Source organism: Bradyrhizobium sp. 61, from assembly GCF_023073075.1.
Classification (GTDB): domain Bacteria; phylum Pseudomonadota; class Alphaproteobacteria; order Rhizobiales; family Xanthobacteraceae; genus Bradyrhizobium; species Bradyrhizobium barranii.
Genome location: NZ_JADPIU010000082.1, coordinates 1 through 230,686, shown reverse-complemented (window position 1 = coordinate 230,686; position 230,686 = coordinate 1). Strand labels below are relative to the sequence as shown.

At 64.5% G+C, this 230,686-nt stretch carries 204 protein-coding genes, 2 tRNA genes and 1 pseudogene (1 of these 207 cut by a window edge); 97 read left to right on the top strand and 110 right to left on the bottom strand.

Annotated features, from left to right (window positions below; genetic code table 11):
• The 11 genes from IVB46_RS31970 to IVB46_RS31920 all read left to right on the top strand — a co-directional run.
• Nucleotides 1-162, top strand: partial view of an rRNA adenine N-6-methyltransferase family protein gene (locus IVB46_RS31970; protein ID WP_028148799.1) — the 3' end only. The gene continues 438 nt to the left of window position 1, outside the view; 162 of the gene's 600 nt are visible here — the last part of the coding sequence; its start codon lies off the left edge, out of view; its stop codon occupies nt 160-162.
• A 57-nt stretch (nt 163-219) separates the two neighbouring features.
• The gene (locus tag IVB46_RS31965; protein WP_247306373.1) at nt 220-798 is read left to right on the top strand and encodes an NAD(P)H-dependent oxidoreductase; all 579 of its coding nucleotides are present in this window, start codon (nt 220-222) and stop codon (nt 796-798) included.
• A gap of 6 nt (nt 799-804) precedes the next feature.
• Nucleotides 805-1,518: an orotidine-5'-phosphate decarboxylase gene (pyrF, locus tag IVB46_RS31960; protein ID WP_247306370.1), complete on the top strand. Its 714-nt coding sequence runs from the start codon at nt 805-807 to the stop codon at nt 1,516-1,518.
• Nucleotides 1,519-1,591: 73 nt separating this feature from the next.
• Nucleotides 1,592-1,894 (top strand): DUF1330 domain-containing protein, encoded by a 303-nt coding sequence (locus IVB46_RS31955; RefSeq protein ID WP_247306367.1) that lies wholly within the window; start codon nt 1,592-1,594, stop codon nt 1,892-1,894.
• A 409-nt stretch (nt 1,895-2,303) separates the two neighbouring features.
• Nucleotides 2,304-3,605, top strand: coding sequence for a calcium-binding protein (locus IVB46_RS31950; RefSeq protein ID WP_247306365.1), 1,302 nt, complete (start codon nt 2,304-2,306; stop codon nt 3,603-3,605).
• Between the two features lie 122 nt (nt 3,606-3,727).
• Nucleotides 3,728-5,443, top strand: a complete 1,716-nt coding sequence (locus IVB46_RS31945) for a type I secretion system permease/ATPase (RefSeq protein ID WP_247344247.1) — start codon at nt 3,728-3,730, stop codon at nt 5,441-5,443.
• The gene (locus IVB46_RS31940) at nt 5,440-6,801 is read left to right on the top strand and encodes an HlyD family type I secretion periplasmic adaptor subunit (protein ID WP_085404977.1); all 1,362 of its coding nucleotides are present in this window, start codon (nt 5,440-5,442) and stop codon (nt 6,799-6,801) included. The genes IVB46_RS31945 and IVB46_RS31940 overlap by 4 nt, the downstream gene beginning before the upstream one ends.
• A 178-nt stretch (nt 6,802-6,979) precedes the next feature.
• On the top strand, nt 6,980-8,062 hold the full coding sequence (locus IVB46_RS31935) for a helix-turn-helix transcriptional regulator (RefSeq protein WP_085404978.1): 1,083 nt from the start codon (nt 6,980-6,982) through the stop codon (nt 8,060-8,062).
• Nucleotides 8,063-8,091: 29 nt separating this feature from the next.
• Nucleotides 8,092-9,090: a M23 family metallopeptidase gene (locus tag IVB46_RS31930; RefSeq protein WP_247306361.1), complete on the top strand. Its 999-nt coding sequence runs from the start codon at nt 8,092-8,094 to the stop codon at nt 9,088-9,090.
• Nucleotides 9,091-9,193: 103 nt separating this feature from the next.
• Nucleotides 9,194-10,009, top strand: a complete 816-nt coding sequence (dapB, locus tag IVB46_RS31925; protein ID WP_028148808.1) for a 4-hydroxy-tetrahydrodipicolinate reductase — start codon at nt 9,194-9,196, stop codon at nt 10,007-10,009.
• 106 nt (nt 10,010-10,115) lie between these two features.
• A complete protein-coding gene (locus tag IVB46_RS31920; protein WP_014490847.1) occupies nt 10,116-10,739 on the top strand; it encodes a 2,3-bisphosphoglycerate-dependent phosphoglycerate mutase in 624 nt (207 codons plus the stop codon).
• A 123-nt stretch (nt 10,740-10,862) separates the two neighbouring features.
• Here the strand turns inward: IVB46_RS31920 and IVB46_RS31915 are convergent, their stop codons facing one another.
• Together IVB46_RS31915 and IVB46_RS31910 are read right to left on the bottom strand one after the other, a co-directional pair.
• Nucleotides 10,863-11,759 carry a bifunctional helix-turn-helix domain-containing protein/methylated-DNA--[protein]-cysteine S-methyltransferase gene (locus tag IVB46_RS31915; protein WP_247306358.1) on the bottom strand — a complete coding sequence of 299 codons (897 nt, stop codon included), beginning with the start codon at nt 11,757-11,759 and terminating at the stop codon, nt 10,863-10,865.
• A gap of 55 nt (nt 11,760-11,814) precedes the next feature.
• Nucleotides 11,815-12,348, bottom strand: coding sequence for a DUF2244 domain-containing protein (locus IVB46_RS31910; protein ID WP_247306355.1), 534 nt, complete (start codon nt 12,346-12,348; stop codon nt 11,815-11,817).
• A 22-nt stretch (nt 12,349-12,370) separates the two neighbouring features.
• On the opposite strand from IVB46_RS31910, the gene nth reads away from it, so the two are divergent.
• From nth to IVB46_RS31895, 3 genes are read left to right on the top strand one after another with little or no spacing between them, the layout of a single operon-like run.
• The gene (gene nth / locus IVB46_RS31905) at nt 12,371-13,138 is read left to right on the top strand and encodes an endonuclease III (RefSeq protein ID WP_247306353.1); all 768 of its coding nucleotides are present in this window, start codon (nt 12,371-12,373) and stop codon (nt 13,136-13,138) included.
• Nucleotides 13,139-13,194: 56 nt separating this feature from the next.
• Complete coding sequence (locus tag IVB46_RS31900; protein ID WP_247306336.1) at nt 13,195-14,337, top strand: HlyD family secretion protein; 1,143 nt, start codon at nt 13,195-13,197, stop codon at nt 14,335-14,337.
• The gene (locus IVB46_RS31895; protein ID WP_247306330.1) at nt 14,324-15,952 is read left to right on the top strand and encodes an MFS transporter; all 1,629 of its coding nucleotides are present in this window, start codon (nt 14,324-14,326) and stop codon (nt 15,950-15,952) included. The genes IVB46_RS31900 and IVB46_RS31895 overlap by 14 nt, the downstream gene beginning before the upstream one ends.
• Nucleotides 15,953-15,958: 6 nt before the next feature.
• Here IVB46_RS31895 and IVB46_RS31890 read toward each other — a convergent pair whose 3' ends face one another.
• The 3 genes from IVB46_RS31890 to IVB46_RS31880 form a co-directional block, all read right to left on the bottom strand.
• The gene (locus IVB46_RS31890) at nt 15,959-16,699 is read right to left on the bottom strand and encodes a sulfate transporter family protein (RefSeq protein WP_247306327.1); all 741 of its coding nucleotides are present in this window, start codon (nt 16,697-16,699) and stop codon (nt 15,959-15,961) included.
• 191 nt (nt 16,700-16,890) lie between these two features.
• Nucleotides 16,891-18,918, bottom strand: a complete 2,028-nt coding sequence (locus IVB46_RS31885; RefSeq protein WP_247306323.1) for a S8 family serine peptidase — start codon at nt 18,916-18,918, stop codon at nt 16,891-16,893.
• A gap of 63 nt (nt 18,919-18,981) precedes the next feature.
• Nucleotides 18,982-20,154, bottom strand: a complete 1,173-nt coding sequence (locus IVB46_RS31880) for a hypothetical protein (protein WP_135214002.1) — start codon at nt 20,152-20,154, stop codon at nt 18,982-18,984.
• A gap of 287 nt (nt 20,155-20,441) precedes the next feature.
• On the opposite strand from IVB46_RS31880, the gene IVB46_RS31875 reads away from it, so the two are divergent.
• Nucleotides 20,442-22,085 carry a S53 family peptidase gene (locus IVB46_RS31875; protein WP_208067814.1) on the top strand — a complete coding sequence of 548 codons (1,644 nt, stop codon included), beginning with the start codon at nt 20,442-20,444 and terminating at the stop codon, nt 22,083-22,085.
• A gap of 173 nt (nt 22,086-22,258) precedes the next feature.
• On the opposite strand, the gene nikR is transcribed toward IVB46_RS31875, so the two are convergent.
• Both nikR and IVB46_RS31865 read right to left on the bottom strand, forming a co-directional pair.
• Complete coding sequence (nikR, locus tag IVB46_RS31870; protein ID WP_247306320.1) at nt 22,259-22,705, bottom strand: nickel-responsive transcriptional regulator NikR; 447 nt, start codon at nt 22,703-22,705, stop codon at nt 22,259-22,261.
• 132 nt (nt 22,706-22,837) lie between these two features.
• Nucleotides 22,838-25,315 (bottom strand): heavy metal translocating P-type ATPase, encoded by a 2,478-nt coding sequence (locus IVB46_RS31865; protein WP_247306317.1) that lies wholly within the window; start codon nt 25,313-25,315, stop codon nt 22,838-22,840.
• A 50-nt stretch (nt 25,316-25,365) separates the two neighbouring features.
• On the opposite strand from IVB46_RS31865, the gene IVB46_RS31860 reads away from it, so the two are divergent.
• A complete protein-coding gene (locus IVB46_RS31860; protein WP_007598521.1) occupies nt 25,366-25,641 on the top strand; it encodes a metal-sensitive transcriptional regulator in 276 nt (91 codons plus the stop codon).
• A gap of 220 nt (nt 25,642-25,861) precedes the next feature.
• Here IVB46_RS31860 and IVB46_RS31855 read toward each other — a convergent pair whose 3' ends face one another.
• Nucleotides 25,862-26,833, bottom strand: a complete 972-nt coding sequence (locus IVB46_RS31855; RefSeq protein WP_247306314.1) for a YiiX/YebB-like N1pC/P60 family cysteine hydrolase — start codon at nt 26,831-26,833, stop codon at nt 25,862-25,864.
• Nucleotides 26,834-27,025: 192 nt separating this feature from the next.
• On the opposite strand from IVB46_RS31855, the gene IVB46_RS31850 reads away from it, so the two are divergent.
• A complete protein-coding gene (locus IVB46_RS31850; RefSeq protein WP_247306311.1) occupies nt 27,026-28,414 on the top strand; it encodes an NAD(P)/FAD-dependent oxidoreductase in 1,389 nt (462 codons plus the stop codon).
• A gap of 5 nt (nt 28,415-28,419) precedes the next feature.
• Here IVB46_RS31850 and IVB46_RS31845 read toward each other — a convergent pair whose 3' ends face one another.
• The 4 genes from IVB46_RS31845 to pheS are packed head-to-tail and all read right to left on the bottom strand — an operon-like array spanning nt 28,420 to nt 33,240.
• Entirely contained in the window at nt 28,420-29,190 is a 771-nt protein-coding gene (locus IVB46_RS31845; RefSeq protein ID WP_247344243.1) for a sulfite exporter TauE/SafE family protein, read from the bottom strand.
• Complete coding sequence (gene pheT / locus IVB46_RS31840) at nt 29,187-31,595, bottom strand: phenylalanine--tRNA ligase subunit beta (protein WP_247306307.1); 2,409 nt, start codon at nt 31,593-31,595, stop codon at nt 29,187-29,189. Before pheT ends, IVB46_RS31845 begins: the two co-directional genes overlap by 4 nt.
• Complete coding sequence (locus IVB46_RS31835; protein ID WP_247306304.1) at nt 31,592-32,161, bottom strand: hypothetical protein; 570 nt, start codon at nt 32,159-32,161, stop codon at nt 31,592-31,594. Before IVB46_RS31835 ends, pheT begins: the two co-directional genes overlap by 4 nt.
• The gene (gene pheS / locus IVB46_RS31830) at nt 32,158-33,240 is read right to left on the bottom strand and encodes a phenylalanine--tRNA ligase subunit alpha (protein ID WP_247344240.1); all 1,083 of its coding nucleotides are present in this window, start codon (nt 33,238-33,240) and stop codon (nt 32,158-32,160) included. Before pheS ends, IVB46_RS31835 begins: the two co-directional genes overlap by 4 nt.
• A 136-nt stretch (nt 33,241-33,376) precedes the next feature.
• Between pheS and IVB46_RS31825 the strand changes: the two genes are divergently transcribed.
• Complete coding sequence (locus IVB46_RS31825; RefSeq protein ID WP_028148823.1) at nt 33,377-33,784, top strand: hypothetical protein; 408 nt, start codon at nt 33,377-33,379, stop codon at nt 33,782-33,784.
• 26 nt (nt 33,785-33,810) lie between these two features.
• Here the strand turns inward: IVB46_RS31825 and rplT are convergent, their stop codons facing one another.
• Together rplT and rpmI are read right to left on the bottom strand one after the other, a co-directional pair.
• Nucleotides 33,811-34,170, bottom strand: coding sequence for a 50S ribosomal protein L20 (gene rplT / locus IVB46_RS31820; RefSeq protein ID WP_014490867.1), 360 nt, complete (start codon nt 34,168-34,170; stop codon nt 33,811-33,813).
• A gap of 88 nt (nt 34,171-34,258) precedes the next feature.
• Nucleotides 34,259-34,459, bottom strand: coding sequence for a 50S ribosomal protein L35 (rpmI, locus tag IVB46_RS31815; RefSeq protein ID WP_008539890.1), 201 nt, complete (start codon nt 34,457-34,459; stop codon nt 34,259-34,261).
• Between the two features lie 271 nt (nt 34,460-34,730).
• Between rpmI and IVB46_RS31810 the strand changes: the two genes are divergently transcribed.
• Nucleotides 34,731-35,135 carry a hypothetical protein gene (locus tag IVB46_RS31810; protein ID WP_247306298.1) on the top strand — a complete coding sequence of 135 codons (405 nt, stop codon included), beginning with the start codon at nt 34,731-34,733 and terminating at the stop codon, nt 35,133-35,135.
• A 63-nt stretch (nt 35,136-35,198) separates the two neighbouring features.
• On the opposite strand, the gene infC is transcribed toward IVB46_RS31810, so the two are convergent.
• Entirely contained in the window at nt 35,199-35,738 is a 540-nt protein-coding gene (gene infC, locus IVB46_RS31805) for a translation initiation factor IF-3 (RefSeq protein ID WP_071917037.1), read from the bottom strand.
• 248 nt (nt 35,739-35,986) lie between these two features.
• Here infC and IVB46_RS31800 point away from each other — a divergent pair, with 248 nt between their 5' ends.
• Both IVB46_RS31800 and IVB46_RS31795 read left to right on the top strand, forming a co-directional pair.
• The gene (locus IVB46_RS31800) at nt 35,987-36,775 is read left to right on the top strand and encodes an alpha/beta hydrolase (protein WP_247306294.1); all 789 of its coding nucleotides are present in this window, start codon (nt 35,987-35,989) and stop codon (nt 36,773-36,775) included.
• Between the two features lie 151 nt (nt 36,776-36,926).
• Nucleotides 36,927-37,394 (top strand): nuclear transport factor 2 family protein, encoded by a 468-nt coding sequence (locus IVB46_RS31795; protein WP_247306278.1) that lies wholly within the window; start codon nt 36,927-36,929, stop codon nt 37,392-37,394.
• Nucleotides 37,395-37,465: 71 nt separating this feature from the next.
• On the opposite strand, the gene IVB46_RS31790 is transcribed toward IVB46_RS31795, so the two are convergent.
• From IVB46_RS31790 to IVB46_RS31780, 3 genes are all read right to left on the bottom strand, one after another.
• Complete coding sequence (locus IVB46_RS31790; protein WP_247306275.1) at nt 37,466-38,263, bottom strand: acyl-CoA thioesterase domain-containing protein; 798 nt, start codon at nt 38,261-38,263, stop codon at nt 37,466-37,468.
• Nucleotides 38,264-38,467: 204 nt separating this feature from the next.
• A complete protein-coding gene (gene queG / locus IVB46_RS31785) occupies nt 38,468-39,643 on the bottom strand; it encodes a tRNA epoxyqueuosine(34) reductase QueG (RefSeq protein WP_247344236.1) in 1,176 nt (391 codons plus the stop codon).
• Nucleotides 39,592-40,284: a glutathione S-transferase family protein gene (locus IVB46_RS31780; RefSeq protein WP_247306269.1), complete on the bottom strand. Its 693-nt coding sequence runs from the start codon at nt 40,282-40,284 to the stop codon at nt 39,592-39,594. The genes queG and IVB46_RS31780 overlap by 52 nt, the downstream gene beginning before the upstream one ends.
• A 169-nt stretch (nt 40,285-40,453) precedes the next feature.
• Here IVB46_RS31780 and IVB46_RS31775 point away from each other — a divergent pair, with 169 nt between their 5' ends.
• From IVB46_RS31775 to IVB46_RS31765, 3 genes are all read left to right on the top strand, one after another.
• Nucleotides 40,454-41,260 (top strand): undecaprenyl-diphosphate phosphatase, encoded by an 807-nt coding sequence (locus IVB46_RS31775; RefSeq protein ID WP_063980219.1) that lies wholly within the window; start codon nt 40,454-40,456, stop codon nt 41,258-41,260.
• Between the two features lie 101 nt (nt 41,261-41,361).
• On the top strand, nt 41,362-42,687 hold the full coding sequence (locus IVB46_RS31770; protein ID WP_247306266.1) for an FAD-binding oxidoreductase: 1,326 nt from the start codon (nt 41,362-41,364) through the stop codon (nt 42,685-42,687).
• A 3-nt stretch (nt 42,688-42,690) separates the two neighbouring features.
• Entirely contained in the window at nt 42,691-43,431 is a 741-nt protein-coding gene (locus tag IVB46_RS31765; protein WP_247306246.1) for an SDR family oxidoreductase, read from the top strand.
• A 185-nt stretch (nt 43,432-43,616) separates the two neighbouring features.
• Here the strand turns inward: IVB46_RS31765 and IVB46_RS31760 are convergent, their stop codons facing one another.
• A complete protein-coding gene (locus tag IVB46_RS31760; protein WP_071917038.1) occupies nt 43,617-44,582 on the bottom strand; it encodes a complex I NDUFA9 subunit family protein in 966 nt (321 codons plus the stop codon).
• Between the two features lie 163 nt (nt 44,583-44,745).
• Here IVB46_RS31760 and IVB46_RS31755 point away from each other — a divergent pair.
• Nucleotides 44,746-44,832: transfer RNA gene (locus IVB46_RS31755), tRNA-Leu, on the top strand.
• Between the two features lie 190 nt (nt 44,833-45,022).
• Here IVB46_RS31755 and IVB46_RS31750 read toward each other — a convergent pair.
• On the bottom strand, nt 45,023-46,207 hold the full coding sequence (locus IVB46_RS31750; RefSeq protein ID WP_247306242.1) for a PepSY-associated TM helix domain-containing protein: 1,185 nt from the start codon (nt 46,205-46,207) through the stop codon (nt 45,023-45,025).
• A 577-nt stretch (nt 46,208-46,784) separates the two neighbouring features.
• Between IVB46_RS31750 and IVB46_RS31745 the strand changes: the two genes are divergently transcribed.
• The 4 genes from IVB46_RS31745 (at nt 46,785) to IVB46_RS31730 (ending at nt 54,258) form a co-directional block, all read left to right on the top strand.
• Nucleotides 46,785-48,824 (top strand): TonB-dependent siderophore receptor, encoded by a 2,040-nt coding sequence (locus IVB46_RS31745; RefSeq protein WP_276010586.1) that lies wholly within the window; start codon nt 46,785-46,787, stop codon nt 48,822-48,824.
• Nucleotides 48,825-49,627: 803 nt separating this feature from the next.
• The gene (locus IVB46_RS31740; protein WP_247344233.1) at nt 49,628-52,582 is read left to right on the top strand and encodes a formate dehydrogenase subunit alpha; all 2,955 of its coding nucleotides are present in this window, start codon (nt 49,628-49,630) and stop codon (nt 52,580-52,582) included.
• 12 nt (nt 52,583-52,594) lie between these two features.
• Nucleotides 52,595-53,197: a formate dehydrogenase FDH3 subunit beta gene (gene fdh3B, locus IVB46_RS31735; RefSeq protein ID WP_014490880.1), complete on the top strand. Its 603-nt coding sequence runs from the start codon at nt 52,595-52,597 to the stop codon at nt 53,195-53,197.
• A gap of 62 nt (nt 53,198-53,259) precedes the next feature.
• Nucleotides 53,260-54,258 (top strand): formate dehydrogenase subunit gamma, encoded by a 999-nt coding sequence (locus IVB46_RS31730; protein ID WP_247306234.1) that lies wholly within the window; start codon nt 53,260-53,262, stop codon nt 54,256-54,258.
• Between the two features lie 35 nt (nt 54,259-54,293).
• Here IVB46_RS31730 and IVB46_RS31725 read toward each other — a convergent pair whose 3' ends face one another.
• On the bottom strand, nt 54,294-56,279 hold the full coding sequence (locus IVB46_RS31725; protein ID WP_247306231.1) for a 4Fe-4S binding protein: 1,986 nt from the start codon (nt 56,277-56,279) through the stop codon (nt 54,294-54,296).
• A 248-nt stretch (nt 56,280-56,527) separates the two neighbouring features.
• Here IVB46_RS31725 and IVB46_RS31720 point away from each other — a divergent pair, with 248 nt between their 5' ends.
• The 5 genes from IVB46_RS31720 to IVB46_RS31705 all read left to right on the top strand — a co-directional run bounded on the left by IVB46_RS31720 (nt 56,528) and on the right by IVB46_RS31705 (nt 58,759).
• Complete coding sequence (locus IVB46_RS31720) at nt 56,528-56,989, top strand: DUF3305 domain-containing protein (RefSeq protein ID WP_247306229.1); 462 nt, start codon at nt 56,528-56,530, stop codon at nt 56,987-56,989.
• A 20-nt stretch (nt 56,990-57,009) separates the two neighbouring features.
• A complete protein-coding gene (locus tag IVB46_RS31715) occupies nt 57,010-57,645 on the top strand; it encodes a DUF3306 domain-containing protein (protein WP_247306227.1) in 636 nt (211 codons plus the stop codon).
• A 36-nt stretch (nt 57,646-57,681) separates the two neighbouring features.
• Nucleotides 57,682-58,293, top strand: a complete 612-nt coding sequence (locus tag IVB46_RS31710; protein ID WP_247306225.1) for a molecular chaperone TorD family protein — start codon at nt 57,682-57,684, stop codon at nt 58,291-58,293.
• A gap of 74 nt (nt 58,294-58,367) precedes the next feature.
• Nucleotides 58,368-58,493 (top strand): hypothetical protein, encoded by a 126-nt coding sequence (locus IVB46_RS44950; RefSeq protein ID WP_256468676.1) that lies wholly within the window; start codon nt 58,368-58,370, stop codon nt 58,491-58,493.
• A gap of 56 nt (nt 58,494-58,549) precedes the next feature.
• Entirely contained in the window at nt 58,550-58,759 is a 210-nt protein-coding gene (locus IVB46_RS31705; RefSeq protein ID WP_247306222.1) for a hypothetical protein, read from the top strand.
• A 32-nt stretch (nt 58,760-58,791) separates the two neighbouring features.
• Here the strand turns inward: IVB46_RS31705 and IVB46_RS31700 are convergent, their stop codons facing one another.
• Nucleotides 58,792-59,961, bottom strand: coding sequence for a GAF domain-containing sensor histidine kinase (locus IVB46_RS31700; protein WP_247306219.1), 1,170 nt, complete (start codon nt 59,959-59,961; stop codon nt 58,792-58,794).
• Nucleotides 59,962-60,091: 130 nt separating this feature from the next.
• Here IVB46_RS31700 and IVB46_RS31695 point away from each other — a divergent pair, with 130 nt between their 5' ends.
• Nucleotides 60,092-60,448 (top strand): response regulator, encoded by a 357-nt coding sequence (locus IVB46_RS31695; protein ID WP_247306216.1) that lies wholly within the window; start codon nt 60,092-60,094, stop codon nt 60,446-60,448.
• A gap of 21 nt (nt 60,449-60,469) precedes the next feature.
• Here the strand turns inward: IVB46_RS31695 and IVB46_RS31690 are convergent, their stop codons facing one another.
• Nucleotides 60,470-61,741, bottom strand: a complete 1,272-nt coding sequence (locus IVB46_RS31690) for an MFS transporter (RefSeq protein ID WP_247306213.1) — start codon at nt 61,739-61,741, stop codon at nt 60,470-60,472.
• Nucleotides 61,742-62,043: 302 nt separating this feature from the next.
• Here IVB46_RS31690 and IVB46_RS31685 point away from each other — a divergent pair, with 302 nt between their 5' ends.
• From IVB46_RS31685 to IVB46_RS31635, 11 genes are all read left to right on the top strand, one after another.
• Entirely contained in the window at nt 62,044-63,369 is a 1,326-nt protein-coding gene (locus IVB46_RS31685) for a UbiA family prenyltransferase (RefSeq protein WP_247306211.1), read from the top strand.
• 117 nt (nt 63,370-63,486) lie between these two features.
• The gene (locus tag IVB46_RS31680) at nt 63,487-64,101 is read left to right on the top strand and encodes a ribonuclease D (protein ID WP_247306207.1); all 615 of its coding nucleotides are present in this window, start codon (nt 63,487-63,489) and stop codon (nt 64,099-64,101) included.
• Nucleotides 64,102-64,247: 146 nt separating this feature from the next.
• Entirely contained in the window at nt 64,248-64,979 is a 732-nt protein-coding gene (gene lptC, locus IVB46_RS31675) for an LPS export ABC transporter periplasmic protein LptC (protein WP_247306204.1), read from the top strand.
• 5 nt (nt 64,980-64,984) lie between these two features.
• Nucleotides 64,985-65,701 carry an LptA/OstA family protein gene (locus IVB46_RS31670; protein ID WP_166347306.1) on the top strand — a complete coding sequence of 239 codons (717 nt, stop codon included), beginning with the start codon at nt 64,985-64,987 and terminating at the stop codon, nt 65,699-65,701.
• A gap of 246 nt (nt 65,702-65,947) precedes the next feature.
• Complete coding sequence (gene lptB / locus IVB46_RS31665) at nt 65,948-66,955, top strand: LPS export ABC transporter ATP-binding protein (protein WP_063980191.1); 1,008 nt, start codon at nt 65,948-65,950, stop codon at nt 66,953-66,955.
• A 90-nt stretch (nt 66,956-67,045) separates the two neighbouring features.
• The gene (gene rpoN, locus IVB46_RS31660; RefSeq protein ID WP_247306182.1) at nt 67,046-68,659 is read left to right on the top strand and encodes an RNA polymerase factor sigma-54; all 1,614 of its coding nucleotides are present in this window, start codon (nt 67,046-67,048) and stop codon (nt 68,657-68,659) included.
• A gap of 84 nt (nt 68,660-68,743) precedes the next feature.
• Nucleotides 68,744-69,343, top strand: coding sequence for a ribosome-associated translation inhibitor RaiA (gene raiA, locus IVB46_RS31655; protein WP_028149778.1), 600 nt, complete (start codon nt 68,744-68,746; stop codon nt 69,341-69,343).
• Nucleotides 69,344-69,564: 221 nt separating this feature from the next.
• Nucleotides 69,565-70,026 carry a PTS IIA-like nitrogen regulatory protein PtsN gene (ptsN, locus tag IVB46_RS31650; protein WP_008141251.1) on the top strand — a complete coding sequence of 154 codons (462 nt, stop codon included), beginning with the start codon at nt 69,565-69,567 and terminating at the stop codon, nt 70,024-70,026.
• Between the two features lie 322 nt (nt 70,027-70,348).
• Entirely contained in the window at nt 70,349-72,037 is a 1,689-nt protein-coding gene (locus tag IVB46_RS31645) for a ShlB/FhaC/HecB family hemolysin secretion/activation protein (protein WP_247306179.1), read from the top strand.
• A 19-nt stretch (nt 72,038-72,056) separates the two neighbouring features.
• Complete coding sequence (locus tag IVB46_RS31640) at nt 72,057-75,569, top strand: filamentous hemagglutinin N-terminal domain-containing protein (RefSeq protein WP_247344228.1); 3,513 nt, start codon at nt 72,057-72,059, stop codon at nt 75,567-75,569.
• A gap of 213 nt (nt 75,570-75,782) precedes the next feature.
• Nucleotides 75,783-76,895, top strand: coding sequence for a tetratricopeptide repeat protein (locus IVB46_RS31635; RefSeq protein ID WP_247306174.1), 1,113 nt, complete (start codon nt 75,783-75,785; stop codon nt 76,893-76,895).
• Nucleotides 76,896-77,018: 123 nt separating this feature from the next.
• Here IVB46_RS31635 and IVB46_RS31630 read toward each other — a convergent pair whose 3' ends face one another.
• Nucleotides 77,019-77,657 (bottom strand): TetR/AcrR family transcriptional regulator, encoded by a 639-nt coding sequence (locus IVB46_RS31630; protein ID WP_085405011.1) that lies wholly within the window; start codon nt 77,655-77,657, stop codon nt 77,019-77,021.
• A gap of 280 nt (nt 77,658-77,937) precedes the next feature.
• On the opposite strand from IVB46_RS31630, the gene IVB46_RS31625 reads away from it, so the two are divergent.
• The 4 genes from IVB46_RS31625 to IVB46_RS31610 all read left to right on the top strand — a co-directional run bounded on the left by IVB46_RS31625 (nt 77,938) and on the right by IVB46_RS31610 (nt 82,529).
• Entirely contained in the window at nt 77,938-78,741 is an 804-nt protein-coding gene (locus IVB46_RS31625; protein WP_166347320.1) for an SDR family oxidoreductase, read from the top strand.
• A gap of 36 nt (nt 78,742-78,777) precedes the next feature.
• Nucleotides 78,778-79,908 carry a DUF5938 domain-containing protein gene (locus IVB46_RS31620; RefSeq protein ID WP_247344225.1) on the top strand — a complete coding sequence of 377 codons (1,131 nt, stop codon included), beginning with the start codon at nt 78,778-78,780 and terminating at the stop codon, nt 79,906-79,908.
• Between the two features lie 57 nt (nt 79,909-79,965).
• Nucleotides 79,966-81,504, top strand: coding sequence for an AMP-binding protein (locus IVB46_RS31615; protein ID WP_247306168.1), 1,539 nt, complete (start codon nt 79,966-79,968; stop codon nt 81,502-81,504).
• Between the two features lie 173 nt (nt 81,505-81,677).
• Entirely contained in the window at nt 81,678-82,529 is an 852-nt protein-coding gene (locus tag IVB46_RS31610) for a DUF1194 domain-containing protein (protein WP_071908888.1), read from the top strand.
• On the opposite strand, the gene IVB46_RS31605 is transcribed toward IVB46_RS31610, so the two are convergent.
• From IVB46_RS31605 to IVB46_RS31565, 9 genes are all read right to left on the bottom strand, one after another.
• A complete protein-coding gene (locus IVB46_RS31605; RefSeq protein ID WP_247306165.1) occupies nt 82,526-83,893 on the bottom strand; it encodes a prenyltransferase in 1,368 nt (455 codons plus the stop codon). The genes IVB46_RS31610 and IVB46_RS31605 overlap by 4 nt on opposite strands.
• Nucleotides 83,894-84,045: 152 nt before the next feature.
• Complete coding sequence (locus IVB46_RS31600; protein WP_011083553.1) at nt 84,046-84,318, bottom strand: DUF1150 domain-containing protein; 273 nt, start codon at nt 84,316-84,318, stop codon at nt 84,046-84,048.
• Nucleotides 84,319-84,369: 51 nt separating this feature from the next.
• Entirely contained in the window at nt 84,370-84,795 is a 426-nt protein-coding gene (locus tag IVB46_RS31595; protein WP_018645065.1) for an Hsp20 family protein, read from the bottom strand.
• A gap of 308 nt (nt 84,796-85,103) precedes the next feature.
• On the bottom strand, nt 85,104-86,189 hold the full coding sequence (locus tag IVB46_RS31590) for a sn-glycerol-3-phosphate import ATP-binding protein UgpC (protein WP_247306163.1): 1,086 nt from the start codon (nt 86,187-86,189) through the stop codon (nt 85,104-85,106).
• A 12-nt stretch (nt 86,190-86,201) separates the two neighbouring features.
• Nucleotides 86,202-87,050 carry a sn-glycerol-3-phosphate ABC transporter permease UgpE gene (gene ugpE / locus IVB46_RS31585; RefSeq protein ID WP_247306160.1) on the bottom strand — a complete coding sequence of 283 codons (849 nt, stop codon included), beginning with the start codon at nt 87,048-87,050 and terminating at the stop codon, nt 86,202-86,204.
• Nucleotides 87,050-87,931, bottom strand: coding sequence for a sn-glycerol-3-phosphate ABC transporter permease UgpA (gene ugpA, locus IVB46_RS31580; protein ID WP_063980179.1), 882 nt, complete (start codon nt 87,929-87,931; stop codon nt 87,050-87,052). The genes ugpE and ugpA overlap by 1 nt, the downstream gene beginning before the upstream one ends.
• Nucleotides 87,932-87,979: 48 nt before the next feature.
• A complete protein-coding gene (gene ugpB / locus IVB46_RS31575) occupies nt 87,980-89,296 on the bottom strand; it encodes a sn-glycerol-3-phosphate ABC transporter substrate-binding protein UgpB (RefSeq protein WP_247306157.1) in 1,317 nt (438 codons plus the stop codon).
• 220 nt (nt 89,297-89,516) lie between these two features.
• Entirely contained in the window at nt 89,517-90,719 is a 1,203-nt protein-coding gene (locus IVB46_RS31570; protein WP_247306154.1) for a CaiB/BaiF CoA-transferase family protein, read from the bottom strand.
• Between the two features lie 176 nt (nt 90,720-90,895).
• Entirely contained in the window at nt 90,896-91,321 is a 426-nt protein-coding gene (locus IVB46_RS31565) for an organic hydroperoxide resistance protein (RefSeq protein ID WP_014490914.1), read from the bottom strand.
• Nucleotides 91,322-91,475: 154 nt separating this feature from the next.
• On the opposite strand from IVB46_RS31565, the gene IVB46_RS31560 reads away from it, so the two are divergent.
• Entirely contained in the window at nt 91,476-91,934 is a 459-nt protein-coding gene (locus tag IVB46_RS31560) for a MarR family transcriptional regulator (protein WP_028149792.1), read from the top strand.
• 12 nt (nt 91,935-91,946) lie between these two features.
• Here the strand turns inward: IVB46_RS31560 and IVB46_RS31555 are convergent, their stop codons facing one another.
• The 3 genes from IVB46_RS31555 to IVB46_RS31545 form a co-directional block, all read right to left on the bottom strand.
• On the bottom strand, nt 91,947-92,189 hold the full coding sequence (locus IVB46_RS31555; RefSeq protein ID WP_247306152.1) for a GIY-YIG nuclease family protein: 243 nt from the start codon (nt 92,187-92,189) through the stop codon (nt 91,947-91,949).
• 136 nt (nt 92,190-92,325) lie between these two features.
• Nucleotides 92,326-92,401 (bottom strand) — tRNA-Ala (locus tag IVB46_RS31550).
• 96 nt (nt 92,402-92,497) lie between these two features.
• The gene (locus tag IVB46_RS31545; protein ID WP_063980175.1) at nt 92,498-92,905 is read right to left on the bottom strand and encodes a TIGR02300 family protein; all 408 of its coding nucleotides are present in this window, start codon (nt 92,903-92,905) and stop codon (nt 92,498-92,500) included.
• Nucleotides 92,906-93,075: 170 nt separating this feature from the next.
• On the opposite strand from IVB46_RS31545, the gene aroA reads away from it, so the two are divergent.
• From aroA to IVB46_RS31480, 13 genes are all read left to right on the top strand, one after another.
• Nucleotides 93,076-94,413 (top strand): 3-phosphoshikimate 1-carboxyvinyltransferase, encoded by a 1,338-nt coding sequence (gene aroA / locus IVB46_RS31540; RefSeq protein WP_247344221.1) that lies wholly within the window; start codon nt 93,076-93,078, stop codon nt 94,411-94,413.
• Nucleotides 94,410-95,048: a (d)CMP kinase gene (cmk, locus tag IVB46_RS31535; RefSeq protein WP_247306146.1), complete on the top strand. Its 639-nt coding sequence runs from the start codon at nt 94,410-94,412 to the stop codon at nt 95,046-95,048. The genes aroA and cmk overlap by 4 nt, the downstream gene beginning before the upstream one ends.
• 266 nt (nt 95,049-95,314) lie before the next feature.
• Nucleotides 95,315-97,018: a 30S ribosomal protein S1 gene (gene rpsA / locus IVB46_RS31530; protein WP_247344216.1), complete on the top strand. Its 1,704-nt coding sequence runs from the start codon at nt 95,315-95,317 to the stop codon at nt 97,016-97,018.
• 397 nt (nt 97,019-97,415) lie between these two features.
• The gene (gene sppA, locus IVB46_RS31525) at nt 97,416-98,396 is read left to right on the top strand and encodes a signal peptide peptidase SppA (RefSeq protein ID WP_028149797.1); all 981 of its coding nucleotides are present in this window, start codon (nt 97,416-97,418) and stop codon (nt 98,394-98,396) included.
• A gap of 171 nt (nt 98,397-98,567) precedes the next feature.
• On the top strand, nt 98,568-98,873 hold the full coding sequence (locus tag IVB46_RS31520) for an integration host factor subunit beta (protein WP_007598410.1): 306 nt from the start codon (nt 98,568-98,570) through the stop codon (nt 98,871-98,873).
• A gap of 71 nt (nt 98,874-98,944) precedes the next feature.
• Nucleotides 98,945-99,337, top strand: coding sequence for a lipopolysaccharide assembly protein LapA domain-containing protein (locus IVB46_RS31515; protein WP_247306143.1), 393 nt, complete (start codon nt 98,945-98,947; stop codon nt 99,335-99,337).
• A 66-nt stretch (nt 99,338-99,403) separates the two neighbouring features.
• Nucleotides 99,404-100,075 (top strand): phosphoribosylanthranilate isomerase, encoded by a 672-nt coding sequence (locus IVB46_RS31510; protein ID WP_135214039.1) that lies wholly within the window; start codon nt 99,404-99,406, stop codon nt 100,073-100,075.
• Nucleotides 100,072-101,289, top strand: coding sequence for a tryptophan synthase subunit beta (gene trpB / locus IVB46_RS31505; protein WP_028149800.1), 1,218 nt, complete (start codon nt 100,072-100,074; stop codon nt 101,287-101,289). The genes IVB46_RS31510 and trpB overlap by 4 nt, the downstream gene beginning before the upstream one ends.
• Nucleotides 101,286-102,122, top strand: coding sequence for a tryptophan synthase subunit alpha (gene trpA / locus IVB46_RS31500; protein WP_247306123.1), 837 nt, complete (start codon nt 101,286-101,288; stop codon nt 102,120-102,122). The genes trpB and trpA overlap by 4 nt, the downstream gene beginning before the upstream one ends.
• Before the next feature lie 112 nt (nt 102,123-102,234).
• Nucleotides 102,235-103,176 (top strand): acetyl-CoA carboxylase, carboxyltransferase subunit beta, encoded by a 942-nt coding sequence (gene accD, locus IVB46_RS31495; RefSeq protein WP_028149802.1) that lies wholly within the window; start codon nt 102,235-102,237, stop codon nt 103,174-103,176.
• Complete coding sequence (locus IVB46_RS31490) at nt 103,173-104,516, top strand: folylpolyglutamate synthase/dihydrofolate synthase family protein (protein WP_247306120.1); 1,344 nt, start codon at nt 103,173-103,175, stop codon at nt 104,514-104,516. The genes accD and IVB46_RS31490 overlap by 4 nt, the downstream gene beginning before the upstream one ends.
• 163 nt (nt 104,517-104,679) lie before the next feature.
• The gene (locus IVB46_RS31485) at nt 104,680-105,420 is read left to right on the top strand and encodes a metallophosphoesterase family protein (protein WP_247306117.1); all 741 of its coding nucleotides are present in this window, start codon (nt 104,680-104,682) and stop codon (nt 105,418-105,420) included.
• Between the two features lie 79 nt (nt 105,421-105,499).
• Nucleotides 105,500-105,928: an SRPBCC family protein gene (locus IVB46_RS31480; protein ID WP_247306115.1), complete on the top strand. Its 429-nt coding sequence runs from the start codon at nt 105,500-105,502 to the stop codon at nt 105,926-105,928.
• 74 nt (nt 105,929-106,002) lie between these two features.
• Here IVB46_RS31480 and trxA read toward each other — a convergent pair whose 3' ends face one another.
• The 11 genes from trxA to ubiE all read right to left on the bottom strand — a co-directional run bounded on the left by trxA (nt 106,003) and on the right by ubiE (nt 123,126).
• Nucleotides 106,003-106,323: a thioredoxin gene (trxA, locus tag IVB46_RS31475; RefSeq protein ID WP_008540017.1), complete on the bottom strand. Its 321-nt coding sequence runs from the start codon at nt 106,321-106,323 to the stop codon at nt 106,003-106,005.
• A 67-nt stretch (nt 106,324-106,390) separates the two neighbouring features.
• The gene (gene addA, locus IVB46_RS31470; protein ID WP_247306112.1) at nt 106,391-109,900 is read right to left on the bottom strand and encodes a double-strand break repair helicase AddA; all 3,510 of its coding nucleotides are present in this window, start codon (nt 109,898-109,900) and stop codon (nt 106,391-106,393) included.
• On the bottom strand, nt 109,894-113,040 hold the full coding sequence (gene addB, locus IVB46_RS31465; RefSeq protein WP_247344214.1) for a double-strand break repair protein AddB: 3,147 nt from the start codon (nt 113,038-113,040) through the stop codon (nt 109,894-109,896). The genes addA and addB overlap by 7 nt, the downstream gene beginning before the upstream one ends.
• A gap of 232 nt (nt 113,041-113,272) precedes the next feature.
• On the bottom strand, nt 113,273-113,995 hold the full coding sequence (locus IVB46_RS31460; RefSeq protein ID WP_247306100.1) for a nucleotidyltransferase family protein: 723 nt from the start codon (nt 113,993-113,995) through the stop codon (nt 113,273-113,275).
• A gap of 155 nt (nt 113,996-114,150) precedes the next feature.
• The gene (locus IVB46_RS31455; RefSeq protein WP_014490931.1) at nt 114,151-114,468 is read right to left on the bottom strand and encodes a PilZ domain-containing protein; all 318 of its coding nucleotides are present in this window, start codon (nt 114,466-114,468) and stop codon (nt 114,151-114,153) included.
• Between the two features lie 89 nt (nt 114,469-114,557).
• The gene (gene tsaE / locus IVB46_RS31450; RefSeq protein WP_247306088.1) at nt 114,558-116,138 is read right to left on the bottom strand and encodes a tRNA (adenosine(37)-N6)-threonylcarbamoyltransferase complex ATPase subunit type 1 TsaE; all 1,581 of its coding nucleotides are present in this window, start codon (nt 116,136-116,138) and stop codon (nt 114,558-114,560) included.
• Complete coding sequence (locus IVB46_RS31445) at nt 116,135-118,639, bottom strand: PAS domain-containing sensor histidine kinase (protein ID WP_247306078.1); 2,505 nt, start codon at nt 118,637-118,639, stop codon at nt 116,135-116,137. The genes tsaE and IVB46_RS31445 overlap by 4 nt, the downstream gene beginning before the upstream one ends.
• A gap of 190 nt (nt 118,640-118,829) precedes the next feature.
• Entirely contained in the window at nt 118,830-119,288 is a 459-nt protein-coding gene (dut, locus tag IVB46_RS31440) for a dUTP diphosphatase (protein WP_247306073.1), read from the bottom strand.
• Complete coding sequence (coaBC, locus tag IVB46_RS31435) at nt 119,285-120,736, bottom strand: bifunctional phosphopantothenoylcysteine decarboxylase/phosphopantothenate--cysteine ligase CoaBC (protein WP_247306071.1); 1,452 nt, start codon at nt 120,734-120,736, stop codon at nt 119,285-119,287. Before coaBC ends, dut begins: the two co-directional genes overlap by 4 nt.
• Nucleotides 120,737-120,793: 57 nt before the next feature.
• Nucleotides 120,794-122,368 (bottom strand): 2-polyprenylphenol 6-hydroxylase, encoded by a 1,575-nt coding sequence (gene ubiB, locus IVB46_RS31430; protein ID WP_247306068.1) that lies wholly within the window; start codon nt 122,366-122,368, stop codon nt 120,794-120,796.
• Nucleotides 122,365-123,126 carry a bifunctional demethylmenaquinone methyltransferase/2-methoxy-6-polyprenyl-1,4-benzoquinol methylase UbiE gene (gene ubiE / locus IVB46_RS31425; RefSeq protein ID WP_014490941.1) on the bottom strand — a complete coding sequence of 254 codons (762 nt, stop codon included), beginning with the start codon at nt 123,124-123,126 and terminating at the stop codon, nt 122,365-122,367. The genes ubiB and ubiE overlap by 4 nt, the downstream gene beginning before the upstream one ends.
• A gap of 81 nt (nt 123,127-123,207) precedes the next feature.
• Here ubiE and mutM point away from each other — a divergent pair, with 81 nt between their 5' ends.
• Complete coding sequence (gene mutM, locus IVB46_RS31420) at nt 123,208-124,107, top strand: bifunctional DNA-formamidopyrimidine glycosylase/DNA-(apurinic or apyrimidinic site) lyase (protein WP_247306066.1); 900 nt, start codon at nt 123,208-123,210, stop codon at nt 124,105-124,107.
• Nucleotides 124,108-124,376: 269 nt separating this feature from the next.
• Here mutM and IVB46_RS31415 read toward each other — a convergent pair whose 3' ends face one another.
• A complete protein-coding gene (locus tag IVB46_RS31415) occupies nt 124,377-125,120 on the bottom strand; it encodes a ParA family protein (RefSeq protein WP_247306063.1) in 744 nt (247 codons plus the stop codon).
• Between the two features lie 244 nt (nt 125,121-125,364).
• On the opposite strand from IVB46_RS31415, the gene ggt reads away from it, so the two are divergent.
• The gene (ggt, locus tag IVB46_RS31410) at nt 125,365-127,044 is read left to right on the top strand and encodes a gamma-glutamyltransferase (protein ID WP_247344209.1); all 1,680 of its coding nucleotides are present in this window, start codon (nt 125,365-125,367) and stop codon (nt 127,042-127,044) included.
• 403 nt (nt 127,045-127,447) lie between these two features.
• A complete protein-coding gene (locus IVB46_RS31405; protein WP_247344206.1) occupies nt 127,448-128,386 on the top strand; it encodes a PAS domain-containing sensor histidine kinase in 939 nt (312 codons plus the stop codon).
• Nucleotides 128,387-128,473: 87 nt separating this feature from the next.
• Here IVB46_RS31405 and IVB46_RS31400 read toward each other — a convergent pair whose 3' ends face one another.
• Nucleotides 128,474-129,832, bottom strand: coding sequence for a serine protease (locus IVB46_RS31400; RefSeq protein WP_247344204.1), 1,359 nt, complete (start codon nt 129,830-129,832; stop codon nt 128,474-128,476).
• A gap of 233 nt (nt 129,833-130,065) precedes the next feature.
• Between IVB46_RS31400 and moeB the strand changes: the two genes are divergently transcribed.
• The gene (gene moeB, locus IVB46_RS31395) at nt 130,066-130,869 is read left to right on the top strand and encodes a molybdopterin-synthase adenylyltransferase MoeB (protein ID WP_038932760.1); all 804 of its coding nucleotides are present in this window, start codon (nt 130,066-130,068) and stop codon (nt 130,867-130,869) included.
• Nucleotides 130,870-130,878: 9 nt separating this feature from the next.
• Here the strand turns inward: moeB and IVB46_RS31390 are convergent, their stop codons facing one another.
• Nucleotides 130,879-131,886 (bottom strand): aldo/keto reductase, encoded by a 1,008-nt coding sequence (locus tag IVB46_RS31390; protein WP_247344201.1) that lies wholly within the window; start codon nt 131,884-131,886, stop codon nt 130,879-130,881.
• A gap of 120 nt (nt 131,887-132,006) precedes the next feature.
• On the opposite strand from IVB46_RS31390, the gene IVB46_RS31385 reads away from it, so the two are divergent.
• Entirely contained in the window at nt 132,007-132,918 is a 912-nt protein-coding gene (locus tag IVB46_RS31385; protein WP_247344198.1) for a LysR family transcriptional regulator, read from the top strand.
• 3 nt (nt 132,919-132,921) lie between these two features.
• Here the strand turns inward: IVB46_RS31385 and IVB46_RS31380 are convergent, their stop codons facing one another.
• The gene (locus IVB46_RS31380) at nt 132,922-133,923 is read right to left on the bottom strand and encodes a D-glycerate dehydrogenase (protein ID WP_247306046.1); all 1,002 of its coding nucleotides are present in this window, start codon (nt 133,921-133,923) and stop codon (nt 132,922-132,924) included.
• A gap of 312 nt (nt 133,924-134,235) precedes the next feature.
• On the opposite strand from IVB46_RS31380, the gene IVB46_RS31375 reads away from it, so the two are divergent.
• Nucleotides 134,236-134,766, top strand: a complete 531-nt coding sequence (locus IVB46_RS31375) for an SH3 domain-containing protein (protein ID WP_247306042.1) — start codon at nt 134,236-134,238, stop codon at nt 134,764-134,766.
• Between the two features lie 177 nt (nt 134,767-134,943).
• On the opposite strand, the gene irrA is transcribed toward IVB46_RS31375, so the two are convergent.
• The gene (gene irrA / locus IVB46_RS31370) at nt 134,944-135,435 is read right to left on the bottom strand and encodes an iron response transcriptional regulator IrrA (RefSeq protein WP_063980150.1); all 492 of its coding nucleotides are present in this window, start codon (nt 135,433-135,435) and stop codon (nt 134,944-134,946) included.
• 352 nt (nt 135,436-135,787) lie between these two features.
• Here irrA and fabA point away from each other — a divergent pair, with 352 nt between their 5' ends.
• From fabA to fabI, 3 genes are all read left to right on the top strand, one after another.
• Nucleotides 135,788-136,309, top strand: a complete 522-nt coding sequence (gene fabA, locus IVB46_RS31365; RefSeq protein ID WP_063980149.1) for a bifunctional 3-hydroxydecanoyl-ACP dehydratase/trans-2-decenoyl-ACP isomerase — start codon at nt 135,788-135,790, stop codon at nt 136,307-136,309.
• Between the two features lie 42 nt (nt 136,310-136,351).
• Nucleotides 136,352-137,575 (top strand): beta-ketoacyl-ACP synthase I, encoded by a 1,224-nt coding sequence (gene fabB, locus IVB46_RS31360; protein WP_166347414.1) that lies wholly within the window; start codon nt 136,352-136,354, stop codon nt 137,573-137,575.
• A 139-nt stretch (nt 137,576-137,714) separates the two neighbouring features.
• Nucleotides 137,715-138,515 carry an enoyl-ACP reductase FabI gene (fabI, locus tag IVB46_RS31355; protein WP_247306020.1) on the top strand — a complete coding sequence of 267 codons (801 nt, stop codon included), beginning with the start codon at nt 137,715-137,717 and terminating at the stop codon, nt 138,513-138,515.
• 106 nt (nt 138,516-138,621) lie between these two features.
• On the opposite strand, the gene IVB46_RS31350 is transcribed toward fabI, so the two are convergent.
• The 5 genes from IVB46_RS31350 to IVB46_RS31330 all read right to left on the bottom strand — a co-directional run bounded on the left by IVB46_RS31350 (nt 138,622) and on the right by IVB46_RS31330 (nt 142,420).
• A complete protein-coding gene (locus IVB46_RS31350; protein WP_247306018.1) occupies nt 138,622-139,218 on the bottom strand; it encodes a glutathione S-transferase family protein in 597 nt (198 codons plus the stop codon).
• Between the two features lie 164 nt (nt 139,219-139,382).
• Entirely contained in the window at nt 139,383-139,862 is a 480-nt protein-coding gene (locus IVB46_RS31345) for a hypothetical protein (RefSeq protein ID WP_247344193.1), read from the bottom strand.
• Between the two features lie 162 nt (nt 139,863-140,024).
• Entirely contained in the window at nt 140,025-140,861 is an 837-nt protein-coding gene (locus IVB46_RS31340; protein WP_247306012.1) for a hypothetical protein, read from the bottom strand.
• 90 nt (nt 140,862-140,951) lie between these two features.
• Nucleotides 140,952-141,416, bottom strand: coding sequence for a GNAT family N-acetyltransferase (locus tag IVB46_RS31335; protein ID WP_247306008.1), 465 nt, complete (start codon nt 141,414-141,416; stop codon nt 140,952-140,954).
• Nucleotides 141,417-141,493: 77 nt separating this feature from the next.
• Nucleotides 141,494-142,420 (bottom strand): hydrogen peroxide-inducible genes activator, encoded by a 927-nt coding sequence (locus IVB46_RS31330; RefSeq protein ID WP_028150571.1) that lies wholly within the window; start codon nt 142,418-142,420, stop codon nt 141,494-141,496.
• 114 nt (nt 142,421-142,534) lie between these two features.
• Here IVB46_RS31330 and katG point away from each other — a divergent pair, with 114 nt between their 5' ends.
• Nucleotides 142,535-144,700, top strand: coding sequence for a catalase/peroxidase HPI (gene katG / locus IVB46_RS31325; RefSeq protein ID WP_247306004.1), 2,166 nt, complete (start codon nt 142,535-142,537; stop codon nt 144,698-144,700).
• A 77-nt stretch (nt 144,701-144,777) separates the two neighbouring features.
• On the opposite strand, the gene pnp is transcribed toward katG, so the two are convergent.
• The 8 genes from pnp to rimP form a co-directional block, all read right to left on the bottom strand.
• Nucleotides 144,778-146,934, bottom strand: coding sequence for a polyribonucleotide nucleotidyltransferase (gene pnp, locus IVB46_RS31320; RefSeq protein ID WP_208083725.1), 2,157 nt, complete (start codon nt 146,932-146,934; stop codon nt 144,778-144,780).
• Between the two features lie 375 nt (nt 146,935-147,309).
• Nucleotides 147,310-147,579, bottom strand: coding sequence for a 30S ribosomal protein S15 (gene rpsO, locus IVB46_RS31315; RefSeq protein ID WP_008131787.1), 270 nt, complete (start codon nt 147,577-147,579; stop codon nt 147,310-147,312).
• Between the two features lie 2 nt (nt 147,580-147,581).
• Nucleotides 147,582-148,700 carry a tRNA pseudouridine(55) synthase TruB gene (gene truB, locus IVB46_RS31310; protein WP_166347426.1) on the bottom strand — a complete coding sequence of 373 codons (1,119 nt, stop codon included), beginning with the start codon at nt 148,698-148,700 and terminating at the stop codon, nt 147,582-147,584.
• Nucleotides 148,697-149,128, bottom strand: a complete 432-nt coding sequence (rbfA, locus tag IVB46_RS31305; RefSeq protein ID WP_028150575.1) for a 30S ribosome-binding factor RbfA — start codon at nt 149,126-149,128, stop codon at nt 148,697-148,699. The genes truB and rbfA overlap by 4 nt, the downstream gene beginning before the upstream one ends.
• 156 nt (nt 149,129-149,284) lie before the next feature.
• A complete protein-coding gene (gene infB / locus IVB46_RS31300; RefSeq protein WP_071908927.1) occupies nt 149,285-151,993 on the bottom strand; it encodes a translation initiation factor IF-2 in 2,709 nt (902 codons plus the stop codon).
• Between the two features lie 72 nt (nt 151,994-152,065).
• Complete coding sequence (locus IVB46_RS31295) at nt 152,066-152,749, bottom strand: RNA-binding protein (RefSeq protein WP_071908928.1); 684 nt, start codon at nt 152,747-152,749, stop codon at nt 152,066-152,068.
• A 23-nt stretch (nt 152,750-152,772) separates the two neighbouring features.
• Complete coding sequence (gene nusA, locus IVB46_RS31290) at nt 152,773-154,383, bottom strand: transcription termination factor NusA (protein ID WP_247306001.1); 1,611 nt, start codon at nt 154,381-154,383, stop codon at nt 152,773-152,775.
• Nucleotides 154,384-154,385: 2 nt separating this feature from the next.
• Nucleotides 154,386-155,144 (bottom strand): ribosome maturation factor RimP, encoded by a 759-nt coding sequence (rimP, locus tag IVB46_RS31285; protein WP_063980137.1) that lies wholly within the window; start codon nt 155,142-155,144, stop codon nt 154,386-154,388.
• 383 nt (nt 155,145-155,527) lie between these two features.
• Between rimP and IVB46_RS31280 the strand changes: the two genes are divergently transcribed.
• Nucleotides 155,528-156,610, top strand: coding sequence for a DUF2336 domain-containing protein (locus tag IVB46_RS31280; RefSeq protein WP_247305996.1), 1,083 nt, complete (start codon nt 155,528-155,530; stop codon nt 156,608-156,610).
• Here the strand turns inward: IVB46_RS31280 and trmB are convergent.
• From trmB to tsaB, 12 genes are all read right to left on the bottom strand, one after another.
• A complete protein-coding gene (trmB, locus tag IVB46_RS31275) occupies nt 156,607-157,317 on the bottom strand; it encodes a tRNA (guanosine(46)-N7)-methyltransferase TrmB (protein ID WP_247305993.1) in 711 nt (236 codons plus the stop codon). The genes IVB46_RS31280 and trmB overlap by 4 nt on opposite strands.
• A complete protein-coding gene (locus tag IVB46_RS31270; protein ID WP_247305989.1) occupies nt 157,314-158,471 on the bottom strand; it encodes a M20 family metallopeptidase in 1,158 nt (385 codons plus the stop codon). The genes trmB and IVB46_RS31270 overlap by 4 nt, the downstream gene beginning before the upstream one ends.
• An 86-nt stretch (nt 158,472-158,557) precedes the next feature.
• A complete protein-coding gene (locus tag IVB46_RS31265) occupies nt 158,558-158,971 on the bottom strand; it encodes a helix-turn-helix transcriptional regulator (protein WP_008131807.1) in 414 nt (137 codons plus the stop codon).
• 219 nt (nt 158,972-159,190) lie between these two features.
• A complete protein-coding gene (lnt, locus tag IVB46_RS31260) occupies nt 159,191-160,804 on the bottom strand; it encodes an apolipoprotein N-acyltransferase (RefSeq protein ID WP_247305986.1) in 1,614 nt (537 codons plus the stop codon).
• Nucleotides 160,801-161,919, bottom strand: a complete 1,119-nt coding sequence (locus IVB46_RS31255; protein ID WP_063980132.1) for a hemolysin family protein — start codon at nt 161,917-161,919, stop codon at nt 160,801-160,803. The genes lnt and IVB46_RS31255 overlap by 4 nt, the downstream gene beginning before the upstream one ends.
• Nucleotide 161,920: 1 nt before the next feature.
• The gene (gene ybeY / locus IVB46_RS31250; RefSeq protein WP_223153827.1) at nt 161,921-162,409 is read right to left on the bottom strand and encodes an rRNA maturation RNase YbeY; all 489 of its coding nucleotides are present in this window, start codon (nt 162,407-162,409) and stop codon (nt 161,921-161,923) included.
• Between the two features lie 82 nt (nt 162,410-162,491).
• Entirely contained in the window at nt 162,492-163,487 is a 996-nt protein-coding gene (locus IVB46_RS31245) for a PhoH family protein (protein WP_071908935.1), read from the bottom strand.
• 64 nt (nt 163,488-163,551) lie between these two features.
• Entirely contained in the window at nt 163,552-164,946 is a 1,395-nt protein-coding gene (gene miaB, locus IVB46_RS31240) for a tRNA (N6-isopentenyl adenosine(37)-C2)-methylthiotransferase MiaB (RefSeq protein WP_247305983.1), read from the bottom strand.
• A 189-nt stretch (nt 164,947-165,135) separates the two neighbouring features.
• The gene (locus IVB46_RS31235; protein WP_247305980.1) at nt 165,136-165,816 is read right to left on the bottom strand and encodes an HAD family hydrolase; all 681 of its coding nucleotides are present in this window, start codon (nt 165,814-165,816) and stop codon (nt 165,136-165,138) included.
• A gap of 53 nt (nt 165,817-165,869) precedes the next feature.
• Nucleotides 165,870-166,325 (bottom strand): Fur family transcriptional regulator, encoded by a 456-nt coding sequence (locus tag IVB46_RS31230; RefSeq protein ID WP_028150589.1) that lies wholly within the window; start codon nt 166,323-166,325, stop codon nt 165,870-165,872.
• A gap of 39 nt (nt 166,326-166,364) precedes the next feature.
• Nucleotides 166,365-166,850: a ribosomal protein S18-alanine N-acetyltransferase gene (gene rimI, locus IVB46_RS31225; RefSeq protein ID WP_166347509.1), complete on the bottom strand. Its 486-nt coding sequence runs from the start codon at nt 166,848-166,850 to the stop codon at nt 166,365-166,367.
• Nucleotides 166,847-167,542: a tRNA (adenosine(37)-N6)-threonylcarbamoyltransferase complex dimerization subunit type 1 TsaB gene (gene tsaB, locus IVB46_RS31220; protein WP_247305977.1), complete on the bottom strand. Its 696-nt coding sequence runs from the start codon at nt 167,540-167,542 to the stop codon at nt 166,847-166,849. The genes rimI and tsaB overlap by 4 nt, the downstream gene beginning before the upstream one ends.
• 306 nt (nt 167,543-167,848) lie before the next feature.
• Between tsaB and IVB46_RS31215 the strand changes: the two genes are divergently transcribed.
• Nucleotides 167,849-169,534 (top strand): PAS domain-containing methyl-accepting chemotaxis protein, encoded by a 1,686-nt coding sequence (locus tag IVB46_RS31215; protein WP_247305974.1) that lies wholly within the window; start codon nt 167,849-167,851, stop codon nt 169,532-169,534.
• Nucleotides 169,535-169,644: 110 nt separating this feature from the next.
• On the opposite strand, the gene IVB46_RS31210 is transcribed toward IVB46_RS31215, so the two are convergent.
• From IVB46_RS31210 to murJ, 4 genes are all read right to left on the bottom strand, one after another.
• Nucleotides 169,645-170,214 carry a NifU family protein gene (locus IVB46_RS31210; RefSeq protein WP_063985958.1) on the bottom strand — a complete coding sequence of 190 codons (570 nt, stop codon included), beginning with the start codon at nt 170,212-170,214 and terminating at the stop codon, nt 169,645-169,647.
• Between the two features lie 261 nt (nt 170,215-170,475).
• Nucleotides 170,476-170,970, bottom strand: a complete 495-nt coding sequence (locus tag IVB46_RS31205; RefSeq protein WP_063980124.1) for a universal stress protein — start codon at nt 170,968-170,970, stop codon at nt 170,476-170,478.
• 110 nt (nt 170,971-171,080) lie between these two features.
• On the bottom strand, nt 171,081-172,133 hold the full coding sequence (trpS, locus tag IVB46_RS31200; protein ID WP_085405057.1) for a tryptophan--tRNA ligase: 1,053 nt from the start codon (nt 172,131-172,133) through the stop codon (nt 171,081-171,083).
• Nucleotides 172,134-172,208: 75 nt separating this feature from the next.
• A complete protein-coding gene (murJ, locus tag IVB46_RS31195; RefSeq protein WP_247305972.1) occupies nt 172,209-173,759 on the bottom strand; it encodes a murein biosynthesis integral membrane protein MurJ in 1,551 nt (516 codons plus the stop codon).
• A 125-nt stretch (nt 173,760-173,884) separates the two neighbouring features.
• Here murJ and IVB46_RS31190 point away from each other — a divergent pair, with 125 nt between their 5' ends.
• A complete protein-coding gene (locus IVB46_RS31190; protein WP_085405059.1) occupies nt 173,885-174,886 on the top strand; it encodes an adenosine kinase in 1,002 nt (333 codons plus the stop codon).
• 107 nt (nt 174,887-174,993) lie between these two features.
• On the opposite strand, the gene IVB46_RS31185 is transcribed toward IVB46_RS31190, so the two are convergent.
• Nucleotides 174,994-176,688, bottom strand: a complete 1,695-nt coding sequence (locus IVB46_RS31185) for an AMP-binding protein (protein ID WP_247305969.1) — start codon at nt 176,686-176,688, stop codon at nt 174,994-174,996.
• A 99-nt stretch (nt 176,689-176,787) separates the two neighbouring features.
• The gene (locus tag IVB46_RS31180; protein WP_071908942.1) at nt 176,788-177,981 is read right to left on the bottom strand and encodes a serine hydrolase domain-containing protein; all 1,194 of its coding nucleotides are present in this window, start codon (nt 177,979-177,981) and stop codon (nt 176,788-176,790) included.
• 347 nt (nt 177,982-178,328) lie between these two features.
• Between IVB46_RS31180 and IVB46_RS31175 the strand changes: the two genes are divergently transcribed.
• The gene (locus IVB46_RS31175; protein ID WP_028150598.1) at nt 178,329-178,649 is read left to right on the top strand and encodes a hypothetical protein; all 321 of its coding nucleotides are present in this window, start codon (nt 178,329-178,331) and stop codon (nt 178,647-178,649) included.
• Nucleotides 178,650-178,761: 112 nt separating this feature from the next.
• Entirely contained in the window at nt 178,762-180,255 is a 1,494-nt protein-coding gene (locus IVB46_RS31170; protein ID WP_071908943.1) for an NAD-dependent succinate-semialdehyde dehydrogenase, read from the top strand.
• A gap of 13 nt (nt 180,256-180,268) precedes the next feature.
• On the opposite strand, the gene IVB46_RS31165 is transcribed toward IVB46_RS31170, so the two are convergent.
• Nucleotides 180,269-181,081 carry an AraC family transcriptional regulator gene (locus IVB46_RS31165; protein ID WP_247305951.1) on the bottom strand — a complete coding sequence of 271 codons (813 nt, stop codon included), beginning with the start codon at nt 181,079-181,081 and terminating at the stop codon, nt 180,269-180,271.
• A 117-nt stretch (nt 181,082-181,198) separates the two neighbouring features.
• Here IVB46_RS31165 and IVB46_RS31160 point away from each other — a divergent pair, with 117 nt between their 5' ends.
• Both IVB46_RS31160 and IVB46_RS31155 read left to right on the top strand, forming a co-directional pair.
• Complete coding sequence (locus IVB46_RS31160; RefSeq protein WP_247305946.1) at nt 181,199-182,119, top strand: NAD(P)H-binding protein; 921 nt, start codon at nt 181,199-181,201, stop codon at nt 182,117-182,119.
• An 8-nt stretch (nt 182,120-182,127) separates the two neighbouring features.
• Nucleotides 182,128-182,481 (top strand): nuclear transport factor 2 family protein, encoded by a 354-nt coding sequence (locus IVB46_RS31155; RefSeq protein ID WP_247305944.1) that lies wholly within the window; start codon nt 182,128-182,130, stop codon nt 182,479-182,481.
• Between the two features lie 45 nt (nt 182,482-182,526).
• On the opposite strand, the gene IVB46_RS31150 is transcribed toward IVB46_RS31155, so the two are convergent.
• From IVB46_RS31150 to IVB46_RS31140, 3 genes are all read right to left on the bottom strand, one after another.
• Nucleotides 182,527-184,743 (bottom strand): SulP family inorganic anion transporter, encoded by a 2,217-nt coding sequence (locus tag IVB46_RS31150; protein WP_247344189.1) that lies wholly within the window; start codon nt 184,741-184,743, stop codon nt 182,527-182,529.
• A 350-nt stretch (nt 184,744-185,093) separates the two neighbouring features.
• Nucleotides 185,094-186,008 carry a phosphoribosylaminoimidazolesuccinocarboxamide synthase gene (locus IVB46_RS31145; protein WP_085405113.1) on the bottom strand — a complete coding sequence of 305 codons (915 nt, stop codon included), beginning with the start codon at nt 186,006-186,008 and terminating at the stop codon, nt 185,094-185,096.
• Between the two features lie 78 nt (nt 186,009-186,086).
• Nucleotides 186,087-187,004: a pirin family protein gene (locus IVB46_RS31140; protein ID WP_247305937.1), complete on the bottom strand. Its 918-nt coding sequence runs from the start codon at nt 187,002-187,004 to the stop codon at nt 186,087-186,089.
• A 64-nt stretch (nt 187,005-187,068) separates the two neighbouring features.
• Between IVB46_RS31140 and IVB46_RS31135 the strand changes: the two genes are divergently transcribed.
• The 3 genes from IVB46_RS31135 (at nt 187,069) to IVB46_RS31125 (ending at nt 190,408) form a co-directional block, all read left to right on the top strand.
• Nucleotides 187,069-187,641 (top strand): GNAT family N-acetyltransferase, encoded by a 573-nt coding sequence (locus IVB46_RS31135; RefSeq protein ID WP_247305934.1) that lies wholly within the window; start codon nt 187,069-187,071, stop codon nt 187,639-187,641.
• 62 nt (nt 187,642-187,703) lie between these two features.
• Entirely contained in the window at nt 187,704-188,768 is a 1,065-nt protein-coding gene (locus IVB46_RS31130) for a helix-turn-helix domain-containing protein (protein WP_247306922.1), read from the top strand.
• 212 nt (nt 188,769-188,980) lie between these two features.
• Entirely contained in the window at nt 188,981-190,408 is a 1,428-nt protein-coding gene (locus IVB46_RS31125; protein ID WP_247344184.1) for a serine hydrolase, read from the top strand.
• A gap of 178 nt (nt 190,409-190,586) precedes the next feature.
• Here the strand turns inward: IVB46_RS31125 and IVB46_RS31120 are convergent, their stop codons facing one another.
• On the bottom strand, nt 190,587-191,954 hold the full coding sequence (locus IVB46_RS31120; protein WP_247305927.1) for an MmgE/PrpD family protein: 1,368 nt from the start codon (nt 191,952-191,954) through the stop codon (nt 190,587-190,589).
• Between the two features lie 119 nt (nt 191,955-192,073).
• Between IVB46_RS31120 and IVB46_RS31115 the strand changes: the two genes are divergently transcribed.
• Nucleotides 192,074-193,189: an FUSC family protein gene (locus IVB46_RS31115; protein ID WP_247305924.1), complete on the top strand. Its 1,116-nt coding sequence runs from the start codon at nt 192,074-192,076 to the stop codon at nt 193,187-193,189.
• A gap of 6 nt (nt 193,190-193,195) precedes the next feature.
• Here the strand turns inward: IVB46_RS31115 and IVB46_RS31110 are convergent, their stop codons facing one another.
• From IVB46_RS31110 to rpsT, 16 genes are all read right to left on the bottom strand, one after another.
• Complete coding sequence (locus IVB46_RS31110; RefSeq protein ID WP_247305920.1) at nt 193,196-194,509, bottom strand: SMI1/KNR4 family protein; 1,314 nt, start codon at nt 194,507-194,509, stop codon at nt 193,196-193,198.
• Nucleotides 194,510-194,652: 143 nt separating this feature from the next.
• Nucleotides 194,653-195,303: a 2-hydroxychromene-2-carboxylate isomerase gene (locus tag IVB46_RS31105; RefSeq protein WP_247305918.1), complete on the bottom strand. Its 651-nt coding sequence runs from the start codon at nt 195,301-195,303 to the stop codon at nt 194,653-194,655.
• A 22-nt stretch (nt 195,304-195,325) separates the two neighbouring features.
• Complete coding sequence (locus tag IVB46_RS31100) at nt 195,326-196,720, bottom strand: MATE family efflux transporter (RefSeq protein ID WP_247305916.1); 1,395 nt, start codon at nt 196,718-196,720, stop codon at nt 195,326-195,328.
• Between the two features lie 222 nt (nt 196,721-196,942).
• Complete coding sequence (gene murA / locus IVB46_RS31095; protein ID WP_247305913.1) at nt 196,943-198,238, bottom strand: UDP-N-acetylglucosamine 1-carboxyvinyltransferase; 1,296 nt, start codon at nt 198,236-198,238, stop codon at nt 196,943-196,945.
• A gap of 252 nt (nt 198,239-198,490) precedes the next feature.
• Nucleotides 198,491-198,958 carry a hypothetical protein gene (locus IVB46_RS31090; RefSeq protein WP_247305893.1) on the bottom strand — a complete coding sequence of 156 codons (468 nt, stop codon included), beginning with the start codon at nt 198,956-198,958 and terminating at the stop codon, nt 198,491-198,493.
• A gap of 260 nt (nt 198,959-199,218) precedes the next feature.
• Entirely contained in the window at nt 199,219-201,654 is a 2,436-nt protein-coding gene (gene gyrB / locus IVB46_RS31085; protein WP_247305888.1) for a DNA topoisomerase (ATP-hydrolyzing) subunit B, read from the bottom strand.
• A gap of 282 nt (nt 201,655-201,936) precedes the next feature.
• Nucleotides 201,937-202,680 carry a hypothetical protein gene (locus IVB46_RS31080; protein ID WP_247305885.1) on the bottom strand — a complete coding sequence of 248 codons (744 nt, stop codon included), beginning with the start codon at nt 202,678-202,680 and terminating at the stop codon, nt 201,937-201,939.
• A gap of 139 nt (nt 202,681-202,819) precedes the next feature.
• Nucleotides 202,820-202,969 (bottom strand): hypothetical protein, encoded by a 150-nt coding sequence (locus IVB46_RS31075; RefSeq protein ID WP_247305880.1) that lies wholly within the window; start codon nt 202,967-202,969, stop codon nt 202,820-202,822.
• Between the two features lie 200 nt (nt 202,970-203,169).
• Complete coding sequence (locus IVB46_RS31070) at nt 203,170-205,608, bottom strand: arylsulfatase (protein ID WP_247306920.1); 2,439 nt, start codon at nt 205,606-205,608, stop codon at nt 203,170-203,172.
• A gap of 245 nt (nt 205,609-205,853) precedes the next feature.
• Nucleotides 205,854-208,022: a hypothetical protein gene (locus tag IVB46_RS31065; protein WP_247305863.1), complete on the bottom strand. Its 2,169-nt coding sequence runs from the start codon at nt 208,020-208,022 to the stop codon at nt 205,854-205,856.
• A gap of 106 nt (nt 208,023-208,128) precedes the next feature.
• On the bottom strand, nt 208,129-208,872 hold the full coding sequence (locus tag IVB46_RS31060; RefSeq protein ID WP_247305861.1) for a hypothetical protein: 744 nt from the start codon (nt 208,870-208,872) through the stop codon (nt 208,129-208,131).
• Nucleotides 208,873-208,991: 119 nt separating this feature from the next.
• Nucleotides 208,992-210,128, bottom strand: a complete 1,137-nt coding sequence (gene recF, locus IVB46_RS31055; RefSeq protein ID WP_166066146.1) for a DNA replication/repair protein RecF — start codon at nt 210,126-210,128, stop codon at nt 208,992-208,994.
• An 89-nt stretch (nt 210,129-210,217) separates the two neighbouring features.
• Nucleotides 210,218-210,583 (bottom strand): DUF559 domain-containing protein, encoded by a 366-nt coding sequence (locus IVB46_RS31050; protein ID WP_166066147.1) that lies wholly within the window; start codon nt 210,581-210,583, stop codon nt 210,218-210,220.
• A gap of 127 nt (nt 210,584-210,710) precedes the next feature.
• Nucleotides 210,711-211,829: a DNA polymerase III subunit beta gene (gene dnaN / locus IVB46_RS31045; protein ID WP_014491013.1), complete on the bottom strand. Its 1,119-nt coding sequence runs from the start codon at nt 211,827-211,829 to the stop codon at nt 210,711-210,713.
• Between the two features lie 280 nt (nt 211,830-212,109).
• Nucleotides 212,110-213,522 (bottom strand): chromosomal replication initiator protein DnaA, encoded by a 1,413-nt coding sequence (gene dnaA, locus IVB46_RS31040; RefSeq protein WP_063980098.1) that lies wholly within the window; start codon nt 213,520-213,522, stop codon nt 212,110-212,112.
• A gap of 1,245 nt (nt 213,523-214,767) precedes the next feature.
• Entirely contained in the window at nt 214,768-215,034 is a 267-nt protein-coding gene (gene rpsT, locus IVB46_RS31035; RefSeq protein ID WP_028151115.1) for a 30S ribosomal protein S20, read from the bottom strand.
• Nucleotides 215,035-215,432: 398 nt separating this feature from the next.
• Here rpsT and IVB46_RS31030 point away from each other — a divergent pair, with 398 nt between their 5' ends.
• The 3 genes from IVB46_RS31030 to IVB46_RS31020 all read left to right on the top strand — a co-directional run bounded on the left by IVB46_RS31030 (nt 215,433) and on the right by IVB46_RS31020 (nt 217,479).
• Nucleotides 215,433-215,750 (top strand): hypothetical protein, encoded by a 318-nt coding sequence (locus IVB46_RS31030; RefSeq protein ID WP_208083689.1) that lies wholly within the window; start codon nt 215,433-215,435, stop codon nt 215,748-215,750.
• A gap of 169 nt (nt 215,751-215,919) precedes the next feature.
• Complete coding sequence (msrA, locus tag IVB46_RS31025; protein ID WP_247305858.1) at nt 215,920-216,576, top strand: peptide-methionine (S)-S-oxide reductase MsrA; 657 nt, start codon at nt 215,920-215,922, stop codon at nt 216,574-216,576.
• A 156-nt stretch (nt 216,577-216,732) separates the two neighbouring features.
• Complete coding sequence (locus IVB46_RS31020) at nt 216,733-217,479, top strand: polysaccharide biosynthesis/export family protein (protein WP_028151117.1); 747 nt, start codon at nt 216,733-216,735, stop codon at nt 217,477-217,479.
• A gap of 1 nt (nt 217,480) precedes the next feature.
• Here the strand turns inward: IVB46_RS31020 and IVB46_RS31015 are convergent, their stop codons facing one another.
• The 4 genes from IVB46_RS31015 to IVB46_RS31000 form a co-directional block, all read right to left on the bottom strand.
• Nucleotides 217,481-217,960 carry a hypothetical protein gene (locus IVB46_RS31015; protein WP_247305840.1) on the bottom strand — a complete coding sequence of 160 codons (480 nt, stop codon included), beginning with the start codon at nt 217,958-217,960 and terminating at the stop codon, nt 217,481-217,483.
• Nucleotides 217,961-218,052: 92 nt separating this feature from the next.
• Nucleotides 218,053-218,727: a dienelactone hydrolase family protein gene (locus IVB46_RS31010; RefSeq protein WP_247305838.1), complete on the bottom strand. Its 675-nt coding sequence runs from the start codon at nt 218,725-218,727 to the stop codon at nt 218,053-218,055.
• 182 nt (nt 218,728-218,909) lie between these two features.
• The gene (locus IVB46_RS31005) at nt 218,910-219,245 is read right to left on the bottom strand and encodes a hypothetical protein (protein ID WP_028151120.1); all 336 of its coding nucleotides are present in this window, start codon (nt 219,243-219,245) and stop codon (nt 218,910-218,912) included.
• 24 nt (nt 219,246-219,269) lie between these two features.
• On the bottom strand, nt 219,270-220,034 hold the full coding sequence (locus IVB46_RS31000) for an alpha/beta fold hydrolase (protein WP_247305835.1): 765 nt from the start codon (nt 220,032-220,034) through the stop codon (nt 219,270-219,272).
• 314 nt (nt 220,035-220,348) lie between these two features.
• Here IVB46_RS31000 and IVB46_RS30995 point away from each other — a divergent pair, with 314 nt between their 5' ends.
• The 3 genes from IVB46_RS30995 (at nt 220,349) to IVB46_RS30985 (ending at nt 224,626) form a co-directional block, all read left to right on the top strand.
• Nucleotides 220,349-220,840: a (2Fe-2S)-binding protein gene (locus tag IVB46_RS30995; RefSeq protein ID WP_014491023.1), complete on the top strand. Its 492-nt coding sequence runs from the start codon at nt 220,349-220,351 to the stop codon at nt 220,838-220,840.
• Nucleotides 220,837-223,119 carry a molybdopterin cofactor-binding domain-containing protein gene (locus tag IVB46_RS30990; RefSeq protein ID WP_247305834.1) on the top strand — a complete coding sequence of 761 codons (2,283 nt, stop codon included), beginning with the start codon at nt 220,837-220,839 and terminating at the stop codon, nt 223,117-223,119. Before IVB46_RS30995 ends, IVB46_RS30990 begins: the two co-directional genes overlap by 4 nt.
• Before the next feature lie 412 nt (nt 223,120-223,531).
• Nucleotides 223,532-224,626, top strand: coding sequence for an HD domain-containing phosphohydrolase (locus IVB46_RS30985; protein WP_063980092.1), 1,095 nt, complete (start codon nt 223,532-223,534; stop codon nt 224,624-224,626).
• 124 nt (nt 224,627-224,750) lie between these two features.
• Here IVB46_RS30985 and IVB46_RS30980 read toward each other — a convergent pair whose 3' ends face one another.
• Nucleotides 224,751-226,331 (bottom strand): AMP-binding protein, encoded by a 1,581-nt coding sequence (locus IVB46_RS30980; RefSeq protein WP_247305832.1) that lies wholly within the window; start codon nt 226,329-226,331, stop codon nt 224,751-224,753.
• A gap of 218 nt (nt 226,332-226,549) precedes the next feature.
• The gene (locus IVB46_RS30975) at nt 226,550-226,969 is read right to left on the bottom strand and encodes a VOC family protein (protein WP_247305830.1); all 420 of its coding nucleotides are present in this window, start codon (nt 226,967-226,969) and stop codon (nt 226,550-226,552) included.
• A gap of 121 nt (nt 226,970-227,090) precedes the next feature.
• Between IVB46_RS30975 and IVB46_RS30970 the strand changes: the two genes are divergently transcribed.
• From IVB46_RS30970 to IVB46_RS30945, 6 genes and pseudogenes are all read left to right on the top strand, one after another.
• The gene (locus tag IVB46_RS30970) at nt 227,091-228,065 is read left to right on the top strand and encodes a tripartite tricarboxylate transporter substrate binding protein (RefSeq protein ID WP_071908968.1); all 975 of its coding nucleotides are present in this window, start codon (nt 227,091-227,093) and stop codon (nt 228,063-228,065) included.
• A gap of 149 nt (nt 228,066-228,214) precedes the next feature.
• Nucleotides 228,215-228,493 carry a DUF3551 domain-containing protein gene (locus tag IVB46_RS30965; protein WP_247305812.1) on the top strand — a complete coding sequence of 93 codons (279 nt, stop codon included), beginning with the start codon at nt 228,215-228,217 and terminating at the stop codon, nt 228,491-228,493.
• An 84-nt stretch (nt 228,494-228,577) separates the two neighbouring features.
• Complete coding sequence (locus IVB46_RS30960) at nt 228,578-228,871, top strand: DUF3551 domain-containing protein (protein WP_321576601.1); 294 nt, start codon at nt 228,578-228,580, stop codon at nt 228,869-228,871.
• A 100-nt stretch (nt 228,872-228,971) separates the two neighbouring features.
• Nucleotides 228,972-229,448, top strand: coding sequence for a metalloregulator ArsR/SmtB family transcription factor (locus IVB46_RS30955; RefSeq protein ID WP_071908970.1), 477 nt, complete (start codon nt 228,972-228,974; stop codon nt 229,446-229,448).
• Nucleotides 229,449-229,459: 11 nt separating this feature from the next.
• Nucleotides 229,460-229,792: pseudogene (locus IVB46_RS30950) on the top strand (SRPBCC domain-containing protein); the annotation flags it as partial.
• A 16-nt stretch (nt 229,793-229,808) separates the two neighbouring features.
• Entirely contained in the window at nt 229,809-230,543 is a 735-nt protein-coding gene (locus tag IVB46_RS30945) for a thioredoxin family protein (protein WP_247305809.1), read from the top strand.
• Nucleotides 230,544-230,686 lie beyond the last annotated feature (143 nt).

Sequence of the window (230,686 nt, the reverse complement as noted above, 5' to 3'; positions counted from 1 at the left end):
GACGCCTTCGCGGCGCTGACCCCGGGTGCGCCCTTCGTGCAGTTCACCTATGCGGTGGTGCCGCCGATCCCGAAATCGCTGCCCGGCGTGTCCACAGAGGCCTCGGAGCGGATCTGGATGAACCTTCCGCCGGCCCGCGTCTGGGTGTATCGCAAGGACTAATTCCGCCGGCATTCCCCTTTGCGCGGCGGACTCGTTTCGCCGAACGCATGGAAGTGGATGTCCGCACCCAAAATCCTGATCATTCCCGGCTCGCTGCGCACCGGCTCGCACAATGCGAAGCTGGCGGCGGTCGCCGCCTATGAATTCGCCCAGGCCGGTGTCGACGTCACCCGCATCTCGCTCGCCGATTTTCCGCTGCCGATCTATGACGGCGATCTCCAGGCCAAGTCGGGCGTGCCCAAGCACGCGATCAATCTCAAGCGCATGATCGGCGCGCATCATGGCGTGCTGATCGTTTCGCCCGAATACAACGCCTCGGTGCCGCCGCTGCTGAAGAACGCGATCGACTGGGTCAGCCGCGTACATGAGCTGCACGAGACGCGCGGCGACGTGTTTCGCAACCGCGCCTTCGCGCTCGCCGGCGCCTCGCAGAGCCGGCTCGGTGCGGCCCGTGCGCTCCAGGCGCTGCGGCTGATCCTGACCTCCTGCCACGCCAATGTGATTGCCAGCCAGCTCACGCTCGCCTTTGCCGACCAGGCCTATGACGATATGGACAGGCTGAAGAACGAGGGCGACATCGCCGCGTTGAAGGAGCTGGCGCGGCAATTGATCGACATTTCCCAACGCATGATGTGAGGTGACATGACGCCAGCCGAGATCGCCCCGAAGGACCGCCTGATCGTAGCGCTCGACCTTCCCAGCGTTGACGCCGCGGAGGCGATGATCGCAAGGCTCGGCGACAGCGTCACCTTCTACAAGATCGGCTATCAGCTCGCCTATGCCGGCGGCCTGCCGCTGATCGGCAAGCTCGCCGACAAGGGCAAGAAGGTGTTCGCCGATCTCAAGATGCACGACATCGGCAACACCGTCACGCGTGGTGTGGAGAGCGTGGCCAGGCTGGGTGCAACCTTCGTCACCGTGCACGCCTATCCGCAGACCATGAAGGGCGCGGTCGAAGGCCGCGGCAGCGCGAGCCTGAAGATTCTCGCCGTCACGGTGCTGACGTCCTACAACGACGACGATCTGCACGCGGCCGGCTATCGGCTCGGCGTCGCCGAGCTGGTCGAAGCGCGCGCGCAGCAGGCGCAGGTGCTCGGCGTCGACGGGCTGGTGTCCTCGCCCGAGGAGGTCGGCGCCTTGCGCAAGATCGTCGGCCACCAGATGCATCTCGTCACCCCCGGCATCCGGCCGGCGGGTTCTGCGAGCGGCGACCAGAAACGCATCATGACGCCGGGCCGCGCAATTGCCGCGGGCGCCGATTATCTCGTCGTCGGACGGCCGGTGGTTGAAGCCACCGACCCCAAGGCGATCGCGGAAGCCATCCAGGCCGAAATCGCGCAGGCGCTCAGCGCATGATCCGGAAAAAGCGTGCAGCGGTTTTCCGGTCGGATCATGCTTAGATGGACATCAACAAACAGGGAGAAGAACAATGGCAAAGGGCTACTGGATCGGGCGCGTGGATGTGAGCAGTGACGAGGGCTACAAGCCTTATGCCGTCGCCAACGGTCCGATCTTCAAGAAATGGGGTGGCCGCTTCGTCGTTCGCGCCGGCAAGTTCACCACCGTCGAAGGCGCCAGCCGCTCGCGCAACGTCGTGATTGAATTTCTCGACTACGAGACCGCGATCGCCTGCTACAACTCGCCGGAATACCAAGCCAACATCAAGGTGCGCCAGCCGCACTCCATCGCCGACCTCATCATCATCGAGGGCTATGACGGCCCGCAGCCCTGAAGACGGATCGTCGCGAGAGCCGATCCTGGATTGACGCGAGCGTCATCCGGCTCTAGCGGACAGCACGCGCGTGCGATCATCGCACGCGATCGGGAGAGCGTCGTAGACATTTCCGCTCGCACTCACGCCGACATCGTCTTGCATCACCTTGACGGACTCATTCGCTTGAACGCGTGAGTGCCGCTCGCGCCTGAGACGAAGGCTGTGGCCGTCATTGGGTCCACCAGCTTGCCGTATTCTTTTGTCCCCAAATGGGGATTGCTGGATCGCTCTCCTTTCATCCAAGGTTGCTTGATCGGAGCCCACATCGATCGGTGATGGGCATCAAGCCAACCCGAAATCTGCGACGTCCGTGACGGGCCGCAAGGCGACCCGCATCGCGCATTTCCATGCAAAGGGAGTGAAGATCATGGCACTGATCATCGGAACAGCAGGCGACGATGTGTTGCCTGGCACGAATGTAGACGATCAGATCTTTGGCCTTCAAGGCAACGACACCATTACTGGCCTGGACGGCAATGATGACGTAAGCGGCGGCGCGGGCAATGATTCCATCGATGGCGGTGCCGGCAACGACATCCTTGATGGAAATGCCGGTATCGATACGATCACCGGTGGCGCCGGCGACGACACGATCAACGGCGGCGCGGGCGACGACACGCTGAACGGAAATGCCGGCGCCGACATCATCCACGGCGACCAAGGCAACGACACCATCGATGGCGGAACCGGCGCTGATCAGCTCTTTGGTGACGCCGGCGACGACGGCATCCACGGCGGCGACGGCAATGATGACATTCATGGCGGCGCGGGTGCCGACACCCTGTGGGGCGACGCCGGCGACGATACGTTGAGCGGCGACGCCGGCGATGACGTCTTGAATGGCGGCGCCGGTAACGACCTACTCAACGGTGGATTCGGAGATGACACTCTGAATGGCGATGCCGGCAACGACACGCTGAACGGCGGACTTGGCAATGACCTGCTGAACGGCGGTACCGGTGACGACATCCTGAACGGCGGTTTGGGCGCCGATACACTCGACGGTGGCGATGGCAACGACACCATGCACGGCGACGCGGGCGACGACATCATGGACGGCGGCGCCGGTAACGATACGATGTTCGGCGATGCCGGAGACGACGAGATGGCCGGCGGCGCGGGCAACGATGCCATGAGCGGCGGCGCCGGTGATGACGAAATGAGCGGCGGAACCGGCAACGACACGCTCGACGGCGACGCCGGAGATGACACGCTCGATGGCGGCGACGGCACCGATGTCCTGAACGGCGGGGCTGGGGCTGACATCCTGTCGGGCGGTGCCGGCAATGACACCCTGAACGGCGGTAACGGCGATGACGAGTTGTCCGGCGGCAATGGCGCCGACGTCCTCAACGGTGGACTCGGCGATGATGTGCTGACGGGCGGTGCTGGTACCGATACGCACAATTTCGGCGACAACACAGCTACGAACTTCGGCAACGATGAAGTCACCGATCTCAGCTTTGCCGATGGCGATGCCGTTGTTGTCGACGCTCCGCCAGGCTTTGACCCGGCTACAGTGGTAGTGGACGACGACGGCACCAACACCGTGCTGGATTTCGGCTTCGGCGCCATCCAGCTCGATGGCATCACGGGCGGCGCGACACCGTTCGAGTCGATCGCCGAAATCAACACTGCCGCCGGTTATACGGCCGTTGACGTTGTCTAGTCCCGACTAGTAGCGGGGCGGCTGTCAGGCCGCCCCGCCCTCATTTCAGTCAGTGATAGTGCCGGCAAGTTATGTATTCGCGTAACCGTGGTGTGATCCCAGCATCTGGTCAGAGATTGCTGGTGGCCTTGATTCCGGGACGATTCGCATTGGTGTGGATCGTCTGCTTCAGCGTGTCCGTAAACCTGCTGCTGCTGGTCGTACCTTTCTTTTCCATCGAAGTGTTCGACCGCGTGCTCAGCAGCGGAAGCGTCGAGACGCTTGTCGGCCTCACCGTCATCGCCGTCGGCGCTCTCGCCTTCAGCGCCGCCTTCGACACGTTTCGTAACCGCCTGTTGAGCCGGTTCGCGGTCGGGTTCGAGCATTGCCTCGCTCCGATCATCCTTGAAGGCAGCATCACCGGCGCGGCGCCGGGCGACGGCCGGCAGCACGATCTGGTCAAGCTTCGCGAGTTGAGAACTTTCCTGTCGAGCGGAACGGTCACATCGCTGATAGATGCTCCATTCCTCCCGGTGTTCATTCTCATCCTGTTCTTCCTGCACCCCTGGTATGGCGTCATAGCCCTGATCGGGGTGGGGGTCCTGCTGGCGATGGGTGTTGCAAGCCACTGGATCGCGCGCGGGGAAATTGCGCAGGCTTCGCAGGCCGCGTTGAAGACGCAGGCCTTGCTCGATGGAATCGTCCGGCACTCCAGCGTGGTGCGGGCGATGGGCTGGACCCGGGGCGCCATCCGCGCGTTCATGAGCCTCAATGACGAAGCCCTGGCTCCGGTGGTGCGGGCCAGCGAACGCATCTACACGATCAGCGCCGCCGCGCGAATGGTCAGGACCATTCTGCAGATTGCCGCGATCGGATGCGGTGCCTGGCTCGTGCTCCAGAACGAGGTGCTGTCCGGCAGTCTGATCGCGAGCTCGATCCTGATAGCGCGCACATTGCAGCCCATGGAAGGATTGGTCTCGGCCTGGCGCGCGCTGGCATCTGCGCAGGACGCCTGGACGCAGGTCTGCAACGCCGCGATGCCGGTGCTTGCGCGTCCGCGGAAGACATTGCTTCCGCCGCCAGCCGGCATGCTCAAGGTCGAACGGGTGACATTCCGGATTGGCGGGACGCAGCGTCCCATCCTCGCGGGCATATCATTTCAATGCCGGCCGTCCGAGCTTGTCGTCGTGATCGGGCCGACCGGCGCCGGAAAATCCACATTGCTGCGCTTGATGGCAGGCCTCGAGCGGCCGGCCAGCGGTACGATCCGGTTGGACCACGCAGCGCTCCATACCTGGGATCCCGACCAGCTTGGGCAATTCGTCGGCTATCTCCCCCAGGACGTGCAGCTCCTGGATGGAACGCTGGCCGAAGCCATTGCCGGGTTCGACGAATACGCACGGGACGAGGCCATCGTCGCCGCGGCCATGCTCGCGCAGGCGCATGAGATGATCCTGTCCCTTCCGGCCGGCTACCAGACCGAGATCGGCCGCGACGGCTGCAGGCTATCCGGTGGCCAGCGTCAGCGCATTGGCCTTGCACGCGCCTTCTTCGGCGATCGCAAATTGATCCTGCTGGATGAGCCCAATGCCAATCTCGACCCGGACGGCGAAGAAGCGTTGTGCTCCGCCATTCAATCGGCCAAAGCGCGCGGCGCGGCGTCGGTGATCGTCACCCACCGGCCGCGGCTGTTGACCATCGCCGATGCCGTGCTGCTGCTGAGGGATGGCAACCAGATCGCCTTTGGACCGCCATATGATGTTCTTCGCGCCCAGCGGCCGGCACCGGTACCGGGTTCGCCAGGGCTCCCGCGCAATGTCGAACCTCAGAGGTTGCCAGGCAGGAGGGTCATTCCATGACGCAAACCGGTCATGCCTCCGCGATGTCCGCGCCTGTTGCAGGTCCGTCGAAGACCTGGCCGACGGAGCAACCGCGATCCGACATGCGACGGATCATCGCATGGGGCTGTGTATTGCTCGTCCTGCAATTTTGCGGCTTCGGCTTGTGGGCAACCACGGTTCCGCTCCGCGGCGCTGTCGTGGCACCAGGATTCATCAAGGTCCATTCGAAGCGCAAGGCTGTGCAACATCTGGAAGGCGGAATCATCAAATCGATCTATGTCCGGGAGAACGATCACGTCGAAGCCGGTCAACTCATTGCACGGCTCGACACCGCGCAGATCGAAGGGAGCCTTGGTTCCCTCGAAACGAAGTTCTTTGCTGATCTGGCGATGGAGGCCCGGCTGGCGGCGGAGCAGGACGCCGCGAAGTCAATCCGGTTTCCGGACGAATTGCGGGAAAGTGCGACGCGTCTCTCCGCACGTATCGCCATTCAAACCCAGGAGGCCGAATTTGCCGCGCGACTGGCCGCGATTGAGAACGAGCGCAAGGTGATCGATCAGCAGATGCTGCAAAACGCGGACACCATCCGCGGCCTGCAGAGCAACACCCAAGGACTTGAACAGCAACTCAAGCTGTTGCGGGAAGAGATCGCCGACACGAGCTATCTCCTCGCAAAGGGCCTCGCCCGGAAACCACGTTTGCTGGCCCTGCAACGCGCCGAAGCCGAGGCCACTGGACAGGTCGATCGCAATGCCGCGTCAATCTCGGAGATGCAGGGCAAGATCGCGGAGTTGCAGGACAGACGCAGGCAACTGGGGTTCAACCAAAATCAGGATATCGCCAAGCAGCGGCATGCGACGAGCGAGGAGATCGGCGACCTCAGACATCGAATTGCCGCGTTGCGTGCCCAGCTTGTCCGGTCTGAATTGCGTGCCCCGGAAAGTGGAAGGATCGTCGGCCTCAACAGCAGGGACCTCAATGCCGTGCTTGGACCTCGCGAAACCCTTTTGGAAATCGTTCCGATGCAAGATCGGCTTGTCATCGAGGCGACATTGAAGCCTGCCGATCGGGAAGAGGTCTATGTCGGACAGATGGCGCGTGTGCGAGTTCACGCGCTGAACATTCGCCGCCGGCCGATGCTCGAGGGAAGGGTCGTCGGCGTTGCGGCAGACGCACTGACCGACACCCATTCCGGCGACAGCTCCTATTTGGCCGAGGTTGAGCTGGACCCCAACGCGCCGACGGCCTCCTACATCTCCACATTGATGCCTGGAATGCCTGTCGAGATATTTGTCGAGACGGGGGAACGAACCTTTGCGGAATATCTTTTGCAGCCGATGACGTTACGGATCAACCGTGCGTTCAGGGAGAATTAAGCGCTGGTAAGGGGTGGGCCGGCCTATGAGGGAGGCGACCGTGCATGAGTGCAGTAAGGCACTACCTTCCGCACAGGATGATTTTCGTTCCGATTGCGTCGAGCGCGCCTCGAAGCAAGGCAATGACGGATGCGGTCCGTCTGGGTCTTGTCCGGAGCCACGCCCGCAACAGGCCGCAATGGAATATTTCGCGAAGGCCATGGCGGAATTGCTCGGCTGCCGGAGCTGCTACGTAGCCATGCTATCCGCCTCCGGGCTGGAAGAAGCCAGGATCGGAGATGCTCCTGCCGATCCGTCATGCGCGGCGATGGTTGAGCGATTTGCGCGCAAGGGCACGGCCGAGGACGTCGCCTCGCTCGAGCCGATCAATTCCCGGACCTCCTTCGTCCGCAAGTTGATCGGCGCGGAACCCCCGGTAAAGAGTCATTCAGTCATTGGCAGGTTTGCTTCCGATGAGCGAACCACGGTCGTGTTCGTGGCCGGATGGCGACCGGCCGCGCTTGCGGCATCGGAGATTCCCGGCTTGGCGCATACCGTGCGCCCGTTATGGAAGGCTGCTCATTCACTTGCCCGGCAAGCGCCGGGGCAGGTCGATGCGCAACTCTGGCTCGAAGAGCTGACCTTTCCCGCCATCGTCGTGGACCAGGGCCTGCACATTTACGCAGTCAATCGTGGTGGACGCGTGCTGCTTGCCAAGCGCGAGTTGCTCAGGATGGAAGGAGGCAGGCTTGCTGGCTCATGCGCTTCCGTGACCGAGAGCTTGCGGGGGGCAATCGGGAAAGTGCTCATCGAGAGCGGGACTCATGGATGGTTCAACACTACGGTACCGCTTTCGACGGATCGTCAGCAATTCGCCTTCGCCAAGATCGGCGCTGTTCCAACGCATGACAAGCTGGGACAGGCCCTCATCGTCGTGCCGCAATTCGATGACGTGCAGGGCGCGCACTGCATCGCATCTGCCTTCGGCTTGAACTGGGCTGAGGAAAGAATCGTCGCCCGGATTCTTCAATTCCAGTGCCCTCGCGATATTGGAGCCGAGCTTGGGCTGACCGAGGCAACGGTGCGAACCTACACCAAGAGGATCATGCTCAAACTGGGGATCAACCGACAGTCGGAGTTCTTTCTTCTGTATCATCTCACCCAATCGCCTTTTGGCGCTGGCAGGCGCGAGAACTGGGTGAGCCGGCCGGCCTCCGACGGTCGATTGGACGAAGAGGGTCCGATGAGATTGCGGACGGCTGGCAAGCATTCGCCTGACTGAGTACGGGGTTCTCCGCGATGTCGAGGCGCATGAGCTGCGCAGGTTTTCTCTACCGGGCGTTCGCTGCCTTGGCATTGGCCGGGGCCGGCTTCCCTGCACATGCCCAGAGCATTCAATTGGCGCTTCCGATTGCCTGCGAGCCTGGCCGCACCTGCTACATCCAGAATTACACGGATCTCGATCCGTCGCGGTCGGCGCGAGATTACAAGTGCGGCACGCTGACTTATGACGACCACAACGGCACCGATTTTCGTTTGCCCTCACTGGCAGCGCAAAAGGCCGGCGTGGACGTGCGCACGGCGGCAGGCGGTCGCGTTCTTCGTACACGCAATGACGCGCCGGACGGCGCTTTCACAAAATCGGGACGCGAAGCGGTGCGCGAGGCCGAATGTGGCAATGGCGTCGTCATCGAACATCCGGAGCAGTGGGAAACCCAGTACTGCCACCTCGCCGCCGGCAGTGTGTTGGTCAAGCCTGGAGACAAGGTCGACCTAGGACAGCCGCTCGGCCGTGTCGGACTCTCCGGCCTCACGGAGTATCCTCACCTGCATTTCACCGTGAGGCACAATGGCGCGGTCGTCGATCCCTTTGCGTATGGCGTTCGTCCCGAGTCTTGCGAGGGCGGTCAATCGCTCTGGCTTGCTGCCCTCCGCCCGAAACTCGAGTACCAGGAACGAGCCATCCTCAATGCGGGCTTTACGACGGGGCCGGTCACGATGGAACTCATCGAGGACGGCAGTGCCGAGAGCCAAAAGCCGTCCGCCGGTTCGATGGCGATCGTCGCGTTCGTGCGGGCTATCGGGCTGAAGGCGGGCGATGCGCAATGGCTGGTCATCAAGGATCCCCTCGACAACGTCATCGCGGAAAATCGGTCTGCACCACTTCAGGCCAACAAGGCGCAATTCATGCTCTTTGCGGGGAAGAAGCGGCCTCCCGGGGGGTGGGAACGCGGCTCCTACAAGGCCACTTATGTTGTCGAGCGCGATGGTCAGATCGTGCTCAGGAAAGAGCTGGAGCTCATGCTCTAGCGTTGCACCTGTGCGCGGGGAGACCCGCGCCACGGGCCTTTTGCAGGCCTGATCGGTTGCCGGAACGGCCCGCTCCCGCTATAGGGCGTGGAGAGGGTGAACCATGTCCGATATGCGTTTGATTGTTGCTGGGGCAGGCGGCCGGATGGGCCGGGCGCTGGCACGAGCGATTGCCGACACCGAAGGCGCGGTGCTGGCGGGAGCCCTGGAGGCGCCCGGCTCGGAGCTGCTCGGCAAGGATGCCGGCGTACTCGCGGGCCTGCCGGCCAACGGCGTCAAACTCTCGGCCGACCTCTGGGCGATGTCGAAGGACGCCGACGGCATCCTGGATTTCACCGTGCCGGCCGCGACCATCGCCAATGTCGCGATCGCGGCCGAGCGCGGCATCGTGCACGTCATCGGCACCACCGGACTGTCGGCCTCCGACAACGCCGTGATCAAGAGCGTCACCAACCGTGCGGTCGTGGTGCAGTCGGGCAATATGAGCCTGGGCGTCAATCTGCTCGCCGCGGTGGTCAAGCGCGTCGCCAAGGCACTCGACGAGAGCTTCGACATCGAGGTCGTGGAAACCCACCACCGCATGAAGATCGATGCGCCCTCGGGCACTGCGCTGATGCTGGGCCAGGCCGCTGCCGCCGGCCGCGGCATCTCGCTCGATGAGCATTCGGATCGCGGCCGCGACGGCATCACCGGCGCGCGCAAGCCGGGCGACATCGGCTTTGCCTCCTTGCGCGGCGGCACCGTTGCTGGCGAGCACAGCGTGACCTTCCTCGGTCCGTTCGAACGCCTGACGCTGTCGCATCTCGCCGAAGACCGCATGCTGTTCGCACACGGCGCGCTCAAGGCGGCGTTGTGGGCGCATGGCAAGAAGCCGGGGCACTACTCCATGGCCGACGTGCTCGGTCTCGCAGACATCTGAGCGAGCCAGAGCATGAACCGGACCCGAAGGGCCGCGTCAGCGCAAGATGTGAAGCGGCTTTCCGCCAAGATCATTCCTCAACAATAACCTGAATGGAAAGCAGTCAATGAGCGAACGTCTCCTCGTGCTCGTGCGCCACGGTCAGAGCGAGTGGAATCTGAAGAACCTGTTCACGGGCTGGAAGGATCCTGATCTCACCGAGCTCGGCGTGAAGGAAGCCACGGAAGCCGGCCGCAAGCTGAAGGCGCAGGGCCTCGTGTTCGACGTCGCCTACACCTCGGTCTTGACGCGCGCGCAGCACACGCTCGATCTCATTCTCGGCGAGCTCGACCAGAAGGGCCTGCCGACCTCCAAAGACCTCGCGCTGAACGAGCGCGACTATGGCGATCTCTCCGGCCTCAACAAGGACGACGCCCGCAAGAAATGGGGCGAGGACCAGGTGCTGATCTGGCGCCGCTCCTACGACGTGCCGCCGCCCGGCGGCGAAAGCCTGAAGGATACGCTGGCGCGCGCGCTGCCCTATTACGTGCAGGAGATCCTGCCCGGCGTGCTCAACGGCAAGCGCACGCTGGTCGCTGCCCACGGCAATTCGCTGCGCGCGCTGATCATGGTGCTGGAAAAGCTCTCGCCCGAAGGCATTTTGAAGCGCGAACTCGCGACCGGTGTGCCGATCATCTACCGGCTCAACGCGGATTCGACGGTGGCCTCGAAGCTGGATCTGGCGGGCTGAGCTTCGCCACAAGCGCGGAGTCGTAGGGTGGGCAAAGCGTAGCGTGCCCACCATGTGTCAGCGATCGCGGAAGAATGGTGGGCACGGCGCTATGCGCCTTTGCCCACCCTACGGAAGCGGGGCCTACTGCATCCCCAGCTGCCCGGCCTCCCAGCCAAGCATCGCCTGCTTGCGGGTGATGCCCCAATGATAGCCGGTGAGCGTGCCGCTCTTGCCGAGCGCGCGGTGGCAAGGCACGACGAACGAGACCGGGTTCTTGCCGACCGCAGCGCCGACGGCGCGTGAGGCCTTCGGGCTGTTGATGTTGCAAGCGATGTCGGAATAGGACACAGCGCGACCCATGGGGATCTTCAGCAGCGTCTCCCAGACCCGCACCTCGAAATCGGTGCCGATCATGACGACGCGCAACGGCTGGTCCGGCCGCCACAGCTTGGTGTCGAAGATGCGCTGTGCGAGCGGCGCGGTGCCTTCGTGATCCTCGACGTAAGTTGCGTTGCGCCATCGCCGCGTCATGTCGGCGAGCGCGACCTTCTCCTCACCGGGATCGGCGAACGCAAGGCCTGACAGGCCGCGGTCGGTGGCGATCACGATCGCCGTGCCGAAGGGCGAGGGATGGAAGCCGTAGCGCAAGGTGAGACCCGCGCCGCCGTTCTTCCATTCGCCGGGCGACATCGCTTCATGGGTGACGAAGAGATCGTGCAGCCGGCCCGGTCCTGAAAGACCTGAGTCGAGCGCGGCATCGAGAATGCTCGCGGAGTCCCGCAACAGTCCCTTGGCGTGATCGAGCGTCAGCGCCTGCATGAACGCCTTCGGCGTGATCGAGGCCCAGCGGCGGAACAGATGGTGCAGCTCATCCGGCGTGACGCCCGCCGCATCCGCCATCGCTTCGATGGCCGGCTGGGTGCGCCAGTTCTCCGAGATGAATGCGATCGCCCGGCGCACGGAGTCGTAATCGCGCAACGCGGCGTTCTGGGAGCCCGGCTTGGCCAGGCGCTGGTCATGTATGGCGAGTGTCATCATGACTGGAAATGTAGGCGTGGCGCCGGGCCGAAACCACCCGATTTCCGATCCGGAGTCAGGAGACCGGGTTGTAGGTCGGGCCGCGCTTGGCAGCGTTCAGGGCCTCAACCAAGCCTTTGTAAAAACTTGCCTTTTCGTCTGGACCGAGGAACCGGGCGATCTGGATCTGGTGGCCGCGCGAGATCAGATAGAGATGCTCGATGCCAAAATCCTCGTCGACTTCCGTGTCGAGGCGGACCCAGAGCGGATTGAACGTCCATTCGGCGACCTGGCCGCGATGACTGACGCGCCGCACGCGCAATTCGGACGCCGTGACCGTAATCTCCTCGCGCGCCCGCGCGCTGCGGAAATTGGCCTTGAAGGCCCACCAGATCACCAGCACGTCGAGGCCGAAGAAGCCGAACACCGGCCACGCACCCATCATCAGGAAGGCGAGGCCGGTGGCAAAGCTCACCACGCTCAGGAACAGCATCACGGCGAGGAAGCCGGTGCGGTTCAGCGAGCGGTGCGGCGTCAGGAGCGCGGAGAAGATCTGAGGCTCCGTCTCGCTTTCAGATCGCCCGCGCTCAATTTCGTTGCCTGTGCTCATCGTCCGTCAGTATATCCGGATCATGGCGAAAATCACCCGCAAGCCGGCCCCGCGCAAAGCGTCCGTGCCGAAGAAAAAGGCAAAGGCGATAGTTGCGAAGCCGAGGGCTCCCGCCAGGAAATCGCTCAAGGCCGCAAGACCCAATTCTACCAAACCTTGGACGCCGGCCGAGATCCACGAGGTCTTCAGCCGTTTCCGCAAAGCCAATCCGGAGCCGAAAGGCGAGCTCGAGCACGTCAATCCGTTCACGCTGCTGGTCGCCGTGGTGCTGTCGGCGCAGGCCACCGATGCCGGGGTCAACAAGGCGACGCGCGCCTTGTTCGAGATCGCCGACACGCCGCAGAAGATGCTCGACCTCGGCGAAGAACGCTTGCGCGAATACATCAAGACCATCGGCCTCTATCGCACCAAGGCCAGGAACGTGATTGCGCTGTCGGCAAAGGTGCTCAGCGAATTCGGCGGCGAGGTGCCGCGCACGCGCGCCGGGATCGAATCTCTGCCAGGCGCCGGGCGCAAGACCGCCAACGTGGTGCTCAACATGGCCTTCGGCGAGCACACCATGGCGGTCGACACGCATGTCTTCCGGGTCGGCAACCGCACCGGGCTCGCGCCCGGCAAGACGCCACTCGAAGTTGAGCTCGGTCTCGAAAAGGTGATCCCGGCCGAGTTCATGTTGCACGCCCATCATTGGCTGATCCTGCATGGCCGCTATACTTGCCTCGCCCGCAAGCCGCGCTGTGAGGTGTGTCTGATCAACGATCTCTGCCGGTGGCCGGAGAAGACGGTCTGAGGTGGCACCGTCGTTTCGGGGGGCGATGTGAAGCAAGCCGGGTTTGGGGGCATGTCGTGAGTCAGCAGGAACAAGTCTCGTCGCCACCGCCGGCCGCGGCCGCGGCCCCGGCTCCGCCGCCGAAGCCGACGCAGCGGCCGGCGAGCCCGCTCTGGAGCCGGCTCGCGATCCCCTTGTTCGCCGTGATCGTCGCGCTCGCCTTCGTGGCACTGGCGACGCTGCGCTTCGACGAATGGGTCGGCAACGCCGTGGTCCAGACCACCAACGACGCCTATGTGCGCTCCGATCTGACGCGGCTTGCAAGCCGCGTCTCCGGCGAAGTGCTGACCGTCGGGGTGACCGACTTCCAGCGCGTCAAGGCCGGCGATCTCCTGATCCAGATCGATCCCGCCGACTACCAGGCCCAGGTCGCGCAGTCCGAGGCCGCTGTCGCCGCCGCGCAGGCCGTGCTCGACAATCTGAGCAACCAGGTCGAGCTGCAATATGCGACCATCGCGCAGGCGCAGGCCGCGCAGCTGTCCGCGGAAGCGTTGGAAGTCGAGGCCCGGCAGGAGCAGGACCGCCAGAAATCGCTGACGCAGACGGAAGCCGGCACGCGGCAGCGGCTCGAACAGGCCGTCGCGGGCTATGCGAAGGCGCAGGCCGACGTGCGTGCCAGTCGCGCCGTCATCGCCGCGCAGCAGCATCAACTCGAAGTTCTGCAGGGCACCAAGAAGCAACGCGCCGCCGATGTCGCGGCGGCCAAGGCGACGCTGGCGAGCGCGAAGCTGAAGCTCGGCTATACCAGGATCACCGCGCCGTTCGACGGCGTCGTCGGCGAGCGCCAGGTGCAGCCCGGCGACTACGTCAACATCGGCACCAACCTCATCAATGTGGTGCCGCTGCCGAAGGTCTACGTGATCGCGAATTACAAGGAGACCCAGCTCACTCATGTCGCGCCGGGCCAGCCGGTCGAGATCACCGTCGATGGCTTCCCGCGCGAGAAGCTGCGCGGCAAGGTCGAGCGCATCGCGCCCGCGACCGGCGCGCAAGTGGCCCTGCTGCCGCCGGACAATGCGACCGGTAATTTCACCAAGGTCGTGCAGCGCATTCCCGTGCGCATCCAGTTCGACGACAACCAGCCGCTGCTGACGCGGCTGGTGCCGGGCATGTCGGTCGTCACCAGCATCGACACGAAGGCCGCGAATGGCGGAAAATGACGATGCCGGCCGCGGGCCTCTCTCGCGCGGCGGCATCGCGCCACAGCCGTTGTTTGCCGTGGCGGCGGTGCTGCTCGGCTCGTTCCTCGCCAATTTCGACAGCCGGCTGACCACGGTCGGCCTGCCGGACCTGCGCGGTGCGTTCTCGCTCTCGTTCGACGAGGGCGCCTGGCTTTCGACCGCCGGCATCGGCTCGCAGATCCTGATTGCGCCGGCGGTGGCGTGGCTCGCGACGGTGTTCGGCCTGCGCCGAGTGCTCGGCATCCCGAGCCTGGTCTACGCCGCAGTGTCGCTGATCATTCCCTTCGTGCACGATTATCCGACGCTGCTCGCGCTCAGCGTCGTGCATGGCCTGCTGCTCGGCACCTTCGTGCCTGCGACGCTCATGATCGTGTTACGAAACCTGCCGATCCGATGGTGGGTGCCGGCGATCTCGATCTATTCGATCCGGGTCGGCTTTGCACTGGATACGTCGAGCTCCCTGGTCGGCTTCTATGTCGACCATCTCGGCTGGCAATGGATGTACTGGCAGAGCGTCGTGATCGCGCCCTTGATGGGCCTGATGGTTTATCTGGGCACGCCGAGCGAGCCGGTGAACCGCACGCTGCTGCGCGAGGCCGATTGGGGCGGCATGCTGCTGCTCGGCGCCGCGGTCTCGATGATCTATGCCGGCCTCGACCAGGGCAATCGCCTGGACTGGCTCAACTCGGGGACGGTGATGGCGCTGCTCGTCAGCGGTGTGGTGCTGTTCGCAGGCTTCCTCGTCAACGAGTCGCTGGTGCGACAGCCCTGGGCGCATGTGAACGTGCTGTTCTCGCGCAATGTCGGGTTGGGGCTGATCTTGATCCTGCTCTACACGCTGACCAGCCTCTCCAACTCGTCGCTGGTGCCGAATTTCCTCGGCAATGTCGTTCTGCTCCGGCCGGAGCAGAGCGGGATGCTGCTGCTCACCTATGGCGCGCTGCCGATGTTCGTGCTGGTGCCGATCTCGATCTGGCTGCTGCGGCATTTCGATACGCGGCTCGTCGTGGTGCTGGGTTTTGCCTGCTTTGCCGCGGCCAATCTCTGGGGCACGCAGCTCAGCCATGTCTGGGCGCGCGAGGATTTTGTCGGCATCGTGCTGCTCCAGGCGATCGGGCAGTCGCTGCTCCTGCTGCCGATCATCATCACGCTGCTGTCGAACGCCGATCCGAGCCGCGCCACCTCCTTTGCCGCCTACATCCAGATCATGCGGCTCGGCGGCGCGGAGATCGGCATCGCGCTGATGGGAACGTGGCTGCGCGTGCGCGAGCAGGTCCATTCCTTCTATCTCGGCCAGGACCTTGTGGTCGGCAATGCCGACGTGGTGGGTAGGCTCAAGCAGCTCGCCGATTACTTCGCGGCCCACGGCACCGGCATGGCGCAGGCGCGCGCGGTCGGCACGCTCGCGGGCCTGGTGCAGCGCGAGGCCAATGTGCTCGCCTATATCGACGGCTTCTGGCTGTGCTTCTGGCTAGCGATGGTCGCGCTCGGCGTCGTCGCGCTGATCACCCGGGCGCCACCGGGCCCGTTCACGCCGGCGCCGTTCGGTTTCGCCAAGATGCTGCTGCGCAAATGCGGGGTGCAAGTGAACTGAGAGGCCTCACCGCATCTGCCGCGCCGGCTCGATCAGCTCGGGCCGCGGCCCCGACAGGCGCTTGTGCATGTGGACCATGAACGCCATGCCGAAGATCGGCGTCGCCAGATTGACGATCGGGATCGAGACGAAGGCCGCAATGAAAAGGCCGGCGGTGAAGATAGTCGCGGCGTTGTCGCGCCGCATCGCCCTGGCCTCCTCCGGCGAACGGAAGCGCATCGCGGCGAGCTCGAAATATTCGCGCCCGAGCAGCCAGGCGGCGGCGACGAAGAAGATCAGGAATCCGGCACCAGCGAACAGGACCAGCGGCAACGCCACCAGATAGACCACGATCGTCAGCAGCGCGGTCTTGACGCCCTCGTAGATCGCCTGGCTGAACGGCAGCGCGGCGCCCGGCCGCTCGGCGGGATAGTGCTCGCGCTCGACGATGTCGGCGACGTCGTCGACGAACAGGCTCGCTACCAGCGAGGTGATCGCAGGCATCAGGAACACGCCGCCGAACACGACGCCGAGGCCCGCCGTGATCGAGACGATCCAGGCGAGGACCTCGAGCGAGGAATGCCAGCTCGGCCCGAGCAGGCCTTCCAGCCAGACCTCACCATAGGTCGCAAACCAGCTCAGCAGCCGCTGCAAGCCGATCGCCAGCACGACGATCAGCACCAGTGCAAGCCCGATCGATCGCCACAGGATCGAGCGCATCGGCGGCGAGATCAATTGCGACAGCGCCTTTACGGCGGCATCCAGCATCGGAGTACCTCTCAGCAAAACTACCCGCGAGAGGTAGACATGCGCGGAAGGTTCGACAAGAGGTCGAGCTTTCCGGGACAGATTGCCGCGCCTGGAGCTTGGGTTCTGAGTGAATCAGAACGGAAGCTCAAGGCGCTTGTTTTGACGCGTTTTCTTCGCGCGAGCCGGCAGCCACTTCGCTTGAAGACGCTCTAGCTCACCCTGATGACGAGGGCATAGTTCTGCGGCGCGACGGCGATGGAATGAGCGATGACCGATATCACCGCTTCGCCGGCCGGCAGATTCGCGAAGATGACCTGCTCGACATTGTTCCTGCGGTCGAAGTCCTTCGAGCCGGCCGGCATGTTGCCATGGCGTTCCTGCTTGTTGGCCACCACGACGAGATCGAGGTCGCTTTGCAGGCCTTCGCCGGGCGGATCGGTCCAGACCAGCGTGACCTTCAGGCGGCTGCTTCCCGCCGGTATCGTGACCGTGCGGTCTTCGCGTTCGCCTGCGTCGAGCTTCTTCTTCTCGTCGAAGAACTGCAAGGCTTCCTTCGCAGCAAGGGGGCCGACCACGGCCTGGACGTCGACTCGGCCGAAACCCTGACTGTTGTTTGCGACAGAGCCCGCCTCCGAGGGAATGTATTGGCCAGCAATGCTACGAGCTCCGTTGATGATGAGTGCCTTCAGCAGTGCGGCGCTCGGCGACTTCAGCCCGTGGCTCTTCCTCAGGAACGACCGGACCACCGCGACGCATCCGGCCACCAGCGGCGTGGCCATGCTGGTACCGCCTTCGAACATGTAGAGCGGGTCCTTCGAGAGCTTCCATCCCTTCGATTTCGTGACGCGGGAGCGCGTTGACAGGATGAAAGATCCTGGCGCCACGACGTCGGGCTTGATGCGATCGTCGTTCGTGGGTCCCCGGCTGCTGAACGCCACCATCCCTTCGGGATCGTTGGCGACGGGATCGGGGTTGATGGGAATGGCCGGAAAATCGCGTGGCCAGGCCTCTCCGTAGGTCATGGGCTCGTTGGGGCGATTGTTCTCGCATGCGCCGATGGTGAGGCAGTTCTTGGCCGTACCAGGCGGCGTCACGGAGTTGGGGTCGACCTGGCCATTGCCATCCTTGTCGCTGCCTTCATTTCCCGCGGCAAAGCAGATCAGCATGTCGCGATGCGCGTAGACGAACGTGTCGAGCTCGTTGGCCTGGGAATCATATACGCCGAAGTTTCCGACGCTGCCCCAGGAGTTGGAATGAATTCGCGCCTTGTCGGTCTTGTAGGGCGGACCGAACAGCGCATCGAGGCTGTCGGGAAGGCCGCCGAGGTTGCCGCCGCTGTCGAGCACGGATTGCAGAACCAGCTTTGCGCCGGGAGCCGTGCCGCGGATCGGGCCGTCGCTTTTCGATACGCCGTCGCCGAGGGCGGAACCCGCAACATGGGTGCCGTGACCATCAGGATCGTCTTTGCGCCCAGGCCGGCCGAGCGCGTAGAGCTTCTTGACGCGCCCCTTGAAAGCCGGGTGCGTGTTCGTGGTCGATCCCTTGTCGAAACCGGTATCGGCGATCGCGATGATCTCGCCCGCGCCTTCGCCGCCATTGCTGGGCGTCGCCGCGGGAACGCGAAGAATGCCCCGCGCGATGTTGTTGAGCAGCTTGCGGGGAAAGACCTTCTCGACGCTGCGCACCTCGTCGAGCGCAGCGACGTCGGCAAGACGGCGCATCTTCAGCGTCACACGCACCTTGGCCGTGCCCGGAACGACGTCGTCAAGCTGCACATGCGCCGCTTCCGCGATCTTCTTTGCAGCGGCCTTCACGCCGACATTGCGGTGGAGCATGACGTCGACGGTCACGCTGGTGCGGTCGAGCGCCGCCGGCTTTGCCGCAAGCGCGCGCGCCGCAGCGACGCCTCCGGGTTGGGTGTCAAGGTTGCGCAGTGCCGGCGCGATCTTCACGATGCCCGGGTAGAGGTCTGCCCATGTCACGAACGGCAGTTTCCGCACCTTGTCGAGCCCGGCCGCCGGAAAGTGACAGATGACGGCGCTGCCCGGGACGGCTTCCAGGATCTCGGCGCCGGCCTTGGCGAGCTGCCCTCTGCGCTCGGCGTTGAGCGGCTGGTCGGTCTGCACGATGATGTAGTCGGATTCCTTCGCATTCGCATGATCCAGCGACAGCGCGGCGCGTTCCGCGTGCGGAGCCGAAGGATCGATCGTGATGCCGTTGATCGTGATCTGCGCCATGGCCGTTCCACTTTCCCTGATTGATCGCCCGTCCTTTGTCGTCTGCGCTGGCCGGATCGCTCGCTACGGCTCCGCCGCGATGCTGGCCCAGCAGGTGATGGCGCTACAGACCGTGCTCCAGCGGCCGAACCCCTTGTAGATCTGGGCGGCGATCTGCTCCTGCTGCTGCAGGGTGCCTTCGGCCTTGATCTGCGGATCGGAAACGTTGCGGATCGCGAGCCAGCGCGGTGCCTTGTCGCCCATCTCCTGCGCGACCAGGCCAAGGATGGCATCGCCCATTTCGGAGACGTCGCCGAGCCCCTGGAGATGGAAGTGGTCGTCCGAGGTGTCGAAGCCGAAGAAGTCGGTGGTGACCACGGAGGAGGACAGGCCGCTCGGCTTCACGACGAAGATCTTCGGCGCCCTTGTATTGTCCTTCGGCAATTGCCCGGCATTGGCCTTGAACAGCGTCTTGGCCTGCGCGAACTTCTTCGTCACGGCGGTTCTGCTGGAAAAATGCTCCTGCGCGAACGGCTGCTTCTTGAACTTCGACAGGCAGTCGAAGCGAACGATCGGACTGACGACGACGTCGCCGACCTCGAATTCCCTGCCGATGCCGCCGGCCGTGCCCGTGGTGATGACGAGCGTCGGCTGCACCTCGGTGATGATCTGGCGCCAGACGTCGATGTTCGGCAGCTGCGGGCCGTCCTGCGACATGTGCGAATCGGATTTGAAGATCACGACCTTCTTCTTGCCGATCGTGGTGGTCCAGTAGGTGCCGAGCCGTTTCAGCTCCTTGGCCGGACACCCGTTGCGCATCTTCTTGGAGATGGCCGCGTAATTGTGCGTATAGGGTACGTAATCGTTGCGGGAGTCCTTGCCCGGCGTCAGCACGCGGCTGAGGGCGTGCCCCTCGTCGACGGTCCAGGTCACGACCAGCACGTCGGCGCGCGGCAACGGTCCCTTGCCGTTGCCTTTCGGCTTCGGCCCGGTTTGCGGCGCCAGCCCCTTCGGCCAGGCAATGTCGGTGAAGCGCGACAGCCCGGTTGAGGTCGAGAAGGCCATGAACTCGCGGCCCTCGCTCGATTCCGAATCGAAATCGATGATCTCGCGCCGAAAGTCCTCGGTCGAGACCTTCGCGGATTTCTTCACCGCGCCCTTGGCCACGCGCTTCACCACGAAGGTGTCGGGCGGGGGCGGCGTCGTGATCGGATCAAAACCGAGATTTCTCTCAACCCATTTGCGGTCAGCACGCATCGCATTGTCTCCGCCAAATTGATTTCCAGACGTCTGATTTCGACAAACGTCTTCCGTTGGTCGGCCAGACAAGCCAACGGTTGCAATTTTAAATCGAAATCCTTGTCGTCGAATGGTCGTGAATATTGACCGATTCCGTGCCGATCTGAGCCAGTCGGATGTTGCCCCTGCCAAACAAGAGGTTTTCTGAAAAAATATCGCTCAAATGCCTGAACCAATTTGGGTTTGAGATTACACCTATAGTTGAGGTGCGACAATCTGCCTTCCAATCACAAACGGAGGAAGTCATGGCAAGCTCGACCACGCGCGTGACGCTGGCGAACAGCGCACGGAAATTGCCGAAGGGGGCCAAGCTCGTCGGCGCGGCCGATCCCAAGCAGGAAATCGAGATCAGCGTCCGCCTGCGCGCGAAGCGTGCCGACGATGAGCAGGTGATGACGCTCGGCGCGCAACCGCCGCGCGAGCGGCAGTATCTCTCGCGTGCCGAGTTCGGCGCAGAGATGGGCGCGGATACCGCCGACGTCGCCAAGATCGACGATTTCGCTCATCACCACGATCTCAACGTCAAGAGCGTGCATCTGGCGTCCCGCACCGTGAAGCTGACCGGGACGGTGAAGGCCATGAGCGCAGCCTTCGGCGTCAAGCTCAACAAGGTCAGATACGAGGGCGCGACCCATCGCATGCGTAAAGGTAGCGTGCAGATCCCGGCCGAGCTCGCAGGTATCGTGGTCGGCGTGCACGGCCTGGACAACCGGCCGGTGGCGCAACCCCACTTCCGCCGCAAGCTGCCGCAGAAGGGCGCAGCCGCACGCGCCGCGCAGGGCGGCAGCTTCTCGGTCGATCAGATCGCCCAGCTCTACAATTTCCCGGGCGGCGAGACCGGCGCCGGCCAGTGCATCGCCATCATCGAGCTCAACGACATCGACCAGAAGGGCCATCCCACGGGCGCCGGCTACAAAACGTCAGACCTGCGCACCTTCTTCAAGAAGGCGGGCATCGCGATGCCGAAGATCGCACCCGCGAGCGTCGACGGCGGCGCCAACAAGCCCGGCCATTCGGACGCCGACGGCGAGGTCGTGCTCGACATCGAGGTGGCCGGTGCGATCGCGCCCGGCGCCAGGATCGTGGTCTATTTCGCGCCCAACACCACCAACGGCTTCATCGATGCGGTCAAGGCCGCCGTCCACGACACCGCGCGAAAACCTTCGGTGATCTCGATCAGCTGGGGCGGGCCGGAAGACCAGGAAGGCTCGCAGCAATTCGTCGACGGCCTGAACGAGGCGATCCGCGACGCCGCCGCGATGGGCGTCACCGTCTGCGTTGCCTCCGGCGACAATGGTTCGGCTGACATGGGTGCGGACTGGGACGGCAAGCCACATGCAGATTTCCCGGCCTCGAGCCCGTTTGCACTCGCCTGCGGCGGCACCAATCTGAAGGCGCCGAACGGCCAGATCAACGAGGTGGTCTGGAACGGCGGGCCGCAGGGCGGAGCAGGCGGCGGCGGCGTCAGCGTCGTGTTCCCGCGGCCGCAATACCAGGCCCAGGCCCATGTGCCGAAATCACCGACGCATCACAACGGCCGCGGGGTGCCCGATGTTGCCGGCGATGCCGATCCTGCGACCGGCTATCAGATCTTCCTCAACGGCGTCGGCACCACCATCGGTGGCACAAGTGCTGTGGCGCCGCTGATGGCGGGGTTGATCGCCCGCATCAACGAGGCGACGACGAAGAAATTCGGCAAGACCGTCGGCTTCATCAACCCGCTGATCTATGCCGCGCACACACAAGGCGTGTTCCGCGACATCACGGTCGGCAACAATGACATCACCGGCGATCTGCACGGCATGTACAAGGCCGGCCCCGGCTGGGACGCCTGCTCCGGCCTCGGCGTCCCCAATGGCGAAGCGCTGCAGAATTTACTCTCGGCGTGAGGTTGTCTCTTCCTTCTCCCGTTGTGGGAGAAGGTGGCGCGAAGCGCCGGATGAGGGGTATGCTTCCGCGAGTTCAGAATTCGCGGAGAAATACCCCTCACCCGTCTCACCGCTGCGCGGTGAGCCACCCTCTCCCACAAGGGGAGAGGGTTAAGCGCGTGTGCGGCTCGCTCCTACTCGTGCCGGTGTCCGTGCTTGCGCACCTTCGCCTGCTTCCCTTCACCGGTCGGGATCATCACCACGCGGCCGTAGCGGACGCCGCGTTCGGCGATGATGTGGTCGGCGAAATGCCTGACCTCGCCGGCGTCGCCGCGCAGCGCCGTCATCTCCATGCAATTGTTGTCGTCGAGATGGACGTGCAGGGTGGCCAGCGCGAGCTCGTGGTGGCCGTGGAATTCCTGCACGAGGCGTTTCGAGAGATCACGCGCGGCGTGGTCGTAGACGTAGACGAGGCCGGCGACGCAGGGGCCGGTCTGTGCGGTGTCCTCGGTGCTCTGTTGCAGGCCGGCGCGTGCGAGGTCGCGGATGATCTCGGAGCGGTTCTGGTAGCCGCGCGCTTCCGCCGCCGCGTCGATCTCCGCCAAAAGATCGTCCTCGATGGTGATCGTAATCCGCTGCATCAGATGCTCCCCGCGTCTCGCCTGTGTCCCGTGAACCGTAGCCCGGATGGAGCGAAGCGCAATCCGGGACGGTGCCAATATGTGGGCAGGATCCCGGATTTCGCTTCGCTCCATCCGGGCTACGCAGTTCCTTCATAATTTCGTCGCGCGCAGCCGCAGGGCATTGCCGACCACGCTTACCGAGGACAGCGCCATCGCCGCCGCCGCGATGATCGGCGACATCAGCACGCCGAAGGTCGGATAGAGAATCCCCGCCGCGATCGGAATGCCGGCGGCGTTGTAGATGAAAGCGAAGAACAGGTTTTGCCGGATGTTGCTCATGGTCGCCTGCGACAGTCTTCGCGCACGCACGATGCCGGTGAGATCACCGCCCAGCAGGGTGACGCCGGCGCTCTCCATCGCCACGTCCGTGCCTGTGCCCATGGCGATGCCGACCTCGGCGGCCGCCAGCGCCGGCGCGTCGTTGACGCCGTCGCCCGCCATCGCGACGCTGCGCCCGGCCTTTTGCAGCTTCGTCACCACCGCGCTCTTCTGGTCGGGCAGAACCTCGGCCTCGACCTCGGCGATACCGAGCCGGCGCGCCACCGCTTCCGCCGTCGTGCGGTTGTCGCCGGTCAGCATGATGACCTTGATGCCTTCATCGGCCAGCGCCTTCAGCGCTTCCGGGGTCGAGGCCTTGACCGGATCGGCGATCGCGAACAGGCCGGCCAGCTTGCCGTCGACGGCCATGTTGATCACGGTGGCGCCGTCCTGGCGCATCCGTTCGGCCTCGGCATCGAGCGCTCCGGTGTCGATGCCGATCGACCCCAGGTATTTTGCGTTGCCGAGCACGATGCTCCTGCCGTCGATTATTCCGGTCGCGCCCTTGCCCGTCGGCGAGTCGAACTGTTCGACCTGAGCGAGGGTGAGTTGCTTCTCCTTCGCGGCGCGCACGATGGCGTCGGCGAGGGGATGCTCGCTGGCGCGCTCGACGCTGGCGGCAATACGGAGGATGTCGTCCTCCGCAAAGCCGGCAGCCGGAACGATCGCGACCACCTTCGGCTTGCCCTCGGTCAGCGTGCCGGTCTTGTCGACCACCAGCGTGTCGATCTTCTCCATCCGCTCCAGCGCCTCGGCGTTCTTGATCAGCACGCCCGCCTGCGCGCCGCGGCCGACGCCGACCATGATCGACATCGGGGTCGCCAGGCCCAGCGCACAGGGGCAGGCGATGATCAGCACGCTGACGGCAGCAACGAGGCCGAACGCCAGCCGCGGCTCCGGTCCGAACCAGGCCCAGGCGGCAAAGGCGGCGATGGCAACGGCGATCACGGTCGGCACGAACCAGCCCGCGACCTGATCGGCCAGCCGCTGGATCGGCGCGCGCGAGCGCTGCGCGTCCGCGACCATCTGCACGATCTGCGACAGCAGGGTCTCGCGCCCGACCTTGTCGGCGCGCATGATGAAGCCGCCCGACTGGTTGAGCGTGCCGGCGATAACTTTCGCACCTGGCTCCTTGGTGACCGGCATCGATTCGCCGGTGACGAGGGATTCGTCGAGCGCGGAGCGTCCCTCGAGGATAATTCCGTCGACTGGCACCTTCTCGCCGGGACGGACGCGCAAATGGTCGCCGGCGTGGAGCTGCTCGATTTCGACCTCATGCTCGCCGCCATCGGCATCGACGCGGCGCGCGGTTTTTGGCGCAAGCTGCAACAGCGCCTTGATCGCGCCCGACGTCGCGTCGCGGGCGCGCAGCTCCAGCACCTGGCCGAGCAGCACCAGCACGGTGATCACAGCGGCGGGCTCGAAATAGACGGCAACGGCGCCATCATGACTGCGGAAGGTCGCCGGGAAAATCTGCGGCGCGACAGTCGCGACGACGCTGTAGACATAGGCGACGCCCGTGCCCATCGCGATCAGCGTGAACATGTTGAGGTTGCGGGTGACCAGAGACTGCCAGCCGCGGACGAAGAACGGCCAGCCGGCCCACAGCACGGCGGGCGTGGCGAAGGCGAGCTGGATCCAGTTCGACAGCGCCGGATCGATCCAGTCGTGAGGGCCGGCGAGATGGCCGCCCATCTCCAGCACCACCGCCGGCAGTGCCAGCGCGCCACCGATCCAGAACCGCCGCGTCATGTCGGCGAGTTCCGGATTGGGTCCGGTCTCCAGGCTCGCGATCTCCGGCTCCAGCGCCATGCCACAGATCGGGCAGCTGCCGGGTCCGACCTGGCGGATCTCCGGATGCATTGGGCAGGTGTAGATCGTGCCCGCCGGCATCTCGGGTTCGGGCGCCTTCTCTCTGGTGAGATACTTTGCGGGATCGGCAGCGAATTTGGTGCGGCAGCCGGCCGAGCAGAAATGGAAGGTCTCGCCGTGATGTGTGTGGTGATGCTTCGAGGTCGCGGGATCGACCGTCATGCCGCAGACGGGATCGAGGACCTTGGTCGCGGCGGCGCCATGGTCATGCGCGTGATGATGGGCATGATCGCCGTGCCCGCCGCAGCAGGAGGACGCTGCGGGCTTGTCGGCCGGTGGGGCAGCCTTGGGGGCGGTCTCGGAAGCAGCCTTGGCGGAACAGCCGCATCCGGAAGGTGTTTCCGACGTGTGATGGTGCCCGTGGTCGGCGTCGTTCATTGCCATGCTCCGGCCTTGCAACATATACCCTAGGGGGGTATATAGAGCGCATGCGCAAGGACATCAAGGCATCCGTCGGAAAACGTCTTGGCCGGATCGAGGGTCAGGTTCGCGGCCTCTCGAAGATGGTCGAGGAGGACCGCTACTGCATCGACATCGTGACGCAGATTTCGGCCGTGCGTGCCGCGCTGCGCCGGGTCGAGGAAGAGGTTCTGAAGGATCACGTCGCCCATTGCGTCGAGCACGCGATCGCGAGCGGCGACAAGGCCGATCAGCGCGAGAAGATCGCGGAGCTGATGGCGGTGATCGGGCGGGCGGAGCGGTAGGCTCTCACCATCGTCATTGCTTGGCTACGCCCGCAATGAAGGTTGTTGATGCGAGATCGCACCACGCCCACAGGTGTCGTCCCTGCGAACGCAGGGGACCCATAACCCCAGGGAGGGGTTTGGCGAAGACTAGAAGTTGATCCCGGGTCGGTACAAAGACTGCCCGCACTCGATAGATTACGCGGTATGGGTCCCCGCGTTCGCGGGGACGACAGCGGGGCTACGCCGCCATCTCCCGCGCCCGTCCTCGTGCGCGGTACATCGCGAGCTCGTTCAGCAGCACAAAATGCTCGGAGCAGGCGGCGCCCATCTCGGCAGGCTGCGCGCTCACTTCTTCAGCCGGAACTTCAGCCGGCGCTTCTTCGTCAACCGTCTCAGGAACGAGCGGCGGCGCACTGAGCGCTTCTGGAAACACACTGAATGTGCCCGCTACCTCCTCGAGCGGCTTCTGCTTGTCGGCCCAGTGCAGTGCGGTGTAGTCGAAGCCGTGCACGATGGTGGGTTTGACGACTTCGAAATAGGGCGAGATGTCGAAGTCGCGGGGCATGTAGAGCGAGGAATCGCGGATGTGCAGGATCTCGCGGCGGGCGGCGCGGCTGCCGGCCTTGGTGATCTTCGGCAGGATCGGATAGCGCACGGCATCGAAGGCCTGCGCGATCAGCGCCGAGCAGATGATTTTTGTCGGATCGCCCGAACCGATCGAGATCATGCGCCGCCGCCAGCGTTGCGGGATCGGCAATGGGAACAGGAAGCGCATCAGGTCGACGATGTTCTTGGTGTCATAGCCGAAGCCGATGCGGTTGATCGCATAGCGGCAGACCGTGGTGCGGTCCTCATAGGACAGCCCGACCGGGCGGCAGACGCGAGTGTGATACGGGAAATATTTCGACAGCGGCGCCGAGGTGACGCCCTCGCCGATATTGGCCTCGATCAGCACATGCGGCTCGCCGTTGGGCTCCGTGGCGCCCTCGACCGGACCGACATAGAGCGCGGCATGGGACCAGGTCGACTGCGTCAGATATTTGATGATGCCGGAGATGCGGTTGTTGCCCTCGACCAGCAGCACGTCGCCAGGCTCGATGACGCCGCGCAGGTGCTCCGGGTCGCTCGGCGTGAACGGCTCGTAGCCCGGCACCTCCTTCGAGAGGTACGCGGCAATCAGCTTGCCGACTGAGTCCAGAACCGTCCCCATTTCAAACTCCCCCCACGGCCTTTTCCGGCCGCCTTTTTCCCTTCTCTATCATGGTCGAAACGTGTTGCAATTCGGTTCATCACTCTGTGAGATCAAGCACGATTGATTCACCATGATGGTTGCCGTGCAACACCAGATGCAGCAAGGTTCGCGGGCTGTTCCCGTTCGCCGCAAGTTCCCGGAAACCATGACATGACAATCACGCGCCGCAGCTTCCTATCGGCGTCGGCGGCCCTTGCCGCGATGCCGGTCCTGCGCGCGACTGCCGCACCCCTGCCGCGCGAGGCTGACATCGTCGTGATCGGCGCGGGAGCGGCCGGAATTGCCGCGGCGCGGCGCATCATGGCGGCCAACCGCAAGGTCGTGGTGGTAGAAGCGGCATCCCAGATCGGCGGCCGCTGTATCACGGACAGCACGACCTTCGACGTGCCGTTCGATCGCGGCGCGCGCTGGATGCACAATCCCGAGACCAATCCGATGATCCGGCTGGCGCGCAGTGCCGGGCTCGACGTGCTGCCGGCACTGACCGGCCAGAAGATGCGTATCGGCCGCCGCAATGCGCGCGCGGGCGAGACCGAACAGTTCCTGGCGGCGCTGGTGCGCGCCAACCGCGCCATCGACGAGGCCGGGCGCGGCAAGCTCGATACGGCCTGCGCCTCGGTGCTGCCGAAGGATCTCGGCGACTGGGCCGGTGCGGCCGAATTCGTGCTTGGTGCGAGCTTTGCGGGCAAAGACCTCAAGGAGCTGTCGGCGATCGACAAGGCGCGTGCGCAGGACCGCAACACCGCGATCGCCTGCCGCCAGGGCCTGGGGACCCTGATCACCAGGCTCGGCGAACAGGCGCCGGTGGCGCTGTCGACGCCGGTGAGCAGGATTGTCTGGAGCAATCGCGATGTCAGTGTGGAGACGCCATCCGGCAGGATCGCCGCACGCGCCGCCATCGTCACGGTCTCGACCAATGTGCTGACGTCGGGCGCGATCAAGTTCGGGCCTGATATTCCCAAGCGCACGCTCGACGCGGCGTCGAAGCTCACGCTCGGCAGCTACGATCGCATCGTGCTGCAACTGCCGGGTAATCCGCTGGGGCTCTCGCGCGACGACATCCTCATCGAGCAGAGCAATTCGACGCGCACGGCGCTGATGCTCGCCAATATCGGCGGCTCCTCACTGTGTTCTATCGATGTCGGCGGCTCGTTCGGCCGCGATCTCTCCGAGCAGGGCGAGAAGGCGATGATCGCCTTCGCCAGGGAATGGATCACGAAGCTGTTCGGCAGCGAGGCGGCGGCCGCCGTGCAAAAGACCACCGCGACGCGCTGGAACGCCTCGCCTTTCGTGATGGGCGCGATGTCGGCGTCCTCGCCCGGCGGGCAGCTCTCGCGAAAAATCCTGACCGAGCCGATCGGCAACATGTTCCTCGCCGGCGAAGCCACGCACGAGACGCTGTGGGGCACCGTCGACGGCGCCTGGGAAAGCGGCGAGCGCGCAGCCGATGCGGCCTTGCGCAAGATCGGCGCGCTCAAGGACGAGTCGGCCGACGTGCCGACGCAGTCGACGAAGAAGCGCCGCGCGCCGCGACAGTAGAGCAATTAGCGCAAAATCCTGTCCAGCACCGGCAGCCCCGCGATCACCGCCATCGCGATCAGGCCGTAGCAAATCGCGCGAAACACTTTTTCGCTGGCGCGGCCGAACAGCGACGCACCGAACGCGACGCCTATCGCATAGACCGGGCCGACGATCAGCGACAGCACCAGCGACTCGCGCGAGATCAGGCCGGTCGTCGCGTAGCTGACCATCGAGAAGAAATCCGACGCGCCGAAGAACAGCACGATATTGGCTCGCGCGACGATCGGGGCGATGGGGCGGCCGAGCCAGTAGCCGACGATCGGCGGGCCGCCGGTCTGCGCCAGTCCGCTACAGAAGCCCGAGAGGCCGCCGATGCCGACCGAAAGCCAGGCATGGTCCTTGCCGCGATAGCGCCAGCCGGACAGCAGCAGCAGCAACAGCGCGGCGACGAAGCAGGAGATGATCCAGCGCGTCGTGACGGGCTCGAGCACGCTGAGGAAATAGGTGCCCACCGGCACGCCGACCAGCGCGCCCAGCACGATCACCGCGGTGGCCTTGCGGTCCGCCTTCCGCCACGCGTCGGGCAGCAGCGGCAGGGCCGCGACGAAATCGATCACGAGGAGCAGCGCGGCAACGAGACGCGGCGCCGCGATGCTGCTCGCCAGCGGCATGAAGATCAGCGCCGAGCCGAAGCCGGAGAACCCGCGCGCGGTGCCCGAAACGAAAGCGACGGCGCAGAGCGCCATCGCAATGGTGAGGCTGACGTCCTTCGGAAGAACATCCGCAAGGGTCATCCGCGCAAGACGCCGCCGGTCTTCTTCGTGACTTCCGCCACGATCTTCCCGGCGACGGCCTCGATCTCCTGATCGGTCAGCGTCTTCTCGCGCGGCTGGATCGTCACGGCGATCGCGATCGACTTCTTGCCGTCATCGATGCCCTTGCCCTCGTAGACGTCGAAGACATTCACGCCGGTGATCAGCTTCTTGTCGACGCCTTGCGCGGCGCGAACGATGTCGCCGGCCTTGACGGTGCGGTCGACAATGAAGGCGAAATCGCGCGACACAGGCTGGAAGGCCGAAAGCTCGATCAGGGGCTTGGCGCGGGTCGGCTTCTTCTTCGCCTCGGGGATGCGGTCGAGGATCACCTCGAACACCATCAGCGGGCCGTCGGCGCCGAGCGCCTCGAGCGCGCGCGGATGCATCTCGCCGAAATAGCCGAGCACGTTCTGCGGGCCGATCTGGATCGTGCCGGAACGCCCCGGATGCAGCCAAGCCGGTCCGCCCGCGACGATCTGCAGCGCCTGCATCGGTGCACCGGCAACGGCAAGCACCGCGAGCGCGTCGGCCTTGGCGTCGAACAATTCGGCCTGCGCCGAACCCGACCAATGCCGTCCCAGACCTTCGGACGAAGCAAAGCCGCGGCGCACGCCGCTGGCCGCCATGAACTGATCCTGCGGGCGGTCGCCTTTGAACACCTGGCCGACCTCGAACAGCGCGACATCGCCAAAGCCGCGATCGGCATTGGCCTGCGCCGCCGCGATCAGGCCCGCCAACAGGGTCGGCCGCATGTCGGACAGATCCGAGGCGATCGGGTTGGCGACTTCGAGCTCGCGCTGGCCGCCGCCGAACAGGGTTGCTGCAGACTTCGTGATGAAGGACCAGGTCACCGCTTCGATGATGCCGCGGCTCGCGAGTGCGCGCTTGGCGCGGCGGGTGCGGAGCTGCAGCGGCGTCAGCACCGGCTTGCGCGCGTCCTCGCCGCGCTCGAACGGCGTCATCGGCACCTTGTCGACGCCGTAGATGCGTACGATCTCCTCGACGATGTCGGCCTTGCCATGCACATCGGTGCGCCACGAGGGCACCGCGACCTTCACCACCGGACCCGGGCCGGCCATCATGAAGCCGAGATGGGTCAGGATGCGCTTCATCTCCGGCTGCGGCACCTCGATGCCGGACAGCCGCTTGACCTCGGTAACCGGGAAATCGATCACGCGGTCGTCGCCGAAAGCGTTGCCGACCACGACGTTCTCCGACGGCGCGCCGCCGCACATCTCCATCACGAGCTTGGTCGCGAGCTCCAGCCCCGGCACCATGAAGGCCGGATCGACGCCGCGCTCGAAGCGGTAGCGCGCGTCCGAATTGATGCCGAGCTTGCGCCCGGTCTGGGCGATGTTGATCTCGTTCCACAGCGCCGATTCGATCAGCACGTCGGTGGTGTTCTCGTCGCAGCCCGAGGCTTCGCCGCCCATGATGCCGGCGAGCGATTCGACGCCGTGCTCGTCCGCGATCACGCAGATGGCGGGATCGAGATTGTAGGTGCGGCCGTCGAGCGCCAGCAGCGTCTCGCCGTCGCGGGCGCGGCGCACCACGAGATTGCCCTTCACCTTCTTGGCGTCGAACACGTGCAGCGGACGGGCGCGGTCGTAGGTCATGAAGTTGGTGATGTCGACCAGCGCATTGATCGGACGCAGCCCGATCGCGGTCAGCTGCTTCTGCAGCCATTCCGGCGACGGCCCGTTCTTCACCCCGCGCACGAGGCGCAGCGCGAAGCCCGGACACAGCGTGGCGTCCTCGACCGTGACCTTCACAGGGCACGGGAATTCGCCCTTGATCGGCTTGATCGTGGGGTCCTTGAACTTGCCCATGTCGGCGGCGGCGAGATCGCGGGCGATGCCGTGTACGCCGGTGCAGTCCTGCCGGTTCGGCGTCAGATTGATCTCGACCACGGGGTCACCGAGGCCCGCCCATGCGGCGTAAGCAGCGCCGATCGGCGCATCCGCTGGCAATTCCATGATGCCGTCATGGTCGTTGGAGATCTGGAGCTCGGCCGCCGAGCACAGCATGCCGCGACTCTCGACGCCGCGGATGGTGCCGACACCGAGCGTGATGTCCTTGCCGGGAATGTAGGTCCCCGGCGGTGAGAACACGCTGACCAGGCCCGTGCGCGCATTCGGCGCGCCGCACACGACCTGCACCGGTGCGCCACCATCGCCGGTGTCGACCATGCAGACGCGCAGGCGATCCGCATTCGGATGCTGCTCGGCCGAGATCACCTTCGCGATGGTGAACGGCTTCAGCGCCTTCGCCTTGTCCTCGATGTTCTCGACCTCGAGCCCGATCATGGTGAGCTTGTCGGCGAGCTTTTCCAGGGGCTCGTCGGTGTCGAGATGATCCTTCAGCCAGGAGAGGGTGAATTTCATTGTGTTTCGCTCTCGATCGCGGCGCCGATTGCGCGCATCCCTGAGGATTTAACTCTCTTGTAGCCCTTCTCGCCCGCGCCAGACCCTGCCCAATCAAGCGGGGTATCATCCGGCACGACCAGAAAATCAATTCTGGCTTCTACTTCGCCGTCGGCAAAGTCGTCGATGCGCTGATAATCTTTAATCGCACCTTGCCGGTAGGAAGATTCCGATTTCGAATTATGAAGAGCGAACTTCGCTCCATACTTCAGGCTCTTCTGAAGCACCTCTTCCGCGACAACCCACGAAGTGCTCCAAAAAGTGCCATCGGAATTGAACTTCACCCCGCGATCATTTCTGCAGACGAAATGATACTCCGTAACGAGATCTCCGATTTCTGTATCGGTCGCCTTTCGCATGCGTGGTGAGGCAGGCGGTTTCCGAAGGCCGATCGCCGAATCGCACATTGCAACGAGGTCAGCTGCTCCGTTGCGCTCTGCGTTCTCTCGGACCACCTTGAGTTTCGCAAGCTCGAGTGCAGACAGCTTTTCGATGGTCCAGGTATGAGCGTGAGTTTTAGTCGTCACGAGCTCAGTCCTCCCGCAAGCGTCGGCACTTCGAGCGGCTTGAAGCCGTAATGGGACAGCCAGCGGACGTCGCTGTCGAACAGCTGGCGCAAATCGGCGATGCCGTATTTCAGCATCGCGATGCGGTCGATGCCCATGCCCCAGGCAAAGCCCTGGTACTCGTCGGGATCGATGCCGCAGGCGCGCAGCACGTTCGGATGCACCATGCCGCAGCCGAGAATCTCGAGCCAGTCCTCGCCCTCGCCGAACCGGATCTCGCCCTTGTCGCGGCGGCACTGGATGTCGACTTCCAGCGACGGCTCGGTGAACGGGAAGAACGACGGCCGGAAGCGCATGTTGATGTGGTCGACCTCGAAGAACGCCTTGCAGAACTCGTGCAGGATCCATTTGAGGTGGCCGAGATGCGAGTGCTTGTCGATGACGAGGCCTTCGACCTGGTGGAATTGCGGCGTGTGGGTCGCGTCCGAATCGATGCGGTAGGTGCGGCCCGGGCAGATCACGCGGATCGGCGGCTTCTGGCTCAGCATGGTGCGCACCTGCACCGGCGAGGTGTGGGTTCGCAGCAGCATGCGCGAGCCGTCCTCCTTCGGATGGAAGAAGAAGGTGTCGTGCATCTCGCGGGCGGGATGGCCTTCCGGAAAATTCAGCTTGGTGAAGTTGTAGTCGTCGGTCTCGATGTCGGGGCCTTCCGCGACCGAGAATCCCATGTCGGCGAAGATCGTCGTCAACTCGTCCCAGACCTGGCTCAGCGGATGGATGCGGCCGGCTTCAGTCGGCGCATCGCGCAGCGGCAAGGTGACGTCGATGGTTTCGGATGCGAGCCGCGCGTCGAGCGCCGCCGACTTCAGCACGTCGCGCCGCACGGCGAGGGCCTGGGTGACCTCGTCCTTGGCCTGGTTGATCGCCGCGCCTTGCGTCTTGCGCTCGTCCGGCGACATCTTGCCGAGCGTCGCAAGCAAGGCGGAGATCGAGCCCTTCTTGCCGAGGGACGCGACGCGGACGGCTTCGAGGGCGGCTTCGTCCCCGGCAGCACTGATCTGCGCGAGGATGGATTGGACGAAACTGGCGAGGTCGGACACGGTCGGATCCTTTCAAAACGCTGCCGGTTGTGGCCGCAGCCGGGCCGGAACGTCAAGCCGTATAGCCGTCGTAAATGCAGGGCATTTGAACCCTATAGGCATGGCTGGCACCAACCTGAAGTCGAGGGAGAAGACGATGCGTTTACGATCCTGGGTGGTCGGCTTGAGCTTGGTTCTTTTGGGGAGCGCGGCTCACGCCGCGGAGGAATGCCCGGCCAAATCGACGTCGATGGATGACATCATCGCGGTCCTGAACGCGGCGCCGAGCTGCGACCGTGCCATGACGCTGTTCGATGCTTGCGCATACGGCGCCAGCGGCGACGTGCAATTCGGCGAAGCGGTCGAGAAGAAGTGCGAGGCCGATTTTGTCGGCCGGCTGAGAACGCCGCAGAAGCTCAGCTATCAGCGCGAGTTGCGGGTCTGCGACCGGAAGTACCGGAACAAGTCCGGCACCATGTATATCTCGGCCACGGCCTTCTGCCGGGCGGAGGTCGCCCAGCGTTACTCGCGACGTGCGCTGAAGGCCGGCGGAGCCGGCCGTTAGTGCTGGGCTTGCTCTGAAGCAGCCTCTTAGGCGGCCAGCGCCGCCTTGGCCTTCTCGGCGATCGCCTGGAACGACGCAGGCTCGTGGATCGCGAGATCCGACAGCACCTTGCGGTCCACGGTGATGCCCGACTTGGCGAGACCGTCGATAAATCGGCTGTAGGTCAGGCCGAACGGACGCACGGCGGCGTTGAGACGCTGGATCCAGAGCGCGCGGAAAGTCCGCTTCTTGCGCTTGCGATCACGGAACGCGTACTGCTGGGCCTTTTCCACGGCCGGCTTGGCGGCGCGGATGGTGTTCTTGCGGCGGCCGTAGAAACCCTTGGCGGCCTTGTAGACTTTCTTGTGCTTGGCGTGGGCGGTCACACCGCGTTTGACGCGAGACATGACAAAATCCTTCAGAGATGACTTGGTTTTCGGATCGCCGCGCGAGCGCGGCGGAGGTGGCAATGATCTTCGACGATCTTGGACGCGATCAGGCGTTCGGCAAGAAGTACTTCTTGACGTTGTCGCCGTCGGTCTTGAACAGCACGCGAGTGCCGCGCAGCTGACGGATCTGCTTCTTCGTCCGCTTGATCATGCCGTGACGCTTGCCGCGCTGGGCGTGCATCACTTTGCCGGTGGCAGTCACCTTGAAGCGCTTTTTAGCGCCCGATTTGGTCTTCAGCTTGGGCATTTGGCTCTCCTAATGGCCACAGAAATCCGCCCGCGAAGGCGGCTGGCCGTCAAAAATGCTCGTTAGAGCGTTGATTGTGCTCAGGTTTTACGAACAAGCGCGAAACCCGCACGGACACCGCCACGGCAGCCCTTAATCAGCCGGGCGATGAAGGCTGGGCTTATGACAGAGGACAAGCCAAATGGCAACGCTGAACCGCCGAAACCTGCCCGGCGACTATTCGGAGTTACCACCCATATGTCCAAGCCGTGTCGCCTGGAGCAAGACCAAAATGGCCCATTTTCCCCGATCGCTTTCGTCCTTGACGGACCTCGCCCGCCCGCGCCGCCTGGCGCTGCTTGCCGTGCTCGCCACGGCCATGCTGCCCTCGACCGCCGATGCCCGTATCGGCAGCTATGACGGCATCTGGAACGTCACTTTCGCCACCACGCGGGGCAATTGCAGTTCCGGTTACAGCGTCCCCTTCACCGTCACCGGCGGCCGGGTGTCGTCCGCCGGCGGCGGCCGGGTCTCCGGCACGGTTCGTCGCGGCGGCGCCGTCGCGGTCCAGGTCTCGGTCGGCGCGTCCCACGCCAGCGGGGGCGGCCGGCTCGGCGGGGTGGCCGGTGCAGGCTCCTGGAGCGGCGTCATTTCCGGCGACCGGTGCAGCGGCACCTGGCAGGCGACCCGGTCCTGATACACAAACGGCCCGCCGGAAATCCGGACGGGCCGTTGAACTCTCAGTCCTGAAAAGCGGACGTCAGCGCGGCGCCAGCACCATGACGACCTGACGGCCCTCGAACCTGGCATCCTGCTCGACCTTGGCGAGCTCGGCGACGTCGTTCTTGATCTTGTCCAGAAGCTTGGTGCCGATCTCCTGGTGCGCCATTTCGCGGCCGCGATAGCGCAACGTGATCTTGACCTTGTCACCCTCTTCGAAGAACCGCTGCATCGCGCGCATCTTCACGTCGTAATCGTGGTCGTCGATCATCGGGCGGAGCTTGATCTCCTTGATCTCGACGATCTTCTGCCGCTTGCGGGCTTCGGCGGCCTTTTTCTGGGCGGAATACTTGTACTTCCCGTAGTCCATGATCTTGCAGACGGGAGGGCTGACATTCGGCGAAATCTCGACCAGATCCATGCCAGCTTCCTGGGCCATACGGATGGCCATGACGGTTTCGACCGTGCCCTTGTTGTCACCGGTCTGATCGATCAGCTGGATTTGCGCATTGCGAATATCATCATTGATGCGCGGCCCGTCTTTGCTGGCAACGGGCGGGGCTTTATTGGGACGGCGAATGGGTGGTTCTCCAAAATTGTGAAAGAGGCGGCTAGTCTGAAGGAAGATGCGTTTGCGGGCAAGCAAGTCGCGTGCGGGAGGCGAAAAAGCCTCAAATGCGAGGCATTTTGGTCACGCCCATGGGCACGCTGCAGGACATAGACACCTTGCTTCTGTTCCGCAAGCGTCCCAAAGGGCAATAGCGATGCTGGGCTGGGCCTCGGAACGCATCCAGACAGCTCAAACCGAACAACCAGAGTAAACGTTCCATGAGCAATGCAATTCCCGAAGCCGTGCTCGGCTTCATCGATGTGGGCGAGGGCCCGTCCGCACGCAGGATCGCGGTGCGCAGCCGCGCCGGTCGAGGACCCGGACTGGTCTGGCTCGGCGGGTTCAAGTCGGACATGCAGGGCAGCAAGGCCGTGGCGCTGGATGCCTGGGCCGCGGACCACGGCCGCGCCGCGGTCCGGTTCGACTACTCCGGCCATGGCGAATCCGGCGGCGATTTCGCCGATGGAACCATCGGAAGCTGGCTCGAGGACAGCGTGGCGGTATTCGAGCGGTTCTGCGACGGCCCGCAGGTTCTGATCGGTTCCTCCATGGGCGGCTGGATGGCGCTGCTGCTCGCGCGCGAGATCAGGAAGCGGGCCAGTAAAGCGTCGCTTGCGGGCCTGGTGCTGATCGCGCCGGCGCCCGATTTCACCGAGGAGCTGATGTGGAAGAATTTTTCGGCCGGGGTGAAGAAGGAAATCGAGACCAAGGGCTTCTGGCTGCGGCCGTCGGACTATGGCGATGGCTCGCCTTATCCGATCACGCGGAATCTGATCGAGGAGGGCCGCAATCACCTCGTGCTCGGCAGCGCCATCGATCTCGGCTGTCCCGTCCGCATCCTCCAGGGCGCGCAGGATCCGGATGTGCCCTGGCAGCACGCCTTCGCGCTGACGCATCGCCTGCCGGCCGACGACGTCGTGCTCACCATGATCCAGGATGGCGATCACCGCCTCTCCCGCCCGCAGGACATCGCCCGCATTCTTGCCGCGGTGGCCGAGATCGGGTGAGACTGCCGCGCAACATTCGGTGTCATCGCCCGACTTTGATCGGGCGATCCAGTATTCCAGAGGCCATCGTGCTTTAGCCGAGAAGCCGCGGCGTACTGGATGCCCCGGTCAAGCCGGGGCATGACGGAGAGCGAGAATGGGAGAAATGCCAATGACCGCCACTGCCATGCTGCGCACCTTTTGCGACGCCGTCGAACAGCGTAACGGAAAAGCCTTCGCGGATCTCTTCACCGAGGACGGCGTCTATCACGACGTCTTCTACGGTGCCTTCGAAGGCCGCGAAAAGATCGCAGCGATGGTCGACGACTGGTTCTATCGCACGGCGACCGATTTCCGCTGGGACATGCATGATCCCGTCACCGACGGCACCACGCTCTATGCGCGCTACACTTTCAGCTATCGCTCGACCTTGGCCGAAGCGAACGGCGCGCGGGCGATGTTCGAGGGCGTCGCGATCATGACGCTGCGCGACGGCAAGATCGTGAGCTATCACGAGGTCGCCAACACCGCGCCGGCGTTCGTCGATCTGAAGTTTGCGCCGGAACGGATTGCGAAGATCGTCGGCAAGCAGGGCGCCGAGCTGAAAGCGCGGCCGGAGATGAAGCGGCATCTGGCGTAGCCGCGCGGCCCCTCTCCTCTTGTCATTCCGGGGCGTGCCACTTGGCGCGCGCCCCGGAATGACAGTAACGACTATCGCTTCGACGGATTCGCCATCGGCTTGCGCTGCGCCAGTGCTGCGACCGTGGCGGTGCCGATCGGGCCTTGCTCGTCGTAGAGCCAGCATTCGCCGATCGCGACACCGTCGGTCGCCTGGTGATTGACCACGTCGAAGCCGATCCAGTTCGTCACCGGCAGCCGGTGCAGATAGATCGTCACGTCGCTGTTGATGTAGCCGAGCCCCTTGTCGCCGGCGTTGGCAAAGGGGCTTGCGAAATCGGCGCCGACAGCGACATGCACGAACGGCGTCATCGGCACGCCGGCCACCAGCTCGCGCACCTCGCTCATCCAGAGCCGGCGCGGACCGAGCGAGCCCATATGGCCGACGATCGGCCGCGTCGTCCATTTGCCGTTCATGCCGAGCCTGGGATCGGTCGGCTTGGGAATGTCATCCGGCTTCGGCACATCCCAGTTCGGCGGCGACCAGACGTTGCCGTCCGGATTCTGCGTTTTGCGCAGCAGCTGGCACGAGGCACGCGCCATGCTGACGCCGCCGGAGACAAATTCGGCCTCGACCACGCGAATGCGTAGTCCGTCGCGCACCAGCCGCGTCGTCACCTCGATCGGCTTGTCGATGGTCGGCAGCCGAAACATGTCGACCGTGAGCCGCGCCGGGACGAATTCGGGGCCGCAATGGCGCTCCTCGATGGCGAAGCCCAGCAGGCCGACGATGACGCGTCCGTGCAGCGATTTCGGATCCCAGGGACCGTTGGCCACTTCCGTCGGATGGAATGTATCGCCGTCGCGGGTGAAGAAAGGCATGTTTGTCATGACGCGCGACTTTGAGGAAACGCGTGAGGAAATCAAGGTCCCCCAATCCTCAGGATGAGGGTCAGAAGCAGAGCGCTGTCGCCACAACAACGCTGTCATCGCCCGACTTGATCGGGCGATCCAGTACTCCGAGCCGGTCGTGATTGAAGCGATAAGTCGCGGCGTACTGGATGCCCCGGTCAAGCCGGGGCATGACACCGAGAATTAGGAAACGGTTTGCCACTCTTCACGCACGCTGTCGTCGTGCTCGTTGCTCGCCGCGGCAGACCTCATCGCCTCAAACTCTCCGCGCGACACCAGCTGCTCCAGCGCCCACACCGCAGCGCCACGCACCAAAGCGCTCTCATCGCCGAGCAATCGCCGCGCTTCTTCCGCCAGCATCGCCTCACCGGAGTTACCAATCGCGATCAGCACGTTCCGCAAAAAGCGGTCGCGGCCGATGCGCTTCACCGGCGACTTCGTGAACAGCGCGCGAAACGCGGCGTCGTCGAGCCGTGCGAGTTCGGCAAGCGACGGCGCGCGCAATTCGTCGCGCGCCGCGAGCTTTGCCTCGCGTCCCTCCTGCGCGAACTTGTTCCAGGGACACGCCGCAAGGCAATCGTCGCAGCCATAGATGCGATTGCCGATGGCCTTGCGAAACTCGCGCGGGATCGGTCCCTTGTTCTCGATGGTGAGATACGAGATGCAGCGCCGCGCATCGAGCTTGTAGGGCGCCGGAAACGCCGACGTCGGGCAGATGTCGAGGCACGCCTGGCATGAGCCGCAATGATCGATCTCGGCGTCGTCGCGCGGCAGCTCGAGCGTCGTGTAGATCGCACCGAGGAATAGCCAGGAGCCGAACTCGCGCGAGACGAGATTGGTGTGCTTGCCCTGCCAGCCCAGATGCGCGGCTTGCGCCAACGGCTTCTCCATCACCGCCGCGGTGTCGACGAACACCTTGACGTCCGATGGCGCGGTCGCGACCAGCCAGCGCGCCAGCGCCTTCAAGCGCTTCTTGATAAGATCGTGATAGTCGTCGCCCTGCGCATAGACCGAGATCGCCGCGCGCGTGCGCTGCTGCAGGATCGCGAGCGGATCCTGGTCGGGCCCATAATTGACGCCGAGCATGATGACGCTGCGCACGTCCTGCCACAGCCCGCGCGGATCGACGCGACGCTCGGGGCTCGCGGCAAGCCAGTCCATGTCGCCATGGCCGCCCGAGGCGATGAATTCGAGAAAATGCTTCCCAGCGTTTTCGATCGTGCCGGATGCAGTGATGCCGATGCAGTCGAAGCCGAGCGCGCGTGCCTCGTTTGCAAGCGCCGCCTTCAATTCGGTCGGATCCGAGTTCAGAAGTCGAGGTCCACGTAGGTCCGCGATGCCGGCACGCCCGCCAGCCATTCGCTCAGCAGCGGACGGAACGACGGGCGGGATTTCACCCGCGCGTACCACGCCTTTGCTGCGTCGTCCTCGCTCCATGGCACGTCGCCCAGATAGTCGATCGCCGAGAGATGCGCCGCGGCGGCGAGATCCGCGTAGCTGAGCCGGTCGCCGGCGAGGAAGTTCCGCGTCTGCGCCAGCCAGCCGATATAGGCCAGATGATAGCGCACGTTGGCCTTGGCGGCTCGCATCACGTCGGCCGAGGGCGCGCCGCCGCCGTTCTCCTCGCTCATGAAGCGCTTGTAGATCCGCTCGGTGACCAGAGGATGCGAGACCTCCTCGAAGAATTTCTCGTTGAACCAGGCCATCAGCCGGCGCACCTCGACACGCTCGGCGACCGTTTCCGGCATCAAGCGCTTCGGTCCCATGTCGGCGCCATAGGCCTCATCGACATATTCGGCGATGATCGCCGCGCCCGGTATGGGCGATTGTTCCTTGTCCACCAGGACGGGCGTGGTGCCGGCCGCATTGAGCAGCAAAAATGCCTCACGCCGCTCCCAGCTGCGTTCTTCGACCAGCCGCAATTCGAGCCCGTATTCTCCCGCGATCAGGCGGATGAAACGCGAATGCGGGCAGAACGGATGATGAAACAGCGTAAACATGAAGCCTTTGACTATTTGATGGTGATTAAGAATCCATCAATGTTTGTGCGGCGCCACACTAGTCCTTCAAAACCGCGAGGCAAGGGCGTGACGTCGCATTTTGCGATTGCGAGAGCAGGACGAATAGGCGAGAAGAGCCCCGCTTTTCCAGCGGAAATGGACCGTAAATATGTCAGACGCAATACGGGCAGTGATCCTCGGCATCATCGAGGGTGTGACCGAGTTCCTTCCCGTGTCCTCGACCGGCCACCTTCTGCTCGCGGAGCGCTTCTTCCATCTCGGCGAAGGCGCCTTCTGGGATTCGTTTACCGTTCTGATCCAGCTCGGCGCGATCCTTGCGATCGTCGTGCTGTACTTCAAGAAATTGTGGGACGTCGCGATCGGCATGTTCACCGGCGACGCCTATGCGCGCCGCTTCGTGATCGGCGTGCTGGTGGCGTTCCTGCCCGCGGTCATCGTCGGTCTCGTCGCCGGTAAATACATCAAGAGCCTGCTGTTCAATCCGTGGGTCGTGTGCTTCTCGCTGATCGTCGGCGGCGCCATCCTGCTGTGGGTCGATCGGCTCGATCTCAAGGCGCGCGAGCATGACGCCACCCGCTTTCCGCTGCTGATGTATCTCTATATCGGCATCGCGCAGTGCATCGCGATGATCCCGGGCGTGTCGCGCTCCGGCGCCAGCATCGTCGCCGCGATGTTTCTGGGCGCCGACAAGCGCGCGGCGGCGGAGTTCTCGTTCTTCCTCGCCATCCCCACCATGATCGGCGCGTTCGCCTACGATTTCTACAAGAACCGCTCCGAGATGACGATGGACCACATGGGCATCGTCGCGATCGGCTTCGTGGTGTCGTTCATCACCGCGATCATCGTGGTGAAGACGTTTTTGAGCTACGTCACCCGCCACGGCTTCGCGGTGTTTGCCTGGTGGCGCGTGATCGTCGGCACGCTCGGCCTGATCGCACTGGCGCTCGGCCGTTAACCTCTCGAAAACTCACTGACGCGCCTCAACGCAATATAAGCTTTTGATCGGTAGGCAGTTTCCAGAGCAGGGCGGCGCGCGCCCGGCACAGGAGCTGAGCCATGACCCTCGTCAGCGGCTGGGGGCGTTTCCCGGTCGTCGATAGCGAGCTGCTGCGGCCGCGGTCGTTCGAGGCCGTGGGCGAAGCCGTGGTGACGGGCTCCGTGGCTCGGGGCAATGGCCGCGCCTATGGCGATGCCGCGATCGGCGCCGCAAGGACCATCGCGATGACGGGGTTCGACCGGGTCCGGTCGTTCGATCCCGTGACCGGACGCATCCGGCTCGAAGCCGGCGTGCTGCTGTCGGACCTGATCGACACCTTTGGTCCGTGCGGTTTCCTGCCCTTCGTGGTTCCCGGAACGCGCTTCGTCTCGGTCGGCGGTGCCATTGCCGCCGATGTCCACGGCAAGAACCATCATTGCGAGGGCGGTTTCGGCCGCTATGTCGACAGCATCCTGCTGCGCACCGGGCAGGGCGAGACCATCGAGGCCTCGCGCGAACAGAATTCCGATGCCTTCTTCGCGACCGTCGGCGGCATGGGCCTCACCGGGGTGATCCTCGAGGCGACGATGCGGCTACGACCGGTCGAAACGGGGTGGATCCGCGAGCGGGTGATCTCCGCATCCGATCTCGATGCCGCGATGCGTGCGCTCGATGCGGGCGATTCCGCGACCTATTCGGTGGCCTGGATCGATTGTGCCGCACGCGGCAGCGATCTCGGCCGCTCGCTGATCTATCTCGGCGAGCACGCAAGGACGGGCGAGATTGCCGACGGCGCCGGTGCATTTCCCGCTGGCAAAAATCCCGGCCTCGCGGTGCCCGTCGACCTGCCGTCGATGACGCTGAACCGCTACAGCATCCGCGCCTTCAACGAGCTCTACTATCGCATGGGCGCGCGGCGCGCCGGCGGCGGCCATGTGGTCTCGCTCTATCCGTATTTCTTCCCGCTCGACAGTATCGCCGACTGGAACCGCATCTACGGCCGGCGCGGCTTCCTCCAGCATCAATGCGTGATCCCGGAGCTGGGCGCCCGCGCCGTGCTCGGCGAGATCCTCGATCGCGTCGCCCGGCGCGGCGATGCCTCCTTCCTCGCGGTGCTCAAGAAACTTGGCCAGGGCGACGGCATCCTGTCGTTCCCGCTGCCCGGCTACGCGCTGGCGCTGGATTTCCCGGTGAAGGGCGACATCCTGAATTTCCTCGACGAGATCGATCGCCTGGTCGTCGCCGCCGGTGGCCGGCTTTATCTGGCCAAGGATGCACGCCAGTCGCGCGCCACGTTCGAAGCTGGCTATCCGGCCTTGCGGCGCTTCAACGCGATCCGCAAATCGCTCGATCCCGCCGGGACCATCCGCTCAAAACTTTCACAACGCCTGTTCGATGAGGTTTAAGCCGTGACGTCACGCAAGTCCGCAATTGTGCTCGGTGGCTCCTCCGATATCGGCCGCGCCGCCGCGCGCGCCTTTGCCAAGGCCGGATACGATGTCGCCCTCGCAGGCCGTGACGTCGCCGCACTCGAGCCTGACGCCGCCGATCTGCGCGCGCGCTACAATGTCGAGGTTGGCCTCCACACATTCGATGTGCTCGATACCGCTTCGTTCGAGGGCTTTGTGAGCGGCCTTGCTGCGTTGCCTGATGTCGTCATCTCGATCGTCGGCCTACTGGGCGCGCAGCAAAATGCCGAGAGCGATCTCGCGCATGCCACCACGATCATGCGCTCGAACTACGAGGGCCCCTCGCTGATTCTCGGCCTGTTCGCGGAGAAATTTTTGGCACGCGGCAGTGGTACGCTCGTCGGCGTCTCATCCGTCGCCGGCGATCGTGGCCGCGCTTCCAATTATGTCTACGGATCGGCGAAGGCAGGCTTCTCCGCCTTCCTGTCGGGCCTGCGCGCCCGCGCCAGCCGCGGCGGCGTTCACGTCGTCACGGTGAAGCCCGGCTTCGTCCGGACGAAAATGACGGAAGGCATGAAGTTGATCGGCCCGCTCACCGTCGAAGCGCCGGTCGTCGGCGATGCGATCCTCAACGCCGTCGAGAAGAAGACCGACGTCGTCTATGTCAGCGGCAAATGGCGTCTCGTGATGCTGATCATCAAGACGCTGCCGGAAGCGGTGTTCAAGAAGCTGAAGTTTTGAGGCTTGAAGGAATTGCGCAGCTGCCGCGCCGGCAGTGCGCCCCCTCGCCCCGTTCTTACGGGGAGAGGGTTGGGGTGAGGGGCCTCTCTCCGCGCATACAACTGCCGAGGGACCTGTACCCCCTCACCCGGATCGCAAGAGCGATCCGACCTCTCCCCGCAGGCGGGGCGAGGTGAAGAAAAACCTCAAACGCTCATTCGCTGGAACTGCCCGGCCGCGCGAAAACGCCAGAGATATTGCGGGGCGATGGCCTCCAGCGAATCCCCGGCAATGCCGAGGCCTTCCAGCGTCAGCCCCGCCGCCTTGGCCGCCTCCGACACGACATTGTCGTGCTCGAGCAGCGTGACCTGGTCCGGCGTAAGCTTCAGCGCACCCGGCGCGAATTGCAGGAAGTTGGCCTGGAAGCGAGCAAGGCCGAACGACAGCGGGACCAGCGCCCGCTTGCGGTCGGTGATGGCCAAAATGGCCTCGATGATCTCGCGCATGGTCAGCACTTCCGGCCCGCCGAGCTCGTAGGTCGCGCCCGCCTTGGCCTTGCCGTCGACCGCATCCGCGATCGCGGTGGCGACGTCGCCGACATAGACCGGCTGCATCCTGGTCTCGCCGCCGATCAGCGGCAGCACCGGCGACATCCGCGCCAGCGCGGCAAAACGGTTGGTGAACTGGTCCTCGGGGCCGAACATCACGGAGGGACGGAAGATGGTGGCCGAGGGCACCGCGGCCAGCACCGCCGCCTCGCCGGCCGCCTTGGCCTTGGCATAGCGCGAGGGCGATTCCGCATCGGCGCCGATCGCCGAGACATGCACCAGGCGCGCCCCGGCAGCGGCCGCCGCCTTGGCGACGGTCTCGGCGCCCCTGGCCTGGACGGCGTCAAAGCTCTGCGCGCCGCCCTCGGTGAGGATGCCGACCAGATTGATCACGACATGCGAATCACGCAGCGCCGCCTCGACCGAGGCCGGATAGCGCAGATTCGCCTGCACGGTGTGGACCTGCCCGACCTTGCCGGACGGCTGGAGGTACCCGGCCAGTTCCGGCCGGCGCACCGCGACCCGGACCCGGTAATCCCGCCGGCACAGCGCGCGGACGACATTCCGGCCCAAAAACCCCGATCCGCCGAAAACCGTGACGAGAGTTTCCAGATTCGATGCCATGGGATCCATTCCTGGGGTCCATTCCTGCGGAAAGAGTGCGTGTTATCAGGCTTGTATCGGGCCGGTTTGCGATGCGCAATCCGCATCCCCGCGCAGGTGCCAAGCAGCATTTGACAACCGCGTCACCGAACCGTAGTAACCGCCTCCGTGCCCCAAACGGCATGCCCAGGTGGTGGAATTGGTAGACGCGCTGGCTTCAGGTGCCAGTGGCTTAACGGCCGTGAAGGTTCGAGTCCTTTCCTGGGCACCATACAATTCTGGAAAATGAGCAATTCCAGTTAGTTGAGCCCCATCTGCGTGCTTGGACGGCTCCCTTGGCCACGGGTGGTTTTGTCTCGCCCGGCGAGCGCGCTCAGGCCATCTACTCCCTCCTGGCGAGGATGGCGGCCGCGGGCTCCTGGCTTGCAAGAATACGCTCGCCGTGTCGGCACCCGCGCTTCCTATTTCGCAGAGCGTTTGCGCTGGATGCGACCGCCCGGTTTGCTGGCCCACAAATACAAACCGCTCACCAGCACCATGATCGTCACGATGTCGAAAAACGCCCAGACGAGCTTGGGCGCCAGGCCGGGAAACGTCGTCGGAAAATGCAACGGCTCGGCGATCAGCAGCGCCTTCGTGACACCCGTCGGCTCGAATACGTCCGACACGCCACCGGTATGGGCGTCGATGAGCACCGCGTAGAAGAGCTCCTGTGTCATCATTTGTCCGTCCTTCATCAGAACCACGTAGTGGTTGGACGGACTGATCTCAGCGTTCGGGAACAACAACGACATCACTCGCGCTGCTGGCACCTTGCCGCGGGCAGCAGCAATCGCAGCTTCGATTGACCCAGGCCGATCGACCTCGTCCATTCGCCCTGCCTGGGTCATGACGACCCGCCGCCGAATCTCGTCGGACATGGCTGTCCTTACCGAAGTGGAAACGGGGCCATGCAGGGTGTTAATTGCTCCGGTCGTGGCAACGAGGAGCAGCCATGCCATCGTAATGATGCCCGTCAGATTGTGCAGGTCGAGCCACAATAGTTTTCGGCTCTTGTTCGTGCGAACCGTGCCAAATCCAAATCGGCGGACGAATGGCGGATAGAGTATCAAGCCCGAGATGACAGAGGCGATGACGACGAGTGCCATGCCGGCAAGGAACAAGCCGCCGGGCAGCCCCAGATACAAATCCGCGTGCAGCGTGTGCAGGAATTGCATCACGGGACTACGCCGTTGCGGCATCGTTGTGAGCTGACCGGTGCGAAGGTCGATCGCCTCGCGGTGTATCCGGGTGGGTCCGGCATCCGGGGTTGGCGCCGAGCGCGTCTCCACGATTGGCCACCGCTTGGCAAATTCGAGTGAGATCATCGTATCGCCGGGGTGTCTCGCCAGCGTTGCCGCGACGATGGAATCAAGCGTTGGCGCGCCATTGCTTGCCGGGACTTCGGCCAACATTCCCGATGAACCAAACGCCTCGTCGATCTCCTTTTGGAATATCAGCGGCAAGCCCGTCAGGGAGAGGATCAGCAGGAACAGCGTCGAGATGATGCTCGTCCAGCGGTGGATGCCGGCCCACGTCCGCAGCGATCGCATGTTGGGTCGCTTCCGCGCGGCGGTACGCGACGCATTTACCAGTAGCGATGTCATGTCGGGTCTTGAGTCCCCAGCAATTGCGCGTCTGTGACAATTGACCGCGGTGGTTTCGCGCGGTCTGCCTCATGGCTCGTCGCGATCCCATCCGGCGCGTTGCGGTCTTACGAAGTTTTTCGAATCGTGCGTTCGGGCGGCAGCAAAAGGCTTTCGCGCTTACCAACAATCGATGCGATGTGAAATCGAAACGTAGAGCGGCGCGCCAGGATCACCTGGAAGCTTAGATGCCTTCTAGTTGGCATGGATTTTCCCGAATGCTTATTCGCTCTCGTCCCAAGCGATTCGTGTCTGGGACGGGGCATCAAGAAGAAAAGACTCCGGGGACTGCATGCTTAACGACGTGACCTTCTCGCGCGCATTCGGGCTTGCGTGCGTGTCAGTGTTTTTGACCACGACCTCATCCGTCGCACAGCAGTCGGGCCGCCAACAATCGGCGACGTCCGGACAGTCACTCCCTCCCGTGACCGTCGTCGCGCCTGAGCAGCGAGCCTCTCTCGCGCGGCGACAGCGGTCATCCAATACATCGCGCGCTGCGACGACGCGGCGGGCAGAGCGACGTGAGAACGCGCCAGTGATGAGCACGCCTGCCACGCTTGGAGCAAGGCAGGCAGCGTTGCCGGTGCCGTATGTTGGAGGGCAAGTCGCGCGGGGCGGACAGGTCGGCCTGCTCGGCAACAGGGATTATATGGAAACGCCATATAGCCTCACGAGCTACACGGAAAAGACCATCCGCGATCAGCAGGCGACCAGTGTCGCCGAGGTCCTGACCAATTCCGATTCGTCGGTACGGGCGGCGATCGGCAGCAGCAATCGCTATGACGCGCTGACCATTCGCGGCTTCCGGGTCGAGAACAGCGAGATCGCGCTGAATGGGCTGTACGGCCTCGTGCCGGCTTACCGGATCAACCCTGCGCCGATCGAGCGCATCGAGCTGCTCAAGGGGCCCGCGGCGTTCCTCAATGGCATGGCTCCTTCCGGCAGCATCGGCGGCAGCGTCAATGTCGTGACCAAACGGGCAAACGAGGACCTGACGCGTCTGACTGCCGGCTACATCTCGAATGCGCGGTTTGGCACGGAGATCGACGTGGCGCGCCGTTACGGCGAGCAGCGCGAATGGGGCGTTCGTTTCAACGGCGGGATCGATGGCGGCAATACGACGATCGACCGTCAGTCGGTACGCGACGGAGTCGGTTCGCTTGGCGTCGACTATCGGGGCGAGCGCTTCAGGTGGTCCGCCGATGTCATCTATCAGGACGACTGGATGAAAGCGGCAGCTCGCGGCTACACGCCCGTCACTGGCATCGCGGTGCCGAATGCTCCGGACCCCCGCATCAACCTCGCCCAGCCGTTCGACTATGCCCGCGCGAAGAGCCTCACCGGGCTTACGCGCGCCGAATATGATGTGTCGAACAATGTCACCGTGTTCGGCGCAATCGGCGCCAACCAATTCACCTTCGACAAGCAGGAAGCCCCCGGCGCCACCATTCTAAACACGGCAGGCGATGCCCTCTCGACCTCTCGCTTCCAGACCGGCAAAAACGACGGCGTATCGGGCGAAGCCGGCGTACGGGCGCGTTTCGACACAGGTCCGGTTGGTCATGAGGTCGTTGTCAGCGGGAGCGCCATGAACCGCACTGACTGGCTCGGTCAGACCAATTACGGAAACTATCTTACCAACATCTACACGCCGACCCTGCTGGCGAGTCCGGGCACCCCGGTGTCTTCATTCCCTGAAGGGAAGTCGGATTTCCTCGGTCTGAGAAGTGTCGGCGTTGCCGATACGCTCTCGATGATGAACGGGATGCTTCAGGTGATCGTCGGAGCGCGACAGCAGCAGGTTATCGCGAACAGCTATGCCCCCGTGAGCGGCCTGGAAATGACCCACTACGATCAGAGCGCCACGTCGCCTTCCGTGGCGCTGGTGGTTCGGCCGATCAAGGAGCTGTCCTTCTACGCCAACTACATCGAAGGCCTCACGCCTGGACCAACGCCGCCGTCCGGCGCCGCCAACACCAATGCGGTGTTCGCGCCCTTCAAGACAAAGCAGTACGAAGTCGGAACCAAGCTTGATCTCGGAGGCTTCGGCGCGAGCCTCGCAGCATTCCAGATCAGCTTGCCGAGCGGCGCGACCGATCCGGTTACCAGGATCTTCAGTCTCGATGGTGAGCAAAGGAACCGGGGCATCGAGTTCAATACGTTCGGTGAAGTCGGGCCCGGGATCCGCGTCCTGGGAGGGGTGACTTACCTTGACGCGCGGCTGACAAAGACTGAAGGGCACCTCCATGATGGCAACCGTGCCATCGGCGCTCCGGAATGGCAGAGCAATCTCGGTGTCGAGTGGGACACTCCGTTCCTGCCCGGGCTGACCACGACGGCGCGTACCATCTACACCAGCCAAGCCTATGTCAGCGCTGACAACATCCAAAGTGTTCCGGCCTGGATGACGTTCGACATTGGTGCACGTTACGCAACCCAGCTGGCGGGACGACCCACCACGTTCCGCGCATCGCTCACGAACCTCTTCGACAAACGCTATTGGATCGGCAATCCGACCGGTTATGTGATCAGCGGCATGCCGCGTACGTTGTGGTTGTCAATGACGGTTGACTTCTGACGCTGCCAGAGAGGCGCATCGTCCTGCGCCAAGCGCGTCACCGAACCATGGTAACCGCCTCCGTGCGCCAAAACGGCATGCGCAGGTGGGTGGAATTGGTAGACGCTCTGGCTTCAGGTGCCTTCGCGGCCGTGAAGGTTCGAGTCCTTTCCTGGGCGCCAGCTTTTTCTGGATACCCAGCATTTCCAGATAGATAAATCGCATCCTTGTGTTGCGTGATCTCAAACGCGCAACGAAGGGGCGCGGCCCCGCCGACCCGACGCGGATTTCCGCGATCGCTCACGATGTCGACGTATCATTCGTATCGATCGCGAGTTCGCCACTCGCGACGCGTGTGACGTCACCCGTCCGGCAATCATCTGCTCGATGTTTCGGCGTTTCCAATTCGCACGACAATCTGCGGAGCCGAACGGCTGATAACAATGATGTTGACGGCGATTGACCGCTTGTTGCGGTAACACCAGCGCAAAGCTGCGTGGCACGGCCGCTCCTGCAGATTATGCAACGCAGGTCTGTGATTGATGTCCGGCGCAAAACTCGGATAGCCTTCGGGAAGGCCTGACCCCGACAGGGAGTGTGCTTCGTTGAAGAATGATCAAGCGCCAAAGCTTCTTCGACGCGACTTGCTTCGGCTGACGATTGTCGGTGCCGGTGCGTTGGGTGCCGGCCAATTGTTGCCGGCGGCGGCTTCCGCAAAGCCCGTTGATCTCGATCAGAAGCGGAAGGCTCGCTATCGACCTGACTCCCAGGAAGTCAGGAATTTCTATCGCGTCAACAGCTATCCCGCTCGATAGGAGACTTCCGTGCTGATCAGGAAGTCCGATCGTCGTCCGGAGCGTGCCAGGCTTTTCGATGCGGCGGCCGACGCAGCATCGGCGAAACTGGACCGGCGGACGTTCCTGAAGCGCTCTGGAGTCACGGCCGGTGCATTGGCCGCGGTGGGTGAGCTCGCGCTGCACGGCGTGCGCAAGGCCGAAGCCGGTCCGCCGCCACCTGTCGGCGCAACGGTCACGACCCGCAAGAACGTCTGCACGCACTGCTCGGTCGGTTGCTCGGTGATTGCCAAGGTCGCCAACGGCGTATGGATCGGGCAGGAGCCCGACTACGACAGTCCGATCAATCGCGGCTCGCATTGCTGCAAGGGCGCGGCAGTTCGCGACGACGTGTTGAACGAACGACGCCTGCGTTACCCCGTAAAGCTCGTCAACGGACAGTGGACGCGCATCTCCTGGGAGAAGGCGATCGACGAGATCGGCGACAAGCTGCTGGATATCCGCGAGAAGGCGGGGCCCGACTCGGTCTATTGGCTTGGCTCCGCCAAATTCACCAACGAGGCCGCTTATCTCAATCGCAAGCTTGCGGCGTTCTGGGGCACCAATAATTCCGATCATCAGGCGCGGATCTGCCACTCCACGACGGTCACCGGTGTAGCCAATACCTGGGGCTACGGCGCGATGACCAACAGCTACAACGACATCCGCAACGCCAAGACCATCCTGTTGATGGGTGGTAATCCGGCCGAGGCCCATCCGGTTTCCCTGCAGCACATTCTTGAAGGCAAGGAGCTCAACCGCGCCAACATGATCGTGGTCGATCCCCGGATGACGCGGACCGCTGCGCACGCGACCGAATACGTCCGGGTTCGCCCCGGCACGCATATCGCCACGATCTACGGCATGCTGTGGCACATTTTCGAGAATGGCTGGGAGGACAAGGAATTCCTCGCTCAGCGCGTCTATGGCCTGGATGAGGTTCGGAAGCAGGTTGCGAAGTGGCCGCCCAAGGAGGTCGAGCGCGTGACCGGCCTGCCGGAGGCGCAGGTCAAGCACGTCGCCGAACTGTTCGCCAAACAGAAGCCGTCCACCCTGATCTGGGCGATGGGGCAGACCCAGTTCACCACCGGCACCGCCAATGTTCGCGCCAGCTGCCTGTTGCTGCTCGCCACCGGCAACATGGGACTGCCCGGCGCAGGCGCCAACATTTTCCGCGGCCACACCAACGTGCAGGGTGCAACCGATCTCGGTCTCGATGTCACATCGCTCCCGCTGTACTACGGTCTTGCCGAGGAGGCTTGGCGGCATTGGTGCCGGGTATGGGAGGTCGACTACGACTGGATGAAGTCGCGTTTCCCCGACAAGAAGCTGATGGAAACGCCGGGCATTCCGAGCACGCGCTGGTTCGACGCAACCTTGTTGCCAAAGAATCAGATCAGCCAGCCCAATCCGGTTCAGGCCATGTTCATCATGGGCCATGGCGTCAACACCATCACGCGGATGCCGGAGGCCGTGAAGGGCATCGAGAAGCTCGAACTTCTGGTGGTCTGCGATCCCTATCCGACCGCCTGGTCGGTGCTGTCGGAGCGCAAGAACGGCACCTATCTCCTGCCGGCCTGCACGAGTTTCGAGATGGAAGGTTCGCGCACCAACTCGAACCGCTCCCTGCAATGGGGCGAAAAGATCGTCGATCCGGTCTTCGAATCGAAGAACGACTACGACACCATGTACCTGTTCGCCCGCAAGTTCGGATTTGCCGACCTGATGTTCAAGAACATCGAGGTCGAGAACGGCGCAGTCTCGGCGGAGGACATCCTGCGCGAGATCAACCGCGGCGGCTGGTCGACCGGCTATTGCGGCCAGTCGCCGGAGCGGCTCAAGGCCCACATGAGAAACCAGCACAAGTTCGATCTGGTGACGCTGCGGGCGCCGAAGGACGATCCGGAGGTTGGTGGAGATTATTACGGCCTGCCATGGCCGTGCTGGGGCACGCCCGAGTACAGGCATCCGGGCACGCCGATCCTCTACAACACCAATCTTTCGGTGAAAGAGGGCGGCGGCACCTTCCGCGCGCGGTTCGGAGTCGAGCGCGTCGTGAAGCGCAAGGTGATGGAGAACGGGCAGGAGGTGGAGCGGGAAGATCACGATAATCTTCTTGCCGAGGGCTCGTACTCCGTCGGTTCGGAGATCAAGGACGGTTATCCCGAGTTCACCCTTGGCGTGCTGAAGAAACTCGGCTGGGACAAGGACCTCACGGCGCAAGAACGCGAGGTGATCGAGCGCATCAATCCGGCCGATCCCGACAAGGTGTCATGGTCGACCGATCTGTCCGGCGGCATCCAGCGCGTCGCGATCGAACACGGGTGTTCGCCTTACGGAAACGCCAAGGCACGCATGATTGCGTGGAATCTTCCCGATCCGGTTCCGGTGCATCGCGAGCCGATCTACACGCCGCGTCCCGACCTCGTTGCCGACTATCCGACCTTGCCGGACGCGAAGCAATTCCGGGTGCCCAATATCGGCTTCTCCGTGCAGAAGGCCGCCGTCGATCGCGCAATCTCGAAGCAGTTCCCGCTGATCCTGAGCTCGGGCCGTCTGGTTGAATACGAAGGCGGTGGCGAGGAAACGCGGTCCAACAGATGGCTCGCCGAACTGAAGCAGCACATGTACGTCGAGATCAACCCGGCGGACGCAGCCGAGCGCGGCATCGTCGATGGCGGCTGGGTCTGGGTGACCGGTGCAGAGAACAGCTCGCGGGCTCGGATGAAGGCGCAGGTGACTGAACGCGTCGGCAAGGGCGTTGCCTGGATGCCGTTCCATTTCGCCGGCTGGTACGAGGGAGCCGACCTTCGGGCGAAATATCCAACGGGGGCCGATCCCATCGTGCTCGGCGAGAGCAACAACACGCTGACGACCTATGGCTATGATCCTGCCACCGGCATGCAGGAGCCGAAAGCCACGCTGTGTCAGATCAGGGCCGCATGAGAGGTTAGACCAATGGCACGCATGAAATTCCTGTGCGATGCGGACCGTTGCATCGACTGCAATGCCTGTGTGACCGCCTGCAAGAACGAGAACGAAGTGCCTTGGGGCATCAATCGGCGGCGCGTCGTCACGATCAATGACGGCAAGCCCGGCGAGCGGTCGGTGTCGATGGCCTGCATGCACTGTACCGATGCGCCTTGCGCGTCGGTGTGTCCGGTCAAGTGCATCTATCCGACCGAAGACGGCATCGTCCTGCACGACAAGGATTTGTGCATCGGCTGCGGCTATTGCTTCTACGCCTGCCCGTTCGGAGCGCCGCAATATCCCCAGGTCGGGAATTTCGGCTCGCGCGGCAAGATGGACAAGTGCACCTATTGCGCGGGCGGCGGCGGACCGGAGGCGCCGGGCAGCGCCGAAGAATATGCGAAATACGGCTCGAACCGCTTCGGCGAAGGCAAGCTGCCGATGTGCGCCGAGATGTGCTCGACCAAGTCGCTGCTCGCAGGCGATGGCGACATCATCGCCCAGATCTACGAGGAGCGCGTCGAGAAGCGCGGCTACGGCTCCGGAGCCTGGGGCTGGACAACCGCCTATCACGAGGACGTCAAGTCATAAGGGACCTGCGTTTACCGCCGATGGGAAGCGCGACGATCAGGGACGAAGATTGGGTATCCGTCATGACGGCTTTCGCACGCATTCGCTTCGCAGCGCTGTTGTTGATGCTGTTCGGTCTCACGACAGCCCCGGTGCTCGCCCAGAAGCTCGGTCCCGACGGGGCGCCCAATCCGACCGCCAGTGTGACCAATCAGAAGACCCTTCTCGAGCAAGCGCCGCGCATCCAGGGCCGGATCGACATTCCAGACGTCAAAGCCGGCGTGCTGATGCAGCCGGCGGGACGGACCTGGGACTATTTCCACGAGGTCCTGCTGCACTGGGGTGGGGCGGTGGTGATCGTCGGCATGCTTGCAGTGCTCGCGCTTGCCTATCTGATCATGGGCCGGCTTCGCATCGAGGCGGGGCGCTCCGGGCAGACGATCGTCCGCTTCAAGGCTTTCGAGCGGTTCGCGCATTGGCTGACAGCGGTTTCGTTCGTGCTGCTCGGATTGACCGGCCTGAACATCACCTTCGGCAAGGTCCTGCTGCGGCCGCTGGTCGGCCCGGAACTATTCTCGGACATCTCCCAGGTCGCCAAGTACGTGCACAATTTCACGAGCTTCGCCTTCGTGGCGGGCCTCGTTCTGATCACGGTGCTCTTCTTCAGGGACAATCTGTTCAAGCGAGTCGATATTGACTGGGTCAAGCAGGGTGGCGGCTTCATCAAGTCGAAGCATGCGCCTGCAGGCCGCTTCAATCTCGGTGAGAAATTGGTCTATTGGCTGTCGGTCGCGGCCGGCCTCCTGGTCTCCGCATCGGGATTCGTGCTGCTGTTTCCCTTCTACGGCACTAACATTGCCGACATGCAGATCGCCCAGGTCGCCCACGCCGTCATCGCGATCCTTTTCATCGCGCTGATCCTGGGACACATCTATATCGGCACGCTCGGCATGGAAGGCGCGTTCGAAGCCATGGGTACGGGCGAGGTCGATATCAATTGGGCGAGAGAGCATCACGACCGCTGGCTCGCCGAAAAGCTCGAAGCGGAAGGCCGGCAAGCCTCGGCGACACCGGCTGAATAGCGCGATGGCGCCCGGACTAACCTGAACCGGGCAATTCAGTTGGAGCGGCCGTCCGGGTCTCGCTTCGCGTCCCGGTCACGCAGGTAATCGTCGGTGGTGCGGACGGTCGGGCTCTGCGCGCCATAAGATTCAAAACCTTGCTCGGCCACGAAGCCGACGCGGCAGTCGCCGCACATCTTGATTGCGTCGAGCCGCTGCGCCGAGCCCGAATACATCCAGTGCTGGCCTTCGAGCTTCGCGACCACACGCTCGATGCTGCTCTTGACGCCGAATGGCTTGCCGCAGCGGATACAGCAAAACGGCTCCTCTTCCTTGAGCACCCGGGTCGGCGCCCGACTGGCACGGAAGTCGATCTGCGGAACCAGTGTGATGACGTTTTCCGGGCACGTCGTCCGGCACAGGCCGCACTGGACGCAGGAGTCTTCGACAAATCGCAATGCCGGGCGCTCGGGGTCGTCGCGCAGGGCGCTCGTCGGACAGACCGACACGCAGGACAGGCAAAGCGTGCAGCCGGCAGCATCGATCTCGACGGCCCCGAACGGCGCGCCTTCGGGCAACGGAACGACATCGACGGGTGCAGGCGCCGCGCGGTGCAGTTCGGCCAGCGCAAAACGCAGCACGTCGCGCTTGCCGCCCACGGCGCGGAAGCTCGCAGGGCGCGGAGTGGGCGCGTCGGCCGGCGCGGTGCGGAGCGCTTCGATCAGACGGTCCGGATCGTCGGTCGCGATGATGGAAAGCCGAGCCGGGCCGAAGCCGAGTCCGGCAAAGATCGGATCGGCGAGCGCGACCGTCCGCGTCAATCCGGAGACGTCGTGGCGCGGCTTGGCCCGTAGCAGGAAACGCACCGCCGACACGCCATATGCAAAAGCCGCGATGATACTCTCCAACCCGACCTGCGTGACCTCGTTGACCGCAAACGGCAATACATTTGCGGGCAATCCGTCACCGAACCGCGAAAGCGCGTTGATCAGCGGCGCGCCGTGGCCTTCGTCATGGACGAGGACAACGGCCCGCTCGCCGCCCGCCTGACGGTATGCGAGCAGCATGGCGCGCAGCTTTCTGACCAGCGCGTCTTCCGCCGGCAGCGCATAGGACGCGGCGCCGGTGGGACAGGCCGTCGCGCATTGGCCGCAGCCCGCGCAGATGTTGGCGTCGATCGCCACATGGTTGCCGGCAGGTGTAATCGCGCCGGCCGGACAGGAATCGAGACAGCGGGTGCAGCCGGTCCGCTTCGAGCGCGAGTGCGCGCAAAGTCCGGCGTCGAAGGTGATGTAGCGCGGCTTCTCGAAGGTCCCGACGAGGTCGCGCGCTTTCAGCACGGCCTGGAGAATAGCTGCGGGACTGCCGGGATCCGCGCGCAGATAGCCGTCGCGCAAGTCGGCCGGAACCAGCGCTGGCCCGCCGGTCAAGTCGAGGACGATGTCGCAGGTCGAACGGGCGTTGTTGCGTGAGGCGCCAAACGTCAGGGCTCGACGCGAGGACGGTGCGGCTTCGGCGAAATCGTCGACCACCACATCGAACGCGCCCAGGTGACCCTTGACACTCGTTATCCGGCCTTTGGCAATCGGATAGTCGGCGCTACGTGGCGGTGCGATCGCGGCTGGCGGCGCAATCAGCACCGTGACGTCGAGATGCTCCTTCAGCAAGTCGCCAGCCTCGATCGCGGCCTCGTCGCGGCCGTAGATCAGGATGACTCCGCTGCTTTCCAGCTGGACCGTCGGCGCGGGTGCGGCGACTTCGGCCGCGGCGGCCAGCAGCGCGGCCATTTTCGGCCCGGCGCGGTCGGCATCGCCGGACCATCCGGCGGTCTCGCGGATGTTGGCAAACTGTATCGAATTCGCACGATTATTTTCGGCCGCAACCTGCGAAAACAGCGCTGCCTGCTGCGTGCAGGCCACCGTGAGCGGACCATCTTCGGCGGCGACAGCCTTGAATCGGCCGAGTTCGGCGCCGCAGAGCTGCGTCGCCGCCGTCACTTCACCGCGGCAGCCGCGGCGAATTGCGTCTGCATCAAGCGGCATCGTCCCTTCGCACGAGCAGATCAGGAGGCGCCTGCCGGTGTCAGATATGACGGTCACAATATCTCGCGGCTCCCAAAATAGAGCGGCCACCTACTGGCCCGTTCAGCCCCGAAGTATATACTCCGCGTATCGGAAAAGACGACGCCCGTATCATGAGCGCACGATTACTGCTCTCGCCGGGGCAAGCGCGCGGCGTCGCTGGATTGGCTTCGGAAGCAGGAACCACGTCTCGATCGCGAGAGGGTACATTGATATCGACAAGTCTTGCACGCATTGCTGTCGGTGTCGCAATCGAACGGCGCAAGGCGAAGAGCGCGTGGGCCGATTTTCTGTGGCGGCCCGTCTCGGTATTCGCGGGAGAGCCGACTGCGAAGCCGTGGACTCCGATTGGAGGCGAAGGCGAGGTCACGTTGTTCTATGCCGGTGATGCCGTGATCGAGCTGCACCGGACCGAAACCGCCAACTATCGCGAAAATCTCGCGTCAGGCTCGCCGACGCTGTGGGTCAATTTGCGTCCGACCGGTTCCGAGCCGCCCTACGAGCTGCTCGCGGTCACCGCCGATCCGGCGGAGGGCGAGGCGTTTACCGATGCAGGCAGCAATCTGGTCGAAGCCGTGCCGATGCCACCAGGCATCTCCGAGATCGTCGGCCGGTTCGTCGCCGAGCATCATATCGAACGACCATTCATCAAACGGCAGCGCCATCGTTAGCAACGGCATGAGAGAGATCGATGTCAGAGACTAACGTCTTCGTTCGCTGGGCGCGGCTCAAGCAAGCCTCGAGAAGCCAAAACGCTGAACTTGCCCCGGCCGACAAAGAGCAGGCTGCCGAGCCGTCCGTAGCGAATGACGAGACAGACCGGCCTTTCGATCTCGCCAGTTTGCCGTCGATCGAATCGATCGCCGCTCACACCGACATTGCGGCGTTCCTGCAGACGGGCGTTCCGGCCGAACTGACGCGCCTGGCATTGCGCCGTGCCTGGGCAACCGACCCTGCGATCCGCGACTTCATCGGAATCGCGGAGAACCAGTGGGATTTCAACGATCCCAACGCAATTCCCGGATTTGGCCCGCTCGATCCGGCGGACAACGTCGCCGATCTTGTCGCGCGGATGTCAAAGGGGCTCGAGCAGGTGGGTGACGCGCTTGCGGACGTGCAGCCGCCAACCGAGCTCATTCCGCAAGGGCGGCCCGATGCCGAACAGCCCATTCTCGAACCGACGATATTGGCAGCTCAATCGCTGCCCGATGATGCGACGGCACGACCGGACCAGGACCGGAATGAGAGCATGCAGTCCGTCAATGCTGCTGCCGGAGAGCCGCCCTCCCAGCGAACACGACGTCATGGCAGCGCAATGCCCCGCTAGCAACCGACAGGATCATATGTCTTGCGCGATCGAACAATGATGGATCCAACTTCAACAATCGCTTCAGTGCATATCGTCGATGAATTCGACCTCGCCCGGGCGCAGGAATATGCGCTGTTGGCGACGTTGCTGACGCGCAGCCCGGACACGCAGCTGCTGCACCGGCTCTCTGCATTGCACGGCGATGCCAGCCCGATGGGCGCGGCACACATGGCGCTGGCGGATGCGGCGCGCCGGACAAATGAGGAGGCCGCATCGCGCGAGTTCTTTACCCTCTTTGCAGGTTTGGGCAAGGGGGCGCTGCTGCCTTATGCGTCACACTACCTGTCCGACACCCTGTATGGCCGTCCACTTGCGCGGTTGCGGGAAACTCTTGAGGGGCTCGGCCTCGAAAAGGCCCCGGAGCGTACGGAGCCCGAGGATCACGCGGGATTTCTTTGTGAGATCATGGCAGGACTTGCCGGTGGGAGCATTTTGGCACCAGCGGGCGCCGAGCGCCTCTTCTTTGATCAGCATGTCTCACGCTGCATGAGGCGCTTTTTCGCCGATCTCGAGCGCGCGCGGTCGGCTCACTTCTATGCCGCCGTTGGCGCGCTCGGACGGACGTTCATCGATATCGAGGCGGAGGCCTTCGCACTTCCAGGTTGAACACGGCGTTTTGTACGGCCGCTGCACAAATCCGTTTGGGAGCGTGCTAGATTATAGATGTAGGGATCAACAGAATGCGCGTTTTCATAATTGCCTGTCTGTTCGCCGTCGTCGTCGCACTCGGTGCCGCCGGCATCCTTGATCATTTCGTGCAGGAGTCCGCCACAACGGCGTTCGCTGAGTCGAGCGCCCGCGTTTAGCGGTCATTATTGTTTGTTAAGCTTTCTGTTCTCCACATAGACGTGGGAGACGCCATATGCGCCGGTCGCTGATCGCTTGTTTCGTCGTTGCAGCTCTGATCGCCGCTTCTGCCCTGATCTTCAGGACGCAACCTCGCTCGATAGAGCTATCCGCAGCGGCCATGCCGCCCTTGGTCGAGCTGCACGCCATGGCGGGCGTCCATCAGCTCCCGGATCAGGAGATCGATGATCAGTCGCTCATTTTCCCGGCCAGCGTAAAGCGATAACCTGGCTCCAGACGATCTTGCTCCCGGCCCGCTTAGATCGGCATCTCGAAAGAGAAGGTCGTTTCGCGTCCGGTCGATATCGCACTCAATTTGCCGCCATGGGCCTGGGCGATTTGCGAAGCGATGTAAAGACCAAGTCCCAGACCCTGCTGACTGGGCCGGTCGCCTCGCGTGTATGGCTTGAAGAGGTTTGCCAGCGCCTTTTCGGAGATTGGCGGGCCTTCGTTGGACACCGTCAGATCGAACGTTCCGTCCAAGGTTCTGGCTACGACGTGGATCGGCCTACTCTGGTCACCGTACGCAATTGCATTCCCGAGCAGGTTCGAGAAAAGTTGGCCCATCTTGCTCCGATCGCAGCTGATGGGCTCTTCGATCTGGACCGATGAACTGATCGTTACGGTCGGCCAAGCCGTCCTGAACTCCGCGATGATTTGCTCCAGCACCGGCGCCAAAGGCAGCGTCGCATCTCGCTTGATCGTAAGGCCTCCGCCAAGTCGGCCTCGCGCGAAGTCCATGACGTTTTCGACGATGCCGGCCATGCGATAGACGGCTTTTTGAACGCCGAGCGCGATTTCGGGCGCCCGCCCGGTGTCGAGGTTCTTCAGCAGCACGCGCATGCCTGCATCGACGGCTGCGAGGGGATTACGAAGATCGTGCCCCAATACGCCGATGAACTGCTCGCGAAGCTCTGCCGTTTTTCGCTCGTCGATGAGATCGGCCTGACTCCGCTCCAGACGTTGATTGAGTTCGAGCTGTGCAGCGATCAGTTCGGCCAACAGCTGAAACGTGTCGAGGATCTCCGGTGTGCGAAGTTGTCGAGGCGTGGGGTCGATGGCGCACAGCGTTCCCCAAACGGTTCCGTCGATCAGGACGATGGGCGCTGAGATGTAGCTGCGAAATCCATACATGGCCGGTGTCGGATGATTGCAGAAGACGTCGTCCGTCTGCACATCGTTGATGACGACCGTGTTGCCGTGCTGCCGGATCTCGTTGCAGATGGTCGTCTCGACACGCAGTTCTCCGCCCGGCTCAAGGCCAAAGGCGATGCTGTCCCGAACGGCGCAGCAAATCCATTGATCTGAAGTTACGCGAGCTATGGCGACGAAGCCCATGCCCGTGATGCGTGCGGCCAAATCCAAAACTTTGGGAACTGCCCCAATCTGCTGGACGGCATCCACGTCCGCCTTGATGTCAATTGCCATGGTGAACCCTAACGCCCTGCCCTGGCAAACGCGAGCCTCGGCAAGACGTTCGGTGGAACGAAGAAGCCGTTCAAACCTTATGCTCGGTTACGCCGGAGAATAAGTGTCCAATCTCGGTCAGCATAGGGACGTGATCCTCATCGTCGAAGATGACCTTCTCATCCGCATGAACGCGGCTGACATGGTCCGGGATATGGGCTTCGATGTCTTCGAGGCGGCCGACGCGGACGAGGCTGTCAATCTGCTGGAGACGGAACCGGCGATCACCGTCGTCTTCACCGACATTCAGATGCCCGGCTCGATGAATGGCCTTCGGCTGGCGGCGGTGATCAGAGACCGATGGCCGCCCGTGCGGCTTCTCATTACGTCCGGCCAAGTCAGCCCGGCAGCGGATGACATCCCACTCGGGGCGAGGTTCATCCCCAAGCCGTATCTTCCTGCGCAGCTGCACGACCAGCTTGAAAGGCTGGCCGGCGGGCGGGCATAGCGGGCTTTTCAAGTCGAGCCCTCAGACCACCCGTCTCCCGGTCCGCTCTGCCACCGCCTTCTGCACAAAGTACATCGCCACCAGCGAGACGATTGCCGACGCGACCACGACGTAGCCGATCCGGTCGAAATGGAGCAGCGAACCATCCGGTTGTTGCGCGATGATGGCGGCGGCGAGGACCGAACCGAGCCCCCCGGAGAGCTGCTGAAGCGACGCGCTGACCGCACTGAACGAGCCGCGCTGGCTGGGGTCGGGGATCGCCGACATCAGCGCCTGCGACGGGATCATGCGCGAGAAGATGCCGACGAACATCAGCACGTTGACGAGGATCGCGGTCGCGAGCGAGACGTGGCCGAGATGGGTGTAGATCAGCACCATGATGACAGACACCACACTGCCGAAGACGAAGGTCGGGTACTTGCCGAACGCGTCGCTCGCCCTGCCGACCAGCGGCCCCGTGACGATGCTGAACAGGCCGGAGACGAGGTAGATCGTCGGCAGATGCGTGATGTCGATGCCGAGATTATGCACGGTGAAGGCGCTGGAGAACGGCATCAGCATGTACCCGCCCGTCGCCAGCAACGTCGTGACGGCGAAGGCCAGCGTATAGCGCGGTTGTCCGACGGTCGCGATCAGATGGCGGAACGGATTTCTGTCCTGCTTCAGTTTCAGATGCGCGTCGACCGGCTCCATCGCGAAGGCGATGATTGCGATCGCGACGATCGACAAGCCGACGATCGCAACGAAGCAGACATGCCAGTTCCAGTGATTGGCGAGAAACAGCCCGGCGGGAATGCCGAGCACCTGGCTCGCGGCGAACGCCGTCTGGACGAAGCCCATCACGCGGCCGCGCAGGTGCAGCGCGAACAGATCGGTGATGATGGCCAGCACGACCGAGCCGATCACGCCGCCGAACAATCCGGTCACGATCCTGCCGAGCAGCAGCACGTGGTAGGTCTGCGCGGCGGCGCAGAGCAGGGTCCCGAGCGTGAAGCCGACATAGAAGAACAGCAGCAGGCGCTTGCGGTCGAAGCGATCGGCGAAGCCCGCGGCCAGGATCCCCGACAGTCCCGCGCTGAACGCGTAGGCCGACACCGCGACGCCGAATTGTCCGGCCGTGATGTCGAGCGCCGGCATCAGGATGGCGCCGAGCGGCGACATGATGATGAAATCGAGAATGATCGTGAACTGCGTGAACGCGAGCAGTGCGATCAGGAGCGCCTGGTAGCGCGTAAAGCCGCGCTGGCGTTCCTGTTGGTCGTCGATAGGCGCAGCGAGCGTCTGTTCGGTCATGACACCTGATTTCATTGTGGGCGGGGCGGGCAAGCGCGCGAAAACTCGCAGATGGGGTCGGCCGGGAGGATTTTCACGGGGCGCGCGGCAAAAGCCCTGCCGGAACATCAAGCTGGCGCCGGGTTGTGGGATCCATGCAACAGCAGGGTGCATGGCCTGGACCCGGCATCCCCCAGGGGCGCCGGCCCTTCTCCCCCCGGTTAAGTCGCCCTTAGCGAATGCCCCCTAGGCTCTCGGCCGTCCATTTCCCTGCTCCCCGGCCTCAGGGCCGGTCATGTTGCGGCAAGTCAGAGCGTTTTCGGATGGAGCAGCCTGCCTGGCACTACGATTCGGGCGTCCCCACACCGTCGGCGATCCCCGCCGCGGCGCGGACGCTTGTCATCGATCTCGAAGGCGCCCTGCTCCGTTCCGAGCTGCTGCTGGAAGCGCTGTTCTCCAGCCCCGGCCGCATGCTGGCCCGCTTCGGCGCGGGCGGACGCCCGGGCATGGCGGCGCTCACGGATATCCTGGCGCAAGCCGAGCTCGACTACACCCATCTGCCCTATGATGCCGACGTGCTGAACCAGGCGCTGGCGGCGCGGGCGCGGGGCGAGGCAATCTATCTGGTGGCCGGCCGCTTTGCGCACCATGCGGCGGGCATTGCCGCGCATCTCGGGTTCGATGGCGTCGTTGCGCCGGCCGATCTCGCGGTGGGCGACCGGCTGCCGTTCGACCGCGCCTCCATGGAGCGCATCGAGACGCGCGGCAGCAGCCGTGCCAGTCTCAAAACCTGGGCGCAGGCGCTGCGCGTCTATCAATACGCCAAGAATACGCTGGTGTTCGTGCCGGCGATCACGGCGCATCAGATGAATCTTGCGACGCTCGGCTACGCGTTGCTGGCGTTCGTGGCGTTCTCGGCCTGCGCGTCGGGCGCGTATCTGATGAACGATCTGCTCGACCTCGCCGCCGACCGGCAGCATCCGACCAAGCGCCATCGCGCGCTGGCGGCAGGTCGGCTGCCGATGTCCTCGGCACTGCTTGCGATTCCCGCGCTGTGGCTGCTCGCGGTCGCCGCCAGCCTCTGCATCTCGCCTTTGTTCCTCGGCGTGCTCGGTGGCTATCTCGCCACCACGATCGCCTATTCGCTCGCGCTCAAGCGCAAGATGCTTGTCGACGTCGTGACGCTCGCCGGCCTCTACACGCTGCGCATCATCGCCGGCGCGGTCGGCGTCGGCGTGGTGCTGTCGGAATGGCTCTTGATCTTCTCGCTGTTCGTTTTCACCTCGCTGGCGCTGATCAAGCGCTTCAGCGAGCTCAGCATGCGCGAGAGCGCCGGCCTCGCCGATCCCTCCAACCGCGATTACAGGATCACCGACCTGCACATCATCGGCGCGATGGCGGCGGCGAGTGCCATGAACGCGGTGACCGTGTTCTCGCTCTACGTCTCCTCCTCCGCGGTGACGCCGCTCTACAGCCGTCCCTGGATGCTGTGGCTGCTCAACCCGCTGCTGCTCTACTGGTTCGGCCGCGCCCTGATGATGGCCCATCGCCGCGAGATGCCCGACGATCCGATTCTCTACACTTTTCGCGATGGCGCCAGCCGCGCGACGGTGGCGGCGATGATCTGCATCATGCTGGCGGCGATCTGACCGCGCCCCGGCGGGAACAGCTGCCGCTTGCGCGGCCGGCCGGCAGTGGCTACATCGCGGGCAATCCGATTAGCTTATGATGCCGACCGACCAATTCGATTGAGGTTTTGAAACGCCATGACCGTACGCCTGCATCGCGGCGACCTGCCCGACCTGCCCCGCTACACCGGAGCGGTGGCGATCGACACCGAGACCATGGGGCTGAACCCGCACCGCGACCGGCTCTGCGTGGTGCAGCTCTCGCCCGGCGACGGCAGCGCCGACGTGGTGCAGATCCCCAAGGGCCACACCGACGCGCCGAACCTGAAGGCCCTGCTGGCCAATCCTGGGATCACGAAGATCTTCCACTTCGCGCGGTTCGACGTCGCGGTGCTGTACGAGACGTTCGGCGTCATGACCGGCCCGATTTATTGCACCAAGATTGCCTCCCGCCTGACCCGCACCTACACCGACCGGCATGGCCTCAAGGACCTCGTGCGCGAGGTGCTCAATGTCGACCTCTCCAAGCAGCAGCAATCCAGCGACTGGGGTTCCGACAGCCTGACCGAGCCGCAGCTCGCCTACGCCGCCTCCGACGTGCTGCACCTTCATGCCCTGCGCGAGCGGCTCGACGCCATGCTGGTGCGGGAAGGCCGCACCGCGCTGGCAAAAGCCTGTTTCGACTTCCTGCCGACCCGCGCTCTGCTCGATCTCCAGGGCTGGGCGGAAGAGGACATTTTCGCGCATTCCTGAGGCCTCGGGCCGCTGTTAGCTTAGGGCTGCCGCCCCGTTTCGGACACTTTCGTGCGGCCTGTCGCAGGCTGCATATTCAGGCGGCGCCGGATACAATGGCGTGCGCCCGTCAACCGGACGAGACGAGCGACACCTCGGGAGCTCAGGTGAATTCGGCCCAGAATCCAACCTACGACGCCGCGCTTGCGGCGAAGTTTGCCAGCGCGGCGCGCCACAGCCGCCTGGTGCGGATTCTGCGCATCGCGGTGCCGGTGACGGTGGCTGCGTCCATGGCCGCGATCGTCGCCGTCTCGACCTTCCTCAATCCCTTCCAGATCCCCGTGAAGCTCGACTCCGGAAATCTCGTGGTGACGGGCACCAAGATCACGATGGAAACGCCGCATATGTCCGGCTTCACCCCGGACCAGCGGCCCTACGAGCTCTGGGCCAAGACCGCGACGCAGGACATCACCGACCCCGATCATGTCGATCTCAATGATTTGCGCGCAAAGGTGCTGATGGAAGACAAATCCACTTTGCTGCTCGATGCGCGCACCGGCCGCTTCGACAACAAGCAGCAGCAGCTCGACCTGCACAAGGACATCTTCCTGCGCACCTCGTCCGGCTATGAGGCGCGGCTGAACTCGGCCTTCGTCGACATGGGCAAGGGAACGGTCTCCTCGGATGAGCATGTCGACGTCAAGCTGACCAACGGAACGCTGACCGCCGACCGGCTGCGGATCACGGAAGGCGGCGACGTCATCCGCTTCGAGGGCAATGTGGTGATGCATCTGGACAAGCTGGATGACCCCGCTGCCGCGCCGCCTGCGCCGGCCGAGCAGCCCGCGCCGCCGGTGAAGACACGCACGCCTCAGAACAAGTCTGCCAATTCAAAGTGATTTTCATGGTGAGATTCTTTTCGCGCAACGAAGACAAGCGGTGCGCCATTCTCGGTGTGGCCGCGCTCGCCGTCACCGTCGCGCTGGTCGCAACCGGTGCGGCCGTCGCGCAGAGCACGATGCAAGGCGTGCCCAACGCAATGCAGGGCTTTTCGCAAAACCGCGACCAGCCGATCCAGATCGAAGCCGCCTCGCTCGAGATGCGCGACAAGAAGAAGGAGGCGACCTTCTCCGGCAATGTGAAGGTCATCCAGGGCGACACCACCATGACCTCGAAGACGCTCGTGGTGTTTTACGACTCCGGCGGCGGCGACAAGCCGGCCGCGCCGCAGCCCGCGGCGAAGGGGACCAAGGGTGCGCCGATGCAGTCGGCGCAGCCGGGGCCGGGCGGCAGTTCCTCGATCAAGCGGCTGGAAGCGCGCGGCAATGTCGTCGTCACCCAGAAGGACCAGGTGGTAACAGGCGAGACCGCCGTGTTCGACACCAAAACCAACCTCATCACCATGCTCGGCGGCGTCGTTCTCACGCAGTGCAGGAACGTGCTGCGCGGCGACCGTCTGGCGGTCGACATGACCACGGGCGTCTCGCGGGTGGAATCCGACAGCGGCAGGGTGCAGGCATTGCTGCCGCAGGGCGGCAGCAATGATTGCGGATCGGGGAGCCCGGGCAAGCCCGCTCCGGCGCCGCCTCTCCAATTGCCCGGCGCAGGCAAACAAAAGTAAATTCCTGAAGTAACTTCAAGCGCTTGGGTCAGATTCTCCCGATCCGAGGTTGAAGCTTGCCCGGCGAGGCTGTATCTAGCGCGAAGGGCTTTCCAAGCGGGGTTCGCCGCTTTTCGGGCGTGTTTCACTGGGCATGAGACATCCCTTCACTCATGCTGTGCTGGCGAATCGCAAGGCCGGTGCGGCAGATCGCGGGATCACGCGCGGATCATCGCGCGGGATTGTCGTGAAAGGCTAGAAGGCGGGATGGTCGATCTCTTCAGCATGTTCCGTCGGCGCCCCGCCAAGCGCGGCCGGCCAGGATTTGCGCGCCAGGACATCACCGCGCTCGGTGACAGCGTCGGCGGTCTCGTGCCCAGCCCGGTGCGGGATGCATCGCCGATCGCCCGCGACCAGATGCGCGCGCCCGACCATTTCCAGGCCGACTACCAAGCCGACTACCAGACCGAACCGCCGCGTGCCCAGGCGGTGCATCCCGTGAGGGCCGCCAGCAGGCCTAACGGCGCCGGCGGACCGCAGCTTCTGAAGCGGCCGGGTTTCCTGGCTGTGCATAGCGTGGAAAAGAGTTTCGGCAGCCGCCAGGTGGTGCGCGGCGTCAGCATCTATGTGCGCCGCGGCGAAGCGGTCGGCCTGCTCGGCCCGAACGGCGCCGGCAAGACCACCGTGTTCTACATGATCACCGGCCTGATCAAGCCCGATCGCGGCGCGATCGAGCTCGACGGCCACGACGTCACCAAGCTGCCGATGTATCAGCGCGCGCGGCTCGGCATCGGCTATCTGCCGCAGGAAGCCTCGATCTTTCGCGGCCTCACCGTCGAGCAGAACATCCGCGCCGTGCTCGAAGTGGTCGAGCCCTCGCGCAAGAAGCGCGAGCAGCAGCTCGACTCGCTGCTCGACGAATTCAACATCACGCGCTTGCGGAAATCGCCGTCGATCGCGCTGTCGGGCGGCGAGCGCCGCCGCGTCGAGATTGCGCGCGCGCTGGCGACGCGTCCGAACTACATGCTGCTCGACGAGCCCTTCGCGGGCATCGATCCGATCGCGGTCGGCGACATTCAGGACCTCGTCCGCCATCTCACCAACCGCGGCATCGGCGTGCTGATCACCGACCACAATGTGCGCGAGACGCTCGGCCTGACCGACCGCGCCTATATCGTCTATGCCGGTGAAATCTTGACCGAGGGTAGCCCGGATGAGATCGTCGCCGATCCCGACGTTCGCCGGCTTTACCTTGGCGAGGAATTCCGCCTCTAGCCCTTTTTTCCCGTTCGTCAAGCCGTGTACATCGTGCCAAGACTAGGATAAGCAAAAATCGGACCAACTTTTGGGATCGGTTCTTGCTTCATGGCGCTCACGCAGAGATTAGAGTTCCGGCAATCGCAGTCGCTGGTCATGACGCCGCAGCTGATGCAGGCGATCAAGCTGCTGCAATTGTCCAATCTCGATCTCACGACCTTCGTGGAAGAGGAACTCGAGCGGAACCCCCTGCTGGAGCGGGCCAACGACGAGCCGCCCGCGGGTGAAGCCCCGGCCGAGACCGGCCAGTTCAGCGATTCCGACGGGGGCCACAACGACGAGCCGGGCGGCGGTCCGGGCGAGGCGTTCGAGCCAGGCCAGGAAGAATGGATGAGCAAGGATCTCGGCACCCGCGCCGAGATCGAGCAGACCCTGGATACGGGCCTGGACAACGTCTTCTCCGAGGAACCGGCCGAGGCCGCCGCGCGCAACGCCCAGGATGCGGCGCCGACCACCTATACCGAATGGGGCGGCGGGGCCTCCGGCGACGAGGACTACAATCTCGAAGCCTTCGTCGCCGCGGAGATCACGCTCGGCGACCATCTTGCCGAGCAGCTCTCGGTCGCCTTCACCGGCCCGGCGCAGCGCATGATCGGCCAGTACCTGATCGACCTCGTCGACGAGGCCGGCTATCTGCCGCCGGATCTCGGCCAGGCCGCCGAGCGCCTTGGCGCATCGCAAGCCGATGTCGAGAACGTCCTTGCCGTGCTGCAAAAATTCGATCCGCCCGGCGTCTGCGCGCGCAATTTGAGCGAATGCCTGGCGATCCAGCTCCGCGAGCTCGACCGCTACGACCCGGCGATGCAGGCCCTCGTCGAGCACCTCGATCTGCTCGCGAAGCGCGACATCGCTTCGCTGCGCAAGCTCTGCGGCGTCGACGACGAGGACATCGCCGACATGATCGGCGAGATCCGCCGCCTCAATCCCAAGCCCGGCATGAAGTTCGGCTCGGCGCGGCTCCAGACCATGGTGCCCGACGTCTATGTCCGCCCGGGTCCCGACGGCGGCTGGCATGTCGAGCTCAACAGCGACACCTTGCCGCGCGTGCTGGTCAACCAGACCTATTATTCCCAGCTGTCGAAGAAGATCGGCAAGGACGGCGACAAGTCCTATTTCACCGACGCGCTCCAGAACGCGACCTGGCTGGTGCGCGCGCTCGATCAGCGCGCCCGTACCATCCTGAAAGTTGCGACGGAAATCGTGCGCCAGCAGGACGGCTTCTTCACCCATGGCGTGGCGCACCTGCGGCCGCTGAATCTGAAGGCCGTTGCCGACGCCATCCAGATGCATGAATCCACAGTGTCGCGCGTCACCGCCAACAAGTACATGGCGACAAATCGCGGCACATTCGAATTGAAATATTTCTTCACGGCCTCGATCGCCTCCGCCGACGGCGGCGAGGCGCATTCCGCCGAGGCCGTGCGCCACCACATCAAGCAGCTGATCGATTCGGAAGCGCCGTCGGCGATCCTGTCGGATGACACCATCGTGGAACGCTTACGCGCCTCGGGAATTGATATTGCCCGCCGCACGGTCGCGAAGTACCGCGAAGCCATGCGCATTCCCTCTTCGGTGCAACGCCGCCGTGACAAGCAGAGCGCTCTTGGTAACGTCCTCTCCACCGCAATGCCCGATCGCTCCCGCAACACCGAGCCGGCCTGATTGCGCTGGCGCGAAATCGCGCTACTCTCGATCCCCCATCGAGACCGATCCAAGCTGGGCACTTAAAACCAAGCGAGGCATCACATGACCCTCAGAATCTCGGGAAAGAGCGTCAGCGTCGGCGACGCCCTGCGCGGCCGCGTGACCGATCGGACCGACGAGGTCCTGCGTAAATATTTCGACGGGAACTATTCCGGCCACATCACCCTGAGCAAGGATGGCTTCGGCTTCCGCACCGACTGTGCCCTGCATCTTGATACGGGAATTACGCTGGAGGCCGATTCGAACGCGCCGGATGCCTATGCCAGCGCCGACCAGGCGCTCCTGATGATCGAGAAGCGGCTCAAGCGCTACAAGAGCCGGCTCAAGGACCGCTCGGCCCGCAAGGCCCATGTCGCCTCCGCGGCGCTGGCCGCCATGGACGCCACGAGCTACGTGCTGGAGGCGCCGGGCGAGGGTGAGGACGAGGACGAGGTCACCGGCTACAGTCCCGTCATCATCGCCGAGGCCACCACCTCGCTGAAACAGCTATCGGTGAGCGAGGCGGTGATGGAGCTCGACCTCAGCGGAGCGCCCTGCCTGGTATTCCAGCACGGCTCCAGCGGCCGGGTGAACATCATTTACCGCCGGGCCGACGGCAATGTCGGCTGGATCGACCCGCCGGGGGCCAAACCGGACGGTTAAGGGCTGGAACCGGCCCCCGTACCAACCGCAGCCCTTAACAATGAGCGGGGCAAAGCCGCACGCAGCAGTTGGCACCGGGATTGCGTTGGAGTAGAAGCGCCCCACATCAGGATCGGGGCTAAGTCCCCCTCCTGCTTCACCTTCTTGATGCCGGCCAGGCATGGTTTGACCAAGCTGGCCAATTCGGAACCTGACGGTTTAATTCACCTCGGAAACCTTCCATGCCGATTACCGATCTGGTCGCACCCGAGGCGATTCTCCCGGCATTGAAGGTCAACAGCAAGAAGCAGGCGCTTCAGGAGCTCGCGGCCAAGGCCGCCGAGCTGACCGGGCAGAACGAACGCTCCGTGTTCGAGGTGCTGCTGCAGCGTGAGAAGCTCGGCACCACCGCGGTCGGCTACGGCGTCGCCATTCCGCACGGCAAGCTGCCCAAGCTCGAAAAGATCTTTGGCCTGTTCGCGCGCCTCGATCGCCCGATCGATTTCGAGGCGATGGACGGCCAGCCGGTCGATCTCGTCTTCCTGCTGCTCGCCCCCGAAGGCGCCGGCGCCGATCACCTCAAGGCGCTCGCCCGCATCGCCCGCCTCCTGCGCGACCAGGACATCGCCAAGAAGCTCCGCGCCTCGCGCGACGCCCAGGCGATCTATTCGGTGCTGGCGCTGCCGCCCGCGACCGCGGCGTAACGTCGCCTGTCCTCGTCGCCCGCTGAGAAGCGGAATCGATCCACGCAATTGCCAATGCACGCCGGCCATCTTCGTGGCATGCGCGCGGGATGTCGTGATCTCGTACTAGCCGGCAAGAGAACGCGAAAAATTTCCCCAGTTGAGACGTCCGGCACATCGCGCCTTGTCGGAGTCCGCTAAAGACGCCCACGAACGCAAGTGGCGCTAGGATCGACGCGCCGTCCTGCGCTTTCGCTGAGGTCGTTACCTATCGCCCGAAGGTCGGGCCCGTAGGATGAAAGTGGTTGGCGCGGTGCAGAGCAGGGCTGTTGTGGTGGGGCTAGTGATAGCAGGTACCACAGTCCCGGCTGTCGCGCAGGATGCCGGATCGCTGCTCCGCGAGATGCAGCGGCAGCAGGAGATGCAGCGGCAGGAAAGGCTGCCGTCCCCTGACGAGATTCGACCGCAGCAGGCGCCCGCCGCAATCCCCGACCGGGGCGAGCGCATCATCGTGAAGGGCGTTCGCTTCACCGGCAAGGTGGAGCTGCTGCCACAGGCCGAGCGCGAGCAACTCGTTGCCTCGGTGCGCGGCAAGCGCCTCGGCATCAAAGGGCTCTATGCGCTGGCCGATCAGGTGACGGCCGTGCTCCAGGGCCGCGGCCGGTTGCTGGCGCGCGCGCTGCTGCCGCCTCAGGACGTCACCAACGGCATCGTCACGATCGAGATCGCCGAGGGCGCGCTCAAGACCATCACGCTCGATCGCGTCAAGGGCGTGCGCGTGCGTGAGGACCTGTTGCGCGCGATCATCGAGGGCCGCGTTAAGTCGGACGGCGTGACGCGGCAGGATCTGGAAGACGCGCTGTTGCGGATGAACGACCTGCCGGGCGTGTCGGTGCATGCCAAGCTCGCGCCGGGTGACGCGCCGAACACCAGCAAGCTCGTCGTCGGCGTCGCGCAGGCGCCCATTCTCGGGGGCGGTATCTGGGCCGATAATTACGGCAGCTCCAACGTGGGCAAGGCGCAGGGCAACGGGCTCATCTCGCTCACCGACGTGTCCGGCTACGGCGACCTGACGCGGCTCTCCGGCACGGTGTCGCAAGGGCAGGAGTACGGCTCGCTGGCGACGAGCGTGCCGCTCGGCGCCAGTGGCTTCATCGCCAATGCGAGCTACGGCTATCTCGACTACCACAATATCGACGCCATCGGCCGCGCCCTCGGTCTCACCGGTTTTGCGCATTTCGCCAATGGCGGCGTCGACTACAGCCTGATCCGCTCGCGCGATTTCAACCTCCAGCTTGGTGGCACCGTGACCTGGAAGGCGCTGGTCGACGACAGCATCGTCGGAACGCTTCAGGACAAGCGCTCGACCTCCGGCACGCTCAGCCTCAACGGCGACCGGCGCGACGCGCTGCTCGGCGGCGGCATCACCAACTGGTCGGTGAGCTGGACTTTTGGAGACCTCGATCTCGCGCGCGTGGCGAGCGCGCTCGCGGTGGACCAGGCTGGACTCCGGACGCAAGGGCCGTTCAATCGGATCAATGCCTCGGTTGCCCGGCTTCAGGCCTTGCCCGGCGACTTCGCACTGTTCGGTCGCCTCTACGGGCAATGGGCCGACAAGAACCTCGATTCCTCGGAAGATTTTGCGCTGGGCGGCCCGTTCGGCGTGCGCGGCTATCCCGTCGGCGAGGCGCGCGGCGATATGGGCGTGCTCGGCACGCTGGAGCTTCGCTACAACGCGCCGCTGCCTGTGCGCTTCGGCAGCCTGCAACTCGCGAGCTTCCTGGACGGCGGCTACGTCAAGATCAACGTGTCGCCGAACGGCATCGCGCCGGTCACTGTCTGCGGCTGCAACGATTACGGGCTCGCCAGCGCCGGCCTCGCCGCGCGCTGGACGCGCGAGTGGCTGAACGTCTCGGCGAGCTGGGCCCATACGCTGGGCGACAATCCCGGCCGTTCCATCATCACCGGCGCCAACGCCGATGGCGTCAAGGCCAACGATCAGTTCTGGCTGCAAGCCGGCATTCGCTTCTGATGTTTCGAGGGGGCACGCGATGACATCGACCCTGCCGCGGATGCGACTCGCAATCGCGCTGTCCGCGACCACGATGCTGACGCCGCCGGCGCTGGCGCAGACGCTGCCGACCGGCGGCCAGGTCGTGTCGGGACAGGCCACGATCAATCAGTCCGGCAACGCCATGACGATCAACCAGTCGAGCGACCGGATGATCGCCAACTGGCAGAGTTTTTCGATCGGCGCCGGCAGCTCCGTGACCTTCAACCAGCCCGGCGCATCCTCGGTCGCGCTGAACCGCGTCGTCGGCCAGGACCCGTCAAAAATCCTCGGCAGCCTGAGCGCCAATGGGCAAGTGTTCCTGATCAATCCGAACGGCATCGCCATCGGCAAGACCGGCAGCGTGCAGACCGGCGGCTTCGTCGCCTCGACGCTCGGCATCAGCAACGCTGATTTTCTGGCCGGTCGCTACAACTTCACCGGCAGCGGCGGCGCGATCACCAACGAGGGCAGCATCTCCGGCAAGGTGGTGGCGCTGATCTCGCCGAGCGTCAGCAATTCCGGCACCATCACCGGCAGCACGGCGCTCGCCGCGGGCACCGACGTGCTGCTCGACTTCAACGGCGACGGCCTGCTCTCGGTCGAGGTCAAGGCCTCTACCGTCAAGACCCTGGTCGAGAACAAGGGATTGATCCGCGCCGATGGTGGGCTCGCCATCCTCACCGCCAAGGGCGCGAGCGACGCCATGAAGGGCGTCGTCAACAACACCGGCATGGTGCAGGCCGCGAGCATCGGCAGCAAGAACGGCCGCATCCTTCTGCTCGGCGATGCCAAGCACGGCGAGGTCAATGCCGGCGGCACGCTGCGGGCCCGCTCGGTCGAAACCTCCGCCGCCAAGGTCAATCTCGCCGCCGACCTGAAGGTCGATACGCTGGGCGGGCATTGGCTGATCGATCCCGTCAACATCACCATCGACGCGAACTACGTTGGCGTCTTGCAGACGGCACTTGCGAGCGGCGACGTGACGGTGACGACCTCGGGCAGCGGCACCGATGAAGGCAACGTCACGGTCAACTCTGCCGTCACCTGGGGCTCGCATATCCTGACGCTGCGGGCCGACAACAACATCGTCATCAACGCGCCGTTGACGTCGACCGGCACGACGAGCAGTGACGGCCTGGTCCTGCAATACGCACAGACCACGGCCACCGGTGGCTACACCATCAACGCGCCGGTCAACCTGGCGGCGGGCAGCTTGTTCCAGACCCAGAAAGGAACTGATGCCGCTATCACCTATGCGGTGATCACCGATGTGAATGCCCTGCAGAACATCAACACCAACCGGTCCGGCAACTATGTGCTGGGCGCGAACATCGATGCCAGCGCGACGGCGGGTTGGAATGGTGGCGCCGGTTTCACACCGATCGGCGGCATCGGCGATATCAGCAAATATTTTTCCGGCATTTTCGACGGGCTCGGTCACCGCATCAGCAACCTGACCATCAACCGGCCGTCCAGCGATAACATCGGCCTGTTCGGCTACATCGATGGCGGGACCATCCGCAATGTCGGCTTGGAAGGCGGCAGCGTGACGGGCAACAATGCCGTCGGCGGGCTGGTGGGGTCGAGCGGTCTCTGGGTCTACGGCGGCACGAGCAGCGTCGCTTACAACACCATCAGCAACGTTTACAACACCGGCAATGTGACCGGCAGCGGCGCCATGGTCGGCGGGCTGGTCGGCGACGCCTATATCACGACGATCAGCAACTCATATGCCACCGGCACGATCGCGGGCTATGGCGCCGCCGGCGGGCTGGGAGGGCGCGTCGTCGCCTCGTTCGTCTCCAACTCGTATGCGACCGGCAACGTTTCCGCTAGCTGGGACGGCGCTGGCGGGCTGATCGCGTACAATATCGGCACGTGGATGGGACCGGGCCCCGGGGATTATGCCATCGGTACGGTGAGCCACTCTTATGCCACGGGTACCGTATCCGGCGGCATCAATGTCGGTGGCTTGTTGGGATACAGCAACATCGGTCTCGTCACCGACAGTCACGCCACCGGTAATGTTTCGGGCACCGGCGCAATTGGCGGCACAGGCACATCTGCCGGCGGACTGGTGGGGTTCCAACAGTACAGCCGGGTGGAGCGGTCTTACGCCACCGGCAACGTGTCCGGTGTCGATTCGGTCGGCGGGCTGGTGGGAGGCAGCTGGTACGGCGCCGTGGTAAGCCAGTCTTACGCGACCGGCAATGTGTCCGGAACGCGTTCGATTGGCGGGCTGGTCGGGCACAGCAATGAAGCCGTTTCGGTGCTCGATTCCTACGCCACGGGAGCGGTTTCAGGAAATTCCGAGGTCGGCGGGCTGGTGGGGGTGAATCAGGAGAGCCACGTGAGCCGAAGCTACTTCGCGGGCACCGTGTCGGGAACCAGCAATGTCGGCGCGATCGTGGGGATGAATTGGGATGGCGGCGACGTCACCCAAAGCTATGCGAACAGGGAGACATCGGGGCAGAGCGCCGCCTGTGGCGCATCTTTCGGCGGCGGCATCTGCGATGGCGGCATGCTCACCACGGCCCAGCTGCGCGATCCCTTCACCTTTATCAACAACGGCTATGACTTTGCCGCCGTCTGGGGCAAGTCCGTCAGCGGCGCCAACAACGGCATGCCGGTGCTGCGCGCGTTCGGCGACACCGTCTACGATGCCTATGTCAACGTCGCGGGCTCGGCCAGCACCACCTATGGCACGCTGGCCTCGCTCGGCGGATTGACGATGACCGGCGTGAACGCCAATCGCGTCACGCTCGGCTGGGGCAGCGCAGTCACCACCGCATTGGGCGCGGGCAGCTACAATCTCAGCGGCCCCGACGTTATCAACGCGACCGGCTCGGGCGGCGCGGTCTATGTCGGCTCGGTCGCGGTCGGCCTCACCATCGACAGGGCGCCACTCACCATCAGCGCCAACGCGTCCAAGACCTATGACGGCCTCGCCTTCTCCGGCGGCAGCGTCGCTTATTCCGGCTTCATGAATGGCGAGACTGCATCCGTGCTGTCGGGCACGCTCAGCTATGGCGGCACGGCGCAGGGCGCGGTGAATGCCGGCCGCTACAGCCTGACGGCGTCGGGCCTCTCCTCGGCCAATTATGTGATCACCTATGTCGACGGTTCGCTGACCGTCAACAAGGCGCCGCTCACCATTGCAGTCAACGGCGTCACGAAGAATTACGACGGCGTGCCGTTCTCCGGCGGCAGCGCGATCTATTCCGGCTTCGTGAACGGGGAGGGGCTGTCCGCACTGTCCGGCACGCTCGACTACGGCGGCTCGGCCCAGGGCCCGCGCAATCCCGGGGTCTACAGCATCGCCGCCTCGGGGCTGACATCCGCGAACTACGACATCACCTATGTCGACGGCCGGCTCGCGATCATTCCGCGCGACGCAGGCGCCTGTTCGCTTGGGGCTGGCGGCAACCCGATCTGCGGCGCCACTCCGCCCGATCCCGCCGCGCCGCTCGGGTTGAACGACCAGGCGCCGATCGAGGTCGTGCTGCGTTAGAGCACCTGGTAGCGGCACAATCGCAGCTACGCCGGCAAGGGCGTCCTGCACTACGCCTGGTGAGACCGCAGAGGCGGCCCTCATCCGTTCGAACCGAAGCCCCGCGGTCTGCGACTTATTTTCGCAGCCGGTCGCTGTGATGTCTTTCCGCCGGATTCGATCGTCGCCCGGTTGCGCGTCCCGCCGCGGCTTCGGTGCAGGGTTTTTTGAGCCATGAATTGCGGTTCGATCGGCCGGATTTTCGGTCTGCTTTGCTCTGTCACCATTGCCGTGACGGTTGCCGTCCATGCCGACGATACGTCCAACGACCGCGTCATCGCCGAAAAGACCGAGATCATTGCGGCTGATCCGACCAACGCGGTTGCTTACGAGCTGCGTGGCGAAGCCTGGTACATCAAGCGGGACAGGGATCGCGCCTTCGAGGATTGCAGCGCCGCGATCCGGATCGATCCGAATTTCGGGCGGGCTTACAACTGCCGCGGCCGCGCCTATTCGGCGAAGGGCGAACGGGATCGCGCTTTGGCCGATTACAACGAGGCCATTCGCCTCGATCCCGGCTACGGTCCGTCCTACACCTCCCGTGCCCTCGAATATTTCAACAAGCGCGACTTCGATCTGGCGATCGGCGCGTTTACCGAGGCCATCGAACGCAATCCCAAGCAAGCCTACTTTGCTCTCATCAAGAGAGGGGAAGCGTATGCGGCGAAGCGCGACTCCGATCATGCCGTCGCCGATTACAACGAGGCGATGCGGCGCAATCCCGCCGCCGCATGGCCCTACGAGCTGCGAAGCACCGTCCATTTCGACAAGGGCGAGATCGACGAGGCTCTCGACGACTGCAACACCGCCGTCCGTCTGGAGCCCGGGAGTGCTGGCGGCCATTATTGCCGGGCCATCGTTCTCCTGAAAAAGGACGACACCGACAACGCCATCCGCGAGCTTGATGACGTCACGAGGATCATGCCTTCCTTCGAGAAAGCCTACTTCGTTCGCGCAACCGCCTGGCGCAAGAAGGGCGATGATCGTCGCGCCATTGCCGATTTCGACGAGGGCATCCGGCTGCAGCCGGGAAATTCGATGGCCTACAGCAATCGCGCCAGCACGCTGCGCGACATCGGAGAGCACGCCCGCGCGCTCGCCGACTACAATGAGGCGATCCGGCTCGATCCCGGCAATCAGATCGCGCTCGTCAATCGCGGCATCCTCTACATGAAGCTGTCCGACGCCACGAAGGCGCGCGCGGATTTCAAAAGCGTGCTCGCGCTGCCGCCGGGCGACCAATGGGCCGTGGACACGGCGCGCGAAGGACTTGGCTTTTTGAAGTGATGCGTCTCGAAAGAGCGTGCATCTCCGCTCTGTCCCCCGGACGCAGCGCAGCGCTTCCCTCGCGATGCGAAGCATCGTCGAGAGCGGTGCGCCGCAGAGCCTTCGCCGGCGCCGCTGTGCGCTTCAGCAGACCGTCGGCAGCAGGCGCCGGACTTCGTCGAGCAGTTCGGGAATCGCCGTCTTGTCACCCGCGAGGTGCTTAAGCAGCGCACTTTGGAATAGACCGTCGAACAGCGCATAGAGCGCGGCGGGCGACGACGCCGGCCGCTTGCCGCCGAGCTCGGCATAGCGGGAGGCGATGCGCCAGATCATCGCTTCCAGGCTCTTGTCGATCTCGAGTACATCCTTGCGAAACGCCGCCTCGAACATCGCCTGCGAGCGCAGGTCGTACCAAAGGCGGTGCATACGGGCTTCGTTCTGCAGCGTTGCGGCGAGCTTGGCAAGGAAACCCTCCGTCAATTCGTCGCGGCTCGTTGCTGTCGCGACGACATCGTCATATCGCGTCACGCACTTCGCCTTGTAGTGGCGGACGCAGCAGCAGATCAGGTCGAGCTTGTCGCTGAAATAATAGTGGAACACGCCGTGCGTGAACGCCGAGTTCTGCGCGATTTCGCGCAGGCTGGTGCGTGCGAAGCCGAGCTCTCCAAGCGTTTCGAGCGCGGCCTCGGCAAGCTCGACGCGCCGCGCGTTGAACTTCTCGTCGCGCAGCACCTCGGCCGCATCAGCCACACGCCGGGCCGCTCCCGTCACCTGCCGCGCCATCTTGTCCTTATCCTCAGTCCCGTTCTTTCAAGGACTTATACCGCGTCGACCGCGGAATGCTCCATCCCCTCACAACCACTTCCTTTGACAACTGTCAAATTCGTTCTTGACAAGTGTCAAGATTTTGGCGGAGGTTCGCTCCAAGAATTTGGACAGTCGTCAAGACGTCCGGCCATGGAGGAACGCTTCGCTGGGTGCCGCCGAAAGGCCTGCGCCCATCGACTTGGTGCGCGCCGATTGGCGCAGCACGAATCGATCACCAGCAACGGAGGAGTGCGTCATGAGTGGGAAGAGCCTTGCAGGCAGGAAAGCCCTGGTCACCGGCGGTGCCCGAGGAATCGGCGCGGCCATCGCGCAAGCGTTGGCGCGAGCCGGCGCCTCGATCATGATCGCCGACATCCTGGAAGAGACCGGCCGTGCCAGCGCAGCCGCTATCGCGAAGGAAGACGTCGCCACGGGCTTCGTCCAGCTCGACGTCACCGACGACGCTCAATGGGAGCGGGCGGTTGCCAACACCGTCGCAACCCTCGGCGGCTACGACATTCTGATCAACAATGCCGGCATCGAGATCACGTCGCTGATCTCCGAGGTCAAGGCCGAGGACGCGCGGCGGATGTGCGACGTCAATATCGTTGGCACCGTGCTCGGCATGAAGCACGCCTTCCGTGCCATGCGTCCGGGCGGGCCGGCCGGCAAGGGCGGCGCCGTCGTCAACATCGCCTCGGTTGCGGCAACGATCGCCTTCCCGAGCATCGCGGTCTATTCGGGCACCAAATCCGCGGTTGACCGCATGACGCGGGTCGGAGCGATGGAAGCCGGCAAGCTCGGTTTCGGCGTGCGCGTAAACTGCATCTATCCGGGCCTGATCCCGACCGACATGGGCATGCAGCTCGCCAACGACATCGTCAAGGTCGGGCTCGCGGCTGACGTCAACGCCGCAGTCGGCTCGGTGGTGGAGCAAACCCCGCTCGGCCGTCTCGCCGAGGTCACGGACATCGGCGATGCCGCGGTGTTCCTGTGCTCGAACGAGGCGCGCTTCATCACCGGCATCGGACTGCCGGTCGATGGCGGCATGGGCATGTAACAACATAGCCGACAACAAGCATTTCGGAGGAACGCAATGAGCGAGAAGAAGCCCGTCATCGTCTATGGCGCTTCCGGCTATACGGGCCGGCTGGTCTGTGAATACTTGCGCGAATACAACATCCCCTTCATCGCCGCCGGCCGGAGCAATGAGAAGCTCAACGCCGCGATGAAGTCGAATGTAGCGGGCATCGAGACCGCCGACTACGAGGTGGTCAAGGTGCCGCACACCGTGGCTGCGCTGACTGAATTGTTCAAGGGCGCCTCGGTGGTGCTCAACACCGTGGGTCCCTTCGCCAAGTTCGGCGGCGAAGTGGTGCAGGCTTGCCTCGCTTCCAAGTGTCATTACACCGACACCACCGGTGAGCAGGACTGGCTGATCACGCTCGAGCAGGAGTGGGGCACGAAGTTCGCCAATGCCGGGCTGCTGTTGGCGCCAGGCATCGCGCAGATGTACACCACCGGCGAGATCGCCGCGCAGCTGTGCCTGGAGACGCCCGGCCTCGACACGCTGGACATTGCCGTGTTCTGGGGTGGCAGCCCGACCATCGCATCGACGCAGACCATCCTGGTCAACGCCGCGATGGCCAAGGCCTACTACCTGGAGCAGAACAAGTACGTCGAGCATCAGCCCGATGCCGGCCTCTACAACCTCGCCATCCCTGGTCAGCACGAGCTGGCGCTGGCGTTGCCCTGGGGAGGCACCTCGCACCCGGTGTGGTTCAAGCGCGATCCCCGCGTGGCCAACGTGAAGGTGCTGGGCGGCGTGTTCAATCGCGCGCTGATGCTGGGCGTGCCGCAGATCGTCGCGGCCGCGCTGGAGGCGACCAAGGATATGAATCCCGACGACCGCTACGCCGCATTGGCGCAGACCGCCGCCGGTGTGATGAACACCATGCCGCCGCGCGAGAACCCGCGCGTCAACAAGTCGATGGATTCGGTACATGCCTCCGGCCCGTTGGGGCGCGCGCACTGCATCATCTACGGCAACAGCAACTACAAGCAGACCGGCTTGCTGCAGGCCTATGCCGCGGCGCACCTGCTGCAGCAGCCGCCGAAGCGCGTAGGGTTCGCCTCCGGCTGCCAGGCGTTCGGCCATCACGAGCTGCTCGGTCAGTTGCGCAGCTTCGGGCTCGTCAGCAAGCCGGTTCTGACCGTGCACGATTAAGTAAATCGCGGGTGGCGCGGACCTCCGCGTCACCCGCTACCGCTTCGGGTGTTGATCATGCGCTTCATCGATTACCTGGACAAAGGTGCCTCGCTCGGCGCCGACGCGCCATGCCTCACCATGGATGGACGCGACCTCAGCTATCGCGCCGTGCAGTTGCTGAGCTACCGCGTCGCGCGCGGGCTCGCGCGATCGGGGATTGCTGCCGGTGAGAAGGTCGCAATCCTTTCCGGCAACGATCCGGTCGCGTTTGCCTGCGTGTTCGGCATTTCCCGCGCGGGCTCGGTCTGGTGTCCGATCAATCCGCGTAACGAGGCGGCCGAAAATCGGCTCATCCTCGAGCAATTCGACTGCAGCCTGCTGTTGTTTCATTCAAGCTTCGCGCCGATGGTCGAGGCGGTGCGTGCAGAGCTGCCAAAGCTGCGCGCCGTCGTCTGCCTCGATGCTGAGTTGTCCTTCGCGCCCTCGTTCGACAGCTGGCTCGCCGGCCTTGCAGACGACCACTATCAACGCGAGACGATCGACGATGTCGCGATGATCCCGGGCACCGGCGGCACCACCGGCAAGCCGAAGGGGGTGATGCTGTCGGGCCGCAACATCGAGGCGATGACGGCACTGACGCTGATGGGCTATCCCTTCAAGGGCCGTCCGATCTACCTCGCGCTTGCGCCGCTGACCCACGCGGCCGGCGTGCTGTGTTTCCCGATCATGGCGCTCGGCGGCCGCATCGTGATCATGCATCACCCCGACATCGCAGAATTTCTCGATCTGATCGAGCGCTATCGCGTCACGCACACCTTCCTGCCGTCGACCGTGATCTACATGCTGCTCGATCATCCGAAGCTCGACTCCGCGAGGCTCGGGTCTCTGCAATGTTTCTGGTACGGCGCGGCGCCGATCTCGGCCGCGCGGCTTGCGGAAGCGCTCCAGCGTATCGGGCCGATGGCGCAGTTGTTCGGTCAGACCGAAGCGCCGATGATGATCTCGATGATGGCACCTAGCGAGCATTACAATGCCGACGGCACGATCGCGATGGAGCGTCTCGCCTCGGCCGGGCGGATCAGCCCGCTGGTGCAGGCCGGTATCATGGATGGCGACGGCAATTTGCTGCCGACCGGCGCCCGCGGCGAGATCGTGGTCCGCGGTTCGCTGGTGATGGAAGGCTATTACAAAAATCCCGAGGCTACGGCGGAAGCCTCCGCGCATGGCTGGCACCACACCGGCGACATCGGCTACATCGACGACGACGGCTACCTCTATATCGTCGATCGCGCCAAGGACATGATCATCACCGGCGGGTTCAACGTCTACTCGATCGAGGTCGAGAACGCGCTGCGGGCGCATGAGGCGGTGCAGGATTGCGCCGTGATCGGGCTGGCGGACGAGAAATGGGGTGAGCGGATCGTTGCCGTTGTGCAGCCCCGCGCCGGCCAAAGCGTCGATGCGAGGGCGCTGGCGGCCTTCGTCAAGCAGCGGATCGGCAGCGTCAAGACACCGAAGCAGATCGAAGTCTGGGACGATCTGCCGCGCTCCAAGGTCGGCAAGGTCTTGAAGCCGGACATCCGCGCGCGGCTGGCGGAGCGTTCAGGCGGCTGAGGCGCATCTTATTGCGGCGCCCATCGCTTCGAAGATATCCGCGAGACGCGCTGACGCGGACATTCGCGCGGGCCTGGAACTCTCATCCGTGTCCGGGCAGGCAAAGGCATGTTTCCGCTTTTCGATGCGCGCTTTGGGTGTCACCATGCTTTTGAACGGACGGGAGGGCCGCCATGCGCTGGTGTGTCTCGGTCGGGGCGGTGCTTGTTGCGGGGGCGATCGTCGGAGGTGACGTTGCCAGCATTGCCGCGCCGAGCCCGAAATCAGGGATAGCCGACGCCAGGCACAGCGCACTGTCCGTCAATGTCGAGCTCGTTATCGCCGTCGACGTCTCCTATTCGATGGATCTGGACGAACTCGCCATTCAGCGCGAGGGCTATGCACAGGCCATCGTCTCGAAAGACTTTCTTCAGGCGCTAAGGGCCCGTCCGGCCAGCAAGGTGGCTCTGACCTATTTCGAGTGGTCGATGTCGGGCGACGACAGGATCATCATTCCGTGGCGCGTGATCGACGGCCCGGAATCGGCGGACGCCGTGGCCGCCGAGATCATGAAAACGCCGATTCGCCGAGGTTCGAGCACCTCGATTTCCGGCGCGATCAATTTCGCAGTGCAGCTGTTCGAAGAGAATCCTTATCGCGGGTCGCGGCGCGTCATCGACATTTCCGGCGATGGGCCGAACAACGACGGAGCCCCCGTCACCGGCGCGCGCGACGCTGCCGTTGAGAAAGGCATCATCATCAACGGTCTGCCGATCATGGTGAAGGAGCCGTCCTATTTGACGACCGATATCGAGAATCTCGATCTCTATTACGAGGACTGCGTGATCGGAGGGCCGGGTGCCTTCATCATGACAATCAAGGATCGCGAAAAATTCCAGGAAGCGATCCGGACCAAGCTTGTTCTCGAAGTTGCGGGCCTCACGCCGGAGGGGAGGATCGTCCGAACCGCCGAGAAAGAGCCCCGGGTGTCCTGTCTGGTCGGCGAAGAAAAATGGCGGGAGCGCGGGCGACGGATCATGCGCTAGTTGCCCGTGAGCAAAGCGAACCGACGTCGGTCGATCGCCTCACGCGCCACCAGCCCTGCCGCCTTGCAAAGGTCTGGCGCATAGAGTTGGCAGCGCCGTTCCTGCTTCTCGATAGCCTTGTCGATCAACTCCAGCAGTCGTGCGGGGGCCATTCCCGCGGGAGCGGCAATTCGCCCCGTGACGACGTGCTTTTCTATTCCCTCGTGACGGTCGTGATCGAGATCGGGGTCGCGCCAGCAATTCGCGCAGATCATCACGAAGCTCTCGGAATGCGAATAGACGACGGCGTCCTCATCCAGCTCTGCGGTCAAGTCCGCCAGTTGCCGTGCCGAATCCTGTGTGCCGGCGAAGTCGAATAGCTGATAGTTCCGCCGCTCCAGCGTCGCCAAATGTGGAAAAACCGGGACCTGCACCTCACCATACGTGTGATGTGTAATCGGCGCGCCGTCGATCAGGATGACGTCGCCATAGTCCACGCCGAGCTTCTGGTAGAGCACACTGCGGACGATGCCGTGGCACGGGCTCAACCGTTCGATCCAGATGGTTTCCTCCGCGCCCGGATCGTCCTGATCGGCCGTGCGCTCCGCCAGGGGCCGCTCCGCCAGCTTGACCTTGCATTGAGACAATGAGCATTCCGGCAAGCCAAAGCGCCCGATCTCGATCGCAAGCCCCATGCGCCTCCAGACATCCAGTGCCAGAGAGGCATTCTTTGCGCCGGTGGCGCAGATACCAAGGTTCCACTCGTAACTCTCGGTGACTTCGTCCGCGAGGCTGGCTGCGATCTGGTTTGCGGTCGCGCCATCTGCGAATCTGCCGCGTGTCTTGTAGAAAAGACCCAGATTGTAATGGTGGGTGCTGTTTTGCGGATTGAGTTCGGTGAGTTTCCGATAGCTGCTCTCGGCAATCGCATCTTGCTGGCGCGACAGCATTCGCGCCGCAGTGGCCAGACCTTCGAGAATCGGTTCCTGTTCGGGTTGCCCCTCGTGGACCTTGGCCAACCCGCCCAGTTTTTCGACGACCAAACGGAACAATGCAATATCGGGCGGCGGTGCATTGAGATCGTCAATGTCGCGCGCTGCTTCAAGGCAGAGCCCTACAGTCGAGAGAATCCAGAAGTCCTGATCGTGAGATTGTGCGACCTCTGACAGAACGTCTATCGCGGCTTCTCTTTGCAAGCATCGATCATGGACAACCCGCAGCAATGCCATGGCGGCTTCGGGCTGCCGGGGCTGCGCTTTTCGCAGCGGCATCAGCTTGTGCAACGCGGCCTGTGTTCTTCCCGCCTGAGCTTCCGCAATGGCATCGCGCGCAATCGCCTCGATCTCATCGGATGAGAGCACCGCACTTGGACCGTCCGACGTCATTCTCGATTCTCTTCTCAGAGCACCCGCTTCGGCGTTGAGCCCGATGCTAGGCCGGAACGTCGACGCTTCGCCAGATGGCCCATAAAAAATGCGCGGGCCGCCTTGAGGCATGCCCGCGCATTTGAATTCGCAGATGTCGCGCTAAGCGTGCGTCAGTGCACGCTCACGGCTTGCAGCTCGTTGCTCCAGGCGTTGGCGACCGCGGCTTCGCGGCTGTCGGTCAGCATGATCGGCGTGCCGTCGGCGGCGTGGAGCGCGAAGAGCTTGAGGCCCGGCGCGATCTTTGGCGCTTCGGGAAACAGGCCCGGCACATCCTCGGAGCGGATCTGCTTCACATAGGCGATATGACCTTCGCCGAGAGTTGCCAGCGTCTCGGGCGAGACGTTCTTGGCTTCGTATTCGAACGCAACGTGACCTTCACTCATGGTCTCGACTCCTTCACAGAAACTAAGCGGTCGAGTCCGCTACTCGTTCCATTATTCGTGCTCATTGATAGCGATTGTCTTAACGATCCTCTCCGGTTCAGGCCGGGCAAGATCGACCGACAGCAGCCCGTTCTTCAGATCCGCTCCCAGCACGAGCATCCCCTCCGCCAGCACGAAGGTGCGCTGGAAGTGGCGCGCGGCGATGCCGCGATGGATGTATTGCCGGGACTTGTCGTCCTGCTGACGCCCGCGAATCACGAGCTGGTTTTCCTCAATGGTTACATCGAGTTGGTCGCGGGTGAATCCGGCGACCGCCAGCGTGATCCGCAGCCGCTCGGGCTGACCGTCCGACCGGTCGCACCTCTCGATATTGTAGGGAGGGTAGCCGTCGGCGCCTTTGACGACGCGATCAAGCACGCGCTCGATCTCGTCGAAGCCCAGAAGGAACGGACTGGAAAGCGTTGGAACACGAGACATAGTTTACAAAGTCCTCTCGAAGCGACTTTGGCATTTCAGGGCCCGGAAGCGGCGCCCCTTGGTCAGCAATATGGTCATAACCCCGTGTCGGTTCAAGGACGTAGCGGGGGCCTGTGGATTGCCCATTTTCGCGCCTGACCCCGCTCGCGGTCGCGCGGAAGCGCCCGATTCGTCACCGGGAACGCAAATGCTCGGGCAAGCCCGGGCATGACGAATCGGCCGACGATTTATCTCAATAAAATCAAACCCCCGGCTACTGTGCATGGGGTTGTTTTTCGCGTTTTTGATCGGCCGGCCCTCGGAACCGCTCAGGCCCCGATCCGCGTCCGTCCGTCGCCGCTGAAAAGGTGCAGCTTCGGCCGTACCGCGGCGACGCGGATCCTCTCACCGATGGCGGGGGCCTCGGTTCCGGGAATGCGGACGATGACCTCGCCGGGCGGCAGTTCGCCGGGGGTGGCGGCGACGCGCTGCTCGTCCTGGGCCCGCGTGCCGTAGACGAAAGTCTCGGCGCCGACGCGCTCGATCGCTTCCACGGTCAGCGGCAGTGCGACGCCGCCGGCCGGGGTCTGGTCGGTGATGACGAAATCTTCCGGGCGGATGCCGAGGATGCCGGCCTCGCCCGCGCTGGCGCCGAGCTGCGATTTGATCTCATCGGCGCGCGTCGACATCAGGTTCATCGGCGGTGCCCCGATGAAGGAGGCGACGAAGGTCGTCGCCGGCTTCTCGTAGATCGCAAGGGGATTGCCGACCTGCTCGACCTGGCCGCCGTTCATGACCACGAGAATATCGGCGAGCGTCATCGCCTCGAGCTGGTCGTGGGTGACGTAGATCGAGGTCGTGTTGAGCCGGCGCTGCAATTTGCGGATCTCGACCCGCATCGCGATGCGCAGCTTTGCGTCCAGGTTCGACAGCGGCTCGTCGAACAGAAACACCTTTGGCTGGCGCACGATGGCACGGCCCATGGCGACGCGCTGGCGCTGGCCGCCGGAGAGCTGACGCGGCTTGCGCTCCAGCATCGGCGTGAGCTCGAGCACGCGCGCGGCCTCGTCGACGCGGGTCTTGACCTCGGCCTCCTTCATGCCGCGGTTGCGCAGGCCGTAGGCCATGTTGTTGAAGACGCTCATATGCGGATAGAGCGCGTAGTTCTGGAACACCATCGCGATGTCGCGATCGGCGGGCTCGATCTGGTTGACGACGCGGCCGCCGATGTCGATCTCGCCGCCGGTGACAGTCTCGAGACCTGCGACCATGCGCAGCAGCGTGGACTTGCCGCAGCCGGAGGGGCCGACCAGCACACAGAACTGGCCGTCGCCGACATCGACGTTGACGCCCTTGATGGCCTCGAAGCCGCCGGGATAGGTCTTGCGGACGTTGCGCAGGGTAACGTTAGCCATGAAAACTCGCTTCTACTTTTCCGTCTCGACCAGGCCGCGCACGAACAATTTCTGCATGGCGACGACGACGAACACCGGCGGCAGCATGGCCAACACGGCCGTGGCCATCACGATCGGCCATTCGGTCAGCGCATCGGTAGTGGTGATCATCTTGCGGATGCCGACCTGGATGGTCTGCATGTCGTCGCGCGTGGTGATCAGCAGCGGCCAGAGATATTGATTCCAGCCGAGGATGAAGAGAATCACGAACAGCGCCGCCATGTTGGTGCGCGACAGCGGCAGCAGCGTATCCCAGAAGAAACGCAAGGGGCCGGCACCGTCGATGCGCGAGGCCTCCAGCAGCTCGTCTGGCACGGTCATGAAGAACTGGCGGAACAGCAGCGTCGCGGTGGCCGACGCGATCAGCGGCAGCGCGAGGCCCGCATAGCTGTCGAGCATGTGCAGATCGGCGACGATCTTGTAGGTCGGGTAGATGCGCACCTCGACCGGCAGCATCAACGTGATGAAGATGATCCAGAAGATCGCCATCCGGAACGGAAAGCGGAAATACACGATCGCATAGGCCGAGATGATCGAGATCGCGATCTTGCCGATCGCGATTGCCAGCGCCATCACCAGCGAGTTCAGCATCATGTTGCCGACGGGCTCGCGGGTCGAGCCGCTCGTGCCGATGAAGATGGTCTTGTAGTAGACCTCGAAGAAATGGCCGCCCGGCAGCAGCGACATCTGCCCGTTCGCGATCAGGGCGTTGTCCTGGGTCGAGGCGACGATCGCGATGTAGACCGGGAATGCGACGATCGCGATCCCGATCCAGAGAATCGCGTGGGCGACGTAGCGCCGAAAGCCCTCTTCTTCGACCATCAGTAGGTCACCTTGCGTTCGACGAAGCGGAACTGGATTCCCGTCAGCACGATCACCATGACCATCAGGATCACCGATTGCGCCGCCGAGCTGCCGAGATTGCCGCCGAGCAGGCCGTCGGAATAGACCTTGTAGACCAGCGTGACCGTCGATGTTCCGGGACCGCCGCGGGTCATGGTGTCGATGATGCCGAAGGTGTCGAAGAAGGCGTAGACGATGTTGACGACCAGCAGGAAGAAGATCGTGGGCGACAGCAGCGGGAAGGTCACTGTCCAGAACCGCCGCATCGGGCGGGCGCCGTCGATCGCGGCGGCCTCGAACACGCTTCGGGGGATGGCTTGCAGGCCGGCGAGGAAGAACAGGAAATTATAGGAGATCTGCTTCCACGCCGCGGCGAGGATGATCAGCCCAGCCGCCTGGTTGCCGTCAAGCAGCGGATTCCAGTCGACGCCCAGGTTGCGCAGATAGCGCGACAGCACGCCGAGCGAAGGATGCAGCATGAAGATCCAGAGCACGCCGACCACGGGCGGCGCCACTGCATAGGGCCAGATCAGCAGCGTGCGGTAGAGCATCGAGCCACGCAGCGGCTTGTCGGCCATCACGGCGAGCAAGAGCGCGAAGGACAGCGACGAGACGGCGATGGCGAACGAAAAGACGAACGTACGGACAACCGCCTCGAAATAGGCCGGGTCCTTGAACAGGTCCTGATAATTCTCGAACCAGACGAAGCTTGTCGACAGACCGAAGGCGTCCTGGAGCAGGAAGGATTGGATCACCGCCTGCGCGGCCGGCCAGTAGAAAAAAATCAGGACGATCGCGAGCTGCGGCGCAACCAGCGCGTAGGGCAATAGTTTTGCTTGGAAAATGGCTTGCTTTTGCATGATGTCAGCAGAAGCGGCAGGCCGGGTCGCGGCCTGCCGCTCGTCGCCTCACTTGACGGCGGTTTTTTCGAACTGCCGCAGCATCGTGTTGCCGCGCTCGACGGCGGCATCCAGCGCCTGCTTGGCGGTCTTCTTGCCGGCCAGCGCCTGCTCGATCTCTTCCGACCAGACGTCACGCAGCTGAACCATGTTGCCGAGGCGCAGACCGCGCGAATTGTCGGTCGGCTCCTTGTTGGTCAGCTCGATCAGCGGGGTCTCGAGATAAGGCTGATCCTTGTAGAAGCCTTCTTCCTTCGCCTTGGCGTAGGCTGCCTTGGTGATCGGCAGATAGCCCGAGGCCTTGTGGATGTAGACCTGGCGATCGGTGTCCGAGAGGAAGGTCAGAAACTTCGCCACGCCCTTGTATTCGTCGGCCGGCTTGCCGCCCATGACCCAGAGCGAAGCGCCGCCGATGATCGAGTTCTGCGGCGCGCCCTTGACGTCCGGATAGTATGGCATCGGCACGGCGGTGAAGTTGAACTTGGCCTGCGCCTTGACGTTGCCGAAGAACGCCGACGAGGTCAGGTAGATCGGGCATTCGCCGGAGGTGAAGCGGCCTTCGCCGGTGTTGGTGCGGCCGGCATAGTCGTAGGTCTTGGTCTTCTGCAGCTCGACCAGGGTTTCGAGATGCTTGACCTGGAGCGGGCCGTTGAACTCCAGCACGGTGTCGAAGCCGTCGAGGCCGTTGGCCTTGCTGGCGAGCGGTACGTTGTGCCAGGCGGAGAGCTGCTCGAGATTGACCCAGGTGACCCAGGAACCGGAGAAGCCGCAGGTGTCATGACCCGCAGCCTTCAGCTTCTTGGCGGCCTCGAACGTTTCCGGCCAGGTCTTGGGGATCTCGACGTTCGCCTTCTTGAGCTCGTCGAGGTTGACCCACATGACGGTCGACGACGAGTTGAACGGGAAGGAAAGCATCTCGCCCTTCGAGGTCGAGTAGTAGCCGGTGATGGCGGGCAGGTAGATCTTGGGATCGAACTTCTCGCCGGCCTCGGCCATCAGCTTGTAGACGGGTTTTACGGCGCCGGTCGCGGCCATCATGGTCGCGGTGCCGACTTCGAACACCTGCATGATGTGCGGGGCGTTGCCGGCGCGGAACGCCGCGATGCCGGCGTTCATCGTATCGGGATAGTTGCCCTTGTAGGTCGGGATCACCTTGTAGTCGGTCTGCGAGGCGTTGAAGTCGGTGGCGAGCTTGACGATGACGTCGTTGTTGGCGCCGGTCATCGCGTGCCACCACTGGATTTCGGTCACGGCCAAGGCCGGCGATGCGCCCATGCCGATCGTGATCGCAACTGCGGCAGCCGCCCCAAAGTGTCGAAGAGCCATCAAGTAAACCTCCCTTGGCCGTCAAAAAGAAGCGCTTGCGCTAGCAGCGCCATATGACGTTCACATGACTGTGTAAGCGGGAGAAACGAAAGCAGCAAGCGCGGCCAAAAGGGAAGCCGTCAAATAGGCGAATGCCGAGCGCGCAGCCTCCTCCGTTCGCGGCGCACATGCGTGCCCGCGCCGCAGTGCGGCATTTGCTCGGGTGAGACGGCGAGGGCGTTTAGCGCTTGCGCTCGGGGCCGCAGACGGTGCCCTGCTCGACCATCGCGTCGATCTCCGATTTGGAGTAGCCGAACTCGCCCAGCACCTCCTGGGAGTGCTGGCTGAATTTCGGCGGCAGGCGGCGCAGGCTCGGCTTGCTGCGATCGAGCCGGATCGGCGAGGCCACGCCCTTGTACCAGTCCTTCTCGATGACATCGCCGCGGGCGATCGTGTGCGGGTTGGTCAAGGCCTGGTCGATCTTCTGCACGGGACCTGCGGGCAGGCCGGCGGCGAGCAGGCGGTTGCACAGCGGCTCGGCCTCGTGCTGGCTGAACACGGCGGCGAGCTCCGCGCGCAGCGCCTCGCGATTGGCGATGCGGTCCTTGTTGCGGGCAAAGCGCGGATCTGTGCCGAGTTCGGGCTTGCAGATTTCCTTGGCGAGCTTGCGGAAGGTGCCGTCATTGCCGACACCGATGAAGATATCGTCGGTCCTGGTCGGGAAGATCGCGTAAGGCACGAGGTTGGGATGCTCGTTGCCGGTGAGCGACGGCGGCTTGCCGTGCATGAAATAATTCGCGGTGTGCGGATGCATGATGGCAAGGCCGGTCTCATACAGCGTCGTCTCCAGGAACTGGCCCTGGCCCGAGCGCTGCCGCTCCGACAGCGCCATCAGGATGCCGATCGCCGCATAGAGGCCGGTGGTGATGTCGACCAGCGGCACGCCGATCCGCATCGGTCCGCTCTCGGGCGAACCGGTCGCCGCGATCATGCCGGTCATCGCCTGGATGATGGCGTCATAGCCGGGATTGCCGCCGCGCGGTCCGTCGGCGCCGAAGCCGCAGATCCGGCAATGCACCAGGCGCGGGAATTTCTTGCTGAGCACATCGTTGCCGATGCCCCATTTCTCCAGCGTGCCCGGCTTGAAATTCTCGATCAGGACGTCGGCGGTCTCCAGCATCTTGAGCAGCACGAGGCGGCCGCCCTCGGAGGCGAGGTCGAGGCCGATCGAGCGCTTGTTGCGGTTGATGCCGATGAAATAGGCCGCGTCTTCCTCGTGGAACGGAGGGCCCCAGTCGCGCACCTCGTCGCCGGCGGGCGGCTCGACCTTGATCACGTCGGCGCCGTGGTCGGCGAGGATCTGGGTGCAGTAGGGACCGCCAAGCACGCGCGTGAGATCGATGACGCGCAGCCCGCTCATTGCGCCCAAAACGGCTTCAGTCATGCCTTCGCTTCCCCTGTGTCGATCATTGATCACAGGCCTAGCGAGGTTTTTTTGCGCCAGCAATGGCTTGGTGCGTAGGGCCGCATGCGCCGCCGCTGCGCCATCCCGCAACGTGGCAAATCAAGCGGAAGCGGCCGGCCCGAGGGGGATCTCGGGCCAGCCAATCCGCCGTTTGATCAGACGACCGTCAGGCGAACGTCGACATTGCCGCGCGTGGCATTGGAGTAGGGGCACACCTGGTGGGCCTTCTCGACCAGCGCCTCGGCTTCCGCGCGGGCAAGGCCCGGCAGCGAGACGGCTAGATCGATGTCGAGACCGAAGCCGCCGGCCGAGCGCGGGCCGATGCCGACGGTGGAGGTGACCGAGGCGTCAGCCGGAACCTTCGGGCCGCCCTGCGAGGCCACGAACTTCATCGCGCCGATGAAGCAGGCGGCATAGCCAGCCGCAAACAGCTGCTCGGGATTGTTGCCGGCGCCGCCTCCGCCGCCGAGTTCCTTCGGCGTGGTGAGCTTGACGTCAAGCGCACCGTCGAGGGTCGCGGCATGGCCGTCGCGGCCGCCGGTGGCTTTGGCGCTGGTCTTGTACAGGACGTTTACCGACATTTTCGTCTCCTCAGGTCTTCGGGTTGGGGTGGAACCTACATCGCAAACAATTAGATTGTGCGCAATTGAAATTTGCATGCCTCACATTTAATTGTTCGCAATTGAATGTCCGGCCGCCCGGTCCCAGAATGGGGGAAACCGCGTGAGATTCTCGATGCCCCGGAAATTATCGGCGCTGGACCCGCAGCGCCTCGACAATCAGATCTGCTTCGCGGTCTATTCGGCCGCGCATGCCTTCAACCGGGTCTACAAGCCGCTGCTGGACCGGCTCGGCCTGACCTACCCGCAATATCTGGTGATGCTTGTGCTGTGGGAGCGCGACGACGTGCCGGTCAAGGACATCGGCGAAAAGCTGTTCCTGGATTCGGGCACGCTGACGCCGCTGCTCAAACGCCTCGAGGCCGCCCACCTCGTCAGGCGCACGCGCTCGCGCGAGGACGAGCGTCAGGTGCTGATCGCGCTGACCCCGCAGGGCCACGCCTTGAAGGAAAAAGCGCGCGCCGTGCCGCAGTCGATCCTGGCGGCGTCGGACTGCTCGGTCTCGGAACTGGTCGCGATGAAGGACGAGATCGTCGCGCTGCGGGATCGGTTGAATGCGGTGATCGGGGAGTAGGGGGGCTAGAGGCTAGGACAGCCGCTTCTTCGTGAAGGCGCGGCCGGAGTGGGACTTCAGGTACTTCTCAAATTCGAGCGCTTTGTACTTGTCGGGGAACGCGCAGTACCAGATCAGCTTCCACGGTCTGAACTTGGCGGTATGGGTGGATCTGCCCGCATTGTGCTCCGGAACCCGGCGCTTCAAATCCTCCGTGGCCCCAACGTATTCCTCCTCGGGAAATTCGACGCTGCGGAGGATGTAGACGTACCACATTGACGGAGATCGCCTGGGGTAGTCGTTAGGTGGGGGTCTCATCAGTCCGTCTTCGCCCTACGGGCTTCGCCGGACACCACGCTTCGCCCTTCGAGTTCCGCGCGGCTGCGCCACGCGTAGCCCGAAGGGCGAAGCGTGGTGGAGCCAGGCGGGATCGAACCGCCGACCTCTTGCATGCCATGCAAGCGCTCTCCCAGCTGAGCTATGGCCCCTTAGTCTTCCAGTTGGGAGGATCCTGGTGGATCACTCCCGACCGCCGAGCCTGGTGACTCGCGCGGTGCACCCTGTTTCACAGATCAGGGCTGATCTCAAGTCTCTTCATCACCTCCGACATCACCAATGATGTCGGTAACGTCCTCATCGCCCTCTTCGTCGTCGGCGATAAAGGTCGAATCATCGTCGTCATCGTCCTCGATGGTCTCGTCGACCTCGATGTCGTCCTCGGACTCGGGCACCGCGGCCTTGACCTTGCCGGTGTTTTCCTCGGCGTCGGCCTCCTCGAGCGAGACCTCTTCGACTTCTGCCGGCTCCGGCGTGGTGTCGGCAGCCGGCGTGTGGCGAGGTTCGGCGCCGCGGGTCGCGCGGGCCGGCGCCACAGGCGCGATCGGGACGACTTCGCCGGTATAGGGCGAGATCACCGGATTCTTGTTGAGGTCATAGAACTTCTTGCCCGTGGTCGGGCAAATACGTTTGGTTCCGAGTTCGGACTTGGCCACGGCAGGAATCCTGGGAATGTCTGAAAAGCGGTGTTTCACTTGGCTAGTTGGCGGCCCGCTGTCAATAGCGCATTACGGGAGAAAGACATGCCCGTGACGGCGGGCAGACCTTGTGGTACCTGCCCCGCGAGCCCCGCAGGGATGTTTCGGGCCTATCCAAGGACACAAACTTGACTGATTCCGACAAGCCGACGCCGCTTCAGTCGCGCGCAAGCGGTCCCCTGACCGGGAAAGTACGGGTCCCCGGGGACAAGTCGATCTCCCACCGCGCCCTCATCTTGGGCGCGCTCGCGGTCGGCGAGACCCGGATTTCGGGCCTGCTCGAGGGCGAGGACGTCCTCAACACCGCCAAATCCATGCAGGCGCTGGGCGCCAGGGTCGAGCGTACCGGCGATTTCGCCTGGAAGGTGAATGGCGTGGGCGTCGCCGGCTTCGCCGAGCCCAGGGCGCCGCTTGATTTCGGCAACTCCGGCACCGGCTGCCGGCTCGTCATGGGCGCCGTCGCCGGCTGCCCGATTTCGGCGGTTTTCGACGGCGATGCCTCGTTGCGCAGCCGCCCCATGCGCCGGATCCTCGATCCACTCGAGAAGATGGGCGCCAAAGTGGTGTCCGGTGGCGAGGGCGGCCGTCTGCCGCTGACCGTCCAGGGCGCGCGCGATCCGCTGCCGATCACCTACAAGACCCCGGTCGCCTCGGCCCAGATCAAATCCGCCGTGCTGCTGGCGGGCCTGGCCGCGCCCGGCACCACGACGGTGATCGAGACCGAGGCCAGCCGCGACCACACCGAGCTGATGCTGAAGCACTTTGGCGCCGACATCACCTCCGCGCAGGAGGGTCAGCACGGCCGCCGCATCACGCTCGTTGGCCAGCCCGAGCTGCATGGCGCCACCGTCGTGGTGCCCGCCGATCCCTCTTCGGCGGCCTTCCCGGTCGTCGCGGCGCTGATCGTCGAAGGCTCGGACGTGGTCCTGTCCGACGTGATGACCAATCCGCTGCGCACCGGCCTGTTCACCACGCTGCGCGAAATGGGTGGCTCGATCGAGGAAAGCGAAGTCCGCGGCGATGCCGGCGAGCCGATGGCGCAGCTGCGCGTGCGCGCGTCGAAACTGCGCGGCGTCGAGGTGCCGCCGGAGCGCGCGCCCTCGATGATCGACGAATATCTCGTGCTGGCGGTGGCGGCCTCGTTCGCAGAGGGCACGACGATCATGCGCGGCCTGCACGAGCTGCGCGTCAAGGAGTCCGACCGCCTGGAGGCCACCGCCGGCATGCTCCGTGTCAACGGCGTGAAGGTCGAGGTCTCCGGCGACGATCTGATCGTCGAGGGGCGCGGCCACGTTCCGGGCGGCGGCACAGTCGCCACGCACATGGATCATCGCATCGCGATGTCCGCGCTGGTGATGGGCTGCGCCTCCGACCAGCCGGTGACGGTCGACGACACCGCCTTCATCGCCACCAGTTTTCCGGACTTCATCCCGATGATGCGTTCGCTTGGGGCCGAGTTTTCATGATCATCGCCATCGACGGGCCCGCGGCTTCGGGCAAGGGGACGCTCGGCAAGCGGCTCGCCCATCATTACGGCTATCGTCATCTCGATACCGGCGTCATTTATCGCGCGGTGGCCTTTGCCGTGATGGAATCCGGTCATGATCTCCGGGACGAGGCGGCTGCGGTGCAGGCTGCGCTGGAGCTTGATCCCGAAAAGTTCGGCAATCCCGCCCTGAAGACCCAGGAGGCCGGCGAGGGCGCCTCGATCGTCTCGGCGATCCCCAGGGTTCGCGAGGTCCTGCTCAATTTCCAGCGGCAATTCGCCGCCGATCCGCCCGGCGCCGTGCTCGACGGCCGGGACATTGGAACCGTGATCTGCCCCCATGCCGACGTGAAGATCTTCGTCGTGGCCGACCCCAGGGTCCGCGCCCACCGCCGGACCATGGAGGCCAAGGCGAGGGGCGAGGAGGCGGACGAGGCGGCGGTGCTCGCTGACATCATCCGGCGCGACGAGCGCGACAAGAACCGGCCGATTGCGCCCTTGAAACCGGCCCCGGATGCTTACTTGCTAGATAACTCCCAACTGGATATAGAAGGCGGCGTCCGGGCCGCCATCGACATTATCGAGGCCGTCCGAGCGGGCCGGTCGCGGGGTTAAGCCGCCGCCGTCATTGGAGGAAGCGCCCGCTCCCGCTCTTTGAGGTCGATAACCCCGGTCCCCTGTTTGGGCCCGGCGCGATCCAGGCTCCGGACCAAGATTTCCACGTATCGAACGCGCGGGCCTCAGCCGGCCCGCCTCCGCTGTTCCGCCTCCATGCCGGAGCAACGAGCGGTCGCTCGAAGGTCTTGCGGACCTTCCGACACTGCGTGTGCGATGCGCCCATGAACCCAACGGCCGGCACGACATCCGCAACTGGAGAACAAATGGCTTCGACTTCTGCTGATACCTATAGCCCGTCGCGCGACGATTTCGCCGCGATGCTCGACGAGTCCTTCGCAGGTGGCAACCTGCAGGAGAGCTCCGTCGTCAAGGGCAAGGTGGTTGCAATTGAAAAAGACATGGCCGTCATCGACGTCGGCCTGAAGACCGAGGGCCGCGTTGCCCTGCGTGAATTTTCCGGCCCCGGCCGTGAGAGCGAGATCAAGGTCGGCGACGAGGTCGAAGTGTTCCTCGATCGCATCGAGAACGCCCTCGGCGAAGCCGTGCTGTCGCGCGACAAGGCGCGCCGCGAGGAGAGCTGGGGCAAGCTCGAGAAGGCCTTCCAGAACAACGAGAAGGTCAACGGCGTCATCTTCAACCAGGTCAAGGGCGGCTTCACCGTCGACCTCGACGGTGCCGTGGCCTTCCTGCCGCGCTCGCAGGTCGACATCCGTCCGATCCGCGACGTTGCGCCGCTGATGAACAACTCGCAGCCGTTCCAGATCCTCAAGATGGATCGCCGCCGCGGCAACATCGTCGTCTCCCGCCGCACGGTGCTGGAAGAGACCCGCGCCGAGCAGCGTCAGGAGCTGGTGCAGAACCTCGAAGAGGGTCAGGTCATCGACGGCGTGGTCAAGAACATCACCGATTACGGTGCGTTCGTTGATCTCGGCGGTATCGACGGTCTGCTGCACGTCACCGACATCGCGTGGCGCCGCGTCAACCACCCGACCGAGGTGCTCTCGATCGGCCAGACCGTGAAGGTCAAGATCATCAAGATCAACCACGAGACGCACCGCATCTCGCTGGGCATGAAGCAGCTGCTGGACGATCCGTGGCAGGGCATCGAAGCCAAGTACCCGCTGGGTGCCCGCTTCACCGGCCGCGTCACCAACATCACCGACTACGGTGCGTTCGTCGAGCTCGAGCCGGGCATCGAAGGCCTGATCCACGTCTCCGAGATGTCGTGGACCAAGAAGAACATGCACCCCGGCAAGATCGTTTCGACCTCGCAGGAAGTCGAAGTGCAGGTGCTGGAAGTCGATTCCGCCAAGCGCCGCATCTCGCTCGGCCTCAAGCAGACCATGCGCAACCCGTGGGAGGTCTTCGTCGAAGGTCACCCGACCGGTTCGGTGGTCGAGGGCGAGGTCAAGAACAAGACCGAGTTCGGTCTGTTCCTGGGCCTCGAGGGCGACGTCGACGGCATGGTCCATCTCTCCGACCTCGACTGGAAGCTTCCGGGCGAGCAGGTGATCGACAACTACAAGAAGGGCGACGTGGTGAAAGCCGTGGTGCTCGATGTGGACGTCGAGAAGGAGCGTATCTCGCTCGGCATCAAGCAGCTCGAAGGCGACCCCTTCGCCGAGCCGGGCGATGTCAAGAAGGGCGCGGTCGTGACCTGCGAAGTGCTCGAAGTGAAGGAAAGCGGCATCGAGGTGAAGATCACCGGTACCGACTTCTCGACCTTCATCAAGCGTTCGGAGCTCGCCCGTGACCGCAACGACCAGCGCGCCGAGCGCTTCGCCGTCGGCGAGAAGGTCGATGCCCGCGTGATCCAGTTCGACAAGAAGGCCCGCAAGGTCCAGGTGTCGATCAAGGCGCTCGAAGTCGCCGAAGAGAAGGAAGCCATCGCGCAGTACGGCTCCTCCGATTCGGGGGCGACGCTCGGTGACATTCTCGGCACCGCGCTCAAGAACCGCGACAAGTAAGCGAAACGCCTGTTTCGCAACCATCAAAGCCCCGGCGCGAGCCGGGGCTTTTTTGTTGAGGCAGCATACTCAACCGTCGTCCCGGGGCGCGCGACTTGTCCGCCGTAGCTCGAAGAGCGAAGGCGGAAGCGCGAGCCCGGGACCCATAACCACAGGATCGAGTTTGGCGAAGACTCGTGGTTGCCAACTCGCGCGACAACTTCTCCCTGGGGGTATGGGTCCCCGCGCCCGTGCGCAATTGCGCACTAGGCGGGGATGACATCTGAGTGCTTGGCTACCATCCGGGCTACGCCAGCCTTGTTTTCTTCAAATTACGCCGCAATTGATGTATCCAGATAAGCCAATGGTCACGCTGTGACGGCACAACGCGCCCAGCCTTTCATTTGGAGATATTCCGATGTCGCTCGATTCGGACATCATCGTCGATCGCCGCAGGATTCGTCGCAAGCTGACGTTCTGGCGCGTGATGGCTGCGCTGATCGCGATCGCGGCGATTGCGGGCTTCGCGCTGATCGCAACACCCGGTGCGCGCGGCACGTTCGCATCCGCCGGCTCGATCGCGCGGGTCCAGATCGATGGCCTGATCCGCAGCGACTCCGATCGCACCCAGGCGCTGGAGCGACTGGAGAATTCGCAGGCCGCCGCCGTCATCATTCACATCAACTCGCCGGGTGGCACCACCGCCGGCTCCGAGCAGCTTTATGACTCGCTTGTACGGCTGAAGGCGAAGAAGCCGCTCGTCGTCGTGGTCGAAGGCCTCGCCGCGTCCGGCGGTTACATTACCGCGATCGCGAGCGACCACATCATTGCCCAGCAGAGCTCGCTGGTCGGTTCGATCGGCGTGCTGTTCCAGTTTCCCAACGTCACGGAGCTGCTGAAGACCGTCGGTGTGAAGGTCGAGGAGGTGAAATCCTCGCCGCTGAAGGCCGCACCGAACGGTTTTGAGCCGACCAGCCCCGAGGCGCGCGCCGCGCTCGATGCGCTGGTGAAGGATTCCTATGCCTGGTTCAAGGGATTGGTGAAGGAGCGGCGTGGCATGGATGACACGCAGCTCGAAAAAGTCGCCGATGGCCGCGTTTTCACCGGACGCCAGGCGATCGATCTCAAGCTGATCGATCAGCTCGGCGACGAGAAGACCGCCGTGACCTGGCTGGTCGAGCAGAAGGGCGTCAAGAAGGGCCTCACCGTCCGCGATTACAAGCTGCAGCCCCGCTTTGGCGATCTGCCGTTCCTCAAGACGGCGGCTGTCGTCACGCTGGAAGCGCTTGGTTTAGGCTCGATTGCGCATCAGATCGGACAAACCGGCGTCGCGCAGGCCGTCGATCGGCTTGGAATGGATGGAATGCTGGCCCTGTGGCAGCCGGCTGCGTCAAATTGATGGAACCGGGCGAGCTTCAGAGGCTTTTCCCGTCTGGCGGGTGGCGGGGCAGCCCGCTTTTTCGGCATTTGTCACGCAATTTCCCGACGCCCAACCTTCATTTAGCGTCTTGACAGATCACAGTATTTTCACGGAAATGGTCATCCGCACGCTTCCGGGTCCTATCTCTCGATGATCAAATCCGAACTTGTTCAGCGTATCGCCGAGCACAACCCGCATCTGTACCAGCGGGATGTCGAGAACATTGTGAATGCGATTCTCGAAGAGATCGTAGCGGCTCTCGCGCGCGGTGATCGCGTCGAGTTGCGCGGCTTCGGTGCCTTCTCGGTCAAGCATCGCCCTGCGCGCGCAGGACGCAATCCGCGCACCGGCGCCCATGTACCAGTCGATCAGAAGAGCGTTCCGTTCTTCAAGACCGGCAAGGAAATGCGCGAACGGCTGAACCGCGACCATCCGGATCCAGGCGCGCCAGACTGAGACCGGCGTCAGGGTTTTCCGCGGTCGCGAGCGATGCGGCCGGAAGCTTGATTCAAGGCGAGCGAAGCGAGATGCGAAAGTTCCTGACCGCGCTGATCGTGATTCCGTTGGGCTTGATCCTGGTGACCTTCGCCGTCGCCAACCGGCATTTCGTCACGGTCTCTTTCGACCCCTTCATTACGAACGACCCGTCATTCTCGGTGACGTTGCCGCTGTTCCTGCTCCTCATCCTGGTGGCGGCCCTCGGGGTCCTCGCGGGCGGCTGCGCGGTCTGGCTCGGCCAGCGGCGCTGGCGCCGCGCGGCGCGCCGGAATGATGCGGAGGCACGGGCTGCCAGGACCGAATTGGCCGATCTGCGGGCCCAGGCGGCCGCAGCGAAGCCCCAGCCCCAGCGCCTCCCCGTTCCCTCCGGGGTTGGCCTTTACGGGCCCATCGGGCGAGACAAGCAGCGCGCGACGTTGTAGAAGCGGCCGCAACCGAAAACCCGGTTTTCCGGCCGCAGACCCGCGGCCTTCACCTGCTTCGAGACCATGTCCCTGCTCGTCAAAATCTGCGGCCTGTCCACGCGCGAGACGCTCGAAACAGCGCTCGACGCCGGCGCCGACATGGTGGGGTTCGTGTTCTTTCCGCCGTCGCCGCGGCACGTCTCTCTGGAGCTTGGCCGCGACCTCGGCCGCCAGGTGAAGCGGCGCGCGCTCAAGGTCGCGCTCACGGTCGATGCCGACGACGCCACGCTCGACAACATCATGGACGCGCTGTCGCCGGATATCCTTCAGCTCCACGGCAAGGAGAGCGTCGCGCGCCTGCGCGACATCAAGCAGCGGTTCGGCCGTCCGGTGATGAAAGCGGTGCCGGTCGCGACCGCCGCCGATCTCGCCGTGCTGCCTGGCTACGCAGAGGTTGCCGATCGCATCCTGTTCGACGCGCGGGCGCCAAAAGATGCGACACGTCCCGGCGGCCTCGGCGCGGCCTTCGATTGGCATCTGCTCGAAAACCTGGAACTCAAGCTGCCGTATATGGTCTCGGGCGGACTTGATGCCCACAACGTCGCCGAGGCCCTTCGGGTCACGCGCGCCGGCGGCGTCGACGTCTCCTCCGGTGTCGAGAGCGCCTCCGGCGTCAAGGATCCCGAGATGATCAAGGCCTTCATTCGCGCCGCGCGCGCCACCCAAGATGCAAGTCAAGAGTTGAGCGTTCGATGAACATCGCCAAACCAAACTCCTACCGCAGCGGTCCCGACGAGCGCGGGCACTTCGGCATTTTCGGCGGCCGCTTCGTCGCCGAAACCCTGATGCCGCTGATCCTGGATCTGGAAAAGGCCTACACCGCGGCCAAGGCCGATCCGGCGTTCCAGGCCGAGATGAACGGCTATCTCAAGAACTATGTCGGCCGGCCTTCGCCGCTCTATTTCGCCGAGCGCCTCACCGAGCATCTTGGCGGCGCCAAGATCTATCTTAAGCGCGAAGAGCTCAACCACACCGGCTCGCACAAGGTCAACAACGTGCTCGGCCAGATCATGCTGGCACGGCGCATGGGCAAGAAGCGCATCATCGCCGAGACCGGCGCCGGTCAGCATGGCGTTGCCACCGCGACGCTGTGCGCGCGTTTCGGCCTCGAATGCGTGGTCTATATGGGCGCCGTCGACGTCGAACGGCAGCAGCCCAACGTCATCCGCATGGAGATGCTGGGCGCAACGGTGGTCCCGGTGCAGTCGGGCACGCGCACGCTGAAGGACGCCATGAACGAGGCGTTGCGCGACTGGGTCACCAACGTGCACAACACGTTCTATTGCATCGGCACGGTGGCGGGCCCGCATCCCTATCCGACGCTGGTGCGCGACTTCCAGTCGATCATCGGCAACGAGACCAAGACGCAGATGCAGGAGGTCGAGGGACGCCTGCCGGATTCGCTGGTCGCCTGCATCGGCGGCGGCTCGAACGCGATGGGCCTGTTTCATCCGTTCCTCGACGATCCCTCCGTCGAAATTTTTGGCGTCGAAGCCGCCGGCCATGGGCTCACGCAACTGCATGCGGCCTCGATCGCGGGCGGCCGTCCCGGCGTGCTGCACGGCAACCGCACTTATCTCTTGATGGATGCGGACGGCCAGATCCAGGACGCGCATTCGATCTCCGCCGGCCTCGACTATCCCGGCATCGGTCCCGAGCATTCCTGGCTGCACGAGATCGGCCGCGTCAACTATCTCTCCGCGACCGATGACGAGGCGCTCGCAGCATTCCAATTGCTGTCGCGGCTGGAAGGCATCATCCCCGCGCTCGAGCCCGCGCATGCCATCGCCAAAGTGATGGAGCTCGCGCCGAAGCGGCCGAGAGATCACCTGATGGTCGTCAATCTCTCCGGTCGCGGCGACAAGGACGTCCCGCAGGTCGGCGACATCCTGAGGGGCAAGAGCAAGTGACCACGCGTATCGACACCCGTTTCGCCGAGCTGAAGAAGCAAGGCCGCTCGGCCTTTGTCACCTATGTGATGGCCGGCGATCCCGATCTCTCGACGTCGCTCGATATCGTCAAGGCGCTGCCCAAGGCAGGCGCCGACGTCATCGAACTCGGCATTCCCTTCACCGATCCGATGGCCGATGGTCCCTCGATTCAGGCGGCAGGTCTGCGCGCGCTCAAAAACGGCATGACCTTGAAGAAGACGCTGGAACTGGTGCGCGACTTCCGCAAGGACGACAACGTCACGCCGCTGGTGCTGATGGGCTATTACAATCCGATCTACATTTACGGTGTCGACAAGTTTTTGGCCGATGCCAAGACGGCCGGCGTTGACGGCCTGATCATCGTCGATTTGCCGCCGGAGGAAGACGACGAGCTCTGCATTCCCGCGCTGAAGGCGGGCCTGAACTTCATTCGCCTCGCGACCCCGACCACCGACGACAAGCGCCTGCCCGCGGTACTCGCGAACACATCAGGCTTTGTCTATTACGTCTCTATCGCCGGCATCACCGGTGCAGCGGCGGCGGACGCGAATGCCGTTGGTGAAGCTGTCGCGCGCATCAAGCGGCATACCAAGCTGCCGATCTGCGTTGGTTTTGGCATCCGCACGCCGGAGGCGGCGCGCGCCATTGCCGAGAAGGCCGATGGTTCGGTGGTTGGCACCGCGCTGGTCGACGCGCTCAAGAACAGCCTCGACGCCGAGGGCCGGGCGACCGCCAAAACCGTTAACGCGGTGGCCGAGCTGACCGCGGCCCTGGCCCAGGGCGTCAAGGGCGCGAAACAGGCGGCCGAATAGGCCATAATTCCGCTTCTGGGGCGGGCGAACACGGCAGCTTGCCGGGCAGAGGCCCGGCCGCCATATATCCTTCAGGCAGCCCTTTCGCGGGGCTCGCACATCGGAGCAAACCATGAACTGGCTTACCAATGTGGTCCGGCCGAAGATCCGCAACATGCTGCGGCGGGAGACGCCGGAGAATCTGTGGATCAAGTGCCCGGATTCCGGACAGCTCGTGTTCTACAAGGACGTCGAGGCCAACCAGTTCGTCATCCCCGGCTCGAACTACCACATGCGCATGGGCGCGGTGGCGCGTCTGAAGTCGATCTTCGACAACGAGACCTGGTACGACGTCGCGCTGCCCGACGTCACGCCCGATCCGCTCAAGTTCCGTGACGAGAAGAAATACGTCGACCGCATCAAGGATGCCCGCGCGCGCACCAATCTGAACGACGCGATCAAGGTCGGCTATGGCAAGCTCGAAGGCGCCGCCGTCGTCGTCGCTGTGCAGGATTTCGATTTCATGGGCGGCTCGCTCGGCATGGCCGCGGGTGAAGCCATCGTGCGCGGGCTGGAGCTCGCGGTCGAGAAGAAGTCGCCGTTCATCGTGTTCGCCGCGAGCGGCGGCGCGCGCATGCAGGAAGGCATCCTGTCGCTGATGCAGATGCCGCGCACCACGGTCGCGGTGCAGATGCTGCGCGAGGCGAAACAGCCCTACATCGTCGTGCTGACCAATCCGACCACCGGCGGCGTCACCGCGTCCTACGCGATGCTGGGTGACGTGCAGATCGCCGAGCCCGGCGCGCTGATCGGTTTCGCCGGCGCGCGCGTGATCGAGCAGACCATCCGCGAGAAATTGCCGGAAGGCTTCCAGCGTGCCGAATATCTGAAGGATCACGGCATGGTCGACATGGTCGTGCATCGTCACGAACTGCGCCCGACCCTGGCGCGGCTCTGCCGCCTGCTGACCAAGGCGCCGGCGCAGGAAGGCGCATCGAAATCCGTGCAGCCGGTGGTCAGTCCGGCGCAGATCGTCTCGGCCGCCGAGACGGCGCCGGCCGCGCCGCACGCGTGAACGCGTCCTCTGACAGCGCAAAGCCGCCGCTCGGTGAATTGATCGGGCGGCTGTCGGCCCTGCATCAGAAGCGCATCGATCTCGGGCTGGAGCGGATGCACCGCCTGCTCGAGCGGCTCGACCACCCCGAACGCAAGCTGCCGCCGGTGATCCACATCGCCGGCACCAACGGCAAGGGTTCGACGCTCGCTTATCTGCGCGCGACGCTGGAGGCCGCCGGCCTGCGCGTCCACGCCTACACCTCGCCCTATCTCGTCCGCATCAACGAATGCTTCCGGCTCGGCCGCGTCGGCGGCGGAGTGCTGGTCGGCGACGATGAATTGCGCGCGGCTCTGGAAGAGGTCGAGCGGGTCAATGCCGGCGAAGCCGCGACCGTGTTCGAGCTGAAGACCGCGGCTGCCTTCCATCTGTTCGCGCAGAACCCTGCCGATGTCGTGCTGCTCGAGGTCGGCCTCGGCGGTCGGCTCGATTCGACCAATGTGGTCGACACACCGGCAGCCTGCGTGATTACGCCCATCAGCATGGACCACATGGATTTCCTCGGCGATACGCTGACCTCCATCGCCGGCGAGAAGGCGGCGATCATCAAGCGCGGCGTGCCCGTGATTTGCGCCGAGCAGACGGGCGAGGCGATGGCCGTGATCGAGGCGCAGGCGAGGCACATGCGCGCGCCGCTGTTCGCCGCGAACGAAAGCTGGCACGTCAATGTCGAGCATGGACGCCTGGTCTATTCCGACGATCGCGGCCTGATGGATCTGGCGGCGCCGCGCCTGTTCGGCCGCCACCAGTTCGACAATGCGGGCCTTGCGATCGCGACGCTGCGCGCGATCCCGAGTTTCAAGGTCAACCACGCGGCGTTCGAGGCGGGCATCGTTGGCGCCGAATGGCCGGCGCGGATGCAGCGCATCACCTCGGGCGAGCTGCTTGCGCTCGGACCGCAGGGCTCGGAGATCTGGCTCGACGGTGGCCACAACGCCGAAGGCGGGCGCGTCGCGGCGGCTGCGCTCGGCGATCTCGAAGAGCGGGTCTCGCGTCCGCTGGTCGTGATCGCGGGCATGATGGCCAACAAGGACGCGCAAGGTTTTCTCGCCAATTTCGCTGGCCTGACCCGTCACATCATCGCGGTGCCGATCCCCGATACCGAAAATGCGATGCCGGTCGATCGCCTCGCGGATGCCGCGCGCAGCCTCGGCATGCGCGTCGAGACCGCGCCCGGCATCGAAGCCGCGCTGCGCGGCTTGGCGAAGCTCGCCTACGAGGTGCCACCGCGCATCCTGATCACCGGCTCGCTTTATCTTGCCGGCCACGTGCTGGGCATCAACGGCACGCCTCCTGCATAGTCTCTTGTCCCGGACGCGCTGCAACGCGTAAGCGTTGCTGCACAGAGCCGGGACCCAGAGGCCACATGGGCCCTGGCTCTGCAGCGCACCGCACTCGACGATGCTTCGCATCGCGAGGGAAGCGCTGCGCTGCGTCCGGGGCACGAGAGTGATGAGAATGCCAATGCGTTTTGCCGCGATTGCCGACGTCCACGGAAACCATCTCGCGCTGGAGGCGGTGCTTGCCGACATCCGCGCGCAGGGCATCGCCGACATCGTCAATCTCGGCGACATGCTGAGCGGCCCGCTCGATGCGCGCCGGACCATCGAGATCCTGATGCAGTTCGACGCCGTGCACGTGCTCGGCAATCACGACCGCTATCTGCTCGACCGGCCGCCGGAAAAGATGGGCTCGTGGGACCGTCCCGCATACGAAGCGCTCAACGCCGCCCAGCTCGACTGGCTGCGCGCGCAGCCGATGACGCGGGTGTTTCGCGACAAGGTTTTCCTCTGCCACGCGACGCCTGATGACGACGAAGTCTATTGGCTCGATACCGTGCATCCCGACGGCACCGTTGCGCTATCGCCGCTCGACCGCATCGAGCAGTTCGCGCAAGGCATCACCCAATCGCTGATCCTCTGCGCCCACACCCATCTCGCCCGCGCGGTGCGGCTGCGCGACGGCCGGCTGATCGTCAATCCCGGCAGCGTCGGCAGCCCCGGCTATCGCGACGTGCATCCATTCCCGCATGTCGTCGAAGCCGGTACGCCGCACGCGCGCTACGCGATCCTCGAGCTTGTCGGGAGTGCATGGCAGGCGACGTTCCGGCACGTCGCATATGACCATGAGGCGATGGCCGCGCTCGCACGCCACAATGGCCAGCCGGAGCTGGCGAATGCATTGGCGACGGGGTGGATCGGATAGAGGCGCTTCGTCCCGGTTGCCTCGACTCCTCAATAAGCGCGCTTATGATGAGCGTACATATTAAAGAGGGCAGCGTGCGATGAACGACGACAATGTCTGGCGGGGCGAATACGCGGTCGAGACATCGGCAGCCCCGGAGACGGTCTGGAGCATCTTCCGCGATGTGCCCGGTTGGAAAACCTGGAACGCAGGTATCGAGCAGATCGACATTGACGGGCCATTTGCGGCCGGGACCTGGTTCACGATGAAGCCTCCCGGCGAGGAGGCGCTGCGCTCGCACCTGATCGAGGTCCGCGAGAACGCGTGCTTCATCGACGAAACGCGGGTCGGCGATCTCGTCATCAAGGTCGCCCATCGCATCGAAGCCCTTGGGGCAGGGCGCACGCGGATCGTTTACGCCGTCGACGCGCGAGGGCCGCAAGCGTCCGAGATCGGTCCGTCCGTCGCGTCGGACTTTCCCGATGTTCTCGCCAGTCTCGCCAAACTCGCCGAAACGAGATCGGCATGATTGCCGTCGAGCAAAAATAAAACGGCCGGCATGTTGCCGGCCGTTGAAGAATTCTCAGTTACACGCGAAGCGGATCAGACCGCGGAGGTGATCCACTGCTGAAGCTTTGCCTTCGGCGCGGCGCCGACCTGGCGGGAGGCCATCTCGCCGCCCTTGAAGATCATCAGCGTCGGGATCGACATCACGCCGTATTTCGACGCGGTCTTCGGGCTCTCGTCGACGTTGAGCTTCACGATCTTGACCTTGTCGCCCATCGCGCCGGCGATCTCGTCGAGCGCGGGTGCGATCATGCGGCAGGGGCCGCACCATTCGGCCCAGAAATCGACGACCACGGGGCCGTTCGCCTTGAGCACTTCGGCTTCGAAATCGGCGTCGGAAACCTTGCTAACGGCCATTGGAGTACCTCACTCGGTTGAAAGAATCGGCGCGGATGGGAATCGCGCTTGGGATCATGGCGTCAACCTATGAACGGCCCCTTGCCGGGTCAAGGACGCTCACGCCGACATGAAGGGATGCCAGCGCCGCGTCCAGCGCGGGGGCTGAAATCTCCATATATTCAAGGGCCTCGGTCCAGAGCAGGACGGCCCTGATCGGCTTTTGGAGATAAAGCCGCGCCAGCACCGCCCGGTACAGCGCAAGCTGCCGGACATAGGCGGCAGGCGCCTCCGCGGCGCTTTTGGGCGCCGCCTGGTTGGTCTTGAAATCGACGATCAGAACCTCATCCGGACGAACGACCAGCCGGTCAATCTGCCCCGACACCAGCGCTGGCGGCCGCCCCGGCCGGTCCAATCGGCCGACGATCGAGACCTCGGCACGGCTGCCGGCGGCAAACACCGGGGCAAAGCGCGGTTCGGCGATCAGGGCGAGAACCTTGTCGGCCAGCGCGGTCCGGTCGGCCTCCGTCCAGTCGGGTGCATTGCGCGCCATGAAGCCAAGCGCGGCGTCGCGCCGGCGCTCGGGGGCGATGTCGGGGAGGGATTGCAGCAGCCGGTGCACCAGCGTGCCGCGCTGCAGCGCCACCGCGCGCGACTGCACCGATTCGCCTGACCGCACGCTACGGCCGTCCTCGGCCGACTGGCCGGAGGGGCGCACGGGATCGTCATCGACGCTCTCGTGCGGTAACGGCGTCCGCAGCCAGTCTGGCAATGCGATCGATTGGTCCACCGCCATCGCAGGCGTGCCCAGCGCCGCGACATCCGCCGGCCGGGCGAATCGGGTCACCTTGCCGAGCGGCGTCTCGATCGTCTGCTTGTCCAGGCCCGAGCCGGTGAGCCCGGTGTCGATGAGGTCGTACCAGCTCAGCTTGCGCACCGTCTTCATGTTGCCGGGCATGCAGCCGCCGACGATCAGCCGATCGGCCGCGCGCGTCATCGCGACATAGAGCAGGCGGCGATACTCGTCCTCGGTCTCCTCGATCATCGCCTTGCGTGCGTCGGCGACGGGCTTGGGATCATCGGCCTTGCGCCCGGCCCAGACCACGACCTCGCCGCCATTGCCGCGCGGCACGTGGATCAGCCGGACCCGCTGCGAATCCGCGGGCGATGATGTCGTGTCGACCATGAACACGACGGAGGCTTCGAGGCCCTTGGCGCCGTGCACCGTCATAACCCGCACCTCGTCGCGCGAGATCTCCATGTCGCGCTTCACCTCGGTGTCGGCCGAGCGCAGCCAGGCCATGAAACCCTGCAGGGAGGCCGGTGCCTTGCGCTCGTAATTCAGCGCCAGCTCCAGGAACTCGTCGAGCGCGTCGTTGGCCTCATGGCCGAGCCTGCGCAGGATGCGCGCTCGTCCGCCGTCGCCGCCGAGCAGCCAGGCATAGAACGCGAACGGAGTCTCGTCGCGCGACCGCGCCTCGCAGGTCTCAAGCCGCCGCAGTGCCGTCGCGAACGTCTCGCTTGTGGCCGCATGTTCGCCAAGCGCGCGGCGCAGCGAGCCCTTGCGGCCCCAGGCGAGCTGAAACAGGTCGTCGTCATCGAGCCCGAACAGAGGGCTCTTCAGCGCAACCGCGAGCGCGAGATCGTCCTGCGGCAGCAGCAGCGCGTCCGCAAGATTCATCAAGTCGATGATCGCGATGTGCTCGGTCAGCTTCAGCCGGTCGGCGCCGGCGACCGGAACGTTGGCGTGCTTCAGCGCCTGGATCACAGCGTCGAAGGCATTGCCGCGCCGGCGCACCAGGATCAGCGTGTCGCCGTAACGTAAGGGGCGGCGCTCGCCTTCGTGTCCCGTCAGCGTGCCGCTCTCGACCAGTTGCTTGATCTCGGTCTGGATGCGGCGGGCGAGCTTCACCTCGGGGCTGGTGGCGGCGACGCCATCGAACGGCGCGCGCCAGCCCTCGATCTCCTGCCTGTCATCGGGCTCGGCGAGATCCCACAGCTCGATCACGCTCGGGCCCGCATCGGCGAGCGCATTGTGCAGGGGATGGCCGATCTCGACCGAATGGATGCTCTTGTAGATCTGGGGCTCGCGGAAGACGTGGTCGACCGAGTGCAGGATCGCCGCGCCCGAGCGGAACGAATAGGTGAAGGCGACCGGATCGAATTTCAGCCCGGCGGCGGTGAACTTGCGGTGCAGTTCGCGCCGGCGTGCGTCGAATTCTCGGGGCTGGGCGCCCTGAAAGGAGAAGATCGACTGCTTCTCGTCGCCGACGGCAAAGACGGTGCGGTTCAACCCTTCGCGCGCGCCTTCGCCCGCGGTGAACTCGGAAATGATGTGCGCGACGATGTCCCACTGCCGCGGGCTCGTGTCCTGGGCTTCGTCGATCAGGACGTGATCGACGCCGCGGTCGAGCTTGTAATGCACCCAGCCCGAGGAGACGCGGTTCAGCATCGCCAGCGTCTTGTCGATGAGGTCGTCGTAGTCGAGCAGCCCGCGCTCCTGCTTCTCGCGGCGGTAGTTTGCGGCGGCCGCGGTCGCGATGTGCAGCAGGGCCGCGGTGCGGTCGCGCATGGTCACAGCGCGGCGCTTCTCGATCAATCCGCCAAGGCGCTGCACCTCGTTCTCGAACAGCCGGGCGACGGATGGGTTGTGATCGCCAAACTTCTTGGTCAGCACCGCCTTACGCGGCAGTTTTTCGTCGGTGAGGAAGACGCCGAGATAGGCATCGACCTGTGCAGCGCCGGAAAACACCTTGGCCTCGCGGAAACGAGCGGCCTGGCTCTTGTCGGAAGAGGTGCCGTCTTCCAGCGCGAAGGCGATGTCGTCCCAGCGCGACCGCGGCAGGAACGGGCCGTCGAGAATCTCCGTTTCGACGTCCTCGATGCGATCGCTCGCATCAACGCCCAGGACCGACGCCATTTGCGCGGCGGCAGCCTCTGCGTTGCCGGCCTCGTCGGTCCAGGCCATGAAATGGTCGCGGCTGAGACAGGCCTCGCGCACGACTTCCTTGAAGGTGACGTCGGCCGCACTCGCCATCGCGGTGAGCAGCGCGCGGCCGGTGACGGTCTCCGGATCGCGTGCGGCCTCCAGCAGCACCTTCAGATTGGCGCGCTCCATCATGTCGGTCTGGTCGCGCTCGTCGATCACGGCGAAGCGTGCCGGTACGTTGGCCTCGAATGGAAATTGCTGGAGCAAGCGGGTGCACAGCGCGTGGATGGTCTGCACCTTCAATCCGCCCGGCGTCTCCAGCGCGCAGGCGAACAGCTTTCGTGCTTCGCGGCGCAGTTTTCGATCGGGATGTGGGATGCCGACCGCCTTAATCGCCGCGTCGAGTGCGTTGTCGTCCAGCGTGACCCAATGGCCAAGCGTCGTGAACACGCGCTCGGCCATGTTGGCGGCGGCGGCCTTGGTGAAGGTGATGCAGAGGATCTTTTCCGGCGGCACACCCGACAGCAGCAGGCGGATCACCCGCTGCACCAGCACATGGGTCTTGCCCGAGCCGGCATTGGCCGACACGAACGCCGACGCAGTCGGATCGGACGCGCGCGCCTGCCGCGCACGCACCTCGTCGGGAATGGGACGCGGCAGCTTCACCATTCCTCGATCCCCAAACCGCCGGCCGCGGACCATTCCTTGATGCGGGCGAGGTCGTCATAGGTGCCGTAGCGGTTGGTCCACATCGGCAGGTTCAGCGAGGTGTACGCCTGATTCTCGTCCTCGAAGGCGCGGATCAGCGCCTCGAGCTTGGCCCGTGCTTCGGCGGCGGCCGTATCCGGCGGCTGCGGCTCGTCGCCCTGCCTATACTTGAGCTCGAGGATGCGCTCCTCGCCGGGTGGATTGTTGCCGCTCAGGCGCACATAGACGAGCTGGCTGACGGACGAACCCGCGTCGATGTCAGGGAATCCGCCCTCGCGCAGGATCGCCGCTTCCAGCGTGAGCTGCGGCGACAGGCCCATGCGGACCTGCTTGCCGGTCGGCGGCTGCCCGGTCTTGTAGTCGAGGATGGCATAGCTGCCGCCCTGGCGCCGCTCGATGCGGTCGGCGCGGGCGGAGAGCTGGAAGCTGCGGTCGTGGTCGAGCCGGATCGAGATCTCGCCACGCGTCTCCGCGGTGATCGACTCGATCGCGTCGCGGCGTGCCGTTTCCCATTCGCCAAACCAGCGCGCGATGCGCTGGAAGCGCGGCCACCACAGTGCCCGCGCCTCGGGACGCTCCATCAGCGGCGCAAAATACTTTTCGCCGATCGCGCGCAGCACGCGCGCGGGATCGTCGGGCAGGCGCGTGGCGTAGCTCTCCGTGAATTCGCCGAGCGCATCGTGGATCGCCGAGCCGCGGTCGGCGGCCGACAGCGGCATGTCGACGGGGTCGAGCGCGTCGAGCCGCAAAATGTGCTTTGCGTAGATCGTGTAGGGATCACGCAGCCAGTCCTCGATCGCGGTGACCGACATCTTCAGCGGTCGCGTCGCGCGCGGCGGCCGCGGTTCGGGCTGCTTGACCGGCCTGACCTCGGCGGGCTGATCGAGCGCGCCCGCGAACTGCACGTATTTCTCGCCGGCGCGAATCGCCGTCTTCCAGAGCTGGTCGCCTGCGACCGCCTCCAGCCGATGCAGGAAGCGCGAGGCAACCGCCGGCGCGCCGCCGGCCTTGGCGGAATGGGTGAGGATCACCTCGTCGCCGCCGAGCAGTTGGGCGAAGTCGTGTGCGGAGAGGCCGATGCGGCGTTCCGGCAGATCGAGGCCAAGCTCGTGCCGCATCGGCCGGCTGAGCCAGGGATCGATGCGCGGCGCCGGCGGCCAGACGCCTTCGATCAGGCCGCCGATGATGATCCGGTCGGCCTGCATCAGGCGCGATTCCAGCGGGCCGTAGATCTGCAGCCGCGCGCCGGGTCTGTCCCGCCGCCGCACGGCCCGGTCGCTGAACGCGGTCTGGAAGACGTCGGCATAGTCAGGCAGCGTCACCATCAACCCGCTGGTGGTGCCGCCGCGCAGGAGGTCGTCGAAAGCGGCTGCGAGCGCCAGGCCCTCGCGCTCCTCGAAAGCGAGCGGGATGCCCTGCTCGTCGCGCGACAGTTCGATCATGATCTCGTGATGCCGGTGCGCGAGCTCGGCGAAGTCGTACGGTCTCGATGACGCGAGACTCTCGATCGGCGCCAACGCTTGTCGCAGGGCATCGATCAGCGCCTGGATGCGATCGAGGTCCTCTGCCTTCAGACGCGCACGTGGCTCCGCGTGGTGGAGCGCAGAGACCTCCTTGCGCCACAGCTTTGCCAGCTCCTCGCGGAAACGATTGAATTCGCGCAGCAGGCCCGCGGTGCCCGCAGGCGGCCGCGTGCCGCGCAGGACTGCAAGCTCGAGGCCCTCGATTGCCGCCTTCCATGCGCCAGGCAGCCGGCCAAGCCGGCACAGCGGATGCTTCAGCATCGCCAGCAGCGGCGGCGGCTCCAATCCCTTGGTCGCAGCCTCGGCCGCGAGGCGCGCAAAGACACCGGCGGATGTTTCCATCAGCACGTCGCCGCCGGAATCGTCGAATGCGAGATCCCATCGCGTCAGCGCGGCCATCACCCGCCGCGCCAGCGCGCGGTCCGGCGTCACCAGCGCCGCCGATTTGTCGAGATGGCGCGCCTCGCGCATCGCAATGGCGATCGCGAGCGCTTCCATTTCAGGATTGGGGGCTTCGACGACCGCAAGGTTTGTCATGCCGCCCGCGATCTTCGCGGCGACGTCAGGCTGCTTCAGCCGGTCGTGCCAGACTTCCGTCTTCGCCGACGGACGCATCGATTCCGATGCGAGCAGATCGCGGCCGCCTTCCGCCGGCGGCTGGAGGATGTCGACGTCGCTGCGCTTGATGCCAAGGCGATCCAGCAGCGCGTGCATGGCATATTGCGGATGGTTCGACGCCGGATGCTCGGCGAACTTGCCGAGCGAATCGCGCACACCGCCGATGCTGCGCCAAGCGTCGTCGTCGAGGTCGGTGTCGAGGCCGGGCAGCACCACGGCACCATGCGGCAGCGATGCGACCGCATGCAGGAATTTTGCGGTGGCCGGCATCGAGCCGGTCGAGCCCGCCGCGATCACGGGGCCATGGGGATGCGCGGTCAGCCGCTTCGCTTCCGCCGCGATCAGGAGGTCGCGCCGCGCCGCGGGCTCGATCCGGTTGATCTCGGCGAGATGGCCGGGCCACGCGATGCGCGCGATGCGCAGGAATTCGAGCGAGTGCTGCCAGTAGCGGTCGAGCATGTCGGGCACCAGGCCGTCGAGCGCGCTCCAGTCGACGCCGCGCGTCACCATGTCGTCGATCAGGCGTGCGAGGTCGCCGGCCAGCGCGAGTGTCGAGGCGGGGCCGCCGACCACCAGCGGGGACAGCACCGGGCCCTTGGCCCAGGCAGCCACGAGCTGCGCCAGCGTCAGCCGCCGTTCCAGCTCGCCAAGCCGTGGCGGAATGTCGAGCGGCGCTCCGCCAGAGAACTGCTCGCCCTCGTCGGCGAAAGCGAGTTCGTCCTCGTCGATGTCGCCGAGCGCGACGATGCGCGGCAGCACCACTGCATCTGCCTTCATCTCCTCGAGAAAGATCTCGCGCACGACGCGCATCGCGCGCCTTGTCGGCAGGTACAGCGTGGCATCCGCAAGCCGCGCCGGCTCCTTGTGCGCCTCGAATCCGTCGACCAACCGGCCGTCGAGCAGGCTCGAGACGACCGTGCGCAGAAACGGAACTGAGATAGGAACGCTGAAAACGCGCATGGGCTGCCTGATTCGGGAATCAGGCGCCAATATAGGCGGGCGGATTCAAATGGATATGGGTGGAGGGGAGATAGTCCCCGCTGTTCGCCGGACTAGGATCAGGTGTCGTAGGGTGGGCAAAGGCGCACTCGCGCCGTGCCCACCATGTATCCCCGATCTCTAAGCAGAGAGATGGTGGGCACGCTTCGCTTTGCCCACCCTACGGTACCCGCGTCCGGGACACGAGAGCGGCTTACGCCACGCTCTCCAGAAATGCCTCTTCCGCCGCATGCACGGCATCGGGCGTGCCGACATGCATCCAGACGCCGTCGAGGCGGAGGCCGAACAGCCGCTCCTGCTCGTTGGCGCGGTCGAACATCTTGGTCAGCGAGAACTCGCCCTGCGGTGCGTCGGCGAAGATCGATGGCGACAGGATCGCCGCGCCGGCATAGACGAACGGAACGACCTCTTTTTCCTTGCGCTTGCGCAGGGCGCCGTCGGGCAGCATGCCGTAATCGCCACGGCCGCTATAGCCGATGCTGGTCGCGGTCGGCGCCATCAAGAGCAGGATGTCCATGCGCTCAGGGTCGAAGTTTTCCGCAAGCCGCGCCAGGTTCGAGCGCACGCCGTCGATCCACAGCGTGTCGGAATTGACATGGAAGAACGGCGCGTCGCCGAGCAGCGGCAGCGCCTTGACCACGCCACCGCCGGTGCCGAGCACCTGGTCGCGCTCGTCCGAGATGGTCACGCGCGGATGCTGGCGGGATGCGGTGTGGTTGATGATCTGGTCCGGCAGATAGTGCACATTGACGATCGCCTCGGTCACGCCGGCGTCGCCGAGCTTGTCGAGCACATGGTCCAGCAGCGGCTGGCCGGCCACCGGCACGAGCGGCTTCGGCATCTTCTCCGTCAACGGACGCATGCGCAGCCCGAACCCCGCAGCGAGCACCATGGCTTTGGTCGGTTTGACGGACATCGTTCGCTTTCTCAGACTCGTCTTTCCCGGAATCCTGGACTTGAGAACTTTTGAAGTTCGCGTACGCAGCAATCCTAACACGGACCGCAATTGGCCGCACCGCGTCTTAACCGCCTTAACCACCTGCCGTGACGGTTGTACGACGGGTGTGGCCGTCACGCCCCAACGGATGTGGAACGCGCCTTCTTCTTCTTGTCGCCGAGCTTGAGAAAATTGACGCCGATCTGGTCGCCGTTGACCCACGCCAGCTCACAGCGACGGTACGCAAGTCCGGTGGACGACAGCAGGAGAAAAAATTCCTTCAGATGCAGGCCCTCGACCGAGCCGTCGATGGTCAGCTTGGCACCGCTCTCGGAGACGTCCTCCATGGTGCACTCGCGCCGCCAGGTGCCGTCGATCCCCATCATCTGGGCCGGTATCCCGCGCTCGAAAACAACCCGGCTGTTGCCACGATGGTCCGTCTTGACCGCCATCTGCCCTTGCTCCAGCCCCGTCCTTGTCCGGCTGCCTGCGGGCGATGATACCGATGCGATGGCTAACAGGCGGTAAATCGGGCCGCGAATCAGGCTTGGGGCTGATTTTGGGGCTGCTCTTGAGGCTGCTCTTCGGACGGCTCTTGGGACGCTCCCTGGGGCGGCGGGACGTTGGCGAGATACCAGTCGCGCAGGTGAGCCAGCGCGGGATGTGCCAGCGAGCGCTGGAGGTAGGTCCAGATCCGCGGCTGGTGGCGAAGATAATGCGGCTTACCGTCGCGGCGGTTGAGGCGGGCGAAGGTGCCGAGCAGGCGCGTGTTCCGCTGCGCCGACATGATGGCGTAAAGCTCGGCGAAGCCGGCCGGATCGAAGCTCGCATCGGCCGTGCGCCGCGCCTTGATGTAGCGCGACAGCAGTGTCAGCTCGAGGGTCTCAGGGACGTCGATACGCGCGTCCTGCAGCAGCGACACTACGTCATAGGAGTGCGGCCCGAGCACGGTGTCTTGGAAGTCGATCACGCCGACGCGTGCCATGCCGGTACGATCGGCGAGCCAGATCAGATTGGGCGAGTGGTAGTCGCGGATGATCCAGGTTTTTGGCGCGGCCAGCGGCCTCTTCAGCAGCTCGCGCCACATCGCGAAGAATTCCGCACGCTTCTCGTCGCTCAACGGCGCGTTGCGATCGGGCAGATACCATTCCGGCATCAACCCGATCTCGATCAGCAGCGCCTCGGTGTCGAAGGCAGGAATGGTGTAGGTCTGATCCGCCAGCCGCAGCGTCTCCGGCAATGTCTTGCTGTGCAGCACGGCCAGCACGTCGGTCGCAGCTTCGTAACGTTCGGCGATCGGGCGCGGCGGATCGCCTTCGATCACGCCGTCGCTGCCGAAATCCTCGGAGATCAGGAAGCCGTGGTCGAGATCGTAATGGTGGATCGCGGGCGCTGAGACTCCCGCCACGCGCAGGCCTTCGTCGACGGCAACGAACGGCTTGATGTTCTCGGCAAGATGCACCGCCGCGCTGTAGGATTTTCCGTTGTACATCGCAGCGCCGTCGGGCCGCTGCGGAAAGTTCATGAGGATGACGATCTCGTCGTCGCGCAGCAGTCGCGCATAGGAGCGGGTCGAGGCATCACCGGCCATGTGCTTGCGCCTTGCATCCATGTAGCCGGATTCCTCGAGGAATTCCCGCAGCGCCTTCAGCCGCGCGACTTGCGCGGCGGCCTTGCCGTAACCGGTGATGTCGGCGGCGCGCGCATTCGAGCCCAGCGCCGGCCGGTGCGTCAGCGCGATGTCGATGCGGTCTTCCGGCATCGCCGACGGCGCGCGTTCCGGCCATTCGATCAGGACGAGCGTGGCATCGGGAAGCGGCGACAGGCCGATCTCCTCGAGCTCGCTCTCGTCCTCGACGCGGTAGAGATCGGCGTGCATCACCGGAAACGGCGGCAGCTCGTAGCCCTGCACCAGCGTGAAGGTCGGGCTCGGGACTTCCAGCGCCTCGTCGCCGGCGAGATAGCGGATCATGGCGCGCGCAGCCGCAGTCTTGCCGGCACCGAGATCGCCGGTGAGGGTGATGACGTCGCCGGGGCCGACCAGCAGCGCGAGGTCGGCCATCAATTGCGCAGTGGCCGTCTCGTTGACAAGCGCGACGGAGAATGTGGTTGGTTCAGTCATTCGGCGGCGTCGCGATGCGCCGCCTGGTCGGTCGGGAAGTCGCAGATCACGACCGTGCCCCTGCCCACGATCGAATCCACCCGCACCTTGCCGCCATGCAGCTCGACGAAGGAGCGCACCAGCGACAGGCCGAGCCCGGCGCCGCGGTGACGCGACCCCTGCGAGCGGCTTTCGAACCAGTTGAACACCTTGTCCTTCATGTCGGCAGGTATTCCAGGCCCGGAATCTGTCACAGTGAAGACCACGCTGCGTTCGGTGCGGCGTGCGCTGATGCCGACGGTGGAATCCTGTGGAGAAAACCCGACGGCGTTGGCGAGGAGGTTATAGAGCACCTGCACCACGCGCTTCTCGTCGCCGACGAAGCTGCCGATATCGGGCGCGATCTCGACCTTGAGGCGGATGCGGTCGGTGGCGAGGCGGTCCTGGATGCCCTCGGCGGCGAGCTCGATGGCCTTGCTGACGTCGACCGGGCCGAGTTCCAGCTTCATCGCGCCGGCGTCGATCGTGGCGAGATCCAGGATGTTGTTGGTCAGCGCCAGCAGGGCGTTGGTGGATTTGGTGACGTAGTCGAGATATTCGGCCTGTTTCGGCGTCAGCGGCCCGGTCGAGGGATCGCTGAGGAAATGCGCGAAGCCGATGATGGTGGTGAGCGGCGAGCGCAGCTCGTAGGAGACGTGGTGGACGAAATCCACCTTCATCTGGTCGGCGGCCTCCAGCGCCTCGTTGCGCTCGCGCAGCGCACGCTCGACATTCTCGGTGTCGGTGATGTCCTGGAACGTCAGCATGGTCGCGCCGTCATGCAGCGGACGGATCATGCCGTCGAGCACGCTGCCGTCCTTGCGCTCCAGCTTCAGCGGCACGTCGGCGCGGCTCTCGATCGAGGTGACGGCCTCGCGGATCTGCCGCCAGACTTGCGGGTCGTCGAACAGCTGATGGCACCAGCCTTCGACCGTCTGGATGTGCGGCTCGTCGCGCATGGCGTCGCTCGACAGCTTCCACATCCGGACGAAGGCCGGGTTGAACAGCTGCGCCCTGCCGTTGCTGCCGAACACCGCGACGCCCTCGGCGAGGCTGTCCAGCGTCTCGCGCTGGACGCGGATCATGCCGTCGAAGCGGCGGGCGAGCTCGAGGCTTTCGGTGACGTCGTCGAACAGATAGGTGACGCCGCCTTCCGGATTCGGCGTGGTGACGACGGAGAGCGCGCGGCCGTCGGGCAGGTACCAGGTGTCCTTGGCGGCCTCGACCGCGCGATAGGCCTCGTGCAGCTTGGCCTTCCAGGCGCGGAAGTCCGGCTGCTCCGGCAGCTTGCGCGCTGCGCGGAGCTGGTCGAGCACGCTGGAATCGTCGGGATTGGCGTCGAGGAAGATGCGGTCGAGGTCCCACAGCCGGCGGTAGGAATCGTTGTAGAAGGCGAGCCGGCGCTGGCCGTCGAACACGGCAACGCCCGAGGAGAGCTGGTCGAGCGTGCGCCGATGCGCCTCCGCCATCCGCACCAGCGCCGAGCTCAGCGCATCCGCCTCGCTGGCATCGATGGCGACGCCGACATTGGCGCTGCCGACATTGACCGCGCGGACGTCGTAGATGCGCCGCTCGCCGCCAATCACGATCGGCAGTCGCGAGGTGAAACTGGCCGCGTCCTTCAGGCCCCGCTCCATCGCGGTCCGGTCGGCACTGTCGAGCAGCTCGAGCTTGCGCTGCTGGGCGTCGGTGACGCTGCTTGCCTCGGTCGCGCGCACATAGGCCGGATTGGCGTAGCTCAGCGCGCCGTTCTCGGCCTTGGCCCAGATCGGCCAGGGCGCGGCGGCGGCAAAGCCGCGCAGCATCTCGGTCTCGTCGGCGAGGGCCTTGTAACGCAGATTGGTCTCGGCAAGATCGCGCCGGAGACCGGAGAGTTCGCGAATCCTGACAATGGCTTGGCCGCCGATGGCGCGGCCGATGGCCTCCAGCGTGTGGCCGTGCGCGGTGGTCAGCGTCAGCTGGAACCCGTCGCCGCGGTCACGCAGCGCATCGACCGCGTGATCCATTTGGAGCGCGGGTTCCGGCGGCAGCCATGTTCCGAACGCGAGGACGCGCTGGGGGGAGGAATCGCGCGGCAGCACCATGGAGATGTCGCCGGAAATCTGCGCGCGATTGTCGCCGGCCGGCCAGGAGATCAGGATCTGCGGCTCGGCGAACAGCAACGCGCCGAAGCGGTCGGACTGGAGTTGCAGTTCCCCGATGCGTGCGCGCAGCCGCGCCTCGTTGTTCGCCGTGCGCACACGCGTGCGCATCAACAGGATCGCGGCCACGACCGAGAAGCCGAGCAGCGCGAGCGCGGTGGCCAGCACCGCGAGTTCCTGCCGGTTGAAGTCCAGCATTATGGAAAGTGTGTCGACGAGGTCGGCAGCCTCAGCCGGCGCAGCCGGCAGCAGCGCCGCGAGAGCGCCTCCCAACAAGCCGTTGCGCGCCAACGATGTGCACGACAGCAGCGTCCGACGCATCGACACGATCACGCCTGACATAGTTGCCCCAGATCGCACGAATTTGCGCGCGGCGACCCCCGTCGCGCGCGAATCAAACGACAATACCCCCACCGTGACTCCAGCGGTAAGAGTCCAGATCGTGAACGCAAAGGCGGTCCCACAAAAATGCCGGGCGCGCTGTTCCAATCCACCTAGTTCTTCGGGATGATTCGGCTGGAGTTGCCGTGTGTTAGCGGCCGGTCGAGCCGAAGCCGCCGGCGCCGCGATCGGTCGCGGACAATGTCGCCACGGGAACCAGCGCGGCCTGCACCACCGGCGCGATCACCATCTGCGCGATGCGCTCGCCGCGCTTGACCACGAAGGGCGCTGCGCCGTGGTTGATCAGGATCACCTTGATCTCGCCGCGATAGTCCGCGTCGATCGTGCCGGGCGAGTTCAGCACGGTGACGCCGTGCTTGGCGGCAAGGCCCGAGCGCGGCCGCACCTGCGCCTCGTGGCCGGGCGGCAGCGCGATCGCGAGGCCCGTCGGCACCAGCGCATATTGGCCGGCGGCGAGCGTCAGCGGCTCGCTGTCGGGAACTGCGGCCATCAGGTCGAGGCCGGCGGCTTCGGAGGTCTGGTAGGCCGGCAGCGGAAGGCCTTCGGCGTGGGCCAGTTGCTGCAGTTCGACCGTGACTTTCGTGCTCAAGATGCCGGCTCCCGGGATTTGTCGGTCACGCTCTTTGCGACATGCGCGACCAGCTCGATGGCGACCTGTTCCTTGGTCATCACCGGCCAGGAATCAACTGCGATCTCGCCGTCCTCCTCACCATTCTTGCGACTGATCAGATGCACGGTGTTGCGGTCGCCGCCCATCACACCGGTCGCCGGCGAGACGTCGTTGGCGACAATCCAGTCGCAGCCCTTGCGGGCCAGCTTGGACTTGGCGTTGTCGATGAGGTGCTCGGTCTCGGCGGCAAAGCCGATCACCAGCGGCGGGCGCCGGTCGGTCAGCTTCGAGATCGTGGCGAGGATGTCGGGATTCTCGACCAGCTGAAGCGGCGGCATGCCGGCCGAGGTCTTCTTCAGCTTCTGCCCGCCCTCACTGGCGACCCGCCAGTCGGCGACCGCGGCCGCGAAGATCGCGATGTCGGCGGGAAGCGCCGCCTGCACCTGCTCCAGCATCTGCCGGGCCGATTCCACGCGCTTCACTGTCACGCCCGGGGGATCGCCGAGATCGACCGGGCCGCTGACCAAGATCACCTCGGCACCGGCCGCCTGCGCGGCGGCGGCGATGGCAAAGCCCTGCTTGCCGGACGAGCGGTTGGCGATGTAGCGCACCGGGTCGATCGGCTCGTGGGTGGGGCCTGCGGTGATCAGCACGCGCTTGCCGGCGAGCGGGCGCGGCACCGGCGGACGCAGCAGGCGCTCGGCGGCGGTGGCGATCTCGATCGCCTCGGACATGCGGCCGATTCCGGCTTCGCCCGCCTCGGCCATCTCGCCGGAATTCGGGCCGATCAGCACCACGCCGTCACGCTGAAGCTGCGTGACGTTGCGCCGTGTCGCCGCGTTGTTCCACATCAGCGGATTCATCGCCGGCGCGAGCAGGATCTTGCGGTTGGTCGCAAGCAGGATAGCGCTGGCGAGATCATCGGCATGGCCATTGGCCATCTTCGCCAGGAGGTCGGCGGTCGCGGGCGCGACGACGATCAGGTCGCACTCGCGCGCCAGGCGAATGTGCCCGGCGTCGAACTCGCTCTGGGGGTCGAACAGGTCGGTGTAGACGCGCTCGTGCGACAGCGCGCTCACGGCCAGCGGCGTGACGAATTGCTGCGCCGCCTTGGTCAGGACGCAACGGACCTCGATCCGGCGCTCCTTGAGCCGGCGGATCAGGTCGAGCGACTTGTAGGCCGCGATGCCGCCGCCGATGATCAGGGTGACGCTGGCCTCGGGAAGGGCGCCGGTCCGTTGCGGCGTGGGGGCGGTAGATTGGGCCGGCGGCAGCGCAAACGGCGTCAGCGGCTCCTCGCGGCCCTCGATCAGCTCCCCGAGGATGACCCGGACCTCTTCCTCGACCGACCTGCGGTTCCTGGCCGAGCGAAGGCGCAAATAGGTTTTGACGCCCTCGTCGAGCTTGCGGATGGTCAGGCTTGCCATGACGCCCCTCCAGCACGGAATGATAGCGATGCTATCGTTTCCGTGATTGCAGTGCAATCACAGATTCCGGACGGCGATCAGGATTCCGATGAAGGTGGCGGCAATGATCCAGAGCGCCACGGTGCGCCAACGGTTCTTGCGGCCTTCGCTGCGGCCCATCGCGGCGATGCTCTCCGGCGACAGCCGGATGCCTTCCCGCGTCATGGTCTCGAGCTGCTCGAGCACCGCGACCGAGCGTTGCGCGATGTCGGGCAGGCGCATCAGCACGCGGGCGAGATCGCTGCCGCCGGAGAGCGCGCCCTGCACCCGTCCGAGCGGGCCGAGATTGCGCTCGATCCATTCGCGCACCACGGGGTCGGCGACCTTCCAGATGTCGAGCTTGGGATCGAAGGCGCGCGCCACGCCCTCGACCACCACCATGGTCTTCTGCAGCAGGATCAGCTCGGGCCGCGTCGTCATGTCGAACAGGCCGGTGACCTCGAGCAGCAGCGTCAGCAGCCGCGCCATCGAGATCTCTTCCGCCGTGCGGTTGTGGATCGGCTCACCGATGGCGCGGATGGCTTGCGCGAAATTCTCGACCGAGTGATGCGCCGGCACATAGCCCGCCTCGAAATGCACCTCGGCGACGCGGCGATAATCGCGGGTGATGAAGCCGAGCAGGATTTCGGCGAGGAAGCGCCGCTCCTTCATCCCGAGCCGGCCCATGATGCCGAAATCGACCGCGACCAGACGGCCGGCGTCATCGAGGAACAGATTGCCCGGATGCATGTCGGCGTGGAAGAAGCCGTCGCGGAGCGCGTGGCGCAGAAAACTCTGGATCACCTTGCGGCCGAGATCGGGCAGGTCGACCTGCGCCTCTGCCAGGCGCTTGTGATCGTTCAGCGCGATGCCGTCGATCCACTCCATCGTCAGCACGTTGTGCGTGGTGCGATCCCAGTCGACGGTCGGCACGCGAAAATCAGGATCGTCGCCCGTGTTCTCCGCCATCTCCGACATTGCAGCCGCTTCCAGCCGCAGGTCCATCTCCATCGCGACCGAGCGCGACATGGTGTTGATGACTTCGATCAGGCGCAAACGCCGCGCCTCGCTCGAATAGGTCTCGGCCTTGTGCGCGACGTAGAAGAAATCGGAGAGATCGCGGCGGAATCGCGAGGCCACGTTCGGCCGCAGCACCTTCACCGCGACAGGCCTGCGGACACCGTCGCGCGACACCTCGCCGCGATGCACCTGCGCGATCGAGGCTGCCGCGACCGGCGGGCCGAGGCTCGCGAACACGTCCTTGAGCGGACGCTCCAGCGAGCTCGCGATCGCGGCTTCCGCTTCGGCTTGCGAAAACGGCGGCAAGCGATCCTGGAGGCTTTCCAGATCACGCGCCATGACGACGCCGACGACGTCGGGACGCGTGGCCAGAAACTGCCCGAGCTTGAGATAGGCTGGGCCCATCCGGGTCAGCGCGCGCGTCAGCCGTGGTCCGTGCTTTGGACCGCGCCGTTCGACGATGCGCGCAAGCTTCAGCGCGAGTTGCCCTGGCGGCGGCACCAGGGTCGGATCGACGGAACCGAACACGCCCTCGCGCGCAAACACGAACGCGGCGCGGATCAGGCGCGAAATGTGGGTAATGGAAGAAATCACAAACGCCAGCCCGAATGCAGTGCGACGATGCCGCCGGACAATGTCTGCCAGCCGACGCGGGCGAAGCCGGCGTCGCGGATCATGTCGGCGAAGGCGTTGGGTTTCGGAAACTTGCGGATCGATTCGACGAGATACTGGTAGGACTCGGCGTCGCCCGTGACCATGCGGCCGAGCGGCGGGATCACCTTGAACGAGAACAGGTCATAGATCCGGTCGAGCCCGGGCATCTCGACGGTGGAGAATTCCAGGCACAGGAAGCGGCTGCCGGGCTTGAGCACGCGATAGGCCTCGCGCAGCGCCAGGTCGATCCGCGGCACATTGCGAATGCCGAAAGCGATCGTATATGCGTCAAAGCTGCGGTCGGCGAAGGCGAGCGCTTCGGCATTGCCCTCGACGAAATCGACCTGGGTCTCGAGATGCCGCTTCGCGGCGCGCTCGCGGCCCACGGCCAGCATCTCGGCGTTGATGTCGCAGACCGTGGCATGGAAGCCGGGACCTGCCGCCTTGGCAGCGCGGAACGAGATGTCGCCGGTGCCGCCGGCAACATCGAGCAGCGCGAACGGCCGGTCACCCCGCGGCGGGTTAAGCGCGTTGATCATGATGTCCTTCCAGACCCGGTGCAGGCCACCGGACATCAGGTCGTTCATCAAGTCATAGCGCGACGCCACGCTGTGAAACACATCGTTCACCAGCGTCTGCTTGTCCCCCAGGGGCACGTCCCTGAAGCCAAAATGCGTGGTTTCGCCCGGCCGATCCATTACTCTACTCCACTGGGCGGACCATAGCGCGGCCGCCGCAATGGCGCTATCACACCGCCCTCATAAGGTGAATGCCTGACCATGCCTGAATTGCCCGAAGTCGAGACCGTCCGCCGCGGCCTTCAGCCCGTCATGGAGGGTGCGAAAATCCTCGTCGCGGAGGTCCGCAGGCCGGATCTGCGCTTTCCGTTCCAGCCCGATTTCGTGGCCCGGCTCCAGGGGCAGGTCGTCACGGGGCTTGGCCGCCGTGCAAAATATCTCATGGCCGATCTCGCCTCCGGCGACGTGCTGCTGATGCATCTGGGCATGTCGGGCTCGTTCCGCGTCATCAAGCCGGACAACGAGGCCGCGCCGGGCGAGTTTCACTACCCGCGGGCTAAGGACTCCACGCACGACCACGTGCTGTTTCGGATGTCCTCCGGCGCCGACATCGTGTTCAACGATCCGCGCCGCTTCGGTTACATGAAAGTGATCGCGCGCAACGCGCTTGAAGACGAGCCACTGCTGCGCGATCTCGGCCCCGAGCCGCTCGGCAACGAATTCGACGCTGCGATGCTGGCGCGATCGTGCGAGGGCAAGACGACGAGCCTGAAGGCCGCGCTGCTCGACCAGCGCGTGGTCGCCGGGCTCGGCAACATCTATGTCTGCGAAGCGCTGCATCGCTCGCATCTGTCGCCGCGCCGCATTGCCGCGACGCTCGCGACCAAGGGTCGCAAGGGTGTTGGCGGCGGCGAGCCGACCGATCATGCGAAGCGGCTGGTGAGTGCCATTCACACTGTGCTCAACGACGCGATCAAGGCCGGCGGCTCGAGCTTGCGCGACCATCGCCAGACCTCGGGCGAGCTCGGCTATTTCCAGCACTCCTTCAAGGTCTATGACCGCGAGGGGGAGACCTGCAAGACGCCAGGGTGCGGCGGCACCGTGAAGCGATTCACCCAGAACGGCCGGTCCACATTCTGGTGTGCGAAATGTCAGAAGTGAAGATCGGGCCTGCCGCCGACAGGCCGTGAGTCTCGGCGAAGGAGACGACCCCACCACGCCGTCATTGCGAGCGCAGCGAAGCAATCCAGAATCCCTCCGCGGAAAGACTCTGGATTGCTTCGCTGCGCTCGCAATGACGAGGAGGATGGTTGCTCGCCTAGAAAACGCGAAGCGAAGCAATCCGGCCGGGCTGGTGGCCGGACTGCTTCGTCGTTTGGACTCTTCAACCGGATAAGTGAAGAGGCCGCCTGTCGTCGGAGCGATCCCGCTCAGGACGCCAGTGTCGTGGTCTCGTCCGCTGAACGCTCGGTGGCGGCGTGCAACATCCCGTCCGCGACCGAGATGACCTGGTCGATCAGGACGTTGGTCGTGGCTTCGAGCTCGAGACGGGTCTCGATCCAGCGCCAGAGGCCGCGGATCTCGTCCGCCGACTTGCCGTTCGGCGCGAATTCGCTGACGGCGAGGCCGCTCGCGAGCGAGTCCTGGTGGTCGTTGCGCATCACGATCAGCGGGCGCGCGAGCACCTCGGCGAGATCGAGGGCTGCTTCCTCGGCGAGCGTGTTGGCGGCGTTGTCGATGCGCTGGCCGCGGATCGGCGCCTGGTTCAGCACGAAGCCGTAGGGCCGCTTCCAGGCGCGCGCGACGCTCAGCGTCGAGATGGTCGCCTCGATGTCGGCAAGGCTCGGGCGAGCCGGAATCAGGCAGAGGTCGGAGTGGCGGATCGCGGCGGTGGTCGCGGCGCTGAGGCCGGCCGCGGTGTCGACGATCGCGAGCTGCAGGCCGCTGTCGGCCAGCATCTTCAGGCGCGGCGCGATGTCGGCCGCGTGATAGATCGGCTCGACGACGAGATCGTCAGCGTGGCGGCGACGCAGCCAGTTGGACAGGGTACCCTGCGGGTCGGTTTCGATCAGGCGGACGGTGAAGCCGGCCTGCTTGGCCGCCAGCGCGAGGCCGATGGCAAGCGTGCTCTTGCCGCTGCCACCCTTTTGGGTGGCCAGTACGATCGTGTGCATGGAAAGTTGAATCCTTTGGAATGCTTGGGTCTGTGGGGTAACGCCACGCGAACGTGCATCGCTTCTCGATGCTGAGCTCTACTCGCTCAGGACGTGCCCTGCCCGATCCAAAGGGGACCGCGGATGTCCGAATCAACGCCAACGATGATGGCAGAATCGGGAATGCCAGCTAATCCGTACCAATACTGGACCCGTCGTCGCCCGTATGATGTGCTTGCCGCCGTGAATAAAAGGGGCAGGCGGCATGGGCGGAAACTGGCGCGACCGGACGGCAACGATCTTTGAATGCCAGAAGATGCCGGCGGTCTCGAGCCGCGGCATGGTGGTCAGCAACCATCCGCTGGCCTCAAGCGCCGGCGCCGAGATGCTGGCCGCGGGCGGCAACGCCATCGACGCCGCGATCGCGACGCTGTTCACGCTGACCGTGGTCGAGCCGATGATGGTCGGCATCATCGGCGGCGGCATGGCGCATATACGGCTGGCCGACGGCAGCCACCGTTTTATCGACGGGCAGAGCACCGTGCCTGCGGCGGTGCGTGACACCAGCTACACCTCCGCGCCGGGCGCGGCGCATGACGTGTTCGACACTGTCGGCAACGAGAACCTCAACGGCCCCAAGGCGGTCGCCACGCCGGGCTCGTTGAAAGCCTGGTGCGAGACGCTGCGCCGCTTCGGCACCATGTCGCTCGGCGATGTGATGCAGCCCGCGATCAAGCATGCCGCGCGCGGCTATGCGGCGACGCCGTACTTGCACGAATGCATCAGCGAGAGCGCCGCCGAGATGCGCAAGGACAAGCCGATTGCGGCTATCTACCTGCCTGATGGCGCGCCGCTCAAGGTCGGCGAACGCGTGGTGCAGGCCGAGTATGCGGAGACTCTGCGTACTATCGCCGACCACGGCGAGAAGGCGCTCTACGAGGGGCCGCTTGGCGATGTCCTCGTCGACTACATGGAGAAGGCCGGCGGCTTCATCCGCCGCAGCGATCTCACCGGCTACAAGACCGTCGAACGGCAACCGATCCGCGCCGATTATCGCGGCTGGACCATCCTTGGCCCGCCGCCGCCCGCAGCCTCCGGCGTGCACATCGCGCAGATGCTGAACATTCTGGAGGGTTATGACATCGGCGGCCTCGGCTTCGGCACATCAGAGACCATCCACTATCTTGCCGAAGTCCTGAAGATCGCCTTCGCCGATCGCGCCGCGGCCAGCGGCGATCCTGATTATGTCGGCGTCCCCGTGGAGCGGCTGACGTCGAAGGCCTATGCCGACGAACGCCGCCGCGCCATCGATCCGGCGCGGGCGCAGGCCTGGGGCGCCGGCGTCTCGCAGCTCGAAGGCGCACACACCACGCATATGACGGCGGCGGATGCGTTCGGCAACGTGGTTGCGACCACGCAGACCATCAACAATCTCTTTGGCGCGAAGATCATGATCCCGGGCCTGGGCGCCATCCCCAACAATTACATGAACCTGTTCGATCCCCGTCCCGGCCATGCGCTGTCGCTGGCGCCGGGCAAGCGCGTCACCACCTCGATGTCGCCGATGATGGCGCTGAGCGGCGGCAAGCTGCGCTATGCGCTCGGCCTGCCCGGGGGAAAACGCATCTTCCCCAGCGCGATGCAGGCGCTGGTCAATCTGATCGACCACGGCATGAGCCTGCAGGAAGCGGTCGAGGCGCCGCGCATCTGGACCGAAGGCAACGCGCTCGAAGTCGAGCAGAAGGTGCCGGTGGCCGTGCGCGCGAAGCTTGCGGGCCTCGGCCACAAGGTGCAGCCCGTCGCGACGGTGGCGGGCGGCATGAACGGCATTGCCTTCCACGACGACGGCACCATGACCGGCGCCGCCTGCTGGCGCGCGGACGGCACGCCGGTCGGGATCTCTGGGGGGCTTGCGCGGAGCGGTGTCAGGTTCAGGTTGAGCTGACCGCGCATTCACAAGGACGGTGCGCTCGTACCTCTTGTGCAACTGACGTCGTCCAATCGCCGGCAGGTGTCGCGACCGCAAATCCAGCGGTTCGCGGTTTTCGAACCTCCGCGGTATTTTTCGGTGCGAGGCAGATGTCGCCTATGCGGCCCGATCCGCGCAGATGACGGCACAAGTTCGGCAATGTAGGGTGCGGAACACTGGCGGCAGGCTCGTCGATCAGCGTCTGAGTAAGGCTGTGCGTATGGGCGGCGATATAAGCGGCGACTTCCTGGCCGGCGGCGGCGAGATGGGCGCTTTGACGCGAGCGTTTGACTGGTCAAGCACATCCGTGGGCTCTCCGGACACTTGGCCCCAAAGTCTTCGAGTTACAGTGCGGCTCGTTCTGACCTCGCGGCACCCGATGTTCATTTGGTGGGGACCAGAACTCATCCAGTTCTACAACGATGCATACCGGGAGACGATGGGGCCGGAAAGGCACCCTAGTGCTTTGGGGGCACGCGGCCGTGAGTGTTGGGCTGAGATCTGGGACATCATTGGTCCCCAGATCGAGTACGTCATGTCGGGCAAGGGGGCGACCTGGAATGAGGACCAGCTGGTGCCGGTGACTCGTCACGGGCACCGCGAGGACGTTTGGTGGACGTATAGCTTTGGTCCAATTGATCTTGAGGGCAAGGTGGGCGGCGTGCTTGTCGTCTGCAGGGATGTCACGTCCGAGCATATGGCAAGGGAAGCGCTGAACCTCATCAATGAGGAGCTGAAGCACCGCGTCAAAAACACGCTTGCAGTGTTGAGCGCGGTAGCTGCCCAGACATTCCGCGACCCGACGAGCAAAGCCGATCTCGAAAAGTACCAGGCACGGCTCGGCGCGTTTGGACGAGCGCAGGACCTGCTGACCGCATCAAATTGGGCGGCCGCGCCACTTCACGATGTGATCGGCACTGCTCTTGCGCCTTATCGGACAGGCGAAGGCCGCTTCATCGTCTCGGGTCCTCCACTCGTTGTGAAATCTCGACAAGCGCTTGCTCTGTCATTGGCGCTCCACGAGCTCGCGACCAACGCTTCGAAGTACGGCGCTCTGACCGTGGTGGGAGGCTGCGTATCAATTACATGGTCAGTCGAGACTCAGGATGGTGAGTCAAAATTTGCCTTTGTCTGGCAGGAGATTGGCGGTCCATCCGTATCGCAACCCGTCAGCACAGGCTTCGGCTCCAGGCTGATTTCCCGAGTGCTGAAAGACGATTTCAGCGGTTCCGTTGACGTTTCGTATGGCTCGGCCGGGCTTACATGCAGGCTGACGGCGCCTCTCGAAAATCTGGGACCATCGCCAAAAAGCACGTGAGACGGTGCAGGAGCTGCGTGGCTCAGCGGAGGGGCATTGCGTCCTGCACCGCGTCCGGGACACGAGAGAAGTATTATTCTCTCTCGCCTATTTCCGCACGCAGATCACGCGGACGACGGCCGCCTTCGCATCCGTCGACGTGCCATTCGCAGTGACGACATTCGCCTTCAGGAAGTCGCGCACCGTTTCTGCAGAAACCATCACCGCTTGCGACGCCGGCACCGATGTAGCGGGTCCGGCGACCATCGCCGGCTTCAACAGCGCGACGCCGGTGAACTTGCCGTCGCTGTCGATAGCCGGGCTGCCGGAGAAGCCGACCGCCGGTGGCGGCGACAGCACAGAGTCGCTGCTCGAGACTGGCGCCAGCGCGCCCTTGAGGCTCGACACGCCCGCAGCTCCGCCCTGGCTTTGCGGATCGGCAATGCCGATGACATCGACGCTCGTTTTCGCTGTACCGCCGGTGAGGCTGAGCGGCTTCAGGCCGCGCGCGCCGTAGATGTGCAGGAGCGCGAGATCGTGCTCCTTGTCCTCGGCGAGACGGTCGGCGCTACCATAGCCGGCAATGGTGATCGCAAGACAGCTATCGGTGACGAGGCGGTCCGTTACAATCGCACCATCGTCGCTGACGACGATGCCGGTGCCGTATTCGACGGTCTTGCGCGGCGGCGGCCCGGCCTGCGGTCCCGTCGGAAATGCATTGAACGCGCTCGACATCGCGATCACGACCGGCTCGACCGTGTTCTCGGTCGCCTGGTCGTAGAGGATCGTCATGGTGCGGACTTCGTCGCCCTTAAAGGTGCCTCGCACGTAGAATTTCTTGAGGCCCTGCAATCCCGACAGCACGAAGAAGTCGGGCTTCACCACGGTGTAGTCGACCTTGCGCCCGGACGGCTCCTTCTCCGACTCAGCGAGTTTCGCCGTGGTCGGGTTGGCTTCCTTGCGGCGGCTCAGCAGCACCTGCACCGTGCCGGTCGGCGAAGTCCATTTCGAGCCGTTGGCATCGGTCGCCTGCTGCGGCACCAATTTGCCGGGGATGCCGAGCCGGGCGCCGCTGGTCGGCTCCATCACGATCTTCCAGCCGACGCTCTCCTGCTTCCGCCGCGCGGTCTCGGCGAGCGCAGCGCGCTCCTGCGGATTGAGCACGCCGGTCGGCTTGCCACCCTTGGCCTTCTGATATTCCTTGATCGCCTCGACCAAGCGTGCGCTGACGTCGCCGGTGATGGCGCCGTTATATTGGCCGACCCAGGCGAGGTCGGACTGGAGCGACAGCCGTTCCGCCTGCGCCATCGCATCGGCCGTCGCCGACGGCGTCTGCAGTGCGGGAGGCCGGATCGGCACGGTCTGGACCGGCTTCGGCTTGGTGCCGGGGATCTCTGGCGTCGTCATCTGGGCGCTAGCGCCTGTGGCAGCCGCGAACATCAGTGTTGCCGCAAGCATCGATCTCATGACAAATCCAGCCAGCCCATTGAACGTGCTACCATTGAAGCACATCTCGTTGGTCGCGAACAATGTTGGGGTGGTTCAGGTGGCGTAAAGGCCACGAACTCAGGCCCTCATCCTGAGGAGCGGCCGAAGGCCGCGTCTCGAAGGATGGCCGCAGGCGAGATCGGGGCCTTCATGGTTCGAGACGCGCGTTCCGCGCTCCTCACCATGAGGGTTTGAGAGAACGAAGGACGACGATGCTGAGCCCGGACGAACTTGAACGCTATGCCCGGCATATCGTGCTGCGCGATGTCGGCGGGCCGGGCCAGGCTGCGCTGAAGCGGGCCTCCGTACTGGTGATCGGCGCCGGTGGGCTCGGCGCGCCCGCGCTGATGTATCTGGCGGCCGCCGGCATCGGCACGCTCGGCGTGGTCGATGACGACGTGGTCTCGCTGTCAAACCTCCAGCGCCAGGTGATCCATACGACGCCCGATATCGGCCGGCACAAGGTCGAGAGCGCGGCCGAGCGGATCTCCGCGCTCAATCCGCATGTCCGCTTCGTCGGCCACGCCACCTGGCTGAATGCCGACAATGCGCTGAGCATGATCGGAGACTACGATCTCGTGCTCGACGGCTCCGACAATTTCTCGACGCGTTATCTAGTCTCGGATGCCTGCTTCTTCGCGAAGCGACCGCTGATCACGGCGGCGCTCGGCACGTTCGACGGCTCGCTCACCACCATCCGCGCGCATGAGAAGAACGAGCAGGGCGTGTTCAACCCGACCTATCGCTGCCTGTTTCCGGAGGCGCCGCCGCCCGGCACCGTGCCGGCCTGCGCGGAGGCCGGCGTCATGGGCGCGCTTGCGGGCGTGATGGGCTCGATGATGGCGCTGGAGGCGATCCGCGAGATCGTCGGCTTTGGCGACGGCCTCGTCGGCCGCCTCCTGATGATCGATGCGCGCGCGATGCGCTTCGAGACGCTGCGCTACGCGCGCGATCCGGCCAATCCGCTCAACGGCGATGGGCCTGTCATCACTGACCTCAGCGCCCATCGCACCTGATCGCTGCCGCTACCGCGTGGCTGGCTTCTCGCTGTCGAGATGCGCCATCTGCTCGGCCGCGTAGCGTGTGCCGGAAGCGATGTCGGGCGGAAATGCTTTTGCAAGCGCCGCAAGATGCGCCGGCGTCAGCGTTACCTTCGCCGCGCCGAGCGCTTCGGTGAGACGGTTGCGGGTGCGTGCGCCGACCAGCGGCACGATCTCCTTGCCTTGAGCCGCCACCCAGGCGATTGCAACTTGCGCCGGCGTTGCGCCGATCTCCGTGGCGATCGCGCGCAGGGATTCCACCAGCGCGAGATTGGCGTCGAGATTTTCGCCCTGGAAGCGCGGCGTCATCAGCCGGTAATCCCTGCCGGCCTTGCCGGAGTCCTTCGACCAATGGCCGCTGATCAGGCCGCGCGCCAGCACGCCGTAAGCCGTGATGCCGATGCCGAGCTCGCGGCAGGTCTTGAGGATGTCGCGTTCGATGCCGCGCTCGATCAGTGAATACTCGATCTGGAGATCGGCGATCGGATGCACGGCGTGCGCGCGGCGGATGGTGTCGGAGCCGACCTCGGACAGGCCGATATGCCTGATGTAGCCGGCCTTCACGAGATCGGCGAGACCGCCGATCGTCTCCTCGATGGGAACGTTGGGATCGAGACGCGCCGGACGGTAGATGTCGATGTAATCGGTGCCGAGGCGCTGCAGCGAATAAGCCAGGAAGTTTTTGGTCGCGGCTGGCCTTGTGTCCATGCCGGCGAATTCGCCGGCGGGACCGCGTAGCGCGCCGAACTTCACGCTGATCTGCACCTTTTCGCGTGACACATCCTTCAGGGCCTCGCGCACCAGCATTTCATTGTGGCCCATGGCGTAGAAATCGCCGGTGTCGAGCAGCGTGATGCCGGCATCGAGCGCCGCATGGACCGTGGCGATGCTTTCGCCGCGGTCGGCGGGGCCATAGACCTCCGACATGCCCATGCAGCCGAGACCAAGGGCGGAGACGGTCGGGCCGGTTGAACCGAGTTTGCGCTGTTCCATGATGGTTCTCCTCGAAAAGGCGGCAGGCTGATTGTGCCGCGTGACGAGGCCAGATATGCGCCTGACCGATTAGGCCGATAAGCTGGACAATCCAGAATGGCTTGTTCATCATAACGAACAATGGCCGAGCCCGATCTGCGTGATCTCGACGTCTTCGTGGCGGTTGCCCGCACCCGCAATTTCCGGCGTGCGGCGATTGAAATTCGCGTGTCGGTGTCGAGCCTTAGCCAGCGGCTGCGGGACCTGGAGGAGCGCCTTGGCGTCCGCCTGATGAACCGCACCACCCGCAGCGTCGCGCTGACCGAGGCGGGCGAGCTGCTGTTGTCCCGCATCGCTCCGGCGCTGCGCGATGTCGGCGATGCCCTGGACCAGGTCCGCGGCTTGCGCGAGGTGGCCTCGGGCCGCCTGCGCATCAACGCGCCGCCGCCGGCGGTGGATCTCGTGCTGGCGCCGATGATCGGGCCGTTCCTCGCGACCTACCCGCAGGTCGATCTCGATATCGTTTCCGAAAGCGGCTTCGTCGACATCGTCAGCGCCGGCTACGATGCCGGCGTGCGTTATGGCGAGCACCTCGCGCAGGACATGGTGGCGATCCCGCTGAGCGGTCCGCAGAGCTACGTCGTCGTCGCATCGCCCGATTACATCGCGCGCCGCGGCACGCCGAAGCATCCGAAAGATCTGCTCGACCATGACTGCATCCGCGCCCGCTACTCGAGCGGCGTCATGCATGATCTGGAGTTCGAGAAGGCTGGCCAGATCGTGAAGGTCGATCCGCCCGCAAAGCTGATCTCGACCAACATGGGCCTTGCCATGCGCGCTGCGCTCGACGGCGCCGGCATCTGGGCGACGCTCGATGGCTACGTCCATGACGCCGTGAGGTCCGGCGCGCTGGTCAGCTTGATGGAAGATTGGTGCGAGCCGTTTCCGGGCCCGTTCCTGTACTATCCGAGCCGGCGCCAGACGCCGCCCGCGCTACGCGCGTTCATCGATTTCGTCGCGGATTGGCGCAAGCGCGAAACGCGCGGCAAATAAACCTCAGAGCATGCTCGGCAGCACGCGGTCCGGCGGCTTGTGCGCGTCGAGGAAGGTGCGGATGTTGATGATCACCTTCTCGCCCATCTCGACGCGGCCCTCGATCGTGGCCGAGCCCATATGCGGCAGCAGCGTCACCTTGCCGGCCTTGGCGAGCCGCACCAGCTTTGGATTGACCGCGGGCTCGTGCTCATAGACGTCGAGGCCGGCGCCGCCGATCTCGCCGCCCTCGATCAGCTTGATCAGCGTGTCCTCGTCGGTCACCTCGCCGCGCGCGGTGTTGACGATGTAGGCGTCCTTGCGGATCAACTTCAGCCGCCGCGCCGACAGCAGATGATAGGTCGCCGGCGTGTGCGGACAGTTCACCGAGATGATGTCCATCCGCGCCAGCATCTGGTCGAGGCTTTCCCAATAGGTCGCCCCTAACTCTTCGGCGATCTTCGGGGCCACGGGGCGACGGTTGTGATAGTGGATCTGGAGGCCGAAGGCGCGGGCACGGCGCGCGACCGCCTGGCCGATGCGGCCCATGCCGATGATGCCGAGACGCTTGCCGCCGATGCGGTGGCCGAGCATCCAGGTCGGCGACCAGCCGGGCCAGGGCTTTCCTTCGGTCAGGATCGAGGCGCCTTCGATCATCCGGCGCGGCACGGCCAGGATCAGCGCCATGGTCATGTCGGCGGTGTCTTCGGTCAGGACTTTTGGCGTGTTGGTGACGGTGATGCCGCGGGCATGCGCGGCCTCGACATCGATATTGTCGACGCCGTTGCCGAAATTGGCGATCAGGCGGAGCTTGCAGTCGGGCTGGTTGACGATGTCGGCGGTGATGTGGTCGGTGACGGTCGGAACCAGCACGTCGGCGGTGCGCGCGGCCTCAGCGATCTGCTCGGCCGACATCGGTGTGTCGTCGAGATTGATCCGCGCGTCGAACAGCTCGCGCATCCGGGTCTCGATCGAGTCCGGCAGCTTGCGCGTCACCACCACGAGGGGCTTTTTCTTCACCGACATGTCATGCCCTCATGAGGCGCCGCAAGCCGCCTCTGTTACCAAAGGCCGGCCGTTGAGGCCTCATTAACCCGGTTGTTCGACACTGCCTTTGCCGTGTCGTCCCCGGCGCTTCCTTCAAGCTCTCCCGACATTTCCGACCGGAAAATCGGGGCAAACTGGTTGTTCAAGTGTCCGTCCTCTCTAGCAGAAGGCCGGGCCAAGACAAGAACCACGGGTTAAGGCTTCGGGAACACGGGTGATGGGCTTGCGCGGCAGGTTCGGAATTTAGGGTGAGGGCCCGGCGCGGCGGGGCCCTCGACAGGAGACGGGTTGATGGCGTTGGGGCGTTTTTGTTCGGTGATGGCGCTCGTTTGCACCTGGTTGAGCGCCTCGGTCAGCCCCGGGCATTCGGCGAAGGACAGCACCCCCCAGACCGCGAGCGGCCTGCCGGTGCCGCGTTATGTCAGCCTCAAATCGGATCATGTGAACGTCCGCGCCGGCCCGACCAAGGACAATGACGTTGCCTGGGTCTACACCCGCGCCGGCCTGCCGGTCGAAATCACCGCCGAGTTCGAGAACTGGCGCCGGGTGCGCGATTCCGAAGGCGCCGAGGGCTGGGTCTATCATTCGCTGCTGTCGGGCCGCCGCACCGCGGTCGTCACCATGAAGCACAAGGACGAGCTCGCGCCGATCTACGACCGGGCCGATCCTGACAGCGCGGTTGCGGCCAAGCTCCAGGCCGGCGTCGTCACGCAGGTCAAGAAGTGCACTGCAAACTGGTGTCGCGTCACCGGCAACGGCTTTGACGGCTGGATCCAGCAGGAGCGCCTCTGGGGCGTCTATTCGGACGAGCAGGTCAACTGACCCGAAGGGTCATCCCGGGGCGATGCGCAAGCATCGAACCCGGGATCTCAAGAATCTCAGTGCGCAAGCGCGCACCATAGGTTCGGTGCCGCGCATCGCCCCGGAATGACAGCGCAAAACGACAATGGCCGGGACAAGCCCGGCCATGACGACAAATTCAGCAGCTTTGGATCGATCTCAGCGCTTCTTGCGCAGGCGCACGACCATGTCGATGCGCGCGATCTCGTAACCCTCGGGCACCTCCGGCATCTTGGACAGCGCCAGATGCGGATCCTCGATATCGACCAGCTCGTGGCTATTCTCGAGGTAATAATGGTGGTGGGTGGTGACGTTGGTGTCGAAATAGGTCTTGGTGCCGTCGACGCTGACCTGGCGCAGCAGGCCGGCATCGGTCAGCTGGTTCAGCGTGTTGTAGACGGTCGCGAGCGACACCGGCACCTTGGCCAGCGTCGCCTCCTCATAGAGCATTTCAGCCGTGAGGTGACGAGCACCCTTGCCGAACAGGAGCCAGCCGAGCGCCATGCGCTGGCGCGTCGGACGAAGCCCCGCGGACTGGAGCATTTCGTTGACGTCGTGCCACGGGCAGCCGGTCAAGGCCGGCTGGCGGCCGGACAGGAGGGCGGCGGAATGGACGTCGTCGTCGTGATGGGGCGCGGGATTCTCGCTCATTTCCAGATTTCGGGCACGCGTGGACACTGCATCTATATGCAATATATGGACAGATAGATGCAGATGCAAGTTTCTCGCAACTAGAGAGGTTCTAATGAGAAATGGAACCGGGCGAGCAGGTGGTCACTTTACCTTCATGAGATCGCTTTGCCACCCGAAATGCCTGTGTTAGAGAGCCCGCGGTTCCGCTTGGCCGATTATGGCGCAGCCGGGCATTGAGGCCCGGCCCGCAGTCCATCCTGGCTCGTGGCAGTCGCGCCTGATGACGGGAATTGGCGCGGCTTTCCGAACGAAACGGGGCCCATTTTCGCCAGAAACGCCGCTCAATCGGGATTTGAACAGAGGCTTCCGCATGCTGAACAGGCGCAACGGCTACGAATACGAAGATCTGCTGGCATGTGGCCGCGGCGAAATGTTCGGCCCGGGCAATGCCCAGCTGCCGCTGCCGCCGATGCTCATGTTCGACCGCATCGCGGAAATCAACGACAATGGCGGGGAGTTCGGCAAGGGAATGGTGCGGGCCGAGCTCGACGTCAAGCCCGACCTCTGGTTCTTCGGCTGCCATTTCAAGAACGATCCCGTCATGCCTGGCTGCCTCGGCCTCGATGCGCTGTGGCAGATGGTCGGCTTCTATTTGGGCTGGAGCGGCGGTGAAGGGCGCGGCCGCGCGCTTGGCCTGAACGAGCTGAAGTTCAGCGGCCAGGTGCTGCCCGAGGCCCGTAAGGTTGTGTACAACATCGATATCAAGCGCGTGATGCGTTCAAAGCTGGTGCTCGGTATCGCCGACGGATGGCTTTCGGTCGATGACCAGATTATCTATCGCGCGAAGGATCTGAAGGTCGGCCTGTTCAAGCAGGGCGTGAGCCTGGGCTGAGCGCATCACATCAAGAAAGACAACGATTTAGGCGAGGCTGTCATGAGGCGGGTTGTGGTCACCGGGATGGGTATCGTCTCGTCCATCGGAAACAACACCCAGGAAGTGCTTGCGAGCCTTCACGAGGCGAAGTCAGGTATTTCGCGGGCTGAAAAATATGCCGAACTCGGTTTCCGCTCGCAGGTGCAAGGTGCGCCGACGATCGATCCTGCGACGGTCGTCGACCGGCGTGCGATGCGCTTCCTCGGCCAGGGCGCGGGGTGGAATCATATCGCGATGGAGCAGGCGATCCAGGATTCCGGTCTGTCGCCCGAAGATATCTCCAACATCCGCACCGGCATCATCATGGGTTCCGGCGGCCCGTCGGCCCGCACCATCGTCGAATCCGCCGACATCACCCGCACCAAGGGACCGAAGCGCGTCGGACCGTTTGCCGTGCCGAAGGCGATGTCGTCCACGGCCTCGGCGACGCTTGCGACCTGGTTCAAGATCAAGGGCGTGAACTATTCGATCTCCTCGGCCTGCGCGACGTCGAACCATTGCGTCGGCAACGCCTATGAGACGATCCAGATCGGCAAGCAGGACATCATTTTCGCCGGCGGCTGCGAGGAGCTGGACTGGTCCCTCTCGGTGCTGTTCGACGCCATGGGCGCGATGTCGTCGAAGTACAACGACACGCCCGCCACCGCCTCGCGTCCCTATGACGTCAACCGCGACGGCTTCGTCATTGCCGGCGGCGCCGGCGTGCTGGTGCTGGAAGAGCTCGAACATGCCAAGGCGCGCGGCGCGCGCATTTACGGCGAGATCGTCGGCTACGGCGCGACGTCGGACGGCTACGACATGGTCGCGCCCTCCGGCGAGGGCGCCGAGCGCTGCATGCGCATGGCGATGTCGACGGTGAAGACCAAGGTCGATTATATCAATCCGCACGCGACCTCGACGCCAGCAGGCGATCCGCCGGAGATCGACGCGCTCCGTCGCGTGTTCGGTGCCGGCGAGAAGTGCCCGCCGATCTCGGCGACCAAGGCGCTGACCGGTCACTCGCTGGGCGCAACCGGTGTGCAGGAGGCGATCTACTCGCTGCTGATGATGAACAACGGCTTCATCTGCGAGAGCGCTCACATCCAGGAGCTCGATCCCGTGTTTGCCGACATGCCGATCGTGCGCAAGCGCATCGACAACGTCAAGATCGGCACCGTGCTGTCGAACTCCTTCGGCTTCGGCGGCACCAACGCCACGCTGGTGTTCAGCCGGCTGGATGTGTGACGTCATTGCAGACGCACTGGTAGTTTTTTCGTCATGGCCGGGCTCGTCCCGGCCATCCACGTCTTTGCTACCGGTTGCGGAAGAACGTGGATGCCCGGGACAAGCCCGGGCATGACGGAGAGCGGAGAGTAATTGCGAGATGGAAGGACTGATGAAAGGCAAGCGCGGTCTGATCATGGGCATCGCCAATGATCATTCGATCGCCTGGGGCATGGCGAAGGCGCTGCATGCCCACGGTGCCGAGCTTGCCTTCACCTTCCAGGGCGAGGCGCTGGGCAAGCGCGTCAAGCCGTTGGCGGACCAGCTCGGCGTGGAATTGGTGCTGCCTTGCGACGTCGAGGACATCGCCAGCGTCGATGCGACCTTCGCCGTGCTGCGCGAGAAATGGGGCAAGCTCGATTTCGTCATCCACGCCATCGGCTTTGCCGACAAGAACGAGCTCAAGGGCCGCTACGCCGACACTAGCCGCGAGAATTTTTCGCGCACCATGGTGATCTCCTGCTTCTCTTTCACGGAGGTCGCAAAACGCGCCGCCGAGCTGATGACGGAGGGCGGCAGCATGATCACGCTGACCTTCGGCGCCTCGGAGCGCGCGATGCCGAATTACAACGTGATGGGCGTCGCCAAGGCGGCGCTGGAAGCTTCCGTGCGCTACCTCGCCTCCGATTTCGGACCGCGCGGCATCCGCGTCAACGCCATCTCCGCAGGCCCCATCCGTACGCTCGCCGGCTCGGGCATCGGCGAGGCGCGTGCGATGTTCGGCTTCATGCAGAAACATTCGCCGCTCCGCCGCGGAGTCACGCTCGACGAGCTCGGCGGCTCGGCACTGTATCTGTTGTCGGATCTCTCCGGCGGCGTGACCGGCGAGATCCACTATGTCGATTCCGGCTACAACACGATCCTGATGCCGAGGCCGGACGATCTGAAGGCATCAGAGTGATTTCGTAGGGTGGGCAAAGGCGCAAAGCGCCGTGCCCACCATCTCTCCTCGATCGCAGAAAGACGTGGTGGGCACGCTCCGCTTTGCCCACCCAGCGAGAGTTGGTTTATCCCGCCGCGATCTTTTCCGCGCTCTGGAACGCCGGCCGCGCCATGCAGCGCGCGAGATAGGCATCGAAGGCCGGGCGCGACGGCACCATCTTGAACAGGCGCACCGCAAAATTCAGGCCGGAGCCGACCGTGATGTCTGCGGCGGAAAACTCATCGCCGAGGATCCACGGTCCCTTCGCGAGCGCAGCTTCCAGCACGTCGAACACCTGCGTCGCGCTGCCCCAGGCCGCGGTCGAGGTCGGGATCTCGATCTTGGTGAAGATCTGGATGATAGCGGGCTCGATGCAGCCCGGCGAGAAGAACAGCCATTGCAGATAGCGCGCACGACGCGGATCGGTTACCGTGGGCGCGAGCTTCGTCTCGGGATAGCGGTCGGCGATGTAGGCGCAAATCGCCGCAGCCTCGCCGAGCGCGGCATCGCCGTCGCTGAGTGCCGGCACCTTGCCCATCGGATTGACCTTCAGATAATCCGGCGCCTTCTGCGCACCGGTCGAGATGTCGGTCAGCACGCGCTCATAGGGCAGGCCGCTCTCTTCCATCAGCCAGAGCGTCGTGAACGAGCGCGAGCGTGGCGACCAATAGAGCTTGATCATGGAGCGGACCTTTCATCGGCGAGAGGTAAACAGCGCGCAATTCATGGCGCGTTTGCCGCGCATTCGCAACGCACTACGCCTAGGCAAGAGGTCAGCTGCGTGAACGACATGTTGGTCAACGCGACCGGTTGACGGTGGTGTTCTCAATCAGCGCGCAGGCTGTCCTAGTGCCGGAGCAAGGGCGGCAATGTCTTGTCGAGACTTGCCGTCAGCATGGCACGCACGCCGTCGCGCAATACCGGATTATTGACAACATCCGCAGGCTTCTCCGGAAACATTGTCCGATCCAGCTCGCGCGATGGTCCACCAAGCGGATTGCGCAGCAAGCGGTCGACGTAGGTGTCGTCAGTCATCAAGGCCTGCGCTTCCTTGATCAACGTAAAAGTCCCGCCGTCGTAAACACGGATGTACATTATCGCGTAGAGATGCACGGATCCGTCGTAGGGGTACCGCGAGATTCCAATGCCGTATTCGCGATGCGTTCCGCCATGCCGGTGCACGACGACATAACGTTCGCAACGGAGTCTTGGTGCGAGAAACCGAACGAAGTCCGCGATGTCTCTTTCGGCACGGTAGAAGAACGGATTTTGCTCCCGCCGGCCTCCAGATTTCAGCTCCTCCCTGGTGTAGGTGACTCTACGCACGGAGCGTTGGGGACGCGTTCGATGACTTGGCCGTGCTCGTCTTTGACGTAGGCTGGGCCCCGACTCCCGTCGCCGAGAGCAAATGAGCCGCGACGATCATTGCGAAGGCCTGCATCGCCTTGATCATCGCTTTCTTACGAGCTTGGCTTGCTTTCAGCATCGTCACTGCGCGAAATACGGCGGCAAGATCTTGTCCAGCCGTTTGGTCAGGAAGTCGCGCGTGGTGTCGCGCAGGGCGGTGTTGTTGGCGGAGTCCGCGGCCGTCTCCGGAAACATGGACTTGTCCACCTTCTGCAAAAGCTCGTTCGAAACGAAGTTGTCTGCCATATGCTTCATGACACCTTCGAACGTTACGGCGGGGCCCTTCATGATTTCGAAGGTGCGGCCATCGACCCATGTCACGCCGATATAGGCGAAGACATACGCATATGAGATGAGACCGACACCCCGGCTGAAGATGCCGACGCCGCTGAGCGACTGGTTGGTCCCGTCAAGCTGTCCTTCGCTGCGCATGACGACGAGATAGCGCTCGCAACCGGCATTACCCGCGACCTGCCGGATCAGGTTCGACAGTTCCTCGCGCTGATTGCGGAATAGGGCGGATTTGGGGTGATAGTAGGAATCGAGCGCACCCTTGGCGTAAGTGATCCGTCGCACCGGCGTGTTGCCTGCTGCGGCCCGCACCCGCGCAAAGACAAGATCGTCAGGGCCCCAGGATACCGGGACTTCGGCATAGTCGTTGCCGAACACGGTCAAACCGATCTTCTGGACGACAAAGATGTCCCCGGTCCCCGCAATCACGCCGACGCCGCAAGGACCGGCAGTCGCCGCCTCCGCAGGCTTCGGCGCCGCCTTCGGCTTCGTCGTCGCTTTCTTGGCTGTCGGCTTTGCCGATGGTGCGGTCTGAGCGGCGGGAGCGGTGGTTGCGGGAGGGGTTTGCGCTGCTGCCGAAGTCAGGAAGGACAGCAGGATGAGCACCGGGGCAGCAAGTCGAAACATGGATTCCAAGGATCAGAGGCGGGAGGTCATCGGATACGCCACACTAGGGTGGGATCGTGACAACCGCAAGCTGCAGCCCGGGATCGCTGTCTATCCGGTGAGCCGCGGCCGCCTCCACCGATAGTACTTCATCATAAACCCGTTCGACGGCTCGATCTCTTCCTTCTCGAACACAAAGCCTTCGCGCTCGTACCAGCACCAGGCTTTTTCGTTTTCGCGCACGCAGCGCAGGTACATCTCATCCGGCATTTGCGTGCGCGTGAAGGCGAGCAATTGCCGTCCCAACGATTGCCCCTGGTAAGCGGGCCCGACGAAAAGCATGTCGAGATAGAGTTTTGGCAGATGCAGCGCCAGCATGGCGGCGATCGTGCCGTTGTCGTCGGCGACGAACAGGCTCCAGCCGTTCTCGATCTCACGCCGGATGCGCGCACGCAGATTTGCCAGCAGGAACTCACTCGCCTCGGCGAGGCCGGTCGAGACCCAGCTTTCCATCCAGACGCGGCCGATCTCGTCATATTCGTCGGTGCGCGCGGGACGGATGACGGGATCAGACATTGGTGCTCTCGGTTCGATCTGCCCGCCTCGCGCGGAGGCTCGCTTGAATGATCCCAGCTATTCAGGAAAATTCCCGCCTACCCACGCTGGCCGCGCGTGGCTTGCCGCGGGCGCGCCTTGCCGGCCGACAGGCACACCACTTCGGAGATCTGGAGCAGCTGGCGCGCCAGCGGGCTGGTCTTGCGCCAGACCATGCCGATGGTGCGCGAGGGCTCGGGATCGCGGAAGCGCGACAGCGAGACCGAGGCCGATCGCGTCTCCACCGACACCGCCATTTCCGGGATCAAGGTGACGCCGATTCCGGCGCTGACCATCTGGACCAGCGTCGACAGCGAATTCGCATCCAGCATCTCGCGCGGCGGCGCCGATTGCATGTTGCAGAACGACAGCGCCTGATCGCGGAAGCAGTGCCCCTCTTCGAGCAGCAGCAGCCGCATCTCGCGCATCATCTCGCGCGATGGCACCGGTGTGCCTTCGTCGGAGCCCGGTCGCACCAGCAGGAATTTTTCGTCGAACAGCGCGACCTCGGTGAGCGAAGGCTCGGAAACCGGCAGCGCGACGATGGCCGTGTCGAGCCGGCCTTCCACCAGTTCCTGGATCAGCCGCGGCGTCATCGTCTCGCGCACGCGGATGTCGAGCTCCGGATGCATGCGCGTCAGATTCTTGGTGATCTTGGGCAGGAGATAGGGCGCGATCGTCGGGATCATGCCGATCCGCAGCCGGCCCGCAAACCGGTCCTGCGAGGCGCGCGCGAAATCGCCGAGCTCATCGACCGAGCGCAGGATGTCGCGGACGCGCGGTGCGAGCTCCTCGCCGAACCGGGTCAGCGCCACCTGCCGGGCGCTGCGCTCCAGCAGCAGGCCGCCGAGCGCCTCCTCCAGTTCCTTGATCTGCATCGACAGGGCCGGCTGGGAGATCGAGCTTGCCTCCGCCGCGCGGCCGAAATGGCCGTGACGCGCCAGCGCGTCGAAATATCTGAGCTGGCGCATCGTCACGTTGGCCATCAGAAAATCCTATCGCAGCGATCATTAAAGTCAACTTCCCCTGATCGAATGCGAAGCCTAGAGTAATTCTACCTGGTCAAAGGCGCGAGTTCGACGCCACCAGAGGAGGTATTCATGGATGACACTTCGAAGTGCCCGTTTTCGGGCGGAAAACCCACGCGCGTGAACCGCGACTGGTGGCCGACCCAGCTCAGCATCGAGATGCTGCACAAGAATTCCACCCTGTCCGACCCGATGGGCAAGGAGTTCGACTATGCCAAGGAGTTCAAGTCGCTCGACCTGAATGCCGTCATCAAGGACCTGACGGCTCTAATGACAGACTCGCAGGAATGGTGGCCCGCCGATTTCGGCCACTATGGCGGCCTCATGATCCGCATGGCCTGGCACAGCGCCGGCACCTATCGCACCACGGACGGCCGCGGTGGCGCCGGTGCCGGTCAGCAGCGTTTCGCACCGCTGAACAGCTGGCCCGACAACGCCAATCTCGACAAGGCGCGCCGTCTGCTCTGGCCGATCAAGCAGAAATACGGCCGCAAGATCTCCTGGGCCGATCTGATGGTGCTCGCCGGCAACGTCGCGCTGGAATCGATGGGCTTCAAGACCTTCGGCTTCGCCGGCGGCCGCGCCGACGTGTGGGAGCCGGAAGAGCTCTATTGGGGTCCTGAAGGCACGTGGCTGGGCGACGAGCGCTACAGCGGCGAACGCCAGCTCGCCGAGCCGCTCGGCGCGGTGCAGATGGGCCTGATTTACGTCAATCCGGAAGGCCCGAACGGCAAGCCTGACCCGGTCGCTGCGGCAAAGGACATCCGCGAGACGTTCGCCCGCATGGCGATGAACGACGAGGAAACCGTCGCGCTGATCGCCGGCGGCCACACCTTCGGCAAGACCCATGGCGCGGGTGATCCGTCGCTGGTCGGTCCGGAGCCGGAAGCGGGCGCGCTCGAGGACCAGGGCCTCGGCTGGAAGAGCAAGCACGCTTCGGGCCTGGCGGGCGATTCCATCACCAGCGGTATCGAGGTGACCTGGACGACGACGCCGACGAAGTGGAGCAACAACTTCTTCGAGAACCTGTTCAAGTACGAATGGGAGCTGACGAAGAGCCCGGGCGGTGCGAATCAGTGGACCGCCAAGGGTGCCGAGGCGATCATTCCTGATGCCTTCGACAAGTCGAAGAAGCACCGGCCGACGATGCTGACGACCGACCTCTCGCTGCGTCTCGATCCGGCCTACGAGAAGATCTCGCGTCGCTTCTTCGAAAACCCGGATCAGTTCGCGGACGCCTTTGCCCGCGCCTGGTTCAAGCTCACCCACCGCGACATGGGTCCGATCCAGCGCTATCTCGGCCCGCTGGTGCCGAAGGAGACGCTGATCTGGCAGGATCCGATTCCGAAGGTCGACCACGAGCTGGCCAGCGATCAGGACATCGCCGCGCTGAAGACCAAGATCCTGGCTTCGGGTCTCTCGGTCTCTGAGCTGGTTTCGACCGCCTGGGCGTCGGCCTCGACGTTCCGCGGCTCGGACAAGCGCGGCGGCGCCAACGGCGCGCGCATCCGTCTGGCCCCGCAGAAGGATTGGGAGGTGAACCAGCCGGCTCAGCTCTCGAAGGTTCTCGGCAAGCTCGAAGCGATCCAGAAGGACTTCAACGCGTCATCCGGCGCGAAGAAGGTTTCGCTCGCCGACCTCATCGTCCTCGGCGGTTCTGCCGCGGTCGAGAAGGCCGCGAAGGATGCCGGCGTCGACGTGAAGGTTGGCTTCACGCCGGGCCGTATGGATGCTTCGCAGGAGCAGACCGATGCGGAGTCCTTTGCTCCGCTGGAGCCGCGGGCTGATGGTTTCCGCAACTATGTCGGCAAGAAGCATCAGTTCCTGCAGCAGGAGGAAGCTCTTGTCGATCGCGCGCAGCTGTTGAAGCTGTCCGGTCCCGAGCTGACCGCGCTCGTCGGCGGTCTGCGTGTGCTCGGCGCCAATGCGAACGGTTCGAAGCACGGCGTCTTGACCTCGAAGGTCGGAACGCTGAGCAACGACTTCTTCATCAACCTGCTCGACATGAGCGCGCAGTGGACGCCGGCGACTGACGGTACCTACGAGGCCCGCGACCGCAAGACCAACGCGGTGAAGTGGACCGGCACGCGCGCCGACCTGATCTTCGGTGCGCACTCGCAGCTCCGCGCCTTCGCCGAGGTCTATGCCTCGTCGGACGCGAAGCAGCAGTTCGTGCAGGACTTTGTGAGGGCCTGGACCAAGGTGATGAACCTTGACCGGTACGACCTCGCGGCCTGATCCCCGGGCTTCAAGCAAGCGACAAACAAAAAGGGCGGCCGAGAGGCCGCCCTTCGTGTTTCTGATATGCGGAGCGATTACTCGCCGGCTGCTTCGCGCGGGGCCTTCTCGCCGTCGCCGCCCTTGCCCTCGAGGTCTTCGCCGGTGGTCTGGTCGACCACCTTCATCGACAGCCGGGTCTTGCCGCGGTCGTCGAAGCCGAGCAGCTTGACCTTGACCTTGTCGCCTTCCTTGACGACGTCGGAGGTCTTCTGCACGCGCGCCGAAGCGAGCTGGCTGATGTGGACGAGACCGTCCTTGGAGCCGAAGAAGTTCACGAAGGCGCCGAACTCCATCACCTTGACGACGGTGCCGTCATAGATCTGGCCGACTTCCGGATCGGACGCGATCGACTTGATCCACTTGATCGCGGCCTTCATCGCTTCGCCGTCGCTGGAAGCGACCTTCACGGTGCCGTCGTCCTCGATGTTGACCTTGGCGCCGGTCTTCTCGACGATCTCGCGGATCACCTTGCCGCCGGTGCCGATCACTTCGCGGATCTTGTCGGTGGCGATCTTGAAGGTCTCGATGCGCGGCGCGTATTCGCCGAGCTCGGCGCGGGCGTTGGTGAGCGCCTTGGCCATTTCGCCGAGGATGTGGATACGCCCATCCTTGGCCTGACCGAGCGCGACCTTCATGATCTCCTCGGTGATGCCCTCGATCTTGATGTCCATCTGGAGCGAGGTGATGCCCGCTTCCGTGCCGGCCACCTTGAAGTCCATGTCGCCGAGATGATCTTCGTCACCGAGGATGTCCGAGAGCACCGCGAAGCGCTTGTCTTCGAGGATCAGGCCCATCGCGATACCAGCGGTCGGCCGCTTCAACGGCACGCCGGCATCCATCAGCGCGAGCGAAGCGCCGCAGACCGAAGCCATCGAGGACGAACCGTTCGACTCGGTGATCTCCGACACCACGCGCGTGGTGTAGGGGAACTCGTGATGCGGCGGCAGCACCGGGTGGATCGCGCGCCAGGCCAGCTTGCCGTGGCCGATCTCGCGGCGCTTGGTACCGCCGAGGCGACCGGTCTCACCGACCGAGTAGGGAGGGAAGTTGTAGTGCAGCAGGAACGTCTCTTTGTACGTTCCGGACAGCGCGTCGATATACTGCTCGTCCTCGCCGGTGCCGAGCGTGGTCACGACCAGCGCCTGGGTCTCACCGCGGGTGAACAGCGCCGAGCCGTGGGCGCGGGGCAGCACGCCGACTTCGGCGATGATGTTGCGCACGGTCTTGCTATCGCGGCCGTCGATGCGCTTGCCGGTGTCGAGGATGTTCCAGCGAACGATCTTCGCTTCCAGCTCCTTGAACACGCCGCCGATGCGCAGCTTGTCGTATTTCGGCTCCTGGCCCTCAGGGAAGTAGTGAGCGATCACCTTTTCCTTGACCTTGCCGACCGCGGCGTAGCGATCCTGCTTGACCGGAATGGCGTAGGCGGCGCGCAGCTCCTGCTCGACGAGGCCGAGCATTTCCTTCTCGAGCGCCGAATTGTCGATCACCGTGACTTCGCGCGGCTCCTTGGCGGCCTTCTCGGCGAGCTCGATGATGGCGTTGATCACCGGCTGGAAGTGGCGGTGACCGAACATCACGGCGCCGAGCATGATGTCCTCGTTGAGCTCCTTGGCTTCCGATTCCACCATCAGCACGGCGTCGGCCGTGCCGGCGACCACGAGGTCGAGCTGGGTGTCGACCATCTCGTCGAGCGTCGGGTTGAGAATGAACTCGTCGTTGGCGAAGCCGACGCGCGCTGCGCCGATCGGGCCCTTGAAGGGCGCGCCGGACAGGGTCAGCGCGGCCGATGAGGCCACCAGCGCCACGATATCGGGATCGTTCTCCATGTCGTGCGACAGCACGGTGACGATCACCTGGGTCTCGTTGCGCCAGCCGTCGACGAACAGCGGACGGATCGGACGGTCGATCAGGCGGGAGACCAGCGTCTCCTTCTCGGTCGGACGACCCTCGCGCTTGAAATAGCCGCCGGGAATGCGGCCGGCTGCGTAGGTCTTCTCCTGGTAGTCGACCGTCAGCGGCAGGAAGTCGACGCCTTCGCGCGGCGCCTTCGCCGCGACGACAGTGGCGAGCACCACGGTCTCGCCATAGGTGGCGACGACGGCGCCGTCGGCCTGACGCGCGATCTTGCCGGTTTCAAGCTTGAGAGGGCGTCCACCCCAGTCGATCTCGACTGAATGCTTATTGAACATAGATGTCTTCTTTCATGGGTTCTCGAAAGAAGGACGGCCCGAAAAACAAAAACCATGCGCAAGATTGCGGGACGTTGATCGAAGCGGGCGATCAGCGTCCTGCGATCCTGCCATGGTTTTCGGATTTCGGATGGCGTCCATCCTTTCGGGTCATACGGGCGCCTTGCCCGTTCTGCCCAGCCGCCGGATTGCTGCTGGACTGTCAGTCGGCACGAACGCGAACACCGGATTGCGGTCCTCGCCCATCGTGCCCGGGTGCTAGCCGTCAACGGCTCGCACCCGACGCGCACGCAGCCTCGATCAAAAACCTTTAAACAAACGCTTTCGCTCGAAACCGCGCACGAAAACGCGCGCCAGTGGCGCGCGCAGGAACACTTAACGACGAATGTTGTGCTTCTCGAGCAGCGCCTTGTAACGCGCCTCGTCCCTCTTCTTGAGGTAGTCGAGCAGCGAGCGGCGGGTCGAAACCAGCTTCAAGAGGCCACGACGCGAATGGTTGTCCTTCACGTGGGTCTTGAAATGGTTGGTGAGGTTGTTGATGCGTTCCGACAGGATCGCGACCTGAACCTCCGGCGAGCCGGTGTCGCCGGCCTTGTTGGCATTCGTCTTGATGACTTCCGCTTTGCGTTCTGCGGCAATCGACATCGTCAATTTCTCTCGTTGCGACCGGTGCTGGCAGTCAGACCGGTCAGGTTGAACACACGCTTGGGGATGATTTCGCCGTTGCCGACTTCAGCAAGCGCCAATAGACGGCCTGCCACCGTGACATAGACTGTGCCGCTACTAGTGGGCGCATCCCGTCCGCGCAATAAAACGGCCTGGCCCCGATGGAGCCTTGCCGCATCAGCCCGAGTGACGGCCAGTGCCGGGATGTCGTCCAGCGCGGTCTCAACGGGCATAAGCGCGTCGGCGAGGCTGCCCTCGCCGGACGCGGCTCTATCGCATAAAGCCTCCAACTGATCCAGCGGAATCATGTCGTTCTCGTCAAATGGGCCGACCAGGGTCCGCCGCAGCGCGCAGATATGGCCGTAAGTGCCGAGAATACGGCCCATATCGCGGGCCAGCGCCCGGACATAGGTGCCCTTGCCGCACTCGGCCTCGAACACCGCCCGGTCGTTATCCGGTTGATCCACAAGGGTTAAATGGTGAATTTCGACCGGACGGGGGGCCAGTTCCACGACCTCGCCGTCGCGGGCCAGGTCATAGGCGCGCTCGCCCTGGACCTTGATCGCGGAATAGCGCGGCGGGATCTGCTCGATCACCCCGGTGAAGCGGGGCAGCAGGGCCTGGATGGCCTCCCGGGTCGGGCGCTGGTCGGAGGTCGCGGTGACCCGGCCCTCGATATCATCGGTGTCGCGCTCCTCGCCCCAGCACACGGTGAACTGGTAGCGCTTGCGGCCGTCCATCACGAAGGGAACCGTCTTGGTGGCCTCGCCGAGCGCGATCGGCAGGCCGCCGGAGGCGAGCGGGTCGAGCGTGCCGGCGTGTCCCGCGCGCTTGGCGTTGAACAGGCGCTTGAGCACGGCGACGGCTTGCGTCGAGGTCATGCCGATCGGCTTGTCGAGCACGACCCAGCCATGGACGTCGCGGCGGTCGCGGCGCGGCTGGTTGCCCTTCTGCTTGTTGGCGCGGGGATCGTTGTTGACGCGGCGCGGCTCCTGATGCGGCTGGGAATCGCCGCCGAGATCCGCAAAATTATTTTTCTGCACGTCGCGCTGATCGGTCTCTTCGCCGCCGATCGTGCCGTGAGCCGGGTCCATCGTCATCGCTCTTCTTCCCGATCCGAATCCGGATCCTGTTCCAGGTCCTTCTGCACCGCAGGTGTTCGCAAAAGCTTCTCGATCCGTTCCGCTTCGTCGAATCGTTCGTCGACGCGGAAACGAAGGTCAGGTGCAAATTTCAGGTTAACGCGCCGCGCGACTTCGCCGCGCAGGAATTTCTTGTTGCGCTCGAGCGCAGCGATGATGACCTCGGTGTCGCGGCCACCGAGCGGCATCACGTAAACCGTTGCGAGCTTCAGGTCGGGCGACATCCGAACCTCCGGCACGGTGATGATGTGACCTTCGAGGTCCGCATCATGCACATTGCCTTGCGCCAGAATCTCGGCCATCGCGTGGCGAACCTGCTCGCCGACACGCAACTGGCGTTGCGAGCCGCCCGGCGCGGAACTTTTCTTCTGATGGTGGCGGGGCATGGTTGAAAATCACCTCGTCGTGCCCGCGTTTGGGACACGAGCATTGTCATTTGTCCTGTTGAAACGAATGCGGCGCGGATGGCCGGAATAAATCCGGCCATCGCACTCCCGCAATTTCAGCTCAAAAAGATCCGGGCGCTTCGGTAAGATTTGGACTTACAGGGAGCGCTGGATCGTCTCCACGCGATAACACTCGATCACGTCACCGGCACGCATGTCGTGGTAGTTCTCGAAGGCCATGCCGCACTCCTGACCGGACTGGACTTCCTTCACTTCGTCCTTGAAGCGCTTCAGCGTCGACAGCTTGCCTTCGTGCACGACGACGTTGTCGCGGATCAGGCGCACATTGGCGCCGCGTTCCACGGTGCCGTCGGTGACGCGGCAGCCGGCGACCTTGCCGACCTTGGAGATGTTGAAGATCTCCAGGATCGCGGCATTGCCCAGCATGGTTTCGCGCAGGGTCGGCGCGAGCAGGCCGCTCATCGCCTTCTTCACGTCGTCCACGAGGTCGTAGATGATGTTGTAGTAGCGGATCTCGATGCCGTTGCGCTTGGCGGCCGCAGCCGCCTCCTTGTTGGCACGAACCGAGAAGCCGATGATCGCGGCGTTGAAGCCTTCCGCGAGCGTCACGTCCGATTCCGAGATGCCGCCGACGCCGGCATGCAGGATGCGGGCTGCGACTTCGTCGGTGCCGAGCTTCTCCAGCGAGCCGAGGATCGCTTCCAGCGAGCCCTGCACGTCGGCCTTGATGATCAGCGGGAATTCCTTGCGGCCCGCCGTCTTCAATTGCGACATCATCTGCTCGAGCGAGCCGCGCATGCCGGAGATCGAGGCAGCCGCGTTCTCGCGCTTCTGGTGCGCGCGATAGCTGGTGACCTGGCGGGCGCGGGCTTCGTTCTCGACCACCGCGAGACGATCGCCAGCCTCCGGCGGACCGTTGAAGCCGAGCACCTCGACCGGAACCGAAGGACCGGCCTCATGCACCGTCTCGCCCTGATCCGAGATCAGCGCGCGGACGCGGCCCATCTCGGCGCCGGCGACAATGATGTCACCGACACGAAGCGTGCCGCGCTGGACCAGCACGGTCGCGACCGGGCCACGGCCGCGATCGAGCTTGGCTTCGATCACGGTGCCTTCGGCCGGACGCTCCGAATTGGTCTTCAGGTCGAGGATGTCGGCCTGGAGCGCGATCATCTCGAGCAGCTTGTCGAGATTGGTCTTGTTCTTGGCTGACACTTCGACGTCGACGACTTCGCCGCCGAAGGATTCGACCTGCACCTCGTGCTGGAGCAGCTCGGTGCGCACGCGCTCGGGCTTCGCATCGGGCTTGTCGATCTTGTTGATGGCAACGATGATCGGCACCCGCGCCGCCTTGGCGTGGTTGATGGCTTCGATCGTCTGCGGCATGACGCCGTCATCGGCAGCAACCACCAGCACGACGATGTCGGTCACCTTGGCGCCGCGGGCGCGCATCGCGGTGAACGCGGCGTGGCCGGGCGTGTCGATGAAGGTGATCTTCTTGCCGCTTTCGGGCGACAGCACCTGATAGGCGCCGATATGCTGGGTGATGCCGCCGGCTTCGCCGGAGACGACGTTGGCATGGCGGAGCGCGTCGAGCAGCGAGGTCTTGCCGTGGTCGACGTGACCCATCACGGTCACGACGGGCGAACGCGTCTCGGTGTCGGTGGAATCGTCGGTGGCGTCGAACAGGCCTTCTTCAACGTCGGACGCGGCAACGCGCTTGACGGTGTGACCAAGCTCTTCGGCGATCAGCTGTGCAGTGTCGGCGTCGATCACGTCGGTGATCTTGTGAATCGCGCCCTGCTTCATCAGCATGCGGATGATTTCCACCGCGCGCTCGGCCATGCGGTTGGCGAGCTCCTGGATGGTGATCGCTTCCGGAATGACCACCTCGCGGATGAGCTTTTCCTTCGGCTCGTTCGCGGCATGGCCCTTCAGGCGCTGAGTGCGGCGGCGGAACGAGGCGATCGAGCGCTCGCGCACGTCGTCGGCATTGAATGCGGTCACGACCGTCAGGCGACCGCGCTCCTTCTGCGGGCCGGGTTTGTGGGTGGGTTTGGGAGCTACCACGGGACGCGCGGCGCCGCCGGGACCGCGACGGATCTGGCGCGGACCATCGTCCTCGTCCGGTCCGGCTGCGACCGCGGGAGCGCGACCCAACGGGCCGCCTCCCGGCCTCGCGGTGGTCGTTCCAGGGCGCGCGGTGGTTGTTCCCGGGCGTGCCGTGGTCGTGGTGGTGCCGGGGCGTGCTGCGGGCGCGCCCGGACGTGGCGCGGGGGCGGCCGGGGCGGCAGTTGCAGGGCGCGCGGCTGACGCCGGCTGTTCGCCTTCGCCAAAACGCTTCTTGGCCTCGGTTTCGGCCTTGCGCTTGGCTTCCTCTTCGTGGCGGTGACGCTCATCCTCGGCCTTGCGGCGGGCCTCGGCGGCTTCGCGCTCGACGCGTTCGGCGGCTTCGCGGACAGCGCGGCGCTGGGCTTCGTCTTCGGCCTGGCGGCGCTCTTCGACTTCGCGCACCTTGGCGTCGGCCAGCGCGCTGGCGCGGGCGGAACGTTCGTCCTCGGTCAGCGTGCGCAGCACCACGCCGGAGCCGGCGTTGCGCGGCGGAGCCGGGCGTGCCGGAGCGGGAGCAGGCGCGGCCGGTGCCGGCTTTGCAACAACCGCGGGAGCTTGCGGTTCGGGGCTGCCGTCGACGCGGCGCTTGCCGCGCTTCTCGACCACGACCTGCTTGCTGCGGCCATGGCTGAAGCTCTGACGCACAGTGCCCGTTTCGACGCGCGGCTTGAGCGATAGCGTCTTGCTCGGAACGCTCAGCTTCTTGTCGTCAGGGGTCTTGGTATCAACCATTCAGCAGTCCTAATCCTGATCTTTGTTAACGTTGTGCGTTGCCGCACCGTCCTATCGGGTCGTCGTTGTCTCTCAGAAATCCTGGCCGGGCTTTTCGGCAGTCTTGTCATCGTCCGCCATCCGGTATCGGACCAGCATCTGGCTACGTGACAGGAATGACTTGCTCGCCGGGCCCGCGAGCAGGGCAGCATGTATCACATTTGACCGGGTAAGTGCCAAATCCAATTCTATCGATTTCAACGCAGTGACGACGGGAATCTGCGGCTTGGCGCCGCGATTCCCGCCATTTTGACGTGCCAGCATGTCCAATTTGCGGATTCCGTCCGCGGCCCCGTCGCTGGCATGGATCAGGACCTCGGCCGTGCCTTCCCGCAGGGCGCTTTCGACCTTGCCGAAGCCGGCCACAATCTGGCCCGCCTTGGCGGCAATCCCAAGGGCTTCCGTCACGCTCCGAACCAGGAGCGCCTCGATGTCGGCGGGAAGCGTCTGGGGAGTGCGCAGCTCGCGCTTGAAGGCTTTGCTAAATTGGTGACGCCGCACGGCTTCCGCAACCACCTCGCGCGAGGCGGTGACCCACATGCCGCGTCCGGGCAGCTTGCGCTTGAGATCGGGAACTATGTCGCCTTGCGGCGAAATGACGAAGCGGATCAGCTCGTCGATCGGCCGGACCTCGCGACTGACCGCGCACATCCGCATGGTCGCGGACCTTTCGGTCCGCGGTCCATGGTCGAGATCGTGGTCAGTATCTGCGAGCATCCGGGCGACATTCTCCTTCGTCCTTAAGCCGGCTGATCTTCGGTCGCCTCGGCCTCTTCGGCGGGCTTCGCGAGATCGGCTTCGGTGATCCAGCCGGCCTTGACGCGGGCCTGCATGATCATGACTTCCGCATCGTCACGGGAGATCTCGATACCGTCGAGCGCACCCGGATATTTGGTCTGCTCGCCGCCTTCCTTGCGCTCGGTCCAGCCGACCAGGTCGTCAGTGGCGCAGCCGGCGAGGTCTTCGACGGTCTTGATGTCGTTCTCGCCGAACTTGACCAGCATCTTGGAGGTGACGCCCGGCACGTCCTTGACGGCGTCCTCGACACCGAGCTCCTTGCGCTTGGCCTCGATCTCGGCCTCCTGCTGCTCGAGATATTCGCGGGCACGGTTCTGGAGCTCCTGCGCGGTCTCCTCGTCGAAGCCTTCGATGCCGGCGAGTTCCTTGAGGTCCACCATCGCGAGTTCCTCGACCGAGGTGAAGCCTTCGGACGCCAGCAATTGGCCGACCACCTCGTCGACATTGAGCGATTCCATGAAGACGCGGGTGGAGTTCTCGAAGTCGGCCTGGCGGCGCTCCGATTCCTCCTGCTCGGTCAGGATATCGATGTCCCAGCCGGTGAGCTGCGAGGCCAGACGCACGTTCTGGCCGCGGCGGCCGATCGCCAGCGAGAGCTGGTTGTTGGTGTCGGGCACGACGACCTCGATGCGCTCGCGGTCTTCGTCGATGACGACCTTGGAGACTTCGGCCGGCGCCAGCGCGTTGACCACGAAGGTCGCGATGTCGGGCGACCACGGAATGATGTCGATCTTCTCGCCCTGCAGCTCGTTCACCACCGCCTGCACGCGCGAGCCGCGCATGCCGACGCAGGCGCCGACCGGATCGACCGAGGAATCGCGGGAAATCACGCCGATTTTCGCGCGCGAGCCGGGATCGCGGGCCACCGCCTTGATCTCGACGATGCCGTCATAGATCTCAGGCACTTCCTGCGCGAACAGCTTCGCCATGAACTGCGGATGGGTGCGGGAGAGGAAGATCTGCGGGCCGCGGGTCTCGCGGCGGACGTCGAAGATGTAGGCGCGGACGCGGTCGCCGTTGCGGAACACTTCGCGCGGCAGCATTTCGTCGCGGCGGATGATGGCTTCACCGCGGCCGAGGTCGACGATCACGCTGCCATATTCGACGCGCTTGACGACGCCGTTGACGATGTCGCCGATGCGGTCCTTGAATTCCTGATATTGGCGGTCGCGCTCGGCCTCGCGCACCTTCTGCACGATCACCTGCTTGGCCGATTGCGCGGCGATGCGGCCATATTCCAGCGGCGGCAGCGTATCGGCGATGGTGTCACCGACCTGGGCGCCGGGATTGGCGCGCTGCGCATCCACCAGCGAGATCTGGTTGGAATGATTTTCGACCTTCTCGACCACCAGCATGTGGCGCGACAGCCGCAGCTCGCCCTTCTTCGGGTCGATCTCGGCATGAACGTCAGTCTCGCTGCCGTAACGTGCCCGTGCCGCCTTGGCGATGGCGTCTTCCATCGCCGCGATGACGATGCCGCGGTCGATCGATTTCTCGCGCGCGACGGCATCGGCGATCTGGAGCAATTCAAGTCGATTGGCGCTGACTGCCATGGCTAGTCTCCTTCGTCAGGCTCGATCTCGCCCCGCCGCGCGCGTTCGGCGGCCAGGCGGTGCTTCTTCGTATTGGTCGGTGCCGGCTTCTTTTTTTGCGGCTTGGTGTTCTTGGTGATCTTCGCACTGATTTCCGCGTGCGGTGCAGCCGGCGGCTCGATGCCGAGATCGCGGCGCATCTGGCGCTCCTCGGCCTTGCCGCGGCGCATGGATTCCGCGATCAGCTCGTCGGTCAGCACCAAGCGTGCCTCACCGATGTCTTCCATCGTCAGGAGAACGTCGGGATTATCGTTCGCCTTGACGTCGTCGCGATGCAGGTGCACGCGGTCGCCTTCGACGGCACCAAGCATGCCACGGAACCGCTTCCGCCCCTCATGGGCGACCGCCATGTCGATCTTCACCAGATAGCCGGAATAGCGCTCGAAATCCGAGCGGCGCACCAGCGGACGGTCGATCCCCGGCGAGGAGATTTCCAGCCGATAAGCGCGGTCGATGGGGTCCGCGACGTCGAGCACGGGCGACAGCGCCCGCGAGATCGCTTCGCAATCCTCGAGCTGCATCGAGCCGTCCGGCCGCTCGGCCATGATCTGCACGGTGCAGCCGGCCTCGCCGGAGATGCGGATCCGCACCAGGCGGTAGCCCATGCCCTCGAGCACCGGACCTGCGACCGCAGACACACGTGCCGCCACGCCCGGCTCGACCACGAGCCTCGGCTCGGCCAGCAACTCGGCATCCGTGGAACCAGTGTTCGGTTCGGTCATATCAGGGGTCAAGGCGCTCGATGGTTAAGGCTTGGTTAAGACTTGAACAGGTTAGGATTTGCAGAGCCTGTTTCGGAACTCTTTATCCCGGCAGCTCGCCGGGCCGCATATCTTCCACCAAGCCGCGCTCAGGTAATAAAAAAGAGCGGGTCCTTTCGGGCCCACTCTCACTACGCGGATCGTATGAGAAGATGAATTGGCGCTGATATAGCCCTTTCCGTCCTCCCGGACAAGGCCCATCGCGGGAAAGACGAGGCTTTTTGCGCCCGGCCTGTGGCCCCCCGCGCAACGCTTCCTTCATCTAGCAGGCCTAAATTCCCTGATTGTGGGGCGGCTTGGACCAAGGGCGCACCCGCGGCGTGCCCTGTACGAGTTGCGTTTTCATGACCGCTGCCACGTCGCTCATTCCCGGACTGGACGAGATCGTCAAACGCGGCGACCCCCGGCGTCGCGGTGAGATCGCGCGCGCCATCGCCCAATTGTTCTTCCAGGACGCCGAGAAGCTCCGTCCCGATCTCGTCGATCTCTTCGACAATCTGCTGATCGATCTCGTTCCGCATGCCGAGCTCGCCTCGCGCGTCGACCTCGCCGAGCGTTTCTCACGCCTGAACAATGCGCCGCCGCATCTGGTGAGCCAGCTCGCGCGCGAAAACGAGATCATGGTGGCGGGCCCCGTGCTGCGCCGCTCGCCGGTGCTTGACGACGCCGCTCTCGTCGAGATCGCGCGGCTGAAGGGCCAGGGCCATCTGCTGGCGATGACCGAGCGTCCCGCGCTGTCGGCTGCCATCACCGACGTGCTGGTCGAGCGCGGCGATCGCGACGTGGTGCGTCGCGCCGCGGGCAATGCCGGTGCGGTGTTCTCGCAAGGCAGCTATTCCGAGCTGATCAAGCGTGCGTCGCAGGACGGCGTGCTGACGCTCAAGATCGGCCAGCGCAACGATCTCTCGGGCGAGCACCTGAAACAGCTGCTCGACGGCACGCTCGACGTCATCCGCCGCCGCCTCTCGAGCGTGGTCAATCCCGTGCGCCAGGTCGAGATCAAGCGCGCCATGGCGGCGATCGAGGAGGCCGCGCTGCCGCCGGGGCCGCGCCGCGATTTCTCGGATGCACAGCGCACGGTGCTGACCTTGCATCGCGAGGGTCATCTCGGCGAGAGCGCGCTGCTCGGCTTCGCCAAGGCGCTCAAATACGAGGAATCGATCGCCTCGCTCGCGGCGATGTCCGGTGTCCGCCTCTCGATCCTCGATCGCCTGGTCGCGGGCGACCGCTACGATCCGATTCTCATTCTGGGGCGCGTGCTCAATCTCGGCTGGCCCACGGTGCGCGCGCTGATCCTGATGTGGTACGGCCCGCATCGCACGCCGGCCGATGCCGATCTCGAGCAGGCGCGCGTGAACTTCACGCGCCTGATGCCGTCGACGGCCGAACGCGTCGTGAAATTCTGGCGCAACCGCCAGACGATCTAGCGCCGCCTGAACCGCAGATATGTGGTCTTGCGCCCTTCGCGCGTGGCCTTCCGGCCGTAGCGCGTCATGGTGTAGCCCGCCCATGGCTGCCGGAAATCATCGGCGCATTCGGCGAGCCACTGAAAATCCGTCGACCGCGACAGATGCATCAGCGTCCACGCGCAGTAATCGTCGATATCGCACACGAAACGGAATTCGCCGCCCGCCTTCAGCACGCGTGCCATCGCGGCGATGGTGCGGTCCTGGACGAAGCGCCGCTTCCAGTGCCGCCGCTTCGGCCAGGGATCGGGATGGATCAGGTCGATCCGCGACAGCGATGCCGGCGGCAGCCAGGCCAGCAGCTCGGCGGCATCGCCCGCGAACAGGCGGATGTTGCCGATGTTGGCGGCCTCGATCTGCGCGAGGATCTTTGCCATGCCGTTGACATAGGGCTCGCAGCCGATGAAGCCGGTCGTGGTGAAGTTCTGGGCCTCGGCCGCAAGATGCTCGCCGCCGCCGAAGCCGATCTCGAGCCGCACATCGTCGGCCGCGGGATCGAAGATCTCATTGGCATTCGCCGGCTTCTCACCCGCGATGTCGAGCGAAAGATGCGGCAGCAGATGATCGATCAGCTCGGCCTGGTGCTGCCTGAGCTTGTGGCCCTTGCGGCGACCGAAGAAGGCGCGCTCGCTGTCATCGCGATCGGGATCTGATTTTCGTTCGCTCATCGCAGCGTCTGGTACAGGCGATGGAGCAGCCGCGCGCGGGGTTCGAGCGACGAGACGTAGATCTGCTCATAATGGGTGTGTGCGCCCTTGCCGTCGACGCCGAGTCCATCGAGCGTTGCGGTGTGGGCGGCGGTGAAATTGCCATCCGAGCCGCCGCCGGTGTGGGTGTCAATCAGCTCGAAGCCGATCTCGGTGGCAAGCGACTTCGCATGCTCGTACAGCGAGGCGCCTGCATTGCTCTTCTCGTAGGGCGGACGGTTGAGCCCGCCCGTGACCTTGACGGTGACGCCATCCGTCTTCGATGTCAGCCCGAGGATCTTGCCGACGAACTCTTCCGCGTCGGCAAAGCTCGGCACGCGCAGATCGACTTCGGCAAAGGCCTCTTCCGGCGTGACGTTGGGGCGGGTGCCGCCGCGCGCCACGCCGACATTCACCGTAACGCCGCGTGCCAGATCGTTCATCGCTTCCAGCGCCAGGATGACGTTGGCAAGCTCGCGGATCGCGCTGCGGCCATCCTGGGGCCGCGTGCCGGCATGTGCGGGCACACCCTTGATGAATACTTCGAATCGTCCGACGCCCTTGCGCCCGGTGACGATCTTGCCGCCGTCGCGCGCGGGCTCCGTCACCAGCACGTATTTGGCCTTGCGCCCTTCCGCCTCGATCAGCGCGCGCGAGGTCGGGCTGCCGATCTCCTCGTCGGAGGTGAACAAATGGGTGATGCCGAGCGGCGAGCGATCGCCGGCGGCGCAGAGCGCGCGAAAGGCGTGATGGGCGATATAGGCGCCGCCCTTCATGTCGTAGATGCCGGGACCGAACGCGCTGTCGCCCTCGACCTTGAACGGCAGGCGCTCGATGAATCCCATGGGATGAACGGTATCGAGGTGGCTCAGCACCAAAATGCCCGGCCGGTGCTGGCCCCAGGTCGAGCGTGCAGCGAGATGATCGCCGCAGCCATCGACGCCGGCGACGCGCTCGAGCGTAACCGGCAGATCGCGGTATTGCTCCGCGACCACGGAGATCAGCTTGTTGACCTGTTCAGGTGTGTCCGTCGGCGTCTCGATCTCCACCCAGCGGCGGATGCCATCGAGAATAGTTTGTGAATCGAACCAATTGGACTTGGTCATGAACGCATCTGTGCCTTTGAACCGCATCATCGAAGAGGGCGCGCACCAAAAACGCGCCCGCAAATGACGACATAGGCCAGATTTGACGCAGTCTCAAATCGGATTGAGCCGTCGCGTCAGCGTTTGTCGGGACCTTCGCGGGCGGCGATCTGCTCGACGAGATCGACGATCGAGCGGCGCATCTTCGAATCAGTGATTCGGGTGAACGCCTTGGTCAGAGCGAGACCTTCGGAGGTCGCGAGGAAGTCCGAGACATAGGAAGGCGAGGCGCCTTCGGCGAAGCCGTCCGGGCCAGCTACGCCGCTCGGTCCGCCCTCGAACAGGAACGACACCGGCACCTGCAGAATCTCGGCGATCTGCTGGATGCGGCTTGCGCCGACGCGATTCGTGCCCTTCTCGTACTTCTGGATCTGCTGGAAAGTCAGGCCCAAAGCTTCACCGAGCTTTTCCTGGCTCATGCCCAACATGATGCGGCGCATACGCACGCGGCTGCCGACATATTTGTCAACAGGGTTGGGCGCTTTCGACATTTCCTCAGCCTCCAAACATCACCTTCGGCGCAATCACAAGAATGCCTCCGGTGCCAGCAGCGTCAAAATCAAACCCTGTTATTGGGAAACATTGCGGAGAAATTTAGCAACGCCCACTGTCTTTTGCAGCCGGTGCAGAATGAGGAGGGCGCGTGCAGTCTGTCAACCGTGGGACTACGGTTGTCAAAGGATTCCGGTCGCGGCGGCCGCGAGGCGTGATCAGGGGTGCCGTTTGGCAACACGTCGGCGGACCGCCAGAAACACGGCCAGCGCAACGAGCATGGCTGCGGGCACGTCGCCCACCCGCGCATAGACGGTCGGCGGAATTGCGGCGGGCAGGTTTGCATCCAAAATGCCTTCGACGCCGAGGCCGAGGCTGGCAACGGTTCGTCCCACCGGATCGATCACCGCTGACACGCCGGTATTGGCGGACCGGACCAGCGGCAATCCGAGCTCGATCGCGCGCATCCGGGCCTGCTCGAGATGCTGATAGGGACCGGTCGATATGCCGAACCAGCCGTCATTGGTGAGGTTCACGATCCAGCCCGGACGCTCATTGCGGCCGGCGACCTCGCCTGGAAAAATTGCTTCGTAACATATCAGCGGCAGCGCGGGCGGCGCGCCGGGCACCGATAGCGCATGTCGCACGCTGCCCGGAATGAATCCGCCGCGCACGCGCGTGAGTTGCTCGAAGCCGAGCTTCTCCATGAGGTCCTGGTAGGGCAGGAACTCGCCGAACGGCACGAGGTGCAGCTTGTCGTAGACCGAGAGCACGCTGCCGTCGTGATCGATCACGTAGATCGAGTTATAGGCGCGCGTGATCGGCGTGCCCCGCGGCAGGTCGGGGGCGCGAACCGAGCCCGTGATCAGCACCGTGCCCTTCGGCAGCAGCTCGGCGATTTGCGCCATCGCGTCGGCTTCGCGGGTCAGGAAGAACGGAAAGGCGGATTCCGGCCAGATCAGGATGGTGGCATCGCGCACGCCGGTCGATTGTGGCCCCGAGGCGCGGTCCGACAGCGCCAGATATTTCTTCATCACCTCCGCCTTGGCGGCGTAGTTGAATTTCGCGTCCTGCTGGAGGTCCGGCTGCATCAGGCGCAGCTTCACGCCTGCGACCATTGTGGTCGGATGCAGCGACAGGCGGATCGCACCAAAGATGCTCATGACAATCAGAAGTGCAATCGCAGCGGTCGGCGCACGCCACGCCGGGCGGCGATCAGGCGTGCGGTCGATCAGCGCCGCGGGACTTGCGAAGATCGCGATCGCGAGGAACGTCATGCCCCACAGGCCGATCAGCGACGCCGTCTGCGCCAGCGGCAGCGGCTCGGACAGCGCATAGCCGAACGCGTTCCAGGGGAAGCCGGTCAATGCGTGACCGCGCAGCCATTCGGCGATGGTGAGGCTTGCGGCGAGCGCGAGGATGCGCGTGGCATCCTTGGTCCAGAGCAGGCGGGCCAGCGCGAATCCGATCGCGGTGAAGATGGCGAGATAGGCCGGCAAGCCAAGCACGGCGAACGGTGTCAGCCACGCGAACACGTCGGCGTCGACGAAGAAGGCGTAGCCGATCCAGTAGAGGCCGGGGACGAAATAGCCGAGCCCGAACCAATAGCCCGTCAGTGCCGCGGCGGGGACGCCGCGATATCGTCCGGCGCCCGCGCCGTCGATCAGCCAGACCAGCACCGGGAAGGTGATGAACAGCACCGGAAAGACATTGAATGGCGCCAGCGCCAGCACCGACAGCGCACCGCATCCCATCGCGATGAGCGCACGCTTCCATCCCCAGGTGAGGATGATGGCAAGCGCAATCTGCCGAAACCGCTGGAACGGACTCACTGCGAACCGGTCCCGTCGCTTGGCGGCGGGACGGGCGTGTCGCTGGAAGGCGGTTGACCGCTCTCCGGCGTGGCCTCGCGGCGGCGGCTCTCGCGCTGGGTACGCGGCGCGGGCCGCTCCTTCCGTGTCGAGATGCGCAACCGCTTGACGCGGCGCGGATCGGCATCGAGCACCTCGATCTCGTAATGGCCGGGGCCGGAGATCACCTCGCCGCGCACCGGCAGGCGCCCGACGAAGCTCACGAGATAGCCGCCGAGCGTCTCGACTTCCTCACCCGCCTCGCCGGTGACGAAATCCTCGCCGATCACCGTGCGGACGTCGTCGAGGCTGGCGCGGGCGTCTGCGATGAAGGCGTTGTCGGGCAGGCGCACGATCGAGGGCGGCTCGTCGCTGTCGTGCTCGTCGTCGATCTCGCCGACGATCTGCTCGACGATGTCCTCGAGCGAGACCAGCCCGTCGCTGCCGCCATATTCGTCGACCACCAGCGCCAGATGAATGCGCGTGGCCTGCATCTGCGCCAGCAGGTCGATCGCCCGCATCGACGGCGGCACGTAGAGCAGCTTGCGGATGATGCGCGCATCCTGCAGCGGTAACGCCAGGTCGACCGTACGCAGGTCGAGGCCGGCCGGCAGCGGCTTCTTGCGCTTGGTTTTCGTGGCCTCGGACACCCGTGCGCGCGCGGTCATGAAAGCGAGCAGATCACGGATGTGGACGATGCCGACGGGGTCGTCCAGCGTCTCGTTGTAGACGACGAGGCGCGAATGACCGGCGCTCTCGAAGCGGTCCATCAACTCGCCGAGCGGGATGTCGCGCTTCACCGCGATGATGTCGGCACGATGCACCATGACGTCGGCGATGCGGCGCTCGTGCAGACCGAGGATGTTGCGCAACATGGTGCGCTCGACGGTCGAGAAGCCGGTGTCGTCGGGCGTCGTGGCATCGAGCACGACCTGGAGATCGTCGCGCACCGATCCCGCCTTCCAGCCGAACAGGGTGCGAATGGCACGCAGCAGCCAGCCTTCCGCGGTCGGCCGCATCACCTCGCCTGATGTCACCACGACCGGCAAATTGGCGGTATTGCGCGGATTGTCGTGAATAGGGTCGGAATCGGGCATCTCAATGCGTCCCCGGGCGGTCTGCATAGGGATCGGGTATGCCGAGATGAGACAGGATCTCTCGTTCGAGCGCTTCCATCTCCTCCGCGTCGCCATCGTTCTCGTGGTCGTAGCCGACCAGGTGCAGGAAACCATGCACGGCGAGATGGCTCAAATGATGATCGAACGGCTTCTGTTCCTCGTCCGCCTCGCGCCGCATGGTCTCGTAGGCGATCGCGATGTCGCCGAGCATACGCGGCGCATCGCCTTCCTTCCACTCGCCCTCCGGCTGGAGCGCGGGGAACGACAGCACGTTGGTCGGCTTGTCGATGCCGCGCCAGTTGCTGTTGAGCGTGCGGATGCCGGCATCATCGGTCAGCATCACGGCCACTTCGGCGTCGGCAACGTCCTCGTCGACACTTTCGGCGGCGGCCGCCACCGCACGCTGGATCACCGCTTCGGAATCGGGCTCGCGCTGCCAGCAATCGGCAACGACGAGGACCTCGGTCATGGGAAGGTTTGGATGTGACATCTTGTCTGTTCGGAACCAAAGGACGCCCTGTCCGCGCCCGTATGGTCCGGTTGTTGTCTCGCTAGGATTTACCGGTGGCCGGCCGCTGCGGCTGCCCCTCATAGGCAGAGACGATTCGTGCCACGAGCTCGTGGCGGATCACGTCCTCGGCTTTGAAATGAACTTGTGCAATACCTTCGACGCCGCCCAGCAGGCGCGTCGCTTCCGCAAGGCCCGAAGTCTGGCCGTTCGGCAGGTCGATCTGCGAGGGATCGCCGGTCACGATCATGCGGCTGTTCTCGCCGAGACGGGTCAAGAACATCTTCATCTGCATCGACGTAGTGTTCTGCGCCTCGTCCAGGATGATCGCGGCGTTGGTCAGCGTGCGGCCGCGCATGAAGGCGAGCGGCGCGATCTCGATCTCGCCGGTCTGGAGCGCCCGCTCGACGATGCGCGCGTCCATGAGGTCGTAAAGCGCGTCGTAGATCGGACGGAGATACGGATCGACCTTCTCGCGGAGATCGCCGGGCAAAAAGCCAAGCCGCTCGCCGGCCTCGACCGCCGGACGCGACAGGATGATCTTGTCGACTTCCTTGCGCTCGAACAGCTGCGCGGCATGCGCGACCGCGAGCCAGGTCTTGCCGGTGCCGGCGGGGCCGATGCCGAACACCAGCTCGTGGCGCTTCAGCGCGCGGATGTAGGAATCCTGCGCGGCGGTGCGCGCGCGCACCGGGCGCTTGCGCAAATTGATGCTGTCGAAGGTGGATTTGGCCGATTTGGCGTCGAATTCGAACAGCGAGCCCTGTGCGATCACGGCGCGGATCGCGCCTTCGACTTCGCCTTGGTCGAGATCCTGCCCCTTCACGGCCTGCGCGTAGAGTGTCTCCAGCACGCGGCGCGCGGCGTCGCAGCCGTCGCGCGTGCCGCCGATGGTGATGTGGTTGCCCTTGGAGTCGACCACGACGCCGAGCCGCCGCTCGATCTGGGCGAGATGCTGGCCGTAGGGGCCGACCAGCGCGGATGCGGCGCGGTTGTCGTCGAAGTCGATGACGACCTGGGTCTCGGGCGGAACTTGCATGTCGCGGTCAAATTTGCGGCTGGGAGCGAACGAAGACGAATCCGATGCGCTTTTTGGCAAGGGTTCAGGCTCCAATGGCTTGCGATAAAGCGGGCTCGCGCGCGTTACGCGGCGTCACGAGCTCACCGAGGAAACTATAGCGTTCAAGGCTGTCGATCCGGACCGGCAGGATCTGTCCGATGATGTCGGGCGAGGCCATCACATGCGCAGGCTGGAGGAAGGCAGTGCGACCGACGATCTGGCCCTCCTTGCGGGCCGGACGCTCGAACAGCACATCGACCGTTGAGCCAATCGCGGCCTTGTTGAAGGCCGATTGCTGGCTGTCGATCAGTTCCTGGAGCCGCTCCAATCGCTGGTCCATCTCGGCGGGGGACACCGTCTCCTGCATATCCGCGGCCGGCGTTCCCGGCCGGGCGGAGTATTTGAACGAATATGCGGCAGCGTAGCCGATTTGCGTGACAAGCGCGAGGGTGGTGAGAAAATCTTGCTCGCTTTCGCCGGGGAAGCCCACGATAAAATCTGATGAAAAAGCAATATCTTGCCGCGCGGACCGGAAACGGTCGATGACACGCCGATAATCATCGGCGGTATGTTTCCGGTTCATGGCGGCGAGAATCCGGTCCGAACCCGACTGCACCGGCAAGTGCACGAACGGCATCAGCTCGCCGAGATCGCGATGGGCTGCAATCAAACTGTCATCGACATCGCGGGGATGGCTGGTCGAATAGCGCAGCCGCGCAATGCCGGGAATCTTCGCCAGGTGTTCGAGCAACCGGCCGAGCGGCCAGCTTGTCCCGTCCGGTCCCTCGCCGTGATAGCCGTTGACGTTCTGCCCGATCAGCGTGAGCTCACGCACGCCGTTGTCGGCGAGCCGCTTCACGTCATCGACGATCTTCGCCACGGGACGCGAAACTTCGGCGCCGCGCGTATAGGGCACCACGCAGAAGGTGCAGAACTTGTCGCAGCCTTCCTGCACCGTGACGAAAGCGGAAATGCCGCGCGCGCGGATCGCATCGGGCTTTGGCTGGGCCAGGAAGCCGAACTTGTCGGCGGCAGGAAACTCGGTCTCGATCGCACGGCCTTCGTCGCGCGCGCGCTTCAAAAGCTCCGGAAGGTGATGATAGCTCTGCGGGCCGACCACGACGTCAACCACCGGCGCACGGCGCGTGATCTCCCCACCTTCGGCCTGCGCCACGCAGCCCGCCACCGCGATCTGCATCGCCCGGCCCCCGCGCGCGGCCTCGTCCTTGGCGACCCGCAGCCGGCCAAGCTCGGAATAGACCTTTTCGGAGGCCTTCTCGCGGATATGGCAGGTGTTGAGGATGACGAGGTCGGCATCCTCCGCGTTGGCCGTCTCCACGAATCCTTCCGGAGCCAGCGTGTCCACCATGCGCTGGGCATCGTAGACATTCATCTGGCAGCCATATGATTTGATGTGCAGCTTGCGCGGCGGCGTCATGGAACCCGAAATTGAGGTGGAGGACGCCCCTCAGATATAGGCTGGAGGGGCGAAAATCCAGCGATTGACACCCGGCGGGGTGGTTTGGGGGCGCCCGCAAAGCGGGAGAACCCGGAATCCAGAGGTTTTGGCGCGAGATTCCGGGTTCACGCGCGTTGCGTGTGCCTGGGAATGACGACGAGGCCGAAATCAGCCCGCCCGGGTGTTCCCCGCGACCCGCCGGACCAGGTCCGGCAAGTGCCGCATATCGTCGAACGTCAATCCGGCGCCGGCGGCACGCAGCCTCTCGGCGTGACCCGGCGGGCAATGGCTGCCGCCGTGAAAGCCCAGCACGTTCATCCCGGCGGCATGCGCGCCGGTCACTCCGGGGACGCTGTCCTCGATCACGACGCACCGTTCCGGCGCGGCTTTCATCCGTTCGGCGGCAAACAGGAACAGATCGGGTGCGGGCTTGCCGCGTGCGACCTGGCTTGCGGAAAAGATGTTCGGGGCGAGCAGGTCGTAAAGCCCGGCGCATGTCAGGCCGTGATGGATCTTCTCCGGCGTGCCGCTCGATGCGACGCATTTCGGCAAATCGATTGCGGCAATCGCCGCGGCCACGTGGGTGATCGGCTGCAAATCGCTGGCGTAAAATTGCAGCGTGGCCGCATTCACTTGGCTCTCAAGATCGTCGGGGAGGTTGTGGCCGATTTCCTGTTCGACCATCCGCCGCGCGTCTTTCTCGGATACGCCGAGGAAGCGGACCAGCACCTGCTCCGACGTGATCGGATAGCCGTGCCGTGTCAGCACATCGGCATGTGCGCGACAGGAGATCACCTCGCTGTCCACGAGCACGCCGTCGCAATCGAAGATGATGAGATCTACCGACACGAAGGCATGATCCGGAAAAGTGTGGGGCGGTTTTCCGACAAGATCATGCCCACTCAAGACGTCGGCTTGTCGTCGTCGAGCGGGACGCAATACAGCTCGAGCCGGTGATCGACCAGCTTGTAGCCGAGCTTGCGGGCGATCTCCGCCTGCAGCTTCTCGATCTCCTCGGAGGTGAACTCGATCACCTTGCCGTCGCGCAGATTGATGAGGTGGTCGTGATGGCTGTCGCGCATCGTCTCGTAGCGTGCACGGCCCTCGCGGAAATCATGGCGCTCGATGATGCCGGCATCCTCGAACAGCTTGACGGTGCGATACACGGTCGAGATCGAGATCTTGTCGTCGACGGCGACGCAGCGCCGGTACAGTTCCTCGACGTCGGGGTGGTCGACCGATTCCGCCAGCACGCGGGCGATGACGCGGCGCTGCTCGGTCATGCGCATGCCGGTGGCGGCGCAGCGTGCCTCGATGCCGGTCGCCTTGGAGGCGGATGAAGGTTTAAGTCCAGTCATAGGGTGTCTGCCTGACGGGGGCGCTTTCTGCCATCAATGTTACGACAAGTCACGTCGCATCAGAAGTGCGTTCAATTGTTCCCCGTTGGGCTGCTTATAGTAGCGTTCGCGGCGCCCGACCACCATGAATCCGGCCCGATCGTAGAGCCGCCGCGCCGGCTGGTTATTTTCCTCGACTTCGAGAAATATTGTGCGCACGCCGCGCCCTGCGAGGTGGCCGAGATGCGTCATCAGCAACGTGCCGGACAGCCCGCGGCCGCGGTGTGCTTGGTCGACCGCGATGGAGAGGATTTCCGCTTCGTCCGCGCCGATCCGCGACACCGCGAATCCGATGGTCTTGCGGCCGAGCCGCAACCGGTGCACGAGCGTGTTGCGCTCGCCGATCATGCCTTCGAACTCGCTTTCGCCCCAGCCGCGGGCAAAGGATTGTCCGTGCAGCTGCGCCAGCCGCGCGGCGTCGCGCGTGGAGGCCGGCTCGACGGCGGCCGTGCCGCCGCGCCACCATTCCGAAAGCCATCTCATCATGAGGTTGCGGCTTGTGCGGCGAGCAGTGGCTGTGCGGCCGGCTTTGCGTCGGGCGCCTTCAGATAGAACGGCCGCGCCGGCGTGGTTTCGGGGTTGGCCGCAGCGCCGAGCCAGGCGACCCAGCCGATGTCGGGCGCGGGCTGGGCGTCGACCGCAACGGGTTGCGGACCAACCTTCGGCCAGCGATCGGCGAGGATCTTTGCGGCATTGCCGACCAGATGCGGCGCACCGAATTGCGAGGCCGCAATCGCCGCGTCAATTGGCACGACGCTCGGCCGCACCAGCGGGCTGCCGTCGCCGGCTACGATCTGGAAGTAGACGTGATCGTGCCGCGCATCGATCGCCGAGATCACCGGCGCCGTTCCGCTCTGGCCGACGACGGTGGCGGCATAGGCCGAAAGCGTCGTCAGCCCGACGGCGGGCCGCTTCGCCGCGAGCGCAAGGCCGCGCGCCGCCGAAATGCCGACCCTCAGGCCCGTGAAGCTTCCGGGACCGACGGTGACGGCGATGCGGTCGAGCGAGGTGAAGGCAAGATCGGCCGATTGCATCACGCGCGCGATCATCGGCATCAGCGCTTCGGCGTGGCCGCGCTTCATCAGAAGCGATTCCTCCGCAAGCAGCTGGCCGGCGTCGGTGTCGAGAACGGCGGCCGCGCACGCCTCCAGCGCGGTATCGATGGCAAGGATCAGCATCGAATCAGCTTAGTCGGTCGAGCCGCGGTCGAACCAGTCCAAGTTTGATTTCTCGACAGGCGCACGATCGGCCCCGTAATTCTACGTGGACGCGAAGGCGACAAAATTTTCGCTCCCCATTTTCGATGCGGATGCATCAATTTGCAACCTTAGAGGTATCTAAGTGATTGAAATGTTGGCATTTTAAGTAATCATTAGCAAACCAATGACACCGTCAACGGGCGGGAGAGTGAGTCAACGACGACTCAGACGGGGCGCTTTGGCAGATCAAGCCGCGCCTGTTCGGTCATTTGGAAGGGTTCATTTATGTCTTTTTGGCGAAGCGGTTCTTCGGCTAGGGAGGCTTTGGCTCAGGTCATTGCACTCGGCAAGTCGCAGGCGGTCATCGAATTCAATCTCGACGGCACCATTATCACGGCCAACCAGAATTTCCTGGACGCGATGGGCTACCGGCTCGACGAGATCGCCGGCAAGCACCACAGCATGTTCGTGATGCCGGAGGAGCGGGGCAGCGCGGCCTATCGCGAGTTTTGGGCGCAGCTCGGTCGCGGCGAATATCAATCAGCCGAATACAAGCGGCTCGGCAAGGGCGGCCGCGAGATCTGGATCCAAGCGTCCTATAATCCGATGATCGACGAAGCCGGCAAACCGGTGAAGGTCGTCAAGTTCGCGACCGACATCACCGCGCGCAAGATCCGCAGCCTCGAGGATGCCGGCAAGATTTCCGCGATCGGCCGCGCCCAGGCGGTGATCGAGTTTAATCTCGACGGCACCATCATCACCGCCAACGAGAATTTTTTGGCCACGGTGGGCTATCGGCTCGACGAGATCCAGAGGCAGCATCACAGCATATTCGTAGGGGCGGGTGAGCGCGATAGCGCAGCCTATCGCGAATTCTGGGCCAAGCTCGGCCGCGGCGAATTCCAGTCCGGCGAGTACAAGCGCTTCGGCAAGGGCGGCAAGGAGGTCTGGATTCTCGCTTCCTACAATCCGATCCTCGACGAGACCGGCAAGCCGTTCAAGGTGGTGAAGTTCGCGACCGACGTCAGTGCGCAGAAGCTGTCGAATGCGAATTTTGCCGGGCAGATCGAGGCGATCGGCAAGTCGCAGGCCGTGATCGAGTTCAGCATGGACGGCAAGGTTTTGACGGCCAACGGAAACTTCCTCGGCGCGCTCGGCTATACGCTGTCCGAGATCGTCGGCAAGCATCACAGCATGTTCGTGGGCGCCGACGAGCGCGACAGCGAAGCCTATCGCGCCTTCTGGGCCAGGCTGAACGCCGGTGAATTCCAGTCCGGCGAATATCAGCGCGTCGGCAAGGGCGGCCGGCAGGTCTGGATCCAGGCCTCCTACAACCCGATCCGCGACCTCAACGGCAATCCGTTCAAGGTCGTGAAATACGCCTCCGACACCACCGCCCAGGTGATCGCGCGCAAGCGCAGCGAGAAGGTGCGCGACATGATGGAATCGGTTGCCGCCGGCGCCGAGGAGCTCAATGCCTCGGTGCGCGAGATTGCCGAAGCAATGACGCGCTCGCGCGAGACCGCATCGACCGCGGTCGATCGGGTCGAGGCGGCGGACCATCAGGCGCAGCGGCTGACTCAGGCGGCAGAGTCGATGAGCATGATCGTGCAGCTGATCGGCAGCATCACCGGTCAGATCAATCTGCTGGCGCTGAACGCCACCATCGAATCCGCGCGCGCCGGCGAGGCCGGTCGCGGCTTTGCCGTGGTGGCATCTGAAGTGAAGAACCTCGCCAATCAGGCCAAGCAGGCCGCCGACCGGATCGAGCAGGAGATCGGCAATCTGAACGGCATCTCGGTCGACGTGGTCGCCGCGCTGGGGGCGATCCGGGGTGCGATCGAGGGCGTCAGCGAATATGTGTCGTCAACGGCCGCCGCCGTCGAGGAGCAGAGCACCGTCACCAGCGAAATGTCGGCGAGCATGCGCAAGGCCGCGGAAGAGGCGGCGAGCATCGGCCAGGCGGCGTAGGAGAGATCTCGTAGGGTGGGCAAAGCGAAGCGTGCCCACCTCTTCTTTTCGCGATGATTGCACGGTGGGCACGGCGCAAGCGCGCCTTTGCCCACCCTACGGCACTTCGCCTACATCGGCCGGACTTCGACCACGTCAGGCACGAAATGCTTGAGCAAATTCTGGATGCCGTGCTGGAGCGTCGCGGTCGATGACGGGCAGCCGGCGCAGGAGCCCTTCATGTTGAGATAGACGATACCGTCCTTGAAGCCGCGGAAGGTGATGTCGCCGCCGTCATTGGCGACCGCCGGCCGCACGCGGGTCTCGATCAGATCCTTGATCATGTCGACCGTCTCGGCATCGGACTCGTCGAAGAACTCATCCTCGTCGTCGAGATCGGCATCGCTTGGAGCCGCGCCATCGGCGAGCAACGGCGCGCCGGACATGTAGTGCTCCATGATGGCGCCGAGGATCGCGGGCTTGAGCTGCTGCCATTCACCGTTCGCCTTGGTCACGGTGATGAAATCCGATCCATAGAACACGCCGGTGACGCCGGGCACGTCGAACAGCTTTTCGGCCAGCGGCGAGCGCGTGGCCGATTCGCGGCTCGAAAATTCCATCGGGCCGCCGTCGACGACGACGCGGCCGGGAATGAACTTCAGCGTGGCGGGATTGGGGGTGGCTTCGGTTTGAATGAACATGGTTTTCTCCAGACGTCGCCGGTTCAAGGCCGGCGCGCAAGCTATCCAGTAGCAGATGGCGACGGGGAACGCACGGTCAAGGGGTGGGTAGGACGTTTCGTTGCGATATCAGCGGGTTAGGACACTTTAATATTCCCGCGCCGTCATGGCCGGGCTTGACCCGGCCATCCACGCCTTGCTTCGTGGCGCCAAGAACGTGGATGCCCGGGACAAGCCCGGGCATGACGGATATCTGGTTGGCCGCAGTCCAGATAGGGACGTCTACGACAGCGAATCCACGCTTCCGTCGCTCAGCGCGCCCGAGATGATGGTCACCGGCACCGGGAACGTGCCCAGTTCATGCGCCAGCAGCGAGACCAGCGGTCCCGGACCCTCCGCGCCGGGATTGGCGGCGAGCACCAGCATGGCGATGTCGGGGTCCTCGTCGATCACGGCGAGCAGTTGTTCCATTGCATCGCCTTCGCGGATCACCCGCTCCGGCGTGATCGCGGCGATGCCGTTGGCGCGGCCGGCGGCGCGGTCGAGCGCGGCTTCCGCCGCCTCCTGCGCCTCGGCGCGCATGATCTCGGCCACCCCAAGCCATTCCTGACTCTGCTGCTCGGGCTCGATGATGCGCAGCATGACCACGCCGCCGCCGGCGCGGATCGCCCAGCGGCTGGCATAGTAGACCGCGCGATCCCATTCGGCGGTGTCATCGACGATCACGAGGCATTTGGGCTTGTGACCCGGCTCGAAGCAAAGTCGCTTGCTGGTCATGCATGTCCCGGAATGTGCACGGCCGACATGCTGCCACACTCCCTCACGCTTGGGGAGAGGAGAAGCGGCCGGCGCAGTGGGCGCCGGCCGGGTCTCGCAAATGCGGGGAATCAGCGCCGGCGGATGAAGCCGACGATGTCCTTCGAGAGCTTCATGGTCTCGTCGGCGATGGCGCGGGCCCGGTCGGCGCCATCGTTCAGGATCGCGTCGATATGGCCGGGGTCGGCGACGAGGCGCTTCATCTCGCCGGCGATCGGCGAGAGTTTCGTCACGCACAGATCCACCAGCGCATTCTTGAAGCTGGAGAACTGGCCGCCGCCGAATTCTCTGAGCACGTCGGCCTTGGAGCGGCCGGAGAGCGCGGCGAAGATGCCGACGAGATTGTCGGCCTCGGGGCGCGCTTCCAGGCCCTTTTCCTCTGACGGCAGCGGCTCCGGATCGGTCTTCGCCTTGCGTACCTTCTGCGCGATGGTGTCGGCGTCGTCGGTCAAATTGATGCGCGAATTGTCGGAGGCGTCCGACTTCGACATCTTCTTGGTGCCGTCGCGCAGGCTCATCACGCGCGTCGCCGGTCCCGTGATCAGCGGTTCCGGCAGCGGGAAGAACAGGCCGTCATTGGCGCCGAGGCTGCGGATCGAGTCACCAAAGTCGTTGTTGAACTTCTGCGCGATGTCGCGCGAGAGCTCGAGATGCTGCTTCTGGTCCTCGCCGACCGGAACGTGGGTGGCGCGGTACAGCAGAATGTCGGCGGCCATCAGCACGGGATAGTCGAACAGGCCCACGGACGCGTTCTCGCGGTCCTTGCCGGCCTTCTCCTTGAACTGGGTCATGCGGCCCAGCCAACCCATGCGCGCGACGCAGTTGAAGATCCAGGCGAGCTCGGCGTGGCCGGAGACCTGGCTCTGGTTGAACACGATGTGCTTCTTCGGATCGATGCCGCTCGCGATGAACGCCGCGGTCACCTCGCGGGTGTTGCGCGCGAGCTCGACCGGTCCGCCCCAGACGTCCACGCCTTGCGTGATCGCGTGCATGTCGACGACGCAATAGATGCAGTTGTGGGTTTCCTGCATCTTCACGAAGTTGACGATCGCGCCGAGGTAATTGCCGAGATGCAGATTGCCCGTCGGCTGGACGCCCGAAAAGACCCGTTCAACGAATGCCATGGTAAGTCTTCCTGGAAGGTATTCGGCCGTCGTTTCCAACAGCGGCGCTGCCCCGTCAAGGGTAATTCGATGGCGTCACGCCTCGGACTCGGTCCGGGCCGGGCGCTTCAGCACGTTAGCCGCTTCGCGCCACGAGGCCGCGCCGAGGACCTGCAGGAGCGCGCCATAGACGGCGATTCCGGCCGCGATCTGCACGCCCAGGACGATGAAGCGGATCAGCCCGTGCGCCTCGGCGGGCGACAGGCCGGTCGTCAGCCAGAGCAGGGCGCCCATGGCGGCAGCGGCGAGAACGATCCGCGGCAGCCGGTTGCGGGCGGCGGCATCGACCGAGAAGCCGAACTCGCTGGTGCCTTTCCGCAGCAGCGAGATCGCACTGCTCCAGGCGCCGGCCGCGATGCTGGCGGCGATCCCGGTCGCGCCGAAGTAGTGACCGAGCAGCACGGCGAGCGCTATCGCGACCACGAAGCCTTTAGCCGTTGCCATGAGCGGCGTCATCGTGTCGCTCCGGGCATAATAGGCCGGCGACAGCGCCTTGATCAGCACATGCGCCGGCAGGCCCAGCGCCAGCCACATCAGCGCATGTGCGGTGGCCGTGCTGTCGTCCGCGCCGAACGCGCCATGCTCGAACAGCAGCCGCACGATCGGCTCGGCCAGCACGACGAGGCCGAGCGTCGCGGGCAGCGCCAGCCCGGTCGCCAGTTCCAGCGCGCGCGATTCCGCATGCGCCACGGCGTCACGGTCGCCGCTACGCACCGCGCGCGTCAGCTCCGGCACCAGCACCGTGCCCATGGCGACACCGACGATGCCGAGCGGCAGCTCGATCAGGCGGTTGGCGAAATAGAGCCAGGAGACCGCGGAGGGCGTTGCAGAGGCGATGATCGCGCCCGCGACTATCAGCCATTGCGGGCCCGAGCTTGCGATCATGCCGGGGATTGCCTTGGCGAAAAAGCCGCGCATCTCCTGGTCGAAGCTGATCCGCAGCGGCGTCGCCAGTCGCGCGCTTCGCTGCGACAGCAGCATCAGCAATTGCAGCAGTCCGGCCACGCCGACGGTCGCCGCCAGCATCCATGCTGCGAAGCCGGCGTCGGCATGCCAGACGAGCAGCATCGCAATGGCCGCAATCAGCGCGATGTTGAACAGCAGCGGCGAGAATGCCGTGAGTGCAAAGCGCCCCTGCGCATTGAGCAGCCCCATCAGCACGGTGACAGGTCCGGCGAAGGCGAGATAGGGCAGCATCAGCCGCGCGTTCGCGACGGCAAGATCGAGCGTGCCGCTGCCGAGAAAACCCGGCGCGATGATCGTGATGATCAATGGCATCAACAGCGCAATCACGATCGAGATCGCGATCAGCGCCGCGCTGACCGTGCCGAGCACGCGTCCCGCGAAGGCGGAGGCGGCCTCTTCGCCGTCGCGGTCACGGACGCGCAGCCAGGCCGGGATCAGCGCCGCATTCAGCGCCCCCTCGCTGAGCAGCCGCCGCACCACATTGACGAGCTGAAACGCGGCCAGAAATGCATCTGCCACCGCGCCGGTGCCCAACAGAGCGGCAATCATAGAATCGCGCGCAAAGCCGAGCAGCCGCGAGGCCAGTGTTCCCGTCGAGACTGTTAGGAAGGAGCGGATCATTGCGCCGACATAATACCGTTGCTTGCCCGGGCAGGGCCGGTCGTGATAGGCCGCGAGCCAGATTTCAGACCGACAGGAAGCGGATTTCCGCGGGTATCGCAATCCGCCAAACAGGATCAAGGTGAATGGCTGACGTGAAATATGACGTTCTCGGCATCGGCAACGCGCTGTTCGACGTGCTGGTCAAGACCGACGAGGCCTTTTTGGGCAAGCACGGCATGACCAAGGGCAGCATGTCCCTGATAGACGAGGCGCGGGCCGCCGCCATCTACAAGGACATGGGCCCGGCGACCGAAGTCTCGGGCGGATCTGCCGCCAACACCATCGTCGGCATCGGCAGCCTCGGCGCACGCGCGGCCTATGTCGGCAAGGTCAAGGACGACCAGATCGGCAAGCTCTATGTCCACGACATCCGCGCCGCCGGCGTCGCCTTCAACACGCCCGCTGCGAAGGATGGCCCTGCGACCGGCTGTTCCTACATCCTGGTCACGGATGACGGCGAGCGCACCATGAACACCTATCTCGGTGCCGCGCAGGATTTGTCGCCTGCCGACATCGATCCGGCCGAGATCGCGTCGGCCGGCATCGTCTATCTCGAGGGCTATCTCTGGGACCCCAAGAACGCCAAGGACGCCTTCGTCAAGGCGGCCCAGATCGCGCATGATGCCAAGCGCAAGGTGGCGCTGACGCTGTCGGATTCGTTCTGCGTCGATCGCTATCGTGACGAATTCCTCGGACTGATGCGCAACGGCACCGTCGACATCGTGTTCGCCAACGAATCCGAGCTGCATTCGCTCTACACGACCTCGGACTTCGACACCGCCCTGAAGCAGCTGCGCAACGACGTCAAGCTCGGCGTGGTCACCCGCAGCGAGAAGGGCTGCGTGGTGGTGACGCCGACCGAGGCCGTCGCCGCGCCGGCCTCGCCGATCGCGAAGCTGGTGGACACCACCGGCGCCGGTGATCTCTTCGCCGCCGGCTTCCTGTACGGTCTCGCGCGTAACCTTGCGCACAAGCAGTGCGGCGAGCTCGGCGCGCTCGCGGCTGCCGAAGTGATCCAGCACATCGGCGCGCGCCCGCAGGTGTCGCTGAAGGAGCTGGCGCAGCAGCGCGGGCTGACGGTTTAACTCCGCTTTCTCCCCGTCATTGCGAGGAGCGTAGCGACGAAGCAATCCAGACTATCTCCGCAGAGGCAGACTGGATTGCTTCGCTGCGCTCGCAATGACGCCGTACCCTAAGCCGTCTTCGCCGCCTTCAATCCCAGCCGCTGCTCCACAGCATCGCGCATCACGAATTTCTGGATCTTGCCGGTCACGGTCATCGGAAACTCTTCGACGAACTCCACATAGCGCGGGATCTTGTTGTGCGCGATCTGGCCGTCGCAGAACGCGCGAACCTCCTCGGCCGTCAGCGTCTCGCCCGGCCTGACGCGGATCCAGGCGCAGAGCTCCTCGCCATAGCGGGTGTCGGCCACGCCAAAAATCTGCACGTCCTGAATCTTGGGGTGGCGATACAAAAACTCCTCGATCTCGCGCGGATAGAGGTTCTCGCCGCCGCGGATCACCAGATCCTTGATGCGGCCGACGATGTTGCAATAGCCCTCGTCGTCGATGGTGGCGAGATCGCCAGTGTGCATCCAGCCGTTAGCATCAAGCACGTCCGCCGTCTTTTCCTTCTCCTCCCAATAGCCCAGCATGATGCTGTAGCCGCGGGTGCAGAGCTCGCCGCGTTCGCCGCGCTTGACGATCCTGCCCTCGAGATCGACGACCTTGACCTCGACATGCGGATGAATCCGTCCGACGGTCGAGACGCGCCGTTCGAGCGGGTCGTCCGTCGCGCTCTGGAAGCTGACCGGACTGGTCTCGGTCATGCCGTAGGCGATGGTGACCTCGCGCATGTTCATCTCGGTGTTGACGCGCTTCATCACCTCGATCGGGCAGGGCGCGCCCGCCATGATGCCGGTGCGCAGCGATGTCAGGTCGAACTTCGGGAATTCGGGGTGATCGAGCTCCGCGATGAACATCGTCGGCACGCCGTACAGCGCCGTGCACTTTTCCTGCTCGACCACGCGCAGCGTCGCGAGCGGATCGAAACCCTCGCCGGGGTATACCATCGTCGTGCCGAGCGTGACGGAGGCGAGGTTGCCCATCACCATGCCGAAGCAGTGATAGAGCGGCACCGGAATGCAGATGCGATCCTGCTCGGTCAGGTGCATCGCACGTCCCGTGAAATAGCCGTTGTTGAGGATATTGTGGTGCGTCAGCGTCACGCCCTTGGGCGATCCCGTGGTGCCGCTGGTGAACTGGATGTTGACGGGATCGTCGAACTGCAAGGCAGCGCCGAGCGCAGTGAGCTGCTCGCGATGCTGCGCTCCGCCCATGCGCGCGACCTCTTCGAACGGGATCGTGCCTGATGCCGCGGGGCCACCGATCTGGATCACCATCCGTAAGTCCGGCAGTCGCGCTGCGTTTAGTTTTCCGGGCTTGGCGCCGGAGAGTTCCGGCAGCAGCGTGTTGAGCATCTCAATGTAATGACTGGTCTTGAACACGGTCGCCGTGACGATCGCCTTACAGCCGACCTTGCGCAGCGCGAACTCCAGCTCGCTCAAGCGGTAGGCGGGATTGATCGTCACCAGGATCAGGCCGGCCTTGGCGGCGGCGAACTGGGTCAGCGTCCATTCCGGCCGGTTCAGCGACCAGATGCCGATCCGCTGCCCCCGCTCGAGGCCGAGCGCGAGAAAGCCGGCGGCGAGCGCGTCGACCCGTTCGGCGAATTCCGTCCAGGTCCACCTGACGTCGTGGCTTGGCGAGACCAGCGCCTCGCGATGGCCCCAGCGCCGCACGGCGTGGTCGAGGCTGCGACCGATGGTTTCGCCGAGCAGCGGCGTGTCCGAGATGCCGCAAACATAGCTGTCGGCTTTATCTGACAACTCGAAATCCTCTCATCAAAGATAGTCAGTGCGATCTTTTTCGGTCGTCATGGCCGGGACAAGCCCGGCCATGACGTGTGGGGAGAACTCGGCTCGCCCTCAGGCCGCCTTCTTCCCGCTGCCCGCATCGAGCCCGGCATAGACACCACGCTCGAAGCCCGTGAAGGCCTCGATGCACTTGGCGTCGACGAACGGCAACACCTGCATCAGGATCACGCCGGAAACATCGCGCGCCGGGTCGATCCAGAAATAGGTGTTGGCGAGACCGGCCCAGGCGAGGCTGCCGGCGCTGCGGCCCTCCGGCGTCTTGGCAGTATTGATCAGGAAGGACAGCCCCCACTTCTTCACGATGTCGGGGAAGAGATCGACATCGTTGGTGTACATGGGCGCAACCGTCGTCATCTTGCCAATGGTGAGATCGCCGATGTGGTTCTGGCCCATCAGCGCGACCGTCTCGGGCTTCAGCACCTGGTTGCCGTTGCCGCGGCCCTTGTTGAGGATCATCTGGGTGAACTTGATGTAGTCGCCGGCAGTGCCGTAAAGGCCGCCGCCACCCATGCAAAATTCCGGATTCTGCTCGATCTCGAACGGGATCGGCGCCAGCGATCCATCCTCGCCGCGAGCATGGGTGGCGACCAGCCGCTGGCGCATGTTGTCGGTGATCTTGAAGCCGGTGTCGCTCATACCGAGCGGAGTGAAGAGATTGTCGCGCAGATAGGCATCGAGCCGCTTGCCGCTCACGGCTTCCACTGCCTTGCCGACGAAGTCGATGTTGATGCCGTATTCCCAGCGCGTACCGGGATCAGACATGATCGGCGTCTTCAGCGCGACGTCCTGGCAGGAGAAGATGTTCGGGGTTCCGGTCTTCTCCAGATAGACCGCGAGATCGCCGTTCCACACATTGTAAGCAAAACCGGCGGTGTGGGTCATGAGCTGGCGCAGCGTGATCGCGCCCTTCGCCGGCCGCAGCTTCGGCTCGCCCTTGGCATCAAAACCTTCGAGCACCTGCGGCTTGGCGAGGTCGGGCAGCACCGAACCGATCGGCGCATCCAGCGACAGCTTGCCCTGCTCGACGAGCTGCATCGCGCCCGCTGATGTCACCGCCTTCGTCATCGACGCGATCCAGAACACGCTGTCGTCAGTCATCGCATCGGGCTTGGACAGGTCGCGCTTGCCGAACGCGCCTTGATAGATCACGTCGTTGCCGCTGGCGGCAATCGCGACGACGCCGGGAATCTCCTTGGCGTCGCTCTTCTGGCGCAGGATCTCGTCGATCTGGGCTTTGCTTTGCATACGCGTTTCCTCCGGTTTGATTATTGTTGGAAGCGAATGATTGTCCTCCTGCACGGTCCGCGCGGCAAGCGCGTCCAGATGCCCGCACTGGTCGCGATGTCGTGACTTGACGGTCCGCGGCGTGCGCAGGACGAGAGGGGGCTGAACTGCAACACTCCGTCACAATCTGCGGTGGATGGCCGCAACTCACCGTGACCGTGGATGGGCTCTGGCGATATGTTTCACGTGTTTGAAGCACTTGAAACATTTTGTGCGTTGCGGCGTTTCCGCACACGGCCAATCGACGGCCAACGTTAAGACTTGATTCAAATATTGGCGGTCGTTCATGACCGCGAGGGGGACCTCAGATGATTTCGACCTGGAGCGAATGGAAGCGCTATCCCCGTCCCGGACGGGGCGACAATCTCGAGGCGCCGATTTCGCCCGGCATTTACGAGGTCCGGATCGCCGGCACCGGCGCGCTCTATTCGTTCGGCGCCGTCGATAATCTGGCGCAGGCGCTGGCGCTGCTGCCGGTGGGCTCGAAATCCTGGTTCGGCCGCCGCGACACCTCGGACGTTCCCGATCTCGAATACCGGACGTGCGCGACGTCCTCGAAGGCCGACGCCAAGGCAGCCGCTGAGCGCATGATCGGCCGGCGCGAGACCTATATGAGTGGCGCGGCATAACCGCGCCGTTGCCACTTTAACTCCCAGCAGATGTGCGTTGCGGGACGGTGCATTGCGCGCCGTCTGTCCCTATATTCGGGGTCGATCCGATCGCGCCCCGAGGAGTAACGCCATGACCCCGACTGCCGCCGCACGCGCCCCGCAAGCCACGTCCAATCTGCGCGACCGGTTGAAGGATCCGTCGTTGCTGAAGGAGGCCTGCTACATCGACGGCGCCTGGGTCGGCTCGCCGGTCTTCGCGGTGAACAATCCCGCGACCGGCATCGAGCTCGCGAAGGTTCCGCAGCTCGGTGCGGACGATACGACCAAGGCGGTCGAAGCCGCCGAGCGCGCCTTTCCGGCCTGGGCCAAGCACACCGCCAAGCAGCGCTCCAACATCCTGCGCAAATGGTTCGAGCTGATCATCGCCAACCGCGAGGATCTCGCGCTGATCCTCACCTCCGAGCAGGGCAAGCCGCTCTCCGAGGCGCTCGGCGAGGTCGATATCGGTGCCGCCTATATCGAGTTCTTCGCCGAGGAAGCCCGTCGCGTCTATGGCGAGACCATCCCGACTCAGCGGCCCGATGCGCGCCTGCTCGCGATCAAGCAGCCGATCGGCGTCTGCGGCGCGATCACGCCGTGGAATTTCCCGAACTCGATGATCACGCGAAAAGTCTCGCCGGCACTTGCGGCCGGCTGCACCGTGGTGCTGAAGCCCGCCAACGAGACGCCGCTCTCGGCGCTGGCGCTGGCCGTGCTCGCCGAGAAGGCCGGTGTGCCCAAGGGCGTGCTCAACATCATCACCGGTGACGCGCCGCCGATCGGCAAGGTGCTGTGCGAGCACCCGGCGGTGCGCTTCGTCGGCTTCACCGGCTCGACCGCGGTCGGCAAGATCCTCTACCAGCAGGCCGCCGTCGGCGTGAAGCGGCTCGGCCTCGAGCTCGGCGGCAATGCGCCGTTCGTGGTGTTCGACGATGCCGATATCGATGCCGCGGTCGAAGGCGCGATCGTCTCGAAATACCGCAACATGGGTCAGACCTGCGTCTGCGCCAACCGCATCTACGCCCAGGACAAGATCTACGACGAGTTCGTGCAAAAACTGTCGAAGAAGGTCGCGGCGATGAAGATCGGCGATGGCACCGAGAGCGGCGTCACGCAGGGCCCGCTGATCAATTTGAAAGCGGTCGACAAGGTCGAGCGCCACATCGCGGACGCCGTCAAGCGCGGCGCCAAGGTCGTGACCGGCGGCAAGCGCAGCGAGCTCGGACGCTCCTTCTTCGAGCCGACGGTGCTTGCCGACGTCAAGCCGGACTCGCTGGTGGCGCAGGAAGAAACGTTTGGCCCGCTCGCGCCGGTGATCCGCTTCAAGGACGAGGCCGATGTCATCGCGATGTGCAACGCCTCGCCGTTTGGCTTGGCTTCGTACTTCTACTCCCGCGATCTCGGCCGCGTCTGGCGCGTCGCCGAAGCGCTGGAATCCGGCATGGTCGGCGTCAACACCGGCCTGATCACGACCGAAGTCGCGCCCTTCGGCGGCGTCAAGGAAAGCGGCCTTGGGCGCGAAGGCTCGCGTCACGGCATGGAAGAATATGTCGAGATCAAATACGTGATGATGGCGGGGGTGTGAGGGCCGTCGCCGATCAGCCCTTGCTTCGACGCAGTTCGCTGGGGCTGCGCCCGAATTCGCGGCGCATCCATTTGGCCAGGTGGGATTGATGGGAAAAGCCTGCTTCCAGGGCGATATCGCTGAGCTTGCGATCGCCCTGGAGGAGGAGCTGGCGCGCGTGCTCCACCCTCCTTCTCAGGATGTAGCGATGGATCGTGACGTCCATGGCCGCCTTGAACCATGTACGCAGATGTGAGCTGCTGACGCCGGCCTCGCGGCAAAGAATGTCGATAGTGAGCGGCTGGTCGAGGTTTGCATCGATGTAGGCCAGAACTCTCTGGAGTTGCGCGTTCGTGAGGCGGATGGCCTCTCCCGGCGGATCATTCGCCAGGTTGATCAATTCGACCGCCAGGGCCATTCCCACGTTTTCGGCAAACAACGGGCCGCTCGGCGAGCCCGCTTTCACGTCGCTTTCGAGAGCCTGTCCAAGCAGAACGATGCGGTCATTCCGCAGCATATGATGATGTGTGAGCCGGGCGGCTGCCAATTGTCGACTCCTTGATGCTGCATGGTCCAGCATGCCTGGTGCGAGCCGGATCTGAAGCGACTGGTAGGGCGTCTCAGCCACGAAGCCGCCGATGGCGCCGGACGGAACCACATCGATATCGCCGGCCTGACGTAGAAACTGCTCCCCGGTCTCGAGACAGAATGAGCGCGTCGCCCGGCTGAGGTGGATGATGATGCGATGATCGCCGATCGGCTCCAGCGCAACGGCGTCAGGCTCGGTTCGCCTGGCCGCAGCGGTGGCGGCGGCCGATGTTGACGCCGAACTCGATCTCGCACGCATGGGTCAGGCTCCAGATCTTGGCGGAACGTGTTCGATATTTGGCGGATCGTGCGCGATTTTCAACGGCGCCGGCGTCAAAGAACTCATCTGTCGTTTCCCGACAAATGAGGATGCCAAGTGAGTCACTACGTGATTGTGGGAGCCGGCCCGGTCGGGCGCGAAACCGCGCGCCTTCTGGCGGAAGAAGGGCACAGCGTCATCCTGACCAGCAGGAATGCCGGATCGCTCAATGCGGGAGATGTGCGTACGGTTTCGTCGGATGCCACCGATGCCGCACAGCTGGCGGTACTCAGCAAGGGCGCGGATGCGATCTTCATGTGCGCGATGGCGGCCTATCATCGTTGGCCGACCGACTTCTTTCCGATCATGGACGGAACGGTCAAGGCGGCCGAGCAGGTTGGTGCCAGGCTGCTCGTGGCTGGGAATGTCTATGGCTATGGCGCGGGGGCTGCGAGCCCTCTCACGCCAAACATGGAGCCGGACCCGACCACCCGAAAGGGCACGACCCGGCACATCATGTGGCAGTGTGCGTTGCGATCGAGCGTTCCCGCCCTTGAAGTGCGGGCGAGCGATTATCTCGGCGAGGGCGCAGTCGCCTATTTTTCCCTGCTGGCGTTGCCGTCGCTGCTTAGGAACGAGCCAGTTGCCTTCCTCGGCGATCCGGATGCCGCGCATGCCTGGTCTTTCACCAAGGACACGGCGAAGACGCTGGTTGCGGCGTCGCGCTTCACTGGAGAATGGGGCCGCGCCTTTCACGTGCCGTCGCAGTCGGCGTCGGTGCGCGAACTGGTACGGAGATTCGCAGCCGCGCTGAAGATCGACGCTCCTGGCCTATCGCGACTCGCCCCGGCTGAGCTGGACGGCATCGGCTTCAGCGAAGGGATCGAGATGGCCTATTTGTTCGAAAAGCCGCTTTTGCTCGATGCCGGCGATACAGAGAAACTGCTGGGCGTCACGGCGAGCAGTCTGGACACGATGGTTCGCGACACACTTTCGCAAGTAGCAGACATGCATGCGACAGGGAAGGAAGCAAAATGAGTGAACAGGTGACCAATCTCGTCCAGAACTACATCGCGGTCTGGAACGAGAGAGATGCCGGGAAGCGCCGGTTGCTGATCGAGAGAGTCTTCAGCGACGCGTGCGTCTATATCGATCCTAATGACTCGGTGGCTGGAAAGGATGCGATCGAGCGCCTGGTGCAAGCCTTGCAGGCGAGACTTCCGGATCTCCGCTTCACGCTCGCCGGTCACGTGAACGCGCATCACGATCAGGTCCTGTTCGGCTGGACGCTGGCTGCGCCCAGAGCCGCAACACCTGCCGCCACAGGCGTCGACATGGCGGTGTTGGACGGTGATCGCATTCGGCAGCTTCATGGATTTGTAAATCCGCGGGACCAATAGCGTGTAGCCCGGACTGCGCTCCGCTCCATCCGGACTACAGGCCCGTCACCGCCGCAACACCGCAATCGTCCGGTTCGCGAACGTCAGCCGCTCGGCCATGACCGACACGAAGTAGGTCAGCAGCTTGTGGCTGAGCGCGGGGTCCTCGTCCCTGATCGCGTCGAACTGGAGCGTGTTGAGCACGTAGAGCACGCTGGCGACCTCGGCCTGGATCGTCGCGCTGCGCGGCGTGTTCGACACCAGTCCCATCTCGCCGATCGTGGTGTAGCGCCCCAGGCTGCGCACGCGCGTGGTGCGGTCGTCGTCGGCGGGGACCATGATGCCGACGCGGCCGTCGAGGATGAAATGCATGGAATCGGCGGGGTCGCCGGCCTGCACGATGACGTCGCCGGCCTCGACCTCGAGGCGCTGGCAGCGGTGGATCAGCGCGTCGGCGTCGGCCTCGCTGTCGAGTATCCCGGTCAACCAGTCGCGCAGGCTGGCCTCTTCCTGCTCCCGCCCCTGATGCTGCGAGATGATCTCGTTCTCGCACCATTCCAGCGCATGATCGAGCTCGCCGATGATGGTGACGCCCTCGCCGATGAAGTCGCTGGAGCGCAGCACCTTCTCGGCCGCCGCCGACAGATGCACCAGGATCAGCTCGACGCCGAGGTCATGCGCGCTGCGCTTGATCTGGGCGAAGCTGTAGGCAGCCGAGGAATCGACGCCGGTGACGAGCTTGAAGTCGAACAGCAGATAACGGCACTCCGGGCGCTCCTGGAGCAGCTGTTTGACGTGCTGGTAGAGCCGGTTGGCGGAGCCGAAGAACAGATAGCTCTGCAAGTTCAGGCCCTGGATGTTGCCGCCATGGGCCAGCAGCACGTCCTGGTCGTCGCGCGAGCGGTCGAGCGAGGAGCGATATTCCGAGCCGTCGAAACTGTACTTGATCGACTCCACCCGTGCGGCGCTGAACGCAAACGTCGCGCAGCCGATGATCACGCCGATCAGAATGCCCGGCACGAAGCCCCAGGTTACGATGATCGCGATGATGGCGATCAGCGAGAGATATTCGAGCTTCGAGAGCCGCTTGCGCGACTCGATGATCCATTTGTGGAGCTGGTCGGCACCGAGATAGAGCAGAAGGCCACCGATGACGAATTTCGGGATGAAGCCGAGCAGATCGGGCGCGACGGCAAGCATCAGCAGGGACAGCGCCGCGACCGTGAGGCCGGACAAGCGCCCGCGGCCGCCGCTGGAGAAATTGAGGATCGAACGGCTGATCGAGCTGCAGCCGGCATAGCCACCCAGTATGCCGGTCAGGATATTGGCGGCGCCGGTGACGTTCAGCTCGCGCTCCAGATTGGCCTCGCGATGCACGGCAACCTCGATGCCGGTGGTGTTGAACAGCGTGCTGGAGGCCGTGACGAAGATGACGGCAACGACGTTGCCGAGCAGGTCCGGCACGGCAAACCAGGGATAGCGGGCGAGATCGTCGGTGTGCCAGGGCAGCACGAAGACCGCCTGCGGCGGCGGCTGAAACGTCCAGCCCAGGGCGCGGGCGTGATCGAATGAAACACCGGTGATCCAGAACGCCAGATGCGCTGTGAGCACGCCACCAACCAGGATGATCGGCAACCCGAACGGGCTGCGCGAGCGATGCCAGGTCAGATACAGCACCAGCGCCATCGCGCAGGCGGCGCCCAGCTCCAGCAATGTGGTGCCGTTGGTGAAGTGCGTCAGCGTCGTGAGCTGGAGCGGGTGGTTGGTGATCACCCGCACCGCGCCCAGGGCGATGAGAAGTCCGGTGGCGCCAAGGAAGCCACCGACGACGGGATAGGGCACGTAGCGGATGGCGCGGCCCAGCCGCGTCAGGCCCAATCCGCACAGCACCAATCCTGTCAGCACCGTCGACAGGCCGAGCGTGATGAGAACCGGCGAGAGCAGCGGTGCCGACAGGTTCGCCGTCTCGAGGCGTTCGACCACCGAGGCCGCCAGAATTCCCGTCACCGCCGCGGTCGAGCTGTCGGGAGCACCAATTGCGAAGGGCAGGGTGCTGCCGAGCCCGATGACGACCGCAAGCACCGCGGAACTGACGAAGGTCGCCGTGATTCCGTAGGACAGGTAAGGCGAGAGCGGCCCGGCGAAGATCAGCAGCGAATAGGACAGCCCGAAGGTGACGGTCAGGACGCTGGCGGCCGTTCCGCCCAATATATCATTCAACGCACGCTTGAGGGCCGGATTGAATCGCGAAGCCGGGCTGAGAATAATTGCTGGATCGGTCACGCCGTTGCGCTCGCCCCTGAAAAGTCCCGTCCCGAGACGTAGACGAGTACGGGCTTAGCGCAACTGGATTCTTGTAACTGTGAAATATCCGACAGTTTTGCGGCGGTTTGGCGTGTGAACGGCCAATCACACGCGGCGGCCATCCACGTCATTGCGAGCGCAGCGAAGCAATCCAGTCTGTGTGTTCCTCATCCTGAGGAGCGCGGAACGCGCGTCTCGAAGGATGAAGGCCCCGCTGGTGGCCTCGCCCTTCGAGACGCGCGCAAAGGGCGCGCTCCTCAGGGTGAGGAGCAGCAGCTCTGGATTGCTTCGCTTCGCTCGCAATGACGGAGCGAGAGGTGGCGACGAAGCTAAATCTTCAGCTCTTTCCCCGTCACGCGCCTGTAAGCTTCGAGATAGCGCTTGCTGGTTGCGTCCACGACGCTGGCGGGCAGCGGGGGCGGCGGCGCGTCGCCGTTCCAGCGGCCGGCGTGGCGCTCGACGTCGAGATAATCGCGCAACGGCTGCTTGTCGAAGCTCGCCTGCGGCTGGCCGGGCTTGTAGGCATCGACCGCCCAGAAGCGCGAAGAATCCGGCGTCATGACTTCGTCGATCAGGATGATACGGCCGTCCTTGTCGCGGCCGAACTCGAACTTGGTGTCGGCGATGATGATGCCCTGCTCGCGGGCGAGCTCCTCGCCGAGCGTATAGACCGCGCGCGTCATGCTCTCGAGCGTGTAGGCGACCTCGTCGCCGACGACTTCGCGCATCTTGGCGATGGTGATGTTCTCGTCATGGCCGGTCTCGGCCTTGGTCGCCGGGCTGAAGATCGAAGGCTCCAGCTTCTCGCTCTCGACGAGGCCCGCCTTCAGCTTCTCGCCGGCCAGCGTGCCGCTGGCGGCATATTCCTTCCAGGCCGATCCCGAGAGATAGCCGCGGATCACGCATTCGATCGGGAAGACGGTGGTGCGGCGCGACAGCATGGCACGGCCGAGGATCTCGGCGCGATGCGGCTTCAAGGCCGGCACGGCGGCAATGATCTCGTCGGCGTCGGCGCTGATCATGTGATGCGGCACCACGCCTTCGAGCTCGTTGAACCAGAATGCGCTGATCTGGGTCAGCACCGCGCCCTTCATCGGGATGGTCTCGCCCATCACGACGTCGAAGGCGCTGATGCGGTCGGTCGTGACGAGCAGCAGGCGGTCGTCGTCGACGGCGTAGATATCGCGCACCTTGCCGCGTCCGATTTTGGGCAGGGGCAGGTCGCTGGAGAGCATGGCGGTCATCGGCAGGGCCTTCGCAGACAAGTCCATCGGACAGGAGATTCAGGCCGCACTGGATGGTACGGCCTAAATCGGGATAGCCTATTCCGGCAGCGGAATGAACTCATGTTCCTGCGGAACCGCGGCGAAGCGGCCGGTTTTCCAGTCCTCCTTGGCCTGCTCGATCCGCTCCTTGCTGGAGGAGACGAAATTCCACCAGATGTGGCGCGGGCCTTCCAATGCATCGCCACCGAGAAACATCATGCGCGTCGCTTTCAACGCCTTCACGGTGATGCGGTCGCCGGGCCGGAAGATCAGCAGCCGCGGCCCCTCATAACGCTCGTTCGCGATCTCGACCTCGCCGTCGACGACGTAGATGGCGCGCTCCTCGTGGTCGGGGTCGAGCGGCACGCTGGCGCCCGCGACCGCCGTGACCTCGGTGTAGAACCAGGGCGACACCATCGTCACCGGCGAGGTGATGCCGAAGGCGGAGCCCGCGATCACCCGCGCGGTAAAATCGCGCTCGGAAATCATCGGCAAATCGCCCGCGCCGTAATGCTGGAACGACGGCGCGATCTCTTCGGATCCGGCCGGTAGCGCGATCCAGCTTTGCAGGCCCAGCATCTGCTGCCCCGAGGCGCGCTGCGCGTCCGGGGTGCGCTCGGAATGGGCGATGCCGCGGCCGGCGGTCATCAGATTCATCGCGCCGGGCGCGATCTCCTGGACGTTGCCCTCGCTGTCGCGATGCATGATCGAGCCGTCGAACAGATAGGTGACGGTGGCAAGCCCGATATGCGGATGCGGCCGCACGTCCATGCCCTTGCCGGAGACGAACTGCACGGGGCCGAAATGATCGAAGAAGATGAAGGGCCCGACCATTTGCCGCCTGCCATGCGGCAGCGCGCGCCGCACCACGAATCCGTCGCCGAGGTCGCGGGTGCGTGGCACGATGACGAGATCGAGCGCATCGCAGGACATGGGATCGCCGAGCACGGGATCGTTCGAGGGTTGCCAGCTCATCTTGGTCTCCTGTTTCTTGCTGGTATGATCGTAACAGAACAATGTCGGGAACGGGAGAAGACCGATGATCCCACCGCTCAAGCCAGGCGCCAGGCTGCTCGAGGTCACAGGCCCCCGAATCGAGACGGAACATTTGATCCTGCGGCCATGGCGCGCGAGCGATATTGCACCGAACGCCGCGATGCTGTCTGATCCCGGCACCGCCCGCTTCATCGCCGCCGACGGCAAGCCGGTCACGACCGAGATTGCCGGCTGGCGTAACGCGGCCGTGATCTCCGGACACTGGGCGCTCCACGGCTTCGGCATGTTTGCTGTCGAGGAGAAATCGAGCGGCAGCTACATCGGGCGGGTTGGTCCGTGGTGCCCGCCGGGCTGGCCCGGCTTCGAGGTCGGTTGGGGCATCGCCAGGGAATTCCGCGGCAAAGGTTATGCGGTGGAAGCGGCCAGCGCATCGATCGACTGGGTGTTCGACAGCTTTGAGATCGACGAGATCATGCACTGTATCGAGAGCACGAATACACCGTCGCAGGGCGTGGCGCGCAGCCTGGGCGCCCGGAAGGAGCGCGAGATCGATCTGTTCGGCAAACCGGCTGACGCCTGGATCACGTCGCGCGCCGCGTGGACCCGGCGAAATTGAATCGGTCTTTGATCTGAACTAGGTTCGCGTCACGCGCGTGCGTGCGCGATCGGGTCGACCGGATGCTGCTTGCCAATCTCGAACTTGCCTTTCGCGCCGGCGCCGTAGCGCTGCTGTTGGTGTTGGCGGCATCGTTGTTCTCGGACTTCCGCAACGTGCTGGCGGCTCGGCTCGGCGCGGCCTTCGCGCTCGGCTCGGCCGCGCATGCGGTGAGCTATTCGGTCGGCGTGACGTCGTTGGTGCCGGCCTGGCATGCGCCGCTGATCGCACTGTCGACCGGCAATATCGTGGTGTTCTGGCTGTTCACGCGCGCGCTGTTCGACGACGATTTTCGCTTGCGCTGGTGGCACGGACTGGTCTGGGGACTGGTGACGGCCTTCAGCTTCGCCGGGTGCGTCTGGATCGCGCCGAGTGGGAACGTGCGGTTCTCGGTCACCGTGGTGAACCTGATCGTGCTCGGCTTCATCGCGCTCGCGGTGGGGCAGACGATCGCCTCGTGGCCGGCCGATCTGGTCGAGCGCCGCCGCCGCGTTCGCGTCTTCATCGTCTGCGCTGCCGCGCTCTATGGCGGACTGAACGCGCTGCTCCAGATTGCCGTCGCCGGCAGCGACGTCGGCGATGTCGCCAACACCATCAATGCCGGCGTGCTGGCCTGCGTCGTCGCGGCCATCGCCACCGCGATGATGCGTGTCGATGGCGCGGACCTGTTTCCGGCGAATGCGGGCATCACGCCGGCGGTCATTCTGAGCCATCCCACAGCCACCGATGAAGCCGCCGACCAGAAGCTGATCGATGCCCTGATGCGGCTGATGGCGGACGAGCGGATCTATCGCCAGGAGAACATCACCATCGGCGTGCTGGCGGGCCGGCTGAAAATTCCCGAATACAGGCTGCGTCGGCTCATCAACCAGCGGCTCGGCTACCGCAATTTCAATGTGTTCCTGAACAACCACCGGATCGAGGAAGCCAAGGCGGCGCTCGCCGATCCCGCGCAGGCCGAGGTCCCCGTCATCACCATCGCGATGGACGCCGGCTTCCAGTCGCTCGGTCCCTTCAACCGGGCCTTCAAGGCGGTCACGGGCGTGACGCCGACGGAATACCGGCGGCTGAAGGTGAGTGCGGCGTAACGGGCTCTTCGCCTCTCCCCGCAAGCGGGGCGAGGGAGCGCACCGCCGACAGGTGGCAGTTTTCTCGAAGGTAAGAATTTGAAATAACTGGTTATTTCCAGAATCGACCAGCCCGGTTCAGTTTCAGCCAGTCCATTTTCCAAATCCGGCGAGCACTCCTCCGCCCGCTCCGGCTTCCTGCCCGGCACGTTCCCCGAAGCCGGAGAAAGCCCGTGACCCGCCGCCGCAAGATCATCCTCCTCACCACCACCGTCGCCTGTATCGGCCTCGCATTCGGCGCGGCTCGCGCGCGCAACGCGCCGCAGGTCGCCACCGGCTTCCTCGCCGACATCCTCTGCGCCGAGACATTTGTCTCCGGCCTCGATCCGCAGCGCACCTTCACCGAGACCACCGACGCGATGCCGGGCTCAGGCCTGATCACCTGGGCGATGGACTACCGGATCGACCGGGTGCGCAAGGACGTCACCGTGACGCTGTTCGGCCTCGGCCGCAGCCATGCCGTCTATCGCGAGGGGCTGGGCTGTACGCTCGAGCACGGCGCTGATATCGCCGACGTCGCGCCGCCGGCCGACGACAAGCAGCCCGCATTGCTCCCCGAGATCGCGGGACCTTCAATCGTGCCGCCGCAAAGCCCGGAGCTATCGGCCGCACTCGATCGCGCCTTCACCGAACCCGCGCACCCGCCCACCCGCCGCACCCGCGCCATCGTCGTCATGAAGTCAGGCCGCGTCATCGCCGAGCGTTATGCGGATGGTGTCGGGCCCGAGACGCCCCTGCTCGGCTTCTCCATGACGAAGTCGGTGATCTCGGCGCTAACAGGCATTCTCGTGCGCCAGGGCAAGCTCAAGCTCGACGGGCCTGCGCCGGTCGCCGCGTGGACAAATCCGGACGATCCCCGCCACGCCATCACCGTCGACCAGCTGCTGCGGCACACCGCGGGCCTCGCGCTCGGCAGCTCGCTGCAGGCTTCGCTCGGCTCCGCTTTCGAACCGGTCAATCGCATGAAATTCATCGAGGACGACATGGCCGCCTATGCCGCGAGCACGCCGCTTGCGACCGCGCCGGGCACGGTGTGGAATTATCACGATGGCAACACCATCATGCTCGCGCACCTGATCCGCAACGCCGCCGGCGGCAACCCCGCGGACGCGTTGCGCTTCGCGCGCCGTGAATTGTTCGCGCCGCTCGGCATGCGCCATGTCACGCTCCAGCTCGACGGCGCCGGCACGATCGAGGGGTCGAGCGAGATGCTGGCCTCCGCGCGCGACTGGGCGCGCTTCGGTCAGCTCTATCTCAATGACGGCGTCGCCGGCGGCAAGCGGATCCTCCCCGAGGGCTGGGTGAATTACGCGGCGTCAGCCACGCCGAATGCCTGGGTTGGCATCGGCGCCGGCTTCTGGACCAACCAGGGCGACAGCTTTGGCGCGAATTTCCGCGTGGAGCACGGCTGGCCGCGCGATGCGTTTTTCGCCAAGGGCACGATCGGGCAGTACACGATCATCATTCCCTCGGAGCGTCTGGTGATCGTGCGGCTGGGCCGCTCGCCGAACTGGCCGCCGGAAGCGGATGGCGTGTTCGATCTGGTGCGGGATGTCGTGGCAGCCACGCGCGAGAAGGGGAAAATGGCGGGGGTGGATTGACGTCTTTCTTACCCTCCCCTGGAGGGGGAGGGTCGATCGCGCGCAGCGCGAGCGGGGTGGGGTGATCTCTCCACTCGAGCACTGTTGGATGCGGAGGGACCGTCACCCCACCCCGTCTCATATTTCGCTGCGCTCAATATGAGCCGACCCTCCCCCTCCAGGGGAGGGTAAGCAGCTCCTACCTCCCCAGCTCCGTGGCCTTCGCCACGCGGTCGAACCGCTCCAGCGTCATGATCGCGTCGGCAAACTTCTCCGCGCGCGCGTTCAGCACCGGGCGCGCCAGCGTCAGAAACTTCTGCTGCATCGCCTGCGCATCGGGGAAAGAATTCGGCTCTCCGGAAGGATCGGCATAGAGCCGCTCATGCACGCCATCGTCCGTGGTGATGCTGACGCGCGCACCGAACGGATGGGTGCGGCCGACCTCGAGCCGGTCGTCCTGCACCACGTCGAATTTGTCGGCGAGCGCGTCGATGGCGGCGTCGCCCAGGCGGTTGTAATCATCCCAACCGAACGAGCCCTGGTCGAGCGCGAGCGCGCCGGTGAAGAACATCGAGAACTGGCCGCCGACGATCGAGGTCGGATGACGCTTGGTCGCGGCATCGCCGGTCAAGGTGATGCCGTTCCGGTGCAAACCGATCTCGACGCGCTTGACCTGGTCCGGCGTCAGATTGTGCTCGCGCCGCATCGCGATCAGCGCGTCGATCGCGGCGTGGGTGTAGCGGCAGCTCGGATATGGTTTGACGCCGATCTTCATGGTCTCGTAGGTCTTGCCGAGATCGGCCACCGCCTTGTCGGGATGCGCATCGTCGGTATAGCCGGCGAGCAGGCCGTGCTTGCCCTCGACCGATTCAGTAGCGCCGACGAAATCGTTGCGCGCCAGCGTCGCGGCGATCACGCCATTCATCGCGGCGGCGCCGACCTGGTAGCGCTTGTTCCAGGCGCCGTTGACGAGAAATTGCAGCGAGCCCGCGGCTTGGCTGCCGGAGACGCCGAACGCGGCGATGATCTGCTGCTCGGACAGGCCGAACAATTTGCCGGCGGCGGCCGCCGCGCCATAGGTGCCGGCGGTCGCGGTTGGATGGAAGCCGCGCGCGTAATGCGAGGTCGGGTCGAGCGCGTTGCCGAGCCGGCAGCAGACCTCATAGCCCGCCACGATCGCGGTCAGCACGTCGCGGCCCGAGGCGCCGACCATCTCGCCGACGGCGAAGGCGGCCGGAACCACCGGCGCGCTCGGATGCAGCGAGGAATCGGCGTGGGTATCGTCGAAGTCGAGGGAATGGCCGAGCGCGCCGTTGAGGAGGGCGGCGACCGCCGGCGTCCAGGTCTTGCTGTCGCCGAACACGGTGGACTCACCCTTGGTGTCGAGCGCGAGCGCTTCCAGCATCTTCAGGATCGAGGGGGTGGATTCCGCCTCGCTGCGGGCCCGGATGGCGCTGCCGAGGAAGTCCAGCGTCAGCACCTTGGCGCGATCCAGCACCTCCACCGGAATATCCTGGTATGTAAGATTGACGACATAGGCGGCGAGCGTTGCGGTTTCGTGAGCCATCGTGTTTCCTCGTTTTGGCGCGCAAGTTAGGCGGGCTGATTTGGCCTTTCAAGCGGCCTTGGGGCCGCGGGCATCAGCCATGCTTTTGCCTGGCTTCAAAAGGATCGGGACTTCTGACGATGGCATTTGCAAAACAGCTGTTCGACCGGATCGGGTCGCGGCGGACGCAACTCGGATTGGCGATCCGGGTCACGGTGGCCGCGGTGGCGGCCTATGCGATCGCCACCGCGCTGCATCTGCTGCTGCCGCTCTGGGCGGTCCTGACCTCGCTGATCGTGACCCAGATGAGCGTCGGCCGCTCGTTGAAGGCGACGCGCGACTACGTGCTCGGCACCATCGGCGGCGCCATCTATGGCGGCGCCATCGCGATCCTGATTCCTTATTCGACCGAGGCGGGCCTGTTGGGGCTGCTCGTGCTGGCGGTCGCGCCACTCGCCTTCGTGGCCGCGATCAACCCAAGCCTCAACGCCGCCACGGTGACGGCGATCATCGTGCTGCTGGTTCCGACCATGCACCATTCCGATCCCATGGCGTCGGCGATCGACCGCGTCAGCGAGGTCGGGGTCGGCGCCATCACTGGCCTGCTGGTCTCATTCCTGGTGCTGCCGTCGCGCGCCGTGCGGCAGATCCGCGCCAGCGCGGCCACGCTGCTTGAGCTGATCGCGGATGCCTTCACCGAACTGCTCGCGGGGCTCACGCGCGGCCGCGACAACGACGCGCTGCACCGGATCCAGGACGGCATCGGCACGGCAATGGTGGGCATGAATGCCATCGGCGCCGAAGCCGAGCGTGAGCGCTCCGCGCGACTGTCGAGCGGGCCCGACACCGGCCCGCTGCTGCGTACCGTGCTGCGGCTGCGCCATGACGTCGTGATGATCGGCCGTGCCACGGTGGTGCCGCTGCCGGCCGAGGTGCAGATGCGGCTCGCAGCCCCGCTGACGGAAGTCTCGACCGTGATCGCGCGATTCCTTCGCTCCGCCGCGGCTGCCTTGCGCGAGGGCGCCGGCGCGCCGGCGATCCATCCCGTCCACGTCGCGCTCCAGCATTATGCCGAGGCCGTTACCGCCGTCCGTCATGACGGCCTGATCCGTGGCCAGCCCGGCGACACCGCCGAGCGCTTCTTCGCGATCGGCTTCTCGCTGGAGCAGATGCACCAGAACCTCTGCGATCTCGATCGCGTCGTCGGCGAATGGTCGGAAGCCTCGACCGACAAGTCCGCGCGCGTGGCGGAGTGAGTCGCGTTACAGATCGAAGAACGCGAGTTGCGTTGCGTCGCGCCGCTCGATGCCATCGGTCAGCGTCTTCAGCGCGACGTCAAAACCCGGCTGCTGCTGCTCCAGCTCCCACGCGCCGTCATGGTCCCATTGAAAGCACTGGCCATAGCGTTCGCCGGGCTCGACATGGAGCAGCAGGCAGCGGCTGAGCTGCGACGGCTCGGCAACCGGCACCAGATGTTTCAGCGAGACGCCGTATTCCTGACGGAAATAGGCGCAGGCCTCTTCGAGCTCGTCCTCGGAATGGGCAATGAAGTCCAGGACATTGCGAAGCTGCGTGGCGAGTTCATCAGGCGCATAGAAGCGAAGCTCGGAGGATGATTCAGGCAGCCGCACCAGCAATTCGGTCTCGCCGCGCGTCAGCAGGAAATTGCGGTAGTCATCGGAGAGCCGGACGCCGAGCGCCTGCTCCGCTTTGCTCACGTCCGCTTCGCTCGCCGGCGTACCGGGTTTCCAGCGCCAGCCTTTGCTTGATGTTCCCGCCTTGCGCTGGGCCTCGTAGTCCTCATAGCCCGGAAACGCCATGATGTCCTCATAGCCGCCGAACCGCGACCATTGAAAGGCGTCGTCAAAGGCTTCTTCGCGCCGCTCGGGAAAATAGCCGCAGAGCAGCTCGGCGCGCTTGAGGATGCGCGTGTGGTTCGGGGCGGTCTTGCAAAGATGCTCGATCGTCTTCAGTGATGCCTCGGGATTGTCGGCCTGAAGATAGACGTCGCTCAACAATTCCAGGATGCGCCCCTCGAGGTCGTTCTCATAGATGGACCACGCATAATGCGGCTGCCCGGCAGCGCGCCGCGCAACGAGCGTATCGCGCGCCTGTTCGGCAAAGCGCACCGCCTGTGCGAGATCTTCACCGGCGACCTTGCCGCGGCGAGCGGCGTGCCAGAGATACAACGGCTCATGTTCGGCCGGCGTGCCCTTGAGCGCGTCGAGCTGCGCGGCCTGCTCGGCCATCGGCGCGCTGAGCGCCAGGATCATCAGCTCATCGAGCCCCTTCTGCCAGTCCGGCTTGGCTCGCGGATTGGGCCCGAGGTCGCGCAGCGTGTAGTTGGTATGGTCCGTCTCGACATAGCCGGCCGCGACCAGCTTGGCGACATGGCGACGGAAAGCCGCTGCGGCGCCGGCGATATCAGGAAATTCCTTGCGCAGGAATTCGTTCGCGTCGGGATCGCCCTTCCAGTTCATGTGAACGCCGATCACCATGGGATCACTGCCCGGGACCAGCATCAATTCGCGATCGTCATCGCCGGGCGCGCGGTGGAAGAACTTTGCCAGATACATGCGACCCTCCGAACGCGCCGCCGGGATCGGGGCGCCACGTCTCAGTCGCAGTTTCAGGGAAACCGGTTCATGCCGGCAGGCAAGAGCGTTTTCGAGCGAAGTGGATACCGGTTCGCGTGAAGAAAACGCGTCTAAAACAACGATCAGCGCCTTTTCAGGCCCTTATCCACCATGCGCCAGACCAGCAGGTCGATGCGGTCCTGGCCGAAGAACGGCTCGTTCTCGAACACGAAGGTCGGCACGCCCCAATGACCGGAGGCGGCATGGTCCTTCTCGTTCTCGGTGATCACCCGCTCGTAGCGATCGGGGTCGGCACTGATCGCTTCATCCATCGCGGCGAGATCGAAGCCGGCCGCTTCAGTGGCGCGCGCGAGGTGATCGCCTTCGTTCCAGCCCGCCACCGAGCCGTCCCACAGCACGCGCGCGATCGCATCGGTGAATGCGAGCGAGCGGCCTTCGAGCTGCGCCATCGCGCCCAGCCGGGTCAGGCGGTGGATGTAGGGCTGCTCGGCCGCAACATCGAACGTCGTCTTGTCCTGCACGATCGGATCGGGTCTCGGAAAGCGGAACGGGATGCCCTCGTGCTGCGCCACGCGCGTGCTGTCGAGCACCACATAGCGAATGAAGTTCGGACTGGCCTTCTTGAAGAAGCCGGGCACGCGGACGGCGAGCGGATAGACCGGCCGCAAATTCACCGCGAGATCGTACTCTTCGACGAGCTTGAGCGTCTTCGGCAGCGCCAGATAGCTGAAAGGACTGCGGTAGGAGTAGAAGAGATCGACGGACAGGGTCATTGCACCGGCTCCATGATCCCGATCATCCCGCCAGTCTGCGCGTCAGCATGCGGAAGCGCAAGATCAGGAGGCCGGCATAGACGAACGTGCCGGTCGAGAACCCGATCCAGACGCCGACCGCGCCGAGCCCGGCATTGAAGGCCAGCACCCAGGCGATGGGAAAGGCGACGCACCAATAGCCGATCGCCGCGAACAGCAACGTCATCCTGGTATCGTTGATGCCGCGCAGCGCGCCGGCCATGATGGTCTGGAGGCCGTCGGCGATGAAGAAGGTCGCGCCGACCAGCAGCAGGGTCGCGGTCAGCTCGACGGTTGCCGCGCTGGCCTCGCTGCTCCCGAAGAACAGCCGTCCGAGCTCATAGCGGCCGAGGATGATGGCAACGGTCAGGGCCGAGACCAGCGCTACGCCAAGCACCGCCGCGACGAGGCCCGCGCGCCTCACCGCGGCCGGGTCATCGCGGCCGAAAGCATGGCCGACGCGGACCGTCGCCGCCATGCCGATGCCAAGTGGGACCATGAACAGCACGGCCGTGACCTGGAGCGCGATCTGGTGCGCGGCAAGGGCCGTGGTCGAAATCAATCCCATCAGCAGCGCGGCGGACGAGAACAGGCCATATTCCAGCAGCAGGGAAAACGAGATCGGTGCGCCGACCGCGATGAGCTGGCGCATCAGGGGCCAGTCGATCCGCCACAAATGGGCGAGCGGGCGGTAGGCCGCGAACGGCTTTCGCCATGCGGCGATGGCGAGCACGGCGAGGAAGGTGCCGAGATTGACGAGCGTGGTCGCGAGCCCCGCGCCGAACAGGCCGAGCTCCGGCAGGCCGAACAGGCCGTGGATCAGGCAATAGACCAGCGCCGCGTTGGCGGGGATCGCTGCAACGGTGATCCACAGCGGCGGCTGCGGCCGGTTCACCGCGCTCATCATGCTGCGCAACGCGATGAAGCCGAGCGCCGGCGCGATGCCCCAGGCCAACCCGTTCAGATAGCGCTGCGCGAGCGCGGCCGATTGCGGCGCCTGTCCGAGCGCCAGCAGGATGCGCTCGCCATAGAGCGGCGAGGCCATCATCGGCAGCGAGATCAGGAGTGCGACCCACAGGCCGGCGCGCAGCGAGCGGCGGATGCGCTTGACGTCGCCGGCGCCGAACGCCTGCGCGGCCAGCGGCGATACCGCGGCCATCAATCCGAGCCCGAAGGTGAAGCTGACGAAATAGACCGTGTGCGCCAGCGCGGCGGCCGCGACCGCATCCTCGCCGAGCCGTCCGATCAGCGCGAGATCGGTCGTGATCATCGCGATCTGCCCGAGCTGCGTCAGCATCATCGGCACGGCCAGCCGCAGCGTCTCGACGAACTCTTCGGCGAGATGGTTTTGCGGCACGCCGGCTTGCGGCCGCGGACGAGGCTGGACGGTGTCGAGCATGGCGGTTGCAATAGCACAGCCGCACGTCGAAAACATGGCCCCGAGTGCGAGATGCTTCTTCACCCTCTCCCCTTGTGGGAGAGGGTGGCTCGCCGCGCAGCGGCGAGACGGGTGAGGGGTATGTCTCCGCGAATTCAAATCAGAGTGGATTCGCGGAGACATACCCCTCATCCGGCGCTTCGCGCCACCTTCTCCCACAAGGGAAGAAGGGAAGAGGAGCCCTCAGCCTTTCCTCTCAGGCACGCGCCTGATCTTCGCGCCGAGCGCGTTCAGGCGTTCGTCGATGCGCTCATAGCCGCGCTCGATCTGGTCGGCGTTGTTGATCGTGGAGGTGCCCTCGGCGCAGACCGCGGCGAGCAGCATCGCCATGCCGGCGCGGATGTCGGGCGAGATCATCGATGCGCCACGCAGGCGGCTGGGGCCGGCGATGATGGCGCGATGAGGATCACAGAGAACAATTCGCGCGCCCATGGCGATCAGCTTGTCGACGAAGAACATCCGCGATTCGAACATCTTCTCGAACATCAGGATCACGCCGTCGCACTGCGTGGCGGTGACGATCGCGATCGACATCAGATCGGCCGGGAAGGCCGGCCAGGGCTGATCTTCCAGCTTCGGCACGTGACCGCCGAAATCGTCCTGGATCTTCAGCGTCTGATTCGAGGGCACGATGAGATCGTCACCCTCGATGCGGCAGACGATGCCGAGCCGCTCGAATCCCATGCGGATCGAACGCAGATGCTCGACGCCGGCGCGCACGATGCGAAGCGGGGAGCGTGTGACGGCCGCAAGCCCGATCAGCGAGCCGACTTCGATATGGTCGGGCTGGATCCGGTAGGTCGTGGCGCCCAGCGTCGCCGGTCCATGCACGATCATGGTGTTGGTGCCGATGCCCTCGATTCGCGCGCCGAGCGCGACCAGGAAATTGGCGAGGTCCTGCACATGCGGCTCGGAGGCCGCGTTGCGCAAATGGGTGATGCCGTCGGCGGCGACCGCCGCGACCAGCGCGTTCTCGGTTGCGGTGACGCTCGGCTCGTCCAGAAACACGTCGGCACCGGCGAGCTTTGCCGCGCGGAATTCGAGCCGGTCGGTGGCGGTGACCTTGGCGCCCAGTTGTTCGAGCGCGAGCACATGGGTGTCCAGCCGACGGCGGCCGATGACGTCGCCGCCGGGCGGCGGCAGCATCACTTCGCCGCAGCGGGCGAGCAGGGGGCCGGCGAGCAGGATCGAGGCGCGGATGCGGACGCAGAGCTCGGGGTCGAGGTCGGCGGCGCGGATGCTCTTGGCGTGGATGTGCAGCGTGTTGCGGGCGGTCCATTCCGCCGCCGCGCCGACCGAGCGGATCAGCTCGACCAGCGTCTCGGTGTCGCGGATCCGCGGCACGTTCTCCAGCGTCACCGGATGCTCGGTGAGCAGGGCGGCGGCGATGATCGGCAGCGCCGAATTCTTGTTGCCGGACGGCTCGATCGAGCCCGAGAGCCGGTGACCGCCCTCGACAATGTACTGGATGGGCGCCACGGGGTTCTCGCTGTCTAAATGGGGGTGGGGCTGTTTCGGGCGGAAACTACAGAGATTTGAGCGCGGGAGCAATTGCGGCGGCCGCAGTTGGTGGCCCCGAGGAGGCTGCCAACTCCTCATGGTGAGGAGCGCGGAACGCGCGTCTCGAACCATGAAGGCCCGGATATCTCGCCCGCAGCCATCCTTCGAGACGCCCGCTATCGCGGGCTCCTCAGGATGAGGTCCGGAGCTTGTGGCGCGGCAGGCCACCCATCAAAGCAGCCCGATGATATTCGCGACCACATACAGGATCGCGATCAGGATCAGCGCGCCGATCATGACGAAGGAAATCTCGATCGCGATGGCGCCGGTGCCGAGGATGGCGGCCACGGCAGCAAGAAGCCGCTCCTCCCGAAAGATCAGCGCGAGGACCGAGAGCAGGATGGCGAGCAGACCGAGCGAGATCGCGGTGGCCGAAGCGGTTTCGCTCCAGCTGCGCCCAGCCGATTTCTCGACCTTCGGCGCCTGATACTCCACGCCCTTCACGCGCGCGATCACGCGGTCCTTGATGCGATGGCCGGTGTCGACGATGACCTGGTCCGCCGGGGGCGGCGGGAACACCATCGGCACCACCCAGTGCGGCAACACAGCCGCCATCAGCGCCAGCACGCCGACAATGCTGCCGATGATGCCGAGACGGCGGGAAGGGAGGGCGGAACTGGTGGTCGCAGAGCTGGTCATGCGTGGCGCATCCCGGACGGAATTGGCCTTACGGGTTCATGCCACTTCGTCGCGATGGTGGGGGGTGAGGTTCAGGGGGGGCGCACGAGCGCCGCGACAGCTCGGCCTCGTGGTTCGAGACGCGCCGCAAGCGGCGCTCCTCACCATGAGGGTTTAGAGCTGCGCCGCGAAGCCAGACCTCATCCTGAGGAGCCCGCGAAGCGGGCGTCTCGAAGGATGGCTGCAGGGGAGCGCTCGCCAATCCGGGCTTACGCCGCGCCTCAGATATCGATCGTCGCGCTCAGCGAGTGTTCCTGGATGAAGTCGCGGCGCGGCTCGACCACGTCGCCCATCAGCTTGGTGAAGATGTCGTCGGCCTCGTCGACCTCCTTGACCTTCACCTGCAGCAGCGAGCGCGCATCGGTGTCCAGCGTCGTTTCCCAGAGCTGCTCCGGGTTCATCTCGCCCAGACCTTTGTAGCGCTGCAGCGTGATGCCCTTGCGGCCGGCGTCGGTGACCGCTTCGAACAGGTCGACCGGGCCGTAGACCATGTGCTCGATGTCCTTGCGCCGCAGCTTGCCAGGGCGGGCATAAACGTCCTGGAGCTTCACGGTGTATTCGTCGAGCTTGCGGGCTTCGACCGAGCCCAGGAAGGCGGCGTCGATGACGGCGGCTTCCTTGACGCCGCGCACGGTGCGCTCGAACTGGAAGCCCTGGCCTTCCACGTACTGGCCGACCCAGCCGCGCTCGACCTCCTCGGCCTGGTTGTCCAGCCGTCCCGCGATGTATTGTGCCGCTGCGGCGGCTTTCTCGGGATCGCCGTAGATCGCCTTGTTGAGCACGCCGGTGATCGCGGCCTGCTCGATCACCTTGCGATTGTAGCGGCTGTGCAGATTGCGCAGGACGCTGCGGACGGTGCGGGCGTCGTCGACCAGCGAGCGCAAATCGCGGCCGGTGCGATCACCGCCGACGCCGGGAATGAAGACGCAGTCGTCGAGGCCTGTGTCGATCAGATAATCCTCGAGCGCCCGCTCGTCCTTCAGATACTGCTCGGACTTGCCGCGGCTGACCTTATAGAGCGGCGGCTGTGCGATATAGAGGTAGCCGCCGTCGATGATGTCGCGCATCTGCCGGTAGAAGAAGGTCAGCAGCAGCGTGCGGATGTGGGCGCCGTCGACGTCGGCGTCCGTCATCACGATGATCTTGTGATAGCGCAGCTTCTCGATCGAGAATTCGTCGCTGATGCCGGTGCCGAGCGCGGTGATCAGCGTACCGATCTGCTCGCTGCCCAGCATCTTGTCGGGGCGGACGCGCTCGACGTTGAGGATCTTGCCGCGCAGCGGCAGTACCGCCTGGAATTCGCGGTTGCGGCCCTGCTTGGCGCTGCCGCCTGCCGAGTCGCCCTCGACGATGAAGAGTTCGGACTTCGCCGGATCCTTTTCCTGGCAGTCGGCGAGCTTGCCGGGCAGCGAGGAGACCGACAGCGGGCTCTTGCGCGTCAGCTCGCGCGCCTTTCGTGCGGCTTCACGCGCCGCGGCGGCCTGGATCACCTTGCCGACGATCATCTTGGCTTCCGAGGGATGCTCCTCGAACCAGGCCTGGAGCGCCTCGTTGAGGACGTTCTCGACCACGGGACGCACTTCCGAGGACACCAGCTTGTCCTTGGTCTGCGACGAGAATTTCGGATCGGGCACCTTCACCGAGAGAACGGCGGTGAGGCCTTCACGGCAGTCGTCGCCGGTCAGCGCGATCTTTTCCTTCTTGGCGTTGGCCTCGGCATAGCCGTTGACCTGGCGCGTCAGCGCGCCGCGGAACCCGGCCAGATGGGTGCCGCCGTCTCGCTGCGGGATGTTGTTGGTGAAGCACAGCACGTTCTCGTGGTAGCTGTCGTTCCACCACAGTGCGGCCTCGACGCCGATGCCGTTGGCCTCCGCGCGCACCATGATCGGCGCCGGCACGATCGCCTTCTTGTTGCGGTCGAGATATTTGACGAATTCCTCGACGCCGCCGGAATAGTGCATCTCCTCGCGCTTCTCGACCGCGTGGCGCATGTCGGAGAGGGCGATGTTGACGCCGGAATTGAGGAAGGCGAGCTCGCGCAGCCGGTGCTCCAGCGTCGCGAAATCATATTCGATGTTTTTGAAGGTTTCCGTCGAGGCCTGGAACGTCACCTCGGTGCCGCGCTTGCCCGGCGCGTCGCCGACCACCACCAGCGGTGCGACCGCATCGCCATGGGCGAACTCGATGTAGTGCTCCTTGTTGTCGCGCCAGATGCGCAAGCCGAGCTTGCTCGACAGCGCGTTGACGACGGAGACGCCGACGCCGTGCAGGCCGCCGGAGACCTTGTAGGAATTCTGGTCGAACTTTCCGCCGGCATGGAGCTGGGTCATGATGACCTCGGCCGCGGAGATGCCTTCGCCCTTGTGGATGTCGACGGGAATGCCGCGGCCGTCGTCGCGCACCGTGACGGAATTGTCGGCATTGAGCACGACGTCGACGCGCGTGGCGTGGCCCGCGAGCGCCTCGTCGATCGCGTTGTCGACGACCTCGTAGACCATGTGGTGCAGGCCGGAGCCGTCGTCGGTGTCGCCGATATACATGCCCGGGCGCTTGCGGACGGCGTCGAGACCCTTGAGCACGCGGATCGATTCCGCCCCGTAATCGCTTGGATTTGAGGGCTCGTTTTCGGCAGGCGTCTGCCGAGCAGGTTCTGTCATGAGAGGCCTTCGAGATGTCGCCCGAATCAGCCGCGCAAAAGGCGCTGATTTGCAGGCTATTTGTGCCATGAAAGACCGCTTGCGCCTAGCGCAAAGTATCCTCCGGCAACCCTTTGACGAAATAGGGATTTTTTGCCGGTTTTCAAGGCTCTCGAAGGCCGATTCTGGGGCTTGCGAAAAGGGCGATTCGAGGCCCTGTTTTTGGCTCTTGAAGGGGTGGATTTTGCGGGGCGGAGAAGCGCGTTCCCAGGCGCCGTGGCGCCTATGAACAGGCCACTGGGTTCAGTAGATCTGATCCGGCTTCTTGTCGTCGTCGCCCAAGCTGAGGGACCAGGCCTCGCCTGAGGCCACGGTGATGGTATCGGTACGCACCGGATAGCCCGACACGACCAGCTTGTAGGAATACGTACCGGGCGGCAGATCCAGCATTTGCGGGTGATTGACGCCGCCCGCGATCTGGATGGTCTGATCGTTGATCGTGAGCGAAGCCACGTCCGGCACGAGATAGCCAAATATCAGCCTTGCTTGTCCTGCTATCGGCAGGAAATTGGCCTTGGCCACGGCCTCCGTATTCCGTTGCACCAGGTCGACTGTGGTCTCGTCCTTCGCGCGGCCGAGCTTCAGGGTGGCCGGCCCCTTCGGGGAGACAAAGGCGAGCTGAGCGTGATCGGCGGCAACCACAGTGCCCTCAGGCCTTTCCTCCCAGCCGCGCTTTGCGAGCTCCGTGCGGTAGAAGGCGAGCACATCGCTGAGCTGGGCCGGCACATGGGCTTCGAGCCCGACCCGCAGCGGGATTTCGATGCCGGTCACATGGGTCGTGTTGGAGCTGGAGACGTTGTGTTGCTTCGGCACCGGCATCTCGGCGTCTGGATCCGCCGGTGTGAGTGCGGCCGAAGTTTGCGGTGACGGGTGCGGCAGCCATCCGCCGGCGCCTGCGGCGACCAGGCCGCCCGCGAGAAGAGCGAGGCCGCACGCGAACAGCCGCCATCGTGCCGGGACCTTCGTTCTGCGCCTCACCGTCGTCATGCCGCTCTCCAGGGATGTCGCGCGTTGTAGTTTTCGCGCGATGCAGCGGCTGCGACACAGTCGCCGCCGCCTTCGGACGACTAGTCGCCCCACCAACCGGACAGGTTCAACCTGGCCGTTACAGGCACAGGCGGCGGGATCAATACATCTGGAGCGGCAGCACGTCGCCGCTTGGGCCCACGAGGAGGCCCCAGGCGTCGCCGGCGGCTACGGTCAGGGTCTCGTTGCGAGTGGGCTGCCCGGGCAGGCGCAGCGCGTACTGGTACTTGCCGGGCGGTAGATCCAGCATCGGGCCTTTCGGCGATTGCGGGCCGCCGGCACCGGCAACGCATCCAGCGCGCCAAATGAAGGATCCACTGCCGGCACTCCCTTCTATACGCGATGATATTTCGCGCAGGCTTTCGAAGCGGATCCCGCCGAACGATTTCCTAGCGAAGAAGGATGAGTCGTGGCGTTGGGGCCGACTTGAATCGCCACGACTTGTCGCGCTCAGTCCCTCGCTCTTTCGAGTGCGTGTCGAATGACCTTTTGCTCATCCTCCGTCATCTGCGTCGCGCCAAGCTTGAAGGTCAGCTTGTCGATCTTGCCGGTGAAACGGAAGGGCAGCTTATAGCTGTCGTCCACCGTCGTGCGGGTGTCGCTGCCGATGTCAAACGTTTCGTCGATGGCCATAAGAAACGGAATCGTGTGCGGGATCGTCTTTGCGGCCACCAGCTTGCCATCGGCCGTCAGTACACCGGTGCCACCCTTGCCCGGGCCGGGTCCGTTGTACTTGAAGTCGAATACAATGGTGTGCTTGCCCGGCTTGAGCGCATCGGTAAACAGGTCGCGACCGCCAATGCCGCCTTCCCAGCGGTACCGTTCTAGATCGAGCAAGTTGTATACGAAGACCGGCTTGCCTTTGAGCAGGTAGAGGGCGTATCCGCCAAAGCGACCGCCTAGAGTTGCGATCATTCCTTCCGCGCCGCCCTTAGGAACGGTAACCTCGGCCGTGATCGTGTAATCCTTATTGAGAAGGCTCGGAGCGTTGGCGTCAGGGATGCCAGCGTTCTCACCAGAATATGTGAAAACGGTTCGTCCGGCGGTCGCGCTTGGGCGCGGTGTCACAATGCGGGGCAGGACCGAGTTGTCCAGCGGAAAGACCTGGTATTTCGCCGCCTCCGACAGGAACAACGCTTGCAACTCCTTGAGCTTGTCGGGATTCTTGGCTGCGAGGTCATTGGCCTGCGAGTAATCCTCGGCGATGTTGTAAAGCTCCCACTTGTATTCATTGATCCCCGGCAGCTTGGCGGTGCCCAGAAGCCAGGGAGGCGCAGGCGGCGTCGTACATGCATACCAACCATCGTGATAGATGCCGCGGTTCGCGAACATCTCGAAATACTGCGTGTCGCGCTTTGACGGCGCGTTGGCGTTAGCTTGGTCGAACGTATAGGCCATGCTGACGCCCTCGATGGGCCTTTGCTTGATGCCATTGACGGTGTCGGGAGCTTGAATGCCGGTGGCTTCAAGAATCGTCGGCACGATGTCGATCATGTGATGGAATTGGCTGCGGATGCCGCCGACGTCCTTGATGTGGCCGGGCCATGAGATGGCCATGCCTTGCCGGGTGCCGCCGAAGTGCGATGCCACCTGCTTGGTCCATTTGAACGGGGTATCGAAGGCCCACGACCACGCCACCGACATATGCGGGTAGGTCTTGTCGGAGCCCCAATCCTCGTAATGGAGCATCAGTTCGGTTTCGGGCAGTTTCAGAATGCCGTTGTAGGCGGTCATCTGGTTCGGCGTGCCCTCGAGCGTGCCTTCGGCGCTGGTGCCATTGTCGCCGCTGATGTAGATGATCAGGGTGTTGTCGAGTTTGCCCATGTCCTCGACCGCCTGGATGACGCGGCCGATTTCGTAGTCGGTATAGGCCGCATAGCCGGCAAACACCTCGGCTTCGCGCGCGTACAATTTCTTCTGGATGAACGAGAGCGAGTCCCACTTCGGCAGCGTATCCGGCCAGGCGGTGAGCTGGGTGTTCGCCGGGATAACCCCGAGCTTCTTCTGGTTGGCGAAGATCTGCTCGCGCAGCTTCTCCCAACCCATGTCGAACTTGCCCTTGAACTTCTCGCTCCATTCCTTCTTCGGCTGATGTGGCGAATGGGTGCCGCCGGGCACGTAGTAGACGAAGAACGGCTTCTCGGGCGCCGCCGCGTTCAGTCCGTTCATGTAGTTGATGGCGTCATCCGCCATGTCGGTGATGAGGTTGTAGCCGGTCTTGCCGACCCATGGAAAAACCTGGCTCGTGTTGCGGAAAAGGTAAGGCGTCCACTGGTCGGTCTCGCCGCCCATGAAGCCGTAGAAATATTCGAATCCCATTCCGACCGGCCATTGGTCGAACGGCCCGGCCGAGCTGTACAGATAGGTTGGGGTGTTATGGTTTTTGCCGAACCACGAGGTGGCAAATCCGTTATCCCGCAGAATGGTCCCGATCGTCGCACTTTCCTGGCCGATGACGGAATCGTAGCCCGGATAGCCGGTGGACATTTCACCGATCACGCCAAACCCGACCGAGTGGTGGTTGCGGCCGGTGATCAGCGCTGCCCGCGTCGGCGAGCAGAGCGCTGTCGAGTGAAACTGCGTGTAACGCAGGCCCGCCTTGGCGATGCGATCCATGTTCGGGGTCGGGACCACCCCACCGAAGGTGCCGGTCACGCCATAACCCTGGTCGTCGGTCATGATCAGCAGCACGTTCGGCGCGCCTTTGGGCGGCACAACGGACGGTGGCCAGTATGGCTTGGAGTCCGTGGCATCTTCCTTGATCACGCCTTCGAACTTCGGAGGTTCAGGTGGAAGCTGCTTGCCATCGATGGTTGTCGTGGCGCTCGGCGAACCCGGCGTGCCGGTGGTTTGCTGCGCGAGGCTGGTCGTCTCCAGCGCGCACAGCATAAAAGCGACGGTCAGTGCGGTGCCGCAAAGCAGCAAGTTGCGGTGGTTTAGTAAGCGGCTTTCTGGCTTTGAGCTATCGTCAACGTGACGGGTACGCGTCATTGGAAGCTCCCTCTTGGAGACGTCAGAACCCTGTTGACGCCTATTCGGGACGCGATGCCGCAACGCTCCGTTGATCTAGATCAACTTTCCGCCCACGGGTCCGAAACGCCGGCTGCGCGTGGGCGCACCTGCTTCGTCGCACCTCAATACATTTGCAGCGGAAGCACGTCGCCGCTTGGCCCCACCAGGAGGCCCCAGGCATCGCCGGCGGCAACGGTGAGGGTGTCGGTGCGGGCGGGCTGACCGGGCATACGCAGCGCGTACTGGTACTTGCCGGGCGGCAGGTCGAGCATCGGGCCCTTCGGTGATTGCGGGCCGCCGGCGCCGGCCGCGATCTTGATGGTCTGCTTGTTGATCGTCAGCGACGCCTCCTTCGGCCCGATGTTGCCGAGCATCAGCCTGGCCTGGCCCGCCTTGGGCATGATGTCGGCCTTGGCCGCGGCCTGCGGATTCCGCTGCACCAGGCTGACCGTTGTCTCCTCCCTGGCGCGGCCGAGCTTCAGCATGGCCGGACCTTCCGGCGAGGTGAACGCCAGCTCCGCTCGATCGGCGGTGACCGTTGCGCCGTCAGTCTTTTCCTGCCAGCCGCGCTTGGTGAGCTCTGCGCGATAGAAGGCGAGGACATCTGAGAGCTCAGCCGGAATGCTGGCTTCAAGCTCCTTGCGGAACGACTGGTCGCTTCCGGGGAATTTCGTCGAGCTGATCCCGCTTGAGCTGCGCTGCGTCGGCACCGGCAGGGCGGAATCGGGATCGGGCTTCAGCGGCTCGGTCGATTTGGCTTGGATCGGCTTTGCTTCTGCCGATTTGGCCTCAACCGGCTTCGCCGCAGCCACCATGAGGCCCGATCCGGTGGCGCTGACATTCACCTTGGGGCCCATCTGCATCACGGTCATCGAGATCGATTTGCCGGCCTTGGAGAATTCCATCACCGCCATGTTGGGCTGGTTGATGACGGAGGGTTGCTCTTTCCAGCCCGCGTTCTTCAGCGATGCGCGGTAGAAGCTGCCGAGCGCCTTCACGCTCGACGTGGAAGAGAATTCGAGCCGGCCGTCGCCGCCTTCGAACGTCACGCCTTCGGCGGTCTCGGGCAGCGGCACCGGTGTCTTGCTGTCGGCGAGCGCATTGAGCGGCGCATCGGAGAGTCCGGCGGCCTGCACCTTGCGCCGCGCCTCGTCGGCGGCGATCATCTTCTGTGCGGCTGCTGCGGCATCGCTGAAGAACTTGTCGTCGGCCTCCTTCTTCGCCTTGGCGCGGGCGGCAAGCGCGGAGTCCTTCACCTGCGCGGTCAGGCTGACCATGGTGAAATCGTATTTGCGGCCGAGCCGCAGCACGCCGGTTTCCTCGGCGTTGGAGATCTTGATCGCGACCTCGTCGCCGGGCGCGAGCGGCGCGCTGCCATCTTCCTGCCAGCCGCGCGCGGCGAGCTCGCGGTGATAGAAGGCCAGCACGGCGGGCAGCTCGGCCATCGCGGCGGCCGACATCTCGCGCTTGTTGGAGCTTGCGCTGCCGAGGCCCCTGGCCGTCTTGGTCGGATTCGGCCGCGGCAGGCCGGCCAGATCGTCATCGGCCTTGAGCTCGCTGGGCAGGGCGAAGGGCGCGACGCGGATATCGACATTGGTACGGCCGTCGTCGCGGCGCGTCAGCGTCAGCATGACCGGCTTCTGCTGGTAGAAGCCGGTGTCCTTGCTGTCAGGGTGCGCGTAGAAGGCGCGCAGGCCGTTGGGAACGGCTTCATCCAGGCTGGTCGTCCAGCGCGCGGCGGTTTCCGGCGTGAGTTTTTGCCAGCCGATCGTGGCCATCTGGCTGGCGTAGAAATCCGACGTCGCATCGAGCGCGCTGGGCGCGATGCAGCCGAGATAGGGCCGGGTCCCATCGAACATGATGTCGCTCGCGCCGTCCGGAAACGGCACATTCCCGTAGATCCGGTCGGTCGTGTAGTAGACCACGGATTGATCGGGCCGGCCGAGGGCCTGCGTGAAGTGAACCGAAAGGCCCAGCCGTCCCTTCTTGAAGTTCAGCGTGGTGCTCTTCTCCTCCAGCGGCCGCACATAGGGCACCCAGCCGTCGGCGCTCAGGAGTTTCTTCACCGCCGGCGACGTCACGGCTTCCGGCGTCGGTATGCGGTATTCGACGCGGTAGGGATCGGGGCGCGAGGTGTCTTCCACCGCGCCCTCGAGCTGCGGCAGCGCATGGACGTCGACGATGCCTCCGTCGGCGGCGGCCGCGATCGAGCAGCTCGCCATCAGGACAAGGCCGCAGGCAAGCAGCTGCCATCGTGCCGGGACTTGGGTCCCGCGCGGGATCATCGACATCGTCACGTCTCCAGGATATCGCGCACGGCTCAGGCGTGCGCATTTGCAGCCTGCGACACCGTCGGCGCGGCCTCAGACGAGAAGTCGCGGCAGAAACCCGTGAGGTTCAATACAGCAGGAGCGGCGACCATGCCTCTCCGTCGCGCCCGACCGTAAGCTCCCAGGTATCGCCGGCGGCGAAGTTGAGGATGTTCGTCGTGGCTGGATGGCCCGGCACGCTCACCTCGTAGGAATATCTGCCGGGCTGCAGATCCAGCGAAACCGCGTAGGCGCCGGCGGCGTGCTTGATGGTCCGGTCGTTGATCGTGAGCGTGGCTTCCGTTTCGCTGATATTGGAGAACACCAGCTTCGCCTGGCCGGGCTCGGGCATCACGTTCGCATTGGCCGCGACAGATGCGTTCTTCTGCACGAGATTGACGGCGGTGCTGGCGTCCTTGCGGTCGAGCGCCAGCATGCCAGGTCCGAGCGGGGAGGCGAAGGCGAGCTGGACGTGATCGGCGGAGACCACCGCGCCATCGCGCTGCTCCTGCCAGCCGAGCTTGCTGAGCTCGGTGCGGTAGAAAGCGAGGACGTCGCTGAGCTCGGCGGGCACGGTGGCCTCCAGCCTTGTGCGGAGCGGCGTTTCAATGCCCTTGACGACGGTGGTGTGCGTTCCTCGGTAGCTGTAACGGGTCGGCGCGGGCAGCTTGGCAGCGGGGTCCGGCGTGAGCGCCGACGCGAACAGCGGCGACAGATGCGGCACCCAGGCGCTGGCGCTTGCTGCGAGCATGCAGACCGCGAGCAAGAGCAGGCCGCACGCAAAGGCCAGCCATTGAGCCGGGACTCGCGCCCCGGTCCTTACCGTCCGCATCTCATTCTCCAGGGTTTTCGCGCGTGATGTCATTTGCGCGCTGGCGAAGGCCGTGACAGGCATCGCCGCGGCCTCAAAGGCTAGTCGCGATTGCAAACGGCCGGGTTCAACGGCGCGGTCTAGCGCCGGGCAGAGACACGTCCGCTCTCGACGTCAAAGACGTCGCCGCCTGCGCCAATGTCGGCGAAGGCGGCGGGGTCGGCGCCGGTCAGCCACACCTGCGCGCCGAGCTTGCGCAGCTCCTCGAACAGCGCCGCGCGCCGGTTCGGATCGAGATGCGCGACGACCTCGTCGAGCAGCAGCAGCGGCACGATGCCGGTCATCTCAGCGACCAGGCTCGCATGCGCCAGCACGAGGCCAATCAGCAGCGCCTTCTGCTCGCCGGTCGAGGCATCGCGCGCCGGCATGCTTTTCGGCGCATAGATCACCTGGAGATCGGTGAGGTGCGGGCCGTCGGTGGTGCGGCCGGCGATGGCATCGCGCGGGCGGTTGTCGCGCAGGATCTGGCGGTAGCGGTCCTCGACCGACGTCGCGGTCTCGTTGAGCAGCGCGTTCTCCATCCAGCCATCCAGCGCGATTTGCGCGGACGGAAAGGCGGATGCCTGCGCGCGGGCGTTGAGCATGCCGGTCAGCCGCGCTGCGGTCTGGCCGCGCGTTGCGGCGACCGCGACCGCAAGCTCTGCGGTCTCGCGCTCGATCGCATCACACCAATGGTCGTCGTAATTGCGCGTCTCGAGCAGGCGGTTGCGCGAGCGCAGGGAGCGTTCGAGCGCGGAGATGCGGCTGGAATGCTCGCTGTCGATGGCCAGCACCAGGCGGTCGAAGAAGCGCCGCCGCTCGGAGGCCGCGCCCATGAACAGCCCGTCCATCGCCGGCGTCAGCCACACCATGCGGATATGGTCGCCGAAGGCGGTGGCCGAATTGACCGGCTCGCGGTCGATGCGGCAGCGCCGGCTGACTGCGGCGTCCGCGCGTGGCGCGTCGATGCCGGTGCCGAGCGTGGCGAGCCCCAGCGCGCCCTCGACCTGCGCGGACACGGCCCAGGAGCCGTCGCCCTGGTTGTCGGCGACATCTTCCAGTGTGGCGCGCCGCAAGCCGCGGCCTGGCGACAGGAACGAGATCGCCTCGATGCAATTGGTCTTGCCGGCCCCGTTCGGCCCGACCAGCGCCACCATGTCAGCCGCCGTCTCGAGCCCCGCCGCCCGGTAATTGCGAAAATGCGTCAGCGTCAGGCGTTGAATGCGGGAGGGGGTCATCAGTTCTTCGTCATGGACGCGATTCTTCCCCTCCCCCCTTGTGGGGGAGGGTGGCGCCTCACGAAGTGAGGCGACGGGTGAGGGGTATCTTACCGCCCGGCAAGCTTTGCAAGGATGTCTTCCAACACAGAAGTGGGTTGCTGCAGCACGTCATTGTTCCAGTAGCGCGCTATGGCGAAACCTTCGGCGGACAAGGCCGCGTCACGAGCTGCGTCGCTTTCTGATTCGGCATGTTGGCTTCCGTCAATCTCGATCACGAGTCTTTTCTCGAAACAGACAAAGTCGAGAATGTAGTTCTTGAACGGCTCCTGTCGGCGAAACTTGAATGTGGAGAGCCGACGATCCCTCAGCAAGCGCCACATTGCCCTTTCGGCGTCAGTCGGCTCGTGCCTCATCTTCCTTGCAAATTGGCGGAGAGGCGGGGAAGTCGGTCGATGGGACGGGTCTCGTGGCACCAACCCCTCACCCAAGTGAGTTTGCGTCAAACACCGGTGCAGCCCTCTCCCACAAGGGGAGAGGGCGCAGTAACGTGCATCGCGCTTGGGTCTAACGGCAGTGTGCGCTGGCGAGGGAACACGTCCCTCACACCCGCATCGGCATCAGCACGTAAAGCGCGCTCTTGTCGTCCTTGTCCTGCACCAGCGTCGGCGAGCCGGGGTCGGCGAGCTTCAGCGTGGCGACGTCGCCTTCGATCTGGGCGGCGATGTCGAGGAGGTAGCGCGAGTTGAAGCCGATATCGAGGGCGTCGGAGGCGTATTCGACTTCGAGCTCTTCGGTCGCGCTGCCGGAATCAGGGTTGGTGACTGACAGCACCAGCTTGCCCGGCGACAGCGAGAGCTTCACGGCCCGGCCGCGCTCGCTGGAGATGGTGGAGACGCGGTCGACCGCGTTCTCGAAATCCTTCTTGTCGACGACGAGTTCCTTGTCGTTGCCCTGCGGGATCACGCGGCCATAGTCGGGGAAGGTGCCGTCGATCAGCTTCGAGGTCAGCACCACATTGCCGATGGTGAAGCGGATCTTTGCCTGCGACAGCTCGATCGTGACTTCGGCCTCGTTGTCCTCGATCAGGCGCTGCACCTCGCCGACGGTTTTCCGCGGCACGATCACGCCGGGCATGCCGTCGGCGCCCTTGGGCTGGACCAGGTCGAGCTGGGCGAGGCGGTGGCCGTCGGTGGCAACGCCGCGCAGGGTGGCGGCCGTGGCCGTGCCCGCGGCGTGGAGATAGATGCCGTTGAGATAATAGCGCGTCTCTTCGGTCGAGATCGCGAACTGGGTGCGGTCGATCAGCCGCTTGACGTCCTTGGCGGCGAGCGAGAACGAGTGCGACATGTCGCCGGCGGCAAGATCCGGGAAATCATTCTCCGGCAGGGTCTGCAGCGTGAAGCGCGAGCGGCCGGCGCGGATCGCCAGCACGGCGCGGTCGCCGTCGGCCTCCAGCACGATCTGCGAGCCATCAGGCAGCTTGCGCACGATGTCGTAGAACATGTGCGCCGGCACGGTGGTGGAGCCCGCGGTCGCGGTTTCGGCCGGGAGCGTCTCCGTCACCTCGAGGTCGAGGTCGGTCGCCTTCAGCGACAATTTCGCGTTCTCGGCGCGGACCAGCACGTTGCCGAGGATCGGAATGGTGTTGCGGCGCTCGACCACGCGGTGGACATGACCCAGCGATTTCAGGAGTTGCGCGCGTTCGACCGTAACCTTCATTGCACTACTCGCCCGATCCCCAAGGAAACACAACGTTGGAAAAGCCGGGCGGCGGGACGCGCGCCACGGCATCGAAGACCCCGAAAAGCCGGATCATCCAGCCGATATGACCAAAGCCGTCAGGGTCGCGCAAGGTGGCGCGGAAAGCCATCCGTTTCAAGGGATTGCGGGGTGGTTCCCCACGATTTACAGCCCAAAAGGAGGGCGGCCGTCCCGACAAACGAACACCGCCGCCCAGGCATGGCCGGGGCGGCGGGAGAATGGCAGGAGCCTTAGGCGTTTATTCCTGAAGCTGGCGCTTCAGCGACTCGACTTCCTCGGACAGCGCCGTGTCCTTGTTGACCAGCGCCTCGATCTTGCGCACGGCGTGCAGCACCGTGGTGTGGTCGCGCCCGCCGAAGCGGCGGCCGATCTCGGGCAGCGAGCGCAGGGTCAGCGTCTTGGCGAGATACATCGCCACCTGGCGCGGACGGACCACGTTGGCGGTGCGGCGCGAGGACAGGAGGTCGGAACGGCTGACATTATACTGTCGCGCCACCACGCGCTGGATGTCCTCGATCTTGATCCGCTTCGGCTCCTGCGGCCGGACCAGATCGCGCACCTCGCGCTCGGCCATCTCCAGCGTCACCGGCTGGTTGTTCAGCTTCGAATGCGCGAGAAGCCGGTTGATCGCGCCTTCGAGGTCGCGGCCGTTATGGGTGATGGTGCGCGCCAGATAGAGCAGCACCTCCTCCGGTACGTCGAAGGTGGCGTGATGGGCGCGGGCCGCCGCGACGCGCGACTTCAGGATGCCATGCCGCAGTTCTTCGCCGAGCGAGCCCATCTCGACCACGAGACCGCCGGCGAGGCGCGAGCGCACGCGATCGTCGAGGCTTTCGAGGTCGGACGGCGGACGGTCGGCCGCGATCACGACCTGGCGGCCGGCATCGATCAGCGCGTTCAGCGTGTGACAGAATTCGGCTTGGGTCGACTTGCCCTGGAGGAACTGGAGGTCGTCGATCACGAGCACGTCGATGCCGCGCAGCGCTTCCTTGAAGGCGAGCGCCGTCTGCGTCTTCAGCGCAGCGACGAAGCCGTACATGAATTTTTCAGCCGTGAGATACAGCACCTTGCGCTCGTTGCCGGAATTGCCGGCCCAGGTCACGGCCTGGAGCAGATGCGTCTTGCCGAGGCCAACGCCCGCATGGATGTAGAGCGGGTTGAACATGACGGGATCGCCGCGACGCCCTTCGGCGACCTGACGTGCCGCCGCATGCGCCAGCGTGTTGGAGCGGCCGACGACGAAGCTTGCAAAGGTCAGGCGCGGATCGAGCGGCGAGCCGCCGAGCGCGTCATGATTTGCGGAGACCGGCGCAGTCGCCGTCGAGCGCAGTTCCGGCGCGGGCGCGCGGCGTGTTTCGACCGGCGCAGGCGTCTCCTTCTGCTGCACGACCGGGCGTACCGCGGAGCGAACGGTGAGATCGATGCGATGCACTTCCGGCGCCTCGGCCTGCCAGCACGACAGTACGCGCTCGGCATAATGCGCCTGAATCCAGCTCTTCAGGAAGCGCGTCGGCACCGAGAGCCGCACGCTCTCCTCCTGCACGCCTTCCAGATCCATACGGGCGAACCAGCTCGTATAGACGTCTTCGCCTACGTTCGAGCGCAGCCGACTCTTCACGCGTGACCAGCGATCCTGTTCCGATGTGTTCATCGTCAAAAAACTTCTATTGAGAGATAAAGTTGCGTTGTGAGTGCCATGAAGGGGTCCCGTCAGGATCCTTCAAAGGGCACGACCTCGAGCGATTTCATCGTCGGACACAGCTCCGCCGTTCAGCGCGAACGCCGCGGGTCGGATTGGCGATGTCAGAGATGGAGGGGTCGCGAGGTCAGCGCGTACTCGGCGCTCCGTCACACGCGGGAGGCTGGAGGTTGGGCTGATCTAAACCGGCATCGTTGGAGTAGGTGGCTTGTTTCAATACCGCGTTGAGTCCGTAAGACATGATACCCTCCCCGTCCTGCCGTGATTGCTCACGGCAAGGTCCTGCGTGTCCTGAAGACAACTGCGACTGAAGTCGCCGATGTCCCGCCCGTCTGCACTGTTCGTCCGCTCGGCTACGCCATCACGTGTGTCGCGGTAGTTTCATGACATCTCTCGTTTGCGTCTGGCGCGAGCGGGATCGAAGATCCCACTTGGAGACATTCAGACAAAGAGCTACCGTTCCCATATTGCTATGGGTTTTGAACCGACAATCGCTTGTTGAAGCGTCGCCTACGTGCACACCGCCGCCGATTTGCACGCTCGCCCCGTTTCTAAAACCGCGCTGGTCTTGAGATCGTGGGCGCTGCGGACGACTTAAGGAATACACTATGCGGAAAGACTCGCAACGAAATTGATTCACACTTGAGGCGACTAAAAACTTGACCAGCGTTAACGGCGCGCGGGAGTTGTGCACAGGCTTGCGAGCAAGAGTTTGAATCCGTGCACAGATTCGAAGGCGCCGCGCGTCATGTGACAAATCTCCGCCACCGCCAAAAATTTTTTACAAAAGCGTCACGCGCACGCCTTGCGGGCAATTTTTCCAAATGCTTGTCGGCGCTATGTCGATAAGTGATTATTGAGACACCGCTTTTTGAGTCTCGTTTCGCAGGGTAACTCCATCGCGAACCGGTTCCGGGAAAACTACGGTGTGCAGAACTCTCGCGCGCGCGGATTCAACTTAAGCCCGCCCCGCAGGGGTTTTTCGCAGCGCAGTGAAAGTTTCCGCTGTTGCAAAAACATCCGCCAGTGAAATTACGGGCGCAGCGCAGCGAAGACGACACGAGTCTTCCAACGGAAGAGTGGTCGCCCAACGACCGCAAGCGTGAATTGTGACAGGCAACAAAAAGCCCGGCGCGAGCCGGGCTGATTGACGAGCGCGATGTCGATCCGATCAGTCGATCGGATGACTCGACGAACTTATTTCGCGAGCTTGGCGATCTGCGCGGTGAGCCGGGAGACTTTGCGGCTCGCGTTGTTCTTGTGAACGATGTTGCGCTGCGCGGCCTGCATCAGCGCGGGCTCGGCGCTCGCCATCGCCTTCAGCGCGGCGGCGCGGTCGCCGGTCGCGATGGCTTCTTCGACGGTACGCACGGCACCGCGCATCTGGGTGCGGCGCGACTTGTTGACGGCGGTGCGGCGGGCGATCTTGCGCGTCGCTTTCTTGGCGGAAGTGGTATTGGCCATGGTCTCAATATCCTTTGCGGTACCGGTCGCGTCTTGGTCGGGTAGCGCCGGCTGCTTGACCGCTTAATCGACGCTCGGATTTAGGGTGTTCGGTTGCTGGGCTGTTCCCGGAACATGAGCGACGGCCTTGCGGTCGTCTCTGAGGCTCCAAGCCTTTAAAGCTCATGGAGCCTGCAACTGCTCAAAGAACAGCGGCGGCAGGATTGCGCCCACCGCCAGTTGGCGCCCTTATAGAGGGGGTCTGCGGCACCGTCAACGCTTTCCGGGGCTGGAAAACAGGCCTTGGGCGCCCCAGCGCGCGCCGTAACGCCCTGAAGAGGTTGAATTTCTGCCGTCGCCCGGCTATTGGCTGGCGGCATTGCAGAGGTCGTCCGATCGGACGACCATATAGGTGAGGCATGATCCGCGGCATTTTCCGACTGATTGGGCTGTTGCTGCTGGCCGGCGGGTTCATCTTCATGGTCTATGACGGCGCCCGCTGGGTGGCCGACCAGACCCTGCGGTTCACCCGGTTCGGCCAGTTCTGGAACGACATCAACCAGGCCAGCCAGACGGCGTTCCGCACCTGGGTCGAGGCCAAGGCACCCTGGCTCTGGACCTCGGTGATCCGCCTGGTGCTGGATCAGCCGGTTTTCGCTGTGCTCGGCATTTTGGGCATCCTGCTGATGATCCTGTTCCGCCCGCGGAAGCCCTTGATCGGATATTCCCGGGATTGATCTTTCAATTCCCGCCGAGACTGAACCTCGCGTTGACGGCAGCCGTAACAGGGCTGCTCCCTCCTGCGTAGATACCTATTATTCCCACCTTGATCGCGAGCGCGCCGCCTGAGCCCTTGGCTTGTTGCATTGGCTCAAGCGACGGACAGCTCGTCTCGGAGAGCCAATCATGCTGTTCATGCGCAAGACCACCGCATTGCCGAGCGCCACGGAGGCGCTGTCGGGCCGTGCGCAAGCCATTCCCACCGCGACCACCCATTTCGTCAACGGCGCGAAGTTGCAGCCGCCTTATCCTGCGGGCCTCGAGCAGGCCGTGTTCGGGCTCGGCTGCTTCTGGGGCGCCGAGCGCAAATTCTGGCAGCTCGGCGACGGTGTTTACGCGACCGCTGTCGGCTATGCCGGCGGCCACACGCCGAACCCGACCTATGAGGAGACCTGTTCGGGACGCACCGGCCACACCGAAGTGGTGCTGGTCGTGTTCGATCCGAAGAAAATCTCTTACGAGAAACTCCTGAAGACGTTCTGGGAGAGCCACAACCCGACGCAGGGCATGCGCCAGGGCAACGATGTCGGCACGCAGTACCGAAGCGCGATCTACACTTATTCAGATGCGCAGAAGAAAGCGGCCGATGAATCGAAGGCGCTCTATCAGAAGGCGCTTGCCGCAAAAGGTCTCGGCGCCATCACCACCGAGATCGCGCCCGCCGGCGCGTTCTATTTCGCCGAGGACTACCATCAGCAATATCTGGCGAAGAACCCCGCCGGCTATTGCGGCCTCGGTGGCACCGGCGTGTCCTGCCCGATCGGCGTGGGTGTGAGCGCGTAAGCTCGCCACGAACAACTCGTCATGCCCGGGACAAGCCCGGGCATGACGGAGTGTGCGGTGTCATCGCATCCGCATTGCCGCGCTGCCCCCCTCAACGCTTTGTTAACCATAACCAGTGCAAGACTGGGGCCGTCTCGTTTCGAGGGATTAGGTCCGGTGCCGGTTGCACGCGCGTTTCGATGGTCGATCTTGACAGCCTCCTTGGCAGCGTCCGCCGCGCTTGCCCTCGGCGGCTGCATGCAGACCGCCGGTCCCGTCGCGGTCATGCAGCCCCGTGCCGATCTCGACTCCATGGCCTATGGTCAGCCCTATGGCGCACCACAGCCGGTCGTCGTCGCCGACGGTGGCGGCGCCATCGGCGCGCTGCGCAATTCCTTTGCCTCGTCGCCTGCGCCCATGCCGGTCGGCTACGCCGCGCCGATGGCGGCGCCGGTGCGCTACGACTCCTCCTATCATCTCGATGCCGGCGACAGGCTGCGCGTCGTGGTCTACGGCCAGGAAGGCCTCACCAACAGCTACGCCATCGATGCCGGCGGTTCGATCACCATGCCGCTGATCGGCGGGGTGCCGGCCCGCGGCCGCACCCCGGCGGGTCTCGCTGGTGAAATCGCCGCGCGCCTGCGCAACGGTTACATCCGCGAGCCCTCGGTCGCGGTCGAGATCGAAGCCTACCGCCCGTTCTTCATCCTCGGCGAAGTCACCGCGCCCGGCCAATATCCTTATGTGCCGAACATGACGGTCGAAAGCGCGGTCGCGATCGCCGGCGGCTTCTCGCCCCGCGCCAAGCGCGACGTGGTCACCGTCACGCACACCGAAGCCGGCGGCGCGATGCGCGCCATCGTCCCGCTCGGCACTCCATTGAGCCCCGGCGACACCGTGTTCGTCGGCGAGCGCTGGTTCTAGCTCACCGCCTGAAATCCAGCCGTCCGTTCGGAAAGCATCCGTCGATGCGCGTGCCATCGACCACGAGCCCGACCCATGGCCGCGTGATCGCAGGCGTGGTCAGATTGATGTACTTTCCGACCAGGCGCGCGCCCTCGCGCGCAGCATCGATCAGGCCGTGCCGGCGGCCATGGTCCCAGTCGAAACGCAGATAGATCCGGCTCCCCGCGACGCGGACTTCAGCGCGCCCCTCTTTCCATGTGTCCGGCGTATCGCCTGCAATGGTCGGATCGGCGCCACCATTCCATCTGCTAGCCCAGATGCCTTCGAGCGGATCGGAGAGGGCGGCAATGGATGTCCATGCCGCCGCGTTGATGTCGGCCGCATCGCCGGCCAGCGTGGCGGTCGCCGCGTAGTCCATGACTTCAGAATCGTCCGGGCCCGGGACGTCCATGGTTCCGAACGGATTGCGGATGACGAGGTGCGTGATGGCTAGCTGCATGGCGATCTCCCGGCGCGAGTTGGCTTGATCGGCCAGCTCTATCGCCGGGCGCCGTGATGCAGCCACCCGATTCCTGCTCTGAGTGGCGCGCGCTACTTCGTCAGATGCTTCGCGAAAAACGCCAGGCTGCGCGGCCAGGCGACATCCGAGCTCGCCTTGTCGTAGCTCGGCCGCTCGTCGCAATGGAAGCCGTGCTGGGCGCCTGGATAGATGAAGACCTCCACATCCGGCCGCTTCGCCTTGACGGTCTCGACGTCGGTCAGGGGAATGCCGGCGTCCTTCTCGCCGAAATGCAGTTGTGTCGGCACCTTCGGTTTCTCGTCGGCGAAGCGCACCACGGCGCCGCCGTAATAGCCGATCGCGGCCTTGAGGCCCGACAGCCGCGTCGCCGCGACAAAGGCGACGCTGCCGCCCAGGCAAAAGCCGATGATGCCGACCGGCCCGACGTTCTTCACCGCGTCGATCGCGGCCTGGGTGTCGCGCAGCATCGCGTCCCAGTCGGGACTGGCGACGAACTTGCGCGCCTCGGCGATCTCGTCGGGCGTGTAGCCCGACTGGAAGTTCGGCGAGGTCCGGTCGAAGATCGACGGCGCGATCGCGACATAGCCTTCCCTAGCGATGCGGTCGCAGACCGAGCGGATGTGGTGATTGACCCCAAAGATCTCCTGGATCACCACCACCGCGCCCTTCGGGGCGCCTGAGGGATCAGCGCGATAGGCGCCGAGCTGGAAATTGTCGGAAGCCGTCAGCTTGATGTCTTGTCCCACGCGGGTTGTCCTTCTTGGTTGTCGATCCGAAATTTCAGCTCTCTGCCCTCATCCTGAGGAGCGCTCCAGCGGAGCGCGTCTCGAAGGATCAGAGGCCCGTGACGCATCAGCGTGGCCTTCATCCTTCGAGACGCTTGCTTCGCAAGCTCCTCAGGATGAGGGGAGGCGGCTGTGCTCCGCACTCACTCCCACATCCAGTTCTCGCCGTAGTCTTCCTTCCATCCTGCCAGCCGTCCGTGACGGAACTGCAGGAACAGGCGGTGACGGTAGGGGATCAGTCCGCTGCCGCCGAGGTTGCGAAGCGCGAGATAGATCTCGTTGCCGGGCCGCCCGCGCACATATTGCAGAGGCTGCCCCAGTGCCCGCGCGGTCTGCTCGGCATCCATGCCGAAGGCGAGCGGCGTGTTGTTCGACAAGGTCGCAACGAAGGGCCGGCGCGGCGGCGTGCCGCCGAACGGTTCTGCCTGCGCAGACATCGATAGCAGCACCGCGCTCGCAGCCAGTATCGCTTGCTTCATTGCCAGTGTCCCTGTCCGACCGTTCTATCCCGGCAAGTTCTTCAGGAAAGGCGTCACCGCGTCAATAAAAGCCTTGGGCTGATCGATGTTGACGGCGTGACCGGCGGCGGGGATCACGAGCTTTTGTGCGCCGGGGATCTTTGCGGCCATGTAGTCGGACGCGGCGAGGAACGGCGCGTCGTCGGCGCCGACCACGACGAGCGACGGCACCTTGATGTCGGGGAGCAGCTCGATCACGCGGGCGTCGCGCTGGGTCAGCATGCCGCGTGCGGCGAGCGCCAATCCCCTGGCGTTGCGATGGCTCGCAGTGGCGCGCTCGCGTGTCGCCGACTTCAGCATGTCGAGGCCTTCATGGTCGAGCTTGCCGGCGGTCGCAAGCGCCCGTGCATTCCAGGCCTCGCGCGCGTCGTCCTTCTTGAAGCCGGGACCGGTGTCGATGATCAGCAGGGCACGGGCGCGTTGCGGATAAGCGCGATAGAACGCGAGCGACATGTAGCCCCCAAGCGAGAGCCCGCCGATGATGGCGCGCTCGGCGCCGACCGCATCGAGGATCGCGGCCATGTCGCCGACGGTGAGCGCTTCGCTATAGGCATGGGGATCGTCGGGATAGTCGGACTGGCCGTGGCCGCGCATGTCCCACAGGACGAGCTTGTGGTCCTTCGCAAGCGCGTCGACCTGGCCATGCCACATCGCCGAGGTCGAGGAATAGCCGTGGGTGAGCAACAGCGGCGGACCCTCGCCGTGAACTTCGTAGTAAATCCCGACACCGTCCCGATCGATCCTTGGCATTGCTTCCGCCTCTTTATGCTGGTTGTTGTTTTCGCGTCGATCCTAGCCCGACGGGTTACCTGGAAGAAACTGCCTGAACGCGATGGCACGCATGCCTGATGCATTCTCTGTTGCGTCCAGTCGCTGCATCGGGTGCCGTTGTCGCAACGCACAACACTGAGCTGCCGCGATAGTTTCGATCGATTCCAAATTGCATTTGCCTCTGGCTGCGAACCCGATCATTCTTGCGATCAAGGTGGGCGCCAGCCCGGTGGGCGTCCACTGTTCAAGTTGCCGCCGTAAGCGGCTTCATGCACCGGCAGGGGAAGACGCCTATGCCAACTCTCACCATCAACGGGCGGAGTCTGTCCGTGGATGCGGCGAACGACACGCCGCTCCTCTGGGCGATCCGCGAGCAATTGCAGATGACCGGCACCAAGTTCGGCTGCGGTGCCGGGCTGTGCGGTGCCTGTACCGTGCACGTCAACGGCGAAGCCGTGCGCTCGTGCCAGACTATGGTCGGCGATGTCGCCGGCAAGAAGATCACCACCATCGAAGGCCTCTCCGCCAAGGGCGATCATCCGCTGCAGAAGGCGTGGATCGCCGAGCAGGTGCCGCAATGCGGCTACTGCCAGTCCGGTCAGATCATGCAGGCGGCCTCGCTGCTGGCCAAGAATGCCAATCCGACCAAGGAGGAGGTCGTGGCGCATATGGACGGCAATCTCTGCCGTTGCATGACCTATTCGCGGATCCAGAAGGCGATCATGCGCGCCGCCACCGAGATGCGCACCGCATCCGTCTCCGGCAACGAACGGAGGCCCACATGAATAAGCACGTGAACACCATCACGCCCGAGACATCAGATCTCAGCCGCCGCTCCTTCCTGGTCGGCACGGCAGCGACCGGCCTCGTGCTCGGCTATGCCGGCGTGCCCGGCATCGGTGAGGCGCTTGCTGCGCCGTCGAACTTCGAGCCGAGCGTCTGGTATGCGATCGCGCCCGATGGCCTGGTCACCGTGACCTGCGGCAAGGCCGACATGGGCCAGCACATCGCCTCCACCATGGCCCAGATCGTCTGCGAGGAGCTCGGCGCGAAGTGGAGCGACATGCGCGTCGCGCTTGCCTCCAACGATCCGAAGTTCAACGACCCCGTGCTGGGTGCGCAGATCACCGGCGGCAGCTGGTCGACCATGATGAACTTCGACGCGATGAGCCGGGCCGGCGCTGCCGGACGGACGGCATTGACGGAAGGCGCGGCCGCCGCGATGGGCGTGCCGGCGTCAGAGCTCGTGGTGCGCGATTCCGTGATCTCGCATCCGAAGTCGAAGAAGCAGATGTCATTCGCCGACGTCGTGAAGAGCGGCAAGGCGACCAAGACCTTCACGCCGGACGAGCTGAAGGCGATCAAGCTGAAGACGCCGGACCAGTACACCATGATCGGCGTGTCGGTGCCGCAGCTCGACATCCCCTCCAAGACCAACGGCACGGCCAAGTACGGCATCGACGTGATGCTGCCGGGCATGGCCTATGGCGCGGTGGTGACGCCGCCGGTGCGCTTCGGCGCCACGGTGAAGTCGGTCGACGACTCGGCTGCGAAGAAGGTGCCGGGCTTCATCAAGGCCATCACCCTCGACGACAAGACCGGCACGACATCGGGCTGGGTCGTCGCGGTCGCCAGCACCTACGCCAATGCCAAGAAGGCGGCGCAGGCGCTGAAGATCGCCTATGACGGCGGTCCGAACGCGAAGGTCTCGAGCGAGTCGCTGCTCGACGAAGCCAAGCGGCTTCAGAAGCTCGACGATTCCGGCCAGTTCTTCGTCAAGGATGGCGATCCCAACGCGGCGTTCGGCTCGGCCGCAAAAGTGCTGGAGGCGGAGTACACCACCAGCATCAACATCCACGCGCCGATGGAGCCGATGAACGCCACGGCGGAGTTCAAGGGCGACATCCTGCACATCTATTCCGGCAACCAGTTCGCGACGCGCTCCGGCGCGATTGCGGCAGGTGCCGCCGGGATCGATCCGAAGTTCGTGGTGATGCACCAGATGTGGCTCGGCGGCGGTTTTGGCCGCAGGCTCGATGCCGACATGATGGTGCCGGCGGTGCAGGCGGCGAAGGCCATCGGCAAGCCGGTGAAGGTGATCTACACGCGCGAGAACGACATGACGATGGATTTCTCGCGTCCGCTCACCTACCAGAAGGTCAAGGCCGGCGTGGACGGCGACGGCAAGCTCGTCGCGCTCAGCCACGACGTCGTCTCGGCCTGGCCGACCGCGCGCTGGGGAATTCCTGATTTCCTGACGCCCTCGGTCGACAAGAAGGGCCCGCTCGATTCCTTCACGGTGAATGGGGCCGACTTCTTCTACACCGTGCCCAACCATTATGTGCGCGCGATCAAGAACGAGCTCGCGCACAATGCGACGCCGTCCGGGCAACTTCGCTCGGTGGCGCCCGGCTGGACGTTCTGGGCGGTCGAAAGCATGATCGACGAGATCGCGGCTGCGACCGGCAAGGACCCGGCGCAGTTCCGCATCGCGCTGCTCGACGGCAAGGGCAAGAACGACGGCGGCGCGCAGCGGCTGCGCAACACGTTGCTCGCCGCGATGGGGCTGTCCGGCTACGGCACCAAGCAATTGCCGAAAGGCGAGGGCATGGGCGTCGCCTGCGTCTCCTCGCAGGAACGCGCGACCGCGAGCTGGACGGCGTGCGTCGCCCATGTCGTGGTGGCGCCGTCGGGCGAGGTGACCGTGAAGAAGCTCACGGTCGCAACCGACGTCGGCACGCAGGTGCATCCCGACAACATCCGTGCCCAGGTCGAGGGTGCGGCGCTGTGGGGCCTGTCGCTGGCGATGTACGAGAAGGCGACGCTCAAGGACGGTGGCATCGAGCAGACCAATTTCGACAGCTACACGCCCTTGCGCATGAGCCAGATGCCCGAGGTCGCCGTCGCCGTGATCGCCAACGGCGAAAAGGCCACCGGCGTTGGCGAGCCCGCGGTGACGGTCATCGCCCCGGCAATCGGCAACGCCATCTTCAACGCCTCAGGCGCCCGCATCCGCGCCCTGCCGATCACGGCCGAAGCCGTGAAGGGGGCGATGAAGGCGTAAGGCGAGGCGTAATTGCCAAGTAAGCTGATCCGCCGGAGGGCAACTTCCGGCGGATTTGTTTTGGTAGGCGTCTCCACAATCTCGCTGTCATGCCCCGCGAAAGCGGGGCATCCAGTACGCTGCGGCCTCTCGGCTCCGGCCGCGCCGCCTCGGCGTACTGGGTCGCCCGGTCAAGCCGGGCGACGACAGCGGAGAGTGGGCGAGAGCGTCCAAAATTCCCCTTTCCCATCAACGCCCGTTCTACTGTGCATGGGGTTGTTTTCGCCGTTTTCGATTGGAACCGTGCCGGGACCCCAATTCCCTAAAATTGCGCGCAATTCCGCAAGGTTCCATTGAGCACGCCTCTTAAGGGCCGGAGAACCTGATCCGGCTTAGGCTGACGCCAAATACACTCCCGTGCTCTGGGGAAGCCATGAACGCGCCAGCCAAATCCGCCGCCAAACGCCGGCTCTTGCTCGCTTCCGACCGGAGCGACGAGAGCACCGAGCTTGCCAGCATCCTGAAGGCCGTCGGCGACGTTTCGACGGTGACGACGCAGGACATTCCCGAGCAGCCGTCGCGCGATCTGTCCGGTCTCGTGGTCGACATCAATCTGCGCTCGCCCGAGAGCGTGCAGCGGGTGCGCAACAAGCTGCGCGGCGATGCCTATCGCACGATGCCGCGGCTGTTCGTGCTCGCCGATGCCCTGCATCACGGCACCATGCAGGCCTGGGCGCTGGGCGCCACCGACACGATCTCGCGGCCGCTGCAGCCCGATGCGATTCTTCAGCGCATCCGCGCCGCGTTCCCCGACACCGCCACTTACGACGCGACCGATCGCGGCAAGACGCTCAACCGCGGCGTCGAGGCGGCGCATGCGGTGCTGGCGAAGATGTTCGAGAAGCTGCCGCTCGGCGTGCCCCTGACCTTCGACGACGTCATCGCCGCCGAGAGCAAGATCCTGAAGGCGATCAAGCATTCATCGCTGCGCGAATGGCTCACCACCGTCGGCTGCCATCATGTCGGCAGCTATCGCCACTGCCTGTTCGTCACCGGCTTCGCCGTCGCCTTCGCGCAGCATCTCGGCATGCGCGAGGACGACCAGCGTCGCCTGACCCGCGCCGCGTTGCTGCACGACGTCGGCAAGGCCTTCGTTCCCTCCGTGCTGCTCGACAAGCCGGGCAAGCTCACCGACGAGGAGATGGCCGAGGTGCGCCAGCATCCGCGTCGCGGCTATGACGCGCTCGCGGAGCAAGGCGGCTTCCCGCCGGAGATGCTCGACGTCGTGCTGCATCACCACGAATTCCTCGATGGCTCTGGCTATCCGAACGGCCTGTCGTCGAACCAGATCAGCGACATCGTGCGGGTCACGACGATCGTCGACATCTACGCGGCACTGGTGGAGAAGCGCGCTTACCGCATGCCCTTCACCCACTCGCGCGCCTTCACGATGATGGAAGGCATGGGCGGCAAGCTGGATCAGCAACTGCTGCAGGCGTTCCGCCCGGTGGCGCTGGGATCGTTTTGAATTCGGTCTCGTAGGGTGGGCAAAGGCGCAAAGCGCCGTGCCCACCATGCTTCCTCAATTGCGACCCAAATGGTGGGCACGCTTCGCTTTGCCCACCCTACGGCAGCGTGCCGCGTGGCGACGCTCACCCCACCATCTTCCTTAGCTCCGCCTTCGCCACCTTCTCCAGCGTCGAGCGCGGCATGTCGTCGACGAGCCTGATCTCGCGCGGCACCTTGAAATCCGCGAGTCCCGCGCCGCAGGCCGCCATCACGCGATCATGCAGATCGGGCGCCGCGCCCGCGACGCCGCCGTGCGGGATGATGAAGACAACCGGCACCTCGTCCAGCATCGGGTGCTTCTTCGCCACCACCGCGGCTTCGCGCACGCCTGCTACCACCGCGATCACCTGCTCGATCTCGGAGGCCGCGACGTTCTCGCCGCCGACCTTCAGCATATCCTTGGCGCGGTCGCCGAACCTGATGAAGCCATTCTCCAGCCGCTCGACGCGGTCGCCGGTGAGAAAGAAGCCGTGCTCGTCGAAGCTTTCGCGCGTCGCCTTTTCATTGCGCAGATACTCGGCGAACAGCGACAGCCCGACGATGCCCTTGATCGAGAGATTGCCGGTGTCGCCGACCTCGGTCGGCCGTCCGTCATCGTCGGTGATGCGGATCTGATATTCGGGAGCCGCGCGCCCGATCGACATCGGGATGTTGGGCTGGTCGACTTCGCCGATGATGCCGTGGGTGATGGTCTCGGTCATGCCCCACCAGCCGATCATCTTGACGCCGAACGCAGCAAATGCCGGCGGCTCGTTGATCGCGGTGCCCCACAGGCGGAATTTGTGGTCTTTCGGGATCTCCTGCTCGAGCAGGGCCTTCATGCAGAACGGAATCGTCGAGGTCCAGGTCGAGCCGTGCTCGCGCGCGACGCCCCAGAACCGGCTTGCGGAGAACCGTGGCTGGATCACGCAGGTGGCGCCGACCCACAGCGTTGCCAGCATCGAATAGGCCAGCGCATTGGTGTGGAACAGCGGCAGATAGGTCTGGTGCACGTCGCTGGCGTGAAGGTCCTCATGCGCGGCGTTGATCTTGGCGCCCCACAGCGCGTTGGCATGGGTCCACAGCACCGCCTTCGGGCGCGAGGTCGTGCCTGACGTGTACTGCACGCTGCACGGCGCGAACGGGTCGGTCGCGCGAAGCGGCCGGTCAGCGCTATCGGCGAACAGTGAATCGAAACTGTCGCCGCGCGAGACCGCTTGCGCGGGCGCCGCGCCCGCATCGTGCGAGGTCACCGCCAGCCAGCGGATGTTGCGGCAGTTTTGCGCGACGATTTCTGCATAGGCCGGTTGCGTGATCGCAGCGACCGCGCCGCAATGATCGGCGAAATATTCCATCTCCGCCGGCGCCGAGCGGGTGTTGGTGGTCACCGCGATGGCGCCGAGTTCGACGCAGGCGAACCAGGCCAGCAGCGCCTCGATGCAATTGTCCAGATGAATGAGCACATATTCGCCCGGCTTCACGCCGCGCTTGGCGAGCCCCGCCGCGAGCGCGCCGACGCGCTCGTGAAACTCGCCGTAGCTCCAGCGCCGCGCCGGCGCGTCGAACGGCGCCCAGATCAGGAACGCATGATCGCGGCGCACCGCGGCGCGCATCTTCAGCAGCCAGGGCACGTCGAGCCCGTCGAACGGTCCTACGAGTCCGGCGGCGGTCTGTTGGATAGGCATGAATCCCCCCCCGTGCAGCCTGCATCTTGATGGCGGCTGCCTTTTGATGATTGCGTCTTCCTGCCATCGGATGACGCGGGGAGCAAATCGGCGGGGCGGCGTCTCCCCGCCGTCATTGCGAGCGCAGCGAAGCAATCCAGACGGTCTCCGCGGGGGGCAGTCTGGATTGCTTCGTCGCAAGGGCTCCTCGCAATGACGATGGGGCAGGCAGCGCGGTCCTATCGACCACCGTCCTCGTACGACGAAATCTCGATCAGGCTGCCATCGGGATCCCGGCAATAGACCGAGCGCAGCGTGCCGCGGGCGCCCTGCTTGGGAACAGGGCCTTCCTCGATCGCAATGCCATGTGCCGTCAAATGCGCCACCACCTCGTCGGGCGCGGCAGAGGTGAGGAAGCACAGATCCTCGCTGCCGGCGGTCTGATGGTCCGCGGTGAACCACTCCACCTTGTCGGCATCGCGCGGCCGGACGTTGATCTTTTGGTTACCGAATTGCAACGAAGTCCGCGGCGCTTTGCCGCCACCGGGGTCGAACACCTTGACTTCCATGCCGAGAATCTTGCGGTACCACTCGGAGGTCACTGCGACGTCGGCGACGTTGATGACGAGATGATCGAGGGCTTCGACCTTGACCGGCATGCCTTATCCTTTCGTCGTGATGCGCCGGGCGCACTTTCCGCCTGCGGCAAGCTTTGTTACAACCGCGTCGACTTTGAAGCCATCTGGCTTTCAAGAACAACACGTTGGGAGAACCCTTGAGATGATCACTCGCCGTACCGCGCTGGGCCTGCTCGCAGCCAGTCCGCTTGCAGCCACCCCGCTGTCGAAGGCCCTTGCCGCCGACTATCCGGCCCGGCCCGTGAAATGGGTGGTCGGCTATCCGCCGGGCGGAGCCACCGACATCCTGGCGCGGCTGATCGGTCAGCGGCTGTCGGAACGGCTCGGCCAGCAATTCGTCATCGAGAACAAGCCGGGCGCCGGCAACAATATCGGCACCGAATCGGTCGTCAATGCCGAGCCCGACGGCTACACGCTGCAGCTGGTCAATCCGGCCAACTTCATCAACGCGTCGCTCTACACCAACCTCAAATTCAACTTCGTGCGCGACATCGCGCCGGTGGCCTCGTTCCAGCGGGTGCCGAACGTGATGACCGTCAACAAGGACGTTCCGGCCAAGAACGTCGCCGAGTTCATCGAATATGTGAAGGCCAATCCCGGCAAGGTGAACATGGCTTCGTCCGGCAACGGCACCTCGGTGCATCTGTCCGGCGAGATGTTCATGGCGCTGACCGGCTGCAAGATGCAGCACGTGCCCTATCGCGGCGCGGCGCCGGCGATCACCGACATGCTCGGCGGCCAGGTGCAGGTGATCTTCGACAACATGCCCTCGATCATCCAGCACATCCGCTCCGGCTCGCTTCGCGCGATCGGCGTCACCACCACGGAGCGCTCGCCGCAGCTGCCCGACGTACAGGCTATCGCCGAGACCGTGAAGGACTACGAGGCCAGCGCGCTGTTCGGCATGGGCGCGCCGAAGAACACACCCAAGGAGATCATCGCCAAGCTCAACAATGAGATCAATACGCTCATGAAGGAGCCCGACATGACCAAGCGTCTGGTCGAACTCGGCGGCGAGCCGCGCGTGCAGACGCCGGAGGCGTTCGGCGAGGAGATCAAGGCCGAGACCGAGAAGTGGAAGAAGGTCGTCGAGTTCGCCGGCCTGAAGGTCGAGTAGCGATCTTGTGATCCCTGAGATTGGAGCCCTGCCGCCTGGCAGGGCTTTTTTCTTGCGTACTTCGTTCCGTTGATCTGGAATAAAACGGCGCGGCGAAACCTGATGATACATGGCGCGTATCTCGCCCTGTGAAGAGAGGAGTCTGGATCATGCGCAAGACGCAATTGGCGCTGCTGACGCTGGGCGCGACGGTCCTTGCCGGCTTCGTCACCGTTACGCCCGCGGCGGCCCGCGACTATCCCTGGTGCGCCCAGGGCGGCGAGTATGACTATCCCGGCGAATGTGCCTACAGCACCTATGAGCAATGCCAGGCCAGCGTCTCCGGCCGCTTGCTGTACTGCGGGCCCAATCCGCTTGTGGCCTATGGCCAGGCGCCGCAGCCGCAACCTCGGCCGCACCGTCGCGCGCGGCCCGTCGCACCGTACTAGCCGCGCGCATTGCGCGGCCGCGTATTTTTGCGCGATCGCTCCGGAATAAACCGGCTCCGCGAGCCTTTCACTCTGTGAGGTCGCATGTCGCGCGGCGAACATGGGAGGTCGGTCATGGGCAAGGCGCAATTTGTGCTGGGCACCATAGTCCTTGTGTGGCTCGCTGGCGGGAGCCCGGCGCGCGCGGACTATGATTACGCGTGGTGCATTCAGAACTCGGAATACGGCTATCCCGGCGACTGCTCCTATCAGACCCGCGAGCAGTGTCAGATGAGCGCGTCGGGCCGCAAGGGCTATTGCGCGCAAAATCCTGCCCAGGTGGCCGTACGGCCTCCGCTTCAGCCGTCACTACGCGGTCGGTACGTTCGTCCGTACTAGTCGCGCCTCACACTGAGCACTGCCTGATCACGCAGTCGTGCAGATCCGGACGCGCGGGTTCCTGCTTGACGCCTTCTCGTTCACGTCTATACTAAACCAAATGGTTAAGTATAGAGACGAGACGCTCGACCGGACCTTTGCGGCGCTGTCCGATCCGACGCGGCGTGCCCTTCTCGCGCGGCTCGGCGAGCGGGACGGCCTGTCGGTGAGCGAGCTGGCCGCGCCGTTTCCGGTCTCGCTGCCGGCGATCATGAAGCATCTCGACGTGCTCACGGATGCGGGCCTGATCGTGCGGGAGAAGACCGGACGCACGGTGTCCTGCCGGCTCACCGCGCAGCCGATGGAGCAGGCGATGAACTGGCTCAATCGCTACGCGCAGTTCTGGTCCGAGAAGTTCGACCGCCTCGCCGCCTTCGTGGAGGACAAGACATGGCCAACGCAGCCGTCAACGCCGATCCCCGCACAGCCGAACGTCCAAGCGAGCGTCCAAACGAACGTCCAAGCCTCACGCTCACGCGCCGGCTCCGCGCACGGCCGGAGAAAGTCTACGCCGCCTGGACGCAAGCCGCGCAGCTAGTCCAGTGGTTCGGGCCGCCGAACATGAAGCCGGCGACGCTGGACGCCGAGCTCGATGTACGTACCGGTGGCCGCTACCGCATCAGCTTCACCGGCGACGACGGCGAATATTTCGAGGCCGGCGGCATCTATCGCGAGGTCGTGCCGAACGAGCGGCTGGTGTTCACCTGGGCCTGGCATTCGACGCCGGAGCGCGAATCGTTGGTGACGATCACGCTGAAGCAGGATAGCGCCGGCACGCTGATGATCTTCCATCACGCCCAGTTCTTCGACGAAACCGCACGCGACAATCACCAGCGCGGCTGGAGCTCGTGCCTCGACAAGCTCGACGCCTTCGTCGCCTGACACCATGGAGGATACCATGCAGCAACATCAGATCGTCTCGCGCGAGCAATGGATCGCGGCCCGCAAGGCCCACCTGGCGCATGAGAAGGAGCTCAGCCAGGCCCGCGAGCGCCTCGCCGAGCAGCGCCGCGCACTGCCCTGGGTGAAAGTCGACAAGAACTATGTGTTCGACGGACCGAACGGCAAGGTGACGCTCGGCGATCTCTTCGGGGGCCGCCCGCAGCTCGTGGTGCAGCATGTGATGTTCGCACCCGACTGGGAGGCCGCGTGCAAGAGCTGCTCGTTCTGGGCCGACGGTCTCGACCGCATGGTGCCGCATCTCGCCGCGCGCGACACCTCCACGGTTGCGATCTCGCTGGCACCTAGCGCCAAGCTCGAGGCCTTTAAGAAGCGGATGGGCTGGACCTTCGACTGGATCTCGTCAGGGGGCAACGACTTCAACTATGATTACGAGGTCTCGTTCACGCGCGAGCAGATCGACAAGGGCGTGCCGAAATACAATTTCGGCACCACGCCGTTCTACGGTCCGGAGCTGCCCGGTATCAGCGTGTTCTATCGCAACGAGGCCGGCGAGATCTTCCATACCTATTCGTGCTTCGCCCGCGGTCTCGACATGATGAACGCGGCCTATCAGTACCTCGACCTCACCCCGCTCGGTCGTCACGAGGACGGCCTGCCCTATCCGATGGACTGGGTCCGCCTGCACGACCAGTACGAGCCGCAGGCGAAGGGGGCGTGCTGCCACGGGTGAGACGGCGGGTGCGCTGTGCCCACACCAACGGTGTCATCGCCCGACTTGATGTTCAGCCCGGGGACATGACCGACGGGTGTTCGGGGACATAGCCGACACTTTTTCCGCTCGCCAAGTCGATGATAGCGACTTGGTGGGCGGCA

Coding starts and splice junctions, on each gene's coding strand:
- irrA (WP_063980150.1), bottom strand. CDS start 135,435: ATGAGCGAGAATCCCGCGCCCCATCACGACGACGACGTCCATTCCGCC.
- coaBC (WP_247306071.1), bottom strand. CDS start 120,736: ATGGCAAGCCTGACCATCCGCAAGCTCGACGAGGGCGTCAAAACCTAT.
- IVB46_RS31015 (WP_247305840.1), bottom strand. CDS start 217,960: ATGCAGCTAGCCATCACGCACCTCGTCATCCGCAATCCGTTCGGAACC.
- IVB46_RS31565 (WP_014490914.1), bottom strand. CDS start 91,321: ATGTCGGTAAACGTCCTGTACAAGACCAGCGCCAAAGCCACCGGCGGC.
- rimI (WP_166347509.1), bottom strand. CDS start 166,850: ATGATGAGATGGCTTTCGGAATGGTGGCGCGGCGGCACGGCCGCCGTC.
- IVB46_RS31245 (WP_071908935.1), bottom strand. CDS start 163,487: ATGCAAGTTCCGCCCGAGACCCAGGTCGTCATCGACTTCGACGACAAC.
- ugpB (WP_247306157.1), bottom strand. CDS start 89,296: ATGGCTCTTCGACACTTTGGGGCGGCTGCCGCAGTTGCGATCACGATC.
- ubiE (WP_014490941.1), bottom strand. CDS start 123,126: ATGGATCGGCCGGGCGAAACCACGCATTTTGGCTTCAGGGACGTGCCC.
- IVB46_RS31950 (WP_247306365.1), top strand. CDS start 2,304: ATGGCACTGATCATCGGAACAGCAGGCGACGATGTGTTGCCTGGCACG.
- IVB46_RS31915 (WP_247306358.1), bottom strand. CDS start 11,759: ATGATGACACTCGCCATACATGACCAGCGCCTGGCCAAGCCGGGCTCC.
- IVB46_RS31335 (WP_247306008.1), bottom strand. CDS start 141,416: ATGTCTGATCCCGTCATCCGTCCCGCGCGCACCGACGAATATGACGAG.
- trxA (WP_008540017.1), bottom strand. CDS start 106,323: ATGGCCGTTAGCAAGGTTTCCGACGCCGATTTCGAAGCCGAAGTGCTC.
- IVB46_RS31700 (WP_247306219.1), bottom strand. CDS start 59,961: ATGGCAATTGACATCAAGGCGGACGTGGATGCCGTCCAGCAGATTGGG.
- IVB46_RS30995 (WP_014491023.1), top strand. CDS start 220,349: ATGCCAACTCTCACCATCAACGGGCGGAGTCTGTCCGTGGATGCGGCG.
- IVB46_RS31825 (WP_028148823.1), top strand. CDS start 33,377: ATGCGTTTACGATCCTGGGTGGTCGGCTTGAGCTTGGTTCTTTTGGGG.
- IVB46_RS30980 (WP_247305832.1), bottom strand. CDS start 226,331: ATGCCTATCCAACAGACCGCCGCCGGACTCGTAGGACCGTTCGACGGG.
- IVB46_RS31635 (WP_247306174.1), top strand. CDS start 75,783: ATGAATTGCGGTTCGATCGGCCGGATTTTCGGTCTGCTTTGCTCTGTC.
- lptB (WP_063980191.1), top strand. CDS start 65,948: ATGGTCGATCTCTTCAGCATGTTCCGTCGGCGCCCCGCCAAGCGCGGC.
- IVB46_RS31105 (WP_247305918.1), bottom strand. CDS start 195,303: ATGACCCTGTCCGTCGATCTCTTCTACTCCTACCGCAGTCCTTTCAGC.
- IVB46_RS31270 (WP_247305989.1), bottom strand. CDS start 158,471: ATGATGCGGTTCAAAGGCACAGATGCGTTCATGACCAAGTCCAATTGG.
- IVB46_RS31515 (WP_247306143.1), top strand. CDS start 98,945: ATGCGAAAGTTCCTGACCGCGCTGATCGTGATTCCGTTGGGCTTGATC.
- IVB46_RS31165 (WP_247305951.1), bottom strand. CDS start 181,081: ATGCGTGCGAGATCGAGTTCGGCGTCAACATCGGCCGCCGCCACCGCT.
- IVB46_RS31590 (WP_247306163.1), bottom strand. CDS start 86,189: ATGGCTAACGTTACCCTGCGCAACGTCCGCAAGACCTATCCCGGCGGC.
- queG (WP_247344236.1), bottom strand. CDS start 39,643: ATGGCTGGCGGGCGTGCCGGCATCGCGGACCTACGTGGACCTCGACTT.
- rimP (WP_063980137.1), bottom strand. CDS start 155,144: ATGACCGAACCGAACACTGGTTCCACGGATGCCGAGTTGCTGGCCGAG.
- katG (WP_247306004.1), top strand. CDS start 142,535: ATGGATGACACTTCGAAGTGCCCGTTTTCGGGCGGAAAACCCACGCGC.
- IVB46_RS31455 (WP_014490931.1), bottom strand. CDS start 114,468: ATGGCGGTCAAGACGGACCATCGTGGCAACAGCCGGGTTGTTTTCGAG.
- IVB46_RS31750 (WP_247306242.1), bottom strand. CDS start 46,207: ATGACATCGCTACTGGTAAATGCGTCGCGTACCGCCGCGCGGAAGCGA.
- IVB46_RS31140 (WP_247305937.1), bottom strand. CDS start 187,004: ATGAGCTGGCAACCCTCGAACGATCCCGTGCTCGGCGATCCCATGTCC.
- pnp (WP_208083725.1), bottom strand. CDS start 146,934: ATGTTCAATAAGCATTCAGTCGAGATCGACTGGGGTGGACGCCCTCTC.
- IVB46_RS31485 (WP_247306117.1), top strand. CDS start 104,680: ATGCGTTTTGCCGCGATTGCCGACGTCCACGGAAACCATCTCGCGCTG.
- pyrF (WP_247306370.1), top strand. CDS start 805: ATGACGCCAGCCGAGATCGCCCCGAAGGACCGCCTGATCGTAGCGCTC.
- IVB46_RS31405 (WP_247344206.1), top strand. CDS start 127,448: ATGTTCATTTGGTGGGGACCAGAACTCATCCAGTTCTACAACGATGCA.
- IVB46_RS31100 (WP_247305916.1), bottom strand. CDS start 196,720: ATGCTCGACACCGTCCAGCCTCGTCCGCGGCCGCAAGCCGGCGTGCCG.
- IVB46_RS31875 (WP_208067814.1), top strand. CDS start 20,442: ATGGCAAGCTCGACCACGCGCGTGACGCTGGCGAACAGCGCACGGAAA.
- addA (WP_247306112.1), bottom strand. CDS start 109,900: ATGGTGAAGCTGCCGCGTCCCATTCCCGACGAGGTGCGTGCGCGGCAG.
- IVB46_RS31680 (WP_247306207.1), top strand. CDS start 63,487: ATGACCGTACGCCTGCATCGCGGCGACCTGCCCGACCTGCCCCGCTAC.
- IVB46_RS31935 (WP_085404978.1), top strand. CDS start 6,980: ATGGAATATTTCGCGAAGGCCATGGCGGAATTGCTCGGCTGCCGGAGC.
- IVB46_RS31930 (WP_247306361.1), top strand. CDS start 8,092: ATGAGCTGCGCAGGTTTTCTCTACCGGGCGTTCGCTGCCTTGGCATTG.
- IVB46_RS31850 (WP_247306311.1), top strand. CDS start 27,026: ATGACAATCACGCGCCGCAGCTTCCTATCGGCGTCGGCGGCCCTTGCC.
- IVB46_RS31780 (WP_247306269.1), bottom strand. CDS start 40,284: ATGTTTACGCTGTTTCATCATCCGTTCTGCCCGCATTCGCGTTTCATC.
- moeB (WP_038932760.1), top strand. CDS start 130,066: ATGCTGAGCCCGGACGAACTTGAACGCTATGCCCGGCATATCGTGCTG.
- IVB46_RS31690 (WP_247306213.1), bottom strand. CDS start 61,741: ATGACCGAACAGACGCTCGCTGCGCCTATCGACGACCAACAGGAACGC.
- gyrB (WP_247305888.1), bottom strand. CDS start 201,654: ATGACAGAACCTGCTCGGCAGACGCCTGCCGAAAACGAGCCCTCAAAT.
- IVB46_RS31865 (WP_247306317.1), bottom strand. CDS start 25,315: ATGAACGACGCCGACCACGGGCACCATCACACGTCGGAAACACCTTCC.
- IVB46_RS31965 (WP_247306373.1), top strand. CDS start 220: ATGTCCGCACCCAAAATCCTGATCATTCCCGGCTCGCTGCGCACCGGC.
- nusA (WP_247306001.1), bottom strand. CDS start 154,383: ATGGCAGTCAGCGCCAATCGACTTGAATTGCTCCAGATCGCCGATGCC.
- IVB46_RS31730 (WP_247306234.1), top strand. CDS start 53,260: ATGACGGCTTTCGCACGCATTCGCTTCGCAGCGCTGTTGTTGATGCTG.
- IVB46_RS30975 (WP_247305830.1), bottom strand. CDS start 226,969: ATGCCGGTCAAGGTCGAAGCCCTCGATCATCTCGTCATCAACGTCGCC.
- IVB46_RS31295 (WP_071908928.1), bottom strand. CDS start 152,749: ATGCTCGCAGATACTGACCACGATCTCGACCATGGACCGCGGACCGAA.
- IVB46_RS44950 (WP_256468676.1), top strand. CDS start 58,368: ATGCGCGTTTTCATAATTGCCTGTCTGTTCGCCGTCGTCGTCGCACTC.
- IVB46_RS31175 (WP_028150598.1), top strand. CDS start 178,329: ATGATTTCGACCTGGAGCGAATGGAAGCGCTATCCCCGTCCCGGACGG.
- IVB46_RS30990 (WP_247305834.1), top strand. CDS start 220,837: ATGAATAAGCACGTGAACACCATCACGCCCGAGACATCAGATCTCAGC.
- nikR (WP_247306320.1), bottom strand. CDS start 22,705: ATGCAGCGGATTACGATCACCATCGAGGACGATCTTTTGGCGGAGATC.
- IVB46_RS31630 (WP_085405011.1), bottom strand. CDS start 77,657: ATGGCGCGGCAGGTGACGGGAGCGGCCCGGCGTGTGGCTGATGCGGCC.
- IVB46_RS31130 (WP_247306922.1), top strand. CDS start 187,704: ATGCTGCTTGCCAATCTCGAACTTGCCTTTCGCGCCGGCGCCGTAGCG.
- fabB (WP_166347414.1), top strand. CDS start 136,352: ATGAGGCGGGTTGTGGTCACCGGGATGGGTATCGTCTCGTCCATCGGA.
- IVB46_RS31570 (WP_247306154.1), bottom strand. CDS start 90,719: ATGACTGAAGCCGTTTTGGGCGCAATGAGCGGGCTGCGCGTCATCGAT.
- IVB46_RS31110 (WP_247305920.1), bottom strand. CDS start 194,509: ATGTATCTGGCAAAGTTCTTCCACCGCGCGCCCGGCGATGACGATCGC.
- IVB46_RS31895 (WP_247306330.1), top strand. CDS start 14,324: ATGGCGGAAAATGACGATGCCGGCCGCGGGCCTCTCTCGCGCGGCGGC.
- dapB (WP_028148808.1), top strand. CDS start 9,194: ATGTCCGATATGCGTTTGATTGTTGCTGGGGCAGGCGGCCGGATGGGC.
- ggt (WP_247344209.1), top strand. CDS start 125,365: ATGGGCGGAAACTGGCGCGACCGGACGGCAACGATCTTTGAATGCCAG.
- dnaA (WP_063980098.1), bottom strand. CDS start 213,522: ATGAACACATCGGAACAGGATCGCTGGTCACGCGTGAAGAGTCGGCTG.
- IVB46_RS31880 (WP_135214002.1), bottom strand. CDS start 20,154: ATGCGTGCTGACCGCAAATGGGTTGAGAGAAATCTCGGTTTTGATCCG.
- IVB46_RS31480 (WP_247306115.1), top strand. CDS start 105,500: ATGAACGACGACAATGTCTGGCGGGGCGAATACGCGGTCGAGACATCG.
- IVB46_RS31845 (WP_247344243.1), bottom strand. CDS start 29,190: ATGACCCTTGCGGATGTTCTTCCGAAGGACGTCAGCCTCACCATTGCG.
- IVB46_RS31145 (WP_085405113.1), bottom strand. CDS start 186,008: ATGACCGCCATGCTCTCCAGCGACCTGCCCCTGCCCAAAATCGGACGC.
- IVB46_RS31920 (WP_014490847.1), top strand. CDS start 10,116: ATGAGCGAACGTCTCCTCGTGCTCGTGCGCCACGGTCAGAGCGAGTGG.
- IVB46_RS30945 (WP_247305809.1), top strand. CDS start 229,809: ATGCAGCAACATCAGATCGTCTCGCGCGAGCAATGGATCGCGGCCCGC.
- IVB46_RS31065 (WP_247305863.1), bottom strand. CDS start 208,022: ATGTCGATGATCCCGCGCGGGACCCAAGTCCCGGCACGATGGCAGCTG.
- rpsO (WP_008131787.1), bottom strand. CDS start 147,579: ATGTCGATTGCCGCAGAACGCAAAGCGGAAGTCATCAAGACGAATGCC.
- trpB (WP_028149800.1), top strand. CDS start 100,072: ATGAACATCGCCAAACCAAACTCCTACCGCAGCGGTCCCGACGAGCGC.
- IVB46_RS31600 (WP_011083553.1), bottom strand. CDS start 84,318: ATGAGTGAAGGTCACGTTGCGTTCGAATACGAAGCCAAGAACGTCTCG.
- IVB46_RS31560 (WP_028149792.1), top strand. CDS start 91,476: ATGCCCCGGAAATTATCGGCGCTGGACCCGCAGCGCCTCGACAATCAG.
- IVB46_RS31520 (WP_007598410.1), top strand. CDS start 98,568: ATGATCAAATCCGAACTTGTTCAGCGTATCGCCGAGCACAACCCGCAT.
- IVB46_RS31705 (WP_247306222.1), top strand. CDS start 58,550: ATGCGCCGGTCGCTGATCGCTTGTTTCGTCGTTGCAGCTCTGATCGCC.
- ptsN (WP_008141251.1), top strand. CDS start 69,565: ATGCCGATTACCGATCTGGTCGCACCCGAGGCGATTCTCCCGGCATTG.
- IVB46_RS31180 (WP_071908942.1), bottom strand. CDS start 177,981: ATGCAAAGCAAAGCCCAGATCGACGAGATCCTGCGCCAGAAGAGCGAC.
- IVB46_RS31760 (WP_071917038.1), bottom strand. CDS start 44,582: ATGGCATCGAATCTGGAAACTCTCGTCACGGTTTTCGGCGGATCGGGG.
- IVB46_RS31190 (WP_085405059.1), top strand. CDS start 173,885: ATGGCTGACGTGAAATATGACGTTCTCGGCATCGGCAACGCGCTGTTC.
- IVB46_RS31255 (WP_063980132.1), bottom strand. CDS start 161,919: ATGCCCGATTCCGACCCTATTCACGACAATCCGCGCAATACCGCCAAT.
- rplT (WP_014490867.1), bottom strand. CDS start 34,170: ATGTCTCGCGTCAAACGCGGTGTGACCGCCCACGCCAAGCACAAGAAA.
- rbfA (WP_028150575.1), bottom strand. CDS start 149,128: ATGCCCCGCCACCATCAGAAGAAAAGTTCCGCGCCGGGCGGCTCGCAA.
- IVB46_RS31885 (WP_247306323.1), bottom strand. CDS start 18,918: ATGGCGCAGATCACGATCAACGGCATCACGATCGATCCTTCGGCTCCG.
- IVB46_RS31280 (WP_247305996.1), top strand. CDS start 155,528: ATGACCGCTGCCACGTCGCTCATTCCCGGACTGGACGAGATCGTCAAA.
- IVB46_RS31800 (WP_247306294.1), top strand. CDS start 35,987: ATGAGCAATGCAATTCCCGAAGCCGTGCTCGGCTTCATCGATGTGGGC.
- IVB46_RS31605 (WP_247306165.1), bottom strand. CDS start 83,893: ATGACGTCGGACGGTCCAAGTGCGGTGCTCTCATCCGATGAGATCGAG.
- cmk (WP_247306146.1), top strand. CDS start 94,410: ATGATCATCGCCATCGACGGGCCCGCGGCTTCGGGCAAGGGGACGCTC.
- IVB46_RS31770 (WP_247306266.1), top strand. CDS start 41,362: ATGACCCTCGTCAGCGGCTGGGGGCGTTTCCCGGTCGTCGATAGCGAG.
- IVB46_RS30960 (WP_321576601.1), top strand. CDS start 228,578: ATGTCGCGCGGCGAACATGGGAGGTCGGTCATGGGCAAGGCGCAATTT.
- ugpE (WP_247306160.1), bottom strand. CDS start 87,050: ATGGTCGAAGAAGAGGGCTTTCGGCGCTACGTCGCCCACGCGATTCTC.
- IVB46_RS31115 (WP_247305924.1), top strand. CDS start 192,074: ATGGCATTTGCAAAACAGCTGTTCGACCGGATCGGGTCGCGGCGGACG.
- IVB46_RS30955 (WP_071908970.1), top strand. CDS start 228,972: ATGGTTAAGTATAGAGACGAGACGCTCGACCGGACCTTTGCGGCGCTG.
- IVB46_RS31775 (WP_063980219.1), top strand. CDS start 40,454: ATGTCAGACGCAATACGGGCAGTGATCCTCGGCATCATCGAGGGTGTG.
- fabI (WP_247306020.1), top strand. CDS start 137,715: ATGGAAGGACTGATGAAAGGCAAGCGCGGTCTGATCATGGGCATCGCC.
- IVB46_RS31330 (WP_028150571.1), bottom strand. CDS start 142,420: ATGGCCAACGTGACGATGCGCCAGCTCAGATATTTCGACGCGCTGGCG.
- IVB46_RS31685 (WP_247306211.1), top strand. CDS start 62,044: ATGGAGCAGCCTGCCTGGCACTACGATTCGGGCGTCCCCACACCGTCG.
- IVB46_RS31615 (WP_247306168.1), top strand. CDS start 79,966: ATGCGCTTCATCGATTACCTGGACAAAGGTGCCTCGCTCGGCGCCGAC.
- IVB46_RS31955 (WP_247306367.1), top strand. CDS start 1,592: ATGGCAAAGGGCTACTGGATCGGGCGCGTGGATGTGAGCAGTGACGAG.
- IVB46_RS31075 (WP_247305880.1), bottom strand. CDS start 202,969: ATGCTGGATCTACCGCCCGGCAAGTACCAGTACGCGCTGCGCCTGCCC.
- IVB46_RS31120 (WP_247305927.1), bottom strand. CDS start 191,954: ATGGCTCACGAAACCGCAACGCTCGCCGCCTATGTCGTCAATCTTACA.
- fabA (WP_063980149.1), top strand. CDS start 135,788: ATGCTGAACAGGCGCAACGGCTACGAATACGAAGATCTGCTGGCATGT.
- IVB46_RS31715 (WP_247306227.1), top strand. CDS start 57,010: ATGTCAGAGACTAACGTCTTCGTTCGCTGGGCGCGGCTCAAGCAAGCC.
- IVB46_RS31610 (WP_071908888.1), top strand. CDS start 81,678: ATGCGCTGGTGTGTCTCGGTCGGGGCGGTGCTTGTTGCGGGGGCGATC.
- IVB46_RS31090 (WP_247305893.1), bottom strand. CDS start 198,958: ATGACCAGCTCTGCGACCACCAGTTCCGCCCTCCCTTCCCGCCGTCTC.
- IVB46_RS31725 (WP_247306231.1), bottom strand. CDS start 56,279: ATGCCGCTTGATGCAGACGCAATTCGCCGCGGCTGCCGCGGTGAAGTG.
- truB (WP_166347426.1), bottom strand. CDS start 148,700: ATGACGATGGACCCGGCTCACGGCACGATCGGCGGCGAAGAGACCGAT.
- IVB46_RS30970 (WP_071908968.1), top strand. CDS start 227,091: ATGATCACTCGCCGTACCGCGCTGGGCCTGCTCGCAGCCAGTCCGCTT.
- IVB46_RS31215 (WP_247305974.1), top strand. CDS start 167,849: ATGTCTTTTTGGCGAAGCGGTTCTTCGGCTAGGGAGGCTTTGGCTCAG.
- recF (WP_166066146.1), bottom strand. CDS start 210,128: ATGACCCCCTCCCGCATTCAACGCCTGACGCTGACGCATTTTCGCAAT.
- IVB46_RS31625 (WP_166347320.1), top strand. CDS start 77,938: ATGAGTGGGAAGAGCCTTGCAGGCAGGAAAGCCCTGGTCACCGGCGGT.
- IVB46_RS31390 (WP_247344201.1), bottom strand. CDS start 131,886: ATGGAACAGCGCAAACTCGGTTCAACCGGCCCGACCGTCTCCGCCCTT.
- IVB46_RS31415 (WP_247306063.1), bottom strand. CDS start 125,120: ATGCACACGATCGTACTGGCCACCCAAAAGGGTGGCAGCGGCAAGAGC.
- IVB46_RS31510 (WP_135214039.1), top strand. CDS start 99,404: ATGTCCCTGCTCGTCAAAATCTGCGGCCTGTCCACGCGCGAGACGCTC.
- IVB46_RS31060 (WP_247305861.1), bottom strand. CDS start 208,872: ATGCGGACGGTAAGGACCGGGGCGCGAGTCCCGGCTCAATGGCTGGCC.
- IVB46_RS31135 (WP_247305934.1), top strand. CDS start 187,069: ATGATCCCACCGCTCAAGCCAGGCGCCAGGCTGCTCGAGGTCACAGGC.
- IVB46_RS31265 (WP_008131807.1), bottom strand. CDS start 158,971: ATGTCGAAAGCGCCCAACCCTGTTGACAAATATGTCGGCAGCCGCGTG.
- IVB46_RS31810 (WP_247306298.1), top strand. CDS start 34,731: ATGGCCCATTTTCCCCGATCGCTTTCGTCCTTGACGGACCTCGCCCGC.
- rpoN (WP_247306182.1), top strand. CDS start 67,046: ATGGCGCTCACGCAGAGATTAGAGTTCCGGCAATCGCAGTCGCTGGTC.
- IVB46_RS31890 (WP_247306327.1), bottom strand. CDS start 16,699: ATGCTGGATGCCGCCGTAAAGGCGCTGTCGCAATTGATCTCGCCGCCG.
- IVB46_RS31790 (WP_247306275.1), bottom strand. CDS start 38,263: ATGACAAACATGCCTTTCTTCACCCGCGACGGCGATACATTCCATCCG.
- rpsA (WP_247344216.1), top strand. CDS start 95,315: ATGGCTTCGACTTCTGCTGATACCTATAGCCCGTCGCGCGACGATTTC.
- IVB46_RS31710 (WP_247306225.1), top strand. CDS start 57,682: ATGATGGATCCAACTTCAACAATCGCTTCAGTGCATATCGTCGATGAA.
- IVB46_RS31170 (WP_071908943.1), top strand. CDS start 178,762: ATGACCCCGACTGCCGCCGCACGCGCCCCGCAAGCCACGTCCAATCTG.
- accD (WP_028149802.1), top strand. CDS start 102,235: ATGAACTGGCTTACCAATGTGGTCCGGCCGAAGATCCGCAACATGCTG.
- IVB46_RS31340 (WP_247306012.1), bottom strand. CDS start 140,861: ATGTTTCGACTTGCTGCCCCGGTGCTCATCCTGCTGTCCTTCCTGACT.
- miaB (WP_247305983.1), bottom strand. CDS start 164,946: ATGACGCCGCCGCGCAAGCTGCACATCAAATCATATGGCTGCCAGATG.
- pheT (WP_247306307.1), bottom strand. CDS start 31,595: ATGAAATTCACCCTCTCCTGGCTGAAGGATCATCTCGACACCGACGAG.
- rpmI (WP_008539890.1), bottom strand. CDS start 34,459: ATGCCCAAGCTGAAGACCAAATCGGGCGCTAAAAAGCGCTTCAAGGTG.
- ugpA (WP_063980179.1), bottom strand. CDS start 87,931: ATGCAAAAGCAAGCCATTTTCCAAGCAAAACTATTGCCCTACGCGCTG.
- IVB46_RS31940 (WP_085404977.1), top strand. CDS start 5,440: ATGACGCAAACCGGTCATGCCTCCGCGATGTCCGCGCCTGTTGCAGGT.
- IVB46_RS31350 (WP_247306018.1), bottom strand. CDS start 139,218: ATGATCAAGCTCTATTGGTCGCCACGCTCGCGCTCGTTCACGACGCTC.
- IVB46_RS31080 (WP_247305885.1), bottom strand. CDS start 202,680: ATGACGACGGTGAGGCGCAGAACGAAGGTCCCGGCACGATGGCGGCTG.
- IVB46_RS31445 (WP_247306078.1), bottom strand. CDS start 118,639: ATGTCAGGCGTGATCGTGTCGATGCGTCGGACGCTGCTGTCGTGCACA.
- tsaE (WP_247306088.1), bottom strand. CDS start 116,138: ATGACTGAACCAACCACATTCTCCGTCGCGCTTGTCAACGAGACGGCC.
- rpsT (WP_028151115.1), bottom strand. CDS start 215,034: ATGGCCAATACCACTTCCGCCAAGAAAGCGACGCGCAAGATCGCCCGC.
- fdh3B (WP_014490880.1), top strand. CDS start 52,595: ATGGCACGCATGAAATTCCTGTGCGATGCGGACCGTTGCATCGACTGC.
- IVB46_RS31000 (WP_247305835.1), bottom strand. CDS start 220,034: ATGCCAAGGATCGATCGGGACGGTGTCGGGATTTACTACGAAGTTCAC.
- trmB (WP_247305993.1), bottom strand. CDS start 157,317: ATGAGCGAACGAAAATCAGATCCCGATCGCGATGACAGCGAGCGCGCC.
- IVB46_RS31400 (WP_247344204.1), bottom strand. CDS start 129,832: ATGAGATCGATGCTTGCGGCAACACTGATGTTCGCGGCTGCCACAGGC.
- IVB46_RS31230 (WP_028150589.1), bottom strand. CDS start 166,325: ATGACTGGACTTAAACCTTCATCCGCCTCCAAGGCGACCGGCATCGAG.
- IVB46_RS31385 (WP_247344198.1), top strand. CDS start 132,007: ATGGCCGAGCCCGATCTGCGTGATCTCGACGTCTTCGTGGCGGTTGCC.
- sppA (WP_028149797.1), top strand. CDS start 97,416: ATGTCGCTCGATTCGGACATCATCGTCGATCGCCGCAGGATTCGTCGC.
- IVB46_RS31745 (WP_276010586.1), top strand. CDS start 46,785: ATGAGCACGCCTGCCACGCTTGGAGCAAGGCAGGCAGCGTTGCCGGTG.
- trpS (WP_085405057.1), bottom strand. CDS start 172,133: ATGGCATTCGTTGAACGGGTCTTTTCGGGCGTCCAGCCGACGGGCAAT.
- mutM (WP_247306066.1), top strand. CDS start 123,208: ATGCCTGAATTGCCCGAAGTCGAGACCGTCCGCCGCGGCCTTCAGCCC.
- IVB46_RS31375 (WP_247306042.1), top strand. CDS start 134,236: ATGGCGTTGGGGCGTTTTTGTTCGGTGATGGCGCTCGTTTGCACCTGG.
- IVB46_RS30985 (WP_063980092.1), top strand. CDS start 223,532: ATGAACGCGCCAGCCAAATCCGCCGCCAAACGCCGGCTCTTGCTCGCT.
- IVB46_RS31860 (WP_007598521.1), top strand. CDS start 25,366: ATGCGCAAGGACATCAAGGCATCCGTCGGAAAACGTCTTGGCCGGATC.
- IVB46_RS31380 (WP_247306046.1), bottom strand. CDS start 133,923: ATGTCGGTGAAGAAAAAGCCCCTCGTGGTGGTGACGCGCAAGCTGCCG.
- msrA (WP_247305858.1), top strand. CDS start 215,920: ATGCTGTTCATGCGCAAGACCACCGCATTGCCGAGCGCCACGGAGGCG.
- IVB46_RS31795 (WP_247306278.1), top strand. CDS start 36,927: ATGACCGCCACTGCCATGCTGCGCACCTTTTGCGACGCCGTCGAACAG.
- nth (WP_247306353.1), top strand. CDS start 12,371: ATGGCGAAAATCACCCGCAAGCCGGCCCCGCGCAAAGCGTCCGTGCCG.
- infB (WP_071908927.1), bottom strand. CDS start 151,993: ATGGTTGATACCAAGACCCCTGACGACAAGAAGCTGAGCGTTCCGAGC.
- IVB46_RS31005 (WP_028151120.1), bottom strand. CDS start 219,245: ATGAAGCAAGCGATACTGGCTGCGAGCGCGGTGCTGCTATCGATGTCT.
- IVB46_RS31070 (WP_247306920.1), bottom strand. CDS start 205,608: ATGCTGTGCGCGCTGGAGACGACCAGCCTCGCGCAGCAAACCACCGGC.
- IVB46_RS31460 (WP_247306100.1), bottom strand. CDS start 113,995: ATGTCCGTCAAACCGACCAAAGCCATGGTGCTCGCTGCGGGGTTCGGG.
- IVB46_RS31210 (WP_063985958.1), bottom strand. CDS start 170,214: ATGTTCATTCAAACCGAAGCCACCCCCAATCCCGCCACGCTGAAGTTC.
- IVB46_RS31595 (WP_018645065.1), bottom strand. CDS start 84,795: ATGTCTCGTGTTCCAACGCTTTCCAGTCCGTTCCTTCTGGGCTTCGAC.
- addB (WP_247344214.1), bottom strand. CDS start 113,040: ATGCGCGTTTTCAGCGTTCCTATCTCAGTTCCGTTTCTGCGCACGGTC.
- IVB46_RS31670 (WP_166347306.1), top strand. CDS start 64,985: ATGGTGAGATTCTTTTCGCGCAACGAAGACAAGCGGTGCGCCATTCTC.
- raiA (WP_028149778.1), top strand. CDS start 68,744: ATGACCCTCAGAATCTCGGGAAAGAGCGTCAGCGTCGGCGACGCCCTG.
- ybeY (WP_223153827.1), bottom strand. CDS start 162,409: ATGACCGAGGTCCTCGTCGTTGCCGATTGCTGGCAGCGCGAGCCCGAT.
- IVB46_RS31910 (WP_247306355.1), bottom strand. CDS start 12,348: ATGAGCACAGGCAACGAAATTGAGCGCGGGCGATCTGAAAGCGAGACG.
- tsaB (WP_247305977.1), bottom strand. CDS start 167,542: ATGCTGATCCTTGCCATCGATACCGCGCTGGAGGCGTGCGCGGCCGCC.
- IVB46_RS31205 (WP_063980124.1), bottom strand. CDS start 170,970: ATGACCAGCAAGCGACTTTGCTTCGAGCCGGGTCACAAGCCCAAATGC.
- murJ (WP_247305972.1), bottom strand. CDS start 173,759: ATGATCCGCTCCTTCCTAACAGTCTCGACGGGAACACTGGCCTCGCGG.
- IVB46_RS31555 (WP_247306152.1), bottom strand. CDS start 92,189: ATGTGGTACGTCTACATCCTCCGCAGCGTCGAATTTCCCGAGGAGGAA.
- IVB46_RS31855 (WP_247306314.1), bottom strand. CDS start 26,833: ATGGGGACGGTTCTGGACTCAGTCGGCAAGCTGATTGCCGCGTACCTC.
- IVB46_RS31620 (WP_247344225.1), top strand. CDS start 78,778: ATGAGCGAGAAGAAGCCCGTCATCGTCTATGGCGCTTCCGGCTATACG.
- IVB46_RS31030 (WP_208083689.1), top strand. CDS start 215,433: ATGATCCGCGGCATTTTCCGACTGATTGGGCTGTTGCTGCTGGCCGGC.
- dnaN (WP_014491013.1), bottom strand. CDS start 211,829: ATGAAGGTTACGGTCGAACGCGCGCAACTCCTGAAATCGCTGGGTCAT.
- IVB46_RS30965 (WP_247305812.1), top strand. CDS start 228,215: ATGCGCAAGACGCAATTGGCGCTGCTGACGCTGGGCGCGACGGTCCTT.
- IVB46_RS31640 (WP_247344228.1), top strand. CDS start 72,057: ATGACATCGACCCTGCCGCGGATGCGACTCGCAATCGCGCTGTCCGCG.